A 230,686-nucleotide genomic window follows, 5' to 3' on the forward strand; every position below is an offset into this window, starting at 1 on the left:
TCCCAGAGACCGAGAAGCTTCTTTTAACCCTATGCTGGTTCCTAAGCGCACTAACATGGTTGACGGCATAGAAAACGTCATTATCAGCCTTTATGCTAAGGGTATGAGTAATTCTGATATTGAAGTGCAAAAAACGGAAATGCTGAACCACTGAAAACGGAATTTTTTAAGCCACACAAAAACTCTTTACAGTCTAAGCTATTAAAAGGATTCTTATTAATTATTGCTATGCTGAATTTTATCCGCTGTGGGTGGTATACTATGACCGCCCTATCCAGCTATATGTTTCTATTATTTTTAAAGTTGAAATATCTGTGCTATAAACACTATACCAACCCTGTTTTTCATGTGGAGAATCACCAGTAATATGATCTCCTTTAGTCCAATAAAAGCCTGGTTTATTTGGTATTCCTTCACCAGAATAAGACCAAAAATTTAAACCTAATACCCTTCCATTTTTTTTAATTGAATTAAGTACTTTTTGAAAAATATGACCGTAAAATTTATTTCTTAAGTCTACGCTGTATTTAGGATTAAATTTCAAACTATCTCGGGCCAATCCAAATTCTTCCAAAACAATTGGTTTATTGAGTTTTTCTGCGGCCGCAACATGTACCTCCCAATAATCATCTACCTTCTTTAACATATTTTCATAGTCATCCACGCCTTGATTGGAGCTAAACCAGTTCCAATTTTGTAGCCAAATATGCATAGTTATATAATAGACCTTTCCATCCGTTGTAATGGCCAGAAGATTACTCCCCCTTCCCGGAACAGCCTGTAACAATCCAAAATACTGTTCCTTTTCTCTATTATAGGTAAATCCTTATTTACCCTCATTATTAACACTAAAGATTAGCATCAAAACATTTATTAAAACTAACAAAACCAAAATTATCAATATTATCTTCATGTTGATTACGGTTTAGACAAACTTAAATCCATTAAAACACTGTTAAAAACAAAAAAAGAGAATACACATGTATTCTCTCTTTTTTATAATACGGATGTTCGATACAATTTTACTTAATTAATACCTTTTTTACACCTAAATTACCAGATTCATCCTGCGCCTTAAGAATATAATACCCTGAGTTCAATTTAGAGACATTAATGCTAGCGCTTTCAAAACGCTCTAACACTTGTTGTCCTAACATGTTATAAAGTTTAATATTAGCAACAGCCGATTTTGATTGAATTGAGATTACGTTTGATGACGGGTTTGGGTAAACTTGAAAATCAAATGAACTAAAGTCTTTCACACTTAGTGGTGCTGCTGTACTTGTTATTTCTGTAAGATCAGCAACAGCGTCATATGCCACTACAACACTTCCGCCTGGAGCAACAATTTTATTTTTTGTTACGTAGTCATTTACAACTGCAGTCAAGTCTCCAACAATAGTTACTTTACCGCCTCCCATAACTTCAAGAGCGTCATCTGACACAGCGCCATTAAACGACTTTGTTGAAGCAGGATCATTATCATCTCCCTTGAGCTGGGCTAATTTTAGTAACCCGCCATTTCTAACTGTTAATCTACAATCACTATTAGCATCAGCTAACCCTTCAAAATTAACACCAAACATTTCTCCAACCTCTATTGTTCCCCAACAATCAATGTAACTCTTGGCTCCAGGATTAAATGCTAACCATAAGTGAGATTTTGTCTTAAAAGTTGCGTTTGGCTCCACTACTAGGTTAGCCTGTGTAGTCCAACCAATTGCAGCCCATCTTCCGTCAGTGGTTTCAATAGACCCACCACTTTTAATAGTAATTGTCCCATAATCTGATCCCACTCCTGCCGTAAATAAGCCAAAAGTATGTGCTTGTGTTACCACGCAATCAGCATTTGAAGTATTACCATCAAAAATAGCTTCATCAACTCCAAACTGAGGGTAATAGCCCACATCCCAATTGCCATCATCCTCGAACTTATTGTTCCCTGATCCGTTTGTCCAATTATGTTGAGCGAAAGTCATTGATATACTTAAAACCAACGTCATTAAAAATAGTACTTGTTTTTTCATAATTTGTAAAATTTAGATTAGTTAAATAATTATGAAACAAAAGTATTTCAACACATTAAAAACCAGATAATTAAAAATTAATATTCGATTAATAAACAATTAATATTAATAAAAATTAGTTTTTTTGAGATTATTATGATTAAACAAAATCTCTATTAATTAAAAAGCTTTTTGAGATAATTAAAAATAAAAAAGCTAGATGAAATTCATCTAGCTTTTTTTAAAACAACTGTTCTATCTTTATTTAAATAGTTAAATCATTTAGTTTATTTATTGCAAAAGCATAGGCTCCTAATCCAATAATTTTACTCGTACTATTTTTAGAAACAGCCACACCTGTTCTTAAAAAAGGGTCGTAAACAGTTGTTTTATCTGTCCCAGGAATCTTTAATTCTTTATGCTTTCCTTCCAGTAATCTCGTTCTTCCAACTGCATCTTCTAAATTAAACACTTTTGGTACTAGCCTATCTAAAAAATCTCCATCTGCTGTTTTAAAACTAGATTCCATTTGTTCAAACATTGCTGGCGCAAATAATTCAAAAGCTCCAGAAACACCACCTCCAAGAACTACAATTCCATCAAATAATGTAATGATATTTGATAAGGCCTCTCCTAACACAGCCCCAAAATCTTGAAACGCATCTAAAGAGGCATTTCTATTTCCCTCTATTTTGCCTGTAGCAATATCATAAATCTCTTGAGGGGTTCCAACCTCTTCTAAATCTAAACCTGTTTTTTCTGCAAAACTTCGTCTTATCCCTTCTCTACTTACATGATCCTCTACATTACTTTCTGGATTAAGAATATCCCGTAACAACCAGCCTTCACCCCCATTCGAGTTATCGCCAGTAATTAATTTATTATCAGCAACTAAACCTACACCAAACCCTGTACCTAAAGTAACTCCTATAAGATTTTTAAAGCATTTTGGGCTTCCAACAGCTTCCAAACTTTTATTAATATCAGGTAAAAAACCAAACAGAGCTTCTCCATATGCAAATAAATTACCATCATTATTAATATATACAGGAATATCAAAATGATGTTCTAGCATAGGTCCTAAAGGTACACCTCCTTTAAATGAAGGCAAATTTGGAAGATCTCCTATAATACCATTTGGATAATCTGCAGGACCAGGAAATGCAAAACTTATAGCTACTGGGGCTTCTTGAAGTTTACTTTTTACAATTTCAAAGCCAGATATTACTGTTTGTAAACATTTGGTTAAATTCTCGGAATTAGGATACAACCTTATAGGCTCTACAATCTGTTTTTTTCCCTGTATTGCAGAAAAGACAAAGTTAGTTCCACCAGCATCAAGCGTCATAACTATGCGCTCATCCTGTTCAATATTATATGCCATTATTATTTAAGCTTTTTTTGTTTTTGCAATTGATAAAATGAATAAGTAAACCATACATATTACTAATACAGATAAACTTGACATAAAGCCAAAGTATTCACTAATAGCCCCCATAATTGGAGGAATAAAAGCTCCTCCTGAAACTGCCATAATCATTAAACCTGAAATTTCATTTGAGCGTTCTGGCATTTTATCTACAGCTATTGAGAATATTAAAGGAAATAAATTACCTGAACCAAATCCAACTAAAAATATAGCTACTAAGCCTACCGTTGGACTTGGAGCCATAAACATTAATAAAACACTCAATAATGCTATAGTAGTAGTAATAATTAAAAATAATTTTGGTTTGATAAAGTTAAGTAAGATAGCCCCTAAGAAACGACTTATCATTAAAGCTACAAAATATACACTAATTCCTAAAGAAGCCTCTTCTATACTCCAACTAAATAAATGCATCATATAATTTTGAATATTAGAATTCATAGCAACATCTGCACCAACGGTTAAGAATATACCTAAAACCATCATTAAAATAAAACTATTCTTTAATAAAGAAAAACATGATTTAAAAGTAGCTGGTTCTTTTTCTGCTCCACTTTCTTCTATTTGAGTGAAATACAACCATACTACGGCCAAAAGAGATGTTACGGCATAAACAGCAAACACCAATTTCCAATCACCAAACTGAGTAGCCATAGTTGCAGCAATGATAGGCCCTAATAAAGACACGATTGCCTTAACAAATTGCGTTAAACTCATAAAACTAGAAAAACGCTCCCTAGGAGAGACGTCTTGTAGTAGTGGATTTGCAGACACTTGCACTATAGTATTACCTATACCCAAAAACACAAAGGCTGCTAACATGATTGAAAAAGAATAGCCTATAAACGGAATTAGCATACCAACTCCAGATAATGCCATACCCAAAACAAGCATATTACGTTTTCCCCACTTATCTTGAAATATACCAACGGGCACAGAAAGCAAGAAAAACCAAATGAATGCCATTGAAGGTATTAATTGTGCCAAATTATCTGGTAAATCAAAGTCTTTCTGAATATAACCTGTTGATACTCCTACAATATCAACAAACCCCATTACAATGTAAGACATGAATACGGGAAGCAATTTACTCCAGCTTATTTTTGAAGTCATAATATAAAATTTAGATTAATTTGTTAGGTTGTCAAATGTATCTTAGGTGTGTTAATTTTAATATAATAACCAATTAATTTATCCTTAAAATGTAATTTAATTGTATTAAAAAAACTTTTAACGATATTTATAATAAAACTAGAGGCAATCACACTACTTAAATCTTAATAACTAAATGACAAATAGTTTGACATACTATTCTGTTTGAAAAGACCATAGTTGACCTAAGGTTTCCCCGCCAAAACTATCTCTAACTACAACTTTCCAATAATATGTATTTCCTAAATCTAAAGCTACCTCATAAGAAGATTTATTAATATTTTCAGCAATTAAATCCGGTGTTCTTGTTGTACCAAAATAAACATCATAAACTAACACATCATTGTCTTTATCTTCAGCAAGCCATTGAAGCATCACTGAACCCTCAAGTACTTTTTGATTTAATTTAGGAGCGACTAAACTTGGTAAATAAGGTAAATGATTACTCAAGCCATCTCCTTCAGTATTAAATCTTCTTATTAAAGAAAATTCACTTGCTTTCTTTTTGGAGTCTACAGCTCTAACACGCCAGTAGTAAACAACGCCTTTTAACACCTCAAAACTTGTAGTAGTTTTTAAAGTTGTTAAAGACTGAATGTTTTCAGAAAAAGTGTCATTAGTAGCAATCTGTATATAGTAGGATATGTTATCTCCTTGTTTGTCCACTGAGCTTTTCCATTCAAAATCTAATATGTTATCTGTACAATTTAAATTATTGGCCGGAGCAATTAGCTCAGGAACTCCAGGTGCGGTATTCTTCTCAGGGTTAGGATTCACAATAGCTGAATCATCTTTACTACACGATAAAAAAACTAGTAAAACCATGAACAAAACTCTTCTCATCATCATTGTTTAATCACTTTTAAATTAATTGGTTTTCTCAAATCTAATCTTACAAAATAAATACCTGTAGGCACATCTTTAAAAGAGACTCTTATTCCGTTTGAATACACTTTGTATATACCACTAGCCACTTTTTGTTGTAATGCATTGAATACATCTACTTTTACTTCTTTTAAATCAATATTTGGAATAACTATATTCAACACGTCTTGCGTTGGGTTAGGATAAACTGAAAAATAGCTTGTTAAATCAGCTGTGTTTAAAATACTTCCCTCACAATCCAATTGACTTGTAATAGCTACCTCGTCACCATGATCTACATCTATTTCAAAAGTGCTTGAATAGGTAGTCAACAATGCTTCTCCATTTATGGCTATGGTGTAAGGAGCAGTTCCTGATGTTATTTCTACACTTTGTGTAACTACACTGCCGTTTTTAATGGTAACTGATTTACCTGTTATTTCTTCTGCAGCATCTACAACTACATTAAAACATTGCTGATATGATGGTTCTTCTGCAACTGAAATACATACCGAATAAACGCCTGGATTTAATCCTTCAACAACATGGGATTGAGGTTCATTGAAATCTTGTGGTTCGCTATTATTAAGAGATAAGGCATAGCTTAATGGCTGCATGGCATTGATAGCAATTCTGCCATTATTTTTACCAACACATGATTCTCCAATAGATTCAACAGTGAAATTATTAGTATTAATCATCAAACATCCTCTAGCATCAACAATAGTTCCGGGAAGCGTTTCAGGACATTTATCTAAGTCATTTTTAACACCATCATTATCATCATCCCTCTCTCCATGAGGTAAATCTTCTACCAATATTGTAAATTCATAAACTATATCATCTGAAATACAGACTTCTGTATTTTGTTTTAAATGCAGCTTCCAGATATCAGCATTATTACCTAAGGAAATTAATATTGGAGCTGGGCTTGTATTTAATTGTAACAGTTCTCCTGTGGGTGTCTCCCATTGATACCCCCCATTAATCTCATAATTAACATCTAGTTCTAGAAAACTACCTTCTTTTATTAAGGTTGATGCACCGATTTTAAACTTTTTATTATTAACACTATATTTAATGACATCATCATTTAGCTGTTCCATATCCTTTACATTAAACACAGCATTAATATCTGAACAACTTGGTCTTTTAAAAGCATATTCTCCAAAGTCTGAGGCATCAGAAATCACTACACGATGCTCTTGATTTTTTAAATCAAAAACTAATTCTTCTCCTTTTGGTGTATTTAAATTAAGATACAGAGGAGAGTTTTCTTTATACACATGGTCTAATGGCATTTCTTGAACCAAATCCCATTTATGCATTACATATCCCTCTAAATAATGCCTTTGTTTATTTGATAATACATAATCGTAAAATAAAACTTCAGAAATTGGGCCTCTATGGTACCAGCTTCCACCGGCATTACCACCATCTCTTTGTCCTAAATAAAAAGTTCTAAGATTAGTAATAGCACTTGAAGTTGCTTCTACTTCTTCTTCTAATCTACCATTAATATAAACTTTTATTTTCCCGCCCTGTTTACTTATAATTGTGGCAAAGGCACTTCCATCTTCATACACTCTCCCATGCTCCTGACTACCATTTATTTTAGTTCTAATTCTTCCTCCATTTCCTCGTCTATCTATGTAAAACGCAAAACCAGTATTTTCATCTTCATTACCTAAAAGCGCATTCCAATCGCCATGACTCGTTACATAATACTTCCCTGTAACAACCATACTCCAATCGCCATCCAAAACATCATCATTATTGGTTAAAAACAATGGGAGCCCATCTGAATCATTCATACCAAACATAATAGCGGGCTTCCCATTCATGCCATTATTACTATATGTTGGTCTTAAATTATAGTTTGATTGATATGGCATTGAATAACCACTAGCAGACTTATTTTTCCAAACAGCAATAAGCTCTCCTTCTTCAGGTTTTGTCCCATCATTTCTAACATCTGAAGCATCCAACCAAAAAATAGGGTTTTGCAACTCTGGTGTTATTTTTAAATTCAATTCATCGCCAATACATGCAATGGCATTCTTTAATGGTTGCCACTCTGCATCATTTTTACTTACTGAGATGCTATAATCTTTAGAAGCCAACACCATTTCTTTTTCAATCCAACTATTTGAAATACAGGATTTACTACTTGTTACTCGGCATTTAATTTTTGCCCCTGGCCTTACCTCTGTAATATCTAGCTCACTTGAGTTATTTATAACCTTACTCTCATCAATCCACCATTCAAAAACTGGAAAATCACCTTCATTGGCGGTTTGAGCAATTATTTTTGTTGCATTTAAAGAACAATCTTCGCTTTGGTTTGTTATAAAATCTAGTTGCAGTTGTCCCGTAGACCTAAATCTCTCCCAATCTATATTAGGCCAAGCTTCAGAACACCAATCAATCATCTCTTCTAAAATTTGACAATCAACGCCTAATTTTGCAAATTCTGGAAATAGGTAATAAAATTTATCTGCATGATAATCAAGACCAACAAAATAAGTCATATCCTGTAAGTCTTCTGTTTTTTTACTTTCGTAATCCAATTCATTACTACCTCCATTAGGCAATCTATTCCAGTTTTCTAGGTTATTTTCAGGTTTTCTAACCTCTGTTAAAAACTGTCTTAGTTGCGCATTTAAAACCCACTTAGACATACCTTCTTCTATTCTATCAAGGAAGGTTGGCCAAACACTTGGTGCAAAATTATTTAACTGGTTACTATCTGTTCTTCCTATAATATGCCAAGGACCTTGTACTCTTATTCTAAATCCCTTTCCGTTATTAGGTGTTGTAGCTCCAGACCACGATCTAAATTGGTACATTGCATTCATAGAATGATAATACCTAAGTGGTTCATAAATACCCGATGTACTACTTGCCTTCATAATAAAGTCGGGATGGTAATTATAATCCATTGGTGAGTTATGAGATACCATACCATTTCCTCCATTAACAATCAACTGTAAATGGTACCAATTGGTAGACTCATAAGCTCCTGTTGCTTCAGATTGCCCATGAAAAAACAAACAATTCCCCACAATATTATAACCATCATTTATTGGTAGTTCACTCTCAGATACACAGGCTTGAAAATGAGGTGGTACTTCAAACACCTGATAATTCTCTCCAAACCATTGTCTAGTTGCCGGTTGATCTTCTGGTTTTGCAAACCAATGTGCTTTATCCTGTAAATTAAACTCATTCATAAGTTCAAAGTACTGCACTGCCATAAGGCGCGCTAAACTGGTAGCTGCAAACTCTCTTGGTATCCCTTCTCCTAGCTTTGAAGTTGCTAAACTTAAAGGTTCTCTCCAATGCTCAGAGAGACTAGAATCACCATTGCTTTTCACTGCCAAGAAAAAGCGATAATGATACCAAAAATCTCTGTTCTTTTGCATTAAATCATTTGGAGTTCTGTTTGCTGGTGGAACTGCCTCTAAATAATTTCTAAAATCTCGGTATCCTTTTTTAGGGTAAATGTTATATCGCCCTCCATGAGCTACTGGATCTTCCCAAAAGTTATCTTTTGAATAGGCATCCATAGGGTGAATCATTGGCAACCAATGCTTCCAGTCTGGGAATTGTATAGCCAATGGCAATAACGTTCTATCAACCATTTTATCAGAATCAAACCTATCATATACTGTTTCTTGTGTTACTCCGTTAGGGAACATATGATCTAACATATCCTTATCTGCTTCCAAAACCGCATCTAACCCAGCTCCTGCAGCCCACTGTTCAATAGGTTTATTAGCTAAATCTGGCCCCGGTTGGTAAGGCGGGTTCCAAGGCCTTCCATAGCGATTAACATTGTCATGCTCTGCGGAAAGCGATCTTATATATGATGCAATTTGTTTTCCTTCTTCCTCGGTTAACATGTGGAATTTTGCACGTTCAATAATTGACTTGTTTGAGTAGCTAAAAATTTCTAGATCTCTCCCGTCTTGCGTATGGCAAGATGCGCATTTTGCCTTTATGGAGCCTTGTCCTGGTAATTTATAACCATACCAAAAACCTTCAACTCCTGGATCTAAATAGTTGCTTTTTAATTCAGCGTAATACCATAAATCCTTTCCTGCTTGAATGTTTGAAGCATCTGTATATGGTCCTTCCCAAAGCATAGGGTCGTCTTCTTCAAAAAAACTATCATCTAAGATTTTTGCACCTCCTACATCAAAAAGATTTAATTGCACAATCCTAAATCCGTTAGAAATGGCATCAGACTTATTAAATCTAAATTTTATGGTATTAAGCCCAGATATAATTCCTACTGCTGGAATACTCAACCTAATAGTACTATGCCCACCGTGAGCCATTCCTCCTCTCTCCTTTTCTGGACTTTGAATCCGGCAACTATCATGGTTTAAGTCATACCAATCTTCATTATTAATTTTAACAGATGCTTTATTCTGATAACCTAGATTATTTATCTGTAACCAAATGTACTTTGCTTGATTTGCTTGCTCTTGACTAAGAGTTAAATTTATTTCTTCTATAGTTCCTTCAGCCCCTAATACTTCTATTGGAAGTAATACTTTTTCTCCAATATTCTGGCTTATTAAATTAACAGGAACTATCGCTACCCATAGAGCAACGATATAAGTAGTTATTTTCATGAAGGCTTTCTTAATCTAGTTTAGGCAAACAAAATAATTACCTTCAATTAATTTTAGATTAATATCTAATTAATAACATTTTTTTTCTAATTTAAAAGCTTATTTGTAAAATAATCACTCAAACTTATTAGTTTAATTTTATAAATAGCACTTGATTTGTACCATGCTGTGGGAAAGCTAAAATATTGAGTTTTTTTGAGTAGTTTGGGTCTGTTGGATATTTCAATCCTGTCATTATTATTTCCACCTGTTGTTTTTTAGGATCAATTTTAAGTAATTTTCCTGCAGCCCAATCAGTAATGTAATAATTATTTTTAATTTTAGTTATTCCTTCAAGATTTCCTGCTTCTGTAGCTATAGGCTGAATGTTTTTAGTCTCTAAATCAATGCTTAAAAGATCGCCTAACTTAGAAGTCTCAAAAGAACTCGGTTTTAACAATACTCCCCAAGAAGCTACTATCAATTTATCTTTTTCCATGTATAAGCCGTCAGGAGCTTCTAGTCTGTCGGACTCTAACCAAATGTTAACTTTTTTAGTAACAGCATCAATCTTGAAGATTTTATTACCAAAAAAATCAGATATATAAAGGTCTCCACTTTCTGAAATAGCGACATCATTTAAAAATTCACCTTCTGGAATGGGGTAAAATGTTTCTACCTTTTCATTTTTAATGTTAATTTCAAACACTCCTTCCCTATCTACCACATACAAAAACTTCTTTGTAGCCACCATGCCAGAAGGGGCATGCATACCTTCTTCTTTACCTATCCAAAAGGGGGCTATCACATTTCCAAATTCATCAGTTCTAGTAACCCAGCCATTAGCATCTTTCTCTAGTGAAATTCCTCCTCCCAAATTTGATACAAACCATGTTCTTGATTTTTCATGCCAAACAGCTTGATCTGGTGCATCATAAACCTGTACTTTTTTTTGAGAAAAAGAACTTGAAAAAAATATTATAAATACAAAAACTGAAATAAAAATTGTTTTCATATTATTCGGATAAATAATTAGTTTTTAATTGTTGCCACTTTTGCATAGATAAAGGTAAATAAATATCTGGTTCTTTATCAAAGCCAAAATTAATATACCCAATAGGTCCTCTATAATTTACTTCATTTAAAGCCTTTAAGAAATGACTATAATCAAAAGTCCCATCTTCAAGTGGCATTATGGTACCTTGATCCATAGACCTTCTACTTGACATATCAACTTTTGCCTGAGCACCAGCTATTGTAACAAAACTAATATAATCTTTTACATTCTCTACTACTTCAGCTAACCTATTCCCATTTCCTGCTTTTAATTCATGACAAGTATGGACAGCTAATTTTAAATTAGGATGATTTATTTTTTTCACCATGGGCAATGATTGTTCTGCTGTGTAAAAATAACACCAACTATGAGGATATAAGGTTACAGACACATTTCTATTTGCAGCGTAATTTACCATATTTTTTAAAACACCTTCTACATGTTCATCATCAACGCCTGGTTCTTTTTTTCCAAAAATCACCCATAAGTCTATTCCTTGATTCTTAATTATATCAACAACGCGTTGCCACCTTGTTCTATCAATTTCATTATCGGCAAAATTATATCTTATAAAAACAGAATATATTTTAAATTCTTTAATTTTATTGGCGTATGCAATAAACTCAGGTAATTGTTTTACATGCTCTGCCTTTGCCATTCTTAATGAAATACCATCATAGCCATATGTTTTAAGCTTCTCTATTTGTGCTTTAGATTCTAATAACTCTAAGCCTCCAAAATTATATACAAAAAAAGGGTTACCCTGCTGATTATTTACCTCCATCTCTTGATAAAATTTCGACTGAGTTTGCCCCTTCGAATTACAAAAAAAAACAGCCAGACATGAGAAAATAAAAATTGTACTTTTCATTGATGCTTACTAAAAGAATAAGGTAATTCTTCATCTTTACTCCCCCAACTTTTATTAGGTATGTCTGTAAGAGTAAAGTGCAAAGTTCCTCCCTCTTGAATCTCTTCAAACTTAATGAAATTATTGTTAAATGGTTTACCTTTTAAACTAGCAGAGTTTATATAAACATTATTTTCTCTATTATTTTCTGAAGTTATTATAAAAGTATTTCCGTTATCAAGTGTTAATGTAGCTCTATCAAACAAAGGACTACCAATAACATATTCATCAACCCCAGGAGTAACAGGATAAAAACCTAAAGCACTAAATACATACCAGGCAGATGTTTGTCCATTATCTTCATCGCCACAATACCCATCTGGGGTTGCCGCGTATAGCTTGTTAAGCACTTCACGTACTCGCCCTTGAGCTTTATAAGGCATCCCTGCATAATTGTATAGATAAATCATGTGTTGAATAGGTTGATTACCGTGTGCATAATTACCCATATTCACAATCTGCATTTCTCTAATTTCATGAATGGTTTGTCCATAATAAGAATCATCAAAATCTGGAGGCATTGTAAATACTGCATCTAATTGTTTTACAAAAGGCTCTTTTCCTCCCATTAAATCAATTAAACCCTGCACATCATGAAAAACAGACCAAGTATAATGCAAACTATTGCCTTCAGTAAAAGCGTCACCCCATTTTAGCGGATTAAACGGCGACTGAAAACTACCGTCTTCATTTTTACCACGCATTAAATTGGATTCAGTATCAAACACATTTTTATAATTATAGGATTGCTTATAAAAACGTTTGGCTAGATCATCTTTACCAAGCTTTTCTGCCATTTTTGCAATAGTAAAATCGGCATAAGCATACTCTAAAGTTCTTGCTGTATTTTCTTTTATACCAACATTGTAAGGCACATATCCTAATTCATTATAGTAGTCTACACCTTCTCTCCCAACAGATGGATGAGGTCTTCCTTCATTTACATTTGCATTTTTAAGCATTGCCTCAAACAACGTATTTATCACCTCATCATCTTTAATGTTTCCTTTTAGAAACGCATCTACTACAATTGGTGCGGAGTTTGACCCTATCATACAGTTTCTATGTCCAGGGCTTGCCCATTCTGGTAACCAACCAGATTCTTTATATGTATTGGCTAAACCCTCCATAATATTGGCATTAAGTTCTGGATACATTAGATTAAAAAATGGAAATACTGCCCTAAAAGTGTCCCAAAAACCATTATCTGTAAACATGTAACCTGGTAATACTTTTCCATTATATGGGCTATAATGCACTATATCATTATTAGCATCAAATTCATAAAATTTTCTTGGGAAAAGCAATACCCTATATAAACATGAATAAAACGTTTTTAAATTATCTGTGTTTGCGTCTTCAACTTTTATTCTATTCAACTCTTTTTCCCAAGCATTTTTGGCTTTTTCTTTTGTTACTTCAAAATCATCATTACCTATTTCTCTTGAAAGGTTTAAAGTCGCCTGATCTAAACTTATAAAAGAGGAAGCAACCTTGGCATGTACTTCTTCTCCTCTAGTGGTTTTAAAACCAATAATAGCACCTACATGTTCTCCTTCACTTGTTAGACTATTCTCTAGTAAGGTCCAATTATCTGCCCAGGTATGTGTTATTTCAAAGTCCTTATCAAAAGTTACTACAAAGTAATTATGAAAATTCTCTGGAACTCCACCGCTATTATTTCTACAATACCCAATAATTTTTCGTTCTTCAGGTATAATTTTTACCATAGATCCTTGAAAAAAGCCATCTACTAAAATATAAGAAGTCTCACCATCTGGAAACGTAAATTTAAAATGAGCAGCTCGTTCTGTTGGTGCCACTTCAGCTACCACATCATAATCTGCTAAATACGTTTTATAATGATATGGTTTTACCGTTTCTGCTTTATGAGAAAACCAAGATGCGCGCTCATTCTCATGAAATTTTAAATCGCCAGTTACAGCCATTAAAGAAAAAGCTGCATAATCATTAATCCAAGGACTAGGCTGATGTGTTTGCTTAATTCCTCTTATTTTATTTTCATTGTATTTATAGGTCCATCCATCACCCATTTTAGAAGTCATAGGTGTCCAGAAATTCATCCCCCATGGTGTTGCTATGGCTGGGTATGTATTTCCATTTGATAGACTAAATTTTGAATCGGTTCCCATTAATGGATTTACATACTCTACCAACGCTTTCTCTTCGTTAGAACTGCAATAAGAAACAACGGTTTGTTTACATGAGTGTAAAAAGAATGCCATGCAAATGGCGGCTATTATCTTCAGTTTCATTAAAAAAATTTTAATCTATTATTTTGTTATAAAATTGTTCATTTTTATCGATACATACTGAGAATTGTAAAGTAGCCTTTTCATTTTCAATAGTAACTGGCTCTTTACTCATATAGTTTCTCATTCTTGCTCCAAAAACAGAAACTGTTAGTTTTTTATCCCCTCTTACTAACATATAATCCCATGACATTTGTTCTTTTACTGGTGTTAAAGCACTATTCCCTCCAGAAAACGCTTCAACATTTGTTAATGAGGTATGCCCTTGCCCTTCAATAATAATAGGATGTATGTTCTCAACTTTCTCTCCTGTATTTGCTATAATAGACCCTTGTGCTATTTGCCAATTTCTATTTTTAGTATTACTTCCTTGTTTTAAGATACCCACCGCAACACAGTCAAAATTAAAGTTAGTTAATTGCCCATATGACTGTTCGCCCAGTAAAATACCTCCATAAGTACCAAACGTAAATAAGTCTATTATTTGTGCATTATCGGTATTATTTATGGTATAAGCATAAGTTTTTTTAGCTATCACAGCATCCACTACTTTTCTTGTAATTTGCCCGCCAATAAAACGTTGAGAAGCTGGATTTACATGGCAATGCAAAATACGTGGCACATCATATACGTAATTCATTTTTATAAACTGGCCACTTAAAGGAAACCCATAGCAGTGTTCAAATGTCATCAATTCACAAGGATATTGTCTACTTGCATTAAAATCAAAGGCAACATACTCACCGTAAAAAGAAAGACAGGATAAATAGACTCCTTGAGTGAGACTGTTTTTTGAGACCTGTATTGTTGCTGGGTATTCTATTATAGCTGACGGATCATTAACAGTTTGCTCTGGGTACCAAAACTGAATACCCTTAATTTGAGTTGAAGATTTTACGGTAATAAAAACCTGATCTTTATCGGTTATCTTAAAAACGCTTCCTACTGGCTGTTTTAAATTTTCGTGAATAGTACCTCTTGGAGTTGGGCCATGTACGCCTATTAACGAGACATTATCTTTTAAAGCAACTCCTCCATCTATGTGATAGGGTTCATTACTAGGTTCTATCCACAAAGCTGCTCCTTTTGGTGAAGCCCAATCTATTGCTTTTTGTAAATTTATTTTATTAACCGCCGCTGAATTTTCTGGTTTAACTCCAAATTCTTGAATACTTTTCATTGTTTGAGCCCAAGACCATTGGATTACCAAAACACATAGCACTATAAATATTCGTTTCATATTTTATCTTAGTTAAGTTTATTTTTATTCTTTTTTAAAGAAGCAATTATTTCTTGTTTACCAATATCAGGGTAGCGTTTTTGAAAATCCTCATAGTAAGCCTCTAATTTGTTAATTTGGTCTATGTACTCTTTGTTATTAATTTGATTTTGAACTTCTAAACTATCTTCTTGAAGATTAAAAAACATATCTCCATAATCTCTATAATCAAATTGTTTTTTAAAACTAGTTGGATCTAGCATTTTACCAAGCTTATAATTTTTGGTTATAATAGCTGCTTGTGACCAACTTTCTGAAACTATATACTCTCTTTTAATAGGTTCTTTATTTTGCATTAAACCATGAAGCGAAATACCCTGAATATCATGCTTTAGTTCTGGCTCAGGAAGATTTAAAATTTCTAAAACTGTAGGTAAAATATCTACTTGACTAACAAGTTCATATTTCTTTTCTCCTTGAGATTGACCAGGATATTTTATAATTAGAGGAATATTTAAAATGTCTTCATATACGTTATGCCCCATAGCAGCTTTTTCAACCATTCCATGATTACCAACAAAATCACCATGGTCTGTTGTGTAGATAATTAAAGTTTCTTCTTTTAAACCTGCTTTCTCTAATTGATTTATTATCTCGCCTATATAATAATCTACTTCACTTACTAAAGCGTAATATGCCCCAATATAGTTTCGCCACAATTGTTCTTCTTTAGCTGCTTTATCCATATTCCAAACCTTATTGCCCCCATTTCTTTGTGCTTGCAAAAACGGTGGTAAATTACTTGTAGCCTCATAAAAACTTGCAGGTATCTTTATAGACGAGCCATTTTTAATACCATCCCCCCATTTAGACACATCGTACATATCCATGTACTTTTTTAAAGGCGTGTAGGGTTGATGGGGTCTATAAAATGTTGCCCAACAAAAAAAAGGTGTCTTAGTTGTTTTATGCTTTTTTATAACATCAATGGTATTTTTAGCTGTATAAGCCTCCATTGTATAACCTTCAGGTAGTGAAGAAATTCTTGTTGCCAAATCTGCAGTATGAATTAGTCCATGTGCCATAGAGCATGAAGGTGGTTTTCCAAATTCAGCCGCCCAATCATTTGCAAATTCCTTCGCATATCCTAAGCTATCTATCCAGGTTACATAGTTCTCACGACTTTCGTCACAAAGATGACTTCTCTTAACATCCCAACCTTCATCTATCGCAGCTTTTGTATGGCGTTTCCCAAAAGCATATGTTTTATATCCATTTGCTTTTAAAATTGTAGCCATTGACTTAACCTCTCTCATGACCTGGGTGTTTTCTGAGTTTGAAAGTATACCAAGAGTTCTTGGATAAATACCCGTCATAAGGGCAGACCTAGAGGGAGCACATATGCCAGTAGCACAATAAGCTCTATCAAAAACAAATGCTTGTTGTGCTAATCTATCTAGATTAGGTGTTTGAACATCTGGATGCCCTTCAAACCCCATAACATTCTTATTATGTTGGTCTGAGAACAAAATAAGAACATTAGGTTGCTTGTTTTCTGTTTTTAAAAATTCTTTTTTACAAGAGAAAACATTACAACTTAACAGAAAAATCGTTAGTACTTGTATTACTATTTTTTTGGATTTTAAAAGCTTATCCATTGTGTTGTAATCAATAAAAGTAATTTAATTAAATCAACTCTCTATCTTTCACCCCCTTATATCTCGCAGAATTATTTTTTTTAAGCCACTCAAGTAAACACCCTCTTAATTCTTCTACTTTTTCTCTATACTTCGCCTTATCGGGGTTGTTTCCTATAAGGTTATTCATTTCATGCGGATCTGTATTTAAATCGTACATAGCATTAATAACTGTAGACTCTTTAGTATATGGAATTATTAGTTTCCAGCCATCTTTTACAATCATATAATTAGGCGCTACTGGTCCTCTATAATCCCATTCTGTCACCACATAGTCACCGTGACTGGTTTCTTTTCCTTCAATTAAATCTCTTAAACTAGAACCGTCTGAAGGATATTTCTTTTTCACATTTAGGTAATCTAAAATGGTAGAAAACAAATCAATTGTTGACACATAGCCATCTACAACTGTTTCTTTTTCTATCTCTCCTGGCAAACTTACAAATAAAGGAATGTGAGATGATTCTTCGTAAAACACATTCTTTTCTCTGAGCCCATGAGCGCCTAACATTTCACCATGATCACTTGTAAAAATGATTAAGGTGTTTTCTGTTAAATTGTTGTCATCTAAAGTTTTTAAAATTTTCCCTATCCAATCATCAATTTCTTTAATGATACCGTAATAATTGGAAATCATATACTTTATCTTCTCCGGATCTGAATATTCAGGCATTCCCATTCTTCCGTTGGCGTGTTTGTATGGTGAGTTTTCCATAGTGTCATGTATACTTGCTGGCGGAACCATTTCATCAACCGGATACATACCGTAATAAGGCTTGGTTGGTGTCATTGGAGCATGCGGCATATGAATAGATAACGTAATACTAAAAGTGGTATCTTTTAGTCTATTGATTGCTTTTATTGCTTCTTTTGCCTGAAACGCGGTAAAACTATGCTCTGCTGGTATTTTCAATTCTCCATGCAAATCTGGCTGCACACGTCTTTTTCTCTCATCTTTTTTCACGTCTTCCCAAGAGTGACCATAATAACTATCTATTGGATCCGGCACATAAGCACGTTTTGTAAAGGTGTCATAAAACTCATCTCCCTCTAGTTTTTGCTTAGGGTAATGTTCATTAATATAATCCATATACACATGGTTTTGCCCTCCATGTTCAAAAATAGATTTACCATTTTTTGCAACTTTTTTAGGATTTCTATAAATCGCTGCATGATGAGACATAACATGCCATTTTCCATAATATTCGCAGTGATAGCCATTTTCTGTTAAAATCTCGTCGAATGTTGGCGTAGTCATTACAGGTTCTTCATCATAAAAATAAGTTTTATCATTGGTATTAACCCCAGTACTTTCAACCGTCATTCCTGTAAGAATTGCAGATCTAGCAGGACCACATACCGCCATTGGTGTATATGCGTTTTTAAAATAGGCTCCACTTTTTCCTAAACGATCTAAATTTGGAGTTTGTAACACCGTATTTCCAGCAATACTTAATGCTTTGTATTGCTGCTGATCGGTCATAATAAATAAGAGATTTTTCTTTTTTTGAGCGAATGATGAAAAGGTTAGAAATACAGCCAAAACCATCAAATACGTTAAACTTGAACGTGTTGAAAAATTTACACTCATCATTTTAATTTAGTATTGTATAAGTTCCAAATCCTTTAAACAGGAATATTTGAATGCTAAACTAACCTGACAGGTTAAAAAAGAATTAATTAATAATTAAAATAAAACAACACTGACATTAATTTTCTCTTTTAACATTTTTGACCTAAAAAAAAGCAAAACCAGTTATTAATACTAACTGGTTTCGCTTTTTAAAAAACATATAATTACAACAGATTTAGGACATTTTTATTTTATCACAATAAATAATTTCATCCTTATACATAGCATCTAAAGACATTTGTACCGCTTTAGCTGTATTTGCACCAGTATGAATGTTAGATATGGGTTCTGTATTATTAACTATACTGTCTCTAAAATCTATTAGAGCTTGTTTACTTGGATCATTATGCTCTATATGAATTGGAATTCCCTTTCCTTGCATTTGAGAATTTACCGTAGCACCTGAAACGCCATCTACTTCACCTAATTCTTTCTCTATTCCTTTTTCATAATAAACCCAAGCATTAACATAATCTATCAAAATGGTTCCTTTATCACCATATACCTTAATTTGATAGTCTCCTAAGGCATTAGATGTTAAACACCTAAACGTGGCTTTAACACCACTAGGGTATTTGTATATCAAATGAATATTATCATAGGTTTCTCTACCATCTTTCCAATAATCTATACCCCCAACACCTTGAATCTGCTCTGGATTTTCACCTAATACCCAATTCACAAAATCAATTTGATGTGAGCATAACTCTGCTACCAAACCTCCTGAATATTCTCTATACATTCTCCAATTAATTGCTCGCTCTAAAGATGGATCTGGAACAGGTCTACGCCAATTTCCGTTTCTATTCCACTGACATTCAAAAGCAACAATCTTCCCTATTTTTCCTTCTTTTATCAGGTTAACAACATGAGAATAAAGTCTACTACTATGATATTGATGTCCTGTTTGAAAAACAACAGAACTAGTTGCTTCTTTTTTAACAAGCGCATTAATTGCTTCAAACCCTTTTGCCATGGTTTTTTCACAATACACATGTTTATTGGCATCTAAAGCATCGATTGAGATTTTAGAGTGCGTATTAAAGGGAGTTGAAACCAAAACAGCATCTATATCTTTATTATCTAAAAGTTTTCTATAATCGTTATATCCTTTTGCTTTTGCTCCAGCTTTTTTCAATCCATTTTCTAACCTAAATGGTAAGATATCACAACAAGCTATAACATTTACCCCTTCAATCTCATTTAAAAATGGGGTAAGTCCTGCACCTCTATCTCCAGTCCCAATAACACCTATATTTATAGTATTGTTGGCTCTAAAGCCATTAGTTGCTCCCCATAAAACAGAAGAACCTACTGCAAGACCTGATGTTACTAAACCACTTTTAACTATAAAATCTCTTCGTTTCATGAATCTTTACTATAGTTTTGGTTCCCAACCTGGTTCATAAGTTCTTGACCATAACGCCATAGCTTCTCTATCAAAAATTCTGCCAGAATTTGTATCAACATCGAAAGGCTTATTAATTCTTGATGCAATATTAGCATAATGCGTTAAGGCTTGACTTAGTGCCCCTTGTGCAATAGGCGATGCCAGCTCTTCTTTTCCTCTTATAGTTTGGAAGAAATTTTTTGCATGACTTGTAGTCAAATCACCTCCACCACCAAGAGCCATACCGCCTTCTGAGCCTCCTGATTTACTATCTCTTATCAACTCTCCTGCAAGATTATATAATGCAAACCCTTCTCTATCTAAAAATGCAGAACCTTCAGAACCATAAACAATAGTACCTCTTCCTTTACCATATTTATTATAATTATTTCTACTTTGTCCATCCCACTCAATAACTTGTCCGTCAGAGAACGTAAAACGAGCTTCCATAGAATCATACATTTCCCAACCATCATCTAAAAATTGATTTTTCCCAGCTCTTACATTTACGTGCATAGGATACTTAACTCCCAAAGCCCAACGAGCTATATCTAACTCATGAGTTGCATTATTACCCATCTCTGCAGTACCATAGTCCCAACCATACCAATGCCAATTATAGTTCCAGGTATTGTCTGTATAGTCTCTTCTTGGGGCTGGCCCTTGGAATAAATCCCAATCTAACCCTTCTGGCGGGGCTGTTTTAGTCTGGTTTGGCACACGCCCTCTTTTATTGATATAAAAAGCTGTAGCTTTATATATTTTTCCTATAATACCTTCATGAATATCTTTTATGATAGTGTTAGACTCTAAAGACGAACGTTGCTGGTTACCCATTTGCACAACCTTTCCATACTTCTTTTGAGCAGCAACAACTAACTCATTCTCAAACATATTATGAGAACATGGTTTTTCTAAATATACGTGTTTCCCTGCCTGCATTGCCATACAAGCACCAGGTGTATGCCAATGATCTGGAGTTGCCATAAAAACAGCATCAACATCTTTATCCTCTAAAACCTTTCTTATATCATTTTCCAAAGCCACTTTGTAGTTTAATACACTTCCAAAATCTTTAGCTGCACGCTCCCTTTGGCTTTTCATTACATCACACAAATACAATAGCTTCACATTATTCTCCTTTGTTACAATAGGAGTTTTATAAGCTGGGCAACGTCTACCCAAGCCTTGTATTGCAACATTAATACGATCATTAGCACCAATAATATTTGAATAACTTTTTGCTGACATAGCGTGACTTTCAAATTTACCTGCTATTGCTACTCCTGCTACTCCTGCGGCAGCTTTTTTAATAAAACTTCTTCTATTTGTACTCATAACATTATTGATTTTTATTTGTGTTTAATGGACGGATTTTAACATTTCTAAATGACACGTGGTCTCCGTGATCTTGAAGTAAAATTCTACCCTGATCTCCTTCTCCAAAATTAGGCCAAACTTTGTATTTACTTTCTGCTACTAACTTTCTATACTCTGGGCTTTTTCTCTCATATTCTAATACTTTTTTACCATTTAACCAGTGCTCAACATGATTATCTTTAGAGACAATATATGCTTGATTCCAATCTCCAATAGGCTTTACAACTTTTGTTGTATCTGCTTGAATTAAATCATAAAGAGATGCTACAGTTCTACTACCTTCATGATTTCCTAATTTAGCATCAGGATGTCTTTCATCATCTAAAATTTGAAACTCTAAACCAATTGAAGAGCCTTTCCCTTTATTCAATTCAGTGTCTACATAATACTTAATACCACTGTTAGCTCCTTCCGTTATTTTAAAATCAACCTTTAATTCAAAATTGGAAAATTTTTCTTTGGTAACAATATCACCTCCGTTTTCAGACTCATGTCCGCCTGATGCTAATACCGAAAGTACTCCATCTTTAATTTCCCAACCACCTTTAGGGAAATCAGCAATTTTAGCACCTCTCCATCCTTTGGTTGTTTTACCATCCCAAAGTATTTTCCAACCATTCTTTTTTTCCTCAAATGTTAAGTTATTAGCAACTACAAATGGATCCAAAGGACTCTTTTGTGCATATTTAGAAACATTATTTGTTACTATTTTAATGTTCTTCCAGGCTACTTGAGTGCCTTCTTTGTCTTTATTATCACCTATACTATGAACTTGCAAACCTATAAAACCTCTTGCCGTCATATCATCTACCAAAAATGCTGCGGGCACTCTGTTTATCCATGTTTTTATACTATCTCCTATTGCCTCTATTCTGTAATGATTCCATTGATTTTGGTTAAATGCTTTTTGAGCTTCAGGATTATTATCAAGAGTATATAACCAGCCTCTGCTTCCTTCATCATATACACCTGCACTCCAAGCTCTTTCTGAAGGATCTATTTCTATTTGATAACCATGTACTCTTCCATTTTTATAATCTGGAAAACTGTTACTTCTTATTTGAATTCCTGAATTTAACTTAGGATCTACTTTATAGTCTAATTCTAAAATAAAATCACCATAAAGCTCATCTGTTCTTAAAAATGTATTAGGTGTATCTATTTTAGAGGTGCCAACAATTGTTCCCTCTTTTACTTCATAATCTGCATTACCTCCAATTTTTGTCCAACCTTTTAATGTTTTTCCATCAAAAATATTTACCCATGGCGTATCATCGTTTTTCACTTCTGCACAATTACTCAAAAGAATTAACGACAATGCACTGGATAAAACTCCTCTTGACATTTGCTTTAGCTTAGTTTTCATTTCCTATTGTTAGAATTAATATTTACTTGATTTGTTTGTTTTATAAAGTCTCTACACCTACTTAAGGAGCTGTTGCTTTGTATAATTTAGCGTTTGATGTAGTGGTGATTTTATAATTACTATTAGCCACTACAAAGGCTGCTCCTCCTTTAAACAGTTGTAAAGTGGTGCCGTTTTCGATAAAACGTGCTTCACCTTCAATTACTATAAGCACCTCGGCTGTTTTTGATAGAGATTGATACACCTGATTGCTATTAATACTTATTTGGCTTAACTCAAAATCAGGTACTGGACTCTTGTAAATTCTTTCAATACCATCACTCTGAAGTTCTCCATCCAAAACATTAGGCACGGTAGCTTCAAAAGTCACATGCTTTAATAATTCTGGCACATCAACATATTTAGGTGTTAATCCTCCCCTCAACACATTATCTGAATTCGCCATAAGCTCCATATTTTGCCCCTCTAGGTAAGCATGAGGTATCCCCGCATCTTGAAAAACTGCCTCACCTGGATTGGCTTTTACGATATTGAAAAAATATATGGAATAAATACCTTTGTCTAGGATGGTGTCATCGTTGGACGAATCGACCGCTTTTGCTGCCCAATAATCTGGACTGCACTTACTTAATTCCCCCTCTTTATAAAGTGGCAAAATTCTATCAACTAAGGGCCTCAACGCTTCATTACATGCATCTTGAGACTGTTCCATAACGGTTTTGTATAACCCATAGTATCCTTTATTTTCAAAAACAGGAAGTAATGCTTGAAACTCTGGTGTGTTTTTTAGAATAGCTGCTAACTTGTGTTTTATCAGGAAGCCATGCAGCAACCAAAATTCACTCAAAGCTACCATAATTTCTGGTTTGTGGTTATCGTCTTTATAGTTTCTGTTAGGAGCGGTTATAGGAATTCCTAGCTCATTTTCCTTTTTAAACCCTTTTTCGGCTTCTGTTTTTGTTGGATGTACCTGAATAGACAACATCTCTTTTACATCAAGCACTTTAAATAAAAATGGTAAACGCCCAAATTTTCCTGCAATTTGATGTCCAAGTTTTTCGGTTAAATTACTTTCCAAAAAAGTATTTAATACTTGCTCTCCTTTCTCGGTCATTAATACAGATGGTGCATTAACATGAGCTCCCAGCCAATACTCTGCACATTTTGCTTCTGTGGTTTCCTCTCCTAGTAAATTAGAAATGAAATGAGAGCCTCCCCACGCATAATTTTGAATTTTCCCTTTAAGCGAAAATAATTTAGTCATTGTATAATATTTTAAGTTTTATAGTTAATTTGAAATTTAATTAAGTCATTTTGTAAATTATGACAAATAGCCCCTTCTAAGGGCAGCAATGAATTATATGTTCAATTTGATTTCTTATTGAATTGAATGATAATGCAACTTATTGACAGCACAAAAACACATTAGAGATAATAAAGTGTTGTTGTTATTTTTCATGTTCTAATTTAATTGTAACTGGAGGTTTAGATTTTTATCACCTTCTTTTAAATCAACCTTAAAAAAACCGTTTCCTAAACTTGTAACTTCACCAAATTTCGTTGATGGCGTTTTTGAATTGTGGTATACAATTAAAGGACCTGATTCATCTAAAATAATTTTTAAATAGTTTTTTGTATTCTCCTTTATGGTGTAGGTACAACCACCCACATATTTATTCATCAAACCTATAACGGCCCAGCCATTTTCAATTGGAGAAAGGTTGAATATTCTTCCCTTCATGTTATTAACTAAAAATTTATAACTGTCATTTAACCTCACTCCTCTTCTAGCCTCCCAATCATATACAACTAATCCTTCATGAGGCAACTGCCAAAGTCCTTCATAGGGTTGTTCTTTAGCTGCTGCGAATTGGTAATCTTTTTTTGAAATTGTGCCCTCAATACTTTCTTTTGAGGTGAAGTTGAAAGCTGCAATAGCACAACTTTTATGACGTGTAGGTGCTATAACACGATAACAAGACGTTTTATAATTTGTAAACAAATTATCAGCTAAAGGCACAGCAGGCGCAAGTGTTCTTATTATTTTTCCATCCTTGAAAATTAAGGGATCGATAAGCTTTTTATTGAAGTGAATTGGACGGTCTGAAATGTAAATTGGTCCTCCTGAAACAGCCCGCGCTATAGTTAAATACTGAGCTGTTTTTTGATTACTAGTATGATACATATCTAAATCGGCTACTAAAATATCTCCCCACCACATGTTGTTTGTGAAAGACTGTACCGTTCTAAACATGTTATCATTATCTAACTTTACATCAACACTAGCCCGAGAAATAACACTGTACTTGGTATTAAAAACATTCACATTGCTTTGAGAGATACAGTTTAAAAGTGCCACATTATTTTCATAGCATACCGTTTCTAAGGCTTTATTATTTTGATGAGCCGCATTCACACCGTTTTTAGAGCCATAGTTCATCCAGAAATTATAGGTTTGAAAATCTACCTTTACAAAATCAAACCCTCCATTAATACTATTTCTTATCATTTCATTATAGAATGCTTCAGAAGATTTATAATCAGGCCTAATAATCATATTCGTTTCTATTTCCACATTACCACCAGGTCTTTCTAACCTATAAGCTGTCCACGGCATTAAATGCTCTTTTAAATTAGCCATGGTATGATTGCGACTTACACCTCCCATACCACCACTCATGTTTCGCCAAATGCCCATCCATTTTACGGTATTCTCATTTTTCAAGGCGGTTATAGGTCTCCATCCATTAGGAAACTTGTTATTTACACCGAAACTTAGCAGTTGATTTTTCCAACCATTTTTCGGCACCTCTACATCTAAATAACCATCATCAATAATCACCCAACGCACTGGCACAGGGTTTTCTTTAATTTCTTTTATGCTTTGACTAACGTTTTCTTCAGTAATATCACCTCCAAACGACTCCCAAGTACACCAGCCTAAATAGTTGTATAACTCTGGATACTCTTTTTTAGAACGCCACTGTATGTTATCTTTACAAAACTTTGAATTAATAGCTTGTTCCCAACATTTTTGAGTAGCCGTATAAGGGTCTTTTGCATAGCTATAGGCGAACAAAGGAGCTTCTCCAGTAAAAGAATCGGTTCCAAAAGTACATAACTTAACACTAGATTGTCCTCCATTTAATGATACGTATGACATCACATTTTTTGATACTAGTGGTAGAATGGACAAATACTCACCATTTTTCAGCTTCAATAACAAATAATAACCGCAGTTAAAAGCATGCTCAAATCGTTTGTCTTGAATAGTATTTTCAATTTGTTTTTCAAACCTCTCTAAACTTGTAAATGTTGTGGGTCTTGTAAGGTAACCTGACACCCAGCCAGAAATATTAGCTTCATTAATAACGCCTTTTTCAAACTCTGGTAATTGCAAACGGTATTTACGAATGCAACCATTTAGGGGAGTTGCATTTTTCAATTGCTTTGTTATAATACCTGTTTCTGAAAGTAAAGTCAAATCTATAGGTTGCATGTCTATAACTTTGCTTCGTGCTTTTTCCAAGCATGAAAAAAACACAAAGCCTACGAGAAACGGCAAGAGTATTGGGTAATATTTCTTGAACATTATTATTTCAATTTAATAGTTAATTCAATAGGCATCTGAGCACCCAGTTCAATATTTCTAGCTGCTGGTGATGTGGTTCCTATACATATTTTATACACTCCTTTTGGTAATTCTTTTTCGCCTTTATCGTTGATTTGTTGCAAGTGTGTTTTGCATAATTTAAAAGTTAATCTTTTTGATTGACCAGCTTTTAGTGTTACATTTTGAATGTTTTTTAATGCAAATAAAGGTGTAGGGTAACTTAAATCTGTTTTGCTTACATATAGTTGAATCACTTCATTTTGCTCAAAATCGGCTAGATTTCTTACTTTTATTTTAATGTTTAAGGTGTCTTTTGATTTCATTGACAACTTCGACGTTCCTTCAAGCTTAAAATCTAGTGGTTGATAACTTAGTCCGAAGCCAAAAGGATACAATGGACTATCTTCAAAATAACGGTATGTTTTTTTACTTTCAGAAATACTATAATCTTCAAAATCACCTAGCTGACTTGTAGCTTTATATATAGTAATGGGCAATTTTCCTGAAGGCGAATAATTTCCGAATAAAACATCGGCTACAGCTTGACCGCCCTGTTCCCCCGGATACCATGCCCAAACAATGGCATCTGCAATATCATGAACCTCTGGCATGGCAATAGCGCTACCCGAGCAAACCACTACTATTAGAGGCTTATCACTTATTTGCTCTTTTAATTTCTTTAAATAGATCAATTGATTTTCTGGCAACTCAATGGTTTTTCTATCTCCACCTGTTATTGAAAAAGGCGTGTCCCCATTTTCGCCTTCAAATAATGGATTTAACCCAATAACTGCAATGGTAGCATCGGCGTTGGCGGCATTCCCTGATTGGCCAGTTTTCATACCCTTTACATCTTGTTGCACTAAAAAACCTTGATTGTATTGTACTATAGTTGTTTTAGAAACAGTACTGGCAATTCCTTCTAAAACAGTCACCATATTTTTACTAACACCATAATAATTGCCTAATAACACATTAACATCGGCAGCATTATTACCTGTAACATAGATTTGTCCAATTCCTTTTTTTAGAGGTAAGATGTTATTACTGTTTTTTAACAACACCATAGATTTTTGGGCAACTTCTCTTGCCAAAGCAACATGTGCTTGATTATTAATTTTATCTATTGAAATGGTAGTGTATGGATTTATAGGTACTAGGTCAAACATTCCTAGCTTAAAACGTATTTCTAATTGCTTAGACAACGCTTTGTTTACATCTTTTTCAGTTAAAAGGCCTAGTTCTATGGACTTTAACAATAAAGAATATACCTGGCCACAATTCACATTTACACCAGACAACACGCCTAAGGCGGCTGATTCTTCTGGTGTTCTGGTAACTTTATGGGTATCATGCAGGTTATTAATAGCTCCACAATCAGAAACAATATAACCATCAAATCCCATTTCTTTTCTCAACACATCAGACAAAATATTAGAGCTACCGCAACAAGATTCTGTATTATACTTATTGTAAGCACACATGACCCCAGCAACTCCAGTATCAATTAAATCTTGAAAAGCAGGCAAATAGGTTTCGTATAAGTCTTTTTTATTGGTTTCAGAATTAAAAGTAAACCGATTCCCTTCAGGACCATTATGAACCATAAAGTGCTTTGCACAAGCCGCTACTTTTAAATGGTTCTTATCATTACCTTGCATGCCTTGTACAAAGGCTTTACCTAAAGCGCCAGAAAGAAATGGATCTTCTCCGTAAGTTTCATGACCTCTACCCCAGCGCGGATCTCTAAAAATATTAACATTAGGAGACCAAAATGTTAGTCCAGTATACCATCTATAAACCCCTTTACTTTGCGCATGATTATAAATAGCACGACCTTCATCTGAAATTGCCGTAGCTACTCTATATACTAAATTGGGATTAAAAGTAGCAGCCATACCAATGGCTTGAGGAAAAACAGTTGCAGGCACCGATCTAGCGACACCATGTAACCCTTCATTCCACCAGTTATATTCAGGAATATTCAACCTATCAATAGCTGCTGCTTTATTTACCATAAGAGAAACTTTCTCCTCTAAGGTTAATTCGTTAATTAGTAACTGCACTCTTTGTTTTAGAGGCAAACTACTGTCTTGAAAATTTTGAGAAACGAGGGAATGGGTTTGAGAAAAAATGAAAATAAAGATGATATTTCTTAAAAAAACATGTGATTGCCTCATACGGTTAGTTTGTTTTGTACAAAACAAACTTTTCCAATTAAAAAACTCTTAAATAGCGATTAATATGAAGTTAAATACTGCTTAACATAAGTTCCTTTAGTAAAAAAGCCAATAAATTATACTTCATTGGCTTTTTTAAAGGACACTATCCCGTAAAGTGTCAATATTGAATACTAAAGTCTTTTTTTGTAGGATTATAACGTAATATAAACTACTTATTTTAAGTCATCAATTTACAATAAGTTGTTTTACTACTACACTATTATTTATATTTACTTTTGCAAAATATGTTCCTGTAGGTAACTGCGCTGTGTAAATTTCAAAACTATGGGTGCCTGGATTAAGATGCTTTTCTGAAACTTGTTGAGATACTATCTGGCCCATAATATTTAGTAAACTGATATTTACAGAAGCAGTATTTCTTAAAGAAAACTTTAATTGTACCTTATCTGTTGCTGGATTAGGAAAGACTTTGAAATTAATTTTTTTTTCAATATCACCAACCGATAAAGCATTTTCTCCTATTAACTGAATACCATCAATTCGCGTTGTAGTTGTTCCATTTTTAAACCTGTAAAGTCTAAACCAATTAATAGCACTTAAATTAGGGGTTCCTATTTTTGAGGCGCTGCTAACGTTTAATTGGATAAAGTTCCAACCAGCTTTTAAATTACTTAAAGACCAGCTATATTCATTAACGTCAGGACCACCAGAACTACTTATTTCTACTTGGTTTGCAGCATCAAGCTTGGTTGGATCTTCTACATAATACCAAAACTGTAAGACAGTTCCATTTGGTGTGCCTTGAGCATCATAAGGTGTTGCAAACACTTTATAATATTCTTGCTCTGCTGATCCTGTAAACTCTAATGCCCCCGCCCCTTGAGCTACATCATTAGATATTAATTGAACAGATCCTGGATTCCAATCTATTTTTGAATCACAGTCATCAAAAAAATCGTTTGAAGATAACACCACTACTTTTTGCCTAGGTGTAAACTCACCAAACCATTCTTTGTTCTCTTCCATCATACGCCATTGGAAATTATAAACTCCTAGCATTGTAGGCCCTATAATATCGAATGTAAATGTTTTTTCTTGATTAGGAGCAATGGCATCTGCCTCATCTAATTCCACTTGCAATACCCCTAGAATATCGTCATCATCAGTGTTTGCTAATTTATATAAGTTAGCTTTTGTCCAAGTAGATGTCCCTATGTTTTTCATAGTCACACTTACCGTTACTGTTTCACCTTTTCCTATATATTTTGGCACATTAGTTTGGCTTACAAACTCAGCTTTATTGGGAGAGTTAGGATCTTCTACATAATGCCCACGTAAAAAATAAATTTCAGCTCCTTGCCCTTCACGCATCGTGTAAAGATCTCTACTATTCTTTCCATAACAAATAGATTCTTCTCCCGCTCTTCCTATAGGCATTGTCACTTGTTTATATGGATATCTAACCCCTTGTGATTGATTAAAAAATGGTCCCTTATTAAAGGCTTGCGCCCAAGTCTCATTTTCTTCACGAGTAAACTCATAAGCAAAATCTTTATATGTTAGCACAATAGCCCTATGGCCATCTTTTGAAATATCCATAGCAGTAGTATCATCAGTACGCAAAGAGGCTATACGAGTTGCTGTTAAACTTACTGTTCCTGCGTCTACAGATAACGGTAATTCATAAACATAACGAATTTCGTTATCATGAGATTTACTAAATAAAATGATTTTTCCTGAAGTTACATCAACACCTACAGATTCACAGTTTTGTTTTCCATTGTCATATTGATAATTAATGGTTCTTAAAATAGGATACGAATGCCCAAAAACCTGACTAGAATTGTATTCTGGCTCTTCTATGATATAAAGCCTATAATTACTTCTATTTCTACCATTGTCACCAAAATCTCCTATGATGATATACGATTTTCCATTTAATTCAAATGTAGATAAGTCCTCCCAATCTGTTGCTGAAGCTCCAGATACCGTCCCTCTATTTAAGAGATTGCCATCAGTATCTACTAAATAGAGATTTGGACCATCACCAGAGTCATTATGCACCCAAATAGCATTATCTGTTTTATAAGACATGCCCATGCCACTTGTCTCATTAATAATACTATATTTTAAAGCGCCTATAATTTCAGGGTCTTCGTATTCTAAATCTTGCACTTGGGCCGTATGAGTAGCACAGACACAAAACAGTAAAGCATAGCTTAAAATTGATTTTATCATATTCATAAATAGTTAGTTTTGGTAGCTTTTTTTGTTTAAAGACATTCAAGAAATGTAACTTCATATTGTCCCTATAAACAAGATTGTCTTTACACTTAAGTCTTAAAGTGATTATTAAATTTCTCAAAGTACAAGACAAAGAAATCTTTCTTTATTAATTTTTTATTAAAGACAAATTAATTACTCATTAATGATGACTTAATGCTTGTTTTTAACGCAAATACTTTTAAAATTTATAATCTACCTTACAATTACTGATTTTATTTTCTTTAAAAACTCCGGTTTATTTGATGAAAACTTAAGTTTAGTTTTCCATTCTCCTGTTTGTTGCCCAACTTTTATTAAAATATGATTCCATCCCTTTTCTAAAGGAACTCCCTCTACATAAAATTCATTTTCAGTAAATGGTCCAGTTCTTAAATAAGTTTTTACTACTTTTCCATTTATACTAAACTCAATAGCATCATCTACACCAAAATGTAAATCTAAACGAGGCATATCTGGCTCTATCAATAAATCTGTTAAAGACCTAGGACTGTATACCCAAAAACTCATATATGCTGCTGTGTATACATTAGGTTTTAAATTTTCATTTTTAAAATTAAAGATTCCTTCTTTATTGGCAGACAATAGTTTCCATTGCTTACCATTAGTAATAGTGCCTATTTCAACATTAGCAAATTCTGTTTCTTTTAAAGGAGAATGCTTGAATACTTTCTCTATTTCATAACTATCATTTTTTACTGCTCCGTAAAAGTTTACATGTTGTAAAATACCCTCTTCATTAATAGCTCTTAGCAAATTGCTTTTCGCTTCTTTAAAAGTAGCTCCCAAGTTAAATAACATGTCTTTTACCATATGCTTTGATTGATTTCCTAGAGTAAAAAAATCAACTGTTGAAACAATTAATTCTCCATCACCTATAATTTTCCTAACTATTACGCTACCAGGATGCTTAAACTCTTTCTCATTTCTATAAACTTTTGCTGTTTTAATATCCTCTCCTTGGTAATTCCATTTTTGCCAATCTGTATCGCATGCTTTTAAAAGGACTTGAGAATTTTCAAGTAACTTTCCTCCTAATGAAATTTTAGAAACAGGCTCTTTTATAATTTCCGAAAAATAAAAACTTGCATTATTTAGACCGCTTAACAAAGCATGGTCTTGATTTATGATATAACTTGTTGCCCTTCTATTATATAACTCTAGGTTGCAATTTGTAACAGCCTCTATAAATGCTTTTGATTGTTTAGATACACTCCAAACGTAAATAAGACTTCCTTTCTGTGTTGCAGTTCTTAACTCAAACAAAAGCTTTTTAGTAGCTCCAATAGGTTGTTGACCATCGACTATAATCAATTGATTTTTTGCAGCATTTAAAGATTCAAACTCAAGACCCAAGTTTTCTAAGTTTTGCTTTAATTTTGAGTTGGCAGTTCCTGATAAAAACACAATACCTTCTTTAGGCTTGTACGTTGCTCTTTTAACTCTATTGTCCTTTTTAACGGCCCATTTATTATCTATGCTTTTATAGTTATCTGAATAGGCCGCTTTAACAGCTTCAAATAAAGGCCAAGGTTTATATAAAGGTAATGTTGGGTCATATCCTGGATTGAAAGTAGTACAATAAGGACCTAATCTTTCTGGTTGATACCCTGGTTTACCCTCTTGATAAGGGTGAAAAATTATACCATCGTTTAATGTAGGAGCCATAGAAGTATCTGTTAATCCCAACGCTAAGGGTTTTAAACCATACCAAGCCAAATTAAAAACTGAACTATATGATGCATTATAATCTCTTTGTTTACTTATTAGATTAAAAGCTTCTCCTGCTAAACCTTCCATTCTACCTAATTGAGATTCATAAGCTCTATCTCCATTTACTTTAGCTACTTGTGCTGGGGTACCATAGTATGCCATTCCTGTTTCTCCAATACCCCATGGTTTGTTTTGGCTTGACCAATGTTTTAAAGCATTAAAATTTCCATAATGCCCTATAACTGTAGGTAAATCTGTTTTTTCTTGAGTTTCACCATCACCAGAAATCCATGTACGTGTAGGATCATTAGCTTGTACTATTGCTACCCAGTTATTAATCTCTTCAATATTTTTTTCAATGAGTTTTTGAGGTGCGTTAAAAACATGCTTAGTTACTGGAAGTGTTTCATTACAAACACTCCATCCCATTACAGATGGGTAGTTTCTATCTCTTAACACTAAATTTTTAACATGTTGTCTACACGCTTGCCAATAAATTTCAGAATCAATCTTTGGTCCACCATCACTCGACCAAATAGCAGTTTCGTCTAAAACACAAATTCCCATTTCATCAGCCATTTCAAGGTAAAACCTAGGAAATACTTGCGCATGTAAACGCAATCCGTTAGCATTTGCATCTAACAACATTTTATACCATGCATAAGCGTACCGCCTAGTCATTTGAGGAACGCCTGTAAAATGCCAAGAATCTCCCTTTATTTGAATTGGTTTATTATTAAGTAAAAATTGAGTATCATCAATTTTAAATTCTCTCCAACCAAAACGTGTATAATCAATGTCTATATTTTTTCTTTTAGTATTTACCTTAAGTACTAACCCATACAGATTTGGGCTTTCAGGTGACCATAAATCTAATGAACCATCTACTTTTGTTTTTAGAATAAATACCTTACTTTCATAAGGACCTATATGCAACTTTTCAGACTCAAAGTCTAATGCCTTTTCTCCTAACTTCCAATTTACTAAAGGGGTGTTTAAATTAGACTTGCCAACTAAATTAACCCATCTTTTCACCTCTGCATCAATAGAAAATTTAACCTGTTGAGCTGTAGTGTTTTTTATTTCAACTTCAACTTCTAAAGTGTTATTTGAAACTAATGGTTTAATAAACGTATCTTCTATGTATATATTAGGAATCTTTTGCAGAAATACATCTTGCCAAATTCCTGCTATAAAAATTCCCCAAAAAGAACCTGCTACATAATTTCTTCTCCCATAGTTTCCTGGGTCATTTAACAGACTTCCGTGAGCTACCCAAACCACAACCTCTAGTGTTTCTACTGTTGTTACATGCTCTGTTATATCAAAACTAAACGGCAAAAAAGAATCAAAGTGTTCGCCTACTGCTATGCCATTAACAAACACTTTAGCATAACCTGCTACGGCTTCAAAATGTAATATAAAACGATTATTAGTCCAATCTGCTGGAATCTTAATTGTTTTTTTTAGCCAACCCGATTTAGTGTTATTCCACGATTCTGGATAACTAGGAAAACTTTTAAAATCGCCCCCCTCACCATTAGTAAACCCATTAACATTCCATGGGGAAGGTACTTTTAAAGGTACTTCTTCCCATTTAAATTCAGGGAATTTTTGATTTTTAATATCTTCAAAAGACACTCCTTTTTCCAATTTAACAGGCATAAACTGCCATGCACCATTTAAACAAATTTCATCTCTAATAGGCCTTTCTACGTGTTTTATTAAACCTTCTTGAGGTGCAAAATCATGATGAAATAGAATTGATTGCGCTTCCAATATATTCGATATAAGGATAGCAACCAAAAACAACCATTGTACTCCCTTCATAAAAAACTTATATTTTAAAACAACAAACCACCAATACAAATAGATATTGATGGTTGTTTTGATTACATATTAACTATAAAATTATTTAACAACTATCTTTTTATAAAAATTGGTAGCATTTACATTGATTTTCATAAAATAAGTACCACTCTTTAAATGATTAACAGAAACCTTGCGTGTGTAATTCCCAGGATTAACTGCTTCATTATTTGATTGATACACTTTTTGACCTAACATATTCAAAAGAGTTACTTTAACATTGGTACTTTGAGAAATATTAATACTCAAATTAAACAGATTTTCTGCAGGGTTTGGATATACACTCCACTGAACATTCTTAGAAATATCATCTACACCCAAACTTGGATCTCTAATAATTTGAATAGCATCAATTCTTGTGGTATTACTACCAGATTTAAATCTATATAATCTAAACCAATTGATATTGTTTAAATCTGGACTTCCAATAACTCCGGCATCACTTATTTTTAATTGAACAAGATTCCACCCTACTTGAAGACCTGTTAAAGACCAGTTATACTCATTTTGATCTGCTCTCCCTGAACTTCCTAATTCTACTTGATTTTCTGAATTCAATACTGAAATATCTGAAACATAATACCAAAACTGCAATACAGCTTCTGAAGGAATAACACTAGAATTATACGGTTCTGAAAAGGCTTTAGAAAATTCATCTGTACTAGAACCACTATGTTGTAAACATCCAACTCCCTGAAGTTGATCTGTAGTGTTTAACACCAAACTATTTGGATTCCACTCGTCCTTTGAATCACAATCATCTACATAATCGCCGCCACCTCCAACAGTAATAAAAACTTGTGAAGATAAATCACCAAAACTACCCTTTGTAAGCTGTTTCATTTGCCATTGAAACCCAATTATACCAGAAGCTAATGGTGCCTGTATATTGAAAGTAAACGTTTTTTCTTCACCAGGCTGAATAGCATCAGATTCTGACAATTCTACAGCCGCTATTTTCCAATTATTATTACCCTCTGGACTTTGGCTACCTAAAACAAAATTTTCTGATTTTGTCCAGGTTGTAGCACCTGTATTCTTCATTGTAACACTCACCTCTACAACTTCATCGAGTTCCATAGTTTGAGGCACATTTTGTTGAGATACAAATTCAGCATCACTAGCGTTTGGAAACGTTGGTTCAATAGGAATAGTTGGTGTTAAAGCTATAGAACCTTCTAGCATCAGCTGAGTTTGATCTGCTAGCTGTAAATACCAATCACTTGGCAACTTTGTTCCGTCAGCATCAAGAGGTACTAAAATCTCTTTGGCTTCAACAGGTAACTGCTCTTTATTTTCTGCAATTTTAAACATCGCAGTAGCTTCATCAACCTCATCAAACATGGCTACATAGATATATTTTACACCAGCTGAAATAGCATTATAGGCTTGTCTCCAATAAAACTCACCTTTATTACGAGGTATTTGATTTAGAGGTCCGTCATGTAAGTTTAACCATGAAAATCCTGGCCAAATAACAGGCATATAATCTACTCCATTTTCATTACACCGCTGCAAATCAGGTTCAATATTACTGGTTTTCCAATTATCTGCGCCGCTATTACTACCATATCTCCCCACAGACCAAGGGCTAATCATATCTAAAGAATTATAAATAGCTGCCCATTCTGATCCTGATTCAGAAGAGCCACTTAAGGTACGCCAACCATCTGGCACACCTCCCATTACGTAAGCTCTATATTTAGGATCTGCATTGGTATGAAAATAATCTATAATTGCTTGAAATGTTGCTGCTTGAAGACCTCTTCCTCTAAAACCAATTCCCCAAAGTGCTACTACAGGTCGGTCATCTTCTTTCACATAACCTTGTGCGTTTAAAACATCATACGTGTCCACTAAATACTCCCAATCTGTTATAAGCTTATTATACAGTTGCCCATCATCTGGTACTCCAGAAAGGTCATACATCACAGAAAAATGACGGTCATATTCAGCCGCAGCAGTCATTACATTTTGCAATACATTGTTTCTAGCCTGAAAAAAACGCGGATCTTCTATTTCACCTAAAAACCGTTGCAAATGTACCCCATGAACATTATAATCTTTCATCCATTTAAAGTGTGTTCTTGTAGTACTTAAATCATGTGAAGAAAACAATTGAGCATTTGAGCCATCTGAATAGGTCATATTAGTATTATACTTTACAGTATATTCAGTCATATCTGGCCACATATCGATAGTAAAATTCTCTGGAGAAGGATTTGTTGTGCTTCTAAACCAATGACGCCATTCATTTGGTCCTGAAGAATCTCCTCTGGCTAAAAACCACCCCTGATAGCCCATCATTAGTTTTCCCTGCATTTCATCTTGAGACCATACAGAAAGGCTGCTATGACATATGACGAAGAGTAGTACAACTCTTAAAAAATATACTTTTTTCATGTTTATAATTTAGTTTTAGTTTGTGTTTAATTATTTGTTAACTCTAAAGGTTACTAGGATGGGTTTATGATCAGAAGGATAAACGCCATTAATATTATAGTCTAGCTCTTTATAACTTTGAGCTTCTACATTACCTTTAAATAAAATCCAATCTATTTTGGTATCATGTATTGTATTAGGGTCTTTTAAAAATTTGTCTTCACCCACAAATATTTGATGTGGTTCACTTTTAGGTTGACAATTAAAATCACCCATTAAAAAAATAGGCTTGTTATTTTCCCAACTACCAAATTGATACAATTCTTCAAGTTTTTCTTTGATCATTATGGCTGCGTTTAGCCTTCCTAAAGGCTCATGACCATTAAAAAAATGCGTATTAAAAACGTAGAACTCTTTGTTATTCTCCCAGTGTCCTCTATAATCTTCTGGATACGGGTAGCCTACTTCTTCTTCTGGAATATTTTTATAAGCTAACCTCACCCATGTCACTATTCTAGGGTTTATATCAGGCCCACTCCCTAGTACTTCAGGTGTTTTTGATAAAGCAAAACTGTTTAACTCTCTTAAACGAAACTTGTCTCGCCTATAAAAAATAGCCATGTGCTCATCATCATCTCCACCTTGTCTTCCTTCACCTACCATAACATAATCTGGCAATTGCGCCTCTAAAAAGTCTATTTGTTCTTTTAACCCCTCTTGGGTGGCGATAACATCTGGTTGATACTTGTTAATTAAATCAACTTGCATATCTCGCCTGTCCCTCCATAGAGGATTGTAGTTAGCACTTGCAAACTTTATGTTATAGGTCATTAAAGAGAGTTGTTTAGCGTCATTTAATTCATTACCCTTTTCTTGCGCTGAAATCGTTGCAAAAAAGAGTAACAGTAATGCTATTGCTAATACTATTCTTTTAACATCTTTTTCTATTCCGCTATTATTTAAACTGTTCAAAGTCATTAGTATTTGGGTAGGCTTGTATGTTTTCCCCATTCTTTATTAGGCATTGCTCCTAACACAAGTTTTAAAGTGGCGCCATCCATAATTTGCTTATGGGTAATAAAGGGACTTGTAATCTCTTTACCGTTTAAAAATGCTTTTTGAATATATTTTTTTTTCTTACTAGCACCTTCTGCCAAAACAGTAAAAGTCTTTCCGTTTTCAAGTTTTATCGAAGTTTTTTCAAATATAGGGCTCGTGATATCGTAAAAAGGTAGTCCTGGGGTGGTTGGATATAATCCCATTGAAGAAAACACTACAAAAGCAGACATTCCGCCACCATCCTCATCTCCTGGCACACCAAAAACATTATCTTTAAACCAAACATCTAACAAAAACCTTGTTTTCTTTTGTGTCTTCCAAGGCGCTCCAAAATAGTTGTATAAATAAGGGATGTGAAATGAAGGTTCATTACCCATAGAAAACTGTCCTACCATACCAGTGGAATTAGAACCGTCTAAAAAGAATTCATTCTTTCTCATACCTAAGGGTTCTCTAAACATTTGGTCTAATCTAGCCTCTGCTTGTTCCTTACCGCCCAATAAATTTATTAATCCTTGAATGTCTTGTTGCACATCCCAAGCATAAGTCCATCCATTGTTTTCATCATAATAATCTCTGTAACCTCTACCTCCTGCGGACTTAGGATTTATATCTATCCAATTCCCTTTATCATCCTTTGGCATAAACAGTTTATATTCATCACGCCATAATTTTTTATAATTATTTCCTTTTTCAGAAAACGCCTTTGCTTCCTTATTTTCACCTAATTCTTTTGCTAATTCACTTAACACCCAAAAATCAAAACTAATACCTAAAGACACCGCTACGGCTTGACGTTTCTCAAACCCATCCATGTTGGCAATAGTTTCCTTTTCTCCTGGATGTAAAGCGGGGTAGAAACCATTTTCATGGTAAAAATCATCTATAGTCTCTTTAGGATAGCCTTGTCGCCATGGTATAAATGTACCTTGGGTTAAATTTTTCTTAATACCTTGGTAAGCTTTTTCAATATCGTAATCTTTTAAACCCTTTCTGTAAGCATCTAAAAACAATGCACTTGAATGGTATGAATTCATACACATACTATTTCCATCAACAATTGGGAATGTTGGCATCCAACCGCTTTGCTCGTACATTTTCACATAAGAATCTAACATTTCCTCTTCCATACTTGGAGTTAAAATGGTTCTTAAGGGGTGATGCGCTCTATAGGTATCCCAAACCCAATCATCAACATAAAAAGAGCTATTACTTTTGTGTGTTTTATTGTCGTAGCCACTAAAATATTGGCCATATTCATTAATATCAACCATACGTTCATAGGTTCTGTAAAGCGCTGTATAAAATGCTCTTTTTTGTGCCTCTGTGCCGCCTTCAACTTGAATTTGATTAGTAACTTTATCCCATGACTTTTTAGCTGATGCTTGTAAATCATTAAAATCCACTCCAGATAGCTCTTTTTCTAAATTGATTTTTGCTTGCTCGTGGCTGATGTACGAAATTGCATATTTTAAATACACTATTGAATCTCCCTTAAACTGTATAAGAAATTTAGAGTTAGTGGTATCAACTTTATTTAATTGCATAGTTTCATTGTTTTCATTAACCAATAAAGCATGTGCATATACCTTAACTAGCTTCCTTTTAGGGTTGGTTCCTCTTGTAAGCTCTTCAACAGTTTCAGCCATACTAAAAGTGCCATTTTCATGTATTGCCAGCGTCATTTTATTAGCACCTTTACCTTTAAACATTAAAGTTTTAAGGTTTTGTTCAAGGAATTCAATTTTATAAATAGCCGCTTTTTTCCCTGGGGTAAAACTCACCTTTATATTGTCTTCAATAAGATACGTTTGGTAAAACCATGGGTGATATACCTCCAAATCATGATCTATTATCATGCTTTGATTTTGCGTTTTTTGAATATCATATCCAGAAAAGGCTTTCATTTGAATTGAACCTGGGCGCCTATGACTAATCACTTGCAAAGGAAATGCTTCTACTTCATCTGAAATATAATCCTTCTTAACAGGAAACATTCTGAGCATTTGATTGGGCTGATGCATAGTTGGATAAGTAGGCACCAAAAACCTAGATACATTCCCTATGGTAGGATCTATATACTTTGTAAAATCTTCCTGTCCCCATATTTTAGAAAATAAGCCAATACTGAACAATAATAATACGGTTAGTCTTTTCATACTACTTTTTCAAATTTTCTTGAAAGTTGTTATATATTTTTAATAACTCTTCTACTAATTCTGGGTAAGCCTGAGATAGGTTATTAGATTCAGTAGGATCCTCTTTTAAATTAAATAACTGAATATCTTTTTCGGGATAGACAGGTATAACACCAGGATAATTGGCAGGTGTAGCTTGTTCTGTTTGTGCTATAATTGTATTACCATCTGGTCCACGAGGGTCAACCCAGCCTGTAAAATCTTCAATTACAAATCCTGGAGGCCTTCTTATAAATAATTTATAATCTCCTTTACGAACAGACATTATATTATCTCCATGCATACTAAATACCGGAGCATGCTTTGTCGTTTTTCCTTGTAATAGAGCTGTGATATCTTGTCCATCTAAAACTACATTTTTTGGAGTTGCTACTTTGGCTAAAGAGCATATAGTTGGTAAAATATCTAGTGACCAAATAGGCACATTTACAGTCATACCCTTTGTGAATGCTTCAGGGTATCTCACCATCATAGGTACTCTAATACCGCCTTCCCAAGTGGTCGCCTTCATACCTTTAAAACCTCCCGTACTGCCACCGTACCAAGGCCCATTATCTGACATAAATATTATAATTGTATTATTTAATAGCTTTAGCTCTTTTAACGTATGCAAAACCTGTCCAACACCCCAATCTAACTCACGAACCACATCAGCATATAAATCGTTTGGTGTGTTTGGTGTATAAAATGCCTTTGATGCCGCTAAAGGTTTATGAGGCATAGCATGAGCCAAATACAAAAGAAAAGGCCCTTCCTTTTTCCGTGTTATAAAGTCAATTGCTTGTGCCGTATAGTCTTTTGTTAAATGTCTCTGATCTACAGGATACTGAACCGTATCTCTATCTCTAATAATTTGAACGGGACGCATATCATTTGAATACAAAATACCATAATACTCATCAAACCCTTGCGCTACTGGAAAAAACTTTGGGTAATGCCCTAAATGCCATTTTCCTATAGCTTTAGTAGCATAACCAGCGTCTTTAAAAACTTCGGCCATGGTTACCTCTTCTGGAGCTAAACCAATGGTATCTACTTCTATATGAGCATCTGGAGTAGGGTTTTTTATAAGGTCATGACGTAACGGAAAACGACCTGTTAACAACGAAGCTCTTGAGGGTGCACAATATGGGGTTGGCACATAAAAACTTGAAGCAACAACACCTTCTGCTCCTATTCTGTCAATATTTGGTGTTTTATAAATAGCTTGTCCGAAAGATGAAATATCACCGTAACCTAAATCATCTGTTAAAATAATTAGGACGTTGGGCTTCCTGTTTCCGCTATTTTTTCCGTCGTCTTGAGACTTGCATCCTATAAAACATAGGCATGCACACATTATTTGTATAAAACGAAAAAAACGGATGCTCATGATTTAATCTTTCTTAAATACTACACTTAAAAATCTTAATTTCTTGTTGGCATTTTATAGCGCAATGGAATCTCTTTTCGGAGCATTTTTCCTGCCTGCCCTGTTAAAAACAAATAATGATCTGATGGTACATTGTCATTACCTACAAAATGAGCATCTTTACTATTTGGCGGATCATTTAGTACAGGAATAATTGCTGTCCCTTCATCTACTTCATCAAACATGCCTATGTAAAGCATCTCTCCACCAGCTGCAATTGCATTATAAGCTAAATCCCAAAAAAACTTTCCTCCAACACGAGGAATAGCGCCGTATGACGTGTGTCTAGCCAGACCAGGATTTCGTTTTGATAAGTTGTGCCAGCTAAATCCTGCATACACTAAGGGCACATAGTCTACTTGGTTTTCTTTACACCATTTAATATCTGCCATTACGTGGTCTCTATATCGTATTTCATCTTGATGTAGTAGCGGCGTAAAACGTTGTACCATCCAAGGCAATACAATATCTGCAGAACGGATTACCTCATGTAAGTAAGGATCTGGCAAACAGTCTTTGTCTAACTCTCTAAAATAAGTAGGCACACCAAGCATGACTGAACAACCGCCATACTCTGGATCATTTTTTAAGAAGTCAATCAACCTATTAACGCCTATTTTCCTAATATCATAAGGTCTATCAGGGAAACCTAACCCCCAAATAGTTACTAAAGGTTTTCCATTGTGATGTAAATAGTTTTCGCTTTTTGTGACTTTTAAGTTATCTACAAGTTTTTTCCAGTCTTCGATAACATAAGAGCAATCATCCGTAGATGGATTTAATCCAGACAAATCATACATTACCGCTACGGCTCTATTATTAACTTCTGCTGCATTAATTGCATTCTTCAAAATAACGTCTTCAGATTTATTAGGGTCATTATAACGCTTTGCAACCCCAAAAAAACGTTGCATAAAAACACCATCAACTCCATAGTCTTTCATCCATTTAAAATGTAGGTCTGTTGTGCTTTTATCAAAAGAACTAAACACTCTTGCTTTGGTACCATCAGGAAACTTAAAACTAGTTTCATATGTTTTTTCATATTGAGAGACATCTGGCCAAAAATCAATGGTATTATGATCTTTATCAAATTTTCCATTAGCTCCATAATGCCCCCATTTAGAACCAGAACCATCACCTGGCGCTCTAAACCACCCCTGGTAACCAGCCATTACCAAGCCTTTATAACTTGGATATTTACTTATTCTCGTATGTTTATCTTGTGCTTGAAATGATATAGATACAAGCATACAAACTAGCCATAAATTATATCTTAAACTCATAAAATCTAATATTAGTTGAATAATGTTTTGTTTTCTAATGGCCCCATTTCAAACTCGATGGTACTCCCCTCTACAATGTCTTTATGAGTAAAAAAAGGTGCCTCTAAATCAACTCCATTCAATTTTAAAGATTGAACGTATAGGTGTTTTGGATCATTATTTTTAGCTACTACCGTAAATTTTTTACCATTGGTCAGGTTAATGGTGACTTTATCAAAGATTGGACGACCGATAGAATAGGTGTCATTTCCTGGGCTAAATGAATAGAAGCCCATAGCATTTAAAATATACCACGCAGACATTTGCCCACAATCCTCATTACCTGATAAACCATTAGGGTGATTAAAGTATAAGGTAGACATGATATCATCGGTTAGCTTTTGTGTTTTCCAAGGTTGACCAACAAAATTATACATGTGCGTAATATGATGACTTGGCTCATTACCATGAGCATATTGACCAATTAAACCAGAAATATCACTAGACACATGTTCTCCTTTAATTTCAGAACTGGTGGTAAATAATTCGTCTAATTTTCCAATAAATTTTTCTTTACCTCCCATTAGCTCTACTAGGCCATTAACATCGTGGGGCACAAACCATGTCCACTGCCATGCGTTGCCTTCTACATAATCATCTTTTCTATGCTGAGAGTATTTAGGATCAAAAGGCTCTCTAAACTCACCATTACTTTGAAGCCCTCTCATAAATCCTGTTTCTTTATCAAAGTACTTAAGGTAACGCTTAGAACGCTCCAAATAACGCTCGTAATCTTCTGTTTTCCCAAGGTCTTTGGCCATTTGAGCAATACACCAGTCGTTATAAGCATACTCTAATGCTTTTGAAACAGATTCATTTTCTAAATCTGAAGGAATATATCCTAACTCTTCATTGTATTTTTTAGCCATTGGAGATACTTTCTCCTTCACATCTTCTGAAGGAAACAAAATACCAGTATCATTATATGTTGAAGCATGTATCATAGCCTTGTAGGCTTTCTCTATATCAAAATCTCTAATACCTTTAAAGTAAGCATCAACAATTACAGGTATTGAATGGTAACCTATCATACAACCAGTATAATTCCCATTTAATTCCCATTTTGGCAAAACCCCTCCATGGTCGTACTTGGTTAATAATGTATTTATGAATGCATTGTTTTTCTCTGGCTGAGTGATGTTTAACAATGGATGAAAGGCTCTGAAGGTATCCCATAAAGAAAATACAGTGTAAATATTTTTGTCTGAAGTATATATTTTTTGATCCATACCTCTGTAACGTCCATCAACATCACTAAAAACATAGGGACTCATTCCTGTATGATATAAACTAGTATAGAAAATGGTTTTTTCGTCTTCACTTCCTCCTTCTACTTCAATTTGATCTAAATGCTTTTTCCAGAGGGTATGTGCCTCTTGTTTTACTCTATCGAAGTCCCAATCTCTTACTTCTTTTTCAAGGTTATTTTTAGCACCTTGAGCATCAACAGAAGATATCCCAACTTTTATTAACAAAGGTTCAGATTTATCGCCTTTAAAGTTAAGGACGGCTAACAGCTTTCTACCTGTTACTTCGTTTAGCGATTCTTGAGCTATTTTATCCTTGAACAACTCAGCATCAAACGCCTGGTTGAATTTTGCATAAAAATAAATATGCCTGTTTGGCGCCCAACCTTTAATGTGCTTATAACCGCTAATTTCTGTGTCACTCAACACAGTTATGGTACTATTTACCACATTTCTGTCGTGAACAGTATGATCTGTATCAATTATTAGCTTCTTATCGGCATGGTCTGGAAATGTATATTTATGAAAACCAACCCTTGTAGATGCCGTTAATTCAGCCTTAATACGATAATCTAATAATTTTACCGAATAATAACCTGGTTCAGCTAATTCATCGTCATGACTAAATCGGCTTCTAAAACCTTCATCTGGATTTTCAGGACTGCCTGCTTCTAATTTAGTTTTGCCTGTAAAAGGCATAAAAAGAAAATCCCCTAAATCACCAATCCCCGTTCCGCTAAGGTGAGTATGACTAAAGCCCTTTAAGGATCTATCAGTGTAGTGATACCCACCACAAGCATCCCAACCAGCTGTTCTTGTGTCTGGACTTAATTGTACCATAGCATTAGGTACTGTTGCACCCGGAAAAGTATGGCCATGTCCTCCAGTTCCAATAAAAGGATTTACATATTCTGTATTATCTTTTGAAATTGTGACCGCTTCTGAATGCCCTCTTTTTTCATCACAACTAGTAAAAAATAACGTTCCTAATAAAAGAACGCCCCATAGCTTGTTTTTCATAATTATAAAGTTGAAATTAGATTAATCATCACATTTAGATGATCAATTAACTGCAACCAAAATTAGAATCGTTAATTAATTTATGATGAATATTCAATTAATTAAGAGTTAATATTGCTTTAATTGAAGGATAAAAAGAAAAAACATGTAGTTCTCTACACAAGTAATTAATATTGTGTCACTTTATGGGATAGTTTCTTTAAAAAAAGCATCTTAAGAAAAAGTGTCGTACTTAAAAACCTATTAACCTGATAAACTTATGAGATATAGAATCCTGCGATACAGTCCAAAATCTAAATCCTAACGGTCTATTATCAAAATTTTTACAAGTTGTTTCTCCTGTTACTAACTGAATGTTTTTATAGGTATTAATAATCGTTTCATGTTTGTGTCCTGACAAATATGCTTTAACCTTGTTTTTTACTAATAAATTGAGAATCTCTTCTCGTTTTTGGATTGGAATATTAAAATATTCATCAGATTCATTAGGGGACTTGATATACAATGGATAATGTCCCACTACAAAAATATTTTCCTTTGTTTTCTCTAAACTATCCAATGTGTTCTTGAACCAAATATGATGCTGCTCTGATTCACTTTGAACCTCCACGTTCCATAGCTGTGTATTAACCACTACAAACGTAGATTTTTTATTTTTAAACTTATAATAATCTTTCCCTATCCTATTTCTATAATAAGTTAAACTTTTTTTATCAGGAACATTACCAACATCATGATTTCCAGCAGCCAGATAATACGGTATTCTAAATTTATTTACAATAGTTTTAAAATCGGCATACGAACTATCTGTGGCATTGTTAACCAAATCACCACAAACTATAGCAAAATCAGGTTTAAGAAGATTTATTTGTTTTACGGCTTGCTCAAATGTTTTTTTATCATGCGCATAACCTCCCATTCCTAGTTGTATATCACACAATTGAACAAAATTAAACGACTCTTGTTTGATTTGATGACATGACAAGAACCATAGCATAAAAATACTGACAGGTAATCTTCTCATAAATATCTAAATATTATGGATATCATTTCTTTTTCCAACCTGTAACTTGCATGATTTTATGAAACACCTCTGTATTCTCATAAATACCATTAAATATTTCTGCACCAGGCCCATAAGCGAAAACCGGAATTAATGTAGCTGAATGTCCGCCGTTTGAAAAAGACATTCCAACCTCTGAATAATCTCCATATTTAGACCCATCAGCTCCTTTTTTTATCTTCCCAGAAAGGGTAAAACCTCCTGTTTCATGATCTGAAGTAACAACTACCAATGTGTTACCATCTTTCTCGGCATAATCTAAAGCCTTGCCTATAGTGTTATCAAAATCAATCAATTCTGAAACAAGATAATCTCCATCATTTTGATGCCCTCCCCAATCAATTTGTGAGCCCTCACTCATAATAAAAAAAGGATGATTATCCTTACTTAAAAACTTAATAGCTAAATCTGTGGCATTCTGTAAAAAGTTCCCTCGTCCTTCTGATACCTTTGGCATTTCGTTAGATGCAAGTAAGTATCCCACTCTACTATACCTTTTTATATTTTCAAAATCTTCTAGCTGATTCGTATTTATATGGCAATCACTCAAACCATTAGAATCTAATAAATTTACACCATCCTTTCGCTTATTAAAATATTTCACACCACCACCTGCAAAAAAATCAACTTTAGATTTCGTTAAATCTAAAGCAATTTCTTCCTCCATATTACGGCTAACGGCATGGGCGAAAAAGCTAGCTGGTGTGGCATGTGTCAAAGAAGAAGTAGCTATAAGCCCTGTTTTCACTCCCTTATTCTGTACAATCTCAACAATTGTTTCTAGGTTAGTAGAATCATTAGCAACACCTATAGCTCCATTGTAAGTTTTTTCACCACATGAAAATGCAGTGGCTCCTGCCGCTGAGTCTGTTACATCCTGTACTAATGAGGATGTTTTAATAAGTCCTATATTATTAAACCTTGAATAATTTGGAACATCATCCTTAAAAAAAAATGATGATGAAATTTGAGATAAACCGGCCCCATCACTTATTAAAAGAATAACATTTTTTGGGCGTTGTATACATTTTTTTGATAAAAGTTCTTTTTTTGAAGCACATGACACAACAAACAAGCAAAAACCAATTAAACTAACTTTTACTAAACTATCCATTATTGCTTAATTATTTTTAAAAATATTTTTTTTTTAAACTTTACAACTAAAAGAAGGGGTTTTCACCCCTTCCAACTAATAAACTAAACAATACCGTTATCTTACTATAATAGGATAACAATACACTCAAAACTAAATAAAACTAACTCAAAACTTTAATCAACAGAAGGAGGTGCCATTTCTGCAGAACTACCCCACATTTTATTAGCTTTATCTCCCATTGTTAAAACCAAAACAGCTCCATCTATAATATCATCATGTGAAAACCAAGGCTTATTCCATTCTTTTTGATTCAATTTCGCTGATTGAATGTATTTGTTTTCCTGGTTATAATTTTTGGCTATTATGGTAAAATCTTTTCCATTTTCTAAATGAATTGTTGCATGTTCAAATACAGGGCTTCCAATATTATAAATAGGCATACCTGGAGTAACAGGATAAAACCCAAGTTGCGAAAACACTACAAATGACGTCATTCCGCCTCCATCTTCATCTCCAGGAATGCCCATTAAATCTTCTCTAAACCACTGTTTTAAAAGAGTACGAATACGCTTTTGAGTTTTCCAAGGTTGCCCTGCATAATTATATAAATAAGGAATATGCAATGATGGCTCATTAGCCATAGTAAATTGCCCAACATTACCTGTTTGATCAGGTAACTGAGCATAAAACGCATATTTACTTCTTCCTAATGGCTCTGCAAATGTACTGTCCAGATGTTTAACAAAAGATACTTTTCCTCCCATTAAATCTATTAAATCTTTTACATTATGCTGCACATCCCATCTGTAAGTCCAAGCATTATTTTCACTGTAAAACTTTCTAGCTCCCATACCACCAGAAAACTTATAATCAAAGGGTTCAATAAAGTTACCTTTGTCATCCTTTGGGTGAAAAAAATGAGTTTGTTGGTTGAATAGGTTTCTGTAATTAAAAGAGTTATCTAAAAAAATACGATAATCTTCATTTTTTCCAAGTTCTTTGGCTATTTGGGCTAAACACCATTCATCATAAGACGTACCCAAAGTAACTGCAACGGGTTGTCTGCTTTCAAATGTATGTACTTCTGGGACAGATTCTTCTTCTCCTGGATGCAATGCAGGAAAATACCCCTTCTCTTTATAAAAGGCATCTAATTCCCCAGCAGGCATTCCTGACCAAGGCGCTAGTGTTTTTTCGGCTATTCCATTTTTGCATGCTTCGTATGCTTTTTCAAGATCAAAACCTCTAAGTCCCTTTTTATAGGCATCAATTACTGAAGCTACACCATGATTTGAATTCATTCTTCTACTATCTCCTGTAACCTCAGGGAAAGTTGGCATCCAAAACTCATCCATTTGTTCTGCCATTAGTATGAAAGAATTTATAATATCCTCTTCTTTTTTTGCGTCAATTAAAATACGTAATGGATGATGTGCCCTGTATGAATCCCAAATCCAATCATCAGTGTAAAAGGGTCTTCCTTGGTCTTGATGAACACTATTGTCAAAAGCGCTGTAATAACGTCCATCTTCAGACAAACATACTGGTCGTTCAAAAGTTCGATACAAAGATGTGTAAAAAACGGTTTTGTCATCATCATTGCTTCCTTGAACTTCAATCTTACTTAATGCATCATTCCAAATGTTTCTCCCTTTTGTTCTTAAGGATGCTATATTTTCATCCAGAAGCTCTCTTTCAAAATTTTGTTTTGCCTGCTGTTCATCAATAAAAGAGATTCCATATTTAATATGTAATTTTTTTGTGTTTCTTGTAAATTTTAATACAACATTGGAGTTTTCATAGTTTTTACTCGATCTCTTTACTAACTCATTGTTTTTAAGTTCTAAAATGTCTTCAGGGTTTTCATCAATTGTCATATATAGATACACTTTAGTATCATTCTCTATGATTTGATAACCTGTTAACGTTTTACCATTCCAATTTATTCCGCCATTTTTTGAGTTGATTACTAGATAAACAAGATCATCTTTTTCAAAGTCCAATTCATAAATAGCAGATTGATGTGACACACTAAAATTAACAGATGTGTTTTGTTCATCAAGATAAACTGAATAAGAGTATGGTGTTATCTGCTCATTATCATAGCTATATCTAACTACTTCCTTTATGTCTTTTTCTTCTCCTTGAAACGGGCTTAAATTAAAAGCAGAACTTCCTCTATGACTGGTAATAATAAGAGGCAGTCCATCTAACAAATCTGAAGTGAAATCAGTTCTCTCTGGGTATACTCGCATCATACTATTTGGCAAATGGATAGTAGGATATGTAGGCACCAACAAATGACTAATATTACCTATATAGGGGTTAACAAAATCAACTAGCGTTTTATTTATTTTAGTATCATCTGAGACGGACCAAGCTATTAGAAACATAACAACTGCTCCACCAAAAAACAATGTATTTCTTAAGTATTTTTTCATTTTATATTTTAATCTCTGTCATGAACATCTTAACACCAGTAAAAAACACTGTTTATAAAATGTAAAATAATATCAAAATTCAAACTATTGACGATTTGGTTTATTAATGCTATAGCTACCTTCTCCATGAAACCAATTTGCGGCTTGCCCCGTTAACCATAAATAATAGTCAGAATCTAAGTCGTCTTCAATCCCTACATATTTAAATCTATTCTCTTCATTTGTTGGACCGTAACCATTTAATGGTACTTCTTTATTACGTTTTACTTTATAAATTGCTGTTCCCTCATCTACTTCATCAAACATGGCCACATATAAACTCTTAGCTCCAGATAACTTTGCACCAGCAACTTGCCTCCATAAAAAGTCTCCTCTTAATCTAGGAATATCATGGTATTTTTCAGGCGTTTGTTGCAAATTACCCCAGGTAAATCCGGGAAAAACTAATGGCACATAATCTACTTTATTGTATTCTGCCCATCTTATATCTTGATAGACATTGTCTGCATTATAGCTAGATGGTGAATTGTATCTTCCTACTGCCCATGGCATGATAATGTCAACCTTTTTTATCAAATTATGTAATCCTTGATTATTTTCTGTGTCATTTCCAAATGTTCTCCAATAATACGGCACACCTAACATAATAGACACTTTGTTTCTAGGCCCTTTTAATTTACCAACCAAACGGTCAACATCAATTGTGGTATACTTTCTATTATCGTTAAACCCAACACCCCATATAGACATTAATGGTTTCCCGTTATGACGCAAATAGGTTGGATGCTCAACATTATCAAATAAATTAAACTCTTGTACTAACTCATTCCAGTCTTGTTCTAAATAGGCTACTTTTTGGCTATCACATCCACTAAGGTCATACATCACACTTATAGCTCTATCATACTTTTTTGCAGCCTTTAATGCATTTGCCAACACTTTATTAAAGTGTCTTTTCCCTTTAGGATTTGAAGAATGAATTTCTACAACAAATCGTTGCATATGAACGCCATCTATATTATTTTCTTTCATCCATTTAAAATGAAGATCGATTGAAGACTCATCATATGGGCTATATAAATAGGCATCTGAACCATCTTCATATTTAAACGGCGTCACATACTTCTCAGTATATTCACTCATATCTGGCCACATATCAATACTTGAACACCCCGGAAAAAAACCACCGCATTTAGGGTTTTGATAATGGTACCAACCTCTATTAGAGTCATCGCCTTGAGCTGCAAACCAACCTTGGTAACCGGCCATTACTAAGTTTGTATAAGATGTATACAAACATCCTGTTTCATCATAAACAATCTCATCAACTGGAGGAGGTGTCACAATAACCTCATCATCATCTTCCTTTATATCTGCAGCGTCACTACTACTGCATGACCATCCTATGCATAAAAATAAAATGGCAACTACTGCCCTTTTCAAAATCTCGTTCTTTATCATTTCTTTTTTTTTACTATTAATCAATTTTAATAAAAGTGGCCTCTATTTAAAATTAAAAGAGGCTACTTTTATAAATACCTAAACTTATTACAGTGCTATTTCAACAGCTGGCGCATAATTAAATCTTGCATTTGCAGTATCATATAAAGCACCTATTCTGAAAAAATAAGTTTTACCTTCTTTCAAATCTATTTCGGCAGAAGTATCAATTGAAATTTCATACTCTTGACTAGGATCAACAATATTATTAATATCCTGTTCAGCTTTTACAAGTCGCATTGGTTCTCCAACATGTTTATCAGCACCTGCGTATAGCCCAATTTTGCTAACATTTGATACCCCAGTTTGCTCTAACTTAAACTTAGCGGTAACTATGGTTCCGTTCTTCTCAATAGAATAATCTTTAATTCTAATGTAAGGGGTAACAATTAAGTCTAATTTTGTCTGCCCTTGAATATCTAATACTATTGTATCTAGGGTTCTAAAGTTAGTTCTAATAGGTATTATTTTATATAAACCTGAAAAAAGTTTACTATTTTTATAAGTACCATCAACTTTATAAATTAGTCTTTGAGGTGTTGCATTTTCATAGGCTTGTTCATAAATTTCAATTTCGCCTCCGCGGATAATATCTTGCTCAACTAACTGGCCTGTTTGCTCATCAATAACACTCCCATACAACCCTGCATCAGGACCATCAAAATTGTCTAACTCACAAGAAGTAAACACACCTATTGAAAGCATTAGTAGTATAATATATCTGATTTTTTTCATCATAATTAATTTAAATTTTAGAAATATTTAACCGTGGTTTTATGGGTTTGGAACTAAACCGTTCAATCCGATACCTGGAATATTTCTGTAATATTCGTTTACATCAAATGTCTGAGGATCATTTCCTCTAATTCTATCTCGAATAAAGATATATTTGTAAGGAGGCTCTCCTCTCAAATCAATCACTGGCTTTAAGGCGTGTTTTCTTGTGTTATTGAATGTTGTATGATACGTTCTTCTTCTCATCAAATCCCATATTGTCTTGTTCTCAAAGGCTAATTCAACTGTACGTTCTCTCATTACATTTTCAACAGTTAAAGGAATTTCTGTTTGATGAAATGCACGTTTTCTTGTTGCATTTAAAGCATCTTTAGCCATACCGGCATCACCCAAACCGCTTTCTGCAACAGCCTCTGCATAATTTAATAATACCTCAGCATATCTTATCTCTGCAAAATCTGTTGTACTTCTATTCCAACCTGGAACTACAGGGTCTAAGCTCAAGAATTTTTTAAAACCAAACCCTGTTTTTGTATGGTTACCACCTAAAGGGCTAAATCCTGAAAATTGAGATGGATCGGAAGAACCGTATGTAAAGTAAAACTGTCCGTTAGCACGAGTAACCCCATTAGTTTCAATTTTAATATTACCACGAGGATCTATAAAACCTGCTTGATAAATAATGGTTTCACCTTTCCACTCTGACATTGGTAAAATTACAGACCCCTGCAAACGGGCATCTTTACCTGCAAATATATCAAGAGGATTTTCATAGTGTAAATACTCCCTACTGGGATCATAACCATTGTAGTTATTAATATCTCCATCAACCGTAGTGACAATTGGAGCACTAGACCCAGGGTTATCATAACTTTCAAATAAATCAACAAACTCAAGCGTTGGACAATATCTTCCTGGATGTGGCCATCCATTGGTTAACTGGTTTGGATTGAACCAAATATTATAGTTATTTCCGTAATTATCACCTGGAATGGTGCGTCCTTTAATCAATATAGCCTCTTCTGGTGCAATATTTGGATCTGCAAACATTGCTCTAAAATTCTCAGCCGCTTCTTCTACACTTGATGGGTTTGTCTTGTACAAACTAAACGGTCCGTTTTCTATAATATTTGCCGAGGCATCAATACATGCTTGGTAATATTTAGAAGCTGAATTTTCAGGAAGACCAACTAGTCCTAGGTTAACTGCTTCACCAGTCAAATTGATTTGGTCTCCAAATTTTGCTACTGATGCAGCGTATAATGCAGCTCTTGACTTTAACGCTAAAGCCGCCCATTTTGAAGCTCTTCTTCCATTAGTTTCATCTAAATTATTAGCTGCTACATCACACTCTGCTAGAATAAAATCCCATGTTTCCATTTCTGTATTTCTAGGAACTTTTAATTCTTCAACATCGCCATTAAACTCTTGTGGTTTTAAAATTAACGGCACACCCCCGTAACGCTTTGCAAGACCGAAGTAAGCAAAAGCTCTAATAAATGCAGCCTCACCAGTGTAAAATGCTCGTTGCTCTTCAGATATGTTTAATTCTGGAATAATTTGAATAAAAATATTTACATCTCTAATTAACCTATAAGCATCTTCCCACCAATTTAAATAGCCTCCATTGATAAAGCTATTTCGCTCACTGTGGTGTGCCCAAGGTGTTAACATATCAGTTGTAAATCCGCCGTTGTTTGGGTTACTTCTATTATAGTTAAATCCGTCTCTAGGAAAGTAGGTAAGATCTTCAATAGGCATTCTATCATATAAATCTGCCAAGTACAATTTGGTACCTTCTGGATCACCAAATAAATCATTTGCCGTTATTTTATCTGTTGGCTCCAAGTCAAGACCATCATCACATGAGACAACCACAAGACCTAAAACAAATAAGATAAAAAGTTGTTTTATAGTTTTCATATTTATTTTTTAAAAATTAACGTTTAGTCCTAAGTTAAAAGTGCTCGTTACAGGGTATGTTAATCCGGCGGAATAAGCCCCTTCTATCTTTTCTGGATCAAACGGTTTTACAAAGTCATCTGCCCAAGTATAAAGGTTAAAACCACTTCCGTAAATTCTCAAATTAGTTATTCCTAAGGTACGTTCTAGAGACTGAGACTTAAGGTTGTAACCAATCTCAAGAGACTTTAATCTTAAATAAGACGCATCTCTTCTCCATCTTGAACTTTCTCTGTACATTCCACCCACATCTCCAATAGTTCTGGATGCAGGCCATTTTCCAGGAATCCATGCACTATCAATATCATAGGGATCTTCTTTTCTCCATCTATCGTAGAAATAAGCAGGTGTATTTCCTCTAAAGGCAAACATCTCGGCATATACTTCTCTAAATCTAACAGTATAATTAGCAGCTCCTTGTAATAATAAGTTAGCATACCATCCTTTATACTCTAAATCTAAGGTGAAACCATAGAACATTTTTGGTTTTCCTGAGTAAAACAACGGTTGCTCGTCTAAACCGTTTATTACACCGTCTTCATTCCAATCTTCATATGCAAAATCGCCTGGCAATTCTCTTTCGCTATTACTTCTATCTCCGTTTTGTAATGGCGCATTTGCTATCTGGTCTTCATTTTGAAATTGTCCTATATAGTTATACCCCCAAAAAACATCGTTCCAACGATCTGACCGTTGATTTCTCCATCTAGAATAACTATTCGTAAATGCTTCGCCTTCCACATATTTTCTTTTGGTTCTAGCATGGGCAAAATTACCAGAAACTGCAAAATTGAAATCTTCACCAATTTTATCTCTATAACTTATAGACAACTCTAAACCTTGGGTTACTTCACTATTCAAATTTTCTTGAGGCAATTCACCTCCATAAGTATTTGGAAGTGCTATACTTCTCTTAGCAGGAATACCATCTAACAACCGTTCATAAACCTCTGCAGTGAAATTGATACGGTTTTGTAAAAAGCCCATATCTACGGCTATATTTTTTGTAGTCGCCTCCATCCATGAAAGGTTTCCATTTGCAATTGGTGGCGTAGAAATACCTTCAGTCAATTCTCCATCAACAAATTCATATGACCCTCCACTTCCAATACTAAAACCTTCTACATATTGAAAAGGATTTCCCTCTGGCATTCCAATTACACCATAAGAACCTCTAAACTTTAAGTTAGATAACCAACTCACATCTTTTAAGAATGATTCTTCTGACGCTCTCCAACCTAAAGAAGCTGTTGGAAAAAAACCATATCTGTTTTCTGGAGCATAACGATAGGACCCCATGTAACGACCTGCTAATTCTAATAAATATTTCCCTTTATAGTCATAGTTGAAACGGCCAATATATGAAAAATCAGCAGATTGATTTTCTATACCATCTGTATCTGGATCTAACACGTCTGCGAATCTGATTTGATCCTTAGTATAAAATTTCCTGTAATACCTTCTAATAAAAGACTCTCTATTTTCCCAAGTATTTTTCTCGATAACCGCAGTTGCACCTATATTGTGAACATCATTAAATGTTCTTTTATAATTTATGTATCCTTGTAGTGTAAGAGCATCACTATTTGAGTTTCTATTACTTATATTAGATGTCCCATCATTTTGTTTAAGAGGATTATACTTATCTGTGTCTTCATCATATGTATATAAATTATAGGGCAGTGATAGCGATTTATTCTGAAATATATTAGCATCATACGCAGCTACGGCTTTAAAAGACAAGCCTTGAACAAAAGGCGCATCATACTCAAGTGAGAATGTAGAAGTAAATCTTTTAGTATTACTTCTGCTATAACCTGTAACATCCTTCTCCATAAAAGCCACAGGATTTAAACCTGATAATACTGGTGCTAAATAAGCAGGATTATTATTGGCATATGGACGTTCAGTTGGCAAAGTTACACGTGTTCCTTTAAAAATATTAAAGAAGCCTGTTCCCGGTTGCCAATTTTTATCCCATCTGCCACTCACTAAAACTGAACCTGTTAAGTTTTTAGCAAATTCTGTAGTTAAGTTAGTACGGAAATTATAGCGTTTATACCCCATATCATTACTACGTATAAGTCCATCTTCATTTACATACCCGAAACTGATAAAATAATTTGTCTTTTCAGAACCGCCAGTAGCCGAGAAATTATGCTGTTGTGTAAACGCTTGTTTTTTAAGTACCAAATCAGTCCAATCTGTACTTTCATATCCAGGTGCACCTGTTCTCCATAATTCTAATTCTTCTGGAGAATAAAACGGTGTCCCTGCCCCTCCTGGAATAAACAATTGTGTATCATTCCACATTTGGGTGTACTGAGCAGCGTTAGCCATTTTAGGAACGTCAGTTGGCCTTACAACACTAAGTACAGAATTGTAATTAAATGTTGGTTTAGTTTTACTTCCTTTTTTGGTGGTAACTAAAATAACACCATTTGCAGCACCTAGGCCATAAATAGCAGCAGCAGCATCCTTTAATATTGAGATACTTTCAATATCATCAGCATTTAACTGTTGAAAATCAGCTGAACCTCCTCTTCGAATACCATCAATAACATAGATTGGAGCCCCAAATCCACGTATATTAATATCGTTATCAAAAGAACCTGGCTGACCTGATTGCTGACGAATTTGAACACCCGCAATTTTACCAGATAGCTTTTGAGCCACACTTACGTTTGTTGTTGTTTGAATTTCTTGATTATCAATAACAGCAACAGATGCTGTAAGACTCTCTTTCTTTTGAGTTCCATAACCAACTACAACAACTTCATCCAGAGCAGATATATCTGACTCTAAAGCAACGTTTATGGTTGACTGGTTTTGCACAGCAATTGACTTTGTCAAATAACCAATGTAGCTGAAAGTTAAGGTTTGTGACCCCGTTTCTGGTATTTTAATGCTATAGTTCCCATCAAAATCTGTTACTGTACCGGTTGAGGTGTTTTCCAGTAATACAGATGCACCAGGAAGAGGCACTCCATTTTCATCTACTACAGCACCTGAAATAACCCTGTTTTGCGCCAAGGCTCCTTGTGTACCGAATAAAATTATTAAGAACAATAAACGTAATAATGCAACAAACGGATTTTTCTGTTTGTCGACTCGAGTTTGGTATAAAATATTTTTTTTCATAAAAATTAGCTTGTTAAATCATAATTAGTTGTTAGTTTTTGTTTTTGTCAAATCATACAGTTAGAATTTTATTTTTTGTTGAGCCAAATATATGTGGCCAATATTAATTAGTAAATAATTAACACTTAATAAGCACTTAATTTTCGGTTAATTTTTTTTGACCCTTATTTTTTTTAGAATTTCATAATTCAGACATTAGATTAGATTGGTTATTAAGAATTTTTTGCTAGCAATAGTAACAAAAAAATAAAATATCAATTATATTGCACTGGTTATACAGAGATTCCATTCCCCTATCGACTGATTATGAAAAAAAACATCTTATTTATATTTCTTCTAACGTTCTTTAATGGTGTTACAGCTCAAGATGTTTTAGATGAAGGTCTTTATTTTTCATCTCATGAGGTTACCCAAGAACAAAGAACTTCTCTTAACCTAACTCCCAATTACCCTCTAGAAATAGACCAAAAGCTTGTTGTTGAGTTTGAAGCTAATTTTAGACGAGGTGATGGCTACTACGGCAATATAGTACAGCTCATAGGAGATAAAAAAACAAACATTGATTTAGTGGCAAACCTAAATCACGAGAATGAAAATTTTTGGCTTGTAGTAAAGGATAAAATACTATTTAAATATAAATGGGCCGACATCCCAAGAGGCTCATATGATAAATGGATTAAGTTTAAAATTGAAATAAACGCAAAACACTCAGAAATTACCATATCCATTAATGGTTACAAACTTTCAAAAGATATTGAAGGTATTTCTAAAATGGATGTGTTAGATATCATTTTTGGAAAAAGCAGATATAAAGGGTTTGTGACTACAGACGTTTGCCCAATGAGTATTAAAAATGTTAAGATATTAGATAACAACAATGCGCTCATCAAAAATTGGCCACTTGGGAAGCACACTAAAAAAAACAAAGTATACGATAATATTTCAAACGACGAAGCTCTAGTAGAAAACCCGAAATGGCTAATAGACCAGCATGTTTTCTGGAAAAAAATTCAAGATTTTAATTTTAACAATCTACTTGGCACTGCTAACGACCCCATAAATAAAAGAGTTTATTTTATAAACCCTAAGTCTATTTATATATACCATATAGATAACAACACTATTGATACTTTAAATCAAATACGAAACACAATCAACTGTCAATCTGCTAATTATAAATTCAATCATTTAAGCAATGAGCTTTTAGCGTATTCAATAGATGAAGGGTTTTATCAAAAGTTTGATTTCAAAAAACAGCAATGGTCAGAATCAAAAACCTCATGTCCCGAAACGGCTTATTTTCACCATAATAAAATCATTTCACCCATTGACAGTACCTTACTTACTTTTGGCGGATATGGGTTTTATAAGTACAAATCTCAAATCTCTAATTTTTCTTTTGGTAAGTATAATATCCAGTCTCTTGATTTGAGTAGTCAAGTTCCGCCAAGATACTTAAGCTCTATGGGACTGCAATCAGACAACAAACTTTTACTATTTGGCGGGTACGGTAGCCCTTCTGGTAAACAAGGTGTTAGAAGCAGGCATTTCTATGATTTGTATTCAATAGACTTAAACAACAATTACAAAACCAATAAGCTTTGGGAAACGGACAACATACCTTATTCTCCATTTGTACCGGTTTCATCAATGATTATAGATGAAAATACGGATAGCTTTTACACACTAACTTATAACAACACCAATTACAATACCAATTTAAAACTTGCTCAAATTGGGGTGTCATCTCCTAAAGTCACAGTGTTTTCGGACTCTATACCATATGAATTTCTTGATATTAAATCGCACGTAGACTTTTTTTTAGATTCTAATAATTCAAAAATTCACACGTTAACAGTTACAGAAAGCAAAGCAAGTCTTTATTCATTAACTTATCCCCCACTTTTCCCTGAAGATATTTATCAAAATGAAATAGAACCTCTAGTTTTAAGAAAAAACTATTGGATTTATGCTTTGTTCGGTCTTATTTTAATTTTCATCTCAATTTTTCTTATCCGTAAAAGATTAAATAAACCTAATCGAAAAGTTAAAACTACCGATGCTCCGGCTCTAAATGAAGAAATTCTAGAATTAACACATGTAAAACCTGAAAAAGTAAAAACATCTGCTATTTATCTATATGGAGGGTTTCAGGTTTATGATAAAGAAGGCAATGATATCACTGCCTTATTTACACCTACTCTAAAGCAACTTTTTCTTATCATACTTTTAACAAGCGCCAAAAACGGAAAAGGTATTTCTTCAAACCAATTAACAGAACTTTTATGGCCTAATAAATCTGATAGTAACGCAAGAAATAACAGAAACGTTAACATCAGTAAATTAAGACTGCTGTTAGATAAAATAGGTAATATTGAAATTAGTAATGATAATACATATTGGAACATTAATTTAGGGAACTCTGTTTTCTGTGATTTCACTTTTGTTCAAGAGGCTTTAGACGAAAATGCAAATAAACATCTTGACCATGAGCAAACCTATAAACTCTTAAACATAATTTCAAAAGGTGAAATTTCACCAGATGTACATACAGAGTGGATTGAAGATTTTAAGAATGATGATAACAATATGTTAATTGATAATCTTATTAGAATCGCTAAATATATAGACGACGCGCAATTACTTATTTTACTAAGTAATATCATTTTAAAATACGCTCCCTTGAACGAAGATGCTATCTCTATAAAGTGCAAGTCCTTGTATAACCAAGGAAAAAAAGGAATTGCAAAGAAAAACTATAATGATTTCTGTCAAAAATACTTTGAATTGTTAGAGGCTGATTATGAAAAATCTTTTAAGGAAACAATTTCTGATTTTAAAAACTAATAATAGCCTATAAACAACTGATACTTTAATTCAGAGCTTTTGCAAGATATCATTCACAACGTTAAAAATGACTCCACCAATTATATCCGATTTGAACAAATGACCTCTTCTGAAAGCTATCAAGTCATGCAAGATTTTGCCAATTCACTCCCCGATGACCAGTCTAAAACACAAGTATTGAGAATTTTAACAAAGAATAAGTCCTACTAGAATTTCAAATATTTTATAGATCATTCTGAACATAGAGAAAACTGGTTTGCTTTTAAAAATAACGCCTACATAAATTTTGTTAAACAGCAAGCTAACATAAATAATTCTACGCTATAAAATATTTTTTTTAGATCAACCCAGCATAACTTGTTTCAACTTTAACATAATCACTACTGACAAGAAGATTTAATTCCTTTAGTCTCCAAGCGTCCCAACAAATTATTAATATCCTCACTAATTTTACTCTCCACCACCCGTGCATAAATCTGGGTAGTTGTTAATTTTGTATGTCCCAATAATTTTGAAACTGTTTCTATTAGGAACACCATTTGAAAGCATAACAGTTGTGGCAAAGGTATGTCTGGCTACATGAAACTTAAGATTCTTATATATCCCGCAATCTTTGGCTATTTCTTTTAGATAACTGTTGACTTTTTGATTAGAACTCATTAGTAATAAATTTCCTGTTTTGCTTAGGATTTTGTCTTGACTGTACTTTTTAATAATATCCAAAGCTTTTGGAAGTACAGGTACCTTTACACTTTCATCTGTCTTTTCTCTATTAGTATTAATCCATAAATTATTATCAATACCTCTTACAATATTATTTTCGGTCAAATCTTTGACGTCAACATAAGATAGTCCTGTATAACATGAAAAATAAAGCAATCCTTAAACCGATCAAGACGCTCACTTTTAAATTCGGTGCACTCTATTATTTTAAGTTCTCTATCTGTTAAACAGGGCCTGTCATACTTATTATATTTCAACTTGAACTGATTAAACGGGTTTTTTAGCATCCATTCAAGCTTAACCCCTAAATTGAGCATTTTCTTGAAACGCTCCAGATATTTCATCACTCCATTGTTCGATAACATCAATTTCTTTTTAGAGTTTTTATAATGACGTAAGAAATATTCAAAATCGGTAACAAACTCATAATTTAGTTGATTTAAATAGATGTCACTTGATCTGCGTATATTTTGCAAGAACTCATACAAATATCTTTCTGTGGTGTAATAATTCTTCATGGTTCTGGTTTAAGTACAGCTCCCATCTTATCATGATGATAACTAATAAGATCTCTCAAAGTCTTACTGGTTTTATCTTCTCCCAAATACCGAGATTTAATCGAATCTGAAGAAACAATAGCATCTTCAATGAGTAATTCTTTATGACAATTCAATAATTTGCCAAATACTTCATCTAAATATAAGTTCAAAGTTTTTATTTTTGAAGAACTCCCCTTAGCCCTACTCTTATGACAATCCCAGTCTTTAAATAAAACAGATCGCTTTAAACTAATCTCTGAGCGCTTACCATTAACCGTGATACGTACATAAATAGAAAGTTCTACTGGGTTGCTTCTTGATTTTCTCGTAAAGAAAATAACGAAAAAGGTGTTTTTTGATTTCATTTTAAAATGACTTTAATTAAACAATAACCTGTTAAATCAAAAGTCAAATCATACTCGAAAGTTCCTTAAAGATAATACATTTCGTTCGAACCACTGCACACCGAATTGCACACCTATTATTTAGTTTTAAATAAAATCAATCAAATGCATAAAAAATGAAAAACACTGAAAATCATAAGATTAACAGTGTTTTAGTTTAACTTATTTCTAAGTTCGTCGGGGTGGCAGGATTCGAACCTGCGACCTCCGCGTCCCAAACGCGGCGCGATAACCGGGCTACGCTACACCCCGATTTTGGTTATCTATTTGCGGAGAGACCGGGACTCGAACCCGGGCAGCACTTACGCGCTGACAGATTAGCAATCTGCTCCATTACCACTCTGGCACCTCTCCTAATTCTTATTAAGAACATTGCAATAAAATTGCGGTTGCAAATGTAACTTAAACACTGAAAGCACGCAACTATTTTAATTACTTTTTTATAAATTTTATTCAGGATATTCTATTCGTAAATGATAAATATTTGCAAGCTTGTGTTTTAGCACTTTTTTTATAGATTGAATTTCTTTAAACGTGATATTTGCATTTAAAAATTGTCCCTCTTCAATCTGTTTATTTATTATATTTTCTACAAATGCCTCTATTTTAGTTGACGTGGGTTCTTTTAAACTTTTTGACGCCGCTTCTATACTATCACACATCATTAAAATGGCAGTTTCTTTACTAAAAGGTTTTGGTCCTGGGTAACAAAAATCTACTTTATCTATTTCCAAATCTGGGAAACTCTTTTTTTCCTTCATGTAAAAATAATATACCATACTAGTACCATGGTGTGTCCTAATAAAATCAATAACCCGATCAGGTAAATTATATTTTTTTGACATTTCTATACCGTTGATCACATGATCTATAATAATTTTTGCACTCTCTTTAGAAGACAACTCGTCATGTGGATTTATGCCCGTTGATTGATTTTCGGTAAAAAAAGTAGGGTTCTTCATTTTTCCAATGTCATGATATAAGGCACCAACCCTTACCAGCATGGCGTTAGCTCCTATTTCATTTGCTGATGCCTCAGCCAAATTAGCAACATTTAAAGAATGATGAAAAGTCCCTGGAGCTTTGTTAGCTAATTCTTTTAAAAGTTTTGTATTAGTATCAGAGAGCTCTAAAAGTGATACATCAGAAACCAATCCGAACAATTTTTCATAAACATAAATAAGAGGCTGCACAAACAAAGTGGCTAGACCGCATAAAATAAACCAAATAAATGTTTCCCATTTTAAAGTGTCAACACTTCCTTCGTGAATAACAAAAAAAGCAAAATAAGCAATAATATAAATAAGTGTTATTTGACCAACAGATATAAATAAATTTGCTCTTTTATAAAGCTCAGAAACCGTCAAAATAGTTACAATACCTGCTATAATTTGAAGAAACATATATTCATAACTATTAGGGACTATAAAACCAATTAGTAATACAGTTAATACATGCGAAAACAAACCAAGTCTAGCATCAAAAAACGCCTTAAAGACAAGCGGCAAGATACATATTGGAACTATATAAATGTATTTTGAGTTGTAATTGACCACCAAGGTTGTAATAAAAACAACTAGCGAAATATTAAAGAAAATAAAGGTAACTTTGGTGTTATCCTCAAACACTTCAAACCTGTATTTTCTTAAAAATAAGAGCAACATTAACAACGCTAAGGAAACAAGAAGCGTGTATGCTAAAATAACCCAATTGTAATTGGTTTTGTTCCAAACTTGTGATTCATACTCTGATTGTAAAGATTTTAAACTCTGGTATTTGTCACCCTCAACCACTTCTCCTTTTGACACAATAAGCGTTCCTTTAGCTATACTGCCTCTTGTATAAGCAATTTTACCTAAATCTTCCTGTATAACTTTGTCTGTAAACGCTTTATTTAACGTAAGATTGGGATGAAGTAGATCATAAAACAAGGCAACAAAACTTGTTTTAAACTTAGATAGTTCATGTTCTAATAAAACCCTATTTATTTTTAAGGTAATAGCTTCTTGTGACACTAAATCAGAATAAAACCCTTCACTAATTTTCTCTCTACCTTTTAGTATTTCAACGACTCTATCATCCTTATAATCATATTTTTCATCTAAAACACCAAATTGATATAATTCCTCTATCAAGGCTTTACCTGTTTCTTCAAGTTTTACTTTTATTTTCTTAGGAATTGAATCTGGAAATGAATCATCAAAATGCGCATCAAAATCTGAAACAATTTTAGGTAAAATCAACTCATCTACATCAAAATAAAGTGTAGCATTATCAATTATTAATTGCTTTTCTTTTTTAATTTCTTCATCAGTTTTCTTTACAGCAAAGTCAAATGGCGCATACAAATTTTCAGATTGCCACGGCTTTCCTTGTTCAAAGTTGTATTTAAATTTTCCGCTTTTAGGAAACAAGTAGACAATAAAAAAAGTAGTACAAACAAATAATAACCCTTTATAAATAAGAGAATGGTTTCTATATAATTTATTAACGAAGTCTTTCATTTAGAAATCAAATGTAATAAAATTATAGACTTGTGCCATTTTTTATAATAACTGAATCGGTCAAATTTTACCTAAAAAATCATTATTTTCGCAAGTACTAAACTAAAATGTTTAACTAATGAATAGAGATGTTGTAATTGTTTCAGCTACAAGAACTCCCATAGGCAGTTTTTTGGGCGCCTTATCAACTATTCCTGCTCCAAAATTAGGTGCTATAGCCATAAAAGGAGCACTTGAAAAGATTAATTTAAAACCAGATTTGGTTGAAGAGGTCTTAATGGGTAACGTTGTTCAGGCAGGCACAGGACAAGCTCCAGCACGACAAGCAGCAATTTATGCAGGAATTCCTGATACAGTACCTTGTACTACAGTTAATAAGGTGTGTGCCTCTGGCATGAAAGCTATTATGCAAGCTGCACAATCTATTGCATTAGGAGACCACAATATTGTTATTGCTGGTGGTATGGAAAATATGAGCCTTATCCCACATTATCTATATGCAAGAACTGGAACAAAATTTGGTTCAGCTATGCTTATTGATGGTATGCAAAAAGATGGTTTAGTAGATGCCTATGATCAAAATGCTATGGGGGTTTGTGCTGATGTATGTGCTGCAACGTATAATTTTTCTAGGGAAGAACAGGATGCATTTGCCATTCAATCATATAATAGAGCGGCTGATGCTTGGGCTAAAGGAAAATTTAACAATGAAGTTATACCCGTTGAAGTGCCACAAAGAAAAGGTGAACCTGTTATTGTAAATAAAGATGAAGAGTTTAGCAATGTTAAAATGGATAAAATTTCGCATTTACGCCCTGCATTTACAAAAGATGGAACCGTAACGGCCGCCAATGCCTCAACCATAAATGATGGTGCTGGTGCCATGGTTTTAATGAGTAGAGAAAAAGCGAATGAACTGGGTCTAAAAGCATTAGCAACCATTAAGAGCTACGCTGATGCCGCTCAAGAACCTAAGTGGTTTACTACAGCTCCTGCAAAAGCCCTACCAAAGGCTTTAGATAAAGCAAATATTAATATTAAAGATGTTGATTATTTTGAGTTTAATGAAGCTTTTTCTGTTGTGGGCTTAGCTAATATGAAATTACTAGGATTAAATGCTTCAAACGTTAATGTAAATGGTGGCGCCGTTTCTCTAGGACACCCATTAGGCTGTTCTGGTGTAAGAATTGTGATTACACTGTTAAATGTTTTAGAACAAAATAATGCTAAAATTGGTGCTGCAGCTATTTGTAATGGTGGTGGAGGCGCATCTGCAATTATAATTGAACGCAACTAAGTTAACTAAATGCAATACGGTATTTGTAATTTAAGTATTGTTCCACTTAGAAATGAACCTACTGATTCTAGTGAATTAGTTTCTCAAGTCCTTTATGGTGACCTTTTTAAGATTTTAGAACAACGAAAAAATTGGAGTAGAATAAGACTAGCTTTTGATGGCTACGAAGGTTGGGTAGACAACAAACAATATGTTGAAATCACAGAATCTCAGTATAACCAATTAACCCAAGAACCCTGCAAGTTAGCAACAGATTTGGTTGAGTTTATTGAGGACAAAAATCAGCAAATATTTCCTGTATCAATAGGTTGTTCTCTTAATGGTCTCACTATTTTGAACCATAGGTATGATGGGCATTTTATTGAGAAGAAAAATGACAAATCAGAGATTTTAAAATGGGCATTCATTTATCTCAATGCGCCTTATTTATGGGGAGGAAAAACGCCTTTTGGTATTGATTGTTCAGGCTTTACACAAATGGTATATAAGCTTAATGGCTATAAATTATTACGAGACGCTTCTCAGCAAGCTACACAAGGAGAGGCCTTGAGTTTTATTGAAGAGAGTGAACCTGGAGATTTAGCGTTTTTTGACAATAATGAAGGAGTCATTGTTCATGTTGGTATTATTATGCAAGATAATTATATCATTCATGCTCACGGTAAAGTACGCATTGACCGTTTGGATCATTCAGGTATTTATAACGTTGATACACGTACTCATACTCATAAGTTGAGAGTTATTAAAAAAATCATATAAAATAAAAAAACCGCTTAAAGCGGTTTTTTTATTTTTTCAATCAAAGTAATTTATTGGGCTGCTTCTATGGCATCTACTTTTTCTTTCATAGCCTTGTAATTATCAGTTTCTCCTAATATGCTATAAATATTCATTAACGTTTTAGCTGCATTTATATTATTAGCATCTATTTCTAACGCTTTTGATAAATATGGTACAGCTTCTTTATAAAGATTTTGGCGTTTTTCTCTAAGCTCATCATAACGCTTGTTATCCGCTTTTGAAGTTCCTAAACCATTCATTTCTTCAATTAGAGGCTGTTCTGCCGACAAAATTAACGCTGATAAATTAATATACGCATTGATATATTCAGGATCTAACTCTAATACTTTTTCATAGTGCTTTTTAGCTTCTTCTGGGTGATCAGATTCTGCAGCTATAACCCCCAAATTATATTGTAACTCAGGATTTGTTGGATCCATTTCAGTGGCTTCTTTAAGTAAGTTTTTAAACTCCTCAGTATTACCCATTTTATAGTGCACATTTGCTTCTGATAATAATAAATTAATATCATCAGGACTTTCAGCTCTAGCATCTTTCATAGCCTCTAAAGCCTTTTCATCATTTCCTTGACTTACATAAATCAAAGCAATATTCTTTACAATTTCAGGTTTTTTAGATTCACTTTTCTTTTCAAAAGGCTTGATATGAGTTTTGGTTTTAACAGAGATATCTCTCATATCTTTGTTTGGAAAAGCCTCCTCTTCATTGGTTTTTTTATCAATCGCCAAGTACTGTGTTTCTATACCAGTATACCCTAAGTCTTTTAACTCTTCATAAAGTTTCAAAGCACGATCGTACTCCTTCACATTCACCGCTGTTGCGGCTGCATAGTATAAAAATACGGTATCATTTTTAGATACTCTATACACTTTTTCAAAATGCTTGGAGGATTTTGAATAATCTTTCTTTTCATAAGCAGCATTTCCAGATTTAATCAAACCATTTGAGATCTCTTGTTTTAACTGAGACACCTCTTGATTATAGCCGTTCTCTATTTTTGACAAACTCTCAAGAGCTTTATCAATATTATTAAGCCCCGCTTTACCATTTGAATAAAACGCCTGAGCATTAAGATAATAAAATTTAGATTTAAGTTTATCATCCATTTGTGCAAGCAAAGGTTCCGCTTGACTTAATGCTGTTTTAGCTTCAGCAAAATTGTTAGCTTTAATAGCTTTCTCTGCGACCTTTAATTCTTTTTTCTGTGCAAAAGAAAATGTACTTATCGTTAAGGCTAAAGCTATAATAACTTGTTTTCTCATTTTTAAGTAATATTTAATTTAATTTTCAGTGATATTTTCGCCTAAATTATTATCAAGAGTTGTGCCATCCTCTAAATCTCCAGTGTTTTCAATACTTTCAACATCATCAACTTTATCTTCATCATGCATAACTTTAGCTACAGCAGCAATAGAATCTTTACCTTTTAAATTGATTAACTTAACACCTTGAGTAGCCCTTCCCATAACTCTTAAGTCTGCAATGACCATTCTAATAGCAATACCAGATTTATTAATAATCATCAAATCGTCATTATCTGTAACACTTTTTATGGCAACCAAATTTCCTGTTTTTTCAGTAATAGAAATGGTTTTAACACCTTTTCCTCCTCTATTGGTTATTCTGTACACCGGTTCTCCATCTTCTGGGTCATCAATATAAGTACGTTTACCATAACCATTTTCAGAAACCACTAAAACAGACTCTTCCTGAGGGTTTTCAATGGTAACCATACCAATAACCTCATCTGTATTATTAGCCAATGTAATGCCTCGTACTCCAGAAGCACCACGCCCCATTGGTCTTGTTTTAGCTTCTTCAAAACGAATGGCTTTTCCAGACTTTAAGGCTAGCATCACTTGACTATTACCTGTAGTTAATCTAGCTTCTAATAGCTCATCATTATCTTTAATAGTAATAGCATTAATACCATTTGTTCTAGGTCTTGAATACTGTTCCAGTGCAGTCTTTTTTACTTGACCATTTTTAGTAGCCATAATCACATAATGGCTATTTATATAAGCTTCATCTTTTAAATCTTGCGTACAGATAAAAGCTCTCACCTTATCATCTTGTTCAATATTTATAAGATTTTGTATAGCTCTTCCTTTTGACGTTTTCGAGCCTTCAGGGATTTCATAAACGCGCATCCAGAAACATTTTCCTTTTTGCGTAAAGAATAACATATATTGATGGTTGGTTCCAACAAATAGATGTTCAAGGAAATCTTCATTACGAGTAGTTGAAGCTTTCTGACCTACTCCTCCTCTATTTTGAGTTTTGTATTCTGAAAGTGATGTACGCTTAATGTATCCTGCATGAGAAATGGTAATCACCACTTTTTCATCAGGAATCATATCTTCAATACTTAAATCTCCTCCCGCATACTCAATAATAGAACGACGTTCATCTCCATATTTTTCTTTAACAACACTAAGCTCTTCTTTGATGATATCCATTCTTCTTTCCTTTTTGTCTAGGATATCTTTAAGATCTTCAATAGTTATCATCAACTCGTCATACTCAGCACGTAATTTATCTTGCTCAAGACCCGTAAGTTGACGCAGACGCATTTCAACAATAGCCTTAGCTTGTATTTCAGTAAGCTTGAAACGCTCTATTAACTTAGCTCTAGCCTCATCAGCATTTGCTGAAGCTCTAATTAAAGCGATAACTTCGTCAATATTATCAGAGGCTATAATTAAGCCTTCTAAAATATGAGCACGTTCTTCGGCTTTTCTTAACTCATATGTGGTACGTCTTACAACTACTTCATGTCTATGCTCAACAAAATAATGAATTAAGTCTTTTAAGTTCAATAACTGCGGGCGTCCATTTACCAAGGCAATGTTATTTACACTAAATGAAGACTGTAGAGCAGTGTACTTAAATAATTTATTCAAGACAATATTAGGGATAGCATCGCGCTTTAAAACATAAACAATGCGCATACCATTTCTATCAGACTCATCCCGAATAGTAGAAATACCTTCTAGCTTTTTATCATTTACCAAATCGGCAGTTTTCTTAATCATATCTGCCTTATTTACTAAATATGGAATCTCCGTTACGATGATACATTCTCTGCCATTAACTTCTTCAATATTGGCCTTCCCTCGCATAACCACTTTCCCTCTACCCGTTTGAAAAGCTTCTTTTACGCCATCATATCCATAAATAGTTCCTCCTGTAGGAAAATCAGGAGCCTTTACATATTTAATCAGCTCGTCAACTTCAATATCATTATTCTCAATATACGCAATGGTACCATCAACCACCTCCGCTAAATTATGAGGTGGCATATTTGTGGCCATACCTACAGCAATACCCGATGCTCCATTCACCAACAAACCCGGAATTCTAGTTGGCAATACAGTAGGTTCTTGCAGGGTATCATCAAAATTAAGTTTGTGATCTACCGTTTCTTTTTCAATATCGGCCAACATGTCTTCCGAAATCTTTCGCATTCTGGCCTCTGTATAACGCATTGCTGCGGGACTATCACCATCAATAGATCCAAAGTTCCCTTGGCCATCAACCAACATGTAACGCAAACTCCAATCTTGAGCCATGCGTACCATTGCATCATAAACCGAGGTATCTCCATGTGGGTGATACTTACCTAAAACTTCTCCAACTATTCTTGCGGATTTTTTATATGCCGAATTTGCTCTAACACCTAACTCATGCATACCATAAAGTACACGTCTATGCACTGGTTTCAAACCATCTCTTACATCAGGTAAAGCACGTGACACAATGACCGACATTGAATAATCAATGTAAGCCGATTTCATCTCATCTTCAATATTAATAGGGATCAATTTTTCTCCTTCTGCCATAAATATTCTTCTTTAATTTTATGCATTTTTCAAAACATGCTAATATAGGTATTTCATTAGTCCTAGCTAGGAAAACTGCACTAAAATTTCATGTTATTTATTAACAATTTTTACGACTGTTTTGGTTGATAAGTAAACACTGTAAAATTTTGAATTTGTGAAGTTTTTTTTGTCAATTAGCATTTTACATATAAATTAAAGGTACAGTTTTTGCCCATAGTTAAATGTTTTATTATTTTTAATGCAGAAAGGATATAAAAATGGATGATAATTTTTCCCCAAGAGTAAAAGATGTAATTGCCTATAGCAAGGAAGAGGCATTGCGTTTGGGTCATGATTTTATTGGCACTGAACACTTAATGCTTGGCTTGTTGCGCGATGGAAACGGGAAGGCTATAAACATACTAAATGCTTTAGATATCGACTTAAATCATTTAAGACGTAAAGTTGAAATACTAAGTCCGGCCAACCCAAATATACAAATTGCTTCTAATCAGAAGAAGAACTTACATTTGACCAGACAAGCAGAACGCGCTTTAAAAACAACATTTCTTGAAGCTAAGCTGTTTCAAAGTACATCTATTAATACCGCGCACTTGTTATTGTGTATTCTACGGAATGAAAATGACCCCACTACCAAGCTGTTAAATAAGCTTAAAGTTGATTACGATAATGTTAAAGAACAATTCAAACTTATGATAACTAATGACAATGAATATATAGAGCCTAAAGCTGAGTTTCAGGATGATGATACCTCAGCACAAGAGGACAGCTCAAAAGAAAATATTTTCAACTCACCTTCTGGTAAATCAAATAAAAAATCGAAAACACCTGTTCTCGATAATTTTGGACGTGATTTAACCGCTTTAGCCGAAGAAGGTAAGTTAGACCCTGTTGTGGGCAGAGAAAAGGAAATAGAACGCGTTTCTCAAGTACTTAGCCGAAGGAAAAAAAACAATCCACTTTTAATTGGAGAACCAGGTGTTGGAAAATCGGCAATAGCTGAAGGGTTAGCACTTAGAATTGTAAAACGCAAAGTATCTAGAATTCTTTTCAATAAACGCGTGGTTACTCTTGATTTAGCAAGCCTTGTTGCTGGAACTAAATATAGAGGCCAATTTGAAGAACGCATGAAAGCCGTTATGAATGAGCTTGAAAAGAACGACGATGTTATTCTTTTTATTGACGAAATCCATACCATTGTGGGTGCAGGAGGTGCCACCGGAAGTTTAGATGCTTCAAATATGTTTAAACCTGCCTTGGCAAGAGGTGAAATTCAATGTATTGGCGCTACAACCCTTGATGAATACAGACAGTACATTGAAAAAGATGGTGCTCTTGAACGCCGTTTCCAAAAGGTTATTGTAGAGCCTACTTCGGTTGAAGAAACTATTGAAATCTTGAATAACATAAAAGGAAAATACGAAGAACATCATAATGTTGATTATACCCCTGAAGCTATTGAAGCTTGTGTTAAATTAACCAACAGATATATGACAGAGCGTTTCCTGCCGGACAAAGCTATTGATGCTTTGGATGAAGCTGGTTCACGCGTTCATATAACAAATATTGATGTTCCTAAGCAAATTATTGAACTTGAAAAGCAGCTTGAAGCCATAAAAGAGACTAAAAATGCCGTGGTTAGAAAGCAAAAATATGAAGAAGCTGCCAAGTTAAGAGATGATGAAAAACGTTTAGAAAAAGAACTAGCTATCGCCCAAGAAAAATGGGAAGAAGATACTAAGCAGCATCGTGAAATTGTAACGGAAGATAATGTAGCCGATGTTATTTCAATGATGACAGGTGTACCTGTTAATAGAATTGCACAAACAGAAATTAATAAACTAGCGCAGTTGCCTGAATTAATAAAAGGCAAAGTGATTGGGCAAGATGAAGCGGTTTCTAAAGTTGTAAAAGCCATTCAACGTAACCGAGCAGGTCTAAAAGATCCTAATAAGCCTATTGGTTCATTTATTTTCCTAGGCCAAACAGGCGTTGGTAAAACGCAACTTGCCAAAGTACTTTCAAGAGAACTATTTGATAGTGAAGATTCTCTAATTAGAATTGACATGAGTGAATACATGGAGAAATTTGCCATTTCTAGATTGGTAGGAGCACCTCCAGGATATGTTGGCTATGAAGAAGGCGGACAACTTACTGAAAAAGTGAGACGTAAACCATACGCTGTAATTTTACTTGATGAAATTGAAAAAGCACACCCCGACGTGTTTAACATGCTACTTCAAGTTCTTGATGACGGCTACCTTACAGATAGCCTGGGAAGAAAAATTGATTTTAGAAATTCAATCATTATTATGACATCCAATATTGGAGCCAGAAAATTAAAAGATTTTGGCACAGGAATTGGCTTTGGAACAGCATCACAAAAAGCCCAAGAGGATGCCAATGCCAGAAGTGTGATTGAAAATGCACTTAAGAAATCTTTCGCACCAGAATTTTTAAATAGAATAGATGACGTTGTTGTATTTAATCCGCTTGAAAAAGAAGACATCAATAAAATTATTGATATTGAATTAGTTAAACTCCTTGCACGTATTAAGAACTTAGGATACAATTTAACCTTAACCAAAGAAGCCAAAGATTATATTGCAGAAAAAGGTTTTGATAAACAATATGGAGCCAGACCGCTTAAGCGTGCTATTCAAAAGTATATTGAAGATGCCCTTGCAGAAGAAATTGTATCTGCTCACCTTGAAGAAGGTGATAACATAAAAATAGATCTTGATAAAAGTTCAAATGAATTAAAAATTTCAATTGATAAAGCTGAAAAACCTACAGAATCATAAGTTTAATTCAAAATTATTTTAACTAAAAAATCCTACATTCAAAACGAACGTAGGATTTTTTTTTTTGAAACAAACTGTAACAATCAAAAAGCCAACCCATCTATATTATAACAAACTGAGTTTTTTTTGACGCTAACCAACCTAAATATTGAACAACTCATAACGCTTTGTAAAACAAACAACCAAACGGCACAAATGGAAGTTTACAATCGGTATTACAAAGCCATGTATAACACAACGCTAAGAATTGTTAAAGACCATTTTGAAGCAGAAGACATCATGCAGGAGGCTTTCTTAATTGCTTTTACAAAATTAGACAGTTTGAATGACGCCTCTATTTTTGGCTCTTGGCTTAAAAGGATTGTGGTTAATAAAAGTATTGAATATTATAACAAAAAAGTAAAAAACGGAGATATTTCAATACATGATATGCTTTATAAAATTGAAGACCAATCCGATAGTTTTAACGTTGATGAGCCATCTTCTAACAACAATAAAGTGAATCAAATTTTGAATTTAATAAAAACACTAAAAGATAATTATAGAATCAGTCTTACTCTTAATCTCATTGAAGGGTATGACTATGAAGAGATTAGTGAAATCATGAACATTTCATATGCCAATAGCAGAACAATGATTTCCAGAGCCAAAGAAAGCCTAAGAATGAAATTAGAAAAAGTAATAACCTATTAAACAGCTTACTATGGATAATAAATTTGAAAACTTATTTAAAGATTTAGAAGGTTATTTTGATATAGAAACACCTCATTCTGATCATGAAAATCGTTTTCTAAATAAACTCGCAAAACAAAACAATCAAAAATTAATGGTTGCGAAGCCAAAAGTTAATTTTTGGAAACCTTTGGTAGCTGTTGCGGCATCCATTATATTATTAATTTCGGTCTTCATCACCTTGGCTCCCGAAAAAACATCTATTGATCTGGCTAGTGTATCTCCAAAAATGGCACAAACACAAGATTTTTTTACAGCCACCATAAATATTGAGTTAAAAAGACTTCAAGAAGAATCAGCCCCAGAAGCACAGTTATTAATAAAAGATGCACTTACCAAAATTAAACACTTAGAACATGATTATGAAAATCTCAAAGCAGATTTAAAAGAAAGTGGTGAAGATCATCGTGTTATTTACGCCATGATTTCAAACTTTCAAAATAGAATTGACATTTTACAACACACTCTAGAGCAAATTAATTTAGTTAAACAATTAAAACAATCATCAAATGAAACGAGCAGCACTATTTAGTATATTGGTAGCACTCATCATGCATCCGCAGACAACTTCTGCATCAGTCAATACCAACTTTAAACACACCAAGACAAAAACCATAAAAAGAGAGTTTTCGGTCAGTAAAAATGCTTTGCTAAAAGTAAATAATAGTTACGGAAATCTGGATGTGATTACGTGGAATCAAAATCGTATAGAGTTTGTTATAACCATTAAAACTTCTGGGAACAATGAAGAACAAACAGTTGAAAAATTAAATGATATTCACGTAGAATTCTCAGCTACAGATGAGCTAGTTTCTGCAGAAACATTTTTTGGCAAAAAAAAATCAAGCTCCTGGTGGAACTGGAGTAATAACAGCAAAGTAAAAATGGAGATTCACTACCTTATTAAAGTTCCAACTACTAATTCTGTTAATCTAAATAATGATTACGGGAATATTAACTTGGGTAAACTAGAGGGAACAGCACAATTAAGTTGTGATTATGGTAAAATAGTAACAGAAGAATTAATGGCTAGCAATAATAGTTTGAGTTTTGATTACTCAAAGGGATGCTACTTTGAGTATATTAAAGGAGGAAAAATAAGTGCAGATTACAGCGATTTTACCATAGCCAAAACTAACGAAATAAGCATAAATGCTGACTATACGAATTCTAAAATTGAAATTGCAGAAAATATAAATTACAATTGCGACTATGGCAACATAAAAATAGACAAAGCAAATAATGTAAATGGCAATGGTGATTATTTAACCTTGGTGATAGGCGAAGTTTATAAAAACATATCTTTAAAAGCAGACTATGGCTCCATTAAGATTAAAAGAATGAATGAAAACGCACAAAATATTACTATTAAATCTGATTATGTTGGTATAAAAATTGGCATGGCACCCACCTATCATTTTAATTTTGATTTAAAATTAGACTACGGGGCTTTACAAAGCGATTTAGATTTACATTTTACAAAAAAGGATGTAGATGGTTCAGATAAGCATTATATGGGGTACTTTGGAAACCAATCTACCTCAAATCATATTAACATCACATCAGATTACGGCAGTGTATCGTTTTACAAAAATTAATCATTAAAAAAGGGAATCATTTTAATTATTGATTCCCTACTTTTTTTCAGATTATAAATATCTTTATCTTAAATCAAATCTATCAAGATTCATAACCTTAACCCAAGCAGCAACAAAATCATTTACAAACTTTGGCTCACCATCATCTGCGCCATATACCTCAGCTACAGCACGCAACTCAGTATTGGAAGCAAAAATTAAATCTGCCCGTGTACCTTTAAACGTTACAACACCTGTTTTCCTATCGGTTCCTTCAAAAATAGTATCATCATCATTTACAGCCTTCCAAGTATAGGTAAAGTCAAGAATATTCTTAAAGAAATCATTAGTTAAATACTCTACATTTTCTGTAAAAACACCAAGGTTAGAACCATCATAATTAGCTCCTAAAACACGTAAACCACCCACCAAAACAGTCATTTCTGGTACACTAAGTGTTAATAAATTTGCTCTATCAACCAGTAAATCTTCTGCTACCACGTTTACTTTTGTACTTAAATAATTTCTAAAGCCATCACCTAGCGGTTCCAAATAAGAAAAAGATTCGATATCTGTCTGCTCTTGAGACGCATCACCTCTACCTCCTGTAAACGGCACTTCAACCGTATAGCCTGCCCGTTTTGCTCCCAGCTCAACACCTACAGAACCTCCTAAAACTATTAAATCTGCTATTGAAATGGCTCCATTGAATCCCTTTTGAATACCTTCATAAACACTAAGAACCTTTGCTAACTCGTTCGGGTTGTTCACTTCCCAATCCTTTTGAGGGCCCAATCTTATTCGTCCTCCGTTTGCGCCTCCGCGCATGTCAGATCCTCTATATGTTGAAGCTGAAGCCCATGCTGTTTTTACAAGTTCAGAAACCGTTAGCCCCGAAGCTACAATCTGGTTTTTTAAGGCAGAAACATCGGCCTTACTTAACTCATAATCTACTTTAGGAACAGGATCTTGCCATAATAATTCTTCATGAGGAACTTCAGGCCCTAAATACCTAGAAACGGGCCCCATATCTCGATGTGTTAATTTAAACCATGCTCTAGCAAAGGCATCTTCAAGTTCTTGTGGGTTTTCATGAAACCGCTTTGAAATTTCTAAAAACCCAGGATCTAATTTTAAAGCCATATCAGCATCCGTCATCATCAACGCTTGTTTTTTTGATGAATCGCCCGCTGTTGGTGCCATTCTGGCCTGCGATTCCTTTGTTGGCGTCCATTGACTAGCACCAGCAGGACTAGTAGTTAACTCCCAATCATAATTAAGTAACACATCAAAATAATCATGATCCCATTGTATAGGATTCGGTGTCCAAGCGCCTTCTAACCCACTGGTTATAGCATCGTCAAGCACTCCCGATTTGAATGTATTTTTCCACCCCATACTCATTTGCTCTATAGGAGCTCCTGCAGGTTCAGCACCTACATATTGATCTGGATTAGCCGCACCATGGGCTTTTCCAAAAGTGTGCCCTCCTGCTGTTAACGCTACAGTCTCTTCATCATTCATTGCCATTCTACCAAAAGTTTCACGCATTAATTTTGCCGAACCCAAAGGATCTGATTTTCCATTGGGTCCCTCAGGGTTAACATAAATTAATCCCATGTGCGCAGCTCCTAAATGCCCTTCTAGCTCATTATTTTCAAAACGTTCTGCATTTCCTAACCACTCGGTTTCAGACCCCCAGTATACATCTTGTTCTGGTTCCCAAACATCAACTCTCCCACCTGCAAAACCAAATGTTTTAAACCCCATAGACTCTAAAGCACAGTTTCCTGCCAATATCATTAAATCTGCCCATGATAATGCTTTACCGTATTTTTTCTTAATTGGCCACAAGAGTAATCGTGCTTTATCTAAATTACCATTATCTGGCCAACTATTTAGTGGTGCAAATCGCTGATTTCCTGTATTAGCACCTCCTCTGCCATCTCCAACACGATACGTTCCAGCACTATGCCAGGCCATTCTAATCATTAAAGGTCCATAATGCCCATAATCTGCAGGCCACCATTCTTGAGAATCTGTCATTAAATCAATCACTTCCTGCTTTAGTTTTACAAAATCAATACTTTCAAAAGCTTTAGCATAATCAAAATCTTCTCCTAACGGATTCGATCTACCATCATGTTGTCTCAATATGTTTAGCTTGAGTTCATTTGGCCACCAATCTCTATTTTTGGTTCCGCTACCAGCGGTTTCTTTTTGGGTTCCCCCAAAAAAAGGACATTTACTAATATCCCCATTGTTAATATTGTCCATTATATATGTGATTAAATTATAAATTAATTTCCCCTAAATTTAATCAATTATTTATCGATTTCGGATAAACTACATTTTTATATATTATCTATTCATTGATAAAATTTATTTTAAAACACATTATTCATAGAAAATAAAAATAGTTGTAGATTTTAAGAGATGTTATCCATTTTCATTATCAAATGTTATTTAATATTACTACTTTTAAAATCCAAAACAAAAACACTATGGCACATATTACTTTGGGCGGAAACCCGGTAACAACTTCAGGTGATTTACCAAGTATTGGTTCACAAATAAAAGACTTTGAACTAGTTGCAACAGATTTATCAAGTAAAACATTAAGTGATTTTAAAAACTATAAATTGATTTTAAACATCTTTCCTAGTGTAAACACTGGTGTTTGTTCGGCGTCTGTAAGAGCGTTTAATAAAGCAGCCTCAGAATTAGAAAATACTAAAGTGTTATGCATTTCAAGAGACCTACCTTTTTCTCAAGAACAATTTTGTGCTGCTGAGGGATTAGAAAATGTGGTTATGCTTTCTGATTATAAAACTGGGCAATTTGGAAAAGATTATGGCCTGATTATGCAAAATGGTATTTTTGATGCGTTGCTGTCAAGATGCATTATTATAACCAACGAAAATAACAAGGTCATTTACACAGAACAAGTTCCCGAAATTGGTCAGGAACCAAATTATGAGGCCGCATTGAATGCGCTGTAATGATCAAACAGGAATCTTTTTTCATTAACCGATTAAAAAGTGTTGGCTACGCTTTTAGAGGGGCTTTATTACTACTTAAAACGGAGGCTAGTATTCAAGTTCAATTTGTCATTGGATTCTGTGTTACCGTTGCAGGGTTTTATTTTAAAATCTCCGCTTTTGAGTGGTTAATACAATGTCTTGCCATTGGGTTAGTCATAAGCATGGAAGGCATAAATACAGCCATTGAAGAAATGGCAAATTTCATTCACCCAGAACATCACAAAAAAATTGGTTTAATAAAAGATATTGCGGCCGGCGCCGTATTTATTGCCTCTGTTTTTGCATGCATTGCTGGTTTAATTATTTACATTCCAAAGATTTTTTAAATACTATTCTTTTTAGGATAAACGTTAGTAATTTGTATTTTTGTCGCACTGTGAAAACCATTATTTTTAACCTTATAATTGTAAGACACATAGAATCAACAAACCCTTAATGGCTAAACGAAAACCTAAAACTAGAAAGGCACCTACTAAAAGATTAAAAATGCCTAGCCTAAAATTATCTAGCCAACAAAAATTGGTATTTGGTAGTTTTTTAGTCATTAGTGGCTTACTTCTTTTTATTGCATTTTTTTCTTTTTTATTTACAGGTGATGCCGATCAAAGTGCACTTTCAGAATTTGCTTCGCGTGAGATAAAAACAAAAAACTGGCTAAGTAAATCTGGTGCTTGGATTAGTCATTTTTTTATTCAACAAGGTTTTGGTATTGCCGCTTTTATTTTCTCGGGGTTAGTTTTTTTATCTGGCGTTTATGTTCTTATGGACTTAAAGGCATCAAAACTAAGAAAACATTGGTTTTGGGGCATTCTAATCGTTATTTGGTTATCTATTCTACTTGGTTTTTTTAATGAACAGAATGATATTTTAGGAGGTGTTATAGGATTTGAAATAAACACATTTCTACAAGATTATATTGGAAAAACAGGAACATCACTTCTGCTCCTCTTCGGATTAATAACCTACTTAGCTTTACGTTTTAAAATTACATTTGAAACCTTTATTAATATTTTCAAAAAAGCTAAGCGTAACATTAAAAGTGAATTATCTGACACCTCTGAAGATGTTTTTGTGCCGTTGGACAATAATTTATCTGATGAAGCGGAAGCCATTAAATCTGCTTTTGACATATCTTTGGAAGATGACTCGTCAGAACCGTTAAAAGAAGAGCCAAAAAGTAAACCTAATCAACCACTTGAGGTCAATATTACTAAACCAGAAGCTGAAGAAGAATCTGAAATAGAAATAAAAGTTGAGCAAGTAAAAGAAGAAGTTTCAGAAACCGATAATCTCGCCAATAAATTAGTTGAAGACTTCGGGCAATTTGATCCTACTTTAGAGCTTGCCAAATACCAATTCCCCACTCTCGATTTATTAAAAAAATATGATGCCGAAGGTATTAAAATAAATCAGGACGAACTTGAAGAAAACAAAAACAAAATTGTTGAAACTCTTAGTAACTATAAAATTGGTATTGCCAGTATAAAAGCTACAATAGGACCTACAGTAACCTTATATGAAATTGTACCTGATGCTGGTATTAGAATTTCAAAAATTAAAAACCTAGAAGACGATATAGCTTTATCACTTTCTGCGTTAGGCATCCGTATTATTGCCCCTATTCCTGGTAAAGGGACTATTGGTATTGAAGTGCCTAATAAAAATGCTACCATTGTATCTATGAGGTCTGTGATTGCATCAAAGAAATTTCAGAGCTCGGAAATGCAACTTCCTATTGCCTTGGGAAAAACCATTAGCAATGAAACATTTGTGGTAGACTTGGCAAAAATGCCACACTTACTTATGGCGGGAGCAACAGGTCAAGGTAAATCGGTTGGTTTAAATGCTGTTTTAACCTCACTACTCTATAAAAAACACCCAGCAGAAGTTAAGTTTGTTTTAGTTGATCCTAAAAAGGTAGAGCTAACACTCTTCAATAAAATTGAACGCCATTATTTGGCCAAGTTACCTGATAGCGAAGACGCCATTATAACTGATAATACCAAAGTTATCAATACATTGAACTCTTTATGTATTGAAATGGATAACCGCTACGAGTTACTAAAAAATGCCATGTGTAGAAACATTGCAGAGTACAACGCTAAATTTAAGGCCAGAAAATTGAACCCTAATGAAGGCCATCAATTTTTACCTTATATTGTTTTGGTTGTTGATGAGTTTGCTGATTTAATCATGACCGCAGGCAAAGAAGTAGAAACACCAATAGCCCGTTTAGCACAACTTGCCAGAGCCATTGGTATTCACTTAATTATTGCCACCCAACGGCCTTCGGTTAATGTAATTACAGGTATAATAAAAGCAAATTTCCCTGCTAGAATAGCTTTTAGAGTAACCTCTAAAATTGATTCTAGAACTATTCTTGACGGGGCTGGTGCCGATCAGCTTATTGGTCGTGGTGATATGCTCTACACACAGGGCAATGATCTTATTCGAATTCAATGCGCATTTGTTGATACCCCAGAGGTTGAAAAAATAACAGATTATATTGGCTCGCAAAAAGCGTACCCTGATGCTTATATGCTTCCTGAATATGTAGGTGAAGAAAGTGGCACAAGTCTTGATATTGATATCTCAGATAGAGATAAGCTATTCAAAGATGCTGCCATAGTTATTGTAACAGCACAACAAGGCTCAGCTTCTTTATTACAACGAAAATTAAAATTAGGCTATAACAGAGCGGGCAGATTGATAGATCAGCTAGAAGCTGCAGGTATAGTAGGTCCATTTGAAGGCAGTAAAGCCAGACAAGTACTAATCCCCGATTTAATCGCTCTTGATCAGCATTTAGAAAATGAAATATAATTTTATAAAAATGAATAAATTTTTCACCCTATTAATACTCACTTTTTCGCTTCAAGTGTTTGCACAAAATGATGCTAAGACTCTTTTAAATGAGGTTTCAAACAAGGTAAAAGGTTACGGCAATATTTCTCTTGAGTTTAAATATGTTCTAGAAAACACCGCTGAAAACATAAAACAAGAAACTAAAGGAGACGTTGTTATGGCAGGTAACAAATACCGTTTAAACATCCTTGGTATTACTCAGCTTTTTGATGGAGCCAAACTTTATAGTATAAGTACGGAAGATGAGGAAGTTACTGTGAGTTCAGACGATGATGAAAATGAAACAATTGCACCTAGTAAAATGCTTTCGTTTTATGAAGACGGCTATACGTATAAACTTGATATCACGCAAGATATTAAAGGTAGGAAGATTCAATATGTGAAGCTTACTCCAATTGATTCTAACTCTGAAATTAAAGAGCTTTTTTTAGGCATAGATGCGCAAACAAAACATATTTATAACTTAATTCAAGTAGGTATTAACGGCACAAAAACCACTTTAACTGTTAATTCTTTTGAAACAAATCAGCCTTTACCAAAAGGCTTGTTTACCTTTGACGCTAGCAAATACAAAGATTATTACATCAACAACTTAGATTAAGTAAACTAGTGAAGATACTAGATCGCTATATATTAACAACGTACCTAAAAACTTTTCTCAGCGTGTTTATCATACTTATGCTGATTTTTGTTTTACAAACGGTTTGGCTTTACATAAAAGAACTAGCTGGAAAAGATCTTGATTTAATTGTGATTTTTAAGTTTTTAGCGTATTTCATGCCTAAATTAATTCCTTTAGTTTTACCATTAACCATTTTACTGGCTTCCATCATGGTGTTTGGAAGTTTTGCTGAAAACTATGAGTTTGCAGCCATGAAATCTACAGGAATTTCGTTACAGCGCGCCATGTCTGGCTTAAGTATTTTTATTGTTATTCTCGGCATTGTAACCTTTTTCTTTTCAAACAATGTTATCCCTTGGGCAGAATTAAATTCTTATAATTTAAGACGAAATATTGCCAAAATAAAGCCTTCTATGGGGATTGCTGAAGGCCAGTTTAATGAAATTGAATCGACACCTTACAATATAAAGGTAGAAAAGAAAAGTGGAGACCGCGGTCAATTTTTAGAAGATGTTACCATTCATGTGAAAGGATCAAATGGTAGAACCAATTCTTCAGTAATAAAGTCAAAAACAGGAGAACTTGCTAGTGAAGAGGATTCAAATGTTTTAAAATTGATTTTATTAGACGGTTATTATTACAGCGATATGGCCGCCAAAAAACCTGCTGAAAAAAATAAAAAACCCTTTGTTAAGAGTTACTTTGAAAAGAAAATTATAAATATTGATTTATCTGAATTAAATAGTGTTGATTTTGATGAGCAATCACAAACGGACAAATACAATATGCTAGATGTGGTTGATTTGAATAAAACAATTGATTCTCTTGTGGTAAAAAGTAAAGACGATCACGAATCTTTTTCAAAAAACTTATTTCAAAGATCAGGTGTTTCTATATATCGTCCTAAAAAACAAGCAAAGGATTCGGTTTACCTAGGTCCTATTCTTGATGTTTTTAATACAAAGCAAAAATTACAGGTGGTTGATGCTGCTATAAAGGCATTTACAAGTTCTAAGCAAATATTAACTTCAAAAGAAGAAACAACAAAACTTTCTAAAGCCTGGTTAAATAGGCATATTATTTCTTTACATGAAAAATTTGCCTTAGGTTTTGCTTGTGTTATCTTATTCTTTGTTGGGGCACCATTAGGCGCCTTAATTAGGAAAGGTGGTATTGGTTTACCTATGGTTATTGCTATCGTGCTATTTCTAACCTATCACTTTATAGGTATTTTTGCAACCAATAGCGCTAAGGGCGATGGTATTAACCCTATTCTAGCAAGTTGGTTTTCTACCTTGGTTATGTTACCGCTTGGTATATTTTTAACCAAAAGAGCCACAGAGGATCGTGGTTTGTTTGAAACAGATGGTTTGTTAGAACCTCTAAAAAAACTATTTCGCATAAAAAAGAAAGCGCTGCTTGAAGATTATTCATCCTTCCCTAAATCAAGTGAAGAATATAGGCGTTTAAATAAAAATGAAAACAATACTTTAATTGATATTGTTAGAAATTATAACCAATATGAGTATTCTTTAAAATATAGAAATACGGCCTTAGCAGTCTTAGATTCCAGAGGAATTACCAAACAACAACTAAAATTTGCCGGACATTTTAAAAATCAAAAATATGAAGATTCTTTACGCTTAAAGAATACGTTTGAAGAAGATTCTAACTTGGCATTGGTTTTATATATTTTTATGACGCTTCTTATTTTAGTTGGAAGTATTTTAAAGAACAATAAGTTTCCTGTAACTGGCAATATTCTATTTATTTTAGGAATTCTCATCGGAATTATTTTCTTATTTGCTATTTCCAAATCTTTTTTAAGTTTTGCAAGCTATAACAAGCATATAGATAATGAATCCAAATATAGTGGCCTTATTTTTTTATTAGTTGGCCTGCCATTATATTTTATTGTATACGTCTATACTAAAAAGAAATTCAATCAAGATTTGAACATCAGAGAACACAACAAAGGTTAGCATTTGTATATCTTCGTTCTATTATAACAAAATTGTGCATTCATTAAAATTAGCAATATCTTTGCACTATGACACCACAAACAATGACAGCAGAAAAGCAATCGAAAGCATACCAACTAAACACTATTCATGAAGCCATTGACGATATAAGAAATGGTAAAGTAATTATAGTAGTTGATGATGAAAACAGGGAAAATGAAGGTGATTTTTTAGCCGCTGCAGACAAAGTTACACCACAAATGATAAATTTCATGGCAACCCATGGTCGTGGATTAATCTGTGCGCCATTAACTGAGAATAGATGTAAAGAACTTGAGTTAAACATGATGGTTAGCAACAATACAGACCCCATGGAGACTGCCTTTACTGTTTCTGTAGATTTACGTGGAAAAGGTGTAACAACAGGGATATCTGCAAGCGATAGAGCTAAAACCATAAAAGCATTGATTGACCATGGTACTAGGCCTTTTGAATTAGCACGTCCTGGGCATATCTTTCCTTTGGTTGCCAAAGAAGGTGGTGTGTTACGAAGAACGGGGCATACCGAAGCAGCCATTGATTTTGCCCGGTTGGCTGGTTTGAATCCCGCTGGAGTTATTGTTGAAATCATGAATGAAGATGGCAGTATGGCACGTCTTCCTCAATTATTTGAAGTGGCTGAAAAACTAGATTTAAAGATTGTTTCTATTGAAGATTTAGTGGCCTACAGAATGCAACACGATTCCTTAATTGAGAAAAAAGAAGATTTTCAAATAGAAACACGATTTGGAAGTTTTAGATTAAGAGCCTACAAACAAACTACTAACAATCAAGTACATATAGCATTAACAAAAGGACAGTGGAAAGATAATGAGGAGGTGCTTACTAGAATTAATTCTACCTTGTTTAATAATGATATTTTAGGCACATTAACTAATAATGCGGACAAGCAGCTTGATGACATGTTCAAGGTGATTAATGATGCTGGAAAAGGCGCTATTATCTTTATAAATCAAGAATCACAGTCTATGAATATTTTAAATAGATTAGCCTATTTAAAAGAGCATCAAGATTCAAATATTATTGCTAAAGCACCAAAAGTTAATATGGATAATAGAGATTTTGGTATTGGCGCACAAATTCTCCATGATTTAAATATTCATAAGTTAAAACTCATTTCAAACACCAAACAAACCAAACGTGTTGGTTTGATCGGGTATGGATTAGAAATTGTTGAATACGTTAATTACTAGTTACAAACAACTTTTTATAGTCTCAACCATTTTTTTAGCTCTAGCCTTTACTTCATCTTCTGACCACGATAGTTTTATAAGGCATGAAATGTTTCTTGCTATATAATAATCTGACTTATTGAAGGCTTTATCTGCTAAGTATTTTAGTCCCTCTTTAACTTCAGTAGAAATTGGGAATAACGATTTTAGGTCTTTTAAATGCTCCCATTTTCGGATATAATGCCAGTTGTTATTATAATAATGAAAACAACCATCTACCCCATTCGCTTTAAACCTCTCTGAAACTTTAGTAGCAATTTCTAAATTGGGCAAAAAGAAGTTTAAAAAAGCATAACTCTCTTCCCCACCTTGCGGCACCGTTCTAAAAGTAACTTCAGGAATTACGGACAAGGCTTCTCTTAATATGGTATAATGACGCTTCTGAATATTGATAAACTCAGGTAGCCGTTTTATTTGAGCCAGACCAACTGCAGCATGTAATTCTGAAATTCTAAAATTATAACCCAAAAAAGGATGCGATTCTGCGCCTCTATCATTCCCTACATGGTCGTGTCCATGATCACTGTAATGATCGGCATTCAAATAGTAAGATTTATTATTTGTTACCACGGCGCCTCCTTCCCCACTTGTAATGGTTTTTACAAAGTCAAATGAAAAACAACCTAAATCACCAATACTGCCTAAAGGTTTTCCTTGATATGTTCCGCCAATGGCTTGACAAGCATCTTCAACCAACAGCAAATTATGCGTATGGCATATATCTTGTAAAGCAGACATATTTGCCATACTACCACACATTTGTACCACCATAACGGCTTTGGTTTTAGGTGTAATTGCTTCTTCTACAGCTTTAGGATCTAAACCAAGCGTATCATCAATATCCACCAAAACAGGAATGGCGCCCAGCAACATGATAGCTTCAAAGCTTGCTACAAAGGTAAACGTGGGCATAATCACCTCGTCTCCTGCTCCTACTCCAGCCGAAGCTAAAGCTACCGAGACAGCTGCCGTACCACTTGATACCAATTGTACATATTTTGATTGCAAGGTGTTTTGTAGTTCGGCTTCTAGTGCTTTGGCCTTCCAATGTCCGTTGCGCATACCATCAAAACCATAGCGCATAAGTACGCCATTATCTAAAACATCGTTTACTTCTTGTCTTTCTAACTCTCCAAATAATTCAAATCCTGGCATATTTATTTTTTTTGCAGTTGTGAGCGCGTTAGGGATTGAGCGGTGTGTCTGAGCTCCTTGAAAAGAGCGAGTAGCGAAAGCCCGACCCTTGTGGTAACGCCCTTATGTTTATTTATAATTCTATGACGGCTTCTCGAATAGGTTTTCTCACTTTTTTAAATGATGAGAACGTGTCGTCATCGGCACGGTAGCCTACTGGCAACAAAAGCACCGATTTTAACCCTAGGCTATCAAGTTTTAAAATTTCATCATAGGCTTTGGGCACAAACCCTTCCATGGGGCAAGCATCAACACCTTCTATGGCACAAACGGTCATTAAATTACCTAAGGCAATGTAGGCTTGCTTTACAGACCACTGCTGACGCTCTTTTAAAGACTTACTTTTCATCATTTTAATAAGATCATCTCGGTAGGGTTTAAGAATATCTTCTGAGGTCTTTCTTATTTGTTTTATGTTATTATAATAACTAACAACATCTTCTTCTTTTATATCCTTTTGTATACAGATAACAAATAGATGTGAGGCGTCTAACACTTGTTTTTGGTTATAGGCATGTTCAACTAGCTGGGAGCGCAACACTTTATTTTGAACAACAACCAGCTTAAGCGTTTGTAACCCAAACGAAGTAGCTGTTAAATTAAATGCTTGCTTTAAAACCTCTAATTTTGATGTGGAAAGCTTTTTATTAGCGTTAAATTTTTTTGTTGCATAACGCCATTTTAATTGCTCAATAGTGTTCATTATAGTATTTTCTATTTCTGCAAAAATAAGGTTTGAATTTTTGATTCTTGCTGTAATCTCAAATAAAAATGCTCTAATTAATTAGGTTGAAAAAAAATATCAGAAAAAAGTTTAATTTTATTTGAAAGAATTGAAAAAGGGTTCTATATTTGCACCCGCAATCAGGGAAATACCTGATGAGACACTCAAGGAGAAATGGCAGAGTGGTCGAATGCGGCAGTCTTGAAAACTGTTGAGGGTCACACCTCCGGGGGTTCGAATCCCTCTTTCTCCGCAGACAAAACCCGTAATAACACTAAAAAACAGTGTTTTACGGGTTTTTTGATTTAAAAAATGTACGATTTTTGTACGGTTAAAACTTCTTGTTTTTTCTTCTAGCTTAAATTGACTAACAATATCAAAATGTGTAATTAGCAGTTCGGGCAATAATAACTTGAGTAGGTCTATTGATAAATGTAAGGTCTTAGCTTTTTTCTACAAAAATATCTTTCTTGTTGAAATCCACACACAACTTTTGGGATTGAGCCCTTTTTATCAAATTTTGACAGGAAACTTTGAGATTAAAACACCTGTTTCTAGTGCAATAAAGACCTCTATTTTCAATGTAACCACCTTATAACCAATTCTTTTTTACTTCATTAGACACGGCAGGTCAGAACAGGACAGCTGCTCTACCAAAATGTCTTAATTTTATAATTGATTAGGTCTATTAAAAAACACATGAAAAAGAAAAACTTAAAAGTAGGTTTATTCATTCCCTGCTATGTAAATCAACTCTATCCTCAAGTAGGTATTGCTACCTTAGAATTACTGGAAAAACTTGGTGTTGATGTGCATTATCCTCAAGGACAAACCTGTTGTGGTCAACCTCTTGGCAACTCGGGTTATGAAGAAGACTCAAAAGGCATCTGCCAACTGTTTGTTGAAAACTTTAAGGCATACGATTATATAGTAGGTCCATCAGGAAGCTGCATTTATCATGTAAAGCATCATTTTGATATCCTTGAACAAACAGAGGACGTTAAACGCGTTAGAGATAATGCTTATGAACTTTGCGAATTCATTGTTAAAGTTTTAGGAAAGAAAGATCTTGGAGCTTCTTTCCCTCACAAGGTTGGACTGCATAAAAGCTGTCATGGTTTACGCGGCCTAAAACTTGGATCATGTTCAGAGGTAAAAGGTGAACATTATTCAACAGAAGAAGATTTACTAAATAATGTAAAAGGCTTACAACTCATGTCTTTAAACAGACAAGATGAATGTTGTGGATTTGGAGGAACCTTCTCTGTTTTTGAAGAGACAATTTCAGTTAAAATGGGTAAAGACCGTGTTAACGATCATATTGCAAGTGATGTTGAAGTACTTACCGGTGCTGATCATTCGTGCTTAATGCATATGGAAGGTTTAATTAACAGAAACAAACAACCACTAAGGGTAATGCATATTGCCGAAATTCTAAATAGTACTTTATAATTATGAATCACGCAAAGCGAGCAACAGAATTTAATAAAGACGAAGCTAAGGTAAACTGGCATGACAAAGCCCTCTGGTACGTTAGAGAAAAACGGGATAAATCTGCTCACAATGTTCATGGTTGGGAGTATTTGAGAGAATTAGGTTCAGCACTAAAAGCCAACGTACTTTCAAACTTAGACACCTATTTGGTGCAATTTGAAGAAAATGCCAAAAAAAATGGTGTTCATGTGCATTGGGCTGCTGATGCCAAAGAACACAATGAGATTGTTCTGAGTATTATGAACAAGCATAAGGCTAAAAAAGTGGTAAAAAGTAAATCAATGCTTACTGAAGAATGCCACTTAAATCCTCACTTAGAAAAACACGGTATTGAAGTCATTGATACCGATCTAGGCGAGCGCATTGTACAATTAGCTGAAGAACCACCTAGTCATATTGTACTTCCGGCAATTCATAAAACTAAAGAAGATGTTGATGTATTATTCCAAGAACATTTAGGTACAATACCCAGTCAAGGCAACCCAGAGTATTTGGTTGGTGAAGCCAGAAAACACCTAAGAAATAAATTTTTAAACGCCGATGTTGCCATTACGGGTGTAAATTTTGCAGTGGCAAACACAGGAGGTTTTGTAGTGTGCACAAATGAAGGTAATGCTGATATGGGTGTACATCTAGCAAAAGTGCATATTGCCTGTATGGGTATTGAAAAAATAATTCCAAGGGAGGAACATCTAGGTGTGTTTTTAAGACTATTAGCCCGCAGTGCAACGGGTCAACCAATAACCACATATTCCTCACATTTCAATAAGCCAGAGGAAGACAAGGAAATGCATATTGTAATTGTTGATAATGGAAGAACAGAACAATTAAGCCGAGAAGATTTTAGAGCTTCTCTTCACTGCATTCGTTGTGGAGCATGTATGAACACTTGCCCTATTTACAGAAGAAGTGGTGGACATAGTTATGACTACACCATTCCTGGTCCAATAGGATCAATTCTTTCTCCTGGAAAAGATTTGAAAAAACACAGTTCGCTTCCCTTCGCCTCTACCCTTTGTGGTTCATGTTCAAATGTTTGTCCAGTTAAAATCAACATACACGAACAATTATACAAATGGCGCCAGGTTATTGTAAAAGAAGAACCACAGCCTGTTATAAAAAAGACGATAATGAAAACGGCTGGTAAGGTCTTGGCAAACCCTAAATTATTTGAAGTGGCAGGAAAATCGGCTCGTTTTGCATTAAAACACGCGCCAAGATTTATGGTATATAATAAGTTAAACGCTTGGGGAAATGCAAGAGATTTACCAGAAGTGAAAGGCGATAGTTTTGAAGAATGGTATAAAAAAAGAAATAAAAACAATGAGTAGAGCAACTATTTTAGGTTTAGTAAAAATGAATAAGCCAGAATCATTGCCGCTTCCGGTTATTGATGAAAACGCTTTTAAAGAAGAAATTGATTTAAAAGAAACATTTAAAAGCAATGTAACGCTTGTTGGTGGACAAATAAAAGAGATTGAACCCAATTCTATTGATTCTGAAATTCAGTCGCTTTACCCTAATAAAACCAAAATTGTCAGTATAACTAATAAAAGTACTTTAGGAACTGTCCAGATATCACCAAATACTGATCCGCATACATTACAGGACATTGATTTGGCTATTGTAGAAGGTGACTTGGGGGTTTCTGAGAATGGCGCTATTTGGGTAACGGGAGAGGCCTCTATTCTTAGAGCTCTTCCTTTCATAACAAATGATCTTGTTATTCTTTTAGATAAGACAAAAATATGCCTTCATATGCTGGATGCATACAAACTAATAGCAAAAAGAGACAGAACTTTTGGTGTCTTTATTTCAGGACCTTCAAAAACAGCCGATATTGAACAATGCTTGGTTGTTGGAGCGCACGGCGCAATGAGTTTGACGGTTTTATTGATATAACGCTTTCTTAATTCACAAAATCACTTGATATATCAATGGAAAGCCTTCCTTTTTTATTAATTGAAATTGGGATGCTTTTTCGTTTTTAGAAGATTTGTAAAACCAATATTTCTTAAAACGTTTAGAACCATTTGTGGCAATAATCTACAAAAGGTGTTTCGGCTACTCCTTTAAAACTTTTACCAGAAAAATCCATTCCTGTAATTTCAATACACTTTGCTCCTGTTTGGTCAAATAGTTGTTTAATTCATTTGTACTCTTTTTCATCTAAAATATAAAAGTCCTTAGAACAATCTACTTGACTCTTTTCAAAGCACTCACATGAAGTAGACACGTAAATATAGGAGTAAAAATTACAACTATCAAAATCAATATCCAACCCGTCTCCTACACAATTTGTTATACTTATCGCTAACAAGGATAACAAAATAACCTTTAAACTGATACCTTGTATTCTTTTCATTATTCCAAAATGTATTAATTAAACACTGTGAAATTATATTAATGCATTCAAAATACTATCCAAGAATATGGTCATTGGATAATTTCGGATACTTTTTCAGGTAAAACTTATTGATACATCAAAGTTTATAATAATCTAGTTTTTTATTAACTTTAAAGGAATAAATTGTCCAGCATTCTCTCCTAAATATTTTACAGGACTAATTAATACGTATATGTTATAGCTTTGATAATGTGTATTAAGCTATGTCATTAATTAGGTAATTAAAAACCATGCTAAAATTAAGAGACAAATATAACAGAGAATTTTTGTTTGTCCTACTATGGTCTTGTTCTCTGATGGTAAATAGTCAAATTGTAGAACAAACAATTTTTGCCAAACCAGACAAAGAACACCCTTTAATGGATTTAACCAAAATAATTTTTTCAGAAGAAATATCCTTGTCTTTTAATATTTCCAATATTTGGGTAAAAGCCTCTTTTTCTGATATTGAGAATGAAAAAAAACGAGATTCAACATATTTAAATAGGCTGTTAAAAAAACTGGAAAATGACAGCTTAAATCCAGCTATACTGGTGGATATTGGCACACATTACGAAAACATAAAACACACTAAGCTGGCACGTCAATACTATATTAAAGCTCATCATTCTTTAAAACAGCCGCTTCAAAAGATTCGAAAAAAACACCATATAGATAGCGCTAGATATTTTACTTTAAATGGTCTAGTAAAAACTAAACTAGGACATGCAAATGCAATTAACGATTTCAAACAAGCAGTGGCTATTAATCCCCTAGATTCTATTGCAATAGCAACATATCCAGTTTTGTTAATTGAAAAAGGTAAGACAGAGGAATATGATTCTTATACATTAGAGGTAAATAAGGCTAATACAACATGTAAAACCTTCCCTTATTTCATGTTAATTATGGGCGAAATAGTTAACAAAGCACCTCAAATTGTCAAAAGTACAGAACTAGACATTGAAAGTATAGATCATATATCCACTAATTATGATGATATTTTGAATTTTCAAAACCTAAATACATATGCCTTAAAATGCAAAGAAAATCAGGAGATTCAAAACGCTAGGCTTATGAGTGATATCCTAGGACTTTTTGTAAAAATAGCTATGAACAATCCGACTATGAATAATGAAATTTCAAACTACAAAAATCACCATATTAATTTTATCAAAAATTATAATTTAAAAATTAACAGTTTTAATGCCTATGAAATTAACAAGATTTATGAAATAATATTCAGTTTAAAACAACTAGAAAAAGATAAAAAACTCAATGAATATGCTATAAACCATTGTTTAGGTATGTCATATTTTTTTCTCCAAGACTTGAATACCGCCGAAGCGTATTTCAAAAAAGCCATAGCCATTTTTCCTAATGAAAACCTAAGTAAATTATTTAATTTTGATGATAGCTACAATGCGTTGAGCAGCATATACACCTTACAATCAGACACTTTAAATTATAGAAAAGTTCTTAAACAACACATTGATAGAACTCAAAATGTAAGAAATACTTCGGACAGCCATATGAAACTTGCCATGAATTATTTTGTCAATGATGATTTAGATAAAGCAGAAGCATCCTGTAAAAAAGTAAGGGTAATGAATCCCAATCACTTTGACGCTTCAAGATTAATGGCACATCTTAATTTTTTAAAAGGCAAGAAATTAAAGACCCTGTTTCTACTTCAAAGTGCTGGTAGACAAATTAAAAATGATCAAGATTTTTATAATTTACTTATGCTATCGTCTATATACCAAATTTATGATGGTAAAAATAAAATAGCATATTCTAATATTGAAAAAGCTATGAAAATAAAAAATAATGAATGTGCTTTGTGTGATAAACTATTGCAGGACTACTTAACTAACGAAGTAAAAAATTAATAAAAATATTCTTAAATGCTTTACGGTAACACATTTTTAAAATCAAGAATAACTTCGTTCAGTATTCTAATAATTATTGGATTTTTGAATATTCATACAATTTATAGTCAGAGCAAAACTATTCCCATCAATCCAGAACTTGAAAATAATAGTGATAGACTTAAGGTTAAACTTGACACACAATGGGGTAATAAAATTCCAAAGATTAAATTTGGAGATTATAGGGTAGTTGATAGCCAAAATGACTGGATGAAGACCAAAGGAAAATCAAATTTTTGGAATACAAGATCTGAATATAGAACGGAACATAAATTCTCTTTTGTTTTAAACCATATAGAAATAGGTTCGGTTATTGTAAATACTTTAAGCGAGGTTTCTATGAAAGAAGTAGAATCCTTCAAATTGTTCAGTCTGGATAATTTCGATTTTTACGTTGGCCCAGATGATGATTATTCTAAAACACAAATTTTTACTTCGGAAATAACAAGTGAAAATGGTAATGGTGAGGTATGGAGCTTTTACCTAGCACAAACTGAAAACAGCGATATTGGATCTATTGATGAAGGTTTCTTGGCTTATGAAAATCGATTCATTTTTATTAAGCCAATCAGTTCCAATAAAAATCGAAATAATTCGCTAATAGCCCCAGATGCTTATGGTTATGAGTTTTTCGAGCATAATAAATGTTTGGGGGCAGTGCAATGCCGTGGCCGTGGTATTTCGGGAAATAACAAGAAAGTCATTTGGATCAAGTCAGACCTCGAACCAAAAATGAAATTAATTTTGGCGGCTGCCATGACCGTAATTATCCATACTCTAAAATGAAATATTTTAATTTTCTGGAATCCCAAAATTGACTCACGTTTTTATGCTACTTTCAAAACGTAATAATTAAAAAACTCAGTTAAACATTTAACTGAGTTTTTTAATTATTTCAAGTACACTATTTTAATTACTAGCTATCTCTAGTAGTACTTAGCGTAAACTACTTTGGTGTGTAAATATTCTTCCATACCGTGTTTTCCATCGGCACCACCAACACCAGATTTTTTCCATCCGGCGTGAAAACCTTGAATGGCTTCAAAATGCTCTCTATTCACGTAAGTTTCTCCAAAATGAAGGCCGTTTGTAGCTTTCATGATGTTGTTAAAGTTTTCTGAGAATATAGATGAGGTTAAACCAAATTCAGTATCATTTGACATGGCAATAGCTTCATCAAGTGTATTGAATTTCATTACAGGCAATACAGGTCCAAATACTTCTTCTTGGATAATTTGGCTATCTTGCTTACAATTAGTTAATACTGTTGGCTGATAAAAATAACCTCTATCAAATTGATCGGGTTGTTTTCCTCCCACAAGCACTTCAGCTCCTTCTTTCTTAGCAAATTCAACCATCTCAGTAATTTTGTCTAACTGTGATTTTGACACCAAACTACTCATATCGGCATTAACTCCTGTTAAAGCATCTTCAACAGTTACTTGACTCATTTTCTTGGTTAGCTTTTCAACAAACTCGTCATAAATACTATCCTCAACATAAACACGCTCCGCACAATTACAAACCTGTCCGCTAAAGATAACTTTAGAGGATACAATAGAATTTAAAGCTAATTCCATATTAGCATCAGCACAAACAATTGCAGGCGCCTTACCTCCTAATTCTAACGATACTTTTGTAATGTTCTCTGCTGCAGCACCAATTACTTTTTGCCCAGCTCCTACACTACCTGTTAAACTAATAATTCCAGTGATAGGGCTTTTAGAAAGGGCGTTTCCAACCGTTCTTCCTGCTCCACATACAAAATTCAAAACACCTGCGGGTAATTTAATCTTCTGAATAAAATCAGCAAATTCCATAATAGTATTTGGTGCTTCAGAACTTGGCTTAATAACACAGGTATTACCTGTAATTAATGAAGCAGCCACTTTACGTGCCATTACAAAAAACGGGAAATTCCAAGGACAAATACCTACAGCTACACCAATGGGTACTTTGTGTAAATAAATATGCTCTTTCTCACGATCACTTTGAATGATCTCACCTTCAATACGTCTTGCCCAACCTGCATTATAATCAAAATAATCTGCAGTTACATCAATTTCAACTTGTGCCAACCCTATAACTTTAGCCTGCTCTTTTGATAAGGTTTCGGCTAAAAAAACACGATTCTCTCTAATCACATCAGCCATCTTATGTAAAAAGGCTGCGCGTTGAATTGCTGGTAAAGCTTCCCAAGCTGGTTGTGCCGCTTGTGCAGCCTCTAAGGCATTATTGGCATCTTCAACTGTTCCTGTTGAAATGGTACTGATCACTTCTTCCGTACACGGATTTACTATTTCAATAACAGATGTAGCTTTTGAGTCTACAAATTGTCCATTAATATACTGTTTGTAATGTTTCATTTTACTAAATATGTAAGTTTGATTCTCTTTTTATGATAAAAATTTCTTTCTTAAATCCTCAACTTGGTCATCATTGATAGGCACCATTTCCCCTAGAGAATTTCCAAGTACTATAGATTTTGCACTAAACTCAGCAACTTCTAAATAATCAAAAGTTTGTAATAATTTATCTCCTGTAATGATTACCGAATCATTTTTAATAATCAAGGCTGTTGAACAGTTTTCAACTATTTCTGCATTGTTACTCTCTCTAAAATGCGAGCCATATTCAGCTAAATCAATATCCTGAAGGAAGATCCAACTCTCAGGTATTGTTCTTACATTCAAATATTCTCCAGTTACTCCAAAGGCCATTAAATATGGCGATTGTGTCATGATGATAGAATTTACATCTGGGTTTTTATTGTAAATTTCTTGGTGCATCCATGCCGCTCTACTTGGTGTTTTACCAGCTTCTCGATGTCCGTTTTTCACTTGTACTATATCATCTAAATCAATATCCCAACGGTTAATATCTGTAGGGGTTATTAAAAAGTCACCACCTTCTAAGCGCATAGAAACGGTACCGTAAGAACTAATCATCAAGCCTTGTTGGCACGAGCGCTTAACGATATTACAGATCTCTAAACGCTTCTCTAACTCATCTGGCGTGTATTCTACCGATGCCATTTCTGGTAAAACACCTTTGGCTTGTGATTCAAAAGCATCGATTTGTTCATCGGTTAAATAATTTGGTATTCCTATTTGTGTTCCGTACAAAATGGTTCTTGCACAAAATTCTAAGGCTTCAAAACGCTCATAAGCATCGGTTAAATCACTTCCGCCTAAAACCGTACCGTGGTTTTCCATGATGATGGCTTTATACCCCTTATCAAATTCCTCGGCTATAACAGCTCCTAAATCTTCACTTCCTGGCAATCTGTATTTTGCATATCCTATAGGTCCACAAATATGTTTGGCTTGTGAAATTACATTGGTATTTGGTATTTGTCTCACAATACTAAACGACACTAATGCCGGTGGATGCGCATGAATCACAGATTTAATATCTGGTCTGGCTTCATAAATGGCTTTGTGAAAAGGAAACTCAGACGATGGTTTGTGTTTCCCAATGATGGTTCCATCTTTCTTTACACAAATGATGTCTGATGCGCGTAATGACCCTTTATCAATGGCTGAAGGTGTTACCCAAATATCGCCATTATCATCAATAATTGAGATATTACCTCCTGAGGTGGTAGTCATACCACGTTTATAAATTCTATCTATTACCTCCGTAATTTGATCACGAGGGTGTACTAACTTTATGTTTTTTGACATTTTAAATAGTTTTGTATTTACTGTTTTACCCGCCTATAATAAAAGGCACGTGTTTTTTTAAAGCGTAATTCTTCTTTAAAAACTTAGAATTTAATTTGGTGTCAGATATCGAAATGGCAGCCCCTAATGCTGAACCTAATGAAGCATCGGTTGTACTCAGCTTTTTACTTCTAAAACTATGTGATAATAGTTTGATAAATACATCATTATTGCTAAAACCACCATCTACATAAATTCTAGAGATGTCATCTGTACCAACTGCTTGTTCAATAGATTTAATTTGTAACAATACCAACTCATGCATTAATTGATGGTAGGCATACTCATAAGTATCATAGGGCATTTGTGTGGTATCGGGCATGTTGTCATCCTTTAAACCTTCCCAATTGTAACAATACTTAAAGTTGGTAATGATGTCTTTATAAATACCATAATCAAACTTTACAGTTCTGTGATACTCATCATTAACACCATAATAATTATCTAACTTGGCTACCTGAACTTTGTATTCGTTTCCTAAAAACAATCGTGTAGCTTTTACGGGTTTCCCATTGATACGCATGTAGTTTATGGTATCTCCGTCATCATCCGCTGAGGCAATAGGGTTTTGTGTAAACGGATTAAATACAATACTCCAGGTACCTGTTGATACCAATACAAACTTTTTACGAATACTTCTTACATATGGTAGAAGTGCCGCTGAACTATCATGTATACCCACACCTATTTTGATGCGCTTACCATTATAATTCATATTGATACTGGTTTCTGTTGATACGATTGGTGGTAATATTTGATCTAATCCCTCCTTATAAACCCAAGGATGGTAATCCTTTTTATTATAGTCCCACAAGGCTGTATGACATCCTATACTGGTATATTCACTTAAAGGAATTCCCGCAAACACATAACTTAAATATTGTGGTAAGTGCAAGGAGTATTTAATCTTCTTAAAGACCTCTGGTTGCTTGTGCTTTAACCAGTACAATTGCAAGCCAGAATTAAGCATACTCAAATCAGCACAACCTGTTGTTTTTAAAAACGCTTCTTTTGGACCATACTTCATAAAAAAGTCATCTATGATGTTTTGATCAAGTGGCTTTAAATAGTTGTAAAGCGGTGTTAATGGCTTACCATTTTCATCAATATGCACAAAACTAGCGCCGTAAGTTGAAAAATTAATGGCTTTAACATTAAATTCTTTGGCTTCTAAAATACGATCAAATACCCCTTTTAGCCATTCTTGTAAAGCTGGAAGATTCTCGGTGGGAAAACCATCTTCATCTACAATCTCATCAAACGAGATATACTCTTTGTGTACTTCTTTAAAGTTTTTATCAAATAAGAAAAACTTTTTGTTGGTTTTTCCTATATCAAAAACCGCGGTTACATTTGTTTTCATATCGCACAGATTATAAGCCTGTTGCTACAGTGTGTTTACCACGTTCTTTGATTAATTGTCCGCGTACATCTAAACTTCTATACGCATTAATTGGGCTTAGCACTCCCCCTGCGTTTAATCTTGCTTTTTCTAATAATGGTCTTACATCTGTTCTGTAAGCGCCTTGCAAGATTTCTTGACATTTTACAACATCATTATCTAATTGTGCTACTTTTAATGCTTTTTGGTCAATTAAAAGCGCCTTTGCATAAGCTTCTTGGATGGCTTCTAAAGACTGAATTAAATCTTCTAAAGGATCTTTTACGTTGTGACTCGCATCAATCATCCATGCTAAATCTGGATTTTGTGGATTGTTTTCCATACCATATACCAACTCGTTAAAGATTAAGAATAAAGCATAGGGCTTAATACTTCCTACGGTTAAATCATCATCACCATATTTACTATCGTTGAAGTGGAATCCGCCTAACTTACCTTTTAATTGTAAGATAGAAACGATTTGCTCTATATTTGAATTTGGTAAATGATGTCCTAAATCTACCAGCGTGTAGGCTTTATCACCACAACCATTGGCCAACATTAATGAAGCCCCCCAATCTTGGATAACAGTACTGTAAAAATTGGGCTCGTAAGGCTTGTACTCTACTAACATAGACCAATCATCTGGTAAGCCTTTATAAATATCAATTAAACTGTTTTGTGTGTTTTGAAAAGCCGTTTGGAAGTTATTTTGACCTGGAAAACAAGAGCCATCTGCCAACCATACCGTCAACGCTTTTGAACCTAACTTATCGCCTATTTTTATAACATCTAAATTATGTTGAATGGCTTGCTCTCTTACCGCTTGGCTTAAATTGCTTAATGAACCATACTTGTAAGTCTCGGCGGCATCTTTTTGATCTTGAAACGTATTTGAGTTTACCGCATCAAACTTAATACCTAAAGCATCTGCCTTTTCCTTTATCGCCGCATAATCTGAAGGAATATCCCATGGAATGTGTAATGATACTGCTCCTGCGGTTTGTGTTAAGCTATGTAATACGCCAATATCATCAATTTTTTCTTCTAAATTGGATGGCTCGCCATAGAAACCAAATCGCCCAAAACGCGTTCCACCAGCACCTAATGCCCAACTAGGAATGGCTACTTGGAATTCTGCTAATTTAGAAACAATGCTGTTTACATCGTGTCCATTTTTACTAAGCTTGTTGGCTAAAAAGTCAAAGCTCTCATTGTGACTGTCAATTTCTTTCTTGTTAAAATCAACTACTTGCTCTTTTTGAATCTTCATCTTAAACTAATGCTTTTAAAGAAATAAACTCCCATAAACCTCTAAACGAATCTATGGAAGTTTCTCTCAACTAAACTAAACTAAACTTTATATTATCTTACAAATGCGTTGGCCATGCCGCCATCAACATTTATTATATTTCCTGTTGATTTATCTAAAATTCCTACTAATGAGAATACGCCGTTAGCAATATCATCAGGAGTAATGATTTCATGTAATAAATTACGTTTGGCATAAAATGCGGGTAATTCTTCAACGGTGATGCCGTTGGCTTTTGCACGACCTTCAGCCCAAGCACCTTCCCATATTTTACTGCCTACAATTACACCATCTGGATTTACTGTATTGACTCTTACTTTATCTTTTGCTAACTCTGCCGCTAACAAACGTACCATATGTTGCTGAGCAGCTTTTGCTGTTCCGTATGCAACATTGTTTGGTCCAGCCACTAGTCCATTTTTACTAGCTATGGCAATATAATTTCCTCCAAGACCTTGTTGACGCGCTATGGCTGCAAATTGTTTAGCCAAATCAAACTGCCCTTTTACCAATATGTTTTGTAAAATATTCCAGTCTTTATCCGTAGTATCTTCTAGTGGTTTTGAAATAGCTAATCCTGCACTATGCACAACAATATCTACACCTCCAAATTCAAGCACTGCCTTCTTATATGCGCTGGCTATGGAATCTACACTAGTTACATCACAAATGGCATAAGTTGATACGTCTCTTGCGTAAGTCCCATTTGCTTCTTTTAGTGCCTCTTCATTTATATCGGTGAGTACCACGTTAGCCCCTTCTGCTGCTAATTTATCTGCTATGGCTTTTCCAATACCTCCACCAGCTCCAGTAACTAAGGCTACTTTGCGAGATAATGGTTTTTCTTTTGGCATACGTTGTAACTTAGCCTCTTCTAATAACCAATACTCAATATCAAATGCTTCTTGTCTTGGTAGTGAGGTGTATTCAGTTATCGCCTCTGCACCGCGCATTACATTAATAGCATTGATGTAAAACTCACTAGCTACACGTGTGGTTTGTTTGTTTTTTGCAAAACTGAACATCCCTACGCCTGGGTAAATAATAATTACCGGATTGGCATCACGAATGGCTGGACTATTGTCTTTTTTACACGTATTATAATAATCGGCATACTCTTGACGGTAAGCTTCAAATGCAGGCTCTAATTTTTTAAGTATGGCGGCTGAATCTGATAAATCTTCGTTTTTATCCAACTCTAATACTAAGGGTTGTATTTTTGTTCTCAAGAAATGATCTGGACATGAAGTCCCCATTGGTGCTAATCGCTCTAAATCATTGCTATTGATGTATTCCATCACAACTTCTGTATCTGAAAAATGACCAATCATTCTATTTTCAGAAGAACATAAACCTCTAAGCAGTGGCATCAATTGCGCCGCTTTTTCTAAACGTGCTTCTTTTGGTAAACTCTCTACTTTTTGTCCACCAAAAACCTCGCCTTGCTCTTTTAATTTTTTCTCAATATATTCAGAAGCCATTTCTATAACCTCTAAACTATTCATATAACACTCGTATGAGGTATCTCCCCATGTGAATAACCCATGACTTCCTAAAACTATTCCTCTAATCCCTGGATTATCAGCCAAGCATTTTTCTAACTGAAGCCCTAAATCAAATCCTGGTTTTTGCCAAGGTACCCAGCCCATAGTATCGCCCCAAATCTCTTTGGTTACTTTTTCACTATCCTTGGCGGCAGCAACCGCTATTAATGCATCTGGATGCAAGTGATCTATATGTGCAAATGGTAATAAGCCGTGTAACGGCGTGTCAATGGATGGCGCTTTACTATCTAAATCATAAATACAGTGATTGAACAGACCTACCATTCTGTCTTCATCATGTAACCCTTGGTATACATTTTTTAAATCACGTAGTCTACCTGTATAAAGTCCAGCAATTCCAGAACGCGTTAGCGTGCCTATATCACCTCCAGATCCTTTTACCCACATGACCTCAACATCCTCATTAGTTAGAGGATCTTTCTCTATAGTCTTACAACTGGTGTTACCCCCTCCGTAATTGGTTATACGTAAATCGGCCCCTAATATGTTTGAACGATATAAAAATAATTCTACTTGATTATCCCCAAATGACGCCGCCTTTGCTTCATCCCATAAATAATCAACGTATTTAAAATTTTTTGTGATATTCTCCATGTTGGTTGTTAATATATTATTTACCTCCAAAAATAGATTACTAACAAAACATTCCTATCCTGTACTATACTGCAACACTTCCATTTGTTAAAAATCAACTCATAAATAGGCATATTTCCATAGGTAAAACACTTCTACTTTTAAATTTTTATTAAAATCAATTTACTCAATATGATGCCATGAGCTCTTCTTTTTTAAAAGCATTCTCTAATATACTTATTTATTCTGGGTAAATGAAAGCCATAATACTAGTGTATTTAATGCCATTTTTGTACATTTCAACTCAAATTATTATTAGTGATTTACTTGATTAAAAACATTTCTTTAATCTAAAACAATTGATATGGACATGCTAAAACTTATTAAAATTGATGAAAACTCTAGGGTACCTAAGTACCAACAGATTATTGATTCAATTATACATAATATATCGATTGGAAATTTAACCATGGACCAAAAAATTCCTTCTATTAATATGTTTAGTGAAGAATTTTATTTGTCTAGAGATACCGTAGAAAAAGCATACAGTATTTTAAAAGAGCGAAACATTATCACAGCAATTAGAGGTAAAGGTTACTACATTTCTAGAACAAAACTTATTTCAAAAGTTAATATACTCTATTTGGTAAATAAACTAAGTTCATATAAGCTTAGAACATACAACCACTTTATTAATACCATTGGCGCTAATTCACATACAGATTTAAACACTTATCACTGTGATGAAACGTTATTTTTAAACTTGCTTGATAAAAATAAAGCGGCTTATGACTACTATATCATCATGCCGCATTTTAAAACAGACAAACTGAATCATATAAGCTTTACTGATAAAGTTTTGAAAGCTTTAAAACAAATCCCTAAAGAAAAACTAATTATTCTTGATAACGTTAAGCCGGATTTAGGTAGTGGCATGATTGAAATATATCAGGATTTTGAAAATGATATTTATGGAGCATTGAATGACGGTTTAAAAAAAATAAAAACATACAAAAGACTCATTTTAGTGTATCCTGAACGCTCTGTTTATCCTTATCCAAGACGTATTTTGCATGGTTTTAGAAAGTTTTGTGTTGAACATAAACTTGATTTTGAAATATTGGATGAAGTCTATGATGACATTGTTTTAAAAACAGGTGATTTATTTATTACCATAGAAGAAGCCGATTTGGTTAACCTTGTAAAACAGGTTAGAGAAGACGAGTTTCGTTTGGGGAAAGATATAGGCATCATTTCTTATAATGACACACCACTAAAAGAATTATTAGGCATTACAGTAATGTCAACAGATTTTAAGGTTATGGGCGAAACAGCTGCCAATATGATATTAAATAAGTCAAGAGGTAAAGTAAAAGTACCTTTTCACTTGATTGAAAGAGAATCATTGTAATACCCCGTTTTACTTTTCAATACACCTATTGTCTGTAAGTATACATTTGAATACTAGAAGGACTATTAACCTTTATTTCTTTAGGTAATTTTGATAACTTTCCTGTTTGACTATCTCTTTTAAAAATTGTAATAGTGTTTGTAAACTGATTGGCTACAAGCACAAAACGTCCAGACGGACTAATAGCAAAGTTTCTTGGATGTTCACCATAAGAAGGCTCATGACCTACCAAATGCAAGGTTCCATTATTTTGATCAATAGAGAACATAGAAATACTATCTTCTTCTGGCCCGCGATTTGAAGCGTATAAAAATTTACCATCCTGTGAAATATGAATATCTGCAGCTCTATAAAGTTCCTGTTTATTTTTGTAAGAATCGTAATCTGCTATAAAATTTAAATTTCCATCCTTATAACTAAAGGATGTTATTTTTCCACTCAATTCAGCAATGCCATATCCAAATTTTCCATTGGGATGAAAGGCAAAATGTCTTGGCCCGCTTCCTTGTTTAGTTTTAATATCCATTTCATTTTCTAATTTGCCTTTATCCTTATCGGAAAAGCTAAATCTTCTCATCTTATCTGCGCCCAAATCTTGAGCAAACAAGTACTTATTATCAGGTGAAAAGTACGATGAATGCATATGAGAGATATCTTGACGCCCCTTTATAATACTGCTATCCTTAAATTTTAGGACTTGACTCGGCGCATTAAGACTTCCATCCTTATTGATTTTAAATAGGCTTAAACTTCCATCCGAGTAATTTGAATTGGTTAAATAATTCCCTGTGTGGTCAATTTGCAAATGCACAGGGTTAAGACCTCCACAGTCTTGCATATTTAGTAATTCTATTTTTTGATTTTTGGCATCCACTTTAAATGAAGCTACTTTACCGTGGTGTGGCATTTGACTTTCTACAACCGAATACAAATATTCGCCGTCATCGGATAATTTTAAAAAAGAGGTGTTCGTGATACTATCCAAAGTAAACTTTAAAACGCTTTCTCCGGTGTCGTTATTAAACTGGTAAACATGAATACCTTCACCTGGTTGTTTATCCGTATAACTGCCCACAAAAAGCAAGGTTTCGGTAGTATTTGTTTGACAACCAAAAACAGTAATCATTAATAATAAGACGAGTAATTGCTTCATTTTAAATAGTGTTTCTTATTAGAATTATTTAGTGTACTCTTTATAATATGATTTTGATGAATTGGTAGTAACACCCTCATTTTTATAAGATAGTTTTTCACCTTCTCCCACATAAATACTTTGCAATGTCTCATTTTCATCTAAGGTGATTACTGCAAAAGTGCCTTTAAAATAAATATCTAATGTTTCATTTTGAAAAACTTCATCTTTGGATTGTGTAATCACATACTGAATTAAAGATTCAGAAGGTGTTTTACTAATAACCTTCAAACCTTTATAGAGTCCATCCTGCTCAATTTTAGCAACGGATTGAATGGATGGTGTTTCTGTTTCATTATAGGGTTCAAAAACCACCACAAATGGGTTTTTCCAGGCCTCACCTTCTTTTCTAATGACTAAGGTTGGTGTTGGTAAATTATCATAAGGCTCAGGCGACTCAAATGTTATTGGTGCTTTTACTTTGGTATAAGTTCTATTCTCAAATCCTGGAATATGCAATTGCATAAAAACATTTCCTTGTTCTAATTTTTTTGTATGAAACGTGGCTTTTACATCACTTGCATACGGTTTTGAAGTTTTTACATCTTTGAAAAAATGCCATCCTGGGTGCCTGTAAACTTTATTACGCTTCCAAGGTGCATCAGCGTTAGCCATATATCTTTTAGGAGTTTTTTGAAAATCTAAATCCTTGTTTTCAAAAGTGAGTTTATCTCCTATATTGTGATACACATAATCGTGATATTCGTTTGGCAATCTGGATTTTGAACGAAATACATCCACATAGTAGCCTGTTGTTGGCGATGTCCTAATCAAAGCCAAGGTGCGTTCTTGTGTGGCTTCGGCCTTATCGCCTTTATCATCTTCAAAACTCGTTAAACTAAAAGAATGATTAGGAGACACTCCTTCCTGCCCAACTTCGGGTTCCATGGAAATCAATTGAATTTTATTAATTTCCAAATCAACCCATCCGCCTTCACCTCGAGAACTCCCGTTTACGATAACCGTATTATGACCAGCAAAAATTCTGGAGTAGTTTTCATGAAGGTCCACACCATAGCGATTTCTGCCGTTATCTACTCCTAAAACTTGCCCTTCACCGTATAATTCAATATTCATGCCTTCAGCATGCCCATGTACCATGTGCGCACCGCCAACAAAACCCATTAAACCATCTTTGGGGTTATTTGTGTTACTTAAATTACGCTGTAAAACAATACCGGCATGATACACTCTATCCGTTCGCGACAAGTCTACATTGGTAGATGCATTATCAAAACTACCATCGTACCAAAATAATGCCTCAGCCCCTTCTCGTTTATATTTCCCTTTGTTCATTGCCCTATTGATAAGTGGTGCAAATTTATTTTGAATTTCGGTTAAGCCATCCATCTTAGCCACGGCATAGGCATCGTCATAAGCTTCATAAGGCACATGCGCATGCCTGTGTCCATCTCCCCAGCGTACAATTTCCTCATTGGGATACACAAAATAATCGAGTCGTGGTAAGGCATGTAACACATTGGGGTGCTTTTCTCCCAATTTCAGGGACGGATCGTATTTATTTAATACCAACATCAATCTTGCTAAAATGGATGTGGTATGGTTTAAATATTGTGAGGTTTCTGGCCAGATATCACCTTCATCTTTATAATTCTTAACCATGACGTTTAAGGCATCTTGGTTTTCGGTACTTTCAGTAAAGAAATAGGACAACCACTTTTCTCGATCCATTTTATCATCCATCGCTAAGGCATTATATACCAAACTTGGTGCTTCTAAAACACTATGATTTGAACCCGATTGCCCATAATTTACTGTTATGTTTGCATAGGTCTTAAACACTTCCTGAGCATCTTCAAAAGGAAAATTCACGTTTTTATTTTCAATGATATCAAAAGCCTTCCCTTCCTTTTTTAAATAAGGATAGATGAAGTCATAAATCAACGGTAATCTATACCCTATAACACGTACTTCCCGAAAGCCATCATACGGAAATAACCATCCTCCTCTGCCTCTCCATGTAGAGACTTCAGTTTGCTGAACAGATTTTATAAATGAATATAAAATACTACTCGCCACAAATGCATATTGTTCATCTTGAGTTAAGTAGTACATGGTACCACAATCTAAAGCTACTTGTAAATATGTAATTAAAAGTTCGGCAGGTTTCCAATCTTCATCGGTAGCATTATCCAGATTTTCTTGAACACCGTTCCTGATATGGGTTGTTTTAAAAAATGTCGGAAAACGGTTTTGCTGTTTTTTAGACCAATCAAAGGGCAATTGTTTGATATATGCTGTTGGATTTTTGTAAAATTTTGCAACCTCTACGTCTGTAGCTAGTTTTAACGTATCGTAAATTTCTTTCGCCCATTCTTGAGTTTCAATTTTATTGAGTATTTGTTGACACTCAGAAGCTTTTACCAATATAAATGGGCGTTCTGGAGCTTGAGACCATACCTTAAACTGAGTTATGGTAATCAATGCCAATAACACATAACAGCCTGTTATTTTTAATTGTTTTAATAGTTTCATTTGCTGTATTATTTTGTTAATTCTTTTTACTCATATTTTATCAGTTTAATTGGCCCCTCCAGACCTACCGACGTTAATGGCTCATTTTTGTATCTATTTGTCCATCTGTTTACAGCTGGAATATCTAAAGATAAACAATAGTTTGATAGAACTGTGGTATAGTGAATTTCAATAGCGTTTTCGCCTTCCTCTAGAACATCAGATACAGGATACATCGCTCTTCCATACCAACGTTTAGCGACTTTTTTACCGTTTACGTAAAGTTCTGTAATGCCTTCATTCACATTACCTAAATCTAAATGTGTAATAGCATCTTCAACTGTAATTTTAGTCTTATAGATAATAGTTCCTGCAAACGTATTTTGCGTTTTATCTTTTGATGCACTAAAATCCTGTAAAGCATCCATATTCCAAGTAAAGTTCTTACCGTCAACCCTTTTGCCTTCTACCGTCCAATTTGCCTGTATTTCTTTTGAAAACACCAACTCGGTTTTCTTATCCGCAGATTTCACCTCTGGTTGTTCATTTTCGAACACTAATAATAATGATTGAAGAGGCTCTAAACTGATGTCTAATTCATTTGAAGATGTTTCAAAATAATAAGGCTTACGCTCACCATTTTCAGGATTCCAGAGGTATGGATATTTATTTTTAAACGGGAATTTCGCCTTAAAACTAGAAGTCTCGTAACGATTGATATTGGTAAAGAAATAAATAATTTCTTTTGAAGTGTTTTGATGAATTTGAAATACATTTTTACTAGGATTACTAATTTCAACATCTGGTAAGAGTTAAGATTTCTTTAAAACTTCTTCCGTCCATGAGAATAATTTCTCAATCGAATTTGGTGAATTAACGCTAATAATTGATGACGTATAATTACTTTGAATATCAGTCATAATTCGTGAAATAACTGCATCGTTAGCCTGATAATCGCCATATCCTAAAGACTTATCTGGTAAACCATCAATAACAACAACCTTACCACCAGAAGCCACAAAATCTTTCAATGTTTTGGCTAATTTAATATCTACTGATTCCAAATTGGCTAAAACCAGCAGTTTAAAATTCATGTCGCCATAGATTAAAACACCATCTTTAACTTTAGCATTAGCCAATACATTTTGATTGATATAATCGCAAGAATATCCTAACTGACTTATGGGTTCCCACATTCTGTATAAATATTCTGGTTCTGTATGAAATGGTCCTCTCTTTAATCCTTTGTCTCCCCAAAGATCTGATGTTGGTCCTAAAATAGCAATAGATTTATCTGCTTGAGAATTTTGGAATACATAAGACAAACGGGCGTTGTAATCTACCCAACTACTCAAATGTTTCCACCATGTATTTTGCTCACTAAAATAAGAGCCGTATCTAATCCAGCCTGGAAAAGGTGCGTCTTTAGGCGAATAATTATAACCATGCAAAACAGAATGATTAATACCTGTGATAAAATTCATGTCATCGTGCTGTTTAATGTCTTCTAAAGTGGTTTTGAAAACACCTCTAACATTAGTCATAGTTTCGCAACTGGTAATTTTTTTTCCTGATAAATGCGCTCCTGCTGAGGCGTATAAATTCCATGTCATGTAGCCATGAGACTGACTCCATTGCCATGTAGAATCTTTCATTTCGGCGGAATAAATCCAGTTATTACTCTCTGGTATATCAGGAATCATGTACCCATCTAACATACCCATTAAAAATGGAGTCCCATAGGCTTGATAGCGACACAAAATGCCATTGTCTTCACAAAATGTTTTATAAGTTCTGGTGAAATTATCCAAAAAGGTTTCAACTAATAATTTATTATAATCAAAACGCACACGCTTAATTTGATTTTTGAATTCTTCCGAAAAATTATTGGTATAGTTACTTTTCGAATAATCTTGATGACCTTAGTAAAACACAAAAGCCATCCAAGGGTCAAGTTTATAGCCATATGTTTTGAAAAACAATTCTGAAAACCCATCACTCCAATTGGCACCAGAGACCTCTATACTATCACAAAACAAGGCTCGAATTAATTGATTTAGAGGAGTACCCGAACGTTCTGAAATTTTTTTCATCCTATTTAAATAAGCCAAGGTCATTTCCTTTTTATAATGATCTATAACAGGCCCTGCACCACCAGGTGCTCCTAAAGTAACATCTCTAAAATCTTGTTGTAGTAATTGATATGACAGCATATATTTCCCTTCTCCTTTTATGGTATATAAAATACTACCTGAGTCATCCTGGTGTTCGACAAGGTCAATTATTTGATCTATGGAAATACAATTAGAAGGGATCAATGAAACACCTGATAGGCTCCATATGGTGCGTTCGCTGTTGCGTTTCTCGTCACGGCTATTTCTAAATTTATTCTTGTAATAATTAATTAAATACTGTTCACTTATCTCAATAACATCACCTGTCTTGTACCATATATTATCTGTAACTATGCGTTGGCAAGTTTCATCTTCATTTAAAAATTCACCACCAAAAGGCCAACCCGTTCCTGCAATAATATCGGTAATCATACCTAAGTCTTGCGTTTTTTTACAGGCATGCACTACAAGGTCTACCCACTCATCACTCATCCAAACCAAAGATTTTTCATCCGTTGGAGTCGCATCTGGCATAGCAATGGGATTTATTTCAACACCACCAAAACCAACATTTTTTAAAGATTCTAGCTGCCTGTCTAGTTCCTCTTTTTTTATTTTATTGCCATTCCACCACCAACGTACAAATGGTCTTGCTTTGGCAGGTGGATTTTGAAAACCTGAGAATAAATCTTGAGTTGATATATCAAATGCATCTATTTTGGTTTTATTATTAGAATTACAACTGAATAAGATACTTGTACTTAAAATTAAAACTCTTTTTAAAAATATTACTTTATTCATTTTATACATCTTAATCAACTCACTAAAGAGTTTGTTTAGTTTGACAATTAATTATTTATAAATTTTAGCATCCCCTCTCTATAATGTAAATAATCATTAGCTGGAGACCCAGCATTATCATCTAGATACCTTTTAATCCATTGAGGATGTGAAATATCATTAGGATTTCCTTCAAAAATATTTTTAAGAAAAGTTCCTGTTGTAGCCAATTGTTTTAAAGAACTTACTTTTGAAGTGTAACCTTTTAGTTCTGGCAAGCCCATAAAATAATTAGTCATTATAGCCACGTCCGGAGATTCGGCATAAGGAATAGTCGTTCCTTTTTTAACACCTAGACCGTAAAAATTCATGTAAATCTGCCATGAAGATAATTGTTCTGGCAGATGATTGCTTTTAGTTAATGTACCCATACCATGATCTGCAGAAATAATAAAAAACGCGTTTTTCCATAAATTTTCCTCCTTTAAGAAATTTATCAATTTCCCTAATTGTGCATCCGCATTTAAAATGGCTTTAATATATGCTGAATCTGGGTTGGTTTTATCTTGTGGACCTTTCCAATAGCTTCTAATTTCCTGTAAATGCAACCTTACTAATCTTGCACCATCTTCCTTTATATGTTTTATGCCCAACGCTACCACTTTTTCATCTGGCATAATTTCAGCGTAATACACATCTGGTGTTTTAAAAACGTCATACAAAGTATGACCACCAACATACACTGATTTGATACCATTCCGTCTTGCAGAAAGAAAAATATCATCTAAATCTTGAGTTTCAAAAATATGCGTTCCTGTATGCATACCAATATTTGGTGGCGATGCACCTCCCCAAGGTTCAGAGCCATCTGGTAATTTTACTCGCCCCATAGGACTGTTAGAATAAGCATCTTCTACAACGACCCCATTTTCGGAAAAATATTTCAGATGCTCAGCACCAGCGGCAATAGCTGTTTCCGCGGCATATTTCATTAAACCATCAATAATAAACTGCACCACTACAGGCTGATTTTCCTCTAATGCTTCAGATTCCAAATTCGAAATTTGTTTTGTTTGCTTCGATTGTTTACAACCCAATAACAAAACACTAATAAGTAATAAACCTAAAACGCTTCTCATTTTTGCCTAGTTTTTCTTAATAATTCATTTTTTAAAAGATATTATTCCATTCCACTACTTCATATAGATTTTGAAGTTTTTATAAATAGCTGTACGTGTGTACATGTGTCGTAACCCTATTCTTCCCTCTGAAATTGGAGCTACTTTGGTAATATCCCATTCAAAATATTGTGTTTCATTTTGATGCTCCATTTTAAAACTGAGCTTTTCTGAAGTTTTGATGGCCGTTATATGATAGATTTTTCCTTTTTCAAATAAACCTTGCATATCGTACGATGGTTCTACCACAATGCTATTAAAGGGTTTGACCTTTGGTTTGGGATAACGTCTTGCGCGCACATAGTGTAAGCCTGCACCATCATTACCAAAAGCCGAAAAACTAATATGAAACGTGTTCATATTTTCGAAATACATTCGCATTTTAGGAACCTCTCGTAAGTGCGTCCATTCAGAAATATCTTTTTCGTAAACACCCTCTTCGTCTCCAGTTGCTTGTACGTAAAGTATATTTACATACTTGTTGGCATCATCGGTTTTCATGTAATCAAACTCAATTTTCACATCTCCTGAAAATGATTCCTCCGTCCATAAAACCGCATGGTGGGCATCATTTCTGGCTTCAGGACCTGCTTTAAAATGCATGCCTTCTGGAGTATTTTCAACCGTTGCAACTAAACCATCTAAAGTCCATTGTTTTGTCCAGTCTTCAGTACAATCATCCTGAAAAACTAATTTCCAATCATCTTGAGTATCGCTATTGTTTTCGCTAAGAGGCTTGTTTGTTTTGCAAGAAACTACAAGGACTAAAAATACCAATAAGAATACATTCCACTTCATAAACACTATTTACTTAAGAAATCTTTCCCCCATTTTTCTCTAAGCTCCACAGCAAGTTGATTTACAGTGTCTTGGTATTCTGGCTTTTCAGCTAAATTATCTAATTCTAAAGGGTCGGTCTTATGGTCAAACAACATGCGGGCATAAGCAATACCATCATCTTTAACCCATTCCGTATAAAACAAATCGCCTTTTATTAAGGTAACCATATCCCTAAATTTAGAAACTCCCCAATCCTTTTCTGGTGTTTCTCCATTTATAATGGGCACAAAACTTTGTCCTTCAACGGTTTCAGGACTATCCAAACCAACTAACTCCGCTAAACTTGGATAAATATCTATGTATTCTGTTATAGCATCTGTTTGTTGCCCGCTGGTTTTACCTGGAACTTTTATGATAAGTGGTGTTCTTAAAGCGGTTTCAAAAGTGACGTGCTTGCACCATAATTTATGGTCACCTAAATTCCAACCATGGTCGCCCCAAAGAATGACGATGGTATCTTCTTCTAATTCTAATCGCTTTAATTCATCTAATACCAAGCCAATTTGCGCATCAACATAGCTAACACAAGCGTAATAGCCGTGAATCATTTCTTTTGCTAAATCTTCTGGAACATCACCTTTTTTCGGGATGTTATCATATTTACGCAGTTCGCCAAACTTATGAAAGGCCTCTTTAGGTGTCGTTTTTGGTTGCACGTAGCTTTCAGGAAGTTCAATTTTACTTCTATCGTACAAATCCCAATACTTTTTGGGTGCATTGAACGGTAAATGTGGTTTCATAAAACCAAGTGCCAGAAAAAATGGTTGGTTTCCTTCTTTTAGTTTTTGTAAGTCTTCTATCCCTTTTTTAGCAATTTTGCCGTCAAAATAAGCACCATCTTCAACATCCATATTTTCAAAAGGGGGCCCATAACCTGTTGCTATTGCTTGCTCTGAACTTTCAGTTAATTGATAGTCTCTTATATTTCCTTTAGGAAACCATCTCGAATCCCAAGCAGCATTATCGTCTTTACCACCATGGTATATTTTACCAGTTGATATTGTTTTATATCCATTCTGTTTTAAAAGCATGGGCAATGATACGGCCTCTGGGTAATCATGGTCTTTTTCTGTTTTCGCATCAACAAAACGATGGCGTGTTGGTCTTGCCCCTGTAAGCAAACTGGCTCTGGAAGCACCACAAACGGGCACGTTACAATAGGCTCTGTTAAACACCAAACTCTCGCTGGCCAGTTTATCTAAATTTGGCGATTGAATGTGATTAGCGCCGTAGAAATTTAATTCAGGACGTAAATCGTCCACGGCAATAAATAATATGTTTTTAGGTTTAGTTTCTTGTGCTATTTCGGTGTTTTTATTTTCATTTTTACAAGATGTAAAAACGACGAAACAACATAGTATTAATTTGAAAATTCTTTTCATGTTATGATATTTTTACCAGTGTTCAATGAGTTTATGATCGTCTAAAGACAGTGTGTTTTTGATGCTATCAGGAATTTTTCGTTTAGGCGTATCTTGATCTAGTTTAAACCCCTTGTTCCCTTTAGGGGTTATGATTGGCATATTACCCGGGGTTTCATCTAAAATATCTCCTTGAGACTTCATCCATTTAAATAAATCCTTTTTTAATTGTTCTTTGACCGATTGTAATTCTAGGTCGTTAGCCAAATTATGTTGCTCAAATGGGTCATTTTGCACATCGTATAATTCCTCAAGAGGCTCATTTTTAAATGCATTTGCTCCTCGTTTAATGAAGTAATCTACATTGGGTTTTCCAGTTAGATTTTGCTCAAGCACTTCTAATGAATTAAAATTTCGAACATATTTATAGTGCTTATCACGAATCATTCTTGAAGGGAAAACTTCAGAATTCAAAATATTTTGATTGGTTCTTACGCCATATACATATTTGTTTACCACCACTTCATCACCTTGTAATAGAGGTAAAAAACTAGTCCCATCCATATCTTCTGCTGCTTTACCTCCTGCAATATTTAGGAATGTTGGCAAAACATCGGTATAATGGATGAGTTGATTTGAAGTAGTCCCAGGCTTAATCACTTTTGGCCAACGCGCTACAAATGGCACTTTTAAACCAATATCTTTAACAGTGAATTTACCTGAAACCCCATGATCTGCACTGTATATAAATAGGGTATTATCATCTAAATACGTATCAACCAATTGTAAAACCTTTTCTATTTGCGTATTATCCTCTTCTATACTTCGGTAATACCCCGCTTTAGATTTTACATAGTCTTTATCATTTTTTTTATCCTCATTAAAGGGGAAAAACTTAATATCTTCTGCTTTCGGGTTTTCAACATCAAAATACTTTCCATGTGGGTATTTTGAAGTGATAAACATACAAAATGGTTTTTTCGCTGATTTGAAATAACGTTCTATACTATCTAAGGGAATATAATCTCTAGGCACGTCTTTTTTAGGCACAGGTTCCCACTCTTTATCCCATTGATATACACTTTGTGGTTTTACATGACTTTTACCTGCTAAAACCACTTCATACCCCAGATTTTTCATTTTCGCAGTTACACTTTCAACATTGGGTCTTGTAGCGGTATGATTAGCAAAACAGCCATTTTTTAAAGGATATTTACCCGTAAAAAGTTGAGATCGACTTGGAGCACAAATGGCCTGTGCTGTAAAAGCATTGTTAAAAAGCATGCCTTCTTTTGCGAGACGGTCTACTGCTGCCGTGTTCACTTTTTCATTACCATAACAACCGTAATCATATACATCTTGGTCGTCGGCTAAATAGAAAATTAGATTGGGTTTGGTTAGGAGCTGTGTTTCACTTTCAACCTTAGCTAAATCCTTGTGTTTTGTATCTGTATGCTTATTACCTAAACATGACGCGAAAGCTAGAATTGAAAGCCCTAAAAGTGTTAATTTTATATGTTTTTTAATCATTTCTTTGTAGCCTTAATGTTTATATTTCTTTACACCATCTTTTAATGGAAAAGCTACTTTTTCTCCATTTTTTGCCCAAGACCCTGTTGGGGTATTCCTTTTCATGAGCCATGTGCGTAGTTTATTGTTCATTTTTGATGCTAAATCAAGTGTCTCTTTGTTTGGGTTTCCGCTTAAAATATTGGTGGTTTCCCCAATGTCATTAGTCAGGTTATAAAGCTCATAAGACTCATCTTCATAACGATAAAATAATTTATAATGCTCATTGTTAACATGTCTATAATGAATGACTGATTGCGGCATGTTACGTACATCCATATACCCTGGGAAATGCCAAAATAATTCATTTTTATCATCAAGAGCATCTGTTTCTTCTTTTAGAACAGGAACGACCGACTTTCCATCTATTTCATGCGTTTCAGGGCTTGGCAATTTGGCCCCTGCAATTTCTGCTAGAGTAGGGTAAAAATCAATGGCATGAACTTCTTGGGTTGTATTTACAGTGTTAGGTTTGATAACACCTGGGTATTTAAAAATCAAGGGTACACGAACACCGCCTTCATAATACGTCCCTTTTCTTAAACGCAATGGTGTATTATCTGTAGGTCCCATAAAACCGCCATTATCTGAATAGAAAACTACCAAAGTGTTTTCGGCAATACCATCTGTTGTGTTTCCATCTCCATTAGGATCTTCTAGTGCATTTAAAATACGCCCTACAGTTTGATCTAAAAGTTCTACAAAAGCAGCGTAATCCGCTCGTGTATGACGTAAATCTTGAGATGTTTTGGCTTTGTATTTAGCTTCTAAATCAGGACGCGGAAGTATGCTAACATGTACAGCGTGAAAAGGGATATAAGCAAAAAATGGAGCATCTTCTTTTGAGCGATCTTTTATATAATCTACAACCGCATCTCCCAGAGCATCAGTAAGGTGCTTAGGGGTACCTTCTAATAGCCAAGGATCATTTCCATTTTGTATAGGCTTTAGCACATTTTGTATGTAAGTAGTGTCGTAGGGCTGAGCAAATCTTTTTAATCCTTCATGGCTAAAAATCCAACCTTTAGCATCATCGTTTTGTGCAAAAAATTCATTTCTTACTTTTACTCCATTTACAATGGCGTTTGTTTCTTTCCGAAGTGCTAAATTATAGTCAACACCTAAATAACTCTCAGCATGCTTACCCTCTTTTATGGCATGAAACTTTCCAAACCATGCCGTATGATAGCCCTCAGTCTTGATAGTTTTAAACATGGAAATACACTGTTCCTTCAAATAATTATTTTGAGTATGAGGCGTAATAGCTGTAATAACTCCTTTTGAAGCTCTTTTTAGACTCCCCACATTATACACGCCATTTTGAGGACCTGTAGCATATTGCCCACTAAGAAGTGCCGCACGTGTAGGTTGACAGTTTTGTTGCGTGTAGGCATAAGTAAATGACATACCTTGCGCTGCCAATTTATCTATGTTAGGACTTTCATAATACTTTGACCCATTTCCTAGACTTGTGTTAGGCGAACTTAAATCTGTCCAACCTAAATCATCAGCCATAATAAAAATGATATTGGGTTTTTGGTTGGTATCTATCTCTGATTGAGAGGTAGCTAAAAACGCTACCAATAAAAATACAATTAGTATAATCTTAGAAAATATTCTCATGTTAATTTAACGACAAAGATGTTATTACAATTTATTCATTCATTTGATTCTCTCCACTTTTCAAAATTATCTGTTTTCCATTTTGGATATAGGTTCCCGTAAGCCCCTCAGGAAGAAAAATAGTTCCTATAATCTTTTTACTCTTTGTTTTCTTTAAGTTGACTTTAATCTCACCTAGTTTATGCGGCATTGAGCCCTTGACCCAATTTAAATCTCCCAAATGAGGTTCGATTCGTACTGAATTGAACCCTGGAGCAGCAGGTTCTATGCCGCATACCAGCGCTAAATAATAGTACAAAGGTGATGCACTCCAAGCATGACAATCGGAACGCGTTGGATCCGCTTTCTCAGGAAATGTAGTAAGTCCTTTATCAAGTAAGCCACTTAACGTATCTAAAGTTGATATATACATATTACCTAATCCTACCTTCTTAAGCGCTGCTATCTTATAAAAATCGAAGTAAAATGAGGTTTGTGCTATCTCCTTATTGTTAAAAACGCGCTGCATGAGTTCTTTTTCTTGGGCTACTTCAAAAGTGTTACTTAATATAGCTAAAACATTGGCATGTTGACTAAAAGTATTTTTCTCTGGGGTATCGGCTAACAATTGCTTATCCTCATCCCAACAATGTTTTAATATTGAATTTTGAGTAACTTTTGCTTTTAGAGCCCATTTATTTTTGAGTCCAGTCATGCCGTAGGCATCAAATATTTCCATGGCTTTATGAATGGTATAAACATATTGCATCCCAATAACAGCAGAGTATTTTTTTTCCTTGGTTAAAGGCGGGTATCCCGTTTTCCATGCATCAACCCAATCTACAAAAAGCCAACTTTCCAATTTACCAAGCATGCCATTATCAGCTACACGTGCATCATACCAATTAAGAATATCGAGGATAGCTGGAACCATTTTCTCTATAAATTGAACATCCTCACAATGCATCATATAGTCATTCACCATGGTAATCCAAACCAATGAAAAAGGCGCTATGATTTGTTGTGTGCTACTTGGATAGCGTGATTGTGTTAGTCCGAACGGCAATCGAGAATCATAATAATCTTGAATGGCATCTTTCCACAATCGCGTGTCACCAGAAGCATAGGCCGTATTAAGTCCCTGTATACGCGTATCACCCGTGTATTGTAGTTGTTCGTAGTACGGACAATCAAAAAAGATTTCACCAGCACATAAACGTTGGGTTCTCCAAGCCACATCAAAAATAGCACTCATACGGGAGTCTTCACTTTCAAAACTGGACTTTAACTTAAATGGATACCCTGTAAACTCACTACTAAACCCCTCAAGAATTAATGGTTCTTCTCCTGTTGTAATTTTTAATTCAACATAACGGAAACTGCGCCACCAAAGTGGTTCAAAAAACCTATCATCTCCGCCATCTACTTCAATGATATCATAATTCCCCCACATGACTTTTCCTTCAACGTCGTTTCTATTGCCTTTATCAAAAGTTGGCTTACCATCTTTGGGGATAAAAAGACTCTCAGCATAGGTTATTTTAATAGTACTATTTCGCCCTTTACTAAACTTTAGTTGCGGATAGGCATTGGTTAAATGCCCTTGATCCAATAAAATAACGGCGGTCTTATTAGCAGGAATTTTAACAGGTTTACTGCCGGCTATCAAATCCTTTGCATTTTTTACACCTTCCATTCTTCTTACCTCAGCAAAGTCCTGCTTTTTCTTTTCCATCATTGGAATGGAACGCGGACACAACAGGCGTTTATCTGTTTTTCCAGTAATATTATAGTAATTCATGGGCATACCATTATTACCTTCTTTTACTTTTTTCCATGATATTTCATTATCTGATATTTTCCAGTACCACGGATGTAGATCGGCATTAAATTTTTCTCCGGGTCCGCTAGCATAAAAACGTCTAAGGTCCATAATTTTATAAAAGGAATAAGCCTCATCAATAACTACACGCCACGTTGTATTGGTATTAATTTCTTGTTCTTGTTCTGTATTCCCTTGAATGATTAAACCTGTTTTAAGCGACATTTGAGCGACTGGCTTAAGCTGTGCCATATTCCACACTTTTGCTGCAATATGATTCTCGCCTACTTTAAGATATGGTGCAATATCTACCGTATCAAATAGCCACCGATTTAAATCGCAACGCGCAGGACCGCGAGTTACCACTTTGCCATTTATGTATAACACATAACGGTTATCCGCTGAAATATTAATCACGTAATCTTCGGGAATTGTTTTAAAAGACAAGACTTTCTTAAATAAATACACCCCCGTTTCATCTCCAGTTATATCAGGATGTGATACCCATTTTGCCGACCATATTTCTTGGAGTAATTTAGAATTAATATTAGTGGTATTTTGAGCGCTTAGCATAAGTACACAAAAGACAATCCAGAAAGTTAGAATAGTATTCTTCATTAGTTCAAAAAAGTCTTTACCCTACTTCACTGTGGGTTTAGTTCTATTGTAGTTTCCCCTTTTCCGCTTTTACAAGCCAACAACAGCACTAATAAACTAATACCGTAGATAACTATTTTATGCATTTCAATTTTTTACTGCTTAATAATTTTAACCGTAGCCTTATTTTCTAAACCTACTTTTACAAAATAAATGCCTGCAGGTTTATTAGAGATATCAATATGTACCCTACCTTCCTTTACAGTATGAACCTGATTTGAAATTAACTGACCATAAACATTAAACATATGTAAACTCACCTCTTTAAAGTCATTTGGAATATATATATCAAACACACCCTTTGATGGATTTGGGTACGCCAAGATATTTTCTAACATATTTATTTTTTTAGACAATTTACCTTGACAGTCCGCTTTGGCCTTAACATCAATTTCATCACCATGAGCCACATCTATTTCTATGTATTTTTGGTTTGTTGTCATTAACAAATTACCATTTTTAATAACCACATAAGGCCCTTCGCCACTTTCAATAGTAATGGTTGCCTTGTCTTTATTTTGGGCTATTTTACCAGAAATAGAATTTCCAGATTCAATTTCTAAACTAAAACACTGTTTAAAATCTTCTCCATCAACTGTGATACAGAAACTGTAATTACCAGGATTTAAATTTTCGATAGTTATATCTTTTGTAAAACTATAATCAAGCCCAGCAATTTGTACACTATAATTTCTAGTGCGCAAGGTATTTATAATGAGTTTCCCGTTATTTCTGCCTGTGCAAGTTTCGCTTATAGTTTCAATATTGAAATTATTGGAAGGTAAAACCTCTGTAAAATCAACACCACTTAAGGCTATGGTATTAATTGATAATTTTGGAAGAATAATTTGGCCTGTTCCCTCTTTGATTAGAGATAACGGACTATCATTATAGGGTACGGCACGCTCTTCATCTACAGCAGAAAATGCCATAGCTTTATGTATGTAAGTATCTGTAAAACTTCCACCGTCAACTGATACATTAAAAACCACATCCTTATCGGTTAAATTTAAAGCCAAAACTGTAGCTTTACCATCTTTCCAAACTACTCTGGCGCTCACAGCTTTTACACCTTCAATAAGATTTGGAGATTGCATATCACTACCTATCAATGTACTATTTTCAAGAATACTTCGGGTAATTTCGTAGGCCGACCCAAATAAGGTTTTCTCTAAAGGGTATTTTATTCGCTCTTTGATCTTACCTTGCCCATCTATATATTCTTCCCAAACCAACATTGAATTCAATTTACCATTGGTACTAAACCAATTGGCACGCTCAAAAATATCCTGATTTTCGCTCATCATTAAAAAACAATCTACAGCTCCTAGTGCAGATACCGCGTTAGGCCCTCCAGATTTTACACCCCATTCGGTTAACCAAATAGGCTTATTCGTTACTTTACGTGGATAATCTGTAATTGAAGCTAATAAATGCTTTCTGGCAGTTAAGGCTGTGCTAAACGCTTCATCGCTGTTGCTAGCATCATCTGGATCTGAACCTACATAGGTATGAATGGTAACGGCGTCAAAATAAGATTGGTCTACAGTTAAGTCACTATTCCAATTTGGGTTAGCCCAACTATCGCGCCGTAGCAAAGGTATAGATACTCTAATATTTGGATCTAGCTCCTTTAGAGCAGCCGACATAGATTTTGCCCTAGCAATATAATCTTCTGCATTAGGTATTATTGAACTTCTCTGTCCTGGATAAAAATTCTCGTTACCCATTTCAACATCTTTAACTTCAAACCCTCTATTAATTAAATCTTGATAACGCGCAACACTTTCTTGACAACCATTATTAAAATCAGTACCATCAGCACTCATATTAAAGGTCCACATCATACTGAACCCTTTTCCTGTATTGGATTTACGTTCAGAATTTAATGCGGTTAAACCATCAATTCCTACTTTAATATTATTGTTATCAAAAATATACAAATTGGCCAAAAAATCGACCTCCTTCATTCTAGGGGTGTCATCAACGCCCTGTTTGTACTCAAACTTTTCTTCTCCAAAAAGCCTAGACACATCTCTTCTCCAATCATACCAATTAGCCCATAAACCATGAGGAAAACGTACCGAAATCGGGTTAAACAACTTCACAAAATCTTTTTCTTGATTCGTGCTAAAATGATGGATATTTGTTCCTAATAATAAATTATTGAAAGGCTCTTGAGAATCCGTCTTCAAATTTAAAGTGGCTTCTATATTGTCGGGCAAATTGAAAGGATAATCTTGTGCATTACTTTGTATAATTAGAATTAAAAACAACAGTAGTACTTTTATTTTCATAACATTTTTATTGTTCTGATTATTTTACAAGTAATATTCATTTTTCTAAGAATGAATTAAGAAATAAAATTACTTAACTTTTAGGCTTTACCTATCCTGTAGTATGCTGCAAAAAATATTATAAAAACAAAAAAAAACAGAGATAAACTTCTGGATTTTATAAGACATTCTGATTAAGATAAATATCACCCGAAAACTAATTAACCCTAAACCTCAACTAGTTTTAATTTTCGGCGCTAGTACGCGCTTTCTGCTCTACAAAATAAGGTTGAAAGGTATATTTCGATTTTTCGTCCCATTTTACATTTGTGTTGGGCAATAATTGCTTCAACTCCTCTAATTTTTCTTTGTACTCCTCATTTCCGGCTACGTTTATCCATTCGTTAGGGTCGTTAGCATGGTCATACAACTCTTGAGTACCATCTTCATATTGAATATATCTAAACTGATTTGTTCTCACCGCATGATTATTCATACCATAGGTAGTTAATGCAAAAGAGTCTTCGACACCTTCATTTTTGTTCATCATAGACACCAAACTTTTACCTTCATTTCTGGAATAAGCTGGGAGACCGCTTAACTCGAGTAAGGTTGGGTAAATGGATAACATTTCAACTGGAGCATCAATCTTTTTTCCTTTTGGTAAATTTGGCCCAGCAAACATCAACGGTGCTTTCGTAGCGGTTTCCCAAAGGGCATGCTTAGCAAAGGTGCCTTTTTCCCCGAGGCGATACCCGTGGTCTGACCACAACACAATAACCGTATTATCAGCATACTTGCTATTTTCTAAAGCATCTAAAACACGGCCTAATTGGTTATCTACAAAACTGATACAAGCCAAATAGGCTTGTACCATTTTTTTCCACTCACCACTTTCAATCGCCCAATTTGTGGTAGGCATCATAGGTAAATCGTTAATTTGTAAACCAACATCTGGAATATCAGCCAAATCATCTGCTTTATAAGGTGGTGTTTCAATAGCTTCCAAAGGATACAAATCGAACCACTTTTGAGGTACATATAACGGCACATGTACACGCAAAAATCCAACACCTAAAAAGAAGGGTTTATCATAATCGCGTTGTAATCGCTCAATAGCCCAGGTGGCCGATGAATGATCAGGCATCAAGCTATCATTTTCAGGAAATGCACCCCAGTCTGTACTCGTTCTACCATGAACACCTTTAATACCCTTTCCATAACCATCCCATACAAAGCGCTTTTTAGGTAATGGTCCAAACCCTTTTACGCGTCCTCCTGATTCATGAAATACACTATCTGGTGCATGATTATGAAACAACTTACCAATCCCCATGGTGTGATAGCCGTTATTGTTAAAATACTCTGGAAGAAAGGTTATATCTTTTGTTGCTGGATTACCATCTCGACGCACTTCATTATCGGGTGCCATTCCATAAATACCAGTATTAGAGGGTCGCAACCCCGTCATGATGGACGCTCTAGAAGGGCCACAAAGTGGCGCTTGAACATGTGCATTTGTAAAGGTTACGCCCATTTCAGCTAACCTATCAAAATTTGGGGTTTTTACATTTGAAAAATTGTCAATGGGTCCTATCATATTGTTTAAGTCATCTACTGAAATAAACAATACATTAGGTTTTGAAGGTTCTTCGGAAATCGCTTGCTCCTGAGCTGTTTTGGATTTACAAGAACTGATTAACAAGCCAATTACAGCTACTAAACAGACAAGTTTTTTCATGATAATATTGTTATTTATTTAATGTTTTTATAAAACTTCTGTAGCGTATAAAACGCTTTCTTCTTATTTCCTGTTTCTGAAATTAGCCCTTTTCTGTTCCAGCCGTTTTGGTATGGAATTAAAGTGCGTCTTGGCGACCTAAAATCTACCAAAGTCCATGGGGTAATACCACTAATTCCAGGAATTTTAGCCAAAGTAGGTAGGGTTTCTTCATATAATAATTCTTGAAACTCTTCACTCCAACGGGTCATATTATCGGCATGATATCCTTGAAGCGCACCAGCACCAAACTCGGAAATAATGACTGGTTTATCGATATCTATTTCCCAACGTATGTTTTTGATGTTATCAATTTTACCGCCATACCAACCATAATATTGATTGAAACTTAACACATCTACAACCTCAGCAAATTCATCTTCAACAATCATGATATTTTTGTCCTCATCTTTACCATGGTCTTCCAAAGCCGCACTAACGAGACGTGTGTCATCTAGTTTTCTGGCTGTTGAAGCTAAATTGGTTAAAAATGTTAAACGCTCTTTAGATGTAGGCGTTTCGTTGGCCATTGACCAAATGATAGAACAAGCTCTGTTTTTATCGCGTTGAATAAGTTCTGTTAGCTGAGTTTCAGCCTTTTTGTAGGTCTCGGTATTTGTCCATTGAATCGTCCAATACACAGGTATTTCTTCCCAAACTAAAATACCCATTTCGTCTGCTAAACGAATCATGTTTTCGCTATGCGGATAATGTGCTAAACGCACATAATTACAACCCAATTCTTTGGTCCAACCTAACAATACCTTGGCATCTTCAATAGACCATGCTCTACCACCACGCATGACGTTTTCTTCATGGATAGAAATCCCTTTTAAAAATATTTTTTCGCCATTTAATAAAATTTGCTTCCCATTGGTTTCAATAGTTCTAAATCCAATTTTATCTGATATGTTATCTTTTGAAATAGCAATGTTTACATCGTATAATTTCGGATTTGTATCACTCCAATAACTTAGACGTTTTACAGGAAATTCAAACTCAACATACCCCTCATCATCGGTAATAAAGGCTTTATTTATTTTTAATTCTGGAATGGAAAGGCTAACGTTTTGATTTCCCTTATTTTCTCCATTTAATTTAATGTATCCTGAAACCTCCTTATTGTTATTTTTAGTGAGTTGAATTTTATAATCTTCAATAAAGGTTTCATCTAACTCATAAATAGTGACATCTCTGGTGATACCCCCGTAATTCCACCAATCTGTGCTTAATGTAGGTACTTCATCTGCAGCTCGTTTATTATCTACTTTTACAATTAAAAAGTTATCCTTTTCTTTTAAGAGATGTGTCATTTCAAAATTAAAAGGTGTAAATCCACCCACATGAACTCCTAATTTCTTTCCATTTAAATAGACATCTGTTCGGTAGTTAACTGCACCAAAGTGTACATAGTAACGTTTCGAAGCGTCATAATCTTCAACATTAAATGACTTTTTATACCAAACGGTACCCTCGTAATAAAACAGTTTTTCTTCTTGTGAGTTCCAATCTCCAGGAACAATCAAAGTAGGGGCTGTATCAAAATCGTATTCTACCCTATCCGTTTTATTTTGTGGTTTTTTATTTAAAAAGTAGGCGCTAGAACCAGGATTTTCTGTACCATCATGAGGCTCCATTCTGTAGTTATAATATCCTGTTTCGTAAACATCCACAATATAATGCCACCTACCATTTAGGCTTTGCCCGTTTCTTAAATAGCTATTTTGCAACAACGGTTCATTTGCAAATGTGAATATTGAAATGAATAGTAGACTTATGCTAACAATATATTTCATGTGATTTTAAATAACTTTGATTGTAATTTTAACTTGATTTTTATCTTCAAAAGGCATAATTAATGGCACTGCTTCTACGCCTGGTACCATATTAAATAGTCTCGCTTTTGGTGTGTCTTTTATTTTTATAGCTGTACTTGACGTGATTTTTACTGTTCCCCCTGGCTTTTCAATAGTAACTTCATGTTCTGAAACTTGATTTACTTTTTCCCCTGTTGGTGATACTATTGGTAATACAAAAGCGGTAGGTGTTTTTATAGCCTCATTGGTAGTTGCGAGTATTTCTAATTTTTCAGAAGTTGCGGTATAATCTAAATTGAAATTTGAAGCCGTTTCTTTTACTATCTCAAAAGCTTCGTTTTTTAATTGAACATTAGCTTTATATTCAATTTTAGTGGTATCGTCTTTTGATGTAAAAGTGGCTTCTAAATCGAATAAATTGCTGTACCAAACATTTTCCTTAAAGGTTTCTATTCTTGGTGTTAGTGCAAAATCTTTATCTGGCTGTGGTTGCTGATTATAGGCTTCCAATGTTTTATAAATTGCTACGCTTGCCGTACATAATAATCCTACTCTATTATGATACAAAACTCCAAGTGAAGCTCCAGTGACTTGCCTTACATCATTTCTTTGACTATAGATAGAATCATACGCAGAAATTGTACCCCTCCAGTCGCCTTTACCAAATAAGGAAACATCTAACTCCCTAAAATAGGTTTCGCCATTTGCTACAGCTCTAGGAAGAGGTTCAGATTTATCTATTTTCGGTAAGTGTTCCCAATGGTCAAGCAAAGTTGCTAAAGGCTTAGCATGTGCAAAGGTATGATGAACGCAAGGCTCGATACCATGAGACACATAATGTGGACCTCCATGTAACAATCCTTTATGGGTACATGACTTTAAAAGTTCAGTATTTTTAAAAGTAGCGGTACCTAAAGCTGGATTATAATTAGCCATAAAACTAAAGGCTGGTTGCATACCATCACTGGTTCTACTTCCCCAATAGGTCCATTTAAACATTCTGTTTCCAAAACTATTGTCTATGCCCCCATCGGGTAAAATAAAATCTAAATGCGCATCCAAGGATTTTTTTAGTAACTTCAATAATTCCTCATCATTTTCATCCAACGCATAGAGCACCAAGTTATTCAAGGATTCTTCAATGTTATAGCCCAAATCTATACCTGGCAAACCTTTTGGGCTTAGCGCTTTTTTATTCTTTCCTTGTATCTCTCCAAATAACAAAGCGTTGGGTTCAGAAAAATGACTTTTTATTTGGGAAACTAATTCTTTACTTCTTTCTAAATACTTTTGGTTGTTTAACAACTTCCCAATTAAATGAAGTGCGTAAATTGTTGTGGCACTGTAATTAATATTGCCACTACCCACCGCAGGGAATCTATTGTACACAAACTCAGTTGCCGATTCTAAACGTTTGTACCATCGGTTACGAGTACTTTCATCTAATAAATCGCCGCGATATTTCAAGGTGTCTGCCAAGGCTATAGCTCCAAAAACCGTGGTTCCATCCCAAGATTTTGGATCTAAATCATTAGTCCATGCGCCATCTTCCCTTGTTACGTTTTTACCCCATTCAAAAGATGCGATACCGGCGTCGAGATACTTTTTATCTCCTGTTGCTTTGGCCATATAAAAAAACGGATATACAGCATCCATGACTCGCGCATGTACTGTGTCGCAGGCGGGACAATCGAATAACCCATGAACTTTAGGGTCTGATGGCTTTATAATTTGAGTTTTTATCATCCCGTCACACCATTCCTTCAATAAATCAAAAACTAGTTTTCTGTATTCAGGCGAATGAAATTCTTTTATCTCATTGGTACATGAACTTAACAAGCTAGTTGCTGAAAGCGATAGCCCAACACCTGTTATGGTTGACAACTGAATAAAATCTCTACGCTTCATCTGAATATTTCTTTATTACAATTTGAATTATTCAGCTCTAAATGCAGTAATTTTTGCTGTTAAATCCGCAACAATATCTGGATTTGCATCTGCTAGGTTATGTTGCTCAAACGGGTCTACTTCAATATTAAAGAGTTGTACCACTTCGTCTTTCTTTCTAACAGGGTCTGGAATAATGATTTTATACGGCGGGAAAATCGCCATATTGTAGAACATGCTATTTTCTATCGTATCAAAATCGTGTGCATACACTTCCCCAAAAACACCTTTACGTTCAGCCAGTGTTTCTTCATCTAAAACACTTACTCCATGTAAATTTGCTGGTTTTTCAATACCTAAAATACCCAATACTGTGGGCACCATATCTATACTACTGGTTATTGTCTTGTTGTCCATTTTTGGTGCAATTTTCCCTTTCCATTTGTACATAATAGGTGTTCTAATTCCTAAATCGTAAGGCGCCCTTTTCGATGTTTTTACATAGGTATTTTTATCTGGTTCTTGTACCCAACCATTATCGCACACATAAACAAACAAGGTATTTTCCATTTGTCCCTTGGCTTCAATCAAATCAAATAACTGTCCGCAAGTTTCATCAAACCATTCGCACATGGCCCAATATTTTGCTACATATTCGGTAGGTGCTTTTGATAAATATTTATCTAGCAAACGTTGCGGGGGCGTGTGTGGTTGATGTGGTAAAAACGGTGCATACCATAAAAAGAAGGGTTTCTTTTCTTTAGCAGCTAAATTTAAATAACTATTAATGGTATCCAATCCTTTTCTACCAATTTGTAAACCAAAATCACCGTGACGCCCCCCACGTTCTGGGTCACCGTGCGTCATTCCATAATCAAAACCACCAACTCTGTGGTTACCATGCCACCATTTACCGGTTTGAAACGATAAATACCCTTTTTCTTTCAACATATCTGGAAGTGTGGTTTGTTTTTCAAAAGCAGAAATGACAGGTTTATAGGCTTCTGTTCTTTCTTTCCCACGGATATTTCCACGTTCATAGACCTTATCATTTCCTAAAATACCATGATCTTTTGGATATAACCCCGTTATTATTGTTGCCAAAGATGGTGAACACAATGGTGTTGGCACATAGGATTGTGTAAAAGTTAAACTCTCAGAAGCAAATTGGTCTAAGCGTGGTGTATCAATATGCTCATGCCCCATAAAACTATAATCTGTCCATGCTTGATCATCTGACAAAATGAATACAATATTTGGTGGTTGATTTGCTTCTTTTCTTTTTTGGGTTTCTGCTTGTGATGCTTTGGTTTTATTTCCACAGGAGAAACAAATAACTAGGATTATTAAATAGCCTAGTTTGTTTAATTTATTCATTATTTTGGATTTATTTTATTACTTTTTTTGTAAAACATTTGCTTCACTTTTTAAACGCTGAATCGGGCCATTATCTCCTAACACATACATTTTTCTGAAATCTGTTCCTGATACTTTTTCGCCAACAATTATTCTAGCATCCGGATGTGGATTATCTATTAGAGAAGATATCACAAATCCAGAATGTTTTCGACTTAAAAAAACAGGGCCTTTACTAAACGTATTCCCTCCATCAAAGCTATCCCATCTACTTATTTCGCCAACACTCTTTTTGATTTGACTTTCTAAATACAAACTTACTTCTGTAGCAGATTTTAATTCAATATCTGCATCACCTTTGGGCAGATTATTGGTACTACCTTGTAACCACGCTTGTCCATCCCATCTAAAAAGTTGTATACGTTTAGGACCACTTCTGTTTTCACCTACGTCTGGACCAACCAACACCGCAACATGTGGGTTGCCATTGGGGTCTACATCGGTTATCCCTTGAAAGGTCCAATCATTGGGTATTTGCTTAACCAAAGCCTTTTCATCTGCCATTTCCTTGGTTAAAGGCATCTCTAATGGTTCATTTTTAACATTTCTCCATTGCCCCGACTTTGTATCAAAAACCATATAATACAGGTTATGTCTTTCTGGAATATGCCCACGTGGATCTTGCGCATTTTTATTATCTCTACAAATATGATAATCAAACGCCACAATAATATCGTATCCATTACCTCTACTCAACCAAGGATACCAAGAATCTACAGCTGCCATATCTGTCCTGCGCTTGTGTTTTAAAAACGAAACAGGATCTTCAAAAGTTCTTCCATTATCAGAGGATTTTTGATAAACCCAATTACTTCTGTGTGCACCATGCCTGTAAAACAAGTAGATATCCCCATTATCCATTTTTATAAGTTGGTTGTAAGTACCAAATGGTGAAATATTTTCTAATTCCTCCCAACCAGAAATATCCAAAGGATTTTTAGAAACCACATGTTTGTTTTTTCCGTAGTGATGGTTTCCAAGCTTATTTTCTCCAATAGCTTTCGTACCACCGTGTCCGCCAAACATAATGTGAATATAACCCGCATCATCTATCATCATTGAAGGTTTGCCGTGGTTATCGGTTTTACGGTTAGGATCTTTACCCATTTCACTAACTCCTGCTTTGTAAGGCCCTTTCCATTCTTTCGTATTATGGTTATATGAAGCCACATACGGGTCTTCCAAAGGACCTTGATAACAGACATATGTAACTCCTTTGTGAAAAATTCCTGCTGGATGTTGCACCACAGCCACGGCGTTACCGTAACCGTTATCAGCGAAATAATCGACTAATTCGGTTTGATTATTATCTCCAATCATGTCTTTTTTATTGGACTTACAAGCTGCCAGAAATAAGCATAAACCAATTGTTATAATTTGAAGTTTCATGATTCTGAATTAATCGATCATTAATTTAAAGGTATGTATTTTGCCATCTTGATTTTGAATACTTACAAAATACATTCCGCTGGTCATATGATGATCTTGCGCATTTAAGACTAGTTTATTTTGTACCTGATTATTTGAGTATACCTGCAAGCCAAGTATATTGTAAATACTAACCTGAGCCCAATCAGCCTTACCTGAGACAATAGTAAATGTATTTTGAGTTGGGTTGGGATACACTTGAACGTTGGACAAGAAATCAATTGTTGACATGATTTTACCTTGACATTCAGCATCTGATTTTACTACAATCTCATCGCCTTGCTCCCCATCAATTGTAAACTGCGTAGCAGCCGTTTCTAAAACGAGTACACCATTTTTAATTACCTTAAATGGTGCGTTTCCTTTTTCTATTTCAATGGCTACTTTTCCTGTTTTGGTGCTACTAATTTTACCCGTTAAGGCCGGTGCTTCATCAACAGTTACTTGATAGCATTGTTTAAATTCGTTCCCTGAAATACCAATACAAAAATCATAGCTTCCAGGAGTTAAATTTTCAATTACTGTTTGATTTGTAAACTCATAATTAACATTATTTAATGAAACTTCATAGTTAAATTTCTCTAAAGCGTTTATTGTTATTTTTCCATTATTCTTACCAGAACATGTTTCACTATTAACTTCAATTCTAAAATTATTTTCAGGTATATTAGAAAAATATTCATAATTTAATACAAATTCCTTAAAGGCTTTATCTTGTGTATCTCCAGTAATTATTTCATCCAAAAATTTTAGGGTACTACCCTTTCCTAAATACAAAGAAACATTTGTTTTTCCATCTTTTATTGCTGTACGTACGATACCAAATTCACCTGTAAAATTAATATCAAGATGAGAAACTGAAGTACTAGAAGCATTAGAGAATATGTAATCTGTTATTTTAGCACCATTTACTTCTGAAATGACTTTTGCGCCTGCAATAACCTCACCATCCATTATGTGTGAAACTGACTTTACACTAGGGTTTGTAGATTTTGAAGGTTCAAAAACATATACATATGGTTTATCCCAAGCTTCACCTTGTTGCCTAATGGCTAAAACTTGTGTTTTCTTTTTTACATAGCCGTTTAGTGCTTCTCGAGTTGCAGGCCCTAATGCCTTTGTATATTCTCGAGTAACTCCAGCAGGTGCAAACATATTCATATAAGAATTAGTTGCATCTAAATCGAAACGAATGTGTAAAGCTTCATTTGTTGGTTCTGTAACATTTGTATTTTCAAAAAAGCGCCAACCTGGAGATTGTACTGGATCTCCTACATCGTTTTGATATCGGTTCGTTGCGGAAACTGGAAGGGTTGAACCATCTAAAGTTTTAATAGTCGTAGCATCTCCAATGTTATGATAAATATAGTCATGAAAATTATTTGTGTTTAATGACTTTGAACGAAAGATATCAAAATAATATGCTGTTGTTGGACTAGTTCTAATCGTACTTAACGTACGTTGTTGATCACAATTATTTATATTATCATCTAAAAACTGAGTAGCAAAACTAAAATTTGTACTCAAAGGATCCTCTAGATGCGCTGGTTCCGCTGCTTTATTAACTGTTGTATTTTGCCATACATAAGAATTGCTTGCCCATGAACCACTTTGTCTTCCTTTGGAGTTCCCATTGACAATTACAGTGTTATTCCCTGCATAAATTCTAAAATAATTAGTGTGTATTGGTAATTTTCGTTCAGCTACAGAAATAGGCATACCTCCATTAGGTGCCATGATATCACCTAGGCCATATAACTCCATTGTAATACCAGTGGCATGTGAATGGACATAATGTGCGCCACCAATAATACCACATAAACCATATAACTCATTGTTAGTTTCTGTGTAATTACGTTGCAAAGCAACACCTGCATGCTTAACGATAACTGTTGGTTTATAGTCAAATTTCTGAGTTGAATTCAGTGGAAATTCTTCTCCCCAAAATAAACCAAGATGATCTAGACCACCAAAAGCTGAAGTGCCAAAAGGTTGATTTCGTCCACCTTCAACATTATAGTATTGTGCTAGTGCAGTTTCTGCTTTATCTTGTAAATCAGTATATCCTTTTCTTTTTGCAATACTTAATACATATCTGAATAAAGATTTAGATCCATCATTATAGCGTTTGGAATCGCCATAACGCACATAAGACCTATTTGGATGACGAAGGTTCTCAAATAAGAATACTCCATCCAAAACATTCCTGTATTGAGGAATTACGTCTAATTCTGGTTTAATTCTATCTACCATATTTAACACCAATTGAATACGAGACATAAAACTATAACTTGTAGATTCTGGCCAAATACCTTGTTCGCCAAAGATTGGCATCACTGTTCTTGTAAAAGAATTTTGTCTTTGTGTTCCTGTATCCCAAAAAACTTTAAAAAGACGTTCTCTTTCAGTATCGTCATCTATACATAGAATTGCTGCTAAAGCTCCAGGAGCAGTAAGAATTGGGTGATTGGAAACCAATTTACCATACTTGTTATCTACTCCACCAGATTCTAACAATGCATTTCCTGCAACATTTTTCATTGCTTTTTGTGCGGTTTCATTACTGTAAGCTATGCGTGTACCAGCAGTTTTATCATAAACTTGAGTTCCTGGAGTGTTTAAAAAATTATAAATAAAATCATAGGCGTATGCCAAATAAGGGTATGTACTTCTTGGATCGAAAAAGTAATTACCACAAATAGCAGTTGTTTCAGGAGTTCTAGGTGCTAATTCTTGAAAATAATGCCAAATTATATCAGCTGCATATTGCGCGTAATCTTCATCTTCTGTTAAATAGTAAAGCATCCCTGCATGTGCTGCTGAACTTAATACTTTAAAATGTTCGTTATTTGCACTTCCAACTTCGCTTTCTGCAAGATTATCATCAACAGCCAAAGCAATAATTGCATTAATCGTTTGTGCTGGATTTGATTTATGCGCAGCCACTTTAGCATCTACGTTTTTCTTTAGTTCATTTTGTGCAAATTGAGCCCAACTGTATTTATTTATTTTATCTAACACTTCTGCACGTTCATCAGCGGTTATATGAATGATAGGATGTTGTAAAGATTGTGCAGACACAAACATCACCTTTAGTAAGAATAATACAAAGAGTATATTTTTCATTTTTCTAGTTTTAATTTATTTATTCAATTTCATTTTTCAGATTAATTATATGTCAATCATAAAAGACTACAAGGTTTTTAGTACTACACATACCATTTTAGAACCTAAAAAGTTTCTCCTTTAACAAAATGTAATGCGCCTCGAATGCTTAAATATCAGAAACCTCGAATTTAGTTGGGTTTAGCGGCAAAACTATCCTTAACTGTCCTGTTTTTTGGGTAAACTTATATAAGTTAACGCTATAGGATTGCAACCCATTAACACTTTAACGAAAAAAGCAAATGATTCAGAACTCTTCTCATTAAAACTTCATCAAAATATATCTCTTTCTGTTACGGCTTTACTTCAAGATTATCGAATAAATTACCATCATATGAGCTTCCTAACATTACATAACCAGACTTTTTGTTATGGCTAACTTTTGTTATGGTATGACCATCCACAAAAGCTTCTATTGCTTTGTCCTTGAATGTCAATTTCAATTGATGCCATACATTACCATCAAAATTTTCAATGCTCCCTTTTGCAAGGGTCTGCTTATCGAAAACTAGCGTCCAATTTCCGTTTTTTTCAAGCATGAATCTATAACCTTTCAAATAACTCCCTTGAACACGACCGCCCAGTTCTACATTACCACCCTCTATAAAAACATCTACACTACAGGTAAAATTCGTCCATGTTACATCACCAATCAACGTATTGGGTTTTATGTTTGAACGGCGATACACGCGCATCCAATCATAACCTTGCTCCGGATTTATTTGCTTTAAACAATTGGTTCCATCTTCTTTTTGTACAATTTCAAAACTACCTGTTTGGTCTGAATGGTATTTTGGTAAGTCACCAACTTTCCGGTCCTCATAATCTTCTTTATACGGGAATGGAAATGGTGTTTCTTCCGGTATACTGTATTCTCCTTTTTGTTGACCTGTTGTTGTTGTTAATGAATAAATACACTTAGGGTCTAGTTTAATTGTGAATAAACCGTTCTTTGGCTCTATGCTTTCAAGCTGAACAAACTGTTCTTCTTCGCTCGATTTCCAAATATTTACAAGGGTTTTAGACAAACCTTCTTCAATCGCTACTTCAATAGTCTCAGGTTCTTCAGTACAGATAATCATACTCCAGTCTGAACCATTTTTATTTTTCATGGTAACACAACTACCTTTATAAGTTGACGCATCAAACAATCCACAAGCTTCATCTAAATATTGCCAATCATTAGCCTCCGCAAATTGTGTGGTATGAGCAGTAGCCCAAATTGTTGGCCACACTTCATAATAGCCACTCCAAGGATTGTTGGCTTTCATGGCTCCTGCTTTATCCCAGGTTACCGATTTATAAATGGAGCCTATTGGCGCCCAAATTAGTGTTTTGGTTATTTTATCTCTAATATAAAACTTGTTGTATATACGCGCTAAATTCAAAGCTCCAGCTCCGCCCCAGTCCTTACCCGTCCAGCTCCAATCTTCACTAGCCCACAATGGCGTACCTGATGCTTTGGCCTTTGCTGTTGTTGGGCGCCCACGGCCATCTACCATATCTTCGGTAAACTCTCTGCCCGTAACGTAATGATACCCAGCAGCCTCAATAACTTTATCAAATTCGGGGTCCTTTTCCAATTCTTCAAATATTTGCCAGTCACCACTATTATCATCAGGCCCTTGAATCTTGACATTCTTATAACCCCTTGCATCTAACAAAGGACGTACTTCATTTACCAGCCAATCACGATCGGTATAGTTTTCATTCTCTGCTGCTGCTACCCAATCAATATCTAAATCCCAATCCCTTTTTGCTACATCGAGGAACGTAACAAAATACTCCGCAGATTCTTTAGTATAAATATTAGATTTTAAATACCCTGGAAAACTCCATGGTAGATATTCCAAAATCATGTTGGGGTTCTTGTCTTTAGCCGCTCTCATAAGCCAAAACTCATAACCTCTAGAAATAGGATTCTTTAATTCTTCGCGCGTAATGGCATGAGATGGTTCAGAACCACAAGTAGAGTTTTCACCACCACCCATTTCTACTTTTAAATGCTGAAAGCCAGCACCAAATTTAGGTTTAAAAAGCATGTCGAGAATATGGTCTCGGTATGGGTCTTTATAATCGTATAACAAATCGGTTGAAGCACCAGCACTTACACCACCAATACCTTCAAAAGTACGCCCTTCATCTTCTGGGCTTAAAGTAATTTTCACGACACCATTCTCTTGCTCAAAAACGGGAGGTTCAAAGGCTTTTTCTTGATTTACAATGTCTCCCATTTCAAACCAAGCAGGTTCGCTATGACACACTCCTCGATTATTGCCCCATACAGTAACTCTCCAGTATACTTTTTGTCCTGATCTTAAGGGTTCACCTAGATATTGGTATGGCCCTGTCTCTGACTTGCTAGTTGGTCCTGTATCCCAAAGATCTGGATACTTTAATTTCTCAATACTTGTGGCCATCATAATACGAAAACCGCCCTGTTCTTGACTAATACTGTCCCCAATAAAAGTCCAGCTAAAAAATGGTCTAGCCGAAGTTATTCCCGTTGGGTTACTTTGTAATTCACATTTTAAATCTTTTACTTGAATGACTTGCGCTGCAGAGCACAAACACCATAGGTAGATTACTATTTGCTTCATGATGTTATTTTGTAATTGTAAACGAACTGTTTTTCTTGCTTCATTACCCGTTGGTTATGGTATTGTTATTTAAACCTTGATGGATTTTTATTGATAGGTTCTTATCTAGATAATATTTTAAGGCTTTATTTTTATAGTTTACTGTTAAGGTTTGAACATGTTTTAAATGATTTTTTACTAGTCAACCACCACGTACTTTAATGATATAATCTATGGTTGACCATGAGACATCTTCTTGAAAACTTTGCAATAACTGCTCGATATTGGTGTCATCTCTTTCTTCATTAACATAATACTCCAATACATTGTTATGGAATTGTACTAAATCAGATGGATATTGAACGTCTAAACCAAATCTTTCTTCAAAATTATCGCAATTATTTATAGTAATTAGTGTAAGTACCATGAACAGAAAGGTTCTGTATGACCTCATTTAAAACTCATATTTATTTTATTTCCATAGCTTTTCAAGTGATTCGCACGTCTTTTTTTAACCTGTTATCGTCTTCTAGAAGAGCTCTATCTATCCCTTTCCATCTCTATTACAACTAAACATCATCAATAGAACGTTAACCAATAGCAATATGCTAATAATTGTTATTATAGTATACATGCTCTTAATCTATAAACAACTCATCAATAAACGGAGCACTTTCTCCAGTGGTTTCTAGCTTGATATTGTTTGCTCCAGATTGCAGAACGATGATGGTTGGTACAAACTTCCATTCTTTTTCCCAACCGCCTGTTGCTTTAAATTCTATATCTCTTACATATTCATCATTTACATACAATTTCATTGGGTGTAATTTCCGTTCATTATTATGCATGTATCTAAAACGAATACTGTAATCTCCAGGTTCGCCGTCATTTTCTTGGTACCAGGTAATAGACCCTTCGCCGCCTTTAAAATCAACAAAACCTGAGCCTTTAAATCTGTGTGCGCCTGTACTTGCTTGTGCTGTTCCTGTTAAAATGCCATCTTCCGCAGAAATATTCACACCTCTCCCAATCCACATATCAGCAGAATGTTCGTCGCCCCAAAACAAACCTTCGCTTTTACCAAAGGTTTCTTCCATAGACAAAACAGTTTTACCATTTTGTTTGACAATAGCTTTTACAGTTGTGCCATCTTCCACTTTAAAAGCACCCTTGTATCGCTTTCCTGTTATTTCTGGGTCACTGCCATCAACAGTATAATTAATCTCTAAATCTGAAATATTAGCTTCTTTTAAAATAGAAATCTGATTAACAGATATAGTAATCATATTGGAAGTATACAAGGATTTATCACCTAAAATAGCACCGGAAAACACGGATGCTGATTTCCCATTTGGTAAAGCTCTCAGGAATAAACGTGTTTTTCCGAAGAATAAACTTCTGAAATCAGATTTGGTACGACTTGTAGGATCGATAGGATTTCCATTTTCCATTGAAATCTTTTTCACATCGCCGGAAATATGATAATACACTTTGTTTTCGCCGTATGGATACAAATTATTTTGAGCATCTAAACTTTCTGAGGTGATAATAAAACATGAATTAAATCCGTCTTCTGCCTCTAATTTTTCCAGAGAGGATTTCAGTTTTGAAGGCTGGGCACTTGTTCTAAACGAGGTACGTTTCACTTCTTTGCCATCAATATAAGCAACAGCTTCAAGTTTACCTTCTTGGTAAGGCACCATCCACTCGCATTGCATTTCATTCCAAACGGTTCCCGGTTTATCTTTCCCTAAAGATTTTCCGTTTAAGAAGAGTTCCACCTCTTCGGTGTTCGAATATACCCAAACCGGAATTACTGTGCCTTTCTCCATTCTTGGATGCGACCAATGCGGTAACATGTGAATCATAGGTTCTGTGGTCCATTGGCTTTGGTAGAAATAGTATAAATCTTTTTCAAAACCAGCCACATCAAGAGCACCACCCATAAAGAGGTTAAAAGGCAAACCACCATGTACTAAACCTGCTTCGCCGTAATAATCGAAACCAGTCCAACGGTAATGTCCACTATGCCATGGAGTATCACGCATCACTTCCCAATATTTTCTTGCTGAAACGCGTACCGTAGCATTATCATAAGAAGAATTGAAACGTTGTTTTCTGTTTCGCCAATCCTTGGGGTTTAAACCTTCGTAAAAGAAAATTTCCTTTTCTGTGAGATTTGGCAATTCATAAGTACCAGGCAATTCATTATCGCGCCACCAGGTATGGGTTCTGTAATAACCTCTGGTTTGCCAGGTATGAGGCGCTTCGGTAGAAATAAATGGTTTTTCTAACTCTATTTCATTTTGTCTATCTATGAACGATTTTGTTTCCGACCCGCCATTTACGCCTTGTATATCCATATCTTCAGGATTTCCAGCTCCTGAAGTAAATAAACGTGTTGGGTCTAGAGATTTACCAAAGCTAACCAATTCTGGCGCCACATCGCTGTGCGTTTCATTACCTAAACTCCAAACAAAAATGCTGGGGTGGTTACGGTCTCTGGTAATCCATTCGGTTACATCACGCTGCCACCATTCATCAAAGGCTTGTTTACCGTAATCTTCAGCTGCTTTTTTATGCCAGCCATCAAAAATTTCATCCATAACCAGTAAACCAATTTCATCACAGATATCGTAAAACATAGGTGGTGTTGGGTTATGCGACGGACGAATTGTATTAATACCCATGTCTTTTAACAACTGTAGTTTCCACCGTAAAAGCGGTTTAGTCCACGCCCCACCAACAGGGCCACCTTCCCAGTGTTCACAAACACCTTTCAGCTTTACATTTTCGCCATTAAGCCAAAATCCGGTTTCTGATTTCCATTCTACGGTTTTGAATCCGAAAATCGTTTCAACCTCATCAATGATTTTCTTCCCTTTTTTTACTCTGGTAATGGCTTTGTATAAGGTTGGTGTTTCTGGACTCCATAAATTCGGATTTTCAACCTCAACAACTAAGGTGTTTTTGGCATATTTAATCTTTGCTTTTTCTGTGTTTAGAAGCGTTCCGTCTGGCGCATAAATTTCAACCTCATAATCTAAATTTTTAAGATTTCCGTTAACTTCAGCATCAATATTTACCGCTGCTTTATCAGCTTCTATAGTTGGCGTAGTAATAAAAATACTATTCGGTTTAAAATGTGTTGGATTTACCTCAATGAGCTTAACGGCCGCATAAATTCCACATGGATGATACCACCTGGCTGAAGGTTCTAAACTATTATCAACCCGAACGGCGATGCTGTTTTGGCCTTCTTTTAAATATTTTGAAATGTCATACCTAAAACTAATATAACCATAAGGGCGCTTGCCCAAATGCTGCCCATTTACATAAACATCACTATTCATGTAAACACCATCAAAATTAATGTATGTGATTTTTGATAAGCTCGCTTTTGAGACTTCAAAATTCTTACGATACCAACCAATACCGCCATCATGGTAACCACCACCTTGGCCTTGATCCCCACCTTTTCTTACGCCTTTTTCAAAAGACCAATCGTGGGGAATATTTAAATTTTTCCAAGTGGAATTATCAAAAGTTTCTTCTGAAAATGATGGGTCATCTTCAAGGATAAAATACCAATTGTCATTAAAACTCTTTACTTGGCGTTGGGCATAACCAAAGGCTACACAAACTACTACAAATAAGACAGTTACGGATTTTCTCATGGGTTTGTTGTTCAATAGAATTTAATACTACCAAATTTAACCGTTCTACACAAAGAAATAATCCTGTTGTGTCCTGTACTATCATGTAAAACTTTTATTTTTCCACTTTTCGCAAAGAAGTCTTATTCACGCTAATTTTTTATCAGATTTACAATTAAACCCTAAACTATTTATTTCCTTGGTAAATCATTTTGTAAAAATGGTGCTGCATCTCTAGGAAATTGCTTTGCCATAAGGGCTTTCATTTTTTCTTCTACCGCTTGAAAAGCCTCTTGTCCTGATAGATTTTCAAAAGAAAGCAAGCTATTTTTATGCTCGTATAATTCGGCACTAAGAATCTCATGAGTTTTAGAGTTACGCCATTCTGTATAGCGCCATTGCCCATCGGTAACCGTGCATCCCATGATATCTTTTCCTCTGGCATAGACGCTTGAAGCCATCTCATCAAATGGTGTATTGGGTTGCTGCAAAACGGGTAAAATGCTTCGCCCATCAAATTTAGGCCCTTTGATGCCACATAAATCGGTTAAGGTTGGAAAAATATCAACATTTTCCACTAAAGCATCAGAAGTTTTACCACGACTAGCTTGTGCATGACTTCGCTCTCTGCTGATAATTAGAGGCACACGAACATCAATTTCCATATTAGAATGCTTACACCAAGTACCGTATTCGCCAATTTTATAACCGTGATCACTCATAAAAATAATCATGGTATTATCTCGTAATTCTAAGGTTTCCAGGGTTTGCAAAACTTTACCAACTTGAGCGTCCATATAACTCACAGCGGCATGGTAACCGTGTATTAACCTACGGGTAATATCATCGTTTAAAGGATCTTCCTCAGGAATACCATGATATCCTTTAAGCTCGCCCCATTTGCTCAAGGCCAATCTGTACACATCCTTTGGTTTTTCTTTAGAAGGTATATTGAACTTGCTTGGCTCGTGTAAATTCCAATACTTTTTGGGAGCATTAAAGGGCAAATGCGGTTTGGTAAACCCAACGAACATTAAAAACTTATCGTCTTTATATTTATGAAGCATTTTTATGGCACTTTGGGCAATTTCGCCATCGACGTAGGCTTCATCAGCAACATCAGCATCTTCAAAAGCTGGCCCTTTGGGATTCTTTTTTCCACTCGCTTCAAGCTCGGCTATAGCTTGTAAACTTTCTGGTTTCAAATAGCGTTTTGATGGTCTTACCACCAATTGCGACCAACTATCCTTATCATCGACAGTGTGATGATATACCTTACCTGTGCTTATGGTTTTGTAACCGTTTGGTTTGAATAATTGGGGTAATGTTACCACGTCTTTGTTTATTTTACGAAGTGGTGTGAAAATACTGTATATACCCAATGATTCTGGACGTAAACCGGTAAGCATACTCATTCTAGACGGCGCGCAAATGGCTTGTTGTGCATAGGCTTTATTGAATTGTAAGCCTTCAGAAGCCAATTTATCAATATTGGGTGTAATTGCGGTCACTGCCGTAGCAACCCAGTTCGGTTCTTAAATCATCAATATAAAAAACTAGAATATTGGGTTGCTGGTTTTGCGCTTTTATGTTAAATCCGTTTAGTATAACGAATACTAGTAATGCTATTTTACTACAAATTTTCATCGATTATTATTTGAAATGTACGTTAATCATTATAATTATTTAATTTGACACTGGTCTTGGCGATTGTACTCGAGGTTTGGAACTTCCAACATTTTTGAGCTTACCTTTGCCTTCGTTAAATCCCCAGAACGGAATAGCGTGCTTTTTCTCGTCAAAGGTGTAATTATATTTCTTTAAATAATATTCTCTTGGATGCACCTCATCGCCTATTTTTACTAGTTCTGCTTTTAGTTTTACGTCCAATGAATTTTGAAGCTCTTGCCATTCTGGTTTCCCCAACAGGTTCGTCATTTGAAACGGGTCTTTTACATTATCATACAGCATGCTTGGGCCATCGGGCGTTATAGCATAGGTATATTGTCTGGTGCGAATCGCTCTGTAGGGAGCATCGTTAAAATTAGCTCCAAAAGGTGCTACATTCATAACTAAAGCAGCGCGATCGACCTCAGGATCCGGATTTTTAATTAATTCGGATAAATCTTCGCCTTCAATGGTTTCAGGAATACTAATATTTAAAAGGCCTAGTAGTGACGGTAAAATATCTGGAGTGTTTATGGGCGCATTAACAACCGCTCCTTTTTGCTTATCAATACCAGGATATTTAATTAAAAATGGCACACGAATAGATTCATCCCAAGCCAATTGTTTCACAAAGGGTTTCACGCCGTGAGCGCCCATCATTTCGCCATGATCTGATGAAAACACGATGATGGTTTTTTCCGTTAAGCCTAAAGCATCTATTTCCTTAAGCAAACGGCCAATCGCCTCATCGGTAGCTGTGGCGTGTGCATAATAACCTTGAAGCTCTTCTCGGCATCTTTCTGCATATTTTTCGGTAATATTCGGGTTTAGCGTTAAACTATCTTTAGGATACATAGCTTTATATTTCTTAGGAGCCGAATTATGCGGATAGTGCGGTGTTGCAATTGATACAACCGCTAAGAATGGTTTTTCATCATTCGCATGCGCTTTCAGGTATTTTGCTGCGTCTTCAACAATGGCAAAAGGCGAATACTTATTCCAGTGTTTTAGTTCGGGGTTGTTATTATCATAATATGGCATTTTAGTGTAATTGTGTGAACACTCAAGACCTTTCCAAAACTGGAAACCTTGACGTCTTTCCTCCGGAATGTATGTTGAACGGCCGTGACCATCTAAATGCCATTTCCCCCAGTAGGCGGTGTTGTATCCAGCGTCTTTAAAAATTTCTGCCATGGTTAATTCTTCGGCTGGTAGATACACGTCATTGACAATCATTCCTGTAGTGGTAGGAAATCTTCCTGTAAACAAAGCCGCTCGGTGTGGCGTACAAACGGGCGTTACCGAAACCGCATTTGTAAAATTAACCGATTCTTGAGCGAAGTTATCTAGATTTGGCGTTTTAACATCCGGGTTTCCATCATATCCCACAGCAGAACCGCGCCATTGATCGGTAAGAATATAAACAATGTTTGGTTTTTTGGTTTCTTGATTTTGATTGTTTTCGGCCTTTTCTGTCTGATTTTTGCACCCTGTTAAAAGGGCTAAAGCCATAAAAACGCTAACGGATAATATTTTAGTTTTCATTATTGAATTGAATCGTTTTATTCGGTAATTTTTTTAACACCTTCCTTAGTTGCGTATATCTCCTGAATGGTGCCGTCTTCATTATAATACAAATACTCTATGCATGTATTTCTGCTAAATTTTGAACCGCCATTCCAATTTTGCCAATGGTAGAAAAAATAATCCTGTCCTTTATAATTAACAATGGAGTGATGATCTTGTCGTTGTTTGGGGTTTATACCGCCTTTGTATTCAAAAGGACCATAGGGGTTATCAGCCATTCCGTAAAAACCGCCTAATCCGGCATTGTACGAAAAATAGTAAACACCATTCCGCTTATGCATATAACTGGCTTCAAAAAAATTGGTGTTACCATATTCAATAGTTCTGGGTGCTTCAGCTAATTCTAAAAGATTATCTTTTAATCGTGCCACTTTAGGCTCACGAACACCCCAATACAAATACACTTTGCCATCATCATCTTCAAACACACAGGGGTCTAACCACTGTCCTTCAACCCCTTCAATCCATCCTATATCCTTAAAAGGGCCTTCCGGAACATCACTAACAGCCACGCCACAGCGCATATCTTCCTTTGATCCCGCTACGGAATGCGGATACAATAAATAATACTTGTTATTCTTGTAAATGGCAGTTGGTGCCCACATCCAACCCTTAGCGCCCCAAGGGATATCTCTTGAGTGCAAAACTTCCCCGTAGTCTGTCCAATTTACCATATCGGTTGAAGAAAAGGCATGATAACCATCCATAGAATCATAAAAAGTGGCATCTTCCATGTCTTGTGAGGTGTACATCCAAACCTTGCCATCCTTCCAAATATGAGCCGACGGATCGGCGGTGCGAACATGACGAATTACTGGATTATTCTCTTCGTTTTGACTCACAGCCACAAATCCTGAAAATAATAGCACTAAAACCCAAGTATAAGTAAAATGTAATTGTTGCATGATTAAAATGTTTTACAATTGTGATTGAAAGGTGTAGTTCCCTGGTTGCACAACAAATTCTGATTTACCGTTTGAATTGGCTGAAGGTTTTACCTGACTGGATTCTTCAACAGCATCGGCATTACCCGGAAGTGTCACTATCGCGGTTGAATTTGGTGGAATTGTTGTATTAAGCTTGAATACTCCATCTTTTATTTCCCATGATGATGACACTTTACCATAAGGTGTGTTTAACGATGCTGAAGCCGAAGTAAGTGGATGTCTAGGTTCTGGGGCAATTCTAATGGTTTTATAACCCGCCTCAAGTGGCGCAATACCTGCAATGCGTTCATACATCCATTCGCCAACGGCACCATAAGCATAATGATTTAAGCTATTCATTTTCATTGGGTTGAATCCTTCTTCCTTACTATAACTGTTCCAACGTTCCCAAATGGTGGTCGCTCCCTGATTGATGGAATAGAACCACGACGGATAGGTTTCATTGAACAGTAATTGGTACATCAAATCGATTTCTCCGGTTTCATCTAAAACTTCATATAATAATGGTGTTCCTAAGAATCCGGTACGCAAATGATTATCAGCTTCTGCTATTTTTTCTAACAAGTGTTTTTTAGCATTCGCTTTATTTTCTTCGGAAATCAAATCAAAAGCCATTCCTAATAAATACGAAGTTTGGGTTTCTGAAACTTCTTTAACTTTCCCATTCTCGAAGAAATGATTTTCGAAGGCTTGAGCCACATTTTGATATAAAGCGTTGTACTTTTCATAGGCTTCAATTTTACCTAAAGCTTTCGCAGTTTTGGCTGTAAGTCGTGCCGAATGCGCGAAAAAAGCGGTACCAATTAAACTGTGTGATGTATCGCCTTTATTATCGCCATTTTCTGGAAGCGGTTGCAACCAATCGGCAAAACCACCCATTTTCGATATGTAATTTTTTGAAACGGATTCATGGTAATCTACCCAGGCTTTCATCATTTCAAAATTATCGTCTAATATGGTTTTATCGCCTGTTCTTAAATATATTTTCCACGGAATAATAGTACATGCATCTCCCCAACCGGCACTTACTTTATTGTTGAATAACACGTCTGGCACCACCCAAGGAATACCGCCATTTTCAAATTGCGACTCTCTCACACTTTGAAGCCAACTGGCCCAAAAACGATATACATCGGCGTTAAATATAGATGCTGGTGCAAATACCTGCGCATCGGCCGTCCAGCCCATACGCTCATCACGCTGTGGACAATCGGTAGGAATATCGAAAAAATTACCTCGTAAACCCCAAACAATATTGCTTTGTAATTGATTGAGTTTTCCATGTGATGATATAAAAGTTCCGTTTTCATCAAAATCGGAGTACTGCACCATACCGGTAACCCAATCAGTTGAAGGCTCAACGGAGGTATCAAAACCACTTAACTCAATATATTGAAACCCATGAAAAGTGAATTTGGGCATCCAGTCTATGATACCATCTTCTGAGGCCGTGTAATGGTTAGTTGATTCGGCACTTCGGTAGTTTTCAGTATAAAAAGTACCGTCAGGCGATAGTTTTTCTGCACATCGAATTTTTAATGTTTGTCCTTTTTTCATCGGGACTTTAAGCAGTGGTACACCCACCATATTTTGTTCAAAATCGAAAATTAAAGTCCCATCGTTTTTAATCATAGATTTTGCTGGTAATTCTATTTTAGATTTTACAGTGGTATGCCTTTTGGGCTCTAATCGAATGGATTCTACTATCGGAAATGCGTTAACATTCTCCCAGGTTTTATCACTAAAATTATTCGTATTCCAATCGGGCATTTCAAAATTAGCATCATAAGTTTCGCCATCATAAATCTCTGAAAATCGAATAGGTCCTTTGGTGGTGCCTTTCCAAGTTTCATCAGATAAAATCATTTCTTTAGAGCCATCGGTCATGGTCAACTCCAACTGACACAGTAATTTGGGTGTTTCGGTATCACTCCAATAGGATTTCATCCAACCTAAACGTCCGGAATGCCAACCAGCGGCTAACTCTGCGCCAATCACATTTTGCCCCGATTCGATAAAATCAGTAACATCATAAGTGATGGTTTCTACGCGTTCTTGGTAAGGTGTATAACCGGGTGGCATCACATCATCACTAACATCTTGGCCATTAATACTCACATCAAACACCCCTTTTGCGGTTATGTATAATCGCGCCGAAGCCACCTCATTAGACAACTCGAAACCTTTTCTTAAATATTGTGGTCTGTGAATGATATTGTCTTGACTGCCCATCACTTTTTCTTTTTTGGTATTTAATCCAATCCATTTGGCTTTCCAATCGCTATTACTTAACAAGCCCAACTCAAAATGACTGACTTTACTCCATTTAGAAGCTTCTTCATATTGATTCCAATATTTTACTTGCCAATATACGTTTTGACGTGATTGTAAAGGTTTACCTTGGTATTTCACCCAAACAGACTGGTCTGTCATTTGCTTACTAGAATCCCATAAATCGGCATGATTTGGTAATAAATCTGGACTGCTAGCCACTACGATTTGATATGCCGACTGACTTAAAACTCTTTCTGAAATTGGTAATTTCCACGAAAATGTTGGTGTAGCATCATAAAAACCTAAAGGATTTTCAAAACCTTCAGAAACCCTAAGATTTTCAGCTGCTTTAATGTTTTGTTCTTCTTTGTAAGAACTTAATCCTAATACAATAAAACAACTCATGCTGAATACTACATAAAAGAGATTTGATTTTTTAGGCATGTCTTAAATTTTAGTTTGAATATTATAAGTTCCTGGCTCTACCAAAATAGTTATTGACGTTTTATCTGTATTGCTATGCTGAACATCTGAAAATTCTTTATATACAGTTCCGTTTACATGTAAACCAGCTTCATTTCCATAAGGTATACTTATTTGGGCAGATGTATTGGGTGGAATTATTGCTTTTAAATAAAATGTACCATTTTCGATGGTCCAAGATGATGATGCCTTTCCATATGGTGTGTTCACTGTTGCTGATGCCGAGGTTAAAAACTCTGTATTTGGCAAAGGTGCAATTCTAATTTTCTTATATCCCGGCTCTAAAGGAGCTAATCCAGCGATACGCTCATACATCCATTGGCCAATTGCGCCGTATGCATAATGGTTTAAGCTATTCATGCTTTGCGCGTTGTAACCACCTGATATACTAAAACTATTCCAACGTTCCCACATGGTGGTTGCCCCTTGATTTATAGAGTAAAACCATGATGGATAAGTTTCTTTAAATAGAATTTTGTACATCAAATCAATTTCGCCCATATTATCTAAAACCTTAGGTAAAATTGGTGTTCCTAAAAAACCTGTTCCTAAATGATAATCAGTATTCTTAATTTCTTCAAGCAAGTGTTTTTTTGCTTTTAGTTTGTTTTCTGGTTTTAACAAATCAAAATAAATCGCCAATAAATAACTTGTTTGTGTTTCCTTACCGTTTTTTACTTTTCCATTATTATCAAAAAAAGTGCTTTCAAAAACTTTAGAAATAGATTTATATAAATTATAGAATTCTTTTACATCCTCATTGTAACCCAGAACACCTGCCATTTTAGAAATCAAATGAGATGAATGAGCAAAATAAGCTGTAATAATTAATTCTTTTGAAGTATCTCCACTATTCCCACTTTTTCCTTTTTTTGAAGGAAAGGGTTGTAACCAATCTCCAAAAGAAGCCATTTTAGGAATAAGCGCTTTATCTTCAATTTTAGATTTGTAATAACCTATCCATTTTTTTGCAGCTTTATAATTTTCTTCTAACACACTTTTATCTCCAGTGCTATTATAGATACTCCAAGGAATTATAACTACAGCATCCCCCCAGCCAGGACTTCCTTTTTTGTTTTGCAATACATCTGGCACTATAAAAGGGACCATCCCATCACTGTGCTCAGACTGATTTTCCCTAAGGCTCTGTAACCAAGCCATCCAAAAGGCATGCGTATCATAGTTGAACATGGCTGTAGGTGCTATCACTTGGGCGTCTCCAGTCCACCCCAAACGTTCATCACGTTGCGGACAGTCTGTAGGTATATCAAAAAAGTTATCGCGTAAGCCCCAAGTAATATTACTTTGTAATTGATTTAATTTATCGTGAGACGATGTAAACGTTCCGTTTATCTGGAAATTAGAATGTTGCGCTATACCTTGTACCCAAGACACATCTGGTTTTGCATTTTTATCATAACCATTTAATTCTATAAACTGAAATCCGTGAAATGTAAATTTTGGAACGTACTCTACAACACCGTCTTTAGCTGCTATATAATAATCAGTTGAATGTGCAGAACGATAGTTGATGGTATAAAATGTACCATCGTTTAACAACATTTCAGAAAAGCGAATTTTTAATGTATCACCCTTTTTCATAGGCACTTTTATTTTTGGTACGCCTACAATATTTTGCTTCATATTAAAAACAGCCGTGTTTTCTTTTACGGAAACAATTTCTACATCGTTTAAAACGATTTGATTCTTTACGGTATAATGTCTTTTTGGCGCTAATTTAACATTCTTAGCAAGTGCTTCAACTTCAACAAATTCCCAGTTAGAATAATCAAAAGCAACAGCATTCCAATTTGGCATTTCAAAATTTGCATCATAGACTTCGCCATCGTAAATACCCGCTAAACGTATGGGTCCATTTGTAGTACCTTTCCAAGATTCGTCAGAAATAATGGTTTGTTTTGAACCATCTTTCATTATTATTTCTAACTGGCATAGAATTTTGGGTGATTCAAAATTATCATAAAGTGCAGTTCTTCTACTAATTCTTCCAGAATGCCAACCAGAAGCTAACTCTACCGCTAAAGCATTTTTTCCTGAAGTTAGAAACTCACTAACATCATAAGTTAAAGTCTCAATGCGATGATTGTACGGTGTCCAACCCGGAGTCATGACATCATCACTTACATCCTTGCCATTTAAATACACATCAAAAACACCTTTTGCCGTAATGTATAGTCTAGCTGATGCAACATCTGATGTTAATTCAAAATCTTTTCTTAAATATTGCGGTCTGTGCATTAAAAAATTTCTAACCCCTTTAATACTATCTTTTGCGGTATCTAATCCTGCCCATTGGGCATTCCAGTCGGCATTATTTAACAACCCCAATTCAAAAACATTGGTTTCACTCCAATCAGAAGCGTTTTCATCTTGATTCCAAAAACGCACTTGCCAATATACTTTTTGTCTTGATTCCAGCGCTTTTCCTTGATATTTCACAAAAGTAGATTGCGAACTATTTTGCTTTTTCGAATCCCATAAATCAGCATGATTTGGCAATAGGTCTTCACTGGTTGCCACTACAATACGATAAGCTGACTGACTTTTAATATTTTCTGAAACCGGCAATTTCCATGAAAATGTTGGACTGGAATCATAAAACCCAATAGGATTGTTAAACCCTTCCGAGAGGGTTAAAGAATGTGGTGCTTGAATGTTTTTGTTTATGAACGAAAATGCAAAAAAATACGCTAAAACACTCAATACCAGTACAAAAAAAAAGTTACGTTTCATTATTAAATAAAGCCTAAACCAGCCTTGCTATTTTCTTTTTTAGTTTCTGATAAAACTTGATTAAACTAAACAGCAAGGTCTTTTTTTTTTATCAAAAAACTGTCCTGCTCTGTCTTGATATTATATTTATTTACTTTTAAAACCAACTTATGCATGCGCGTCACATTTAGGCTTTAACACAAAAAAACCAGGAATTTTATTCCTGGTTTTTTATGAGAACGCAACTTAACAATTTAATTTATTATTAATCTATGCGTATGCATTGTTCCTTCTTCATCATAAATACTCAACAGATAAATACCCGATTCGAATTGTTCTGTAATTTCTTCCTTTGTTTCTCCTTGAAGTTTTTTGGTGTATACTAATTTCCCTAGCATGTCATACATCTTTAAATCAGCACTGTTTATGCCTTCTAATTGAATTGTAAAACGCTCTTTTGCTGGATTTGGATAGACTTTAACTTCAACATTTTTTTCTTTAACTGATACAATTTTTGATGCTACCGATTTGGCACTACTTCCTGTCAAGATTTCAAACTCATTAATACTTACCCAATTGCTATTATAATTATGAGCTCCAGTAATTGTTAACTTTACATAACGTGCATTGGCGCTAGAATTGGTTGTTAATGGTTGTGCATTTGAGGTATTACCTGTTTCATCTGCAAATGTAACAAACCCGCTATCAGGTGAATTTGATGTTTCTACTCTGTATTGATAAGCTCTACTCTTATAAGTCCACATTTGTGTTCCTGTGATTTGACGACTTACACCTAAATCAAATACAACAGACTTAGGAAATCCTCTAGCGCTCCACCTCGAATCATCACTTGTATTTCCATCTATTAAATTTGCCGCCACATTAGTTCCTTGCTCTTCTTCAACAGACTCAATGCTCACACCTACAGTATTTACCGTAAGCGTAATAGAGGACTCTGCCGTTAAGCCATCATTATCTGTTGCTATAGCCGTAAGCGTATAGGTTCCTGCTGATAAACCGTTTAATTCTTCAGAATTAGGCGTTCCTGATTGCCCCCACTCATAAGGTGCTACAATTTCCTCACGTATTAATGTCCCATCTATAAACAATTCAACCTTCTCTATTGTACCATCAGCATCCGTTGCATTCACCTCTGCGCTTAAACTATAACCTTCATCTAAAACTATATCTCCTGACGGTTGCACAAAACTAACCTCAGGTGGTACTACTGTATTTACTGTAAGCGTTATAGACGACTCTGCGGTTAACCCATCATTATCTGTTGCTATTGCCGTAAGTGTATAGGTTCCTGCCGATAAACCGTTCAATTCTTCAGAATTAGGCGTTCCTGCTTGGCCCCACTCATAAGGCGCTACTATTTCCTGGCGTATTAATATGCCGTCTATAAACAATTCAACCTTCTCTATTGTACCATCAGCATCCGTTGCATTTACTTCTGCGCTTAAACTATAACCTTCATCTAAAACTATATCTCCCGAAGGTTGCACAAAATTAACCTCTGGAGGTATCGTAGCATTTACCGTAATGGTTCTTACATTTGAATACTCCTTCTCGTTATTGGCATTATAGGCCACTGCATCAATAGTATAAGTACCCGGAGTATCTGGTGTCCAAATATAGGTATAAGGTGCTGTAGTATCTTGTTTATTAAAAACATTATTAATTCTGAAGTTAACTTTAGTTATGGTAGAACCTCCGGTAACTGCTGTACTAGCACTTATAGTAACAGGTTCGCCAACAAGATATGTGGCATTATCATCAGGTGTAGTTAATGTTACTGAATGGGATGGCACTTCGATAGGAATATCTAAATCTATTATTTGAAGATATATTGGTTGTGCATTACCCGATTGCTTTTCCATTAAATAATAAAACAATTTACCATTGGCGATATGCACTTTTCCGTGGTTAAACACTTTTCCTCCAGTAGCTTCATAGATACGCGTAAAGTTATTAGTGCCTCCTGCAGCTTTTTCAACAAACACTCTCCCCCCAGAAGTTAAGCCAATAATATAAATACTGTTACCAGCTGTATAAATGTCCGAGGCTCCAGAAAAATCTTCTGAAGTAACGAAATTTGAAGATCCACTAGGTTTATAGGTGTGTAAATACTTGGTAACATTAAACTCATTATCTTTTACTTTACTAATAATATGTACATCGCCTTGACTTGTCACGGTCCAATCAAATCCATCAACAATACGCACCATATTCGTTTGCGTGGTTTGCACATAATCTCCGGGTTCCATTACTTTAATAAAGTCTGCATCATATAAGGGTGTACTAAAACTTTGTCCTTGCTGATTTTTCCATCCGCCAACGCCATCCTGATTATCCGAATAAGCATAGTAAACACCATTTTGATACTCGAATTTATCTGTATTATTGGACGATCGACGTTGAAAACCAATTCGCAGTTTTCCATTTATATATTTCATTTCACCATACAGTCCCCAATTATAGGTAATACCAGGCTGGCTTTTAGCATTTAAAGCATTAAAATCGGTAAAATTGCCCCAATTCCCAGTGCTAGCATTATACTTTATGAATTTGTACATACCATTATTGTTTCCTCCTTCTCGCATGAGCATAAAAAGTTCTCCACCATCATTTAAAAAGAATTTCGGATAAGTTAAAGCCACAAATTCAGACTGCGGAGCACTTCCAGGCATTCTTAAATGTTTATAGCCGCCACTTCCGTTTTGTACAAACTTATCCAGAGTAAAATCGGCATCTGGCAAAGAAGCGGCATTGGCAATAGAATAAGAATACCTAAAATAGTCGTTGGCCAAACTTCCATCTGAAGGTTTTGTTGCGCTGTAGGCATGCATATCATACAATAAATGAATGGTACCATCTAGTGGACTTATGCCTACGGCAATGGTGTTATGCGATTCACCGATCCACCATTTATTTTGATACCCCGTATGGCGATGCGGAAACTCAATAGTTACCATACTTCCTGTATTGGTATTATAACGGGTTAACATAACATGCCGATCTGCTTTACCACCTCGGTACCAGGTCATAAAAACATACTCGTTGTACGCTTTAATACAATCACCATGCGGTGTAATCACTCTGCCAAAAAAATAATCATACGGTGCTGTTTCTCCGGTGTTTGAAGCTCCTCCGGTTACTTTACTTCCATCAAAATAAAGACCTAAATCTGAAATTTTTATTTCTTGTTCTAACTGTACTTGAGCAAGAAACACGTTTACTGAGCTAAAAAAAATACATAAAGCCAAAGCCAGCTTTAAGTGGCTCTTAATTGAAACATTTGTTCTGGTAATTTTGTTCATCTGCTATTAATGTTTAAGTTAATTAATACTAGCATTAGCCGTTACACTAATGCATAATAGAAGTAAGTATTAAAATAATTACAAATGAACTATCCTGTACAATCCTGATGATTTTGACATTAAACGTGTAATAAAAATGACATATTATCCATTTACATAAACAAAATCAATAGATTCAGCAATAATGTAAGAAAAAAGCAACAAAAAGAAAACAAAAAAGTATTAATCGACAAAACACAATAAAACACGTTAAAATGCAATTGAAGTAAAAAGATCTTTAGTTTTTACATAGATACCAATTTATAAATATCTATAGGACTTTGAGAGTAAGTTAATTAACGTATAGAGATTAAAACCCAAGTCTTTTTTAAAACGAATATAATATATTAAGAGGTGGTTTAAATATACATTAAACCACCTCTTTACATTGCATTTCGTCTAAATAAATAAAGACACTGATAGCATTTAATACTTTATCAATTTAACGAAAATCGGTTTCTCTAGGTTTAGCTTTAAAATATACATACCATTGGGCTTATCAACAATATCTATTAAAAGCTTTCCTGCATTAAGCTGTTGTTTATTCATTACAACTAACTGTCCGTGCATATTATAAAGTTCAACTTCTACCTGTTTTAAATCAGTAGGGATAAAAACTTCAAACCATCCGTTTGAAGGATTTGGATATGCTTGAATATCACTCAAAAAGTCCACTGTCTTTGCTAGCTCACCTTGGCAAGCATCTTTACCTTTTACAACGAGATTATCCCCTTGATTTGCTTCTATATTAAAACTAGATTGATAGGTCTCCAAGACCTGAGTACCATTCTTAAATACGCTATATGGCGGAACACCAGTATCAACAGTTACCTGAACAGATTGTTTAACCACCTGAATTTTACCGGTTAAATTAATGCCACTCGCAATAGTAACCTGATAACACTGCTCAAAATCTTCTCCCTCAACAGTAATACATAAATCATAAGTTCCTGACGGAAGATTTTCAATGGTGGTCGTATCTGTGAAATTATAAGTTGCTCCATTAATAGCAGCAACATAATCATAGATTGTATTAGCATTAATAACAATTTTTCCATTTTGTTTATCAAAACAAGTTTCTCCTACTGTTTCAATGGTGAAATTATCAGCAGATAACTCTAAAGGTCCGGGTATAATTTCAAATGCCGTAATGGATGCTGAAGCGGCTTCTTGCCCTGCCAACATGCTAACTACATTTAAACGAAGCTTACGGGAAGTTATTACATCAAAATTAACGGTATTGCCAGTACCTATTCTTGATCCTACGGCCACTTCCTTCCAAGTTGAATTATCCCAATATTCTAATGTCCAATCTTTAATTTTCGCTAAGGGTTCCTTTAATGTTACTCCCTGAATAGATTTATTAATACCCAAATCTAACATCAACCATTCTCCCGATCCAACACCATTGGATTCCCAAAACGTGACATCCTTACCATCATTTGCCAATTTAGCTTCAGCACTAACTTTTGATGATGATGCCGACATATAACCGCCAAACAAGCGTAACTGTAATTGTGCATCAAATAGCGAATTAGGATACACTTGCTGATCTCGCAGCTCATCTAACCCTTCATTTTTAAAATAAATTGTCTCTCCAGCACCTACCTGAAAGCCTATAAAATAAGGATATGCAAAAGTATGGGTTCTTCGTTCAGTCGTGCCAGAGTTAAACCAAAAGTCGTAAAGTCTTGTAGTAAAATTAGCATCATGCTTAAAATTCCAAAAAGTCAAATACGGTCCACTATTAGGGTAGGCATTTTCGGCACCACCATTACCCAAAAGCTTTCCTCCTTGAATATTATCCAATAAATTGGAGTAAGGATGATACCCATGGCAATCTATAGATTGATCTATTTGCATCTCGCAATCAACGAATACAGTGCTTGTTGTACTCCAGCGCATACCAGGACCATGTAACATACCTTTCCTACCGTCGGCAAGACCTTGATCACATGTATCTACGCAATTCTCAAAAAGAACACCGTAACTATATTTAGAATAGTAACTTGCGTGCCCGCGTTTCCCATATATATGCACATCTTTTACTGTAACAGCTGTACTTCTTTCTATCTGAATGCATTCATTCCAATCTTTAAAATCACAATCTCTTATCCATCCGTTTACCACATTTCCAAAATAAACAGATTGCCATGCAGAATCAACAATCTCATTGGCATGATGCACAAAAATTTCTGGATAATCTTTCCAGGCACTTGTAAATAAAATATCCTCTACCCCTACTTCGCTTATGGTGTTATACGTTTTTAAAACTGTAGTTGAAGATAACGGCATGTTTAGTTGCACAGGGTTTTTAAAGGTTACTTTATTACCTGAAATTTTGGTAATTAGATGTTTTTCATAAGGGCGAATTCCATTATTACTAATAGCGCCCCAATTAGGGTTAGGCGTTAAACCAGGCATATTAGCTTCTAGGTTAGCCGTGGTTCTTTGATATAAATCGACATATTGTCCAACAGATAGGTTGGCTGTGTTCATAACCGTAACTTCAAAGTCACCTTTTCTAATTTCTGCGGTTACTTGGGTAATATCATTTGAATCTGTAGTTGATGGTATAAACATAAACCTATAATGAGCTACTCCACTACCAAACTTGTTTTCATTAAATTTATCGGCATAAATTTCTGTGCCACCAGCCCCCTTTCCAGCTCCTTTTAATACAATATTACTGCCGCTAATGGTAATAGGTTGGGTTTTTGTGGTTTCACTGGACACGATATACCGACCGGCAGGAAAAAAAACAACGGTGGGTTGGTTACTAGCCTCGGCAGCATCAATAGCGGCTTGAATGGCTGCATCGTCATATCCTGTATCGTTCGGTATTGCTCCATAATCGGTGACGCTTATAGTATTCCAACCAGAAACATCTGGCAGTTCCTTTTCTGAGAAATGATAGCCTGTATAAGAGAAATCATTTAGTGTAGCCTCAGACAACTTACCGGTTAATTTTTTAGAAGCAAAATCTACCCAAGATGGTGCTTCTGTGTTTTGGGCATAACATACCAAACCCGTTAGAATAAATATAGAATAGATTATTTTTTTCATAGTCACCATTTACTTGTTCGTGTTACTGTTATAGCAATAAACACGAATACTCTCTAAAATCACACAAAGTTAACATTCGGGAAGCACACAAAATTCCTAAAAAAGTGGATAAAAATATTTTTTTGTGCAAATAAGAAGTATAATAACAAGAGGATTGTAAATTCACAGTTAATTTACAATCCTCTTTGCTATAAAATTACTTTGTTGTAAAACTCCAAACTTGTCCGATTGTAACGCCACCATTACCATCTTTAACAACTATTTTGAAATAATAGGTAGATGCTGCAGTTAACCCTGTGGCATCATAGGTTGTTGCTGATTGTCCTTCTGATACTTTTGTTGTTGGCTCAGAGTTGGTATCTAAATACACATCATAGCTCAAAGTATCATTATCTATATCACTAGCTGTCCAACTTAAGGCGGTACTAGTGCCATCAATTTCAGAATCTAATACAGGTGCCACCAACTCTGGTGCAAAAGGCAAATGATTTGACTCGCCATCACCTTCGGTTAAAAATTGACTCACTGCGGAATAGGCACTTTCTTCTCCTTTATTATCTCTAGCTTTTAACCTCCAGTAATAGGCTTTTCCTTTTTCTAAAATTAAAACTCTTGACGTGCCTGAACTTGAAACATCATATGCTAATGCAGCAAAATCATTACTTTCAGATACTTCAACCCGATACGTTATGGTATTTCCTTCTTTATCAGTTGAAGCATTCCATTCAAATACAACATTGTTATCAATGCAAAGCGTATTGTTTAACGGGTAAGTTTGTACTGGAACTGTTGGTGCTGTGTTTGCAGGCTCTGGGTTTGAGCCGGGATCATCATCTCCGCCACCACTACAAGATAAAAAAATACTCGTTAGAATTACTAAATACAAATATGATCTTTTCATTTTAATTTTTTATTACTTTAATAAATACTGGTTTCTTTATATTCACTTTCACAAAATATAAACCACTGGGTTTATCTTCTAGGTTAAGCTTTAATTTTCCCGAATTAACCTTAAAGCGTTTTGAGATTATCACCTGTGATTGGATATTGTAAACTTCTAAATCTACATAATCCATATCATTGGGCATAAACAGCTCAAATGCGCCGTTTGTGGGGTTAGGATAAGCCTTCAAATCTTCAAACAAATTAATGGTTTTTGACAGAACACCTTGACAATCTTTAGTCGTTTTTACTTGAATATCATCACCGTGAGAGACATCTATACTGAAATCAGATTGGTAGGTTTGTAACACTTCCTCTCCATTCTTAATCACTACATAAGGTGCATTGCCTGATTGCACAGAAACCACTGCTGATTGTTTACTAATACTAATTTTACCTGTAAGACTTTCTGCTGCCTGAATATTAACCTCAAAGCATTGCTCAAAACTTTTACCCACCACATCAATACACAAATTATAGGTGCCAGGGCTTAGGTTATCAATGGTTTTATTTTGTGTAAACCCATAATTAACGCCATTAATAGTAGCTACATAATCATGATTGGCCTCTGCGTTAATAACAAGTTTACCATTATTCATTCCTGTACACGTTTCACCCACGGATTGAACTGTAAAATTATTTGGGCTTGTTGGATCCTTAGGAACAATATCCAAATCAATAATCTGTAAGTATAAAGGCTGGGCATTACCAGTTTTGTTTTCCATTAAATAATAGTAAACCTTACCGTTCTCTATATGTACAACCCCATGATCAAATGTTCTGCCAGTGGTTGCTTCATAAACACGAGTAAAGTTATTGGTTCCTCCTTCAGCCTGTTCTATAAAAATACGCTTGCTACTGGTTAACCCAATTAGAAATATACTGTTTCCTGAAGTATATAATGCAGCACCTCCGGCAAAGTCTTCAGACGTAATAAAATCAGTTGCTCCAGAAGGCTTATAGGTATGTAAATTCTTAGTTACATTATTTTCAAGATCTCTTACCTGACTTATAATATGCACATCTTCATTTGCTGTTACTGTCCAATCAAATCCACCAACAATGTATACTTTATTTGCTTGAGTTGTGGTTACATAATCTCCAGGCTCCATAACCTTTATTTCATCTGCATCCCATAAGGGTACAGAAAAATCCTCTCCTTTATAGTTTTTCCAACCGGTTGCTCCAGTTTGGTCATCAGAATACGCGTAATACACCCCGTTTTGATATAGGTATTTATCATTATTGTCTTGAGATCTACGCTGAAAACCAATACGCAATTTCCCGTTAACGTATTTCATATCACCGTAAAGTCCCCAGTTAAAATCAATTCCGGGTTGACTTTTTGCATTTAACCTATTAAAATCTGTGAAGTCTCCCCAATTACCAGTATTATAATCATATTTTATAAACTTATACATCCCATTATTATTCCCACCTTCACGCATCAACATAAAAAGGTCTCCACCTTCATTTTGAAAAAATCTTGGGTAGGTTAATGACAAGAATTCTGAATTAGCAGCAGATCCAGGCATGCTTAAATGCTTATATCCTCCGGTACCATTTTGAACAAATTTATCTAAAGTAAAATCGGCATCGGGCAACAATGCCGCATTTTTCACCGAATAAGAATACCTAAAATAATCATTTGCTAAACTGCCATCAGATGGTCTTGCAGGACTGTAAGAATGCATATCGTATAACAAATGAATGGTACCATCAAGAGGGCTTACACCTACAGCAATTGTGTTGTGCGATTCACCAATCCAATACTTATTTTGGTACCCCGTATGCCTATGTGGAAATTCTATAGTAGCCATGGTACCTGTTTTGGTATTATACCGGGTTAGCATCACATGCCTATCTTCTTTACCTCCTCTATACCAGGTCATAAAAACATAATCACCATACGTCTTTATACAATCACCATGTGCTGAAATATTACGACCAAAAAAATAATCATAAGGGGCATTATCTCCGGTGTTAGAGGCGCCACTTGTAACTTTACTTCCGTCAAAATGAAGACCGAGATCAGTGATTTTTATTTCTTTTTCAAGAACTACTTGAGCCTGAGCTATTGCTATACTTGCAAGCCATAAAACCATAAATAAAGTCTTACGCCAGTAGGTTTTAACGTCATTGTTTTTCATAAGCACTCTTTTTTTTGCAATTATTCAATTTGAGGCTCTAAAAATAGAAATATAAAACCGAGAAACTATCATGTACTATACTGCCCCACGTAACACAAATACCTTAAAGCACTTAGAGGTAATTTAAAAGCCTTTTACTCATATACGGAAACATTGACACTTGGATTGCGCTTTCTAATTATTCCATAAAAAACAATTCTTCCAAAGGCACAGAAACGGGCGAATTATCAGGATTGGTTTCCATAATATCGGCCATATACGCCCACCATTTTTGTACAATGGGGTTATCTGCTAAATCTTGAGACCCACCATTGCCCGAAACCTTTTGAAATGCAAACAATGTGTTAGTTTCTTCATCTAAAAATATGGAATACTCACTCACACCGGCATCTTTAAGTAACTGCTTGAGTTCAGGCCATAGGGCATCATGTCGCGCTTTATAAGCTTCTTTTTGCCTTGGATTGAGTTTCATTTTAAAGGCTAATCTTTGCATGGTCTTCGTGTATAAATTTATTAGTATTATATATTAAAAAAAAATCATTCTAACCTTGCCAGCTAGAATGATTTTAAGTTATGTTTTAGAAAAATTATTCTTATTGTTTTACAATTTTCTTAGAAAAACTTCCGTTTTCTCCTTGTAATTTTACAATGTACATACCAGAAGCTAAGCCACTTACGTTTAAGCTAATAGCAGACTCTCCTTGTAAAGATTGCGTCAGCACTACGTTACCCAACAAAGAGTACACTGATACTTTGTTTACACTAGCAGTTAGACCTTTAATATCTAATATGTTGTTTACCGGGTTAGAAATGAAAATTGAACTGGTATCAAATTTTTCGTTGCTTAAAACAGGCTCTGAGGTTTCAAGAACCCAATGAGCGCTTGTATCAGTACCAGCATCATCCTTAAGCAACTTAAGAGCACCATCAGAACTATTCCACTGCATGAGCATAGCTCCATTATCTCGTAGATAAAATTGATAAGTATCAGAACCTAAACTAACAGCTGTCCAAACTTTATCTACGTCTCCTGCAGGTGGTGCTTTTGTGGTATGAACTGTTGTTCTAGTACTTCCTACACCTCTCATTATACCCCTATTTTCGCTATCAATATTCCAATAACTACCACTTTCAACAAGATAAAATTTAAAATCATCGCCTCCTGTATAGACCCCCATCTCATAAGTATCTGTATTAGGTCCCTTTAGGTACTCGCCAGTGGCTACGTTTTTTATGTACACAAGTTGCCCACTTACAATTTGCCCTTGCACCTGCAAAGCAAACATAGTTAACATTAAAAATGCAGAAATTTTTAAAGTAATTTTTTTCATAAGTATTTAGTTTTAAAGTTTTTAATACTCAATATTAATTATAAACACCCTAAATAGCATCCTGTAGTATCCTGTAAACCAATAAAAACTATTCATTTGCACCTTACATTGACCTCCATATGTTTTTTAAAAGCCCCTAAATTGCGACTTCTTTGCGCTGGTGATGCATTTCTAATTAACAGAAAGTTTTACCTTTTTTAAATCTTTTTCTAAAGACGATCCTCCCAATGAAATGGTAAAGGTTCCTGGCTCCACAACCTTTTTCATTTGCTGGTTTAAAATATTTAATTCATTAAACCCTAAATTAAAACGCACCGTTTTAGTTTCTCCTGGCTTTAGTGTTATCCGCTCAAAGCCTTTCAATAACTTTAAATATCTACCTACCGATGCAAAATCGTCACGCACATATAGCTGTACTACTTCATCACCTTCTCTATCACCTGTGTTGGTAACATCAATAGCCACTGTTGTTGAACCTTTAACACTAATAGTAGCTTGTTCTAATTTAGGTTCACCATAGCTAAATGTGGTATAACTTAATCCGTAGCCAAATGGATATAAGGGTGATTTATCACTAAAACGATACTTCCCTTTTCCAGAGCCTATAAAGTCAGGACGCTCCAAATAAGTAACAGGCACTTGTCCTACAGAGCGCGGAAAAGACATGGTTAATTTACCACCGGGGTTAACATCGCCAAAAAGAACATTAGCAACAGCATCTCCAGCTCGCATACCGCCATACCATGTTTCAAGTACAGATGGTATATTCTCAGCGATATAATTTATACTTAATGGACGACCATTAATCAAGACCACAATTACAGGTTTTCCTGTTTTATGAATGGCTTCTACCAATTCGTTTTGAACCCCATACAAATCAAGATTTGAACGGTCGCCGCCTTCACCACATGTTCTATGCGAACTCCCCACAACTAACACTACAGCATCAGATTCTTCTACAGCAGATACAGCTGCCGGAAATCCTTCTTTTGAAAAACTATCAATATCACAACCTTTAGCGTAGTTTATTTTTACTCTATCACCTACTTTTTTCTTTAAACCATCAAGAACCGAAACATAGTATGGTGGCAATCCTGAATACCCGCCTAATAGTTTATACGTTCCCTTTTTGGGTCTTTCTTCGTGCGCATTCGGACCAATAACTGCTAGTGATTTTATCTTTGATACATCCAGAGGTAAAAGATTATTGTCATTTTTTAACATGATTATAGATTTTTCGGCCATTTCCAAAGCAAACTCCCGATGCTCATCACGACCAGCATTTACGGTTTCTGGATCAATGTCTTTTGGTTCTGAATCAAACAAACCTAATTTATATTTTGCGGTCAAATTACGAGATACGGCTTTATCTATATATTTCATTAATGAAGGATCTTGCATCACGGTATCCTTCAAAACATTAGCGTGATAGGTTGCTAGTTTTTCGTTTTTCCCTATAACCAAATCCATGTCCACACCTGCTTTTAATCCTAAGATAGCCGCTTTAGTTCTGGTTTCAGCAATAAAATGCATGGTTTCCAACCTGCCAACGTCATTATTATCAGAAACAATAAATCCATCAAAACCTAGTTCATTTCTCAAGATATCCTTTAACAACCAAGTATTCATATGGCAAGGTACACCGTTAAAATCCTGATGTCCTGGCATAACAGAACCTACCTTAGCCTCCTTTACAGCCGCTTCAAAAGATGGCAAGTAAACTTCACGCAAACGACGTTCAGACATATCGCTAAACCCTCCATTTATACCACGACGGTTTTCAGGGTATCCAACAAAATGCTTAGCCGTTGCTATAACATGATTTTCATCAAATTGCTCATTACCGGTGCCTTGTAAACCTTGAATAAATGCAACCCCCATTCGTGACACTAGATAAGGATCTTCACCATACGACTCTTCAACACGACCGTAGCGCGCATCTCCGGCATAAACATCTAGATTAGGCGAATAACAATGTGTAACCCCTAAAGCACGCGCTTCTAAGGCTGTTTGTGAAGCCATTTTTTTGATTAACTCAGGTTCCCATGTGGAAGCACAAGCCACTGCCTGAGGATAGACAGTTGTATTACCATAATAATCAAGAACAAGCCATAATCCATGTAATGCTTCGCCATATTTCATAACAGGAATACCCAATCGTTCATTAGCAGGTGCATCTTGTGTCATCTCTGCAATTTTTTCTTCAAAAGTCATTTGACTCAGCAATTGTTCTACTTTTTCAGTAATGCCCTGATTTGCATAACTTGAAGGTTTTTGACGTTTTGATTGCGCTTTACAATTAAATATGCTAGCTGCTATAAAACAAGTAAGCACTATTTTTTTCATTAATACAGTATTTGTTTAGGTATTGATTTACCAAATATAATTGAGCAAATTCAACTTCATATCCTGTACTGTGCTGCAATCTAATAAATCTAACTATCTTTATTATCTAAAAAAAGACCAAAACAAATTATGCCTTGGTCTTTAAAACTAACTCAAATTAATCAAATTAACACTCTAATTTCCTCTATATCCGTTATTTGTTGGATCTGAATCCAGTAAGGCTGGATTATTTATTAATTCTTGCAAAGGTATTGGCAACTTCACATGCCAAGAGCGGATATTTCCTGCAGGATTCCAAAAACGGTATTCCAAATCTTCAACTACATCAAATAAAATACCCCATCTGATAAGATCATATCTTCTCCAGGCTTCACCTGCTAGCTCCCATTTTCGTTCATCATAAATAGCTTCTCTAAATTCTTGCTGACTTAATCCAGACAACTCCCATTCGGCTTGGGTAGCATAAGCTCTTTTTCGTATTTCATGAATATATTGATAAGCATTAGCTGGCCCGTTTAATTCATTTTCACACTCAGCAGCCATTAAATATACATCAGCTAGACGGAATACCATTCTGTTATCTGAATGGTTAAAACGAGGAGATGTATCAAGTTTTAAATTCATGAATTTTGGCATGTAAGGAAAATTCAATTGTATGCCCTCGTAGGTATCCATTATATTGTATGGACGTCTTAAATCATTTTGAGGAAATTTTTCAGCAAAATCTTTTGATGCTACTTGTAAACCAGTACCATTCATTGCCTCTCCATTTGCCGCTAACGCCGCAATTAAAGCCTCCCGATCATCATTATTTGCCGGCTCATCTCTTAACCTTGGGTTAAACATACTTGGTCTCCAGTTACCATTACCTGCGAAACCTGGTAGTGTACCATCTGCTCTAATTACACCTTCTTCAAATTGTCCTCTAATGTCTTTTGCAAAGTCTAAAGACCATATGATTTCAGCATTATACTCATTATTTGGATCAAACACTTCACCATAACTGAGCAATATTCGATGTGGTGATTGATTGATAATTTCCAAACATTTGTTCAATCCTGCTTGCCAGTTCTTTTTCTGCATATGAATTTTAGCCTCTATTAAAGCAGCGGCCCATTTTGAAGCTCTACCTGCTTCGTCTCCCGTATAAGCATCTTTAAGGTTTACTTGAGCAAATTCTAAGTCCTCTAAAACAGCATCTAAAATTATGTCTTGATCAGTTCTTCCTAAAACCGAAATCTCTTCAAGGGTAAGCACCTCTGTGTAGAAGGGCGCATCTCCCCAAAGATTCGTAATATGCCAATAACACAAAGCACGTACAAATCTTGCATCTGCAACAAAATCTGAGCGTAGCTCCTGAGATATATTTTCGTTGTTCTCAATTCTAGCAATCAAAACATTGGTGTTTAAAATAACCCGATACAAATCCTTCCAAGTATCAGATACACTCATCTTTTGAACAGATCTGTCAGCGCTAGCTTCATTTAACTCATAATTACCAATTCCTGCAACGAAGTTTGCTATACGATTTGGTTCTATAATATCACATCCATTATCATAAAAATGATCTAGCCCAACCTGGCCATATATGGAGTTATTCTTTAAAATAGCGTAGTATCCATTGATAAAGGTTCTCGCATCACTTGCAGTAGACAGAAATGTCTCTGGTGAAACTAATGCTCTTGGCTCTTCTTCTAAAAAATCTTCACATGCTAAACATGAGAATATCATGAAGAAGTATACAAATATGTGTTTTGTTTTCATAATCTATTTTTAATTTTTTAAAATGTTACATTTAGGCCAAATGTTATAGTACGCGGATTGGGGTATTGTCCACTTAAATATCCTTGTGCTATATTACCTAATCCAGTTCTCCCAAAACTACTAGCCTCAGGATCAATTAATCGCGTGCTTGAGAACAATAACAAATTGGCTCCTGACGCATATATCGTAGCGTCTTTAACTCCCTTTAAACCCCAATCATTAACAGGTACATTATAGGCCAATCTTGCTGTTTTAAGGCGTACATGAGAACCATCTTCTATATATTCTGTGTTTGGAGGTATACCACCTACAGTATCTGTTCCCGCTCTAGGAATATTTGAAGTTTCATTTACCCCTTCTTTCCAACGATCTGCTATATCACCAAATTTAGTAGCTTCTCCTCGATTAAAATAATTGTTTCGCATGAGCAAGTTAAACACCTCGTTACCAACGGTTCCCTGAAAATAAAATGATAAATCCCAATTTTTGTAAGAAAATTTGTTTTCAAAACCAAATATTAAATCTGGAGTAGGGTCACCAGCAATCACATAATCTTCGCTTGAGATGATACCATCCCCACTAATATCTTCAAACCTTGCCCCACCTACAGCTGCTGGACCTGTAAATCCTGAATTATCAATTTCTTCCTGACTTTTCCAAGTTCCTAAATATCTAGCACCGGTAAATACGGGTACAGGCTGTCCTACAATTAAACGGGTGTTATCAGATCCTAAAATCTCATCAACGGTAACATCAATAAATTCAGCTCCTCCCAAATCTAAAATTTTATTTTTATTAGATGACAAGGTTAATGTTGAGCCCCATGTAAAATTAGTATTTCTAATATTGGTAGAATTTATCAAAAGTTCCCATCCTCTATTTTCTAGTGATCCTACATTTTGTAATTGACTTGTGAAACCAGTTTGTCTGGGAATGGTAACATCAAGCAGTAAATCATTTGTCTTCTTATAGTAATAGTTTAATTCTGTAAACACTCTACCTCCAAATAATGAAGCCTCTAAAGCTAAATCAAAAGAATTAGTCGTTTCCCATTTTAGATTAGGATTTGCTGGTCGTCCGATGGTTAAACCTGACACTTCTTTTCCTCCTAAGGTGGTATTAGCCTCGGTTAATAGACCAAATGTTCTGTAAGCTTCAATGGCTTGGTTACCTGATTTACCGTAACTCGCTCTTAATTTTAAGTCTTGAAATACATTTTGGTTTTGCATAAATGACTCCTCTGTAATTTTCCATGCTCCTGCTATTGATGGATAAAACTCATATTTATTACCTGGAGCAAAACGTGAACTACCGTCAGTTCTACCTACCAAAGTCAATAAGTATCTATCCTTAAAAGCGTAATTTATTCTTCCGAAGAAAGAAGCTATTTGAAAACCGTCATAATCACTTATTACAACAGATCTGGTAGGATCAGAAAATCCTAAGTTATTAAAACCAGTTGCATCACTGGTTATACCGAAAGCTTGTGACTCAGCAATCTCGGTAGACACCTTTTGAAAAGACGCCCCTCCCAAAACCACTAAACTATGATTTTCATTAAAGTCTGTTGAATACTGAACGGTATTTTCATTATTCCATCCCGTAGATGCCACTGTTCGCACAGAGGCTTCTCCTCCATCAGAAACATTGGTTGCAAGAAGACCTGGTAACTGACTAGAATTAAATCGATTCCGTTTGGTATTATTAAATTCTGGACTAAATGTTGAACGAATTACCAAATTTTTTATCGGACTGTACTCTAAATATGCCGTTGCTAATAAGTTATTATTAAAAGTTTCATTAGTATTTAACTCAATAGCCGCCAATGGATTATTAAATGGGGCACCTATAACCTCATTAAATCCATTATAAGTTCCATCATCATTATATGCAGGTTGTGTTCTAAGTGTTCCAAAAGCACTATTAAAACCAACAACTCCGTTATCTTGATTTAGTCTAGAATAGTTAAACCTAAATCCAGCCTTTAATTTATCACTTAAAGTATAATCTAAATTAGATCTAAAAACAAATCTTTCTAACCCAGAACTTTTTATTATACCTTTTTGATTAAAATAACTAATTGAGTTATAGTAATTTATATTATCTGTTGACCCGGCAATAGAAACGTCTGCACTATAAATAGGTGCCGTGCGCATGATTAAATCGAACCAATCGTTGTCAGGATAAGTTGAAGGGTCATTTGGAAATGGTATGGCCACGCCTCTAAAGGTGGCGTCTTCGTTGGTATAATCAATTTGTTCTTCTTGTGTAAGCATGTGAGGTAATTCAGGAACGTTTTGAAAACTAGTGTAGAGGTTAACACTTACCTGAGGTTTTCCTGTCCCAGCACCCCTACCACTCTTGGTAGTTACCAAAACCACACCATTGGCGCCTCTAGAACCATAAATAGCAATAGATGAAGCATCTTTTAATATTTCAATAGATTGAATATCATTTGAGTTGATATTGTTTAGGTTAAAATTTGTTCCTACCACAATACCATCAATTACCCAAAGCGGTTCATTGCTACCCGTAATGGAGTTACCTCCTCTTACTCTAATAACCGTGCCGGCTCCAGGAGCACCACTGGTTTGTGTAACCTGAACTCCAGTTGCTCTACCCTGTAATGCTTGATCTACCCTAGAAACTGGCAAAGCTGTAATATCCTCTGAACTCACAGAGGAAACAGAACCTGTTAAATCTGACTTTCTTTGTGTTCCGTAACCAATAACAACCACTTCGTCAAGTTTATTATCAGCCACTAATATTACATTAATTTGAGTTTGACTGCCAACCTCAATTTCCTGAGTAGCATAGCCAACGTAAGAGATTACCAGAGTGTTTTCTGCTCCAGCTTCAATTTTAAATTCACCATCAAAATCGGTTGATGTTCCTTTCGTAGTCCCTTTTACAAGAACCGTTGCTCCTGGTAAGGGCTGTCCATCGGCAGACACGGTACCAGATACAGATTGTGCATTTGCTGCTGCCCCCAGAAGCAACAGTACTCCAACAATCCACAATTTCCTGAAATCAGGAAACTTTCTGTGTTTAGTTTTTAATTTCATAAGTCTTTTAGTTAATTTATTAATAGTACCGCAAAATATTTGTTAATTATTTTCAAAGTATCCTGCACTACCCGTTATGTACTGTTATGCTAACAACATGCTATAACGTTTAACCATACACCCAAGACTTCAAATAACAAAGTCAAAAATTCAAAAAAACTAAAATTTAATACCATATTCTCAGAAATACATGAAGTATGCAATTCTTTGTTTTTTCTGAAAGCTTTATTTACCCTAAAAACATTAAGCATGATAGAACAGCTCAGTTCGAAATATGAAATCCTTTACTTTTATACAATTCCCTCCTATATAATCCATATTGTTTAAAACTATGAAAACTAATAACTTAAAGCACATCGCTTCTTTATTATTTATACCTCTGTTTATTGCGTTTTATGCTTGCTCAAAATCTGAAGACTCCCCAGAAGATTTTAATAAATTGTTACTATAAACACTGGTAACGTGGTTGGTCAGTTTTACAATTTTTGGTCAACACGCACGATGGTTAACCAGACACGCTTTAACAATTCTGGCTTTATAACTAGCTTAAACGGTATAAAGTCTTACGCTAAAAGTTATAATTTAGTAAAAATGATGGGCGGTCGCGTTGATCATCTTAATCAATCTTTACAAAGAAGTTGATGCTTCCGGCATTATTATTACAGATTTTAGTGGCCTTGTAACAAGCATTAGAAACTTTATGAGCACAGGCTTTAAACTTAGAATTGTATTGAGTAAAGTGCCATGGAAAATGGTTGAAAACAAAGTAGTAAGCACCTATAGAAATACAAGCCCCCTGATGATTACAACCACAATAAGACTCGTAATAGCTCATCTAAAAGAACTTTATATCCGCAAATAGAAGGTGAGCAAATAGCAAGAGGAACAACATGAAAAGAAATGAATGGGCGGTTGATAAAACGCATAGTATCATAATGCATGAATTATATAAAGATATTAGAGCAGCTGGCGTAGGAGAAAAAACCAATGGTCGTGTTATATGGTAACCATCCATCAGACCGTTTTGAAGATAGTTGGAAAACGGTTTTAAGTTCAAATCTTTCTAAATATGAACAATTAGCTAAACTTACTAAAACGGTTACAAACACCATGGTTGAAAAGAAAAATGACAAATTTACCATTAAAGTAGATTTAGAGCCACATAGCGTGAAAATCATCGAATTAATTCCACAATAACAACCAAACACATACAATGCTTAAAACGTACTTAAAAACACTTCTAATATCCATGGGAGTAATTGGTATTGCATCTTGTAATTCTCAAAAAGAGATTAACAGTACAAGGTAGCTGAAGCTGGAGAAAGCATCATTATGGCTGGAAATACGAATGGCGACGCGCCAGAAGATTGTAGAATGTATACCGTGGTTGTAAAAAAGTTATAGGCCTCTCTCCTCACCTATTCATTTTATAAAAAAAAGCTTTACATAATTATTTTTCTAGGCTTTTTTATGGTTCAAATACAGAGTATCAACTTATAGAATCACTGAGACTTTTTTTACAAACACGTACCATGATCGTCTAAAAAAACGCTAAGGTGCAGACATATGCTTATTGACTTTAATTGAAAACTAATCCCATAAAAAAAGGTGATTTTTACATCACCTTTCTTTTAACTAAAACAACAACATTAATAATCGAAATTATTAACAACTCTATTTAAACTACTCTTCTATTTATTATCAATAAAGTCCAAAAGTATAGACTTAACTACGCTAACAGATCCGGCTTCTAATCCGTTATTTACATTTGCTCCTGTAATCCAGTACAATACCATTCCGGCATCAGAGCAATCCCATTTTCCTTTTTGGAATTTAACAACATCATCTACTTCTGCCATTTTCCCCATAGTCCAAACCAACTGTACTCGGGGATCTTTATGATTTTTAGCCCAATCCCATTCTTCTAGCTTTACTTTTAAGTTAATATTTTGATCAGGAATTCGAACTTCTTCAACACCAAAATCAAGTATGTGCTGCCATGTATAAAAGTCGCCTGCATTATCATTGGCTGGATGATGTGTTACCACTTTTACATATTTATGTTTAGCTTTTGGTGTCTTTTTTAAAGCCATTCCAATAATATCAGGTTCTCCTGCCTCAATAATCCATAACGGGTCTTCAGCAGTTGAAGCATTTATAGCCCAAGCTAAATCATTTATAGTTTCCTCTTTTTGCCATAAAGCATCATAGAAGGTTATATGATCGAAGCCCCCCCAGCGTCTGGCAGTCATATCACAAGCCACTTGCATTAAATAATGACGCTCTTTTTCGGCTTGTTTTGAAATTCTATCATCTCTAACCAAATCGCAGCTATGAGAATAGTGTACCAGTCTATCTTGTAAACCAGAAGCTCTTAATAGCGCTAGGGTTACGGCGGTTCCGCCTAAATCATCAGGATCGGGTGAGTTACCATCGGCAACCACTGCAATGCGTCCAGTTGGAGGATTTATGGTTTGTCCCAAAATAGAAATTGGAAGCAAAACCAAACAAATAAACACTACTTGTACTAATTTTTTCATATACTAAAACTGGGTTAAGTATTCTCATCAACAAGAACACACCTGATTGTAGGTATAAAAATAGACCGATTGCATTAAATAAGTGACCTGTTCTATCCTGATTTTGATGTAAATTTTATTAGTCTACCGTGAGTTTACTTTTCCACCAATTTTCATTAGGCTTGAAATCTTTAGAAAGTGTTTCAATACGTTGTGTTTCTAATGATGGTAGCTTTTTACTAACATTATTCAAATGCCATTTTTTATGAGCTTCAGCATCATATTCTGAATCCTTAACAGGATAATTTGCTCCAACCGATTGTAACCACTGCATGAGTTTTTCACTAAGTTGGTTGGCTAATTTGGTATTTGTATCAATTACATTGAGGTGGTCATGTTCTTCAGACGGCAATTTATAGAGTTCTTCATGTCCATCCTCCCAATAATGTATAAGTTTCCAACCTTCGTATTGAATAATTGAAGCAGGTTCTCCACCTTGATTTCCATAATGCGGATAATGCCAATATAATGGTCTGGTTACTTCCAATTCTTTTCCCTCTAATAACGGCTTTAAACTTAAACCATCAACATGTTGTTCTGGATTTAATGGCGCATTAGCTAAATCTAAAAGTGTGGGATAAAAATCAGTATTAACAGCAGGAAAATCAGTTTTTGCACCTCTATTTTTCAACCAAGGCACTTTTATAAAATAAGGTTCACGTATGCCTCCTTCCCATTGGTAGCCCTTACCTCCTCTTAAAGGTAAATTACTGGTAGCATAATTATCACCTGATGCTACGCCCCCATTATCTGAAGTAAACACAACAATTGTATTGTCATCAATATTATTATCTTTTAAAGCTTTTAAAACAATACCTACGGCATCATCCATTGTTTCTACCAAACCAGCATAAACAGGATTGTCCTGAACAGTTCTTATAGGCAACACACGTTCCATCACATATCCAGACTCAGCGATACCTAAACTATCAGCTTTATGTCTAAATTTTTTCCACTTTTCTTCTGTGGTTTGAATTGGTGCATGTACGGCATAAAAAGACAAAAAAGCAAAAAACGCGGTATCTTTATGTTTTGAAATAAAATCTGCCGTTTCATTAGCTAAACGCAGTGTTAAATTTTCACCTTGTTCTTTATTCGATAATTTTGGGTTATTCCAAGGCGAGAAAAAACCACCTCGAGGAGATCCTGCGTCTATGCCTCCAATATTAATATCAAATCCATGATCTTCAGGAAATGAGCCTTCACCTCCTAAATGCCATTTTCCTGCAAAAAATGTTTTGTAGCCATTAGTTTTAAAAGCTTCGGCAATGGTAATATCTTCATTAGGCAAATGCATTTTGTAGCTAGCGGGCAATAATTTATCATGGCGATTTCTTGTACGCCAATCTTCGCCTGACTTTGCTCCAATCCAATCTGTTATACCATGACGCGCGGTAAACTTCCCTGTCATAATACTTGCGCGCGACGGACTACATACTCTGCTAGCAGCGTAGCCTTGGGTGAACATCATGCCTTCATGAGCCAATTTATCTACATTTGGAGTTTCATAAAATGTGCTGCCAGTTACCCCTAAATCATGATATCCTAAATCATCTACTAAAATAAATAACACATTGGGTTTGGTCTTTTCTTTTAAAGCTTTCTCTTTATTGTGACATCCTAAAACGAACACTAAGATTAAACTGAAACTGATGCGTGTAATTTGGTTCATGGCTGTTTTTTTTATCTCAACGAAATTTAACTCTTTTTTCCTTACTGTTTATTTTTACTGCGTTAGGGATTGAACGGCATGTTTAAGCTCCTCGCAGAGAGCGAGTCGTGAAAGCCCGACCCCTTGTGGGTAACGCTCTAATTATTTAAAATTTGCATTACTGCTTTGCTGCCTTAGGCCCATCGTAATCATATGTAAACCAATCTACATCAATATAACCGGCATCTTCTTTTTCATTCCAAGAGAAGAACCCTAAACGGTCACCTGTCCATTTTCCGAAGGCAATAGTAAATGTTGGTCCGAATTTAGTAAAGGTTTTACCATTCAAACTATATTCATAAGTAGCTTGATCACTATTATTTGTTGTTCTTATGTATAAATTAGATCCTGTAAGCTCTGGACCTTTGGTTTTTTCAGCCATAGGACTCATATAAAACAAATGCTTTTTACCGTTTTGATCAACCTCAACACCTAACAAATTAAACACCCCGCCATATCTTACAAAACCAGCTAATTGATGGGGTTGCATGCCAGAAATATCAAACTTAGAAACGGCAGTACCTGTTGTAATCCCCATGATACGTTGACTTAGGGTATTGCAAGCTCTCCAAAAATCAGAATCTGAGCCATCATTGTTTGTCCACTCGTTTATGTTTGGACCGTAACCTTTTTCGTTTGGTAATATTTTGGTTGCTTTAAGGCGTAACCACCCGGGGCGCTCGGTTAAAGACCAATGCGTGTTTCTTGGATTATGGTTCCACTCCCATTGGAATCCTAATTTAGATGATGAAAAATCATCGTCTGAACTGGGGGCTGTAATTGGATAACCGTCTATAGGTTTTTTATGTTGTTTTACAGGTTCACCTATGCCATCGTTATCTTCATCTACACCTATAATTGGCCATCCATCAACCCAATTAACAGGCTCAAGACATTGAGGACGCCCTTGAAAAGGAATATCATCATTTTGGATTAACTGATGCATATACCACCATGATTTATCTGGAGCTTGCATTAATGCACCTTGGCTGGCACTGCGGTTATTAAACACCGTTCCTTTTTCTAAAACAGTTTTTACTTCATACGGGCCATAAATACTTTCTTTTGAACGAAGTACAATTTGTTTTCTATCATTTTTAGGGTTTTTAACACCTGGTTTGGTAGATTTATCTCCCATAGTCCACTGCGCTAAAAAGATATACCAGGTTCCGTCAATTTTATAAATTTTGGCCGCTTCAGCTCCCATGCCTGTATACACCAATTTACCTTCATCTAGAATTTTAGTACCATCCCAACTCATTTCATAAATTCTGTTTTCGTTACCCTCTATTTTATTATCAGAATCTTTTTGCTTTCCAGCGGTATTGATAATTACATAAGCTTTATGAGTTTCTTTATCCCAAAACACAGCAGGGTCATCTAAAACCTTAGCTTTAGGCAACATCATGATTGGTTTACTCCAAGGGCCTTTTATATCTTTTGCCGTGGTAACCATTAATCCATGTTGGTAATCTATTTGATAACAATACCATTTACCTTCATGGTAGGCTAAATCTCCAGCCCAAACACCAAACGAATAGCCATTCATACGGTCCCAGTTGTACTCTGGAGCCCATGATAAGCTGTCAAATGCATGTCCAACATTGGTCCAGTTTACCATATCTTTTGACTCTAAAATGGGCATACCAGGAGACATATGTTGTTTGGACGTTATCATGTAATAGGTATCGCCTACTTGCTCAATATCAGAGTCTGGATAATCGGCATTTAAAATAGGATTGATATAGGTGCCGTCACCTTGATCACCAAAACTGCCAGTTTTAGGAGGCTGATTGACCGTTGATTTGACTTCAGCCACATCTATTTGTTCTGTTTTAGATTTACATGCCAAAACTGTGCAAGCCAAAACAGCTACTAAAGTTTTAAAATCAATTAGATTTGATATTTTCATTTAAATTGTATTTAAGGCGTTTTGATTTATAACTTTATGATTTTTTTTGAAAAACCTGATGTATTGTTTTTTAATGAAACGAAATAGATACCACTTGCTAAATCACTTAGATCAATAGTTGCATTGGTTTTAGTCATTTTTAAAGTACGAATTACAATACCGTGAATGTTTGTTACAATAAGATCATCATCTAGACATAGGTTTGCAACAGTTACAATACCGGTTGTAGGATTAGGATACAAACTTAAGGGCTTTACTTGTTTTTGATTATCAACAGATAAAACTCCGCTGTAACATAAAGACTCATTATTAGCAAGATTAAAGGCCACACTATCAGAAATAGCATTTAGCCTTAAAACCATTCTATCTAAAAGGCAATAAGAGGATCTAGCATCTAAGGTGATTTTGTAAATCCCTGGATTATTAAAGGTTACAAAAACACGATGAGAATCGCCATCATTGGTATTTGCTACAAACCTCCAATCTAAAGTATTTCCAAAAATTTTGAAAAAACCCAATGTGGATGAGCCCACAGGACAATCATTATTTGGGTCAGTTTGACAAGCTGGTTTAGGTATTACTCTATGACCTGTTTTTAGACCATAATAATCATCAGCGTCAATTTTTAACCAAGCGTCATTATGCTCACCCTTAGATGTGCCTTTATTGATTTTCATATGCCATGCAAACCTGTAAGTTCCAGGGGTATTAATTTTTATATTATATACTATAAACGCATTAGATAGACTAGAAAAAGACTCAGGGCCATCCCAATAAATGTAACCATCACCAGTATAACCGGAAACACTGTTATCTACTTTCCAATTTGGATGATTTATAACACCCGATTCCATTTCTATAGTCAAAATTCCGTTTTGTTCTTCAAAAGGCAACAGACCATCACAAGGCGCTGTTTGCGCGACTAAAGACATCGATTTGATGAGTATAAAAATTAGAACATTAGCAACTCTTTTTATGTTTTTCATTAATAATGCATTAGATACTTGACGTTCCTTTTTAAATCAAAAGTTAGTGTTAAATATTAGTCTTTAGTATATGTAATTTCATATGAACCTGAGCCGAGAATGATGTTAGTATTTTCTTCTACTTCGTATTCAAACGAATTTTTAAATACATTAAAATTCAAACCATTAATTTTAATAGTTTGAAACTCATTCTGACTTAAAACCAATGTAGCTTTTGTATTAAACGGCACAACCAAATTCATGGTTAACAAACCATCTTTTAAACTCCACGAATTTTTAACAGCACCATAAGATGTTGGAACAGAAATATCTGTATTTGTAACAGCGCTAGGAAACTCAGGATTAACAGTAAACACCTTGTAACCAGTTTGGTTTCTTGAAGATTTTACACCTCCTAAAGACTCAAAAAAGTAAGCCGCAAAACCACTATGCATAGGATGATTTAATGAATTGGTTGGACCTTCCATTTTCTCCCATTCAAACTGACGCTCAGGCCACGTGGTAAATCCAGAATTCATCACATACGTTTGACTAGGAAACTCGGGTGTGGTTAAGATAGCATAAGCTAAATCGGCCTTACCATATTTTGATAATACCGTATAAATGTAACGATTACCATGAATTCCTGTTGAGTGATGCCCTCCCTTAACTTTTACAATATCATGCTCTAGGCCATTCACAACATTTTCAATTTCTGTTTCAGGCACAATACCAAATTGTAACGCCTGAACAGTAGCGGTTTGACTTTGATACCATTTGTGCTTGGTATTAGGAATGTCTACCAAAAACGCTTTATTAAAAGCTGTTTTTAAAGCCTCTTTTTCTGCTTTCATCTTTGCTTCATATTCCGCGTCTGCATTCATTTTTGCAAACGTTTCCATAATGCCTAGCACATCATAGAAATAGGCATTTGCTGAAATGATAGGATCACATTCCATGGCACTTGGGTTTAACCTTCTGTCCCAACGTGGTGGACACCAATCACCCATACCGTCTTGCATAATGCCATTTTCGCCTTTATAGTTCAGATAAAAATCCGTTAAACCTTTCATCTCGTTATAATACTCTTTTACAATAGCATCATCTCCATAATACCAGTAATTATACCAAGGTAAATACATGGTAGCCACACCCCAATCAATTTTTGCATAAGTAGAGGTTCGTTTTCCTGGCGCAACCATGGTAGGTACTTGAAATTTAATTTCAGGGTTATTATGTCCTTTTGTTGGTCGCATTTGAGTACGAATATCTTCCATGTATTTTTTATAAAAATCATACATATCATAATTATACAAGGCATACTCACAAAAGGCATGTGCATCACCCAACCAGCCACATTTTTCACGATGCGGACAATCTTCAGGAATACCATGTACATTGTCTTCAATAGTCCATTTACTGATGCTGTGCATTTTATTTAAAAGCTCACTTGAAGACTTAAAACTTCCCGTTTCTTGAATATCTGTAGCTACTAAAACAGCCTTAATCATATTAGCATCTGGCTTTTTGGTAATACCTTTTATTTTGGCATATCTAAATCCGTGATAACTAAATTTTGGTTCCCAAGATTCAATAGCATCACCTTTGCATATGTATTTATAAATTTGAGCCATACCATTGGCACCACCACCTGTTGAACCTTGAAAAATATCTTTTCCGTTGGTTAATAAAGCTTCAGTTGTTATGATTTCAATCAACTGGTTTTTCTTTTCTTGTACATTGATTTTTACCCAACCCGCAATATTTTGTCCAAAATCTACAATCCATTCGCCGTCTGCCGCTTTAAAAACATTTGTAGGTTCAAATTCCTTTAATTTTTTTATTGCAGGAATTTGTTGCGCACTTACTTTTGCTATTTTTGGCGTTGCTATTTTCACATTGCCCCATGCTGCTGCATCATATCCTGATTCAGTCCAATTACCTAATTCATAACTGGCATCATAAGTATCACCTCCATAAATATTATTAAATACAATTGGCCCTGTAGCTTCTTTCCAGTTTTCGTCTGTATAAAAATCTTCAGAAGACCCATCGGTATAATTTAGTTTAACCAAACAACGTACTGTTGGAGGACCGTAAGACACGCCTTTTTTATTCGACTCTGGATCTCGGCTCCAAGATATATTTTGACCGTAAAAACCATTTCCTAATATAATTCCGAAGGCATTTTTACCTGTTTGGAGCTGCTCTGTAATATCATAATTCACATAATACGCTTGTTTATCATAATTTGAAGGCGCAGGATCTAAAACATGATCACCTACTTTTTTACCGTTTATATACATTTCGTAATAGCCTAAACCACAGATATAAGCTTGCGCATTTTTCAGAGTTTTATCAATAGCTATTTCATTTCTAAAATAACTAGCTGCGAAACCATCAACGGGCGTTGGTTTTTTCATTTTTCCGGTTTGGTAGTTTCTATAGCGGTGTGGTGATGTTCTTGTATCCTTATTCAAGGTAATCCATTTTGCATCACCCCAGTTTTCCTTGTCCATCAACCCCATTTGAAATGTTTGGGTATTAGACCAGGTAGAGGCATTACCACTTTCATCCCAAATTTTAACCTTCCAGAAATAGGCTGTCATGGCTTTTAAAGGCTTCCCTTTATACCGTACAAATGCAGTTTGGTCACTTTTTACATTATTTGAATTCCAGATATCAGCATCATTTTCATTTAACTTTTCTTCTAAGGACGCTACCAAGATTTGATATGCAGATTGCGATTTATTGAACCCATCCGCATTAACTACCCAAGAAAACGTGGGTTGCTCGCTTTCAATTGTTGATGGGTTTTGCTTGTTATCAACCAATAGGGTTTCAAAATTAATTTGACTTCTTGAAGTGGAAACTTGCATACAAGAAATACAAAACACTGCAAAACATGCTATTACAAATAAGAGTTGGTGTTTTTTCATTTTTAAAGTTAGAGTTAGCGTCTTATCGCTGTTAAATTTAGTGGTTGAAGGTACCTGAATAGTTCAAAAAACTTATCCTGTACTATCATGCACTTTGCAAATTTTGTATTACTTCAATTATTTCAGAAATTATTCATTTTTCCATACTTCAGACAAAGTCTTTCTAGTATGCTCACAAAGCTATAATACAGGTTAATAACTCTTAAAATCATCCTGTACTCTGATACCTTAACAGCCAAAAAACAAGATAGAACAGGATACTCCTAATTGGTTTCGTAAGTATCTTGAAACCCTATATTTAATAGCACTAAGCAATCATAAGAATTTTATAATGAAAAACAAACTTCAATTAATAGGTAAAAATGGACTCATTTTATTTTTAACCTTATTAATGTCATGTTCTAATAATTCTGAAAGCCAATCAGAAAAAGAAAAAACGATAATAGAAGAATCAAAGGACGACAACTCAAATACTACTGCTAACCAGGTTTGTGATGAGGTTTCAGATTTTCCGAACTTAGGGCCTTCAGCGTCACAATCACAATCTTGTAAGGATGTTTCAACCCCCAACAATCAAGGTACATTAGATTGTAGAACAGATAATACTGTAGGGGGTTATGAAAATTTAGCTAACGGCTGGGGTAGCTATAAGATTACTGGTGGCGAAATACGATATGATGGCACTAGAACTAGAGTAGAACGATTTTTTAAAACTATTTCGCACGGAACGAATAAAAACACTAATCTAACCGGTACACTTAAAATTGTAGATTTAAGTGATGGAAATACCTGCATTATCCAGTCCCATGCAGATGGTGATATTTTAAAAGGAGAAGAAGCCGGAAGTACAAATAGAAGTGCACAATTTTTACTTTACGCCAAGAAATCTAGTGATAAAATACAATTAGAAACTCATGTAACCATTAATCCATATACCACAGACACAGGCGGCGAAAGGGACGTAAAAAACTTAAAAACAATAAATTACAATCAAGAATACGCTTTTGCTTATGAAACAGGCTACGATGTTAATGGTACTGCATTTTCAAAAATAACAGTTGGTGATACTGAAACCTATATTACACATAACCATACTACAGAACGAGTTTACACGAGATATGGGGCTTACGGCACAAGTGATACTGGAGATGTAACTGCACATATTGAATTTAAAGACGTTAATTTATGTAGGGAATGATCTATTTGAATTTGGTTATATATTTCATTTTTGACTAAGGCCGTTGTAAAACAGTTCATTTTTATATTTTTTATTAAAATAATCTTAATAGTCTAAGGCTACAATTTAACAAAGAACATTGTTTTAGTGATGATTATTTATAGAACATGCTCAAATCATTATTTTTGAGCAAACACTGATATGCATTTTCGAAAATAGGTTTCTTTTTTATAGAAAGATAAAACCTCTCTAAAATTTTAACAACCTATTTGAAGTTTTTAAAAAACAAAAACATGATATAAAATAAATCATTTCTAACTTATTTCATATCATGTTTAAATTGTCTTGATAAATCAAATCAGTTATAAAGCACGTTGTTCTTAAATAGAATTACCAATACCAACAAGGACTACAGACATAAGAATTACAACAATACCAGCTGTTATGGTATATTTCGTTTTTTTCGCAACGCCCTTCCATTCTTTCCTATATATTCCCCAAAAGTTTGCGGTCAAAATAATGGTAGACATATGTAAAATCCAAGAACTTGCTCCGCTCCCCAACTTACTCTCACCCATACCATAGAAAAAGAATTGTAAAAACCATATAGTTCCTGCTAAAGCAGCGAACATGATGTTTTTTGATATTGGTGTGTTCTTATTTGTGAAATCCTTATAAGATTTATTTTGAATACTTAAAACAGTTGTCCAAATTAAATTGGTCACTAAACCACCCCAAAGAATAACCACAAAGGTTACATTATTAGCAAACAAATGGTCGTAACCTGCTTCTACTGCAGCTTCGGCCAGAGGCTTTCCTGATTCAATACCAAAACTAAAAAATGAACTTAAAATACCTGAGAGAATAGCAACAATTAATCCTTTTACTAAGTTAAACTCTGAAACAGATTTCTTTTTTTCTTCATCAGAAAGTTCTTTTTCTTTCATAATTCCAGCTTTTCCGCAAAGCCAAATACCCAAAAGACAAACCAAAACACCCAACAAAACTACTTGTCCACCTGTTGCTCCCAACATATCTGTAAAAGACACTTTCCCTTCAGCTGGACTAAAATTATAATATATCGAAGGCACAACAGCTCCAAAAGCTGCACAAAAACCGAGAACAACCGAATTACCTAAAGACATTCCTAAATAGCGAACCCCAAGCCCATAGGATAAACCTCCTACACCCCAAAGTAACCCCATTAAAAAGGTAAAACCTACAATGGTACTGGAGCCAGAAGCTATTATATCCAAAAATCCTGGAACAGTTAAATAAGCGGCCAATGGCGGAACAATTAGCCATGACATTAAACCACCAACCATCCAATAGCTTTCCCATGCCCATCCTTTCACTTTGTTAAATGGCATATAAAAACTACCTGACGCAATTCCTCCTAAGGAATGAAATAAAACACCTAATATTGCTTGCATATTTTCTCTTTTTAAATAATATTAAGGTCTAAAAGTAAAGTCTCAAAACCTTTAAACCATCCTGCTCTATCATGACAACAAAACAAACTTATAAAATCTAGTTTCAACAAATCCTACCGCCCTAAAACTGAAAAATTTCCTTGATATATCAACTTCATTGACCATATATCCTTTACCACTTGTACATCAATTCAACGCCCTTTGATTACTTATATGCTTTTTTGAAATCTTCATTTTCAAGCAATCAACTAAAATAGGCTAGCGATGAATAGTTTATACAGCGTGACCATACGTTTACTAATTAACCCCATATTAATACTATCGCTATAAAACCCCTGAATGTAATATTATACAAGCTTAATTCCATGAGGTAGTTTCACCCAATACTGTAATTGTTTGGTTGGTATAATTAATTTTGAAACCCGTAATTTCATCTATTGCCAGATCAACAACACCAGATTTAGTAGTTCTTGGCTTTAAAACGTAATGTAATGGTGGCTCAAAAGCTACAAGATAACGGGTGCCATCTGAAGTGATACCCCACTGAATTCCTTCCAACAGATACTCATCATCCCATATATTTGAGGCAGTTTCAGAACCAGCAATCCACGTTCTATTAGACTCTTCATCAAAAGTTATATTTATTCCATTGTTAGATGTTACATTACCGTTTTCAACAGTCACGCCAAAAACGACATCACCGTCTTCGTTTTCACCCCAATTTTCAACCACTTGTGTGCCTTGAACTTTAAATATATCGTGATAAAAATTATTAAATGTAGTGGTGTGAAAGCTACCCAACTGTCCAAACCATCCTGATGAAATAATGGTAATAATACCTCTACGTACAATGCCATCTTCACAAAGTGTCCCTCTGCCAAAATCAACTGTTATGGTTTTTGGAAAGGTTTCTAAATCAAAAGGCTCTATTATTAGTTCAGGTCCATTCTCAGATCCAATTTGCTCACCTTTTAATTCACTTTCAGCCTTTAAAATAGCATCGCCAACATTATTAACTACATCTTGAAAAATCCCATTGACTAAAACATACTCATTGAGTTTTTCTGTATAAAATAAAATAGCCCGATCCTTACTGGAGTCACTGTTTTCATCAGGCAGGTCATTTCTTTGACATGACGTAATCAAAAAAATAAATATTAAAGCACTAATCTTTCTCATAATTTTACAATTTCATTTAATAGATGTGCACAACGTACTAAAAAAAAAGCATGAATTGCTAGTTATTTAGATCTGTAAATTGAAAACGTTGTGTTTAAGTTTTTTTAATCTCTAAATTCAGGGTTTAATGTTGAAGGTATTGGAGCTTTCGTTTCCTGCCACCAGTTTTTGAGTAATCTCAATAATTCATCTTTTTTCTCTAGATGTGTTGCTACAAGATTATTTCGCTCTTCAATATCTTCAGATAAATTATATAATTCTACGCCCTCATCTTCAAAATAGTAATGCAATTTCCATTCTCCTTTTCTTATGACAGACCCAGGTCGCGTTCTAAACAAGGAATCCCGATTTTCGTTATCATTAACATTATATGCCTGTAAGTAAACCGGGAAATGCCAAAATAAAGCACGTTCAAATACCTGTACTTCTTCTTCTAAAACAGGTGCTAAACTATGTCCATCTAGATGAAGCGTACTAGCATCAACTCCCGCATACTGCAATACCGTTGGAAAAATATCAAGATTCGTTATAGGAACATCACTTTTAGTATTTGCTTTAATCTTACCATTTAACACAAAGAAAAAGGGCTCTCGAATTCCACCTTCATAATAACTTCCTTTTCCTGCTCGTAATGGTTTTTGTTTGGTTATACCGTACAAACCACCATTATCTGATGTAAAAATTATAAGCGTATTATCCAAAAACGCTCTTTCTTTCAATTTATTGATAAGTAACCCAATATTTCTATCCAAATTATCTACCATTGAAGCATACTCAGGGTTCGCTTGACCTTTCCATGGTGATTTTTTTTCATATATAGGTATAATACTATCTATGCCCATTATTGGGACATGTACAGCATATGGTGAATAATTGAGAAAGAACGGTTTTTGCACGGTATCCAAAAACTTTATGGCTTTTTCCATAATAGCATCTGTTAAATACTTATCTGAACCGCCTTCAATAGTTACATTTTTATACGGTGGATAATAACTTTTGGGTAATCCTGCATGGTTTCCACCAATGTTAACATCAAAACCATACGCTAAAGGATTATCACTTAAATGCCACTTCCCTGCATGACAAGTTACATACCCGTTATCCTTTAAAACCTCTGGAAGAATATCATGTTCTGGCGAAAGCGTATGTGTGTTTTTAATAGGAATAAGTTTTCTGTCTTCAGATCTTCCTCTTGCCGATGGGCTAACCGTAAAAACACCATGGCGCGGTGACCATTGTCCTGTCATTAAGCCAGCCCTACTCGGGGCGCAATTGGATGCAGCTGCATAACCATTTGTAAATACCATCCCTAAACTAGACAGATAATCTATATTGGGAGTTTCATAATATTCACTGCCCATAAAACCAACATCTTTCCACCCTAAATCATCAACATTTATAATGATAATATTTGGAGACTCTTGACTGCATGAACTTTGAAAAATAAGGCTTAAGAGCATTAGTCCAAACCTAAATACTACTTTATTCATCATTTTAATTCAAACTTAAGGTCAAACTTAATACTAAAAATCTGTTGCCCCGTCCTGCTCCATCATGCTAACGTGTTATCTTTCAAAAATTCTTCCTACTTCATGCCAATATTATTGCAATTCCTTGATTCTAGAAACCACTATTTTCACCGGTCCTAACAATCCTGAAGGTAGCAATTCTGAATCCTTATGCCAATGTTTAAAAGCGGCCAGTGTTTGACGCTCGGTTGGGCGCTCAGTATTATTTAAAAGCCACTCTGGCCATTGTTTTATATGCGGCCCTTTACGTTCATAATCTAGCGATAATTGCTCATCACCAATTAATCTATTGGGCCAAAGGTTTGTAATTTTCACCTCTAGTGTATTGGAGCCTTTTACAATGGCATCGTCAATATTTAATATGTATGGGGCTTTCCATAATATTCCTAGTTTTTTCCCATTTAGAATCACTTCAGCAATTTCCTTAACATTACTTAAATCTAATTCTAAAGAATAATATGATTTAATGAGTTTTTCAGGGATTTGAAACTCCTTTTTATAGCTAGCTGTACCCGAAAAAAAACGAATATCTTCTTCTGATGCATCTGACCATGACGTTAAATAATTGAAGGTTTTTATTAAAGCGGGTTTATCTTTTAGAGGAAAACTTACATTCCAGCTCCCTGTTAATTCAATAGGTTCTGGCACAGATTTAACTTTTAATGTTTTGGTCTTTCCGTTTGAAGATTCATAAGTCATTTCACCAGCAAAAGGCGTAACTAAATTCACTTTATCATCTTTAAACACTAATTTTGGTTCTGATGTTGTATGGGTCAATTTCAATGTACCTCCATCAAAAACAGTAACCATTTTATCTTCATCATTAGTTATGTAAGTTACACGTAAGGCTTTTTTTGTTTTGATCTCTTTTCCTTCAAAAAAACTGTCCTTTACCGGTATTTCATATAATCCTGAAGCTACCATTGACTTTACTTCTTCAGTGACATCAAAAACAGGTTGGTTTGGAGGGATGCCATCAACACTCCCTGCAAACTTTCCAAAAACAGCTTTCAATATTTTTAGTTTGCCGCTGGCAGGAGCATCAATTTCTAGCCATTCTTTTTCCATGGCATTTTTTTCGAATACCGCTTCTCCAATTTTATATTGAATGCGTAATTCTTTTTTATAGCCAGGAGCAGGATCACCTTTAGAAAGTTCTCTTGTAGCTTGTATATGTAATCCATTATTTTGAATCCTGTTTACAACTACCTCCGTGACATCAACCAAACCATCAGGTAAAAATGTGCCGTATTCTGCTTTGCTAATTTTCAAGTTTGAAAGGGGTATTACCGCCGGGTTTTTCAACTTCATCTCAGCATATACAATGTGTTCACCTTCATGTATCGGATTCCTAAAAACCACAAATACAGAACCTTCTGGCTCGAACAGAATGGACACTGTTGTGGTAGCATCATCATTTTCCTGCCATATTGTAGCCTTAGTTATTTCACCGGTTTCGGCATTCCAAAGCTCTGGCTGTTTTCCTGATACTCGAAAACGACAAGCTAATTCTCGACTTTCTTTTTTAGAATTTACCACAAAATAAATGTCGGTATCTTCTGTTTTTCTGTGAATAAAATCTATGGATTCCTGACTTTCTTCTTCAATAAAAAAATCGGGAGGTAATGCTCCATTCTTTAACACATCTACAATTGAATGCACTTTTACGGGTCCTGTATCCCATAATATATCGGCCATTTGCTCGACACTTTCATCAAATTCAGAATACTTTTTAAGACTTGGAGATTTGTTAGGTTTTGAGCCAATAACTAAAGCGCCTTTTACCGCCAGTTCTTCAATTTTAGCAAGCGTTTCTGGTGTCATCCATTCGTTTGAAGGTAACACCAAAGCTTGATATTTTTCACCAACCGATGTGCATACTAAACCTTCCTTTACCGTTAATGCCTTTATCTTGTTAGAGCCAATCACATCATAATCATATCCCAATGCTTTTATTTCTGGCATTAATAAGGCGTCATTGGGAGATGCTTCTCCTGTAAACACCAATACATCGGCTACAGAGGTGCCTTGTTGTAATAAAAACTGACCTCTACTGATATAATCCACAAAGGGCTTACTTTGATTCCACCAGGTATTTAAACGGTTAAAGTCAGTTCCAAAAACCTGTAAAGTCAACCCAGGACCAACATCCCAAGGTTGATGGACATAACAATGAAAAACAAAACGATTAGTCCCTTGAGCCCATGCTAAATCGCCCATGGCTTTAAGCGTACTTGGATGCTGATCCCAACCTCCCATTCCTGTAAAAGACTCTGCCTCAGCAATCGGATTTCCATTTAATTTTGCAATAGAAGCAACAAATTTAGGCGAGTCAAAAAAGGCAAGGCTTCCGCTCCAAAACTCAGACATAACCATATCTGCCTTTTCTCCAACTTGCATATTATCAAAGGGTCCCCAATAAGGCTCAATAGAAAGCAACATGTTGTTTTTATGACTGAGTTCAGCAAAGCGTCCGTAATAATTTTCGGCTATCAAATCTCCTATAGTACGACGGAAATCCCAGAGAAACCGCTCGGTTTCTTCTCCACTCTCAACGTAATAACCAGCCAAAGCGGGCAAATATGAGCGACAATCATATGAACGAAGTGTTTTGAATGCTTCAGCGAAATTGGAAGTCCAGTTTGTAGTTCCAACTTCATAACTATCAATATGACACCTTTTAACTGTGGTACCAACTAGCGTGTCTAACTTTTTTAGTATGGGCTTAATGCTACCATTCCAAAATACATCAACCGCTTGTTTACTCATTTTATCACATTCTAAACCACGACCACCATCACTGGGAAAACGATTCATTTCACCTGTTGGCGTATGTCCAATTCTTAGAATAACCCACTCTCCTGCGGGCGCCTTCCATTCTAAAAAACCATCACTTTTTAACTTAGAGGTTAAGTCAAAAATATCTTGTTTATGAACTACGGCTAAATCAGAAATAAGTTTATCATCTGGGTCTAAATGACTACGTACTTTATGAGAAAGGGTTTTTATTTCTAATTCATCTATACGTACATCGGTCTTGGGTTTTGGAAAAGCGAGAACAGCAATATCCTTGTAGAATCCCAATTTGGTTTCAGGTTGTTCTAACTTACCATTAAATATTTTGGCTCCCTGATGTATCGTTTCACTATAGACCAGTTCTTGCATAGCATATTCTGGAGTAATAGAAGGTCCTCCTGATGATGACCAACCAGCCCCATTATGAAAACCCAGGTCAAGCCCTAAACGTTGAGCTTCCAATCCGGCATACTTAAAAAGTTCTAACCACTCCTGACTTAAATAAGGTGCCACACCTACAGGATTCCCCAAACTCACATTAAAAATTATTGCCCCTTGAATGCCTACCTTTTTCATGGCTTCCAAATCGGCTGTTATACCCGTTTTCGTTACATTTCCATTAATCCAAAACCAAATAGTCTGTGGCTTAGCTTCTGACGGAGGATTTTTAAAGTTCTGTTCTAAAGAAACATCTTGAGCTTGTAGACCTGAAACAAACAAGCTAAGCAACAACGTCACAAAAATGGTCTTTCTTATCATACTTCTAGTCATGTTATTGAACCGTCCATTACTAATCATATTGTGTAATTATTTATTAGTTTTTGTTGAGAACAAAACTTTTCATAATTAACAAAATTCAATCAGTTTTTGTTGTTAAAATTTGTACAGGTCCAATTAATCCAGAAGGCAACAGCTCTGTATCTTTAGTAAACTTTCTGATATTGGTTTTAGTAAATTGTTCTTCTTCCTGCAAAAAGGCATCACCAATCAATCGATTTGGCCAAAGGTTTACAACGTCTATTTCTAAAGTGTTGCCTTTTGCCTTTACATGTGATGTTATGTTTACGCGGTATGGTTTTGACCAAGTAATGCCTAAATCAACACCATTCAATGTAACACGAGCCAATTCATGTATTTGTCCTAAATCTAGGTAAAGCTCTTGATTTGTATTTAAAATTTTAACATCAAAAGTTTTTCGATATGTAGCAGTCCCCGAGTAATATTTAACACCTGAGTTTTCGTGTTTCGACCAATCTAATAAATTTGGAAAAATGATAGATTCTGGTCCTCCCCAATTTTTATCAAAACTCACATTCCACGACCCTTCAATGTTTTGAACTGTTTTAAGTTGAGGCCAGTTTGAAACTGAATTTTGTATTGATATTGGTTCCTTAAAAACCACAAAATAAGAACTACAAGGGCCAAACTCCATAGGAATAATGGTTTTGCCATTTTCAACTTTAAAATTGGTTAATAGACGCGTTTCGCCAGTAACAGGATTCCATAATTCGGGTTGTTTGTTAACCACTCTAAAAGTACATGCTACTTTTTCAATAGGTTGCCATTTACTGGCAACGTAATAGATATCTGCATCTTCAGTTTTTCGGTGGATATAATCGATAACCCCTACATCACTTAAACCTGTACATTCAAAATCTTGAAGGATGTTTTTATTGAGTAAGACATCTCGGATGGATTTATTCCAAACAAAGGTTCCTTTGCCCATTTTATGTTCACCTTTTTCGAGATTACCCCAAATACGTTTGGTCAAATTTTGATACTCGGTAACATTATCTACATTACTCAACATCGAGGTTTCTATTTTACCCACAACTGTTGCGCCTTGTTCTGCAAGTTTTACTATTTTTTTTAGTGCTTTTAGTGATACAGGCGTTTTTTCGTCAATAACCAAAACCTTATAACTCATACCATCTGACAATACCAATTCGTTATTTTTGAATTCTAGTCTGCTTAACAAAACCTCTTCGTTACACTTATCATAATCGTAACCTTTACCTAAACTTTCGGGTGGATTTTTCATACCGTCCTCCCATTCAAATGCATCAGCTCCTGAGCGTAAACCGTGCCCGTTATAAAACAGTACATCAGCAACAAACAAACCTTGTTGTAGCATATAAGAGCAACGTGAAAGATAATCAACAAAGGGTCTTGACTGGTTCCACCACGTGTTGGTTCTATCAAAATGAGTACCTGCACTGTGTGTCAAACCAGGTACATCAGTAACCGAAGGACGATGCGAAAACGTGTGAAAGCAAATCCAATTGAGACCATCACAAAACGCCTGATCTGCAGCTGCTTTCATTTGAAAAGGAGAGACTTCCCAATTCGGCCCAACGGAAGTAAACGATTCAGCAAATACTTTTTTAATACCATAGGTATGTGCTGCTGTTGCCGCTTCACGCACCAAGAAACGCCCACTTGGTTTTTCTCTGTGCGGCGATGGCATCCAAAATTCTCCCATAGCTACATCACACTTGCTCACACATTTTTTTAAATCGGCTTGGTATTGGTGCGGTCCTGCGGCTTCGGCATAAGATTCTAGTTTGTGTTCGTGTGCAACTTCTTGTTGTCTTCCATAATGATTTTCTGAAATTAAATCACTAATCGTCAATCGAAAATCGTTTAAAAAATGTTCAGTTGTTTTATCAGATTCAATATTTACTCCGATTAATGCAGGCATGTATTTCACAATATCATAACCTCGACGAGTTTCAAATTCTTCTGGGAAATGTTTTGTCCAGTTTGGGTCGCCAGCTTCCCAGCTATCACATTCTACGTATTTAAAAGCTTGTCTTTCCTCAGGACTCATCTCCTCTAGTAAGGTTCCCACGGTTTTTTGCCAATGCAAATCGAAAGCTTCTTTACTTAAATGGTCGATGTAAAAAACACCACCTAAATTACGTCCGGTTGGACGGTAACCAAAACGAATAATACGCCAATTTCCTTTAGGAGCATTCCAGTTTAAATGGCCGTTTTCATCAAGCTTGTCGGTTATATTTATTATGTCGTTTATCGAAGGTGTTTTCTCCTCAAGAAAAGCCAAAATAGCAATGTCATTGTAGAAGGCATTTTGTGCGTCTTTTACGGTTTGATTTTCTCGTTGTCTTTTTGTTTGAACAGGAAGTTTAGGTTTTGGAAATTTTTGGTTGATTCTATTTCCTCCTTCAACCGATAGTTCACTCCAAACTAACTCTTGTTGCCCATAATTGGGAGTTACCCATGGCGCAGCACATCCTGCTGGACCAATAAACACACCAAAGTCTAGCCCTAGTCTTCCAGCTTCAAGCGAGGCAAAACGTACCATATCCCGCCATGGCTTCGACCAGGTTTCTAGTTTTTCATTAGGCTGACTCAGACTTCCGCCTTTGTATTCATCTGTAACTTCGTATCTGATTTTCGTAGTGTCAATGATGGTTTTCTTTTTCCATTTGTGGGGGCCAAAAGGACCTACACCACCGTCTAACACCATACATCCGGATAAGCCTTTGGCTTTCATTTCTTCCAAATCACGCGTAATAGCTTCTTTGTTGGTGGGTGTTTGCAACCACCACCACCAAGCTTGAGGTCGTACTTCGTGCGGTGGGTTTTTGAAGTTTTCTTCAAGAGCTTGATTTTCTGAACCACTGAACTTCAATACTGTTTGGCATGGAAACAGGCATTGTATTAAACCAATACTTATTACAAAAAAAATAAAAGATTTATTTTTCATGAAAACTCAAAAATTAAGTAAATAATTATTTTTTTTAGTGTCTTTTTACCAATGGAAATTCCGCATGTTCAGTTCGCGAAGTATTCATCAGTTTTAGTAAGACTTCGGCTTTTTTAGGATGCTGTTCAGCAATGTTATTCATCTCACTTACATCTTCATTTAAATTATAGAGTTCAATGGGCTTATCATGATATTTTACCGCTTTCCAATGATTTTGTCTTACGGCTTGAATAGGCCCTTTGCTTTCATTAAATTCCCAATACAGGTAATGATGTTGTGTTTGATTTTCAACATCTCCCAATAAGGTAGGCGCATAGGAAACGCCATCTATTTGATCATCTGAAGGTTCTAATCCAACCAATTCGCAGGCTGTGGGTAAAAAATCCCAAAAGGCAGAAATGTGATTGCTTGTGCTGCCCGCTTTAATGGTATTTGGCCAATACGCAACAAATGGGGTATGAATGCCGCCTTCGTATAGATCGCGCTTACGTCCTTGAAAATCGCCATTGCTATTAAAAAATTCGTCTTTTACATTATCGTATTCATGGCCGTTATCACTGGTAAACACAATTAGGGTATTCTTAGCAATACCAAGATCTTTTAATTGTTGCACTAAATCGCCAATATGTCTATCTAAAGTTGATACCATAGCAGCATAGGTAACGTGCCCATCCTCATCATGACGGTAATGACCTGGATTCATTTGTCGTTTTGGCCAACCTAAGTTTTTGTATTGTTCCTTTTCCTCTTCAGGAATGGTTAATTCAAAATGCGGAATAGTATAAGCCAAATACAAAAAGAAAGGGTTTTGATGATTCTTATTTATGAATTCGGTAGCCTTTTCTGTGAACAAATACTGAATATGTTGCCCTTCTTTGGTTTGATGATTATTACCCTCTAAGGTTAATTTTTTATCATTTTCATAAATATATTCCGGATAATAATGATGCGCCGGAGAATGTTGATTGAATCCATAGAAATAATCAAACCCTTGTTTATTTGGTAGGCCTTTATCTAAATTTTCAGCCAAACCCCATTTTCCAATAATTCCTGTGGTATAACCTGCCCGCTTCAGTTCTTCGGCCACCGTTACATCTTCGTTATTTATGTCAACAGGTTTGCCACTTGCTGTCCATCTTGGGTTTCCTCTCACTGTGGCGTGCCCAGTATGTTTACCTGTCATCAATACCGCACGAGACGGCCCGCACACGGAAGACCCGGTATAATGATTGGTAAATACCATGCCATTTTCGGCTAGTTTATCAATGTTTGGGGTTTTAATTTTGTCTTGACCGTTAAAACCTAAATCTCCATAACCCAAATCATCTGCTAGGATAAAAATAATGTTTGGTTTTTGAGCTACATTTTGATTTTCAACAAACGCTGTTTGATTTTTCACTTGCTTAGTCTTGCAACCCAATATGCTTATGGCAAGTGCCACAAAAAGGATTTTACAAGTTATTTTTAGTGGTTTCATTGTGAGTTATTTTTCCTACTTCAGAATTAAAACAAAAAGATTTATTGGTACTCAGCTTTCAAATTCCAAGCACCTGATGACACCTTAAATTTCAGAAATTGCGCATCATTATCAATAAATTCTAATCCTGAAAATTTCTTTTTTGATGTTCCATTTTTCCAAACAATTTTACCATTTATTTCAACAGTACTTATTTGTTTTTCAGCTTTTGGAATGCCAATAATAGCCGAAGTTTGTTCCGGAGATTCTAAATCTAATTGATAGGAATGATTTGTTTTATGCATTTGAATAACAATATCTCCTTTTACTGTTGGAATTGTTTTTTCTATTGATTTAAAATGTACTAATGTTGGCAAAATTTGAAATTCGCTCCAAGCCTCCTTAGTTGTCTCAACACCGGCTACATATTTTGACAATATGGTATTAGACCCATTCCAGGCGTGGTTATAACTTCCTTTGTTTCCAAATTTTTCGTAAAGTGTGGTCATACCTTCTTGGTCTACCTGACTTTGATACATCTCTTTCATGCGTTGTAAGGAAGCTTTTGGGCGTCCTGCAATAAACATGGCCTCTTCAGCCATCCATTCAAAATGCGGACTAGAAAAACGGTTCGGAATTAACACATTATCTACAATTTGATTGTAATATTCTGGGTTTGAAATTCCCGAGATAATGGCAATAGCATTCGCCCTATCATCCTTAAATTTTTCTGGATTGCTACTATAGAAACCATTTTTCCAAAACTTTTTTTCGTAAGCGCCTTTCATGGAAATCATGCGTTTTTTATACCATTTTACATGTGCATCTTCTCCTAAAACTTCTGCCATTTTTTTGGCTTCTCTTAAAGCTAAATAATAGAATGCCATTTGAATAGGTTGCTCATCAATAGTACCTTTTACGCCCCAATCCAGCCAATTCCAAGAATCTGGACTTTTACTTTTTCTATATTCTGGAAGTCCGTTTTCCTTCATAGGAAATAAATCTAAATACCTGAATAAATAAGGATATACAATCTCAAGGGTTTCTTTATCACCTGTATTCAAGTAATATGGCCAAACCACTTGAGCAATAAACTGTAAACTTTGACATACCAACTCACGCACACGTAATGGCCCTAAAGCACCAATTACATCATTCTCATTAAAGTAAACCGTTTGTAAAATAGCTTTTTTTAAGAGTTGACGACCGGCATTGTCCATAGCGTAAAACAAATATCCTGTTTGGTCTGCCACATCGCCAATCCACAACGCACGCTCACGGTCTGGGCAATCCATAAAATTATCACGAGCACAAACAAAAAGTGTATTGTTCCCCATATCCCACAAACGGTTGTAAAAAGGATCGTCTACTTTAAAACTACCTGCCATTTCACCTACGCTCATCCAGCGGTATTTCAAAGCTTTTACTTTTACACCTGCAGGAATTGTATATTGCACTTCATGCCCATTAAACCAAGAAAAACTCTCAAAAGCTTGAGTACCTCCTTTAGTTATATAAGTGGCATGTATTTTATTAAGTCTATTATCTGTAGTAATAAAAATAGTATCTCCAGCTTTGGCTTCAATTTCCAAAAAAGCCGTTACCTGTTTATTAAAAGGCAACTTACATTTTATGGTTTGTCCTTCACTTGTGAATGGCAACTTTAGCTCAGCATGATTTGCATAATTTACTAAACCATGATTCACCAAATGCGGTACAATATTTTTTTCTATGTTATACCAAGGTGCAACACCTACTTTTCCCTTTTCTGAAGCAGTCGTCCAATCAGTATCATTAAAACTTGGTGTATACCAAGCTTTATCTGACCAATCGTTTAAAGCTATAGAAGCATTAAACTTTACGGCGTATTGCACTAAAGATTTACTAGCTGGTTCTATAGTATTATCATAGCCTGGATGTTGTAAAACTTTCCAACTAGCGTCTGAAACTAAATGCTGATTCCCTATTTCTGAAGAAAATAATAAACCACCTTTTCCACTATCAATGTGGGTACCTTTGTGCGTTTCTCTTCCCCAAAACCATACTAAAACAGCAATGGTATTTTTTCCTTTTTTTAAATACGGTTGAATATTTACGGTTTCGTACCATGAATTTGCTGGCGTTATTTTTTCTTTTCGGTTCCATTCGCCAGCTTGACTTGGTCCTCTTGATAATCCGCCCTCAAAAATTACCATTTCTCCATTTACCCAAAGCCAAAATTTGCTATCTACAGAAATATGAGCTTCAACTTTTTCTGGAATTTCATCGATAGAAATAGTCTTTCTAAAACTCATCCAAGTATTTGAAGGACTATCTTCTTGTTGCCAAATCCATTGGGCATTATCCCAGTTAGGATTCGTAGCAAAAGTTGTTGTACTGATGATTAAAATAAGGAGTTTAAAAATGTTTGATAACCATTGATTTTGTTGAAGTTTAATCGACATTATTTAGAGGTTTGTTGTTAATTAATTTATGTTTTTAAAGGAAACGGAAAAATACGTATCCCTTCCATGATACTTATCCTGTGTTGTCATGGAATAGTGTAAAAATTTACTATTTATTATAGGAATTTAGCCTTCCAATAGCTCTGTTCTTTTTAGATGTAATGCCACAATAATCCTACTTTAAACTGCACATAAATCTAAACTTAAGACTGATATAAAACTATACCAAAGCTTCTCAGTTTTAGTTAAAACAGGTAATTATTCAACCTAAAACTGAGACTGTTTATTAACCCTAGCAAATCCTAACTACTCTTAAGTTAAGTAAACTCCCCAATTTCTCAATTTTATTAGCAATATGCCCCACACCGATAGCACAATGATGGGATGGTCCTTGTTTGGACCATTCGTTCATAAAAGCTCTAGCCCCAATTGAAAAGCGGTAACGACTATTAGTATTTCCAATATGTAGAACAGGCCCTTCAACAGATTCGCCTTCAGCTACTAGTAAGAACACATCGTCTTTTCCTTCTACAACTGATAATAAGGTTACAGGGCCATGCTTCACAGTCATTTGAATGGATAAGCCTTTTCCGGGTTTACCGTGATACACCGGTAATGGTACTAACTGTACATTGCCTTCGGCAATAGCAAAATGTGCAGGGCCATCATGACCAAGCATAACAATATCATCATTAAAATCCATGGCATAAAATTCAGAGAACGAACCACCAACACCAAAAGCATCCATGATTTTCATGGCTTGGGCATTTTTTACTTCATACTCACCAGCAACAGGCACATTTTTTCCGGTAAGCAACGTATTTCCTGCGATGACAGATGTTACTATATTTTCATATTCGTTAGCCGTTTCGCCTTCATAATAATAAGCCATAGAGCCCAAATTATGGTTTTCAACCAATTTGTCTAGAGCTATTGATGTTTTTGCTGCTCGAACTAATTCGGATTGTTCACAAGCATCTATAACCTGGAAGGTGCTTTGGAATTCCTTTATTTTCTCTTCCACGTCAGCATCGGTCACAGCATCACGATATTTCTTTACCTCACACATTTCTAAAATTTCGATATGTGTGCCAAAAGCAGCTGATTGCTTTGTTAAATCTGAATATACATCTAACATACCACAGTAATAATGTCCTAAAACCCCTAGCCTATTATTTGCCATTACCTTAGCAACATTTGCTGCATCAATCCAATCTTGAATATCATCCCAAACAGCTGATTCATCTAAATACCCAGTAACAAATTCATAATCTATTCCTGAACGGTTGAACACGTTGGCCAACTCTGGCACTGAACAGGCTTGACAATGGGCTAGCCATTCTCCGGTCATCACTCCTCTATCTCCCAGTTTGTTGAAACTCTCGTAGTCAATAGCGGCAACCGGCTGAATATTTAAAATAATGGTCGGACATTTTAATTTTTGAACTACAGGTAACACCGTTGATGATAAGGCATAGGTAGACACATACAAAAACAATATGTCGATATCTTCTTTTTTTAGAATTTCCGCTTTATCCCTTGCTACTTGAGGTGCATCTACCAAACCTACATTAATTACTTCGGCACCAAAACCTTCCATCTTATCTGCTATTTGTTGCTGATAGCCCTCCAATCGTTCTAATAAACCTTCAAACTGTGGCCAATAGGTGTCTAAACCAATACCAAATAATCCTACTTTTATCATTTATTTATTATTTAAAACTTTATCTACATTTTTTTTATCTAAATGTAATTAACCTACTCCTAAGTGTTATATCAGTATTATATACTAATAATACAGCTAATAGAATAATCTATTTTTTATTAGATGCGTCTAACTTAGAATGTAACTCATTCTTTAACTCATTGACTAACTCTATATGTTCCTCAGCTACATTTTTGGTTTCTTTTTCTGCTGTTGTATGATCATATAACTCTACAAATCCATCTTTATGGAGCGTCATTCTATGCGTTAATGTTCTAATCGTTGAAGCATTATTATTGTAAGCTATAACGTCGTGCCCAAGAGTATTCGGTGATTCTAATATATTTTTTAGCGACACACCGTGACAATACCCCGGAATTTCAATTCCAGCTAGATCACATAAAGTTGGGAAGATGTCTACTGTTTCCACAATAGCATTTGTATTTGCACCTTTATTTATCATTGTTGGATAATGAATTACTAAAGGAGCATGTAACGATTCCTCAAACAAACTGTGTTTTCCCCAAATGGCATGTTCGCCTAAGTGCCAGCCATGATCTCCCCAAAGGACAACTATAGTGTTTTTATCAGCTCCCGTTCTTTTCAATTCTGCAAGAATTTTTCCTACTTGAGCATCTGCATAACTTACACATGCAGCATAATGACGACGTACTTCATTGGCAAAATTGGCATCTCTGTTTGGATTTTTTCCCCAACTATTGTACTTCATAAATTCACCCGAACCATGCCAGGTGGTTTTTCCTTTTGGTTTTTGAGGATGCTTTATATCTGGAAAATCCACGCCATCATATTGATCATAGTACTTTTTTGGTGCACCAAAAGGCAAGTGTGGTTTTATAATTCCAACAGCTAGAAAAAATGGCCCCTTCCTACTATTGGCAAGTGTTTTTAATTGATGGATAGTTTCATCTGTAATGGCTCCGTCTGGATAAATATTATCATCTCCTTCTATGGTCTCAAACACATCCATATCTCCCGATTTCACTCTAATTTGTCCATTAGCCAAGCCATGCATCATACCACGTGGATGTTTCCATTCTGCAACTGGTATCAAATGTTTATCCCAGGCATTGGGCATTTCAATTTTAGTGCTATCATTCCAATTCTTACCACCTCTTCCTCCTGGATGATGAGATACTTTCCCTACAGAAACAGTTGTATAGCCATGCGATTTGAACCACTCTGGCATACTTCTATCTAATTCCTGTATACCTTCGTTTATTTTTTTTGCTCTTTGAAAAAGTGCATTATTTCCTGCTGGCCCATATTGTCCTGTTAACAAAGTGTATCTAGATGGTCCACAACTTGGAGAGTTCACGAAATGCTTTTGGAATCTAATGCCTTTTTCCGCTAAAGCATCGATATTAGGAGAACTAATATACTTTGCTCCAAAACTCTTTAACTCTGGGCGAAGGTCATCTACACAAATGAGTAGTATATTAGGTTTTTGATCAATTTTTTCTTGTTGACAATTCGTCAAGAAGAAAAAAAATAACATTACAAAAAAAATAGGTGCTATTTTTTTTTCTATCACTATTCTATTTTTTATCATTTTAAACAGTCTACTAAAAATTTATATTTACACTAAACTTCAACATATAATTCACTTACTTTTTTTAAACGATCCGTATCTAATTCTACGCCAAAACCTGCCTTTGGCTTAAATGAATAATAACCATGCGATTCTTTTTTAGTGGGTTTATGTATCAAACAATCTAAATACTTTTTTGAGTCTTCCTTTTTCTCAATGGCTTCTACCCAAGTAGCTCCAGCACCAACAGCTATTTGTTGCCATGCTGAACAAGCTGGTCCTACCAAACTATCATCGCCTATCATAACTTTTGCATTCATTTCTTGTACTTTATGAACCAATTGAACCGTGTGTTTAAAGCTTCCCATGGTAGAAGGATGCAAATTGTAAATTCTTCCCATGCCTGATTTAATTACTTGTAGGCCTTTCCAAGCTGGACGTAATGGTGCATCAGGAATTAAATCTAAGTTTCCAGATAGTTTTTGTAATTCTATCCATTGATTAACATTTAAATGTGCAGGGTCTTCAATAGCATTTAACCCATTATTTCTAAAGGTATTTAAAATAGCTCCAAGTTGCTTTAAGGTTTTATTTTTGTAACCTTTATTAACATCCGAAATCACAGTAGCTTCTTCACCTAAAACATCTCTAACACTATTTAGTAATTTTAAATCGACCTCTTGATTGCCATACATTTTAAATTTCATGTGATGCCCTAGGTGTTGTTCGATACTTTTTTCTGCTTCTTCTCTAACTTTTTTTTCGTCTTTATCTAGTATACAATACAGACCTGGAACAGGACTTCGTCCTGATAAGCCTAATAATTCTGTAGCAGATTTATTTTGAAGTCTTCCTGATAGATCTAAAAGCCCCATATCTAAAGACTCTAACATTTTTAAAGATCGTTTTGAACCCAATACTTGCTCTGATGCTAATAATTTTTGGGCTTCTCTTAGCGTTAATCCTTTAAATTGTTTTAAATATTTAACCCAATCCGTTGGTGTAAAATCAGGGTTGTTTTTTGAAGCTGGAGTTTCTGTCCAACCATAAAAATCTCCTGAAGAAATCTTGATAAAGAAATGCTGACGGTTATGCCATGTGCCCCATGAAAAATACCGAGGTATATTGATATCGTATCGAAAGATTTCGATTTTTGTTATTTTTTCATTTAAATACTCATTTCTAGTTTTCCCTACATAAGATGACAACCATGGATATGTAGCTCCTGCGATACCTAGAGCCGATATACTTTTTATAAACTTGCGTCTATTTGTTTTCATAACTTTTGTTTTTATCAAGCAACGTTCATGGCCGTTAATAATGCCCTATTTCTTAACTAATGTAATTGGGCCTTCAATACCTGTTGGCACTAAATCTTTATAGCGCCTTGTCCAAGTTTTTGCCATTTCATTATTTTTAAGTGATTTGGCATAATTTGCTAAAACAGTTGTATAATGAATTTCAATCTCATTCTCTCCCTTCTTGAGGTAATCTGAAATTGAATAGACTGCTTTTCCGTACCAGCGCTTTCCAATGTTTTCCCCATTTATATATAATTCAGTTACACCTTCGTTTACATTTCCTAAATCTAAATGCGTAAAACCTTCTGCGTTATTAATAGTTGTTTTGTAAACAATCTCACCTCCAAACGTATTTTGAGTACTATCTGTTGATTTACTAAAATCAGTAAGCGTGGGCATATCCCAAATAAATACTTTCTCATCTTTTCGTTTACCAATGACTTTCCAATGAACATCAAGTACTTTTGATTCTTTTATTTTAGTCACAACTTCAATGGCTTTTTCTAAAGGCCTTTTATCTTCAAAAACCAACAGAAGAGATTCCAAAGGATTCAAAATGACACCTAACTCATTTGAATTTGACACAAAATAATAGGGTGTTTTCTCTCCTGTTTCAGGATTCCAAACATATGGATATTTGCCATTTACAGGAAATTTAGCGTCAAATGATGTTGTACTATAACGGTGTACATTGGTAAAGAAATAAATATCTTTATCATTGGTATATTGATGTATTTGATACACATTTTCAGAAGGGTGACTTATTTCCACATCAGCTGCTAATTGAGTTGTTTTCAGAATAGCTTTCGTCCAGTTAAATAATACTTCAATAGAGTCCGGTTGTTTCACCTGGATGAGTGATTCAGGATAATTTCTCAATAAACCTGTCATGGTATTATTAACTAAATTGTCATTCTTTTCATATTCTGAAAAATGTAAAGACTTCAATGGCAATTGATCTATGACAATAATTTTACCACCGAATTCTACAAATAGCTTGATATTCTCTGCTGCCTTCGGACTTAATGATTTTAAACTAGCAAGCACTAATAATTTGTAAATCATACTACCATAGGTAATTCCCTTTTCATTTATAGTAGCCCTTTCAAGAACACCTTGATTTATATATTCAGCAGAATATCCTAATTGACTTATGGGTTGCCATAATCTATACAAGTACTCAGGTTCCATATGGAAAGGCATTCTTGCTAAACCTTTATCTCCCCAAAGATCTGCAGTTGGCCCTAAAATAGCAATAGATTTATCAGCTTGAGAATTTTGAAATATGTAGGATAATCTGGAATTATAATCTATCCAATTAGGCAAGTGTTTCCACCAAGTGTTTTGCTCACTAAAATAAGTACCATAACGTATCCAACCAGGAAAAGGCACTTCTGGCGGTGAATAATTATAACCATGTAATACGGAATGGTTAATTCCGGTTATGAAATTCATATCATCATGCTGCTTTATTTCTTCAAGTGTCGCTTTAAATACACCTCCCAGATTGGTCATGGTTTCACAACTTGTAATCTTTTTATCTGTTAGATGCGCTCCCGCTGAAGCATACATATTCCAAATCATATAGCCGTGTGATTGTTTCCAATCCCAAATAGAATCTTTCATCTCAACAGTATATATCCAATTGTTGCTCTCGGGTATATCTGGTATCATGTAACCATCTAACATGCCCATTAAAAAAGGCGTACCATAAGCCTGATAGCGGCATAGAATGTTATTTTCTTTACAAAAATCTTTATAGGTTTGGGTGAAATTTTTTAAGAATACTTCAACCAATAATTTATTATAATCATGGCGCACGCGCTTTAACTTATCTTTAAACTCAGGAGTGAAATTTTTAGAATACGTCCCTTGTGCGTAGTTGCCATTAGCCTGATAAAAAACAAAGGGCAACCAATTATCTAATTTATAGCCATAGGCCTCAAAAAACAGATGTTCAAAACCATTGGTCCAGTTTGCTCCAGATACTTCAATACTATCACAAAGTATGGCTCGAATTAAACCACTAAGCGGAATACCTGAACGTTCAGATATTTTCTTCATGCGATTTAAATACGCCAAGGTCATTTCCTTTTTATAATGGTCCATTACAGGACCAGCTCCACCCAGAGCACCCAAAGTAACATCTCGAAAGTTTTGCTGAATTAAACCATAAGACAAAACATAATTACCTTTTTGTTTTATCTCATAAAAGATTTTTCCGTTGGCATCTATGTGGTTTTTTAAATCGATTATTTGATTTATATCTTTACAATTTTCAGGCACTAATTTTATATAAGACAATCTGTATGTTGTTCTTTTACTAATGTGCTTTTGAGCTCTCGTATTTTTATACTTTTCTTTATATAATTGTATCAACCCAGCTTCATCAACATCTATAGTTTCTCCATATTTATATGAGATATAATCTGAAACCATACGTTGAGACGTTTCATCATCTTTCAGAAATTCACCTCCAAAAGGCCAACCTGTTCCAGCAATGATGTCGACGATCATTCCTAAATCTTTGGTTTTTTTACAAGCATGAACTACCATATCAATCCATTCATCACTCATCCAAACTAAGGATTCATCACCGTTATCAGGACCTACAGGCATTGCTATAGGATTAATTTCTACACCACCAAAACCAACACTATGCAAAGACTTTAATTCTCTATCTAGTTCACTTGCCTTAACTTTATTTCCGTTCCACCACCAACGCACAAAAGGACGTGCTTCTGCAGGTGGATTTTGAAAACCACTGTATAGATCCTGGATAAACTTTCCATCATTTTGAGCCCTACAAGAACTTAAAATCAACAAAAAGAATAATAGATATATTAAATTTCTTGTGTTTTCTTTTTTCACTAAAATCTTTTTATACCCCATTTTTACCTAATTAAAGTATTTTATTATTCACATACTGGTTTTACGTTTTGAAAACTAAAATCAATACGCTACAAACTCGATACTTACTGGCCCCAATAAGCCTGAAGACTGTAATTTTGATTTTGGTTTAATATCATCAGTAACTAACCAAGTATATTTTTCATTTTCTGGTCGTTGTTTGTCTTTTATCAATTGGTTTCGCCATAAATTAACAACTTCTATCTCCAATTGATTTTCGCCGTTTTTTAGTGTTTCTGATATATTTAAACGATAAGGAGCTACCCAAAGACCTCCAAGGTCTTTTCCATTTAATTTTACCTTAGCCATTACAGAAAGCTTTCCTAAATTGATAAATACCTCCTGATTTTTAGGAAGTTTACCCACACTGAAACTAGTCGTATAGGTCGCTGTACCTGAATAGTATTTAATTTGCTCGTTTTCTGATTTAGCCCAATCTTCAAGAGTACTAAAAACAACAGGTTCTTTAGGACCGATTTCTTTATTTGAGAAATCCACTTTAAAAGGATTTTTTAAATTACATAATTTTTCAAATGCAGGAAAATTTTCAGTATGAGCGGGTTCGGCCAACAACTTATTGTCTTTAGCAAACACAATAAACCAGCTTTGAGAAGCTTCTAATTTTAAAGGTAATTTTAGTCCCGTTTTCATCATTTCAAAATCAGGTAATCTTCTAATTTTACCAGAAACTGCATCCCAAAGTTGTGGTTTCAAATCTTTATTTACTCTAAAAACTGGAGACAATTCTATTGCTACATCACTTTGGTTTGTGATAAAATAAATATCCATTTCTGGCGTAGCTCTGTGTGTCCATAATACAGGTGCATCCTCAGGAACTTCAACGTCTTTCGCCAAATTTAAATCTGCAAACACTTCTGATAATTCGTAACCATCAAACACTTTACCCTGCCCATAGGGTTTGAACATTTTTTGATTTTTGTAATTTCCATTCCACATCTTACTGGCAATGGTTTTAACGATTTTGTCACTTTCTGGATAATTTTGTAAACTTGGCGATTTCTCTGGTTTTGGTCCTAAAATTACGCCACCCTGCTGGACCAACTCTTCTATCTTTTTTAGCAACTCTGGACGCATTGTTATGAATGGTGGTAAAACCATTACGTTATAAGACATACCATCTGGCAACACAAAGCGTCCATCTTTTACAGACAATCTGTTTAGAATTACTTCGGCATTGATATAATCATACGAATATCCTTTTGGAATTTCAGGAACACGCCCACCCGTCATTATTGGTGCATCTTCTCCAATAAAATAACACACATCTGCTACATATTTACCTTGTTGTAATAAATGTTGACAACGACGTAAATAATCAAAATAAGTGTCTGCTTGACTAAACCAAGTGTTGTGACGGTTAAATTCTGTACCAAACCAAGCATTCATTCCTGGTTTACGATTATCGTCTGGCTGTTGAATGTAAAGATGCAATACAAAATGATTGATGCCTTCTGTTAAAGCCCAATCGCCTCGTTTTTTTAATAGGGCTGGATGCCTAAGATATGTTTTTCGAGAAGCTGTAAATGCTTCTGCAGAAGTTATCGGTTTTCCGTAGGTGTGAGATGTTGATGAAGAGGCTTTACATTCTATATTACCTAACGTTCCTTCGTTCCAAAACTCACCAGAGATCAAATCCGATTGGCCACCATACATCATAAATTCACTAGTAAAACCCCAATGACCATAATTCTCTAACCAGGTTTTTAAATTATGCTTATTACTTGCTTCTTTAAGGCCTCCTACATATTGGTACGCCACATCATCTGCAATAGAACGACGTAAATCCCACAGAAAACGTTCGGATAATTCCACGCTTCCAACAATTCTACCAGACAGCACCGGTAAAAATGGCATAGGGTCGTATCCGTATTTTTCTTTGAACTTCACTTCATAACCATCTGTCCAGTTTTGAGAGCCTTGTTCGTAGCTATCTGCCACAACATATTTAAAAGCAGATTTGCTTTCTTCGGGAATACGTTTTAAAAATTCACCTACAAAATTATCAAAATGATATTGTGCCAAACCACTATTCATTTTATCGATTTCATAACCTACACCCTGCGGTGCAGCTGGCGCATTTTTTGTACCTGTTGGTGTCATTCCCATGCGCATAATTGTCCAATTCCCCTCAGGTGCATCCCAATTGAGAACACCAGCTTCATCTAATTTATCACTCAAATCTATAACCTCATCTGGGTTAACGGTAAAACTCTTGTTTTTCAATCCTTCTTGTCTTCCAAAAATGTAGGTATCCCAATCAGGCTTTGGTGTAGAATGCATTTTACCCAATTGCTTTTCAATGTATTTATCCAATACAGGAGCTTCCGAAATGTTTATTTCTGCAAATCCATAACCCTTACCTTTGGTTCTAAAACTGGTGCATTTAAGTATAAATTTACTGGCTTTAGTTTCTGGCAAAACAGTAGCGAAATCACCTGTTTCAATAGATGCCACATTTGGCGTAATTCGAAAACGGTCGAACTGAAACTCTTTTACAAGTTCTTCTTTACCATTTACAACTGCAAATAAACTCATATTACATTTGAACGCTCTACTTGGAATAATAGTTATAGAACGTGCTGTAATAGGTTCAGCAAGATCAAAACTAATTTCTAAAGTTTCTCCTTTTTTTGGTTCAAAGCTGGTATCTGCTTCCTTAATGCCATCAGACAAAACGCTTACATCAACATCGTTCAAATTGGAAGTGATTTTTGTGGGAATAAGTTGTGTACTTCGTTTTTCAAAATCTGAAGATTTGAACGCAAAGGTATGTGTGTCTTGAAACCTTTCTTTTGGTTTTTCTAATCGTAACGTCAATGTTTTACCACCTGAAACCTTGGTTTCACCGTAAGTCAAATAACGCATAGCCTTGGTATAATCTACCCAAGGACCACCACTTTGACTCCAACCAGGACAATTGAAAATACCAATATCTACACCAATACGTTTGCCTTCTTCTACTGCATGCACCATATGACTCCACCAATCTTCACTCAACATGGGTACTTTTCCATCTTTATGAGCCGGGTTTATATTGCCAATGAGCGCACCACCAATACCTGCTTTTTTCATGGCCAATAAATCTTTGGTAATACCATCTTTCGAGATATCATCATTAATCCAATACCAATAGCACCATAGATTATTTTCCTCTTTAAGATTTATAAAATCAGATTGAACGCGTTCATAGTTTTGAGAATCATTGCACCCAATAAGAAGATATGTAATACACACTAAAATTAGTCTTAGACTATTCTTGCTATTTCTGATTTTCATCATTAAAAATTTTTAATTCTTTTATTGATGGCGCTTGTTTGGCATCCACTATAAATAATCTGCATTTTGTAGATTGTACCACATCAAATTGATGTGTTTTATTTACACCACAATAGGTTCCATTTACAAGATCCTTCCATCGGCCATTATCCCAATACTGCAATTTGTAAGAAGTTATATTGTTCTCAAATTCATCAATAATAATTTGATTGAATATTTGTGGTTTTACCCACTCTACTTCTAAATATTGATTTTTAAATTCTCCAGCCAACCAACGTGTTTCATTATTTTCATCATTGGCTTTAAAAGCTTCAAAGCCTGGCAGCTTTTCAGTTTCTATAAACATTGAAGAGGCATTCATTCGGCCCAAAGTGGCTAGATTCTGAGATTCCTTTATCGGATTGGGAAAGGATACTTTTGGTAAGGCTTCCACATGGAAATCATAAACACCCGACATGACATTATAAATGACATAATTCCCTACCGCATCGTTTTTTTCAGTTCCTATATAGGTTATTCCTTCTGAGCTATCCGCTAGATCACTGCCTTCTTTTACTACTTCTTTACTCATAGCTGGCAGATATACTTTAGCTGTTGTATTGGCTGGGATTTGAATATGAAAGGTTGCACTGTTATTGTCTTTTTTTGCCCAATTCACAACCACATTACCATACATGGATTTGTAGGTTGTATTAGCAAAAGTCAAGTCACCAACAACAGCAGGTTTAATCAACATGTATTGCATTCCAGGACTTTCAGGGTCGGGACGAATACCCCCAAAACCTTTAATAAAATAACCACCTATACCTGTATAACAAGTATGGATCTGACTAACCCCAACTGCCGACCAACGCTCTGGCCATACGGTTTTACCCTGTTCAATAAAATAGCCATAACTGGGATGATGCTTGTCTTGCAGTAATTCATAAATTAAATCCATACGCTCCCCTGAATCCGTAAAATAACGCGTATAAAGGGCTTGCCCAGAACTTCCTGTATCATAATACGGAAATTTATACAAAACATTATCTACCAAATTATCATACACTTTTTGGCGTTCAGATTCGGGTGTTACACCCGTTAACAGCGCAAAGGCTTGGTCTACTTGTTGTCCGTTCACATATTTTCCAGTTTCTTTATTATAGGATAATTTATGTGTTGCTTTTCGTTGAATGTTTAACCTATCGGAATATAATTTCACATCGTCGGTTTTTCCGAGAGCTGAAGCCATCTTAACTGCATTATCTAACATATAAGCATATATACAATTATTGAAATGAATGGCTTCAGGTGAATTACTACTTGTCCAAAAATTACCTCGAGGCGTACACCAATCACCTAAACCAGGGAATTCTCTTGCCCCGCGCTCGCCAGTTTTAAGTGCTCCACCTGTTTCATAATTTGAATGTTCATACATCCATGCCATCCATTTTTGCATAGACGTATAATTATCTTGAAGCACTTTTTTGTCGCCTAACATATTATAGGTTTCCCAAACCGTTAAAGGATTATTTGCCTTCCACATTAAAAATGGTCGGTCATTTTCATTAACGATACCACGAATTTGACCATCAGGCAATTGGGCATCACGAGTATATTGAAGATATTGATCCATATAAGCCCCACTCTCAAAATTTGGAAGCGCATCGCCATACATAGCTGCAACCGTCACTTCTCCCCAACCACGACGCTCCCTATGGGGACAATCTACTAGAATACCATCCATAGTATTGGCAATGTACGTGTCTAAGTTGATTTGATAAATTTTGTTTAATTGCTCACTTGACGAATCAAACTTGCTAATAATTTTTCGGTCATTAGTAACTACATAGCCTTTTATATCTTCAAGTTTTGGCTTATAATTTAACCCATAAACGGTAACCCATCTTCCTCCTGAAACATTAAACCTGTTAGTAAATTTGCCTTTACCAGATTTACCATAAATGTATTTACTCTTCTGATTCCAATTCATTATTTTTTCTGTTTGATCACTAATTTCAAACAGAATAGAATCGCCTTCAACACCTCTATATAAATTCATTTCAAAAAAACCAGTGTAGTTCTCGCCCATATCAATGCGGTAAGTACCATCTTGATTATCCTTAATTCCAATAGGGGTTACTTCCTTATATTTAACTTGTGGCTCAACCCTTTGCGCACTTAACTGTGCTGTAATTCTACTATATTTTCTGTTTTTAAATTTATTTTTTCCAATTAACTCATCTTCTTTTACTTCAACGTTTTCATTGATTCTATCCAGTTGAGCATTAAGTTCTTGTGGATTATAAACACTAGCATTCATCCAAAGGCTATCATCATAGTCTGCCGTATTCCAGTCATTTTCCTGCCTTCTATCATCAATGGTTTCACCTCCAAAATCAAGAATATCCCAATCACCATAATAAGAACTGTGGCTTTTTTTGCATTTCCAAGTTTCGTCCGTACCAAAAGACATACGATTTGAATGGGTTTGAATTTCAGCCTGTGCCTTAAACACAAAGGGCGGATTTCGATATTCTGTAATGCGGTCCCACCGAGCCCAGCCAGCAGCATGCCAAATGGCTATCACATTGTTCCCAATTTTAAGAAAATCAGTGATATCATAGGTCAAATAGGGAATCCTTTTTTTCATATAAGATGATACCGGATTCATCACATTATCAGTTACTTTTTTTCCGTTCACATACAATTCATGATACCCAAAGGATCCTACATAAACAAAGGCCGACGATACTTCTTCTGTTAAACTAAAGGTTTTTCTATACCAATTATGGTCGGTTTTCTTCTGATCAATTTTATGAATCCATTCGCCTTTCCAATCGGCATTACCCAATAGTCCCGTAGAGAATTTCCCATACTCACTCCAGTTAGATTCACCGCCTGAAACATCCCAAACTTTGACCTTCCAGAAGTATTGTTTAGTAGATTCTAGTGTTTGACCTTGGTAGGTATTATTAACGGATTGATTGGAGTTTACTTTTCCCGAATCCCAAACATCTCCAATATTTTTGTTCAAAACATTCAAACTACTGGCAACTAATATTTGATAAGCTGTTTGTTTCTGACCTCTTGTTGAATTAACCTCAACTAGCTTCCAACTTAATCTTGGAGCCGTATTATCAATACCTAAAGGATTCGTACGATATTCACATTTTAATTCTGAAACAAATACTTCTGAAAAATCGCTACAGCTGGCAAATAAAACTAACACAGCTAGGAGTTGAATTGAAAAAAATAACTTTCTTGAAAATGTGATACTTAATTGCGTTCTCATGTTGATGATTTAACTATAAATATATTTTTTAACATCTGTATTGCCATCCTGTATTATCATGGTCTATTTTAAGCTCATATGCAATGACAATATGTTGTAAAATTCCATATAAAATATTGTATTTTCAATTGACAAATTGATATATTAGTTGCACAATATGATATGAAAAACTCTTATAGAAAATACCTAATAATTAGTAATAAAGATAAATCATGGGGATTTTATATAAATAATTTAGGACGAAATGTTATTGAAAAATATACGGAATACCCGTCTAAAGACCACCCCGACCAATATGTTTTCACTTGGGAAAAAGGACGTGTTTTAAATGAATTTCATGTGGTACTTATTACCAAAGGTGAAGGTGTTTTTGAAAGTAAAACTACGGGGAAAATAAAAGTTTCAGATGGCGACATATTTTTACTTTTCCCTGGTATGTGGCACCGTTATAAACCTTTACAAAAAACAGGCTGGACCGAACGATGGGTAGGCTTTTCTGGCAAAATTGCACATCAGTTTTTATCCAACGGATTTTTCAACGAGAAACACCCAATTATTCCTAAATGCAATCAAACTTCAATAGTCAATCATTTCAATACGCTTTTTGAATTATTTGATAAAGAATCTTTCGGTTTTCAAAAGCTAGCATCTGGTGTGTGTCTTCAACTAATGGCCGATATTCATAATATTAAAACGGGTGGTAATAATATTGAACATCTTAATTCTATGGTTTCAAAAGCCAAAGGTATGATGTACGCACAAATTGATAACGCCATAAATTTGAAACACATGGCTTACGATTTAGGCGTTGGTTATTCTAAATTTAGATTAGATTTTAAAAAGCAAACAGGTATTTCTCCTTTACAATATTACCTATTATTGAAAATTGAAAAATCAAAAGAGCTTTTATTAAATACCCATAAAACTCAGAAAGAAATTGCTTTTCAACTGGGTTTTGATTCTGATGTGTATTTTAATAGACTTTTCAAACGAAAAACAGGGATGTCTCCAGGTAAATTTAGAAACATTGGTGTTAATAATTTAAGTTCTTCATAATGAACTTACAGTTAGGGAAACTATAAGTTCATTATGACCTTCTTCAAAAAACACCTCAACAGGAAAAGCTTCAACTCCAGGAACCATATTAAAGGTTCTCTCACCTTCTATTGTCTTGGTCTTTATTGGGGTATTAGCCTCAATAGTTACAAGCCCTTCAGGTTTTTGAATCGTGATTTTCTTTTCACTAACCACTGCAACAACTTCACTAGATGGCGAAACAATTGGCAACACAAAAGCCGTTTGCTCTATAATATCTTGTTTTGAACTTACATTAATTTCTGTTTTATCAACTGTACAATTATAAGCAATATTAAATGCAGAGGCAGTTTCTGTAACCTCTTCTCTATCTACATTTTTTAGTCTTACATCTGCTAATAACTCAATAGTCCCGTTTTCATCTTTTGAAGTAACTGTGGCAGGTAAATCGTATAAATTAGTGTACCAAACATCGTCTTTAAAGACTTCAATTCGAGGGGTTAAGCAAATATCTTTTCCCGGTTGTTCTTGTTGGTTATTCTTCTCAACCATTTCATATTTTGCCATACTTGCGGCACATAATAACCCTACTTTATTATGATACAAGACCCCTAAAGCACCCCCTGAAGCCTGACGAAAATCTTCTTTATAATGGTACTCTGCATCGTAAGCACTTACCGTTCCTCGCCAATCGCCTCTGGCAAAAAGATATACATCTAAATCCCTAAAATGTTTAACGCCATCTGCAGTAACCCTTGGCAATTCGGTTTTGGCATTAATTTCAGGCAGGTGCTCCCAATGATCTAATAATGCCGCTAATGGTTTAGCATGTGTAAAGGTATGATGCACGCAAGGTGGTATTCCTGCCGATATAAAATGAGGACCTCCATGAATTAATCCGTTGGCCGTACATGATTTCAACAATTCGGTGTTTTTTATCGCAGCTGTTCCAAAGGCAGGGTTGATATGTGCCATCATTCCAAATGCTGGTTGACTGCCATCACAGGTTCTGCTTCCCCAATACGTCCATTTGTACATGCGGTTACCCCAACTATTATCCCAACCCCCATCTGGCAACATAAACTCTAAATGGCTATTTAGGGATTTTGTTAAGATCTGCAAGAGCTCTTCATCTTTTTCCTTAAGGGCATACATTACCAAGCTATTTAAGGTTTCCTCTACATTATATCCTAAATCTACGCCGTGCAACCCTTTTTCACTTAATTTACTGGAACTTTTTTTGCACTCTCCAAATAACAAGCCTTCGTTTGGTGTAAAATAGGCTTTTACCTCTGAAGCTAATGTTTTACTTTTTGCTTTAAAATCCTCCCTTTTTAGAACGTTTCCAATTAAATTTAATCCATATACCGCGGTTCCAGGGTAATTGATATTTGTAAAATCGATAGTAAATGTGTCATGAATATACTGTCCTGCTCTTTCAAGACGTTTTGTCCAGGCCTCTCGAGTTTCATCATCCAAAACATGACCATGATAGTGCAGTGCTTCTGCTAAAGCGATGGCTCCAAACACGGTAATGCCTTTCCATGATTTTGGGTTTTTGATAACCGTCCATGAACCATCTTCTTGTGAGACATTATTTTCTGCCCAAATCATTACCAATTTTGCACCTTCTATATATTTTCCATCGCCAGTTTTATCGGCCATATACAAAAATGGATACACGGCATCCATACAGCGCCCGTGAATATGTGAACATGAAGGGCAACCTAAAGCACCATGTTCCTCTATATTTGACGGATTGTTAATTTGCACTTTTAACATGCCATCACTCCAATCTTTTAACAAACTTGCAATTAAGTTTTTAAATTCTAAAGAGTGCTCTGGGTGACTCTCACAAGCCTTTAGCAATCCTGCTATTGGCAATGATAAACCAACACCGGCAAGCGTAGATAATTGTATAAAGTTTCGTCGTTTCATTTAGTATATTTTTATGCTTTTTAAATTTAAAAAGATACCCTTTGTAAACCATCCTGTTTTGTCCTGTTTACTAAAAAAAACCAGAAGATAAATTATCTTCTGGCTTTTTAATCATTTGTGTAATTCTTACAACCTTACTTTACCACCAACTTAGAATGATAAATTCGGTTATCTGCCGCCTTTGCTTTTACCAAATAAATACCTGAAGGCATATTATTGGTTTTAGTGATAGTTATGTTACTACTATTCGTTGCGTTTTTATAAACCCGTTTTCCAAGCACACTATAAATCTCGACATCTTTAACTCCATTAATATTGTTAAATGTTATAGTAAATTTGTCTTGCGCTGGATTTGGATATACTTTTATTGAAGATGTTTTTAATTCTGGATTAGAACTACTTAAAGTAGTAGATTCTAAAATCCATTTACTTCTGTCATCTGTATCCGGTGCTGAAATATGGATTACGGTTCCATCTACTTCTTGATACAAATAACTCCCATTGGTACCTCTTTCAAATCTATAAGTATCTTCCAATGCGTTGTATTCTATTGCCCATATTTTATCTCCACTTGAAGTGGCTGTGCTGCTACTTGTACATAATATCTCAAAAGGATGTGTATTTGGCGCACGAAGTATTCCGTATGTTCCATTATTTATGTTATGAAATCCTGCAGCTCCACTATTAAGAAAAGTCCAATGCGTGTCTTGAGCTTCACCAGAACTAGTCATTGTAACTGCTGCCCCACCACCAGCTACAGCCTTTAAATATTCTCCAGTAGCAACATTTTTGAACCTATAAACACCTTCTGGCGCACCTCCTGAGTCTACAACCTCCACTTTCTCGTACGTGGTATCTGCCCATCTAATTTGTGCTCTACCACCTCTAACTCTATATGCGCCGTATCTAATACCAGATTCTAATCCTCTTTCTGGATCTGGAATATTAAATTCAAAAAGGTCACCTCCAATTACTGCATCACAATAATGTATTTTTTTTGTAGGATCGCTTGGATCTTCTCTAAAACCTACCTCAAGCTCAAAGCTAACTACTTCATCTTTATCTACCTGCTTTAAAAATACAACTTCTCTACCGGTACCTACTCCTTCTCCACCGCGTTCTGTGATACGTTCGGCATAAATATCAAACGCCACTTGCTTACCTGCATTTATTCCTGTGCCATAAACAGGATGTGCTCTATATAAACAAATAGCTGGATCCGCAGAACCTCCACCCCCTGTATGTTTCCCTTTGGCTTGTGCGATGTAAGTCCCATCTGCATTAAAATTACCATCATCGCCTACCTCTAATATCCTAAATGTTCCCGTAAACCTTGCATAACTCCCAACACCAGTTTCCTGTGATCTAGGCAAAAAACGTTCTATTCTAGGTTGCAAAGTCTCGGGCAAAGGATTTGAACCCTCAGTAATATTATAAACGCCCCAAGTTTTACCATAAAGATCAAATTTTGTGTAATCTGCATAACAACTTCGGTCATCGATGCTACCAACATTTTGAGGATCCGGTATATCGTCGAATTGTCCGCCTTGCCCCTCCGGAGTACATACAACAATAGGTCTTGTATCTTCATCTGGTGGCACTACTACAGGAGTTTGTACATAGGGAACGAGTTCCCAATTAAATCTATCGTCCATTGCATCAAGCGGAACATTGGTTACTGTTCCATTGGCATCATGATACATATATCTGTTAAGAGTACTATATTGAAATCTATAAGTGTCATCCGTTGCATTATGATGTACAGTCCAAATTTTATCGGTATCGCTTGCTGGCGGATCTGTATTTGTGCTAACTACTACAAAAGGGCCTGCTGGACCACCAGCACCTGGTGCACGCAATATCCCAGCATTGTCATCTTTATTATCTATATTATAAAATGCCCCACTTTCTACAAACGTCCAATGGGTAGTTATATCGTCTTCATCTAAATTTGTCATGGTAACAGCTTGTGCACTCGCACCTGCATCGGTTAAAAATAGCCCTGTTGCTACATTTCTCAATCTGAAAATGTCACTAGAAGGGAGTACGCCTTGCGCTGTTATACTCATTGAGCATAACGCTAAAACGAAAAATAAGATGGATTTAAGAGTAATTTTTTTCATAGCAGTATTAATATTTAGTTTGTTGATATTAAAACAAATAGCTTCTATATGTATTAAATATAGCGCAATAGACTATCCTGAACTATGCTGAACCACACACTATTTCATGAAAAATATCATGCCACGAACCGCCTTAAACAAATGTAACCACTTATTTTACAATTAACTTAGCATGAAACACTCGGTTATCTCCAGAAAAGGCTTTCACTAAGTAAATACCTGATTCAAAATTTTCCTTAACTTCAAGCTTACCATAGTTGTTAGTCAGTTTTTCATATACCGCCTTACCCAAAATATTATAAATAGTAACTTTTACAACATTTATGTTTTTAAATGCTATTGTAAATTTATCTTGTGAGGGATTAGGATATACTTTTAAAGAAGGAGTTTTTAATTCGTTATTTTCCACACTTAGCAATGGCCCGCCGGAACCCACCACTTGCCACTGGCTTCTCTCATCTGTTTCATCAACAATATAGTTATAACAATTACCATCGGGGTGATGATATAAAAATCTACCCGTGCTTCTAGCTTCAAATCTGTATGTATCTTCAAATTCATCGTAATGAATGGTCCATATTTTATCTGTATCTCCTGCTGGAGGTGCTTTACCCGTACTAACAACTAAGTATGCCCCAGGTGAAAAATTAGCTCCTGTTGCTCTCAGTATTCCATTGAGCCTACTATCAATGTTATAATACTCCTGACCATCTACACTTGTTTTAATAAACTCCCACTTTCTATCCTGACCATCACCTGAGTCATTCATAGACACAGGTTGACCAGCAGTAGGATTAGCAATTAAAAATTGACCCGTAGCAACATTTACTAATTGATAAACACCTTCATCATCACCTCCAGAACCTCCACCTGAGGTCGCAGAAATCTTCATTTTATCGTAGTTAAAACCTCCTACTTCACCTACCACTTTTATATTTTGTACGCCTTTTTGGAGTGAAATAGTCGCTTTAGTCCCTTTAAAGTTGGTCAAACTAGGTGTTGTAGTAAGGGCTATTGAAGCTAGCGTGGTAGTACCACTCACAATTTTAAGTTTTTTAGTACTGCCAGGTGATGCAGCAAAGACCTCAACCTCGTAATCACCATCTTCAGGTGCATTTATAGTGTATTCTGCAAAATCACCGGTATTCCAAGAATTAAGATAAAAAACTGTATTACTCCATCGAGTTACGCTCACACCACTTTTTGAGGTATAATATTCAGCCTCAATGGTAGAAGGAATTTGATGTATCTTAGGATTAACAGTCAGCGTCTTAGAAGCTTGTGCAGCTGTAAAATAGTCATTCCCTGTATCTGAAACCGTTATTGTAGCAGTACCTGCTCCTAAAATTTGTCTTACTTGGTCATCCCATACCACAGCTACTTGATTGTTTGGACAAAGAAACCTTAAATTAGCATCTGGATTATTGCTTGTCGCTTGAAGTGTAAAAGCCGGGTCTCCTGAGGTTACTTCTGGAATAGCTGAAAAATCAATCACCTGTTGACGTATTGGCACTGAATATTCATGCCCCACAATAGGCGCCGCATTATAGGTAGCATCACCAGGCTGTAAAGCGTTTATGGTTGTTGTTCCTGCCCGTTTAACTTGTATTTTTCCATTTACAATACTAGCTACATCGGTATTTGTACTTTCATATTGAACTGCTAAACCAGAACTTGCTGTGGCATTTAAAACTTGATCTGGACTCCCCCAAGTATATGTATTTGGAGACAAACTAAACGTAATGGTTTGATTTGATTTTGATGCATCAGCACTAACCACTAAGGTTTGAGACACCTCAGAAGCTTCATTATAAGTACCATCACCTTTTTGACTTGCCATAATATCGCAAGAGCCTACACCCATAATTTGCACCTCGTTGCCGTTTATGATGCGTGCTATATTTGTATTTGAAGATGTGTAAGACACAGGTAAGCCTGAACTTGCTGTGGCATTTAATGTAAAACTCGGATCTCCTTCTGTTTTTTGAGCTAAAGCACCAAAATTGATGGTTTGTGCTATATATTCTTCCTTTTGCAATTGAAATACAAAACAATGAATTGGCACCGTAGCACTATTTACAGCTTCACTAAATACCACTGCAATTATTCCGTTATCCATTACAGTAATACTTTTTCTATCATTTATTCCTATACTAGTTCTAAAATCTTCGCGCCACGTATAAGTCCCTGCCAACGCACTTGTTACTACAAAATCACCACCTGCTAAATTAAACTTATACATACGGTTACCATAAAACACTCCTAAAGAGCCTTTGTTTCTATCCTCAGAAAACTCAGTTTCGTTTTGTTTTCTGAGGTAATTATATGGGTTTGTTCCCTTAGGTTTAATATAGGTATACATATCATTTTTAGGAGAAATAGCCAATTGTGGTCCTCCGGCCCAACCTGCATCATCAGGAACGCTTCTGGGGTCTGCAATTAAAAAAGGTGTGTGATCAACAATAGGTAAATCATAACTTTTTCCATTTACGGTTGTTGCTTGGCTATCCATACGCGAACCCAGTTCCATGACATAAACACCCTCATTTAGTCTGGTAGGAGATTCTGCCCAACGTGGCGAATAAGCATAGTAAAATTTACCATTTATAAAATATGCACTGCCATAACTAAAGCCTCTTTCTCCTTGTGTAACTTCGCTTCCTCTACCTTTAATAATTGTAACCTCTTGAGACCAGGTGTCCCCGTTATAATAGGTCATAATAATATCACCACCAACAGCAGAGCCCAACCTTCTTTCAAAGTACATTTCACCTAAATCGTTATTAAATAAATCGGGATAAGTTACACTTGTTATTTTTTTTCCTGGTATTAGGTAATCCTGCTGCGGCAAGAAGTTATCTGCGGTAAAATCACTATCAGGACCAAAAGCTATATTTTTCTTAGATCTTATATAGTTCAAATCTTCGTTATGATGATCAAACATGAGATGAATAGTACCATCAATAGGACAAATACCAATATTTGTTGTTAAATGCGTATCGCCTTTACCTCCAACCAAACTCAATTTAGCTGGCAGCCCCACATGCACCCAATTACCTTCTCCTATTTTTTTTCGAGACACCATTAAAGTGCGGTCTGCCCATCCTCCTCTATACCAAGTATAGAACATATAACCATTTGATACTTTCAAGCAATTACCATGTGGGTTTATACTCGCACCATAATGATACGGCTTAGGATCATCGACTTTCCAAAAATAAAATGCTTCATTGGTAATCACTGTATTTTCGAGAAAAGTAACCTGCGCAGCTATGTTATTAGAACATACATTTAGTATAAACAGAAAAATTAAAATTAGTTGAAAATTTATTTCATTCTTTTTTTGAAAAAGTAGTTTCATAGAATTTGATACGTATTTAGTTTATTAGCGTACCTAAAAATCCTATAACATTAACAAAAATCTATCCTGACCTATCCTGATTTTGAACTAAAAAAAACAATTATTGTTAAAACATAAGAATCTAACCAAAACTGACTATTATATAATGCGTATTTAGCTTTTATATGGTGGACTTCAAAACCACAGGGCCGATTAAACCAGTATTCTCCAATTGGGTTTCATTCTTTTTAGGCGGATTTGTGGTCCATGTTTTCTTTTGGCCTTTTGGTCTTGAGTTATCGTAAATGAGCTGATTCCTCCAAGTATTGGTGACTTTAATCTCAAAGGTGTTTTTACCTATTTTCACATATTTACTAATATTGAAATCAAAAGGTGGCGCCCACTTTACACCTACCTTTTTACCATTGCACCACAGTTCTGCAATATTGGCTACTTCTCCCAATTCTAAAATGGTTTGTGTCCCAATTTCATTAAAATTTATAGTCTTGGTATAGGTGGTAGTTCCTGAATAGTGCTGTACGGCATCGTTTTCAAATTCTGACAAGGATTTTAATACTGTGGCTTCTATAATTTTTGGAGTACCCCAACCGTCTTCAAAGGTCAAATTCCAATTATTTTGAAGCCGTATTTCACTAATGGCAACCTTTTGTTTTGTCATTGCTTTTTCATCTTTATGAAAAATATAATCTCCAGAACTAGAAGCTACCAATGTATCATCAACCCAAAACACCTTTGGAAAACGCTTTGTTTTATGCATGTTAAACCAACCTGTTTTCGTGTTTAAAATAATTGAATCATTTAAAGTAATTTTTGAAGCAAGTGCTTTTTTACTGTTTTTAGAAAACACAACAATTGCACTTCCACTTGCCGGCAAAGACAAAGCCACATTGGTTCTAGCGTCTTCATTTTTCCAAATTTTGGCATCATGCCGATTCCCTGTAAAAGCATCCCAAATTTCAGGTCTTTTACCATCAACCCTAAAACTTAAAGCAACATCAATAGGATATGGCTCCCTTGACGCTACAAAATAAATATCGGCGTCCTCAGTTTCACGATGAATCCAATTGATATTAAGACCTTCTGAAACAATCACATCTTTTGCAATTTCTTCTTCATGCAAAACTTCTTCTAATGTTTTACCCCAATACACTTTTCCTTTACCAACTTGCTTTACGCCACTTTTAGAGCTTGCCCATAATTTATTAGAAATAGATTTAAGTGTTTTTAAATCATTTTCATCATCCATTAAACTTGGAGAATCTATGGGTTTGTTACCTAAGACCACTGCTCCTGCTTCAACCAATGCTTCTAATTTCTTTAAGGTAGAAAGCAGCATTTTTTCGGAATCCCTGAGCATAATTATGCGATAATCGCCAGCATCTTCAACATGTATCTTGTTATTTTTCATGGTTAATTTATCGTGTAAAATTTCCGCATTCAAATAATCAAAACGATAGCCTTCTGGGAATTCATCCAAATCAAATGGAGGACGTTCGTAATGGTCTCCATAATACCAAAGCACATCGGCTACGTACTCGCCCTGTTGCAACACATATTGGTTACGAGCTAGGTAATCCGTCCAATCTTTCATATAGGGCCACCAAGTTTGTTCCCTTAACAAAGGAAATCCAATATGCCCTCCAAAACTAGACCCAGGATATACATTGGTTTGCGGTGTATGAGAAAAGGTATGAAACACTAAATGATTTACGCCTTTTGTAAAATTGTAATCTATTAAATATTTAACCAAAAACGGATGTTCATTCCATTTTACCCCAACCTGTGTGCAAGCCTCAGCAGCTAAAACAGGTTTATTGTACAAGTGCGTTGCAGAGGCCGCATTATAAATCGGTTTCGCATACTCGTTTTGAGCAGAAGGAGCACTAGGATACCAAAATTCGGTCATGGGAATGTCACTAACACCGTAATAACGCATAGGATCTATAGGAAGTACTTCGCCTCCTGCTCCTTCGGTATACACTTCAGCGCCCATATCGTGCGCAACGGTTGCAAAATGGGTGAAGAAATTATCTATAAATACCTCATCCATAGTATGACGTAAATCTCTTAAAAATTTAGTAGTAATTTCAGGACTTTCAATAATGTACCCTATGGTTGCAGGTAGGTAATTTTTCATACTGTAACCACGCCTGGTTTCAAATTCCTTAAACATATCCTCAGAGTTCATGGTCCATGTAGGCACATGACTTTCCCAACTATCAATTAACAAACCATGCAATTTCCCATTGCCTATGGGCCCGCCATCTTTTATTAAGTTGCCTATCATACCATTTCGCAAATGGTTCTCAATAGCCACTTTATCCAACTTACTCGATTCCCAACCTGTAGCTTCTGGCACAGCCGGTTTATTGGTTAAGCGCATATTAATATGTCCAAAACGAACTACTGTCCAATCACCTTGAGGCACCTCCCAAGTTAACTGCCCTTCATCTGTCATTTTATCTGTGAGATTTACAATAGCCTTTGATTTAATTATCACACTTTCTGAATAATTAATATCCACATCTTTTTCTAATCGGCGCAGTACTTTTGCTGCCTTGGCCTCATGGTTATGGAATTTTGGTTTAGAACTCAACCTGATAAACTCCGGAGCAATTGCATGATCTCCTTCAAAAGTAAATACAAATTGATTAGAGATAGTTTCAGGAATACTCAGAGTAAGATGTTTACGCCTATCATTCCAATTTGCATCAGGTATTTTAACCGTAGTTATGGTTTTTAACACGCCATTAATCAAGGCTTCAATTTTAATATTTACCTTTATTTGTGGGTACTCTGTTCCCATTACCATATGCCTTGTTTGCGGAAATGTAAGAGTACGCAAAGTAACAGGTGCATCAAACGCCACTTTAACCCAAGTATCACTGTTATTTACTTTGGAAATACCATTGGCCCTATAGGCCTCTAATGGTTTATTTAATTGAGTTGTAGTTCGTGTGACCGTAAGTTTAGAGTTGGGATTAAAAATGTCTTCCCAAGGCACTACCGTATTATTTGTTTCAATCTTTGAAGGATATATGGGTAAAAAATCATCACCTTCAGGTGTTGGAAATGCCAGAACTTGGATGTCTTTATAATCATAATCTGAAGTGTGGTATAGGGAATCTATTTCCAAAACCTCATTAAATATTTTTTTTCCTGACACATGATAAACCGTTTCTACAACTTCACGTTGCGCCTCCTCTACTGGCACCCATGGCCCACCTGTCATGGACCAACCAGGACAGTTTTGCATGGTAAATTTTAAGCCTAAACGCTTACATTCATCCGCTGCATGCCGAATCATATCTTCCCACTCTGGAGATAATATTTTTATTGGATCAACATTTGGGTAAGGTCTACCCGCTTTATTAAATAAGTGAATCCCCTGTAAACCAGCTTCTTTTATAGCTTCTAAATCTAAAGTCAAGCCTTCTTTACTGATATTATTGCCATTAAGGTGAAACCAAGTTTCAGGGTAATACTTTTTAGAAGGCGCTTTAAAGCTTTCACTCAACTCTTCAAAACTTACTTCTGAGGATACACTTAAAGGTTTTTCATTTTTACTTTGACATCCTAAAATTGACATCATTGTTAGTAACAATAGAATTCTGTAATTCATATTCAAATGCTTTTAATTGGTAATAGTAGTTTTGCTTGTATTTAATGGTTTTATGGTAACTTTATTTCATATTTCAGAAAAGAATATACTGGTAACTGTGTATCAAAAGACATCATAGATTTAGAACTTTCGTTTCCTTTAGTCATGACTTCATGCCATTCATACCAAGTAAAAGCATCCTCTTTTGAAATATAAACTGCCGACCGCACCATGATCTTAGTCCATGGAGGTACATTCAGTTTTGCTGTTATTCTTAAACTTTCAGTGTCTTTAGATTCTAGATTTGCACTATAATTATAAGCAACAATATGATAGCTATCCTGTTTGCTGTCTCTTGAAAAAATGGCATCCACATAATTTTTTTCAGAGCGCTGTACACCACTTTTGTTTGAATTATAGTATGTGTTACCCTCTAAGGTTAAAAGCATGTTTCTTGCGCCTTCATACTTTTTACCATCACCCCACTGAAAAACATTGTACATGTTATTTTGGTAAAACATTTTCATCAGGCCTATTATAAATGAATTTTGATGTGCCACTGGTGCGTTTTCAAAAGCATTTCCCGCTTTACTTAAGCTTTTTATTAAAGCAAATTCATGCATTTCTAGCTTTGCATTTTCATTCCATTCAGGTATATCTTTAATTACAGCAAAATCTTTAAGATACACTTGGTTAAAATTGGTTCTGTTTTCCATGTGGTAAAATGGATAAAATGAAACCCCCACAAAATCATAATGCACCTTATTGGTTTTACACCATTTTACAAAATTGGTTCCCCATGCTTTTTGGGACGAACCCCAAAGAAAATGTGTGCCTACCTTAGCTTTGGGAAGTTCTTGCTTTATAGCTTTAACAGATACCTTATAAAATTCAAAAAACTGTTCTTTTGTACCAGACCAATGGGTTGGAGTACCTATTTCTCTACCTATATCAAATTGTATTTTTAATACCTCGTCTTTACCATAGGTGTCAACAAGAAAACTCATGACATCTTTTAAATAATTGGCCCAGACATTATAGTCTTTTGGAGGCTCTGCGTTCCCGTAGGTTGAAACTCTTAAAGAATCACCAAGAAGTGCTCCTTTTGCATTGCGTTGAAATGCCCATGAAGGATTATCTAGCACAATTTGATGAATTTCTAATCCCTCATCATAGACTCCATCAATTTGTCTCTTTAACTGCGTAAAATCAGTATAAAATGTTTTAGAAACAGCATCCCATTTATAAGAATCCATGGTTAAATCGGCTTTTCCTTTTTTTGCAATACCGCCTAATGGCCTAACAATACAAAGTTTTGTTTTACTAGTAGCGTTAGTAACATTTACTCCATTTATTGGTGTAATTCTATTGAAAACATTTAAATGATACACAATTATTTGTTTTGCATTGGCGGAATCGGTAAAGTCGGTTTGCAAAACAATTTGAGCGTGAACTGTTGTTGCTATACAATGGCAAACAAAAAACACAAAAATATATTTCACCGAAAACCAACATGTTATTTCTTTCCTCATGAAATATTCTGTTTTGAAAATGAGTTTTTGATAGTTACTAAATATGCCTGTGTATTTTGTTAAAACGTATTACGTCCAGCTACCATTGTACTATGAATGTGCAGACAACTTAACACTACCAAGTCTAAAATCAATACCGCAGTATGGAGATGCAAAACTTCACTCAAAAGCAATTTTTATAAAACTGTTAAATTAAAACTACACTTCTTTAAAACTGTCCTGTTTTATCCTGCTTTCTAATAAAAAACATAAAACAGCATAAACAAAATGGACTATACATATTATCAAATTGTTAATAAACCCAATTTTTAATATTTTGTCTTACTGAATTTACTAACTTGGTAAAGCTATTAATGAAATTCGTTGAATAAAAAAATCGATTAGCCTCATCACAACCTGCATTACCTGCTCCATCATTATTAAAAAAAATGATTTTGAATCATTGATTTTTGAGAATCGGAAGATCAATTGTTACGTTCAAAACTTTACAAACAATCAATTTATATGAAAAAACTTTTACTATTCTGTTTATTTCTAAGTCATTTTCAGCTTTTTGCTCAAGAGGCTGCCGAACAGGCAGTATCTACAGACACCATTCCTGCTGGAGTACAAGGTTCTATCAATCCTTTAACAGATAACAGGCCTGTGCACACTGGTGATAATCTTTTAGACGATTCTTTTCCAAGTTCATGGCCGCTTTTTGGCTCGGATGTTAGGCTACGTAAAAGCAGATTTTATTAGAGATTTTGACTACATAGGAGATAGATATGAATTTGAATTAGGGAGTATTGCTGTTGAAGGTTCTCCTGAAAGGGAATTGGGAGGCATCACTACTTTTCATGCCAAACAAACTCGCATTAATTTTGATTTTCGTTCAAAAGCGAAATGGGGTAAAACAGGAAAAGAATTTCCTCTACAGGTCTTTTTGGAGTTGGACTGGTTTTTTGATGGAGAATCAAATCGTTTAAACACCCGTTTACGACATGCCTATGGCGTTATTGGTAGATTATTGGTTGGTAGAACTTGGACCACTTCAGGTGATTTATCTACATTACCAGGGACAATTGATTTTGCAAATGGTGATGCACTTTATGGCGGAAGAACCACCCAAATTAGGTGGCAGGATAACATAAACAAAAGGTTCTCATATGCTATTGCATTGGAAGATTTTGCACCACAAATTGACAACCCTTTAAATTTTGAAGGCGCCTCTAGACCGCTTTGGCCTAATATTGCGGGAATGATAAAAGCTAAAGCGTTAAATGGATCTAGCATTCAACTAGGACTTGATGTTTTCCCTGTGAGTTGGGTTGGACCGTCTACCGCACCAAACGTAAATAAAACGGGGTATGCCATAACAGTTGGAAGTAGAGTTGTACTCAAAGTAACCGAATATCAAGATGCCTTAGTTTGGGGAGCTGGCTATGGCGAAGGGCAGGCTCATAAAATTATATCACTTTCATAGGATGGCAAAGCTTCAGGAGCTCTTGGCCCAAATGATTTAACCACATCTCCTGCTTGGTTTGCTTATGCTGGTTATAATCACTATTGGTCTAAAAAGTTAAACTCAAATATTTCAGCCGCTTGGAGCGGTACTAGCCTAGCAGATTTTCAAGCAGACGAAACTATTAAAAAAGCAGGATCTGTTCATGCCAACCTTATTTATTTCCCATATAAGATGGTATCTACAGGTATTGAGTATATGTGGGGCGTTAGAGAAAACAAAAATGGCGTAGAAGGTACAGCATCTCGAGTTCAATTTATGGTAAAGTTTAAATTCAATTAATAATTATGAAAAATCTAATTTTTATCTGCACTTTTTTAGCAATTAATTTGGTGTTTATTACGAGCTGTAAGGAATCAGCAAATGAATTACCAACAGATAAAATACCCTTATCTACAGCATTTGATGTGGTCATTTTAAACGGGCGCGTCATGGATCCAGAAACAAATCTAGACGCCGTGAGAAATGTGGGTATTAAAGATGGTAAAATTGGTATAATAACAGAAGAAAAGATTTCTGGAAAAGAGACAATAGATGCAACAGGACACGTGGTTTCTCCCGGTTTTATTGATTACCACTCGCATGCTTCAAATACAGCATTCGGTCAAAGGTTACATTTAAGAGATGGTGTTACCACTCCTTTAGAGTTGGAAGTGGGCGCTTACCCTGTTGATACTTATTACAATAGTCTAGAAGGTAAGTCATATACCAATTATGGAGCTACCGTAGGCACAGGGGGTATTCGAGAGAAAATTGTACACCCTTCTTATGATTCCAAATCTGGGTCTTTAGTTAAAGATCTTTTTGATAAACATGAAGATGCTTTTGCAACCATGGATGTTGCTGCTTTTGCCCCTAACAAAGAACAAGTAGAACAAATTAATACCTTAGTAGAAGAGAGTATTAATTTAGGTGCCCTTGGTATTGCAGTTCCTGTAGGTTATATGTCAACTGGAACAAAATCAGCAGAACTTAGAACATGGCAAGAGCTGGCCGGAAAGTACGGCCTAGCCACATTTCTTCATGGCAGATTTTCCAGTCAGCAACCACCTACTTCAGGTATTTTGGGCTTTCAAGAAATGATTGCAAGTGTTGGCATCTATGGAGGTGGTTTATACATTCACCATATCCATCAACAATCTCTTGGTGAGACACCAGAAGCATTAGAAATGATAGCTTCGGCTCAAGAAAAGGGACTTAAAATAATTCCTGAAGTTTACCCGTATTATCAAGGCGCTACTATTGTTGGTGCAGATTATTTGGTACCTTCAAACTATGGTCCCAATATGGGGCGTAGCTATGAAGATATTATAGAAGTAGCCACCATGAAGCCTCTTACAAAAGAGCGTTATGAAGAACTTGTTAAAACAGATCCTGCTGCTTCTGTAATTTTCGGAGGTATTTCCGAAGAAGGCTTATTGAGTGCCATTGCCGACCCAAAAGTTGTAATAGGTAGCGATATGATGCCTTTAACCATTTCTTCAACGGGAGAAATGGCCGTAGATTTCAATGTTCCTTTTGATAGCGTACAAGGCCACCCTCGTGGAGCTGGCACACATGCTAAAGTACTACGTTTAACACGAGAAAAAAATCTCATGCCATTAATGCTTGCTATTTCAAAAATGTCTTATATGCCTGCTCAATTTCTTGAAAACAATGGTGTTTCTCAAATGAAGAACAAAGGACGCATACAAGAAGGAGCAGATGCCGATATTACCATTTTTAACGCAGAAACGGTAAAAGACAACTCTACCATGGTTAAAGCAGGATTACCATCAACAGGTATACCATACGTTTTAGTTAATGGAACCATTGTAGTAAAAGATTCAAAAGTACTAGAGGGCGTTTATGCCGGACAACCAATACGAAATCCAATTATTAAAAAAGAATATTAAAAAAAGCACTAAAACTCTTTATCTATGGATACGTTAAACAATTGAATAAACTACTGTGCTTCCAATTTAATTATCAGTCAGCACCAGTAGCGGTTATAATATTTAATAATCGAACACAGTTTTCTTTGTTTGCAACCCGTTTGTATATTTTAGGTAGCATAAATTAATCATTTGGCGCTATAATGTCATTTACTAAAAAAAGCACCTATGAAAATTGGGTGAGCATGAGACTCAATAAAGTCAGGTATTAACGTTTTGCCTTTCAAGGCTAACTTTTCTAAATTAGGCTAAAAATATTTTTACTAGGTTGGTTTCCGTTCAAACTCAAACAAACTATTTAAAAGCAATTAAAGGCATTATTCATTCAAGAGCTAACAAAATAGAAACAGTAATTATAAGGGATATCATAAGACATGGCATAGTATTTTAACTTTAGAGGACTTAAATAAGGCCGCTGGAAATGTCCCAAATTTATTTGACAACGCTCTGTACATGAGCTCCATATAGGTCAGCATGCCCAAGAAGGTATAATATAACCAAAATGTAGCCGTTTAAATATTGTAATTAATTGTCCACTTTTATATTGCAAGTCCACCAAAAGGCATTACTAAAAATTAGTATACCTACTATATAATAGAATAAATGTTTTATATGATGCTAGCATATACTAATTCAACACTTTTTTTTAAAAAAATCCAAAAACAACAAAACAATAAAGGTTCCAAACAACTCCTTCTTCTCAATATATCTAACCTGTTCCTCAGACATACTACTAGTAAATAAGTTAAACATAAAGGTTAAAAATATCGTTGTTGTACTTTCTGCTAGTTTGGTATTCTCTAATTTAATGAAGTTCAACAACTTCACTAGGCTCATAACCTATTCGATGGGCTTGAACCATTAATTTAGATCCTTCGGGCAACTGAATTGACCCCTGATACACCTCCCACGATTGTGGCGTGTTGCCATCCTGATCCATAATTTTAAAGCCAATAGAAGCGCCTTTGGTTTCACAAGTTATTTGCACTAAGTCATCTTTAGCAGTAATAGTGGGTTGCAATGTCACTGGTTTAGCGTCTTTACCTGACCATAGTTTTTTTATAAGTTCAGATTCGGGCAAATCTGGATTGTCATCAATGGTTTCTAACCATCGATCCATTTCAGCACTTAATTCTTTAAGTTTTTCTTGATTTTCTGGGTTTGCTGCAAGATTATTGAGTTCATACGGATCTGTTTGGCAATCAAACAATTCTTCTTTCGGTTTTTGTTCTCTAAACCATTGCATTTGAATATCGTTTAATTCCCCTTCTGCTTTCAATTTTAACAACTCCTGCATGGTTGGAATGCGTTCTCGATATGCTACAGGTAAATAATAGCCTTGTTCTGGTCTGTAATTACGAATATATTTAAATCTACCATCCCTTACGGCTCGTATGGCATCGGTAAATCCATCAAACCTGTCGGCTGCCGCATGAATATATGTTCGTTCTTCTGCCTTGTACTTGCCTAAAAAAGCTTGACCTTGCATATAGGGTTTTGGTGCTTCACCAGTTAAAGACAATAATGTTGGTGCAAAATCAACAAAACTGATAAGTTGGTCGTCTTTCGTACCTGCTTTTAATTTATTTGGAAAACGAATAATCATGGGGGTGTTTAAACCCGAGTCGTAAATCAATCGTTTTTCCCTGGGTAATGGCCCGCCGTGATCGCCATAGAAAAAGATTATGGTGTTTTCTAACAACCCATCGTCTTCTAGTTGTTTTAAAACCGCACCTACTTGACTATCCATTTCGCCAATATTGTTGTACAACTTCCACATATCTCTACGTGTTACATTGTTATCTGGTAAATATGGTGGAATATCAAATTTTGTATCCTTTGGTAAGTGTTCAGGTGTCTCGGCCTCTGTCATCCTGTTTTTTGCATGAGACTGGCCTTTGTTTTTCCAATTGTAATTTCTGTCTCCAGCTTGATATAGTCTTGTTTCAATTTCTCTTAAACCATAGGGTTCAAACAAACCGGACTCATGCGTATCTGTAAAATTAAAGACTGCAAAAAAAGGCTGATTATCCTTTCTATTCCGCCAATGCGCATAGGGACTACTTTCATCCCAGGCGGTTACCGGTTCTTTAAATTGATAGTCTGTTTTATAATTATTAGTGCAATAGTACCCTTGCATGCGCAGCCATTCACTTATCATTTTTACTTCGGAAGGCGGAACAGCTTCATAAGGAGGTAATCCCGTTACATCGGTATATGAATTCACTCGCATATGGTTAGCCCCAATCCCAGATGGATACATCCCCGTGGCAATGGCCGCACGACTAGGTGCACAAACCCCTGAGGTAGAATATAGATTTGGATAAATAACGCCTTCATTGGCCAATTTACTCAGGTTGGGCGTCACTACCGTAGAGTCACCAAACGGTGAAATATAAGCCCCCATATCTTCGGTAACCAACCATAGTATATTTGGGCGCTCGGGAAGATTTAAAATAGGTTTGCTAGCCTCAAAACTAGTATCCTTTTTTGATGTATTACCACAACTTAATAGCAGCATACCTAAAAAAACAAGAGTCAATTTAACAGTATTCATCACATTTTTTTAATTTTTTAAAATTAGCTCTATTGCCTCAAACCACTGTCCTGCATTGTCCTGATTAGTTTACTAAAATATAAGAACGTCTGACTATCATAAATCAGACTTTTTCACCATCTATTATTCCAAGTGGCTTAATTACTTGAACAGACTACTCCCAGTACATTTATATTTTATCTCTTTACAATTTTCTTTGTTGAAAAAGTTTTATCTCCATAAAATTTCACTAAATACATTCCACTTGATAATGAAGTAGCGTCTAGATTTAGAGATGATAAACCTTTTGTTTCTCTAACAATAAGCGATTTGCCAATCAAGTTAAATACTTCAACTCTGCTAATATTTGATGATAACCCCTTAATTTCAATTGTATTGTTAATTGGATTAGATACAAAAATTGAACTTTTATCAAACTCCAAACTACTAAGGGAGTTAACACTTTCTAAAAGCCATTTTGTGTTAGTTCCAAATGAAGTTATATACCTAACATCACCAGAATCATCAAAGGAAATTCTTGGAGTGGTTGTCTGAGGAGTATGGATATCATAGATTCCAGAACCATTAGAAATAAATTCAAAAATTCTTGTATTATCTGTTACAGTAGTTGGTGTTGAAGTTGTAGTAGGATACACATTTTGACCTTCAAATCTTACAGCATCCCAATTTGTATCTAAACATGAAATGTTGTAGTAACCATCAGTTCCAACAGATTTTATCTCAAAAATCTGTTTATTACTATCTGGTAAAATCTCATCTGCCGTGATTATATTTTGATTTGGAGATAACTCTGGAGCTACAGTCCAATACTTACCAGTTATGCTATGCTTTATCTTATAAAACCCCTCTAGGCCAGAAGAGTTTCCATCATTTGAATCACTAGGAAGTGCATCGGAATATGTTAAAGCAACACGCATATCATCAAAATCCGTTATCACCTCAAAATTACATGCGTTTTCATTATAAGAACCCCACTTTGGGTAAACTTCAACACCATCAAATGTTTTATGATAGGCTCTTTTATCAGAATCTGCCAAAACCACTTGATATTCATTAAAATTAAGATTTGAAAGTGTTTGCTGTACTCCATTAAACCAGAACTCCAAATACCCTACATATCTATTATTAACCATGTCAAAATTATCATCAACCTTAACCTTTATAACAAAAGTTACCCATTCATCCTCGGGAATTGAACGTTGCCATAATGTTGTTCTTCGTTGGGTTATAGACCCTGGCCTGTTCCAATTGGGCTCAGCTGGACCGAAAGCGTTTAAATTTAAAGTTGTACCATCATAAGACATCGTATAAGGGTAATTTTGCTTATTCGTATCTATATCTCCACCATCAGCAGTTTTCCATTGAAAAACTGCAATACCAGCATTCAAATCTGGTTCAGAATTAAATCTCCAGCGCCAACCGTAATAATAAGTTCCACCCTTTTGAGGGGTAAATGTATTTACGTCACCCGTAGTTCTGGCAAATTCAGCTCGTTTCCTAGACACGGGTTTAGTAATACGCCAAAATTTACCAAAGTCAATATCTGTAGGTGTGGTAACAAAAGGCGGGCTATTAGGATCGTCAACACAATCATCACCACTTGGGTTACTATTACCATTTGGATCGAGGCGTCTAAAATTATCATTAACCGATAAGTTGGGGTCACCATACCATAACACTTGTGCATCTAGTTTATGTAATCCAATACATGAAACTAAAAACACCATAACGAATTTTAAATTTTCAATTTTCATAGCTTATTATTTCATTAATCAACCTCTATTTTTTTAACATTTTTATTAAATCTCGTGGCACTTTAAAATAGTGCATGAATTACTATTAAAGAAAGAAAAAGCCTGATCCCAAAGAATCAGACTTTTCATCATTATTAATCCGAGTTGACCTAGTTAGTTAAAAAAAGACTACACTCAGTACCTTTATATTTTATCTTTTTACAATTTTCCTTGTTGCAAATGTATTTGCCCCAATAAATTTAAGAATGTAAATACCGCTTGATAAGGATGTAGCATCTAAATTTAATACTGACAAACCTTTAGTTTCTGCACTAATTAAAGATTTACCAACTATATTAAACACCTCAACTTTATTAATATTTGAAGATAACCCTTTAATATTAATGGAATTGTTAATTGGATTTGACACAAAAATTGAACTTTGATCAAACTCCTCATTACTCAATGGATTGGTAGATGTAATAATCCATTGGGTCCTAGTAAAATTACTTCCAGAGTAACCAATTGCATCAGTGTTATTGTTATAAACTAAATACCTTGGGGTACTGGTTTTTGGTGTTATTATGTTATAAGTTGGATCTGACTCTGTTCCAGGCACCAACTGAACATCCCATACATTAGGGTTTGATGTGGATGGTGATCCCGGGGTATAACTTACAACGGGTATTTCAGAAGTACTATTTGCTCTCAAAATACCATCGTTAGTATGTACCACAATGTTGTATTCATTAGTATTTCCTGTTGATACAAATGTAAATTTTGTGGCATCGGCAGAATTGCTTGTTGCTCTGACAGCCTTGTCGCCATCGTGCGATAAATAAACAACACCGTTAGTGGTGAAATTGTTTAATAAATAATATTCACCTGCTCCGGTAAACTGTGCATACGTAAATGTTGCACTTAATAGAAATAGAATAAAAGTAATTTTTTTCATAAATACGTGTTTTTAGCTTTTCATTAAATTGATACCTCAAATATAATAGCGATTCAGGGTGTAGAATTCCTAAAAAGGTGCAGAGAATTCCTTTTTCATTATAAAAAATCACATAAAAATGTTTTTTCAAGTCAACCAGCCTAAAGTACGCTAACCGTGTATACTTACAGTTATATTTTGACTGTGAATCTAGGCTCTAAATTCTGTTATTTAGATTCTATTGTTCTATTGAATGCCAACTTGGATAAAAGTGCATATCCTTTTTTATTGTAATTCTTTTCACCTTCACTTGTTATCGGCTCAAATATGAAAAATTACAACGCATTATGCCATAAAAGATTGCGCATATTCTCGAGGCGATTTACCAAACTTAGCTTTAAAACTTTTACTAAAGTATTTTTGGTCTTTAAAACCTACTTTGGCACTAACTTGATTAATATTGGCTTTTCCTTTTTCTAAAAGTTGAGCCGCACGAATTAGTCTTAAATGCTGAATAAATTGTTTAGGTGTAAAATCTGTCCAAGCTTTTACCTTTGTAAATAATACCGATTTACTAACACCCAATGCTTCACAAAAGAAAGGAATATCGAAATCATAATTACTTATATTTTGCTCAATAATATCTAATGCTTTTTTATATAAAGTTTCATCCAGAGAAGACATTTTTATATCTTCTACACTAAAAACTTCGTGCTTGTTTAGTTTAGATTTTAATTGCTGTAACGTTTTTAAGTTATTACTAATGCGTAACTTTAACTCTTTAATATTGAAAGGCTTACTAATATAATCGTCGGCACCACTTTCCAGCCCTTCTATTTTTTGTGTCATATCTGATTTTGCTGTTAATAGAATAATAGGGATATGACTGGTTCTAATATCCTCTTTTATTAATTTACATAACTCGATACCTGTTGCTATGGGCATTACTACATCGCTCACAATCAAATCTATTGGTTCTTGTATAGCCTTTTTAAATCCTGTTTTTCCATTTTCAGCCTCAAATACGTTATAATCATCTAATAAAATATTGCGCATAAACGTTCTAAGCTCTTCATTGTCCTCTACCAATAGAAGCGACTTTTTTTTATCGGAAGAGATTTTTGAAGAGAAATTTTCTTCAAATTTAATCTTAGTGTTTTCGGGCTGATTTAAATAATGATTTACATCATTTAAAATGAGATTATCATCTACAAAATCCTGAGCATTGAAATGCAACTTCCCTTTTAATAATTCTACCTTAAAAATTGAACCTTTACCTCCATCATTAGGGTTAACACTAATTTTTCCTGTGTGCAACTCTATTATATTTTTTACAATTGCTAAACCAATTCCAGTCCCTTTTTTTATATCCTTACTCATGTTATCCGTAGGAGTTATTTCGAAAAAACGATCAAATACTCTGTCTCTATATACTTCGGGAATTCCTATTCCATCATCTTTAACCAGAATAATCACGGTGTCATCTTCTTCCTTTATTTGTATTGTTATTTTTCCAGGACTAGGGGTGTACTTAAAGGCATTGGAAATCAAATTAAAGAAGACCTGTTCTAACTTTTTTTCATCAAAATATAGCGATATTTCAGGTGATGATGATTCAAAACCATATTGATATCCTTGGTTTTCTGAATAATCTGAAAAAGACTGATAAACGTCCTTTATGGTACTTACAATATTATATTTGGCTACCTGCAAACGCATTTGATTGCTTTCATATTTCCTAAAATCCATTAATCGATTAATAAGTTGAAGCAAGTGATTACCATTAATTTCAATAAGTTTAAGCTTTTTAAACATACTACTACTCCCCTTATAATTATTTATAATTTGCTGCAGTGGTCCCAGTATTAAGGTTAGAGGAGTTCTAAACTCATGAGATATATTGGTAAAAAAATCAAGTTTGGCTTGATTTACCTTTTTAATTTGTTCTGCTTCTAAATGCTCTAATTCTAAAGCATGTTTTAATTGGGTTTTAGATTTCGAAACCTTAAACAAATAGTAAATTATTGAAATAATTATTAAAAAATAAAAAGTATATGCCCACCAAGTCAACCAAGGCGCAGGCTTTACTTTAATATTTAAGACAGTTGGTATTTCATTAGTAACTCCATCGCTATTTATACCTTTAACTTCAAAAACATAGTCTCCGGGCTTTTGAATGGTGTAAGCTGCAATATTATTTGAAGATTCAACCCAATTTGTTTCTAAACCTTTAAGACGGTATTTATAACTATTACTTTTCGAATTTATAAAATTTGGAATGGAAAAAGACAAATTAAAGTTTCCCTGATTGTGCCGTAATTCAATTTCTTTGGTAAAACTCATTGTCGTTTGAAGCACCTTATCGGTATCATTAACCAAAACTGAATGATTATTAATTTTGAAGTCGGTTAGTATAACTTGTGGGGCATAATGGTTTTTAA

Annotated in this window: 136 protein-coding genes, 3 tRNA genes and 2 pseudogenes (1 of these 141 cut by a window edge); 29 read left to right on the plus strand and 112 right to left on the minus strand. The window is 35.0% G+C overall.

The window, feature by feature from the left end; translation table 11 throughout:
* A pseudogene (locus tag FGF67_RS06915) lies at positions 1-142 on the plus strand (transposase); the annotation flags it as partial.
* A gap of 117 nt (positions 143-259) precedes the next feature.
* Here FGF67_RS06915 and FGF67_RS06920 read toward each other — a convergent pair.
* The 34 genes and pseudogenes from FGF67_RS06920 to FGF67_RS07080 all read right to left on the minus strand — a co-directional run bounded on the left by FGF67_RS06920 (position 260) and on the right by FGF67_RS07080 (position 57,239).
* The gene (locus FGF67_RS06920; protein ID WP_139696115.1) at positions 260-712 is read right to left on the minus strand and encodes a glycoside hydrolase 5 family protein; all 453 of its coding nucleotides are present in this window, start codon (positions 710-712) and stop codon (positions 260-262) included.
* A 9-nt stretch (positions 713-721) separates the two neighbouring features.
* A pseudogene (locus FGF67_RS17690) lies at positions 722-823 on the minus strand (DUF4138 domain-containing protein); the annotation flags it as partial.
* Positions 824-1,022: 199 nt separating this feature from the next.
* Positions 1,023-2,027 carry a T9SS type A sorting domain-containing protein gene (locus tag FGF67_RS06925; protein WP_139696117.1) on the minus strand — a complete coding sequence of 335 codons (1,005 nt, stop codon included), beginning with the start codon at positions 2,025-2,027 and terminating at the stop codon, positions 1,023-1,025.
* 244 nt (positions 2,028-2,271) lie between these two features.
* A complete protein-coding gene (locus tag FGF67_RS06930) occupies positions 2,272-3,390 on the minus strand; it encodes an ROK family protein (RefSeq protein WP_139696119.1) in 1,119 nt (372 codons plus the stop codon).
* 6 nt (positions 3,391-3,396) lie between these two features.
* The gene (locus FGF67_RS06935; RefSeq protein ID WP_139696121.1) at positions 3,397-4,548 is read right to left on the minus strand and encodes an MFS transporter; all 1,152 of its coding nucleotides are present in this window, start codon (positions 4,546-4,548) and stop codon (positions 3,397-3,399) included.
* 195 nt (positions 4,549-4,743) lie between these two features.
* Positions 4,744-5,412, minus strand: a complete 669-nt coding sequence (locus FGF67_RS06940) for a hypothetical protein (RefSeq protein ID WP_158293189.1) — start codon at positions 5,410-5,412, stop codon at positions 4,744-4,746.
* A 20-nt stretch (positions 5,413-5,432) separates the two neighbouring features.
* Positions 5,433-10,094: a T9SS type A sorting domain-containing protein gene (locus tag FGF67_RS06945; RefSeq protein ID WP_139696125.1), complete on the minus strand. Its 4,662-nt coding sequence runs from the start codon at positions 10,092-10,094 to the stop codon at positions 5,433-5,435.
* 127 nt (positions 10,095-10,221) lie between these two features.
* Entirely contained in the window at positions 10,222-11,088 is an 867-nt protein-coding gene (locus FGF67_RS06950) for an NHL repeat-containing protein (RefSeq protein ID WP_139696127.1), read from the minus strand.
* Position 11,089: 1 nt separating this feature from the next.
* Positions 11,090-11,914 (minus strand): TIM barrel protein, encoded by an 825-nt coding sequence (locus FGF67_RS06955; protein WP_158293190.1) that lies wholly within the window; start codon positions 11,912-11,914, stop codon positions 11,090-11,092.
* Positions 11,915-11,997: 83 nt separating this feature from the next.
* Entirely contained in the window at positions 11,998-14,316 is a 2,319-nt protein-coding gene (locus FGF67_RS06960; RefSeq protein WP_139696132.1) for a GH92 family glycosyl hydrolase, read from the minus strand.
* A 10-nt stretch (positions 14,317-14,326) separates the two neighbouring features.
* Positions 14,327-15,553 carry a hypothetical protein gene (locus tag FGF67_RS06965; RefSeq protein WP_139696135.1) on the minus strand — a complete coding sequence of 409 codons (1,227 nt, stop codon included), beginning with the start codon at positions 15,551-15,553 and terminating at the stop codon, positions 14,327-14,329.
* Between the two features lie 8 nt (positions 15,554-15,561).
* The gene (locus FGF67_RS06970; protein WP_139696138.1) at positions 15,562-17,190 is read right to left on the minus strand and encodes a sulfatase family protein; all 1,629 of its coding nucleotides are present in this window, start codon (positions 17,188-17,190) and stop codon (positions 15,562-15,564) included.
* 28 nt (positions 17,191-17,218) lie between these two features.
* Entirely contained in the window at positions 17,219-18,823 is a 1,605-nt protein-coding gene (locus FGF67_RS06975; protein WP_139696140.1) for a sulfatase-like hydrolase/transferase, read from the minus strand.
* 214 nt (positions 18,824-19,037) lie between these two features.
* Positions 19,038-20,231: a Gfo/Idh/MocA family protein gene (locus FGF67_RS06980; RefSeq protein WP_139696142.1), complete on the minus strand. Its 1,194-nt coding sequence runs from the start codon at positions 20,229-20,231 to the stop codon at positions 19,038-19,040.
* Positions 20,232-20,240: 9 nt separating this feature from the next.
* Positions 20,241-21,590: a Gfo/Idh/MocA family protein gene (locus FGF67_RS06985; protein ID WP_139696144.1), complete on the minus strand. Its 1,350-nt coding sequence runs from the start codon at positions 21,588-21,590 to the stop codon at positions 20,241-20,243.
* A gap of 4 nt (positions 21,591-21,594) precedes the next feature.
* Positions 21,595-22,998 carry a 3-keto-disaccharide hydrolase gene (locus FGF67_RS06990; protein ID WP_233244024.1) on the minus strand — a complete coding sequence of 468 codons (1,404 nt, stop codon included), beginning with the start codon at positions 22,996-22,998 and terminating at the stop codon, positions 21,595-21,597.
* Between the two features lie 61 nt (positions 22,999-23,059).
* The gene (gene manA, locus FGF67_RS06995; protein ID WP_139696146.1) at positions 23,060-24,262 is read right to left on the minus strand and encodes a mannose-6-phosphate isomerase, class I; all 1,203 of its coding nucleotides are present in this window, start codon (positions 24,260-24,262) and stop codon (positions 23,060-23,062) included.
* A gap of 198 nt (positions 24,263-24,460) precedes the next feature.
* Positions 24,461-26,497, minus strand: coding sequence for a Sip1-related alpha-galactosidase (locus FGF67_RS07000; RefSeq protein WP_158293191.1), 2,037 nt, complete (start codon positions 26,495-26,497; stop codon positions 24,461-24,463).
* A gap of 95 nt (positions 26,498-26,592) precedes the next feature.
* Positions 26,593-28,791, minus strand: a complete 2,199-nt coding sequence (locus FGF67_RS07005) for a glycoside hydrolase family 3 C-terminal domain-containing protein (RefSeq protein WP_139696150.1) — start codon at positions 28,789-28,791, stop codon at positions 26,593-26,595.
* Positions 28,792-29,019: 228 nt separating this feature from the next.
* Positions 29,020-31,032 carry a T9SS type A sorting domain-containing protein gene (locus FGF67_RS07010; protein ID WP_233244025.1) on the minus strand — a complete coding sequence of 671 codons (2,013 nt, stop codon included), beginning with the start codon at positions 31,030-31,032 and terminating at the stop codon, positions 29,020-29,022.
* Between the two features lie 240 nt (positions 31,033-31,272).
* Positions 31,273-34,620, minus strand: a complete 3,348-nt coding sequence (locus tag FGF67_RS07015; RefSeq protein ID WP_139696154.1) for a glycoside hydrolase family 2 protein — start codon at positions 34,618-34,620, stop codon at positions 31,273-31,275.
* Between the two features lie 81 nt (positions 34,621-34,701).
* On the minus strand, positions 34,702-37,062 hold the full coding sequence (locus FGF67_RS07020) for a T9SS type A sorting domain-containing protein (protein ID WP_139696156.1): 2,361 nt from the start codon (positions 37,060-37,062) through the stop codon (positions 34,702-34,704).
* 30 nt (positions 37,063-37,092) lie between these two features.
* Positions 37,093-38,019, minus strand: coding sequence for an endonuclease/exonuclease/phosphatase family protein (locus FGF67_RS07025; protein WP_158293192.1), 927 nt, complete (start codon positions 38,017-38,019; stop codon positions 37,093-37,095).
* Complete coding sequence (locus FGF67_RS07030; RefSeq protein ID WP_139696159.1) at positions 38,019-40,259, minus strand: GH92 family glycosyl hydrolase; 2,241 nt, start codon at positions 40,257-40,259, stop codon at positions 38,019-38,021. Before FGF67_RS07030 ends, FGF67_RS07025 begins: the two co-directional genes overlap by 1 nt.
* A 1-nt stretch (position 40,260) precedes the next feature.
* A complete protein-coding gene (locus FGF67_RS07035) occupies positions 40,261-41,637 on the minus strand; it encodes a sulfatase-like hydrolase/transferase (RefSeq protein ID WP_158293193.1) in 1,377 nt (458 codons plus the stop codon).
* Between the two features lie 68 nt (positions 41,638-41,705).
* A complete protein-coding gene (locus FGF67_RS07040) occupies positions 41,706-42,995 on the minus strand; it encodes a glycoside hydrolase family 71/99-like protein (protein WP_139696163.1) in 1,290 nt (429 codons plus the stop codon).
* A gap of 11 nt (positions 42,996-43,006) precedes the next feature.
* Positions 43,007-45,301 carry a GH92 family glycosyl hydrolase gene (locus FGF67_RS07045; RefSeq protein WP_139696164.1) on the minus strand — a complete coding sequence of 765 codons (2,295 nt, stop codon included), beginning with the start codon at positions 45,299-45,301 and terminating at the stop codon, positions 43,007-43,009.
* 232 nt (positions 45,302-45,533) lie between these two features.
* On the minus strand, positions 45,534-46,325 hold the full coding sequence (locus FGF67_RS07050; protein WP_139696166.1) for a metallophosphoesterase: 792 nt from the start codon (positions 46,323-46,325) through the stop codon (positions 45,534-45,536).
* Between the two features lie 22 nt (positions 46,326-46,347).
* Positions 46,348-47,478, minus strand: coding sequence for an alkaline phosphatase (locus tag FGF67_RS07055; RefSeq protein ID WP_139696168.1), 1,131 nt, complete (start codon positions 47,476-47,478; stop codon positions 46,348-46,350).
* Between the two features lie 155 nt (positions 47,479-47,633).
* Complete coding sequence (locus FGF67_RS07060) at positions 47,634-49,901, minus strand: GH92 family glycosyl hydrolase (protein WP_139696170.1); 2,268 nt, start codon at positions 49,899-49,901, stop codon at positions 47,634-47,636.
* A gap of 84 nt (positions 49,902-49,985) precedes the next feature.
* Positions 49,986-51,344: a glycoside hydrolase family 71/99-like protein gene (locus FGF67_RS07065; RefSeq protein ID WP_233244026.1), complete on the minus strand. Its 1,359-nt coding sequence runs from the start codon at positions 51,342-51,344 to the stop codon at positions 49,986-49,988.
* A 105-nt stretch (positions 51,345-51,449) separates the two neighbouring features.
* Positions 51,450-52,139, minus strand: a complete 690-nt coding sequence (locus FGF67_RS07070; protein WP_139696174.1) for a DUF3823 domain-containing protein — start codon at positions 52,137-52,139, stop codon at positions 51,450-51,452.
* Between the two features lie 36 nt (positions 52,140-52,175).
* Positions 52,176-54,059 (minus strand): RagB/SusD family nutrient uptake outer membrane protein, encoded by a 1,884-nt coding sequence (locus FGF67_RS07075; protein WP_139696176.1) that lies wholly within the window; start codon positions 54,057-54,059, stop codon positions 52,176-52,178.
* A gap of 9 nt (positions 54,060-54,068) precedes the next feature.
* Positions 54,069-57,239: a SusC/RagA family TonB-linked outer membrane protein gene (locus tag FGF67_RS07080; RefSeq protein ID WP_139696178.1), complete on the minus strand. Its 3,171-nt coding sequence runs from the start codon at positions 57,237-57,239 to the stop codon at positions 54,069-54,071.
* Positions 57,240-57,545: 306 nt separating this feature from the next.
* On the opposite strand from FGF67_RS07080, the gene FGF67_RS07085 reads away from it, so the two are divergent.
* Complete coding sequence (locus FGF67_RS07085; RefSeq protein WP_139696181.1) at positions 57,546-60,086, plus strand: hypothetical protein; 2,541 nt, start codon at positions 57,546-57,548, stop codon at positions 60,084-60,086.
* A 39-nt stretch (positions 60,087-60,125) separates the two neighbouring features.
* Positions 60,126-60,296: a hypothetical protein gene (locus tag FGF67_RS17240; RefSeq protein WP_158293194.1), complete on the plus strand. Its 171-nt coding sequence runs from the start codon at positions 60,126-60,128 to the stop codon at positions 60,294-60,296.
* Between the two features lie 240 nt (positions 60,297-60,536).
* Here the strand turns inward: FGF67_RS17240 and FGF67_RS17620 are convergent, their stop codons facing one another.
* From FGF67_RS17620 to FGF67_RS07105, 6 genes are all read right to left on the minus strand, one after another.
* Entirely contained in the window at positions 60,537-60,914 is a 378-nt protein-coding gene (locus tag FGF67_RS17620; protein ID WP_317128519.1) for a tyrosine-type recombinase/integrase, read from the minus strand.
* Entirely contained in the window at positions 60,911-61,327 is a 417-nt protein-coding gene (locus FGF67_RS17625; RefSeq protein ID WP_317128520.1) for a phage integrase SAM-like domain-containing protein, read from the minus strand. Before FGF67_RS17625 ends, FGF67_RS17620 begins: the two co-directional genes overlap by 4 nt.
* Positions 61,324-61,713 (minus strand): Arm DNA-binding domain-containing protein, encoded by a 390-nt coding sequence (locus FGF67_RS17630; RefSeq protein WP_317128521.1) that lies wholly within the window; start codon positions 61,711-61,713, stop codon positions 61,324-61,326. The genes FGF67_RS17625 and FGF67_RS17630 overlap by 4 nt, the downstream gene beginning before the upstream one ends.
* A gap of 216 nt (positions 61,714-61,929) precedes the next feature.
* Positions 61,930-62,004 (minus strand) — tRNA-Pro (locus tag FGF67_RS07095).
* 18 nt (positions 62,005-62,022) lie between these two features.
* Positions 62,023-62,106: transfer RNA gene (locus FGF67_RS07100), tRNA-Ser, on the minus strand.
* A gap of 95 nt (positions 62,107-62,201) precedes the next feature.
* A complete protein-coding gene (locus tag FGF67_RS07105; RefSeq protein WP_139696183.1) occupies positions 62,202-64,256 on the minus strand; it encodes an HD family phosphohydrolase in 2,055 nt (684 codons plus the stop codon).
* A 118-nt stretch (positions 64,257-64,374) separates the two neighbouring features.
* On the opposite strand from FGF67_RS07105, the gene FGF67_RS07110 reads away from it, so the two are divergent.
* Entirely contained in the window at positions 64,375-65,553 is a 1,179-nt protein-coding gene (locus FGF67_RS07110; protein WP_139696185.1) for an acetyl-CoA C-acyltransferase, read from the plus strand.
* Positions 65,554-65,562: 9 nt separating this feature from the next.
* A complete protein-coding gene (locus tag FGF67_RS07115; RefSeq protein WP_139696188.1) occupies positions 65,563-66,312 on the plus strand; it encodes a C40 family peptidase in 750 nt (249 codons plus the stop codon).
* A 50-nt stretch (positions 66,313-66,362) separates the two neighbouring features.
* Here FGF67_RS07115 and FGF67_RS07120 read toward each other — a convergent pair whose 3' ends face one another.
* Together FGF67_RS07120 and gyrA are read right to left on the minus strand one after the other, a co-directional pair.
* On the minus strand, positions 66,363-67,616 hold the full coding sequence (locus tag FGF67_RS07120) for a tetratricopeptide repeat protein (protein WP_139696191.1): 1,254 nt from the start codon (positions 67,614-67,616) through the stop codon (positions 66,363-66,365).
* Between the two features lie 18 nt (positions 67,617-67,634).
* Positions 67,635-70,196 (minus strand): DNA gyrase subunit A, encoded by a 2,562-nt coding sequence (gyrA, locus tag FGF67_RS07125; protein WP_139696193.1) that lies wholly within the window; start codon positions 70,194-70,196, stop codon positions 67,635-67,637.
* A gap of 260 nt (positions 70,197-70,456) precedes the next feature.
* On the opposite strand from gyrA, the gene FGF67_RS07130 reads away from it, so the two are divergent.
* The 4 genes from FGF67_RS07130 to FGF67_RS07145 all read left to right on the plus strand — a co-directional run bounded on the left by FGF67_RS07130 (position 70,457) and on the right by FGF67_RS07145 (position 75,333).
* Positions 70,457-73,003, plus strand: a complete 2,547-nt coding sequence (locus FGF67_RS07130; protein WP_139696195.1) for an ATP-dependent Clp protease ATP-binding subunit — start codon at positions 70,457-70,459, stop codon at positions 73,001-73,003.
* Between the two features lie 126 nt (positions 73,004-73,129).
* On the plus strand, positions 73,130-73,696 hold the full coding sequence (locus FGF67_RS07135; RefSeq protein ID WP_139696197.1) for an RNA polymerase sigma factor: 567 nt from the start codon (positions 73,130-73,132) through the stop codon (positions 73,694-73,696).
* Positions 73,697-73,706: 10 nt separating this feature from the next.
* Positions 73,707-74,267: a hypothetical protein gene (locus tag FGF67_RS07140; protein WP_139696200.1), complete on the plus strand. Its 561-nt coding sequence runs from the start codon at positions 73,707-73,709 to the stop codon at positions 74,265-74,267.
* Entirely contained in the window at positions 74,245-75,333 is a 1,089-nt protein-coding gene (locus FGF67_RS07145) for a DUF4097 family beta strand repeat-containing protein (protein WP_199240663.1), read from the plus strand. Before FGF67_RS07140 ends, FGF67_RS07145 begins: the two co-directional genes overlap by 23 nt.
* A gap of 63 nt (positions 75,334-75,396) precedes the next feature.
* Here the strand turns inward: FGF67_RS07145 and katG are convergent, their stop codons facing one another.
* Positions 75,397-77,589 (minus strand): catalase/peroxidase HPI, encoded by a 2,193-nt coding sequence (gene katG, locus FGF67_RS07150; RefSeq protein WP_139696202.1) that lies wholly within the window; start codon positions 77,587-77,589, stop codon positions 75,397-75,399.
* A gap of 227 nt (positions 77,590-77,816) precedes the next feature.
* Between katG and tpx the strand changes: the two genes are divergently transcribed.
* The 6 genes from tpx to ribB all read left to right on the plus strand — a co-directional run bounded on the left by tpx (position 77,817) and on the right by ribB (position 85,057).
* On the plus strand, positions 77,817-78,314 hold the full coding sequence (gene tpx / locus FGF67_RS07155; RefSeq protein WP_139696204.1) for a thiol peroxidase: 498 nt from the start codon (positions 77,817-77,819) through the stop codon (positions 78,312-78,314).
* Positions 78,314-78,682, plus strand: coding sequence for a diacylglycerol kinase family protein (locus tag FGF67_RS07160; RefSeq protein WP_139696206.1), 369 nt, complete (start codon positions 78,314-78,316; stop codon positions 78,680-78,682). The genes tpx and FGF67_RS07160 overlap by 1 nt, the downstream gene beginning before the upstream one ends.
* 109 nt (positions 78,683-78,791) lie before the next feature.
* Complete coding sequence (locus FGF67_RS07165) at positions 78,792-81,179, plus strand: DNA translocase FtsK (protein ID WP_139696208.1); 2,388 nt, start codon at positions 78,792-78,794, stop codon at positions 81,177-81,179.
* A gap of 10 nt (positions 81,180-81,189) precedes the next feature.
* Positions 81,190-81,822 carry a LolA family protein gene (locus tag FGF67_RS07170; RefSeq protein ID WP_139696210.1) on the plus strand — a complete coding sequence of 211 codons (633 nt, stop codon included), beginning with the start codon at positions 81,190-81,192 and terminating at the stop codon, positions 81,820-81,822.
* 8 nt (positions 81,823-81,830) lie between these two features.
* Positions 81,831-83,825, plus strand: a complete 1,995-nt coding sequence (locus FGF67_RS07175) for an LptF/LptG family permease (RefSeq protein ID WP_139696212.1) — start codon at positions 81,831-81,833, stop codon at positions 83,823-83,825.
* A 68-nt stretch (positions 83,826-83,893) separates the two neighbouring features.
* Positions 83,894-85,057 carry a 3,4-dihydroxy-2-butanone-4-phosphate synthase gene (ribB, locus tag FGF67_RS07180; protein WP_394344299.1) on the plus strand — a complete coding sequence of 388 codons (1,164 nt, stop codon included), beginning with the start codon at positions 83,894-83,896 and terminating at the stop codon, positions 85,055-85,057.
* On the opposite strand, the gene FGF67_RS07185 is transcribed toward ribB, so the two are convergent.
* Both FGF67_RS07185 and FGF67_RS07190 read right to left on the minus strand, forming a co-directional pair.
* Complete coding sequence (locus FGF67_RS07185; protein ID WP_139696214.1) at positions 85,058-86,251, minus strand: DegT/DnrJ/EryC1/StrS family aminotransferase; 1,194 nt, start codon at positions 86,249-86,251, stop codon at positions 85,058-85,060.
* 112 nt (positions 86,252-86,363) lie between these two features.
* A complete protein-coding gene (locus tag FGF67_RS07190; protein WP_139696216.1) occupies positions 86,364-86,993 on the minus strand; it encodes an NAD(P)H-dependent oxidoreductase in 630 nt (209 codons plus the stop codon).
* 189 nt (positions 86,994-87,182) lie between these two features.
* Between FGF67_RS07190 and FGF67_RS07195 the strand changes: the two genes are divergently transcribed.
* From FGF67_RS07195 to FGF67_RS07220, 6 genes are all read left to right on the plus strand, one after another.
* Positions 87,183-87,267, plus strand: a tRNA-Ser gene (locus FGF67_RS07195).
* A gap of 446 nt (positions 87,268-87,713) precedes the next feature.
* Complete coding sequence (locus tag FGF67_RS07200; protein ID WP_139696218.1) at positions 87,714-88,466, plus strand: (Fe-S)-binding protein; 753 nt, start codon at positions 87,714-87,716, stop codon at positions 88,464-88,466.
* 2 nt (positions 88,467-88,468) lie between these two features.
* The gene (locus tag FGF67_RS07205) at positions 88,469-89,839 is read left to right on the plus strand and encodes a lactate utilization protein B (RefSeq protein WP_139696221.1); all 1,371 of its coding nucleotides are present in this window, start codon (positions 88,469-88,471) and stop codon (positions 89,837-89,839) included.
* A complete protein-coding gene (locus FGF67_RS07210; RefSeq protein WP_139696223.1) occupies positions 89,832-90,410 on the plus strand; it encodes a LutC/YkgG family protein in 579 nt (192 codons plus the stop codon). Before FGF67_RS07205 ends, FGF67_RS07210 begins: the two co-directional genes overlap by 8 nt.
* A 735-nt stretch (positions 90,411-91,145) precedes the next feature.
* A complete protein-coding gene (locus FGF67_RS07215) occupies positions 91,146-92,786 on the plus strand; it encodes a tetratricopeptide repeat protein (protein ID WP_139696225.1) in 1,641 nt (546 codons plus the stop codon).
* Positions 92,787-92,801: 15 nt separating this feature from the next.
* Positions 92,802-93,611 (plus strand): hypothetical protein, encoded by an 810-nt coding sequence (locus FGF67_RS07220; RefSeq protein ID WP_139696227.1) that lies wholly within the window; start codon positions 92,802-92,804, stop codon positions 93,609-93,611.
* 140 nt (positions 93,612-93,751) lie between these two features.
* Here the strand turns inward: FGF67_RS07220 and aldA are convergent, their stop codons facing one another.
* The 5 genes from aldA to FGF67_RS07245 form a co-directional block, all read right to left on the minus strand.
* Positions 93,752-95,191, minus strand: coding sequence for an aldehyde dehydrogenase (gene aldA / locus FGF67_RS07225; protein WP_139696229.1), 1,440 nt, complete (start codon positions 95,189-95,191; stop codon positions 93,752-93,754).
* 30 nt (positions 95,192-95,221) lie between these two features.
* Positions 95,222-96,511, minus strand: coding sequence for a class II aldolase/adducin family protein (locus FGF67_RS07230; RefSeq protein ID WP_139696231.1), 1,290 nt, complete (start codon positions 96,509-96,511; stop codon positions 95,222-95,224).
* A 25-nt stretch (positions 96,512-96,536) separates the two neighbouring features.
* Positions 96,537-97,913, minus strand: coding sequence for an FGGY-family carbohydrate kinase (locus FGF67_RS07235; protein WP_139696233.1), 1,377 nt, complete (start codon positions 97,911-97,913; stop codon positions 96,537-96,539).
* Between the two features lie 10 nt (positions 97,914-97,923).
* Positions 97,924-99,204, minus strand: coding sequence for a sugar isomerase (locus FGF67_RS07240; protein WP_139696235.1), 1,281 nt, complete (start codon positions 99,202-99,204; stop codon positions 97,924-97,926).
* Between the two features lie 92 nt (positions 99,205-99,296).
* Positions 99,297-101,402: a bifunctional aldolase/short-chain dehydrogenase gene (locus FGF67_RS07245; RefSeq protein ID WP_199240664.1), complete on the minus strand. Its 2,106-nt coding sequence runs from the start codon at positions 101,400-101,402 to the stop codon at positions 99,297-99,299.
* 349 nt (positions 101,403-101,751) lie between these two features.
* On the opposite strand from FGF67_RS07245, the gene FGF67_RS07250 reads away from it, so the two are divergent.
* Complete coding sequence (locus tag FGF67_RS07250) at positions 101,752-102,792, plus strand: GntR family transcriptional regulator (protein ID WP_139696237.1); 1,041 nt, start codon at positions 101,752-101,754, stop codon at positions 102,790-102,792.
* A 25-nt stretch (positions 102,793-102,817) separates the two neighbouring features.
* Here the strand turns inward: FGF67_RS07250 and FGF67_RS07255 are convergent, their stop codons facing one another.
* The 35 genes from FGF67_RS07255 to FGF67_RS07425 all read right to left on the minus strand — a co-directional run bounded on the left by FGF67_RS07255 (position 102,818) and on the right by FGF67_RS07425 (position 166,104).
* Positions 102,818-103,945, minus strand: coding sequence for a lactonase family protein (locus FGF67_RS07255; RefSeq protein WP_139696239.1), 1,128 nt, complete (start codon positions 103,943-103,945; stop codon positions 102,818-102,820).
* 24 nt (positions 103,946-103,969) lie between these two features.
* Positions 103,970-106,480 carry a heparinase II/III domain-containing protein gene (locus FGF67_RS07260; RefSeq protein ID WP_139696242.1) on the minus strand — a complete coding sequence of 837 codons (2,511 nt, stop codon included), beginning with the start codon at positions 106,478-106,480 and terminating at the stop codon, positions 103,970-103,972.
* Between the two features lie 26 nt (positions 106,481-106,506).
* Positions 106,507-107,016: a glycosylhydrolase-like jelly roll fold domain-containing protein gene (locus FGF67_RS07265; RefSeq protein ID WP_139696244.1), complete on the minus strand. Its 510-nt coding sequence runs from the start codon at positions 107,014-107,016 to the stop codon at positions 106,507-106,509.
* Between the two features lie 255 nt (positions 107,017-107,271).
* The gene (locus tag FGF67_RS17655) at positions 107,272-108,309 is read right to left on the minus strand and encodes a glycosyl hydrolase (protein ID WP_158293195.1); all 1,038 of its coding nucleotides are present in this window, start codon (positions 108,307-108,309) and stop codon (positions 107,272-107,274) included.
* A 72-nt stretch (positions 108,310-108,381) separates the two neighbouring features.
* Positions 108,382-109,374, minus strand: coding sequence for a glycosyl hydrolase (locus tag FGF67_RS17660; RefSeq protein WP_158293196.1), 993 nt, complete (start codon positions 109,372-109,374; stop codon positions 108,382-108,384).
* Between the two features lie 47 nt (positions 109,375-109,421).
* Complete coding sequence (locus FGF67_RS07280; protein WP_139696250.1) at positions 109,422-110,492, minus strand: sulfatase-like hydrolase/transferase; 1,071 nt, start codon at positions 110,490-110,492, stop codon at positions 109,422-109,424.
* 54 nt (positions 110,493-110,546) lie between these two features.
* Positions 110,547-111,329 carry a DUF1961 family protein gene (locus tag FGF67_RS07285; protein WP_139696252.1) on the minus strand — a complete coding sequence of 261 codons (783 nt, stop codon included), beginning with the start codon at positions 111,327-111,329 and terminating at the stop codon, positions 110,547-110,549.
* A 5-nt stretch (positions 111,330-111,334) separates the two neighbouring features.
* A complete protein-coding gene (locus FGF67_RS07290; protein WP_139696254.1) occupies positions 111,335-112,753 on the minus strand; it encodes a sulfatase in 1,419 nt (472 codons plus the stop codon).
* 12 nt (positions 112,754-112,765) lie between these two features.
* Positions 112,766-114,262 carry a sulfatase family protein gene (locus FGF67_RS07295; RefSeq protein ID WP_139696256.1) on the minus strand — a complete coding sequence of 499 codons (1,497 nt, stop codon included), beginning with the start codon at positions 114,260-114,262 and terminating at the stop codon, positions 112,766-112,768.
* Positions 114,263-114,274: 12 nt separating this feature from the next.
* Positions 114,275-115,924: a sulfatase gene (locus FGF67_RS07300; RefSeq protein WP_139696258.1), complete on the minus strand. Its 1,650-nt coding sequence runs from the start codon at positions 115,922-115,924 to the stop codon at positions 114,275-114,277.
* A 31-nt stretch (positions 115,925-115,955) separates the two neighbouring features.
* Entirely contained in the window at positions 115,956-118,343 is a 2,388-nt protein-coding gene (locus FGF67_RS07305) for an alpha-L-rhamnosidase-related protein (RefSeq protein WP_139696260.1), read from the minus strand.
* A 134-nt stretch (positions 118,344-118,477) separates the two neighbouring features.
* Positions 118,478-120,679, minus strand: coding sequence for a T9SS type A sorting domain-containing protein (locus FGF67_RS07310; protein WP_139696261.1), 2,202 nt, complete (start codon positions 120,677-120,679; stop codon positions 118,478-118,480).
* A gap of 223 nt (positions 120,680-120,902) precedes the next feature.
* Positions 120,903-122,399: a sulfatase gene (locus FGF67_RS07315; RefSeq protein ID WP_139696263.1), complete on the minus strand. Its 1,497-nt coding sequence runs from the start codon at positions 122,397-122,399 to the stop codon at positions 120,903-120,905.
* A gap of 14 nt (positions 122,400-122,413) precedes the next feature.
* Positions 122,414-124,234 carry a glycoside hydrolase family 2 protein gene (locus FGF67_RS07320; protein WP_139696265.1) on the minus strand — a complete coding sequence of 607 codons (1,821 nt, stop codon included), beginning with the start codon at positions 124,232-124,234 and terminating at the stop codon, positions 122,414-122,416.
* 6 nt (positions 124,235-124,240) lie between these two features.
* Positions 124,241-126,163, minus strand: coding sequence for a hypothetical protein (locus FGF67_RS07325; protein WP_139696267.1), 1,923 nt, complete (start codon positions 126,161-126,163; stop codon positions 124,241-124,243).
* A gap of 27 nt (positions 126,164-126,190) precedes the next feature.
* Positions 126,191-127,519, minus strand: coding sequence for a sulfatase-like hydrolase/transferase (locus FGF67_RS07330; protein ID WP_139696269.1), 1,329 nt, complete (start codon positions 127,517-127,519; stop codon positions 126,191-126,193).
* A gap of 18 nt (positions 127,520-127,537) precedes the next feature.
* Positions 127,538-128,947 (minus strand): BNR-4 repeat-containing protein, encoded by a 1,410-nt coding sequence (locus FGF67_RS07335; RefSeq protein ID WP_233244027.1) that lies wholly within the window; start codon positions 128,945-128,947, stop codon positions 127,538-127,540.
* 9 nt (positions 128,948-128,956) lie between these two features.
* The gene (locus tag FGF67_RS07340; protein WP_139696271.1) at positions 128,957-132,112 is read right to left on the minus strand and encodes a T9SS type A sorting domain-containing protein; all 3,156 of its coding nucleotides are present in this window, start codon (positions 132,110-132,112) and stop codon (positions 128,957-128,959) included.
* Positions 132,113-132,444: 332 nt separating this feature from the next.
* Positions 132,445-134,751 (minus strand): glycoside hydrolase family 78 protein, encoded by a 2,307-nt coding sequence (locus tag FGF67_RS07345; RefSeq protein ID WP_139696273.1) that lies wholly within the window; start codon positions 134,749-134,751, stop codon positions 132,445-132,447.
* Between the two features lie 181 nt (positions 134,752-134,932).
* Positions 134,933-135,157: a hypothetical protein gene (locus tag FGF67_RS07350; RefSeq protein WP_139696275.1), complete on the minus strand. Its 225-nt coding sequence runs from the start codon at positions 135,155-135,157 to the stop codon at positions 134,933-134,935.
* A 211-nt stretch (positions 135,158-135,368) separates the two neighbouring features.
* A complete protein-coding gene (locus tag FGF67_RS07355) occupies positions 135,369-138,407 on the minus strand; it encodes a sugar-binding domain-containing protein (protein ID WP_139696277.1) in 3,039 nt (1,012 codons plus the stop codon).
* 170 nt (positions 138,408-138,577) lie between these two features.
* Positions 138,578-139,897 (minus strand): sulfatase, encoded by a 1,320-nt coding sequence (locus FGF67_RS07360; RefSeq protein WP_139696279.1) that lies wholly within the window; start codon positions 139,895-139,897, stop codon positions 138,578-138,580.
* Positions 139,898-140,072: 175 nt separating this feature from the next.
* Entirely contained in the window at positions 140,073-141,599 is a 1,527-nt protein-coding gene (locus FGF67_RS07365; RefSeq protein ID WP_139696282.1) for a sulfatase family protein, read from the minus strand.
* A 17-nt stretch (positions 141,600-141,616) separates the two neighbouring features.
* Positions 141,617-142,546 carry a family 43 glycosylhydrolase gene (locus tag FGF67_RS07370; protein ID WP_139696283.1) on the minus strand — a complete coding sequence of 310 codons (930 nt, stop codon included), beginning with the start codon at positions 142,544-142,546 and terminating at the stop codon, positions 141,617-141,619.
* A 12-nt stretch (positions 142,547-142,558) separates the two neighbouring features.
* Positions 142,559-145,306, minus strand: a complete 2,748-nt coding sequence (locus tag FGF67_RS07375; RefSeq protein ID WP_233244028.1) for a family 78 glycoside hydrolase catalytic domain — start codon at positions 145,304-145,306, stop codon at positions 142,559-142,561.
* 3 nt (positions 145,307-145,309) lie between these two features.
* Positions 145,310-148,099: an alpha-L-rhamnosidase gene (locus FGF67_RS07380; protein ID WP_139696286.1), complete on the minus strand. Its 2,790-nt coding sequence runs from the start codon at positions 148,097-148,099 to the stop codon at positions 145,310-145,312.
* Positions 148,100-148,332: 233 nt separating this feature from the next.
* Positions 148,333-151,401, minus strand: coding sequence for an Ig-like domain-containing protein (locus FGF67_RS07385; RefSeq protein ID WP_139696289.1), 3,069 nt, complete (start codon positions 151,399-151,401; stop codon positions 148,333-148,335).
* Positions 151,402-151,866: 465 nt separating this feature from the next.
* A complete protein-coding gene (locus FGF67_RS07390; RefSeq protein WP_158293197.1) occupies positions 151,867-154,506 on the minus strand; it encodes a DUF4955 domain-containing protein in 2,640 nt (879 codons plus the stop codon).
* Positions 154,507-154,702: 196 nt separating this feature from the next.
* Positions 154,703-155,407 carry a fibronectin type III domain-containing protein gene (locus FGF67_RS07395; protein WP_139696293.1) on the minus strand — a complete coding sequence of 235 codons (705 nt, stop codon included), beginning with the start codon at positions 155,405-155,407 and terminating at the stop codon, positions 154,703-154,705.
* A gap of 1 nt (position 155,408) precedes the next feature.
* On the minus strand, positions 155,409-157,598 hold the full coding sequence (locus FGF67_RS07400) for a BNR-4 repeat-containing protein (RefSeq protein WP_139696295.1): 2,190 nt from the start codon (positions 157,596-157,598) through the stop codon (positions 155,409-155,411).
* A 178-nt stretch (positions 157,599-157,776) separates the two neighbouring features.
* Positions 157,777-158,091: an L-rhamnose mutarotase gene (gene rhaM, locus FGF67_RS07405; protein ID WP_139696297.1), complete on the minus strand. Its 315-nt coding sequence runs from the start codon at positions 158,089-158,091 to the stop codon at positions 157,777-157,779.
* A 100-nt stretch (positions 158,092-158,191) separates the two neighbouring features.
* Positions 158,192-158,929 (minus strand): T9SS type A sorting domain-containing protein, encoded by a 738-nt coding sequence (locus tag FGF67_RS07410; protein WP_139696299.1) that lies wholly within the window; start codon positions 158,927-158,929, stop codon positions 158,192-158,194.
* A 171-nt stretch (positions 158,930-159,100) separates the two neighbouring features.
* Positions 159,101-161,275 (minus strand): beta-xylosidase, encoded by a 2,175-nt coding sequence (locus FGF67_RS07415; RefSeq protein ID WP_233244029.1) that lies wholly within the window; start codon positions 161,273-161,275, stop codon positions 159,101-159,103.
* 174 nt (positions 161,276-161,449) lie between these two features.
* A complete protein-coding gene (locus FGF67_RS07420; RefSeq protein ID WP_139696301.1) occupies positions 161,450-163,039 on the minus strand; it encodes a RagB/SusD family nutrient uptake outer membrane protein in 1,590 nt (529 codons plus the stop codon).
* A gap of 17 nt (positions 163,040-163,056) precedes the next feature.
* Positions 163,057-166,104: a SusC/RagA family TonB-linked outer membrane protein gene (locus tag FGF67_RS07425; RefSeq protein WP_139696304.1), complete on the minus strand. Its 3,048-nt coding sequence runs from the start codon at positions 166,102-166,104 to the stop codon at positions 163,057-163,059.
* A gap of 607 nt (positions 166,105-166,711) precedes the next feature.
* Between FGF67_RS07425 and FGF67_RS07430 the strand changes: the two genes are divergently transcribed.
* Together FGF67_RS07430 and FGF67_RS07435 are read left to right on the plus strand one after the other, a co-directional pair.
* Positions 166,712-166,966, plus strand: coding sequence for a hypothetical protein (locus tag FGF67_RS07430; protein WP_139696305.1), 255 nt, complete (start codon positions 166,712-166,714; stop codon positions 166,964-166,966).
* Positions 166,967-167,091: 125 nt separating this feature from the next.
* On the plus strand, positions 167,092-167,301 hold the full coding sequence (locus tag FGF67_RS07435; RefSeq protein ID WP_139696306.1) for a hypothetical protein: 210 nt from the start codon (positions 167,092-167,094) through the stop codon (positions 167,299-167,301).
* A gap of 494 nt (positions 167,302-167,795) precedes the next feature.
* Here FGF67_RS07435 and FGF67_RS07440 read toward each other — a convergent pair whose 3' ends face one another.
* The 5 genes from FGF67_RS07440 to FGF67_RS07460 all read right to left on the minus strand — a co-directional run bounded on the left by FGF67_RS07440 (position 167,796) and on the right by FGF67_RS07460 (position 176,210).
* Positions 167,796-168,644 carry a hypothetical protein gene (locus FGF67_RS07440; RefSeq protein ID WP_199240665.1) on the minus strand — a complete coding sequence of 283 codons (849 nt, stop codon included), beginning with the start codon at positions 168,642-168,644 and terminating at the stop codon, positions 167,796-167,798.
* A gap of 118 nt (positions 168,645-168,762) precedes the next feature.
* Complete coding sequence (locus FGF67_RS07445) at positions 168,763-170,355, minus strand: sulfatase (protein WP_139696307.1); 1,593 nt, start codon at positions 170,353-170,355, stop codon at positions 168,763-168,765.
* 157 nt (positions 170,356-170,512) lie between these two features.
* Positions 170,513-172,306 carry a glycoside hydrolase family 43 protein gene (locus FGF67_RS07450; protein WP_139696308.1) on the minus strand — a complete coding sequence of 598 codons (1,794 nt, stop codon included), beginning with the start codon at positions 172,304-172,306 and terminating at the stop codon, positions 170,513-170,515.
* A 26-nt stretch (positions 172,307-172,332) separates the two neighbouring features.
* Positions 172,333-173,292, minus strand: a complete 960-nt coding sequence (locus FGF67_RS07455) for a T9SS type A sorting domain-containing protein (RefSeq protein WP_139696309.1) — start codon at positions 173,290-173,292, stop codon at positions 172,333-172,335.
* 56 nt (positions 173,293-173,348) lie between these two features.
* Entirely contained in the window at positions 173,349-176,210 is a 2,862-nt protein-coding gene (locus FGF67_RS07460) for an alpha-L-rhamnosidase (protein WP_139696310.1), read from the minus strand.
* A 331-nt stretch (positions 176,211-176,541) separates the two neighbouring features.
* Here FGF67_RS07460 and FGF67_RS07465 point away from each other — a divergent pair, with 331 nt between their 5' ends.
* Positions 176,542-177,408 carry a hypothetical protein gene (locus FGF67_RS07465; protein WP_139696311.1) on the plus strand — a complete coding sequence of 289 codons (867 nt, stop codon included), beginning with the start codon at positions 176,542-176,544 and terminating at the stop codon, positions 177,406-177,408.
* 359 nt (positions 177,409-177,767) lie between these two features.
* On the opposite strand, the gene rhaT is transcribed toward FGF67_RS07465, so the two are convergent.
* The 13 genes from rhaT to FGF67_RS07530 form a co-directional block, all read right to left on the minus strand.
* Positions 177,768-178,820, minus strand: a complete 1,053-nt coding sequence (gene rhaT, locus FGF67_RS07470; RefSeq protein ID WP_139696312.1) for an L-rhamnose/proton symporter RhaT — start codon at positions 178,818-178,820, stop codon at positions 177,768-177,770.
* Between the two features lie 357 nt (positions 178,821-179,177).
* Entirely contained in the window at positions 179,178-179,999 is an 822-nt protein-coding gene (locus tag FGF67_RS07475) for a hypothetical protein (protein WP_139696313.1), read from the minus strand.
* A 104-nt stretch (positions 180,000-180,103) separates the two neighbouring features.
* Positions 180,104-181,492 carry a sulfatase gene (locus FGF67_RS07480; RefSeq protein ID WP_139696314.1) on the minus strand — a complete coding sequence of 463 codons (1,389 nt, stop codon included), beginning with the start codon at positions 181,490-181,492 and terminating at the stop codon, positions 180,104-180,106.
* A gap of 108 nt (positions 181,493-181,600) precedes the next feature.
* Positions 181,601-185,083, minus strand: coding sequence for a glycosyl hydrolase (locus FGF67_RS07485; RefSeq protein ID WP_233244030.1), 3,483 nt, complete (start codon positions 185,081-185,083; stop codon positions 181,601-181,603).
* 97 nt (positions 185,084-185,180) lie between these two features.
* Positions 185,181-188,054: a glycosyl hydrolase gene (locus FGF67_RS07490; RefSeq protein WP_139696316.1), complete on the minus strand. Its 2,874-nt coding sequence runs from the start codon at positions 188,052-188,054 to the stop codon at positions 185,181-185,183.
* 34 nt (positions 188,055-188,088) lie between these two features.
* Positions 188,089-189,531 (minus strand): arylsulfatase, encoded by a 1,443-nt coding sequence (locus FGF67_RS07495; protein WP_139696317.1) that lies wholly within the window; start codon positions 189,529-189,531, stop codon positions 188,089-188,091.
* 41 nt (positions 189,532-189,572) lie between these two features.
* A complete protein-coding gene (locus tag FGF67_RS07500; protein WP_139696319.1) occupies positions 189,573-191,954 on the minus strand; it encodes an alpha-L-rhamnosidase-related protein in 2,382 nt (793 codons plus the stop codon).
* Positions 191,955-192,246: 292 nt separating this feature from the next.
* On the minus strand, positions 192,247-193,659 hold the full coding sequence (locus FGF67_RS07505; RefSeq protein WP_139696321.1) for an L-fucose/L-arabinose isomerase family protein: 1,413 nt from the start codon (positions 193,657-193,659) through the stop codon (positions 192,247-192,249).
* Positions 193,660-193,768: 109 nt separating this feature from the next.
* Positions 193,769-195,160: a sulfatase gene (locus tag FGF67_RS07510; RefSeq protein WP_233244031.1), complete on the minus strand. Its 1,392-nt coding sequence runs from the start codon at positions 195,158-195,160 to the stop codon at positions 193,769-193,771.
* Positions 195,161-195,264: 104 nt separating this feature from the next.
* Positions 195,265-196,491, minus strand: a complete 1,227-nt coding sequence (locus tag FGF67_RS07515) for a mandelate racemase/muconate lactonizing enzyme family protein (RefSeq protein WP_139696323.1) — start codon at positions 196,489-196,491, stop codon at positions 195,265-195,267.
* 45 nt (positions 196,492-196,536) lie between these two features.
* Positions 196,537-199,383 (minus strand): glycosyl hydrolase, encoded by a 2,847-nt coding sequence (locus FGF67_RS07520; protein WP_158293198.1) that lies wholly within the window; start codon positions 199,381-199,383, stop codon positions 196,537-196,539.
* Between the two features lie 81 nt (positions 199,384-199,464).
* Complete coding sequence (locus FGF67_RS07525; RefSeq protein WP_233244032.1) at positions 199,465-202,722, minus strand: glycosyl hydrolase; 3,258 nt, start codon at positions 202,720-202,722, stop codon at positions 199,465-199,467.
* Positions 202,703-205,993, minus strand: coding sequence for a family 78 glycoside hydrolase catalytic domain (locus FGF67_RS07530; protein WP_139696326.1), 3,291 nt, complete (start codon positions 205,991-205,993; stop codon positions 202,703-202,705). The genes FGF67_RS07525 and FGF67_RS07530 overlap by 20 nt, the downstream gene beginning before the upstream one ends.
* A 162-nt stretch (positions 205,994-206,155) precedes the next feature.
* Here FGF67_RS07530 and FGF67_RS07535 point away from each other — a divergent pair, with 162 nt between their 5' ends.
* The gene (locus FGF67_RS07535) at positions 206,156-207,049 is read left to right on the plus strand and encodes an AraC family transcriptional regulator (protein ID WP_139696328.1); all 894 of its coding nucleotides are present in this window, start codon (positions 206,156-206,158) and stop codon (positions 207,047-207,049) included.
* On the opposite strand, the gene FGF67_RS07540 is transcribed toward FGF67_RS07535, so the two are convergent.
* The 5 genes from FGF67_RS07540 to FGF67_RS07560 form a co-directional block, all read right to left on the minus strand.
* On the minus strand, positions 207,044-208,966 hold the full coding sequence (locus FGF67_RS07540) for a hypothetical protein (protein WP_139696331.1): 1,923 nt from the start codon (positions 208,964-208,966) through the stop codon (positions 207,044-207,046). The two genes, FGF67_RS07535 and FGF67_RS07540, sit on opposite strands and share 6 nt — an antisense overlap.
* A 134-nt stretch (positions 208,967-209,100) precedes the next feature.
* A complete protein-coding gene (locus tag FGF67_RS07545) occupies positions 209,101-211,035 on the minus strand; it encodes a T9SS type A sorting domain-containing protein (RefSeq protein WP_233244033.1) in 1,935 nt (644 codons plus the stop codon).
* A gap of 205 nt (positions 211,036-211,240) precedes the next feature.
* Positions 211,241-214,450, minus strand: coding sequence for a BNR-4 repeat-containing protein (locus FGF67_RS07550; RefSeq protein ID WP_139696335.1), 3,210 nt, complete (start codon positions 214,448-214,450; stop codon positions 211,241-211,243).
* A gap of 160 nt (positions 214,451-214,610) precedes the next feature.
* Positions 214,611-218,042, minus strand: a complete 3,432-nt coding sequence (locus FGF67_RS07555; protein WP_233244034.1) for a glycosyl hydrolase — start codon at positions 218,040-218,042, stop codon at positions 214,611-214,613.
* Positions 218,043-218,122: 80 nt separating this feature from the next.
* Positions 218,123-219,583, minus strand: coding sequence for an alpha-1,4-L-rhamnosidase (locus tag FGF67_RS07560; RefSeq protein ID WP_139696340.1), 1,461 nt, complete (start codon positions 219,581-219,583; stop codon positions 218,123-218,125).
* 504 nt (positions 219,584-220,087) lie between these two features.
* Between FGF67_RS07560 and FGF67_RS07565 the strand changes: the two genes are divergently transcribed.
* The 3 genes from FGF67_RS07565 to FGF67_RS07575 all read left to right on the plus strand — a co-directional run bounded on the left by FGF67_RS07565 (position 220,088) and on the right by FGF67_RS07575 (position 222,982).
* Positions 220,088-220,324: a hypothetical protein gene (locus tag FGF67_RS07565; protein ID WP_139696342.1), complete on the plus strand. Its 237-nt coding sequence runs from the start codon at positions 220,088-220,090 to the stop codon at positions 220,322-220,324.
* Complete coding sequence (locus FGF67_RS07570) at positions 220,293-221,048, plus strand: hypothetical protein (RefSeq protein ID WP_139696345.1); 756 nt, start codon at positions 220,293-220,295, stop codon at positions 221,046-221,048. The genes FGF67_RS07565 and FGF67_RS07570 overlap by 32 nt, the downstream gene beginning before the upstream one ends.
* A gap of 326 nt (positions 221,049-221,374) precedes the next feature.
* Entirely contained in the window at positions 221,375-222,982 is a 1,608-nt protein-coding gene (locus tag FGF67_RS07575; RefSeq protein WP_139696347.1) for an amidohydrolase family protein, read from the plus strand.
* An 844-nt stretch (positions 222,983-223,826) separates the two neighbouring features.
* On the opposite strand, the gene FGF67_RS07580 is transcribed toward FGF67_RS07575, so the two are convergent.
* The 4 genes from FGF67_RS07580 to FGF67_RS07595 all read right to left on the minus strand — a co-directional run.
* Complete coding sequence (locus FGF67_RS07580; protein WP_139696349.1) at positions 223,827-225,578, minus strand: sulfatase family protein; 1,752 nt, start codon at positions 225,576-225,578, stop codon at positions 223,827-223,829.
* A 176-nt stretch (positions 225,579-225,754) separates the two neighbouring features.
* Complete coding sequence (locus tag FGF67_RS07585) at positions 225,755-227,332, minus strand: heparin lyase I family protein (RefSeq protein ID WP_139696351.1); 1,578 nt, start codon at positions 227,330-227,332, stop codon at positions 225,755-225,757.
* Positions 227,333-227,522: 190 nt separating this feature from the next.
* The gene (locus FGF67_RS07590) at positions 227,523-228,266 is read right to left on the minus strand and encodes a T9SS type A sorting domain-containing protein (RefSeq protein WP_139696353.1); all 744 of its coding nucleotides are present in this window, start codon (positions 228,264-228,266) and stop codon (positions 227,523-227,525) included.
* Between the two features lie 324 nt (positions 228,267-228,590).
* On the minus strand, positions 228,591-230,686 hold the 3' portion of the coding sequence (locus FGF67_RS07595) for a hybrid sensor histidine kinase/response regulator transcription factor (protein WP_139696355.1). Its footprint extends 1,930 nt past the window's final position; the window shows 2,096 of its 4,026 coding nt (coding positions 1,931-4,026); its start codon lies beyond the right edge, outside the window — the gene reads right to left on this strand; its stop codon occupies positions 228,591-228,593.

Origin of the sequence: Allotamlana fucoidanivorans, from assembly GCF_006265225.1 — a bacterium.
In the GTDB taxonomy this organism is placed as follows: domain Bacteria; phylum Bacteroidota; class Bacteroidia; order Flavobacteriales; family Flavobacteriaceae; genus Allotamlana; species Allotamlana fucoidanivorans.

What these genes read in the sequence shown, in the direction of transcription:
- FGF67_RS07110 (WP_139696185.1), top strand. Translation starts at nt 64,375, where the DNA reads ATGAATAGAGATGTTGTAATTGTTTCAGCTACAAGAACTCCCATAGGC.
- FGF67_RS06940 (WP_158293189.1), bottom strand. Translation starts at nt 5,412, where the DNA reads ATGGTTTTACTAGTTTTTTTATCGTGTAGTAAAGATGATTCAGCTATT.
- FGF67_RS07080 (WP_139696178.1), bottom strand. Translation starts at nt 57,239, where the DNA reads ATGAAAAAAAATATTTTATACCAAACTCGAGTCGACAAACAGAAAAAT.
- FGF67_RS07440 (WP_199240665.1), bottom strand. Translation starts at nt 168,644, where the DNA reads ATGAAAAAATTAGTACAAGTAGTGTTTATTTGTTTGGTTTTGCTTCCA.
- FGF67_RS07215 (WP_139696225.1), top strand. Translation starts at nt 91,146, where the DNA reads ATGCTAAAATTAAGAGACAAATATAACAGAGAATTTTTGTTTGTCCTA.
- FGF67_RS07040 (WP_139696163.1), bottom strand. Translation starts at nt 42,995, where the DNA reads ATGAGTTTAAGATATAATTTATGGCTAGTTTGTATGCTTGTATCTATA.
- FGF67_RS07000 (WP_158293191.1), bottom strand. Translation starts at nt 26,497, where the DNA reads ATGCAACCTATAGATTTGACTTTACTTTCAGAAACAGGTATTATAACA.
- FGF67_RS07250 (WP_139696237.1), top strand. Translation starts at nt 101,752, where the DNA reads ATGCTAAAACTTATTAAAATTGATGAAAACTCTAGGGTACCTAAGTAC.
- rhaT (WP_139696312.1), bottom strand. Translation starts at nt 178,820, where the DNA reads ATGCAAGCAATATTAGGTGTTTTATTTCATTCCTTAGGAGGAATTGCG.
- FGF67_RS07200 (WP_139696218.1), top strand. Translation starts at nt 87,714, where the DNA reads ATGAAAAAGAAAAACTTAAAAGTAGGTTTATTCATTCCCTGCTATGTA.
- FGF67_RS07515 (WP_139696323.1), bottom strand. Translation starts at nt 196,491, where the DNA reads ATGAAAACAAATAGACGCAAGTTTATAAAAAGTATATCGGCTCTAGGT.
- FGF67_RS07505 (WP_139696321.1), bottom strand. Translation starts at nt 193,659, where the DNA reads ATGATAAAAGTAGGATTATTTGGTATTGGTTTAGACACCTATTGGCCA.
- FGF67_RS07050 (WP_139696166.1), bottom strand. Translation starts at nt 46,325, where the DNA reads ATGAGAAGATTACCTGTCAGTATTTTTATGCTATGGTTCTTGTCATGT.
- FGF67_RS07325 (WP_139696267.1), bottom strand. Translation starts at nt 126,163, where the DNA reads ATGAAGCGTAGAGATTTTATTCAGTTGTCAACCATAACAGGTGTTGGG.
- FGF67_RS07550 (WP_139696335.1), bottom strand. Translation starts at nt 214,450, where the DNA reads ATGAAACTACTTTTTCAAAAAAAGAATGAAATAAATTTTCAACTAATT.
- FGF67_RS07030 (WP_139696159.1), bottom strand. Translation starts at nt 40,259, where the DNA reads ATGAAAAGACTAACCGTATTATTATTGTTCAGTATTGGCTTATTTTCT.
- FGF67_RS07015 (WP_139696154.1), bottom strand. Translation starts at nt 34,620, where the DNA reads ATGAAGGGAGTACAATGGTTGTTTTTGGTTGCTATCCTTATATCGAAT.
- FGF67_RS07055 (WP_139696168.1), bottom strand. Translation starts at nt 47,478, where the DNA reads ATGGATAGTTTAGTAAAAGTTAGTTTAATTGGTTTTTGCTTGTTTGTT.
- FGF67_RS07565 (WP_139696342.1), top strand. Translation starts at nt 220,088, where the DNA reads ATGAAAAAACTTTTACTATTCTGTTTATTTCTAAGTCATTTTCAGCTT.
- FGF67_RS07335 (WP_233244027.1), bottom strand. Translation starts at nt 128,947, where the DNA reads ATGAAACTTCAAATTATAACAATTGGTTTATGCTTATTTCTGGCAGCT.
- FGF67_RS06920 (WP_139696115.1), bottom strand. Translation starts at nt 712, where the DNA reads ATGCATATTTGGCTACAAAATTGGAACTGGTTTAGCTCCAATCAAGGC.
- FGF67_RS06925 (WP_139696117.1), bottom strand. Translation starts at nt 2,027, where the DNA reads ATGAAAAAACAAGTACTATTTTTAATGACGTTGGTTTTAAGTATATCA.
- FGF67_RS07120 (WP_139696191.1), bottom strand. Translation starts at nt 67,616, where the DNA reads ATGAGAAAACAAGTTATTATAGCTTTAGCCTTAACGATAAGTACATTT.
- FGF67_RS07075 (WP_139696176.1), bottom strand. Translation starts at nt 54,059, where the DNA reads ATGAAAACTATAAAACAACTTTTTATCTTATTTGTTTTAGGTCTTGTG.
- FGF67_RS06955 (WP_158293190.1), bottom strand. Translation starts at nt 11,914, where the DNA reads ATGGAGGTAAATAATCAGCAGGGTAACCCTTTTTTTGTATATAATTTT.
- manA (WP_139696146.1), bottom strand. Translation starts at nt 24,262, where the DNA reads ATGACTAAATTATTTTCGCTTAAAGGGAAAATTCAAAATTATGCGTGG.
- FGF67_RS07555 (WP_233244034.1), bottom strand. Translation starts at nt 218,042, where the DNA reads ATGATGTCAATTTTAGGATGTCAAAGTAAAAATGAAAAACCTTTAAGT.
- aldA (WP_139696229.1), bottom strand. Translation starts at nt 95,191, where the DNA reads ATGAAACATTACAAACAGTATATTAATGGACAATTTGTAGACTCAAAA.
- FGF67_RS07060 (WP_139696170.1), bottom strand. Translation starts at nt 49,901, where the DNA reads ATGAAAAAATACTTAAGAAATACATTGTTTTTTGGTGGAGCAGTTGTT.
- FGF67_RS17625 (WP_317128520.1), bottom strand. Translation starts at nt 61,327, where the DNA reads ATGAAGAATTATTACACCACAGAAAGATATTTGTATGAGTTCTTGCAA.
- FGF67_RS07345 (WP_139696273.1), bottom strand. Translation starts at nt 134,751, where the DNA reads ATGAAGCAAATAGTAATCTACCTATGGTGTTTGTGCTCTGCAGCGCAA.
- FGF67_RS07045 (WP_139696164.1), bottom strand. Translation starts at nt 45,301, where the DNA reads ATGAAAAACAAGCTATGGGGCGTTCTTTTATTAGGAACGTTATTTTTT.
- FGF67_RS07170 (WP_139696210.1), top strand. Translation starts at nt 81,190, where the DNA reads ATGAATAAATTTTTCACCCTATTAATACTCACTTTTTCGCTTCAAGTG.
- FGF67_RS07230 (WP_139696231.1), bottom strand. Translation starts at nt 96,511, where the DNA reads ATGTCAAAAAACATAAAGTTAGTACACCCTCGTGATCAAATTACGGAG.
- FGF67_RS07010 (WP_233244025.1), bottom strand. Translation starts at nt 31,032, where the DNA reads ATGATAAAATCAATTTTAAGCTATGCTTTACTGTTTTGTGTCTGTGCT.
- FGF67_RS07410 (WP_139696299.1), bottom strand. Translation starts at nt 158,929, where the DNA reads ATGAAAAAAATTACTTTAAAAATTTCTGCATTTTTAATGTTAACTATG.
- FGF67_RS07495 (WP_139696317.1), bottom strand. Translation starts at nt 189,531, where the DNA reads ATGAAACCACTAAAAATAACTTGTAAAATCCTTTTTGTGGCACTTGCC.
- FGF67_RS07435 (WP_139696306.1), top strand. Translation starts at nt 167,092, where the DNA reads ATGGTCGTGTTATATGGTAACCATCCATCAGACCGTTTTGAAGATAGT.
- FGF67_RS07490 (WP_139696316.1), bottom strand. Translation starts at nt 188,054, where the DNA reads ATGAAAAATAAATCTTTTATTTTTTTTGTAATAAGTATTGGTTTAATA.
- FGF67_RS07480 (WP_139696314.1), bottom strand. Translation starts at nt 181,492, where the DNA reads ATGATGAATAAAGTAGTATTTAGGTTTGGACTAATGCTCTTAAGCCTT.
- FGF67_RS07445 (WP_139696307.1), bottom strand. Translation starts at nt 170,355, where the DNA reads ATGAACCAAATTACACGCATCAGTTTCAGTTTAATCTTAGTGTTCGTT.
- FGF67_RS07315 (WP_139696263.1), bottom strand. Translation starts at nt 122,399, where the DNA reads ATGAAAAAACTTGTCTGTTTAGTAGCTGTAATTGGCTTGTTAATCAGT.
- FGF67_RS07570 (WP_139696345.1), top strand. Translation starts at nt 220,293, where the DNA reads ATGTTAGGCTACGTAAAAGCAGATTTTATTAGAGATTTTGACTACATA.
- FGF67_RS07535 (WP_139696328.1), top strand. Translation starts at nt 206,156, where the DNA reads ATGAAAAACTCTTATAGAAAATACCTAATAATTAGTAATAAAGATAAA.
- FGF67_RS07165 (WP_139696208.1), top strand. Translation starts at nt 78,792, where the DNA reads ATGGCTAAACGAAAACCTAAAACTAGAAAGGCACCTACTAAAAGATTA.
- FGF67_RS07590 (WP_139696353.1), bottom strand. Translation starts at nt 228,266, where the DNA reads ATGAAAAAAATTACTTTTATTCTATTTCTATTAAGTGCAACATTTACG.
- FGF67_RS07585 (WP_139696351.1), bottom strand. Translation starts at nt 227,332, where the DNA reads ATGAAAATTGAAAATTTAAAATTCGTTATGGTGTTTTTAGTTTCATGT.
- FGF67_RS07160 (WP_139696206.1), top strand. Translation starts at nt 78,314, where the DNA reads ATGATCAAACAGGAATCTTTTTTCATTAACCGATTAAAAAGTGTTGGC.
- FGF67_RS07575 (WP_139696347.1), top strand. Translation starts at nt 221,375, where the DNA reads ATGAAAAATCTAATTTTTATCTGCACTTTTTTAGCAATTAATTTGGTG.
- FGF67_RS06965 (WP_139696135.1), bottom strand. Translation starts at nt 15,553, where the DNA reads ATGAAACGAATATTTATAGTGCTATGTGTTTTGGTAATCCAATGGTCT.
- FGF67_RS07375 (WP_233244028.1), bottom strand. Translation starts at nt 145,306, where the DNA reads ATGCCTAAAAAATCAAATCTCTTTTATGTAGTATTCAGCATGAGTTGT.
- FGF67_RS06980 (WP_139696142.1), bottom strand. Translation starts at nt 20,231, where the DNA reads ATGAAACGAAGAGATTTTATAGTTAAAAGTGGTTTAGTAACATCAGGT.
- FGF67_RS07245 (WP_199240664.1), bottom strand. Translation starts at nt 101,402, where the DNA reads ATGGAGAATATCACAAAAAATTTTAAATACGTTGATTATTTATGGGAT.
- FGF67_RS07560 (WP_139696340.1), bottom strand. Translation starts at nt 219,583, where the DNA reads ATGAGGAAAGAAATAACATGTTGGTTTTCGGTGAAATATATTTTTGTG.
- FGF67_RS06990 (WP_233244024.1), bottom strand. Translation starts at nt 22,998, where the DNA reads ATGAAAACTAAGCTAAAGCAAATGTCAAGAGGAGTTTTATCCAGTGCA.
- FGF67_RS07465 (WP_139696311.1), top strand. Translation starts at nt 176,542, where the DNA reads ATGAAAAACAAACTTCAATTAATAGGTAAAAATGGACTCATTTTATTT.
- FGF67_RS07415 (WP_233244029.1), bottom strand. Translation starts at nt 161,275, where the DNA reads ATGAAAAAAATAGTGCTTACTTGTTTTATAGCAGCTAGCATATTTAAT.
- FGF67_RS07085 (WP_139696181.1), top strand. Translation starts at nt 57,546, where the DNA reads ATGAAAAAAAACATCTTATTTATATTTCTTCTAACGTTCTTTAATGGT.
- FGF67_RS07350 (WP_139696275.1), bottom strand. Translation starts at nt 135,157, where the DNA reads ATGGTACTTACACTAATTACTATAAATAATTGCGATAATTTTGAAGAA.
- FGF67_RS07525 (WP_233244032.1), bottom strand. Translation starts at nt 202,722, where the DNA reads ATGATGAAAATCAGAAATAGCAAGAATAGTCTAAGACTAATTTTAGTG.
- FGF67_RS07400 (WP_139696295.1), bottom strand. Translation starts at nt 157,598, where the DNA reads ATGAAAAACAATGACGTTAAAACCTACTGGCGTAAGACTTTATTTATG.
- FGF67_RS07105 (WP_139696183.1), bottom strand. Translation starts at nt 64,256, where the DNA reads ATGAAAGACTTCGTTAATAAATTATATAGAAACCATTCTCTTATTTAT.
- FGF67_RS07485 (WP_233244030.1), bottom strand. Translation starts at nt 185,083, where the DNA reads ATGATAAGAAAGACCATTTTTGTGACGTTGTTGCTTAGCTTGTTTGTT.
- FGF67_RS07530 (WP_139696326.1), bottom strand. Translation starts at nt 205,993, where the DNA reads ATGAGAACGCAATTAAGTATCACATTTTCAAGAAAGTTATTTTTTTCA.
- FGF67_RS07460 (WP_139696310.1), bottom strand. Translation starts at nt 176,210, where the DNA reads ATGAAAAAACACCAACTCTTATTTGTAATAGCATGTTTTGCAGTGTTT.
- FGF67_RS07005 (WP_139696150.1), bottom strand. Translation starts at nt 28,791, where the DNA reads ATGAGGCAATCACATGTTTTTTTAAGAAATATCATCTTTATTTTCATT.
- FGF67_RS07115 (WP_139696188.1), top strand. Translation starts at nt 65,563, where the DNA reads ATGCAATACGGTATTTGTAATTTAAGTATTGTTCCACTTAGAAATGAA.
- FGF67_RS07280 (WP_139696250.1), bottom strand. Translation starts at nt 110,492, where the DNA reads ATGAGAAGCGTTTTAGGTTTATTACTTATTAGTGTTTTGTTATTGGGT.
- FGF67_RS07300 (WP_139696258.1), bottom strand. Translation starts at nt 115,924, where the DNA reads ATGAGAATATTTTCTAAGATTATACTAATTGTATTTTTATTGGTAGCG.
- FGF67_RS07205 (WP_139696221.1), top strand. Translation starts at nt 88,469, where the DNA reads ATGAATCACGCAAAGCGAGCAACAGAATTTAATAAAGACGAAGCTAAG.
- FGF67_RS07425 (WP_139696304.1), bottom strand. Translation starts at nt 166,104, where the DNA reads ATGAAATTAAAAACTAAACACAGAAAGTTTCCTGATTTCAGGAAATTG.
- FGF67_RS07320 (WP_139696265.1), bottom strand. Translation starts at nt 124,234, where the DNA reads ATGAAATATATTGTTAGCATAAGTCTACTATTCATTTCAATATTCACA.
- FGF67_RS07255 (WP_139696239.1), bottom strand. Translation starts at nt 103,945, where the DNA reads ATGAAGCAATTACTCGTCTTATTATTAATGATTACTGTTTTTGGTTGT.
- FGF67_RS07145 (WP_199240663.1), top strand. Translation starts at nt 74,245, where the DNA reads ATGAAACGAGCAGCACTATTTAGTATATTGGTAGCACTCATCATGCAT.
- FGF67_RS07020 (WP_139696156.1), bottom strand. Translation starts at nt 37,062, where the DNA reads ATGAAAAAAGTATATTTTTTAAGAGTTGTACTACTCTTCGTCATATGT.
- FGF67_RS07025 (WP_158293192.1), bottom strand. Translation starts at nt 38,019, where the DNA reads ATGACTTTGAACAGTTTAAATAATAGCGGAATAGAAAAAGATGTTAAA.
- FGF67_RS07140 (WP_139696200.1), top strand. Translation starts at nt 73,707, where the DNA reads ATGGATAATAAATTTGAAAACTTATTTAAAGATTTAGAAGGTTATTTT.
- FGF67_RS07545 (WP_233244033.1), bottom strand. Translation starts at nt 211,035, where the DNA reads ATGAGTATAACAGCGCAAGGCGTACTCCCTTCTAGTGACATTTTCAGA.
- FGF67_RS07540 (WP_139696331.1), bottom strand. Translation starts at nt 208,966, where the DNA reads ATGAAACGACGAAACTTTATACAATTATCTACGCTTGCCGGTGTTGGT.
- FGF67_RS07305 (WP_139696260.1), bottom strand. Translation starts at nt 118,343, where the DNA reads ATGAAGAATACTATTCTAACTTTCTGGATTGTCTTTTGTGTACTTATG.
- FGF67_RS07035 (WP_158293193.1), bottom strand. Translation starts at nt 41,637, where the DNA reads ATGTGTGCATGCCTATGTTTTATAGGATGCAAGTCTCAAGACGACGGA.
- FGF67_RS07185 (WP_139696214.1), bottom strand. Translation starts at nt 86,251, where the DNA reads ATGCCAGGATTTGAATTATTTGGAGAGTTAGAAAGACAAGAAGTAAAC.
- katG (WP_139696202.1), bottom strand. Translation starts at nt 77,589, where the DNA reads ATGGACAATATTAACAATGGGGATATTAGTAAATGTCCTTTTTTTGGG.
- FGF67_RS07355 (WP_139696277.1), bottom strand. Translation starts at nt 138,407, where the DNA reads ATGAGAAAATCCGTAACTGTCTTATTTGTAGTAGTTTGTGTAGCCTTT.
- FGF67_RS17630 (WP_317128521.1), bottom strand. Translation starts at nt 61,713, where the DNA reads ATGAAATCAAAAAACACCTTTTTCGTTATTTTCTTTACGAGAAAATCA.
- FGF67_RS07210 (WP_139696223.1), top strand. Translation starts at nt 89,832, where the DNA reads ATGAGTAGAGCAACTATTTTAGGTTTAGTAAAAATGAATAAGCCAGAA.
- FGF67_RS07240 (WP_139696235.1), bottom strand. Translation starts at nt 99,204, where the DNA reads ATGAAGATTCAAAAAGAGCAAGTAGTTGATTTTAACAAGAAAGAAATT.
- FGF67_RS07340 (WP_139696271.1), bottom strand. Translation starts at nt 132,112, where the DNA reads ATGAAAAATATACTCTTTGTATTATTCTTACTAAAGGTGATGTTTGTG.
- FGF67_RS07260 (WP_139696242.1), bottom strand. Translation starts at nt 106,480, where the DNA reads ATGAAACTATTAAAACAATTAAAAATAACAGGCTGTTATGTGTTATTG.
- FGF67_RS06945 (WP_139696125.1), bottom strand. Translation starts at nt 10,094, where the DNA reads ATGAAAATAACTACTTATATCGTTGCTCTATGGGTAGCGATAGTTCCT.
- FGF67_RS07290 (WP_139696254.1), bottom strand. Translation starts at nt 112,753, where the DNA reads ATGAAAAGAATTTTCAAATTAATACTATGTTGTTTCGTCGTTTTTACA.
- gyrA (WP_139696193.1), bottom strand. Translation starts at nt 70,196, where the DNA reads ATGGCAGAAGGAGAAAAATTGATCCCTATTAATATTGAAGATGAGATG.
- FGF67_RS07580 (WP_139696349.1), bottom strand. Translation starts at nt 225,578, where the DNA reads ATGAATACTGTTAAATTGACTCTTGTTTTTTTAGGTATGCTGCTATTA.
- FGF67_RS07455 (WP_139696309.1), bottom strand. Translation starts at nt 173,292, where the DNA reads ATGAAAAACATAAAAAGAGTTGCTAATGTTCTAATTTTTATACTCATC.
- FGF67_RS07395 (WP_139696293.1), bottom strand. Translation starts at nt 155,407, where the DNA reads ATGAAAAGATCATATTTGTATTTAGTAATTCTAACGAGTATTTTTTTA.
- FGF67_RS06975 (WP_139696140.1), bottom strand. Translation starts at nt 18,823, where the DNA reads ATGATGAGTGTAAATTTTTCAACACGTTCAAGTTTAACGTATTTGATG.
- FGF67_RS07190 (WP_139696216.1), bottom strand. Translation starts at nt 86,993, where the DNA reads ATGAACACTATTGAGCAATTAAAATGGCGTTATGCAACAAAAAAATTT.
- FGF67_RS06970 (WP_139696138.1), bottom strand. Translation starts at nt 17,190, where the DNA reads ATGGATAAGCTTTTAAAATCCAAAAAAATAGTAATACAAGTACTAACG.
- FGF67_RS07310 (WP_139696261.1), bottom strand. Translation starts at nt 120,679, where the DNA reads ATGAAAATAAAAGTACTACTGTTGTTTTTAATTCTAATTATACAAAGT.
- FGF67_RS07370 (WP_139696283.1), bottom strand. Translation starts at nt 142,546, where the DNA reads ATGCAACAATTACATTTTACTTATACTTGGGTTTTAGTGCTATTATTT.
- FGF67_RS17660 (WP_158293196.1), bottom strand. Translation starts at nt 109,374, where the DNA reads ATGAATAAAGTAATATTTTTAAAAAGAGTTTTAATTTTAAGTACAAGT.
- tpx (WP_139696204.1), top strand. Translation starts at nt 77,817, where the DNA reads ATGGCACATATTACTTTGGGCGGAAACCCGGTAACAACTTCAGGTGAT.
- FGF67_RS07330 (WP_139696269.1), bottom strand. Translation starts at nt 127,519, where the DNA reads ATGAATAAATTAAACAAACTAGGCTATTTAATAATCCTAGTTATTTGT.
- FGF67_RS07420 (WP_139696301.1), bottom strand. Translation starts at nt 163,039, where the DNA reads ATGAAAACAAAACACATATTTGTATACTTCTTCATGATATTCTCATGT.
- FGF67_RS07385 (WP_139696289.1), bottom strand. Translation starts at nt 151,401, where the DNA reads ATGAACAAAATTACCAGAACAAATGTTTCAATTAAGAGCCACTTAAAG.
- FGF67_RS07475 (WP_139696313.1), bottom strand. Translation starts at nt 179,999, where the DNA reads ATGAGAAAGATTAGTGCTTTAATATTTATTTTTTTGATTACGTCATGT.
- FGF67_RS06985 (WP_139696144.1), bottom strand. Translation starts at nt 21,590, where the DNA reads ATGAGTACAAATAGAAGAAGTTTTATTAAAAAAGCTGCCGCAGGAGTA.
- FGF67_RS07450 (WP_139696308.1), bottom strand. Translation starts at nt 172,306, where the DNA reads ATGAAAATATCAAATCTAATTGATTTTAAAACTTTAGTAGCTGTTTTG.
- FGF67_RS07380 (WP_139696286.1), bottom strand. Translation starts at nt 148,099, where the DNA reads ATGAAACGTAACTTTTTTTTTGTACTGGTATTGAGTGTTTTAGCGTAT.
- rhaM (WP_139696297.1), bottom strand. Translation starts at nt 158,091, where the DNA reads ATGCAAAGATTAGCCTTTAAAATGAAACTCAATCCAAGGCAAAAAGAA.
- FGF67_RS07390 (WP_158293197.1), bottom strand. Translation starts at nt 154,506, where the DNA reads ATGAAAAAAATAATCTATTCTATATTTATTCTAACGGGTTTGGTATGT.
- FGF67_RS07365 (WP_139696282.1), bottom strand. Translation starts at nt 141,599, where the DNA reads ATGAAAACTAAAATATTATCCGTTAGCGTTTTTATGGCTTTAGCCCTT.
- FGF67_RS06930 (WP_139696119.1), bottom strand. Translation starts at nt 3,390, where the DNA reads ATGGCATATAATATTGAACAGGATGAGCGCATAGTTATGACGCTTGAT.
- FGF67_RS06935 (WP_139696121.1), bottom strand. Translation starts at nt 4,548, where the DNA reads ATGACTTCAAAAATAAGCTGGAGTAAATTGCTTCCCGTATTCATGTCT.
- FGF67_RS07130 (WP_139696195.1), top strand. Translation starts at nt 70,457, where the DNA reads ATGGATGATAATTTTTCCCCAAGAGTAAAAGATGTAATTGCCTATAGC.
- FGF67_RS06960 (WP_139696132.1), bottom strand. Translation starts at nt 14,316, where the DNA reads ATGAAACTGAAGATAATAGCCGCCATTTGCATGGCATTCTTTTTACAC.
- FGF67_RS06950 (WP_139696127.1), bottom strand. Translation starts at nt 11,088, where the DNA reads ATGAAAACAATTTTTATTTCAGTTTTTGTATTTATAATATTTTTTTCA.
- FGF67_RS07295 (WP_139696256.1), bottom strand. Translation starts at nt 114,262, where the DNA reads ATGATTAAAAAACATATAAAATTAACACTTTTAGGGCTTTCAATTCTA.
- FGF67_RS07285 (WP_139696252.1), bottom strand. Translation starts at nt 111,329, where the DNA reads ATGAAGTGGAATGTATTCTTATTGGTATTTTTAGTCCTTGTAGTTTCT.
- FGF67_RS07235 (WP_139696233.1), bottom strand. Translation starts at nt 97,913, where the DNA reads ATGAAAACAAATGTAACCGCGGTTTTTGATATAGGAAAAACCAACAAA.
- ribB (WP_394344299.1), top strand. Translation starts at nt 83,894, where the DNA reads ATGACACCACAAACAATGACAGCAGAAAAGCAATCGAAAGCATACCAA.
- FGF67_RS07500 (WP_139696319.1), bottom strand. Translation starts at nt 191,954, where the DNA reads ATGTCGATTAAACTTCAACAAAATCAATGGTTATCAAACATTTTTAAA.
- FGF67_RS07070 (WP_139696174.1), bottom strand. Translation starts at nt 52,139, where the DNA reads ATGATGAAAAAAATCAGATATATTATACTACTAATGCTTTCAATAGGT.
- FGF67_RS07220 (WP_139696227.1), top strand. Translation starts at nt 92,802, where the DNA reads ATGCTTTACGGTAACACATTTTTAAAATCAAGAATAACTTCGTTCAGT.